General features: G+C 39.4%; 220 protein-coding genes (2 of these 220 only partly in view). 88 read left to right on the top strand and 132 right to left on the bottom strand.

The window, feature by feature from the left end; all coding sequences use genetic code 11:
* Nucleotides 1-263: the beginning of an iron-containing redox enzyme family protein gene (locus MKL33_RS13210; protein WP_039760712.1), read on the bottom strand. The gene continues 601 nt to the left of window position 1, outside the view; 263 of the gene's 864 nt are visible here — the first part of the coding sequence; it begins with the start codon at nt 261-263; its stop codon lies off the left edge, out of view.
* 278 nt (nt 264-541) lie between these two features.
* Here MKL33_RS13210 and MKL33_RS13205 point away from each other — a divergent pair, with 278 nt between their 5' ends.
* From MKL33_RS13205 to MKL33_RS13195, 3 genes are all read left to right on the top strand, one after another.
* Nucleotides 542-1,114 (top strand): TetR/AcrR family transcriptional regulator, encoded by a 573-nt coding sequence (locus MKL33_RS13205; protein ID WP_005802380.1) that lies wholly within the window; start codon nt 542-544, stop codon nt 1,112-1,114.
* A 186-nt stretch (nt 1,115-1,300) separates the two neighbouring features.
* On the top strand, nt 1,301-1,846 hold the full coding sequence (locus tag MKL33_RS13200) for a 1-acyl-sn-glycerol-3-phosphate acyltransferase (protein WP_002114566.1): 546 nt from the start codon (nt 1,301-1,303) through the stop codon (nt 1,844-1,846).
* Between the two features lie 161 nt (nt 1,847-2,007).
* Complete coding sequence (locus tag MKL33_RS13195; RefSeq protein ID WP_002114471.1) at nt 2,008-2,757, top strand: YebC/PmpR family DNA-binding transcriptional regulator; 750 nt, start codon at nt 2,008-2,010, stop codon at nt 2,755-2,757.
* Between the two features lie 45 nt (nt 2,758-2,802).
* Here the strand turns inward: MKL33_RS13195 and MKL33_RS13190 are convergent, their stop codons facing one another.
* Nucleotides 2,803-3,273 (bottom strand): Lrp/AsnC family transcriptional regulator, encoded by a 471-nt coding sequence (locus tag MKL33_RS13190; protein WP_002050132.1) that lies wholly within the window; start codon nt 3,271-3,273, stop codon nt 2,803-2,805.
* Between the two features lie 344 nt (nt 3,274-3,617).
* On the opposite strand from MKL33_RS13190, the gene MKL33_RS13185 reads away from it, so the two are divergent.
* The gene (locus MKL33_RS13185; RefSeq protein WP_197738922.1) at nt 3,618-4,931 is read left to right on the top strand and encodes a DcaP family trimeric outer membrane transporter; all 1,314 of its coding nucleotides are present in this window, start codon (nt 3,618-3,620) and stop codon (nt 4,929-4,931) included.
* Nucleotides 4,932-4,981: 50 nt separating this feature from the next.
* Here the strand turns inward: MKL33_RS13185 and MKL33_RS13180 are convergent, their stop codons facing one another.
* The 5 genes from MKL33_RS13180 to MKL33_RS13160 all read right to left on the bottom strand — a co-directional run bounded on the left by MKL33_RS13180 (nt 4,982) and on the right by MKL33_RS13160 (nt 9,546).
* Complete coding sequence (locus MKL33_RS13180) at nt 4,982-5,725, bottom strand: amino acid ABC transporter ATP-binding protein (protein WP_002114298.1); 744 nt, start codon at nt 5,723-5,725, stop codon at nt 4,982-4,984.
* A 13-nt stretch (nt 5,726-5,738) separates the two neighbouring features.
* Nucleotides 5,739-6,416 carry an amino acid ABC transporter permease gene (locus tag MKL33_RS13175; protein ID WP_002114551.1) on the bottom strand — a complete coding sequence of 226 codons (678 nt, stop codon included), beginning with the start codon at nt 6,414-6,416 and terminating at the stop codon, nt 5,739-5,741.
* A 2-nt stretch (nt 6,417-6,418) separates the two neighbouring features.
* Nucleotides 6,419-7,261, bottom strand: coding sequence for an amino acid ABC transporter permease (locus MKL33_RS13170; RefSeq protein WP_002114400.1), 843 nt, complete (start codon nt 7,259-7,261; stop codon nt 6,419-6,421).
* Nucleotides 7,262-7,355: 94 nt separating this feature from the next.
* Entirely contained in the window at nt 7,356-8,249 is an 894-nt protein-coding gene (locus tag MKL33_RS13165) for an amino acid ABC transporter substrate-binding protein (RefSeq protein WP_014206541.1), read from the bottom strand.
* A gap of 532 nt (nt 8,250-8,781) precedes the next feature.
* Nucleotides 8,782-9,546, bottom strand: a complete 765-nt coding sequence (locus MKL33_RS13160) for a glutathione S-transferase family protein (RefSeq protein WP_017386781.1) — start codon at nt 9,544-9,546, stop codon at nt 8,782-8,784.
* 345 nt (nt 9,547-9,891) lie between these two features.
* On the opposite strand from MKL33_RS13160, the gene MKL33_RS13155 reads away from it, so the two are divergent.
* The 8 genes from MKL33_RS13155 to ychF all read left to right on the top strand — a co-directional run bounded on the left by MKL33_RS13155 (nt 9,892) and on the right by ychF (nt 18,374).
* Nucleotides 9,892-11,127: an SfnB family sulfur acquisition oxidoreductase gene (locus MKL33_RS13155; protein ID WP_270907121.1), complete on the top strand. Its 1,236-nt coding sequence runs from the start codon at nt 9,892-9,894 to the stop codon at nt 11,125-11,127.
* A gap of 12 nt (nt 11,128-11,139) precedes the next feature.
* A complete protein-coding gene (locus tag MKL33_RS13150) occupies nt 11,140-12,363 on the top strand; it encodes an SfnB family sulfur acquisition oxidoreductase (RefSeq protein WP_262439628.1) in 1,224 nt (407 codons plus the stop codon).
* Complete coding sequence (locus tag MKL33_RS13145) at nt 12,363-13,775, top strand: LLM class flavin-dependent oxidoreductase (protein WP_014206537.1); 1,413 nt, start codon at nt 12,363-12,365, stop codon at nt 13,773-13,775. Before MKL33_RS13150 ends, MKL33_RS13145 begins: the two co-directional genes overlap by 1 nt.
* 14 nt (nt 13,776-13,789) lie before the next feature.
* Nucleotides 13,790-14,620 (top strand): MetQ/NlpA family ABC transporter substrate-binding protein, encoded by an 831-nt coding sequence (locus MKL33_RS13140; RefSeq protein WP_270907120.1) that lies wholly within the window; start codon nt 13,790-13,792, stop codon nt 14,618-14,620.
* 13 nt (nt 14,621-14,633) lie between these two features.
* On the top strand, nt 14,634-15,467 hold the full coding sequence (locus MKL33_RS13135) for a MetQ/NlpA family ABC transporter substrate-binding protein (protein WP_014206535.1): 834 nt from the start codon (nt 14,634-14,636) through the stop codon (nt 15,465-15,467).
* Nucleotides 15,468-15,472: 5 nt separating this feature from the next.
* The gene (locus tag MKL33_RS13130; RefSeq protein ID WP_014206534.1) at nt 15,473-16,549 is read left to right on the top strand and encodes a methionine ABC transporter ATP-binding protein; all 1,077 of its coding nucleotides are present in this window, start codon (nt 15,473-15,475) and stop codon (nt 16,547-16,549) included.
* Entirely contained in the window at nt 16,530-17,189 is a 660-nt protein-coding gene (locus tag MKL33_RS13125) for a methionine ABC transporter permease (protein ID WP_017386774.1), read from the top strand. Before MKL33_RS13130 ends, MKL33_RS13125 begins: the two co-directional genes overlap by 20 nt.
* Before the next feature lie 93 nt (nt 17,190-17,282).
* A complete protein-coding gene (ychF, locus tag MKL33_RS13120; protein ID WP_002050104.1) occupies nt 17,283-18,374 on the top strand; it encodes a redox-regulated ATPase YchF in 1,092 nt (363 codons plus the stop codon).
* Nucleotides 18,375-18,418: 44 nt separating this feature from the next.
* On the opposite strand, the gene MKL33_RS13115 is transcribed toward ychF, so the two are convergent.
* Complete coding sequence (locus tag MKL33_RS13115; protein WP_270907119.1) at nt 18,419-18,940, bottom strand: Mpo1 family 2-hydroxy fatty acid dioxygenase; 522 nt, start codon at nt 18,938-18,940, stop codon at nt 18,419-18,421.
* A gap of 91 nt (nt 18,941-19,031) precedes the next feature.
* Here MKL33_RS13115 and MKL33_RS13110 point away from each other — a divergent pair, with 91 nt between their 5' ends.
* Together MKL33_RS13110 and MKL33_RS13105 are read left to right on the top strand one after the other, a co-directional pair.
* Entirely contained in the window at nt 19,032-19,739 is a 708-nt protein-coding gene (locus MKL33_RS13110; RefSeq protein WP_270907118.1) for a Crp/Fnr family transcriptional regulator, read from the top strand.
* A 171-nt stretch (nt 19,740-19,910) separates the two neighbouring features.
* Nucleotides 19,911-20,246 (top strand): hypothetical protein, encoded by a 336-nt coding sequence (locus tag MKL33_RS13105; RefSeq protein WP_270907117.1) that lies wholly within the window; start codon nt 19,911-19,913, stop codon nt 20,244-20,246.
* A 76-nt stretch (nt 20,247-20,322) separates the two neighbouring features.
* Here MKL33_RS13105 and MKL33_RS13100 read toward each other — a convergent pair whose 3' ends face one another.
* Complete coding sequence (locus MKL33_RS13100; protein WP_025464664.1) at nt 20,323-20,793, bottom strand: hypothetical protein; 471 nt, start codon at nt 20,791-20,793, stop codon at nt 20,323-20,325.
* Between the two features lie 121 nt (nt 20,794-20,914).
* Between MKL33_RS13100 and MKL33_RS13095 the strand changes: the two genes are divergently transcribed.
* The 6 genes from MKL33_RS13095 to dapC all read left to right on the top strand — a co-directional run bounded on the left by MKL33_RS13095 (nt 20,915) and on the right by dapC (nt 27,708).
* Entirely contained in the window at nt 20,915-21,637 is a 723-nt protein-coding gene (locus MKL33_RS13095; RefSeq protein WP_270907283.1) for an AzlC family ABC transporter permease, read from the top strand.
* A 1-nt stretch (nt 21,638) separates the two neighbouring features.
* Nucleotides 21,639-21,980: an L-valine transporter subunit YgaH gene (gene ygaH, locus MKL33_RS13090; protein WP_002133404.1), complete on the top strand. Its 342-nt coding sequence runs from the start codon at nt 21,639-21,641 to the stop codon at nt 21,978-21,980.
* Nucleotides 21,981-22,112: 132 nt separating this feature from the next.
* Nucleotides 22,113-22,502 carry a tautomerase family protein gene (locus MKL33_RS13085; protein ID WP_014206529.1) on the top strand — a complete coding sequence of 130 codons (390 nt, stop codon included), beginning with the start codon at nt 22,113-22,115 and terminating at the stop codon, nt 22,500-22,502.
* Between the two features lie 102 nt (nt 22,503-22,604).
* The gene (gene purT, locus MKL33_RS13080) at nt 22,605-23,822 is read left to right on the top strand and encodes a formate-dependent phosphoribosylglycinamide formyltransferase (protein WP_270907116.1); all 1,218 of its coding nucleotides are present in this window, start codon (nt 22,605-22,607) and stop codon (nt 23,820-23,822) included.
* Nucleotides 23,823-23,849: 27 nt separating this feature from the next.
* On the top strand, nt 23,850-26,513 hold the full coding sequence (gene glnD, locus MKL33_RS13075) for a [protein-PII] uridylyltransferase (RefSeq protein ID WP_270907115.1): 2,664 nt from the start codon (nt 23,850-23,852) through the stop codon (nt 26,511-26,513).
* A gap of 25 nt (nt 26,514-26,538) precedes the next feature.
* A complete protein-coding gene (dapC, locus tag MKL33_RS13070; protein WP_270907282.1) occupies nt 26,539-27,708 on the top strand; it encodes a succinyldiaminopimelate transaminase in 1,170 nt (389 codons plus the stop codon).
* A gap of 53 nt (nt 27,709-27,761) precedes the next feature.
* Here dapC and MKL33_RS13065 read toward each other — a convergent pair whose 3' ends face one another.
* From MKL33_RS13065 to msrB, 4 genes are all read right to left on the bottom strand, one after another.
* Nucleotides 27,762-28,394, bottom strand: a complete 633-nt coding sequence (locus MKL33_RS13065) for a LysE family translocator (RefSeq protein ID WP_270907114.1) — start codon at nt 28,392-28,394, stop codon at nt 27,762-27,764.
* 64 nt (nt 28,395-28,458) lie between these two features.
* Nucleotides 28,459-29,295 (bottom strand): AraC family transcriptional regulator, encoded by an 837-nt coding sequence (locus tag MKL33_RS13060; protein ID WP_086376610.1) that lies wholly within the window; start codon nt 29,293-29,295, stop codon nt 28,459-28,461.
* Between the two features lie 8 nt (nt 29,296-29,303).
* Nucleotides 29,304-29,789, bottom strand: a complete 486-nt coding sequence (locus MKL33_RS13055) for a glutathione peroxidase (RefSeq protein ID WP_002114194.1) — start codon at nt 29,787-29,789, stop codon at nt 29,304-29,306.
* Nucleotides 29,786-30,205, bottom strand: coding sequence for a peptide-methionine (R)-S-oxide reductase MsrB (msrB, locus tag MKL33_RS13050; protein WP_002114184.1), 420 nt, complete (start codon nt 30,203-30,205; stop codon nt 29,786-29,788). Before msrB ends, MKL33_RS13055 begins: the two co-directional genes overlap by 4 nt.
* Before the next feature lie 239 nt (nt 30,206-30,444).
* On the opposite strand from msrB, the gene MKL33_RS13045 reads away from it, so the two are divergent.
* The 8 genes from MKL33_RS13045 (at nt 30,445) to MKL33_RS13010 (ending at nt 43,983) form a co-directional block, all read left to right on the top strand.
* Nucleotides 30,445-31,875, top strand: a complete 1,431-nt coding sequence (locus tag MKL33_RS13045) for a pyridoxal phosphate-dependent aminotransferase (protein ID WP_014206525.1) — start codon at nt 30,445-30,447, stop codon at nt 31,873-31,875.
* 474 nt (nt 31,876-32,349) lie between these two features.
* Entirely contained in the window at nt 32,350-33,657 is a 1,308-nt protein-coding gene (locus MKL33_RS13040; protein WP_002114420.1) for a dicarboxylate/amino acid:cation symporter, read from the top strand.
* A gap of 670 nt (nt 33,658-34,327) precedes the next feature.
* Nucleotides 34,328-35,395 (top strand): type II asparaginase, encoded by a 1,068-nt coding sequence (locus tag MKL33_RS13035; RefSeq protein WP_270907113.1) that lies wholly within the window; start codon nt 34,328-34,330, stop codon nt 35,393-35,395.
* A gap of 198 nt (nt 35,396-35,593) precedes the next feature.
* Entirely contained in the window at nt 35,594-39,157 is a 3,564-nt protein-coding gene (gene dnaE / locus MKL33_RS13030) for a DNA polymerase III subunit alpha (protein WP_270907112.1), read from the top strand.
* Nucleotides 39,158-39,171: 14 nt separating this feature from the next.
* Nucleotides 39,172-40,011, top strand: a complete 840-nt coding sequence (locus tag MKL33_RS13025; protein WP_017399896.1) for an RNA methyltransferase — start codon at nt 39,172-39,174, stop codon at nt 40,009-40,011.
* The gene (gene cysE, locus MKL33_RS13020) at nt 40,004-40,816 is read left to right on the top strand and encodes a serine O-acetyltransferase (protein WP_017403186.1); all 813 of its coding nucleotides are present in this window, start codon (nt 40,004-40,006) and stop codon (nt 40,814-40,816) included. The genes MKL33_RS13025 and cysE overlap by 8 nt, the downstream gene beginning before the upstream one ends.
* 105 nt (nt 40,817-40,921) lie before the next feature.
* Nucleotides 40,922-41,860, top strand: a complete 939-nt coding sequence (locus MKL33_RS13015; protein WP_017399898.1) for an ABUW_2363 family tetratricopeptide repeat lipoprotein — start codon at nt 40,922-40,924, stop codon at nt 41,858-41,860.
* Nucleotides 41,861-41,976: 116 nt separating this feature from the next.
* Entirely contained in the window at nt 41,977-43,983 is a 2,007-nt protein-coding gene (locus tag MKL33_RS13010) for an esterase/lipase family protein (RefSeq protein ID WP_270907111.1), read from the top strand.
* 52 nt (nt 43,984-44,035) lie between these two features.
* Here the strand turns inward: MKL33_RS13010 and ahpF are convergent, their stop codons facing one another.
* The 3 genes from ahpF to MKL33_RS12995 all read right to left on the bottom strand — a co-directional run bounded on the left by ahpF (nt 44,036) and on the right by MKL33_RS12995 (nt 46,864).
* The gene (ahpF, locus tag MKL33_RS13005; protein WP_270907110.1) at nt 44,036-45,601 is read right to left on the bottom strand and encodes an alkyl hydroperoxide reductase subunit F; all 1,566 of its coding nucleotides are present in this window, start codon (nt 45,599-45,601) and stop codon (nt 44,036-44,038) included.
* A gap of 181 nt (nt 45,602-45,782) precedes the next feature.
* Nucleotides 45,783-46,304, bottom strand: coding sequence for a chromate transporter (locus MKL33_RS13000; protein ID WP_270907109.1), 522 nt, complete (start codon nt 46,302-46,304; stop codon nt 45,783-45,785).
* The gene (locus MKL33_RS12995) at nt 46,304-46,864 is read right to left on the bottom strand and encodes a chromate transporter (protein ID WP_270907108.1); all 561 of its coding nucleotides are present in this window, start codon (nt 46,862-46,864) and stop codon (nt 46,304-46,306) included. Before MKL33_RS12995 ends, MKL33_RS13000 begins: the two co-directional genes overlap by 1 nt.
* Nucleotides 46,865-46,965: 101 nt before the next feature.
* On the opposite strand from MKL33_RS12995, the gene MKL33_RS12990 reads away from it, so the two are divergent.
* Complete coding sequence (locus tag MKL33_RS12990) at nt 46,966-47,868, top strand: LysR family transcriptional regulator (protein ID WP_032006701.1); 903 nt, start codon at nt 46,966-46,968, stop codon at nt 47,866-47,868.
* A 57-nt stretch (nt 47,869-47,925) separates the two neighbouring features.
* Here MKL33_RS12990 and arsH read toward each other — a convergent pair whose 3' ends face one another.
* Genes arsH through MKL33_RS12970 form a run of 4 tightly spaced genes read right to left on the bottom strand, consistent with a single transcriptional unit; the run spans nt 47,926 to nt 50,490 of the window.
* The gene (gene arsH / locus MKL33_RS12985) at nt 47,926-48,639 is read right to left on the bottom strand and encodes an arsenical resistance protein ArsH (protein WP_119684932.1); all 714 of its coding nucleotides are present in this window, start codon (nt 48,637-48,639) and stop codon (nt 47,926-47,928) included.
* A complete protein-coding gene (arsB, locus tag MKL33_RS12980; protein WP_270907107.1) occupies nt 48,626-49,672 on the bottom strand; it encodes an ACR3 family arsenite efflux transporter in 1,047 nt (348 codons plus the stop codon). Before arsB ends, arsH begins: the two co-directional genes overlap by 14 nt.
* 10 nt (nt 49,673-49,682) lie before the next feature.
* Complete coding sequence (locus MKL33_RS12975) at nt 49,683-50,156, bottom strand: arsenate reductase ArsC (protein ID WP_068531316.1); 474 nt, start codon at nt 50,154-50,156, stop codon at nt 49,683-49,685.
* A gap of 4 nt (nt 50,157-50,160) precedes the next feature.
* Nucleotides 50,161-50,490 (bottom strand): metalloregulator ArsR/SmtB family transcription factor, encoded by a 330-nt coding sequence (locus MKL33_RS12970; protein ID WP_005076425.1) that lies wholly within the window; start codon nt 50,488-50,490, stop codon nt 50,161-50,163.
* 84 nt (nt 50,491-50,574) lie between these two features.
* Here MKL33_RS12970 and arsC point away from each other — a divergent pair, with 84 nt between their 5' ends.
* Nucleotides 50,575-51,003, top strand: coding sequence for an arsenate reductase (glutaredoxin) (arsC, locus tag MKL33_RS12965; RefSeq protein ID WP_000138012.1), 429 nt, complete (start codon nt 50,575-50,577; stop codon nt 51,001-51,003).
* Nucleotides 51,004-51,071: 68 nt separating this feature from the next.
* Here arsC and MKL33_RS12960 read toward each other — a convergent pair whose 3' ends face one another.
* The 3 genes from MKL33_RS12960 to MKL33_RS12950 all read right to left on the bottom strand — a co-directional run bounded on the left by MKL33_RS12960 (nt 51,072) and on the right by MKL33_RS12950 (nt 53,960).
* Nucleotides 51,072-51,233, bottom strand: a complete 162-nt coding sequence (locus tag MKL33_RS12960; protein WP_000784879.1) for a DUF1427 family protein — start codon at nt 51,231-51,233, stop codon at nt 51,072-51,074.
* Between the two features lie 56 nt (nt 51,234-51,289).
* Entirely contained in the window at nt 51,290-53,164 is a 1,875-nt protein-coding gene (locus MKL33_RS12955) for an amidohydrolase (protein WP_270907106.1), read from the bottom strand.
* A 109-nt stretch (nt 53,165-53,273) separates the two neighbouring features.
* Entirely contained in the window at nt 53,274-53,960 is a 687-nt protein-coding gene (locus tag MKL33_RS12950; RefSeq protein ID WP_001043290.1) for a hydrolase, read from the bottom strand.
* 197 nt (nt 53,961-54,157) lie between these two features.
* Here MKL33_RS12950 and MKL33_RS12945 point away from each other — a divergent pair, with 197 nt between their 5' ends.
* Nucleotides 54,158-55,048, top strand: coding sequence for a LysR family transcriptional regulator (locus MKL33_RS12945; protein ID WP_005802433.1), 891 nt, complete (start codon nt 54,158-54,160; stop codon nt 55,046-55,048).
* Between the two features lie 49 nt (nt 55,049-55,097).
* Here the strand turns inward: MKL33_RS12945 and MKL33_RS12940 are convergent, their stop codons facing one another.
* A complete protein-coding gene (locus tag MKL33_RS12940) occupies nt 55,098-55,838 on the bottom strand; it encodes a GntR family transcriptional regulator (protein ID WP_069036383.1) in 741 nt (246 codons plus the stop codon).
* 400 nt (nt 55,839-56,238) lie between these two features.
* On the opposite strand from MKL33_RS12940, the gene MKL33_RS12935 reads away from it, so the two are divergent.
* Nucleotides 56,239-57,708, top strand: a complete 1,470-nt coding sequence (locus MKL33_RS12935) for an NCS1 family nucleobase:cation symporter-1 (protein WP_202724036.1) — start codon at nt 56,239-56,241, stop codon at nt 57,706-57,708.
* Complete coding sequence (locus tag MKL33_RS12930) at nt 57,705-58,439, top strand: aspartate/glutamate racemase family protein (protein ID WP_151302608.1); 735 nt, start codon at nt 57,705-57,707, stop codon at nt 58,437-58,439. Before MKL33_RS12935 ends, MKL33_RS12930 begins: the two co-directional genes overlap by 4 nt.
* 70 nt (nt 58,440-58,509) lie before the next feature.
* Here MKL33_RS12930 and tauD read toward each other — a convergent pair whose 3' ends face one another.
* Genes tauD through tauA form a run of 4 tightly spaced genes read right to left on the bottom strand, consistent with a single transcriptional unit; the run spans nt 58,510 to nt 62,110 of the window.
* Nucleotides 58,510-59,391: a taurine dioxygenase gene (tauD, locus tag MKL33_RS12925; RefSeq protein WP_270907105.1), complete on the bottom strand. Its 882-nt coding sequence runs from the start codon at nt 59,389-59,391 to the stop codon at nt 58,510-58,512.
* Nucleotides 59,392-59,399: 8 nt separating this feature from the next.
* On the bottom strand, nt 59,400-60,269 hold the full coding sequence (gene tauC / locus MKL33_RS12920) for a taurine ABC transporter permease TauC (protein WP_167563737.1): 870 nt from the start codon (nt 60,267-60,269) through the stop codon (nt 59,400-59,402).
* The gene (locus tag MKL33_RS12915; RefSeq protein ID WP_270907104.1) at nt 60,266-61,060 is read right to left on the bottom strand and encodes a taurine ABC transporter ATP-binding protein; all 795 of its coding nucleotides are present in this window, start codon (nt 61,058-61,060) and stop codon (nt 60,266-60,268) included. Before MKL33_RS12915 ends, tauC begins: the two co-directional genes overlap by 4 nt.
* 9 nt (nt 61,061-61,069) lie before the next feature.
* Nucleotides 61,070-62,110: a taurine ABC transporter substrate-binding protein gene (gene tauA / locus MKL33_RS12910; RefSeq protein WP_270907103.1), complete on the bottom strand. Its 1,041-nt coding sequence runs from the start codon at nt 62,108-62,110 to the stop codon at nt 61,070-61,072.
* A 441-nt stretch (nt 62,111-62,551) separates the two neighbouring features.
* Here tauA and MKL33_RS12905 point away from each other — a divergent pair, with 441 nt between their 5' ends.
* A complete protein-coding gene (locus MKL33_RS12905) occupies nt 62,552-63,736 on the top strand; it encodes a hypothetical protein (protein WP_270907102.1) in 1,185 nt (394 codons plus the stop codon).
* A gap of 61 nt (nt 63,737-63,797) precedes the next feature.
* On the opposite strand, the gene MKL33_RS12900 is transcribed toward MKL33_RS12905, so the two are convergent.
* The 4 genes from MKL33_RS12900 to MKL33_RS12885 form a co-directional block, all read right to left on the bottom strand.
* Nucleotides 63,798-65,264: an MFS transporter gene (locus tag MKL33_RS12900; protein WP_270907101.1), complete on the bottom strand. Its 1,467-nt coding sequence runs from the start codon at nt 65,262-65,264 to the stop codon at nt 63,798-63,800.
* 194 nt (nt 65,265-65,458) lie between these two features.
* On the bottom strand, nt 65,459-66,850 hold the full coding sequence (locus tag MKL33_RS12895; RefSeq protein WP_270907100.1) for an LLM class flavin-dependent oxidoreductase: 1,392 nt from the start codon (nt 66,848-66,850) through the stop codon (nt 65,459-65,461).
* Nucleotides 66,851-67,030: 180 nt separating this feature from the next.
* Complete coding sequence (locus MKL33_RS12890; RefSeq protein WP_270907099.1) at nt 67,031-68,323, bottom strand: acyl-CoA dehydrogenase family protein; 1,293 nt, start codon at nt 68,321-68,323, stop codon at nt 67,031-67,033.
* A 134-nt stretch (nt 68,324-68,457) separates the two neighbouring features.
* On the bottom strand, nt 68,458-69,276 hold the full coding sequence (locus MKL33_RS12885; protein WP_270907098.1) for a hypothetical protein: 819 nt from the start codon (nt 69,274-69,276) through the stop codon (nt 68,458-68,460).
* A 643-nt stretch (nt 69,277-69,919) separates the two neighbouring features.
* On the opposite strand from MKL33_RS12885, the gene MKL33_RS12880 reads away from it, so the two are divergent.
* The 5 genes from MKL33_RS12880 to MKL33_RS12860 all read left to right on the top strand — a co-directional run bounded on the left by MKL33_RS12880 (nt 69,920) and on the right by MKL33_RS12860 (nt 75,049).
* Nucleotides 69,920-71,365, top strand: a complete 1,446-nt coding sequence (locus tag MKL33_RS12880) for a cytochrome ubiquinol oxidase subunit I (RefSeq protein ID WP_270907097.1) — start codon at nt 69,920-69,922, stop codon at nt 71,363-71,365.
* Complete coding sequence (gene cydB / locus MKL33_RS12875) at nt 71,358-72,365, top strand: cytochrome d ubiquinol oxidase subunit II (RefSeq protein ID WP_270907096.1); 1,008 nt, start codon at nt 71,358-71,360, stop codon at nt 72,363-72,365. Before MKL33_RS12880 ends, cydB begins: the two co-directional genes overlap by 8 nt.
* Before the next feature lie 14 nt (nt 72,366-72,379).
* A complete protein-coding gene (locus MKL33_RS12870) occupies nt 72,380-72,514 on the top strand; it encodes a hypothetical protein (RefSeq protein ID WP_005076466.1) in 135 nt (44 codons plus the stop codon).
* Between the two features lie 98 nt (nt 72,515-72,612).
* Entirely contained in the window at nt 72,613-74,031 is a 1,419-nt protein-coding gene (locus MKL33_RS12865; RefSeq protein ID WP_270907095.1) for an aminotransferase-like domain-containing protein, read from the top strand.
* Between the two features lie 100 nt (nt 74,032-74,131).
* A complete protein-coding gene (locus tag MKL33_RS12860) occupies nt 74,132-75,049 on the top strand; it encodes a LysR family transcriptional regulator (protein WP_270907094.1) in 918 nt (305 codons plus the stop codon).
* A gap of 54 nt (nt 75,050-75,103) precedes the next feature.
* On the opposite strand, the gene madM is transcribed toward MKL33_RS12860, so the two are convergent.
* Genes madM through mdcA form a run of 9 tightly spaced genes read right to left on the bottom strand, consistent with a single transcriptional unit; the run spans nt 75,104 to nt 82,441 of the window.
* Entirely contained in the window at nt 75,104-75,865 is a 762-nt protein-coding gene (gene madM / locus MKL33_RS12855; protein WP_270907093.1) for a malonate transporter subunit MadM, read from the bottom strand.
* Between the two features lie 44 nt (nt 75,866-75,909).
* Nucleotides 75,910-76,311, bottom strand: coding sequence for a malonate transporter subunit MadL (gene madL, locus MKL33_RS12850; protein ID WP_002114391.1), 402 nt, complete (start codon nt 76,309-76,311; stop codon nt 75,910-75,912).
* A gap of 53 nt (nt 76,312-76,364) precedes the next feature.
* On the bottom strand, nt 76,365-77,297 hold the full coding sequence (mdcH, locus tag MKL33_RS12845; protein ID WP_270907092.1) for a malonate decarboxylase subunit epsilon: 933 nt from the start codon (nt 77,295-77,297) through the stop codon (nt 76,365-76,367).
* Nucleotides 77,298-77,309: 12 nt separating this feature from the next.
* Nucleotides 77,310-77,918 carry a malonate decarboxylase holo-ACP synthase gene (locus MKL33_RS12840; protein WP_270907091.1) on the bottom strand — a complete coding sequence of 203 codons (609 nt, stop codon included), beginning with the start codon at nt 77,916-77,918 and terminating at the stop codon, nt 77,310-77,312.
* Nucleotides 77,909-78,736: a biotin-independent malonate decarboxylase subunit gamma gene (mdcE, locus tag MKL33_RS12835; RefSeq protein WP_270907090.1), complete on the bottom strand. Its 828-nt coding sequence runs from the start codon at nt 78,734-78,736 to the stop codon at nt 77,909-77,911. Before mdcE ends, MKL33_RS12840 begins: the two co-directional genes overlap by 10 nt.
* Nucleotides 78,733-79,584 carry a biotin-independent malonate decarboxylase subunit beta gene (locus MKL33_RS12830; RefSeq protein WP_262447615.1) on the bottom strand — a complete coding sequence of 284 codons (852 nt, stop codon included), beginning with the start codon at nt 79,582-79,584 and terminating at the stop codon, nt 78,733-78,735. The genes mdcE and MKL33_RS12830 overlap by 4 nt, the downstream gene beginning before the upstream one ends.
* Entirely contained in the window at nt 79,577-79,876 is a 300-nt protein-coding gene (locus MKL33_RS12825; protein WP_032011867.1) for a malonate decarboxylase subunit delta, read from the bottom strand. The genes MKL33_RS12830 and MKL33_RS12825 overlap by 8 nt, the downstream gene beginning before the upstream one ends.
* Nucleotides 79,857-80,762 (bottom strand): triphosphoribosyl-dephospho-CoA synthase, encoded by a 906-nt coding sequence (locus tag MKL33_RS12820; protein ID WP_270907089.1) that lies wholly within the window; start codon nt 80,760-80,762, stop codon nt 79,857-79,859. Before MKL33_RS12820 ends, MKL33_RS12825 begins: the two co-directional genes overlap by 20 nt.
* Nucleotides 80,762-82,441 carry a malonate decarboxylase subunit alpha gene (mdcA, locus tag MKL33_RS12815; protein ID WP_270907088.1) on the bottom strand — a complete coding sequence of 560 codons (1,680 nt, stop codon included), beginning with the start codon at nt 82,439-82,441 and terminating at the stop codon, nt 80,762-80,764. Before mdcA ends, MKL33_RS12820 begins: the two co-directional genes overlap by 1 nt.
* Nucleotides 82,442-82,846: 405 nt before the next feature.
* On the opposite strand from mdcA, the gene MKL33_RS12810 reads away from it, so the two are divergent.
* Nucleotides 82,847-84,034 (top strand): MFS transporter, encoded by a 1,188-nt coding sequence (locus MKL33_RS12810; RefSeq protein ID WP_270907087.1) that lies wholly within the window; start codon nt 82,847-82,849, stop codon nt 84,032-84,034.
* An 8-nt stretch (nt 84,035-84,042) separates the two neighbouring features.
* Here the strand turns inward: MKL33_RS12810 and MKL33_RS12805 are convergent, their stop codons facing one another.
* Nucleotides 84,043-84,636 (bottom strand): GNAT family N-acetyltransferase, encoded by a 594-nt coding sequence (locus MKL33_RS12805; RefSeq protein WP_270907086.1) that lies wholly within the window; start codon nt 84,634-84,636, stop codon nt 84,043-84,045.
* Between the two features lie 42 nt (nt 84,637-84,678).
* Nucleotides 84,679-85,314 (bottom strand): FMN-binding negative transcriptional regulator, encoded by a 636-nt coding sequence (locus MKL33_RS12800; protein ID WP_262447620.1) that lies wholly within the window; start codon nt 85,312-85,314, stop codon nt 84,679-84,681.
* Between the two features lie 114 nt (nt 85,315-85,428).
* On the opposite strand from MKL33_RS12800, the gene pdxR (MKL33_RS12795) reads away from it, so the two are divergent.
* Nucleotides 85,429-86,919, top strand: a complete 1,491-nt coding sequence (gene pdxR / locus MKL33_RS12795) for a MocR-like pyridoxine biosynthesis transcription factor PdxR (RefSeq protein ID WP_270907085.1) — start codon at nt 85,429-85,431, stop codon at nt 86,917-86,919.
* Nucleotides 86,920-86,926: 7 nt separating this feature from the next.
* Here pdxR (MKL33_RS12795) and MKL33_RS12790 read toward each other — a convergent pair whose 3' ends face one another.
* The gene (locus MKL33_RS12790) at nt 86,927-87,616 is read right to left on the bottom strand and encodes an LrgB family protein (RefSeq protein ID WP_002157453.1); all 690 of its coding nucleotides are present in this window, start codon (nt 87,614-87,616) and stop codon (nt 86,927-86,929) included.
* Nucleotides 87,617-87,629: 13 nt separating this feature from the next.
* Nucleotides 87,630-88,061 (bottom strand): CidA/LrgA family protein, encoded by a 432-nt coding sequence (locus tag MKL33_RS12785; protein WP_270907084.1) that lies wholly within the window; start codon nt 88,059-88,061, stop codon nt 87,630-87,632.
* A gap of 110 nt (nt 88,062-88,171) precedes the next feature.
* On the opposite strand from MKL33_RS12785, the gene MKL33_RS12780 reads away from it, so the two are divergent.
* From MKL33_RS12780 to yghU, 3 genes are all read left to right on the top strand, one after another.
* Entirely contained in the window at nt 88,172-89,077 is a 906-nt protein-coding gene (locus MKL33_RS12780; protein WP_270907083.1) for a LysR family transcriptional regulator, read from the top strand.
* Between the two features lie 120 nt (nt 89,078-89,197).
* Nucleotides 89,198-89,824 carry a glutathione transferase gene (yfcF, locus tag MKL33_RS12775; protein ID WP_262447622.1) on the top strand — a complete coding sequence of 209 codons (627 nt, stop codon included), beginning with the start codon at nt 89,198-89,200 and terminating at the stop codon, nt 89,822-89,824.
* Nucleotides 89,825-89,857: 33 nt separating this feature from the next.
* Nucleotides 89,858-90,718 carry a glutathione-dependent disulfide-bond oxidoreductase gene (yghU, locus tag MKL33_RS12770; RefSeq protein WP_270907082.1) on the top strand — a complete coding sequence of 287 codons (861 nt, stop codon included), beginning with the start codon at nt 89,858-89,860 and terminating at the stop codon, nt 90,716-90,718.
* Nucleotides 90,719-90,755: 37 nt separating this feature from the next.
* Here yghU and MKL33_RS12765 read toward each other — a convergent pair whose 3' ends face one another.
* Nucleotides 90,756-91,676, bottom strand: a complete 921-nt coding sequence (locus MKL33_RS12765) for a LysR family transcriptional regulator (protein ID WP_270907081.1) — start codon at nt 91,674-91,676, stop codon at nt 90,756-90,758.
* A 125-nt stretch (nt 91,677-91,801) separates the two neighbouring features.
* Between MKL33_RS12765 and MKL33_RS12760 the strand changes: the two genes are divergently transcribed.
* From MKL33_RS12760 to MKL33_RS12740, 5 genes are all read left to right on the top strand, one after another.
* On the top strand, nt 91,802-92,539 hold the full coding sequence (locus MKL33_RS12760) for an SDR family oxidoreductase (protein ID WP_270907080.1): 738 nt from the start codon (nt 91,802-91,804) through the stop codon (nt 92,537-92,539).
* A gap of 237 nt (nt 92,540-92,776) precedes the next feature.
* On the top strand, nt 92,777-93,286 hold the full coding sequence (locus tag MKL33_RS12755; RefSeq protein WP_270907079.1) for a rhodanese-like domain-containing protein: 510 nt from the start codon (nt 92,777-92,779) through the stop codon (nt 93,284-93,286).
* A gap of 18 nt (nt 93,287-93,304) precedes the next feature.
* The gene (gene epsC / locus MKL33_RS12750) at nt 93,305-94,246 is read left to right on the top strand and encodes a serine O-acetyltransferase EpsC (protein WP_270907078.1); all 942 of its coding nucleotides are present in this window, start codon (nt 93,305-93,307) and stop codon (nt 94,244-94,246) included.
* A gap of 240 nt (nt 94,247-94,486) precedes the next feature.
* The gene (locus tag MKL33_RS12745; RefSeq protein WP_001107594.1) at nt 94,487-95,419 is read left to right on the top strand and encodes a family 2A encapsulin nanocompartment shell protein; all 933 of its coding nucleotides are present in this window, start codon (nt 94,487-94,489) and stop codon (nt 95,417-95,419) included.
* Nucleotides 95,394-97,355, top strand: coding sequence for a family 2A encapsulin nanocompartment cargo protein cysteine desulfurase (locus MKL33_RS12740; protein ID WP_060466455.1), 1,962 nt, complete (start codon nt 95,394-95,396; stop codon nt 97,353-97,355). Before MKL33_RS12745 ends, MKL33_RS12740 begins: the two co-directional genes overlap by 26 nt.
* A gap of 632 nt (nt 97,356-97,987) precedes the next feature.
* On the opposite strand, the gene MKL33_RS12730 is transcribed toward MKL33_RS12740, so the two are convergent.
* Entirely contained in the window at nt 97,988-98,626 is a 639-nt protein-coding gene (locus tag MKL33_RS12730; protein ID WP_060466456.1) for a LysE family translocator, read from the bottom strand.
* A 91-nt stretch (nt 98,627-98,717) separates the two neighbouring features.
* Here MKL33_RS12730 and MKL33_RS12725 point away from each other — a divergent pair, with 91 nt between their 5' ends.
* Nucleotides 98,718-99,647, top strand: a complete 930-nt coding sequence (locus tag MKL33_RS12725; protein ID WP_270907077.1) for a LysR family transcriptional regulator — start codon at nt 98,718-98,720, stop codon at nt 99,645-99,647.
* A gap of 47 nt (nt 99,648-99,694) precedes the next feature.
* Here MKL33_RS12725 and MKL33_RS12720 read toward each other — a convergent pair whose 3' ends face one another.
* From MKL33_RS12720 to MKL33_RS12700, 5 genes are all read right to left on the bottom strand, one after another.
* The gene (locus MKL33_RS12720; protein ID WP_270907076.1) at nt 99,695-100,561 is read right to left on the bottom strand and encodes a cysteine ABC transporter substrate-binding protein; all 867 of its coding nucleotides are present in this window, start codon (nt 100,559-100,561) and stop codon (nt 99,695-99,697) included.
* An 83-nt stretch (nt 100,562-100,644) separates the two neighbouring features.
* Nucleotides 100,645-101,505 (bottom strand): transporter substrate-binding domain-containing protein, encoded by an 861-nt coding sequence (locus MKL33_RS12715; RefSeq protein ID WP_270907075.1) that lies wholly within the window; start codon nt 101,503-101,505, stop codon nt 100,645-100,647.
* A gap of 30 nt (nt 101,506-101,535) precedes the next feature.
* A complete protein-coding gene (locus tag MKL33_RS12710) occupies nt 101,536-102,267 on the bottom strand; it encodes an amino acid ABC transporter ATP-binding protein (protein WP_270907074.1) in 732 nt (243 codons plus the stop codon).
* A gap of 2 nt (nt 102,268-102,269) precedes the next feature.
* Complete coding sequence (locus tag MKL33_RS12705; protein WP_005076530.1) at nt 102,270-102,935, bottom strand: amino acid ABC transporter permease; 666 nt, start codon at nt 102,933-102,935, stop codon at nt 102,270-102,272.
* Entirely contained in the window at nt 102,925-103,584 is a 660-nt protein-coding gene (locus tag MKL33_RS12700) for an amino acid ABC transporter permease (protein ID WP_001104469.1), read from the bottom strand. Before MKL33_RS12700 ends, MKL33_RS12705 begins: the two co-directional genes overlap by 11 nt.
* 64 nt (nt 103,585-103,648) lie before the next feature.
* On the opposite strand from MKL33_RS12700, the gene MKL33_RS12695 reads away from it, so the two are divergent.
* A complete protein-coding gene (locus MKL33_RS12695) occupies nt 103,649-103,762 on the top strand; it encodes a hypothetical protein (RefSeq protein WP_079381051.1) in 114 nt (37 codons plus the stop codon).
* Nucleotides 103,763-103,868: 106 nt separating this feature from the next.
* On the opposite strand, the gene MKL33_RS12690 is transcribed toward MKL33_RS12695, so the two are convergent.
* The 3 genes from MKL33_RS12690 to MKL33_RS12680 all read right to left on the bottom strand — a co-directional run bounded on the left by MKL33_RS12690 (nt 103,869) and on the right by MKL33_RS12680 (nt 108,716).
* On the bottom strand, nt 103,869-104,153 hold the full coding sequence (locus MKL33_RS12690) for a GNAT family N-acetyltransferase (protein ID WP_039760218.1): 285 nt from the start codon (nt 104,151-104,153) through the stop codon (nt 103,869-103,871).
* A gap of 142 nt (nt 104,154-104,295) precedes the next feature.
* On the bottom strand, nt 104,296-105,255 hold the full coding sequence (locus tag MKL33_RS12685) for a response regulator transcription factor (protein WP_270907073.1): 960 nt from the start codon (nt 105,253-105,255) through the stop codon (nt 104,296-104,298).
* Complete coding sequence (locus MKL33_RS12680; protein ID WP_270907072.1) at nt 105,252-108,716, bottom strand: hybrid sensor histidine kinase/response regulator; 3,465 nt, start codon at nt 108,714-108,716, stop codon at nt 105,252-105,254. Before MKL33_RS12680 ends, MKL33_RS12685 begins: the two co-directional genes overlap by 4 nt.
* Nucleotides 108,717-108,911: 195 nt before the next feature.
* On the opposite strand from MKL33_RS12680, the gene MKL33_RS12675 reads away from it, so the two are divergent.
* The gene (locus tag MKL33_RS12675) at nt 108,912-110,528 is read left to right on the top strand and encodes a purine-cytosine permease family protein (RefSeq protein WP_046812706.1); all 1,617 of its coding nucleotides are present in this window, start codon (nt 108,912-108,914) and stop codon (nt 110,526-110,528) included.
* Between the two features lie 58 nt (nt 110,529-110,586).
* Here the strand turns inward: MKL33_RS12675 and MKL33_RS12670 are convergent, their stop codons facing one another.
* Nucleotides 110,587-111,042: an Lrp/AsnC family transcriptional regulator gene (locus MKL33_RS12670; RefSeq protein WP_000376211.1), complete on the bottom strand. Its 456-nt coding sequence runs from the start codon at nt 111,040-111,042 to the stop codon at nt 110,587-110,589.
* Between the two features lie 156 nt (nt 111,043-111,198).
* On the opposite strand from MKL33_RS12670, the gene MKL33_RS12665 reads away from it, so the two are divergent.
* Nucleotides 111,199-111,810 (top strand): LysE family translocator, encoded by a 612-nt coding sequence (locus MKL33_RS12665; protein WP_009388290.1) that lies wholly within the window; start codon nt 111,199-111,201, stop codon nt 111,808-111,810.
* A 70-nt stretch (nt 111,811-111,880) separates the two neighbouring features.
* Here MKL33_RS12665 and MKL33_RS12660 read toward each other — a convergent pair whose 3' ends face one another.
* Nucleotides 111,881-112,492 (bottom strand): LexA family protein, encoded by a 612-nt coding sequence (locus tag MKL33_RS12660; protein WP_005069871.1) that lies wholly within the window; start codon nt 112,490-112,492, stop codon nt 111,881-111,883.
* Between the two features lie 286 nt (nt 112,493-112,778).
* Between MKL33_RS12660 and MKL33_RS12655 the strand changes: the two genes are divergently transcribed.
* Complete coding sequence (locus MKL33_RS12655; protein ID WP_002114518.1) at nt 112,779-113,012, top strand: hypothetical protein; 234 nt, start codon at nt 112,779-112,781, stop codon at nt 113,010-113,012.
* Nucleotides 113,013-113,074: 62 nt separating this feature from the next.
* Here the strand turns inward: MKL33_RS12655 and MKL33_RS12650 are convergent, their stop codons facing one another.
* Nucleotides 113,075-114,382, bottom strand: coding sequence for a KGG domain-containing protein (locus MKL33_RS12650; protein WP_270907071.1), 1,308 nt, complete (start codon nt 114,380-114,382; stop codon nt 113,075-113,077).
* Nucleotides 114,383-114,856: 474 nt separating this feature from the next.
* On the opposite strand from MKL33_RS12650, the gene MKL33_RS12645 reads away from it, so the two are divergent.
* Nucleotides 114,857-115,258 (top strand): DUF6367 family protein, encoded by a 402-nt coding sequence (locus MKL33_RS12645; RefSeq protein ID WP_270907070.1) that lies wholly within the window; start codon nt 114,857-114,859, stop codon nt 115,256-115,258.
* A 139-nt stretch (nt 115,259-115,397) separates the two neighbouring features.
* On the top strand, nt 115,398-116,276 hold the full coding sequence (locus MKL33_RS12640; protein ID WP_000432004.1) for an SDR family oxidoreductase: 879 nt from the start codon (nt 115,398-115,400) through the stop codon (nt 116,274-116,276).
* Between the two features lie 54 nt (nt 116,277-116,330).
* Here MKL33_RS12640 and katE read toward each other — a convergent pair whose 3' ends face one another.
* Together katE and MKL33_RS12630 are read right to left on the bottom strand one after the other, a co-directional pair.
* Entirely contained in the window at nt 116,331-118,475 is a 2,145-nt protein-coding gene (gene katE, locus MKL33_RS12635) for a catalase HPII (protein WP_270907069.1), read from the bottom strand.
* 41 nt (nt 118,476-118,516) lie between these two features.
* Complete coding sequence (locus MKL33_RS12630; protein WP_270907068.1) at nt 118,517-119,935, bottom strand: iron-containing redox enzyme family protein; 1,419 nt, start codon at nt 119,933-119,935, stop codon at nt 118,517-118,519.
* A gap of 316 nt (nt 119,936-120,251) precedes the next feature.
* Here MKL33_RS12630 and MKL33_RS12625 point away from each other — a divergent pair, with 316 nt between their 5' ends.
* From MKL33_RS12625 to surA1, 3 genes are all read left to right on the top strand, one after another.
* The gene (locus tag MKL33_RS12625) at nt 120,252-120,728 is read left to right on the top strand and encodes a CinA family protein (protein ID WP_019767846.1); all 477 of its coding nucleotides are present in this window, start codon (nt 120,252-120,254) and stop codon (nt 120,726-120,728) included.
* 279 nt (nt 120,729-121,007) lie between these two features.
* Complete coding sequence (locus MKL33_RS12620; protein ID WP_002114279.1) at nt 121,008-121,235, top strand: hypothetical protein; 228 nt, start codon at nt 121,008-121,010, stop codon at nt 121,233-121,235.
* Nucleotides 121,236-121,350: 115 nt separating this feature from the next.
* The gene (surA1, locus tag MKL33_RS12615; RefSeq protein WP_002114287.1) at nt 121,351-121,668 is read left to right on the top strand and encodes a surface antigen protein 1; all 318 of its coding nucleotides are present in this window, start codon (nt 121,351-121,353) and stop codon (nt 121,666-121,668) included.
* 82 nt (nt 121,669-121,750) lie between these two features.
* On the opposite strand, the gene MKL33_RS12610 is transcribed toward surA1, so the two are convergent.
* The 3 genes from MKL33_RS12610 to MKL33_RS12600 form a co-directional block, all read right to left on the bottom strand.
* A complete protein-coding gene (locus MKL33_RS12610) occupies nt 121,751-121,972 on the bottom strand; it encodes a hypothetical protein (protein ID WP_063098611.1) in 222 nt (73 codons plus the stop codon).
* Between the two features lie 95 nt (nt 121,973-122,067).
* A complete protein-coding gene (locus MKL33_RS12605; protein WP_032003399.1) occupies nt 122,068-122,496 on the bottom strand; it encodes a hypothetical protein in 429 nt (142 codons plus the stop codon).
* Between the two features lie 264 nt (nt 122,497-122,760).
* A complete protein-coding gene (locus tag MKL33_RS12600; protein WP_002114459.1) occupies nt 122,761-122,907 on the bottom strand; it encodes a hypothetical protein in 147 nt (48 codons plus the stop codon).
* Between the two features lie 905 nt (nt 122,908-123,812).
* Between MKL33_RS12600 and MKL33_RS12595 the strand changes: the two genes are divergently transcribed.
* Nucleotides 123,813-124,115 (top strand): hypothetical protein, encoded by a 303-nt coding sequence (locus MKL33_RS12595; protein WP_016806122.1) that lies wholly within the window; start codon nt 123,813-123,815, stop codon nt 124,113-124,115.
* Here the strand turns inward: MKL33_RS12595 and MKL33_RS12590 are convergent.
* The gene (locus MKL33_RS12590; RefSeq protein ID WP_270907067.1) at nt 124,108-125,013 is read right to left on the bottom strand and encodes a LysR family transcriptional regulator; all 906 of its coding nucleotides are present in this window, start codon (nt 125,011-125,013) and stop codon (nt 124,108-124,110) included. The two genes, MKL33_RS12595 and MKL33_RS12590, sit on opposite strands and share 8 nt — an antisense overlap.
* Nucleotides 125,014-125,124: 111 nt before the next feature.
* Between MKL33_RS12590 and MKL33_RS12585 the strand changes: the two genes are divergently transcribed.
* Entirely contained in the window at nt 125,125-126,363 is a 1,239-nt protein-coding gene (locus tag MKL33_RS12585; protein WP_130172816.1) for an SGNH/GDSL hydrolase family protein, read from the top strand.
* Nucleotides 126,364-126,412: 49 nt separating this feature from the next.
* Here the strand turns inward: MKL33_RS12585 and MKL33_RS12580 are convergent, their stop codons facing one another.
* The 5 genes from MKL33_RS12580 to MKL33_RS12560 all read right to left on the bottom strand — a co-directional run bounded on the left by MKL33_RS12580 (nt 126,413) and on the right by MKL33_RS12560 (nt 132,594).
* Complete coding sequence (locus tag MKL33_RS12580) at nt 126,413-127,768, bottom strand: MFS transporter (protein WP_270907066.1); 1,356 nt, start codon at nt 127,766-127,768, stop codon at nt 126,413-126,415.
* 100 nt (nt 127,769-127,868) lie between these two features.
* Nucleotides 127,869-129,152: a DcaP family trimeric outer membrane transporter gene (locus MKL33_RS12575; protein WP_270907281.1), complete on the bottom strand. Its 1,284-nt coding sequence runs from the start codon at nt 129,150-129,152 to the stop codon at nt 127,869-127,871.
* Nucleotides 129,153-129,428: 276 nt separating this feature from the next.
* The gene (locus MKL33_RS12570) at nt 129,429-130,100 is read right to left on the bottom strand and encodes a class I SAM-dependent methyltransferase (RefSeq protein WP_270907065.1); all 672 of its coding nucleotides are present in this window, start codon (nt 130,098-130,100) and stop codon (nt 129,429-129,431) included.
* A 71-nt stretch (nt 130,101-130,171) separates the two neighbouring features.
* Nucleotides 130,172-131,866, bottom strand: a complete 1,695-nt coding sequence (locus MKL33_RS12565) for an AMP-binding protein (RefSeq protein WP_270907064.1) — start codon at nt 131,864-131,866, stop codon at nt 130,172-130,174.
* 110 nt (nt 131,867-131,976) lie between these two features.
* Nucleotides 131,977-132,594 (bottom strand): TetR/AcrR family transcriptional regulator, encoded by a 618-nt coding sequence (locus MKL33_RS12560; RefSeq protein WP_002114305.1) that lies wholly within the window; start codon nt 132,592-132,594, stop codon nt 131,977-131,979.
* Nucleotides 132,595-132,738: 144 nt separating this feature from the next.
* Here MKL33_RS12560 and MKL33_RS12555 point away from each other — a divergent pair, with 144 nt between their 5' ends.
* From MKL33_RS12555 to MKL33_RS12535, 5 genes are read left to right on the top strand one after another with little or no spacing between them, the layout of a single operon-like run.
* The gene (locus MKL33_RS12555) at nt 132,739-133,911 is read left to right on the top strand and encodes an isovaleryl-CoA dehydrogenase (protein ID WP_029424157.1); all 1,173 of its coding nucleotides are present in this window, start codon (nt 132,739-132,741) and stop codon (nt 133,909-133,911) included.
* Nucleotides 133,912-133,935: 24 nt separating this feature from the next.
* On the top strand, nt 133,936-135,537 hold the full coding sequence (locus tag MKL33_RS12550) for a carboxyl transferase domain-containing protein (RefSeq protein WP_202724024.1): 1,602 nt from the start codon (nt 133,936-133,938) through the stop codon (nt 135,535-135,537).
* A gap of 9 nt (nt 135,538-135,546) precedes the next feature.
* Nucleotides 135,547-136,350 carry an enoyl-CoA hydratase/isomerase family protein gene (locus tag MKL33_RS12545; RefSeq protein ID WP_151302619.1) on the top strand — a complete coding sequence of 268 codons (804 nt, stop codon included), beginning with the start codon at nt 135,547-135,549 and terminating at the stop codon, nt 136,348-136,350.
* An 11-nt stretch (nt 136,351-136,361) separates the two neighbouring features.
* Nucleotides 136,362-138,353 (top strand): acetyl/propionyl/methylcrotonyl-CoA carboxylase subunit alpha, encoded by a 1,992-nt coding sequence (locus tag MKL33_RS12540; protein WP_270907063.1) that lies wholly within the window; start codon nt 136,362-136,364, stop codon nt 138,351-138,353.
* Nucleotides 138,350-139,252, top strand: a complete 903-nt coding sequence (locus tag MKL33_RS12535) for a hydroxymethylglutaryl-CoA lyase (RefSeq protein ID WP_270907062.1) — start codon at nt 138,350-138,352, stop codon at nt 139,250-139,252. The genes MKL33_RS12540 and MKL33_RS12535 overlap by 4 nt, the downstream gene beginning before the upstream one ends.
* Before the next feature lie 249 nt (nt 139,253-139,501).
* Here the strand turns inward: MKL33_RS12535 and MKL33_RS12530 are convergent, their stop codons facing one another.
* Entirely contained in the window at nt 139,502-140,443 is a 942-nt protein-coding gene (locus MKL33_RS12530) for a LysR family transcriptional regulator (protein ID WP_270907061.1), read from the bottom strand.
* A 204-nt stretch (nt 140,444-140,647) separates the two neighbouring features.
* Between MKL33_RS12530 and MKL33_RS12525 the strand changes: the two genes are divergently transcribed.
* A complete protein-coding gene (locus MKL33_RS12525; protein ID WP_270907060.1) occupies nt 140,648-144,130 on the top strand; it encodes an indolepyruvate ferredoxin oxidoreductase family protein in 3,483 nt (1,160 codons plus the stop codon).
* Nucleotides 144,131-144,202: 72 nt separating this feature from the next.
* On the opposite strand, the gene MKL33_RS12520 is transcribed toward MKL33_RS12525, so the two are convergent.
* Together MKL33_RS12520 and MKL33_RS12515 are read right to left on the bottom strand one after the other, a co-directional pair.
* Nucleotides 144,203-145,006 carry a thioesterase family protein gene (locus tag MKL33_RS12520; RefSeq protein ID WP_199996889.1) on the bottom strand — a complete coding sequence of 268 codons (804 nt, stop codon included), beginning with the start codon at nt 145,004-145,006 and terminating at the stop codon, nt 144,203-144,205.
* Between the two features lie 196 nt (nt 145,007-145,202).
* Entirely contained in the window at nt 145,203-147,005 is a 1,803-nt protein-coding gene (locus MKL33_RS12515; protein ID WP_270907059.1) for an acyl-CoA dehydrogenase C-terminal domain-containing protein, read from the bottom strand.
* A gap of 304 nt (nt 147,006-147,309) precedes the next feature.
* Here MKL33_RS12515 and MKL33_RS12510 point away from each other — a divergent pair, with 304 nt between their 5' ends.
* A complete protein-coding gene (locus MKL33_RS12510; protein WP_079284144.1) occupies nt 147,310-147,759 on the top strand; it encodes a PaaI family thioesterase in 450 nt (149 codons plus the stop codon).
* Nucleotides 147,760-147,779: 20 nt separating this feature from the next.
* On the opposite strand, the gene MKL33_RS12505 is transcribed toward MKL33_RS12510, so the two are convergent.
* From MKL33_RS12505 to MKL33_RS12480, 6 genes are read right to left on the bottom strand one after another with little or no spacing between them, the layout of a single operon-like run.
* The gene (locus tag MKL33_RS12505; RefSeq protein WP_270907058.1) at nt 147,780-148,997 is read right to left on the bottom strand and encodes an MFS transporter; all 1,218 of its coding nucleotides are present in this window, start codon (nt 148,995-148,997) and stop codon (nt 147,780-147,782) included.
* A gap of 18 nt (nt 148,998-149,015) precedes the next feature.
* Nucleotides 149,016-150,332: an outer membrane trimeric porin-like protein DcaP gene (dcaP, locus tag MKL33_RS12500; RefSeq protein ID WP_270907057.1), complete on the bottom strand. Its 1,317-nt coding sequence runs from the start codon at nt 150,330-150,332 to the stop codon at nt 149,016-149,018.
* 36 nt (nt 150,333-150,368) lie between these two features.
* Nucleotides 150,369-151,022, bottom strand: a complete 654-nt coding sequence (locus MKL33_RS12495) for a 3-oxoacid CoA-transferase subunit B (RefSeq protein WP_270907056.1) — start codon at nt 151,020-151,022, stop codon at nt 150,369-150,371.
* The gene (locus tag MKL33_RS12490) at nt 151,022-151,690 is read right to left on the bottom strand and encodes a 3-oxoacid CoA-transferase subunit A (protein ID WP_000608696.1); all 669 of its coding nucleotides are present in this window, start codon (nt 151,688-151,690) and stop codon (nt 151,022-151,024) included. Before MKL33_RS12490 ends, MKL33_RS12495 begins: the two co-directional genes overlap by 1 nt.
* A 47-nt stretch (nt 151,691-151,737) precedes the next feature.
* Nucleotides 151,738-153,021 carry an MFS transporter gene (locus MKL33_RS12485; RefSeq protein WP_017481548.1) on the bottom strand — a complete coding sequence of 428 codons (1,284 nt, stop codon included), beginning with the start codon at nt 153,019-153,021 and terminating at the stop codon, nt 151,738-151,740.
* A 58-nt stretch (nt 153,022-153,079) separates the two neighbouring features.
* Nucleotides 153,080-154,234, bottom strand: a complete 1,155-nt coding sequence (locus MKL33_RS12480) for an acyl-CoA dehydrogenase family protein (protein ID WP_000617391.1) — start codon at nt 154,232-154,234, stop codon at nt 153,080-153,082.
* A gap of 311 nt (nt 154,235-154,545) precedes the next feature.
* Here MKL33_RS12480 and MKL33_RS12475 point away from each other — a divergent pair, with 311 nt between their 5' ends.
* From MKL33_RS12475 to MKL33_RS12450, 6 genes are all read left to right on the top strand, one after another.
* Nucleotides 154,546-155,334, top strand: a complete 789-nt coding sequence (locus tag MKL33_RS12475) for an enoyl-CoA hydratase (RefSeq protein WP_032062713.1) — start codon at nt 154,546-154,548, stop codon at nt 155,332-155,334.
* Nucleotides 155,335-155,363: 29 nt separating this feature from the next.
* On the top strand, nt 155,364-156,125 hold the full coding sequence (locus MKL33_RS12470; protein WP_270907055.1) for an SDR family oxidoreductase: 762 nt from the start codon (nt 155,364-155,366) through the stop codon (nt 156,123-156,125).
* Nucleotides 156,126-156,186: 61 nt separating this feature from the next.
* On the top strand, nt 156,187-157,710 hold the full coding sequence (locus MKL33_RS12465) for a 3-hydroxyacyl-CoA dehydrogenase (RefSeq protein WP_270907054.1): 1,524 nt from the start codon (nt 156,187-156,189) through the stop codon (nt 157,708-157,710).
* 14 nt (nt 157,711-157,724) lie between these two features.
* Nucleotides 157,725-158,930, top strand: coding sequence for a 3-oxoadipyl-CoA thiolase (locus tag MKL33_RS12460; protein WP_069036721.1), 1,206 nt, complete (start codon nt 157,725-157,727; stop codon nt 158,928-158,930).
* A 108-nt stretch (nt 158,931-159,038) separates the two neighbouring features.
* Nucleotides 159,039-159,881, top strand: a complete 843-nt coding sequence (locus MKL33_RS12455) for an IclR family transcriptional regulator (RefSeq protein WP_000081480.1) — start codon at nt 159,039-159,041, stop codon at nt 159,879-159,881.
* A 64-nt stretch (nt 159,882-159,945) separates the two neighbouring features.
* A complete protein-coding gene (locus MKL33_RS12450; protein WP_270907053.1) occupies nt 159,946-161,118 on the top strand; it encodes an MFS transporter in 1,173 nt (390 codons plus the stop codon).
* A gap of 38 nt (nt 161,119-161,156) precedes the next feature.
* Here the strand turns inward: MKL33_RS12450 and MKL33_RS12445 are convergent, their stop codons facing one another.
* On the bottom strand, nt 161,157-162,128 hold the full coding sequence (locus MKL33_RS12445; protein WP_032070492.1) for an NAD(P)H-dependent flavin oxidoreductase: 972 nt from the start codon (nt 162,126-162,128) through the stop codon (nt 161,157-161,159).
* A gap of 230 nt (nt 162,129-162,358) precedes the next feature.
* On the opposite strand from MKL33_RS12445, the gene MKL33_RS12440 reads away from it, so the two are divergent.
* A complete protein-coding gene (locus MKL33_RS12440) occupies nt 162,359-163,168 on the top strand; it encodes an enoyl-CoA hydratase (RefSeq protein ID WP_270907052.1) in 810 nt (269 codons plus the stop codon).
* Between the two features lie 64 nt (nt 163,169-163,232).
* On the opposite strand, the gene MKL33_RS12435 is transcribed toward MKL33_RS12440, so the two are convergent.
* Both MKL33_RS12435 and MKL33_RS12430 read right to left on the bottom strand, forming a co-directional pair.
* Nucleotides 163,233-164,078: an IclR family transcriptional regulator gene (locus tag MKL33_RS12435; protein ID WP_270907280.1), complete on the bottom strand. Its 846-nt coding sequence runs from the start codon at nt 164,076-164,078 to the stop codon at nt 163,233-163,235.
* 186 nt (nt 164,079-164,264) lie between these two features.
* Nucleotides 164,265-165,482 (bottom strand): CaiB/BaiF CoA transferase family protein, encoded by a 1,218-nt coding sequence (locus tag MKL33_RS12430; RefSeq protein ID WP_270907051.1) that lies wholly within the window; start codon nt 165,480-165,482, stop codon nt 164,265-164,267.
* Between the two features lie 331 nt (nt 165,483-165,813).
* On the opposite strand from MKL33_RS12430, the gene MKL33_RS12425 reads away from it, so the two are divergent.
* Nucleotides 165,814-166,965 (top strand): acyl-CoA dehydrogenase family protein, encoded by a 1,152-nt coding sequence (locus MKL33_RS12425; RefSeq protein ID WP_270907050.1) that lies wholly within the window; start codon nt 165,814-165,816, stop codon nt 166,963-166,965.
* A gap of 61 nt (nt 166,966-167,026) precedes the next feature.
* Nucleotides 167,027-168,277: an MFS transporter gene (locus tag MKL33_RS12420; protein ID WP_032056460.1), complete on the top strand. Its 1,251-nt coding sequence runs from the start codon at nt 167,027-167,029 to the stop codon at nt 168,275-168,277.
* Nucleotides 168,278-168,491: 214 nt separating this feature from the next.
* Here MKL33_RS12420 and phnX read toward each other — a convergent pair whose 3' ends face one another.
* From phnX to MKL33_RS12385, 7 genes are all read right to left on the bottom strand, one after another.
* A complete protein-coding gene (gene phnX, locus MKL33_RS12415) occupies nt 168,492-169,307 on the bottom strand; it encodes a phosphonoacetaldehyde hydrolase (RefSeq protein ID WP_270907049.1) in 816 nt (271 codons plus the stop codon).
* A 27-nt stretch (nt 169,308-169,334) separates the two neighbouring features.
* Entirely contained in the window at nt 169,335-170,522 is a 1,188-nt protein-coding gene (gene phnW / locus MKL33_RS12410; protein WP_270907279.1) for a 2-aminoethylphosphonate--pyruvate transaminase, read from the bottom strand.
* A gap of 26 nt (nt 170,523-170,548) precedes the next feature.
* Entirely contained in the window at nt 170,549-171,703 is a 1,155-nt protein-coding gene (locus tag MKL33_RS12405) for a TIGR03364 family FAD-dependent oxidoreductase (protein ID WP_270907048.1), read from the bottom strand.
* Nucleotides 171,704-171,804: 101 nt separating this feature from the next.
* The gene (locus tag MKL33_RS12400; protein ID WP_270907047.1) at nt 171,805-173,514 is read right to left on the bottom strand and encodes a putative 2-aminoethylphosphonate ABC transporter permease subunit; all 1,710 of its coding nucleotides are present in this window, start codon (nt 173,512-173,514) and stop codon (nt 171,805-171,807) included.
* The gene (locus MKL33_RS12395) at nt 173,508-174,710 is read right to left on the bottom strand and encodes an ABC transporter ATP-binding protein (protein WP_270907046.1); all 1,203 of its coding nucleotides are present in this window, start codon (nt 174,708-174,710) and stop codon (nt 173,508-173,510) included. The genes MKL33_RS12400 and MKL33_RS12395 overlap by 7 nt, the downstream gene beginning before the upstream one ends.
* A gap of 22 nt (nt 174,711-174,732) precedes the next feature.
* Nucleotides 174,733-175,770: a putative 2-aminoethylphosphonate ABC transporter substrate-binding protein gene (locus MKL33_RS12390; protein ID WP_270907045.1), complete on the bottom strand. Its 1,038-nt coding sequence runs from the start codon at nt 175,768-175,770 to the stop codon at nt 174,733-174,735.
* A 91-nt stretch (nt 175,771-175,861) separates the two neighbouring features.
* Entirely contained in the window at nt 175,862-176,584 is a 723-nt protein-coding gene (locus tag MKL33_RS12385) for a UTRA domain-containing protein (RefSeq protein WP_270907044.1), read from the bottom strand.
* A 1,234-nt stretch (nt 176,585-177,818) separates the two neighbouring features.
* Here MKL33_RS12385 and alr point away from each other — a divergent pair.
* Complete coding sequence (alr, locus tag MKL33_RS12380) at nt 177,819-179,111, top strand: alanine racemase (RefSeq protein WP_270907043.1); 1,293 nt, start codon at nt 177,819-177,821, stop codon at nt 179,109-179,111.
* 149 nt (nt 179,112-179,260) lie between these two features.
* Here the strand turns inward: alr and pobA are convergent, their stop codons facing one another.
* Nucleotides 179,261-180,475, bottom strand: a complete 1,215-nt coding sequence (pobA, locus tag MKL33_RS12375; protein ID WP_270907042.1) for a 4-hydroxybenzoate 3-monooxygenase — start codon at nt 180,473-180,475, stop codon at nt 179,261-179,263.
* 141 nt (nt 180,476-180,616) lie between these two features.
* Here pobA and pobR point away from each other — a divergent pair, with 141 nt between their 5' ends.
* Entirely contained in the window at nt 180,617-181,432 is an 816-nt protein-coding gene (gene pobR, locus MKL33_RS12370) for an IclR family transcriptional regulator PobR (RefSeq protein ID WP_017385546.1), read from the top strand.
* Nucleotides 181,433-181,488: 56 nt separating this feature from the next.
* On the opposite strand, the gene MKL33_RS12365 is transcribed toward pobR, so the two are convergent.
* Nucleotides 181,489-182,085 carry an NAD(P)H-dependent oxidoreductase gene (locus tag MKL33_RS12365; protein ID WP_017385545.1) on the bottom strand — a complete coding sequence of 199 codons (597 nt, stop codon included), beginning with the start codon at nt 182,083-182,085 and terminating at the stop codon, nt 181,489-181,491.
* A 98-nt stretch (nt 182,086-182,183) separates the two neighbouring features.
* On the opposite strand from MKL33_RS12365, the gene MKL33_RS12360 reads away from it, so the two are divergent.
* On the top strand, nt 182,184-183,095 hold the full coding sequence (locus MKL33_RS12360) for a LysR family transcriptional regulator (protein ID WP_017385544.1): 912 nt from the start codon (nt 182,184-182,186) through the stop codon (nt 183,093-183,095).
* A gap of 53 nt (nt 183,096-183,148) precedes the next feature.
* Here the strand turns inward: MKL33_RS12360 and MKL33_RS12355 are convergent, their stop codons facing one another.
* The 10 genes from MKL33_RS12355 to MKL33_RS12310 form a co-directional block, all read right to left on the bottom strand.
* On the bottom strand, nt 183,149-183,532 hold the full coding sequence (locus MKL33_RS12355; RefSeq protein ID WP_000064100.1) for a carboxymuconolactone decarboxylase family protein: 384 nt from the start codon (nt 183,530-183,532) through the stop codon (nt 183,149-183,151).
* Nucleotides 183,529-184,986, bottom strand: coding sequence for an NAD-dependent succinate-semialdehyde dehydrogenase (locus MKL33_RS12350; protein WP_270907041.1), 1,458 nt, complete (start codon nt 184,984-184,986; stop codon nt 183,529-183,531). The genes MKL33_RS12355 and MKL33_RS12350 overlap by 4 nt, the downstream gene beginning before the upstream one ends.
* A 138-nt stretch (nt 184,987-185,124) precedes the next feature.
* Nucleotides 185,125-186,294: a hypothetical protein gene (locus MKL33_RS12345; protein WP_270907040.1), complete on the bottom strand. Its 1,170-nt coding sequence runs from the start codon at nt 186,292-186,294 to the stop codon at nt 185,125-185,127.
* Between the two features lie 25 nt (nt 186,295-186,319).
* Nucleotides 186,320-187,726, bottom strand: a complete 1,407-nt coding sequence (locus MKL33_RS12340; RefSeq protein WP_270907039.1) for a purine-cytosine permease family protein — start codon at nt 187,724-187,726, stop codon at nt 186,320-186,322.
* Nucleotides 187,727-187,764: 38 nt separating this feature from the next.
* Nucleotides 187,765-187,908 (bottom strand): hypothetical protein, encoded by a 144-nt coding sequence (locus MKL33_RS12335; protein ID WP_017385540.1) that lies wholly within the window; start codon nt 187,906-187,908, stop codon nt 187,765-187,767.
* A 122-nt stretch (nt 187,909-188,030) separates the two neighbouring features.
* Nucleotides 188,031-189,500 (bottom strand): (Z)-2-((N-methylformamido)methylene)-5-hydroxybutyrolactone dehydrogenase, encoded by a 1,470-nt coding sequence (gene tgnC / locus MKL33_RS12330; protein WP_262439698.1) that lies wholly within the window; start codon nt 189,498-189,500, stop codon nt 188,031-188,033.
* A gap of 11 nt (nt 189,501-189,511) precedes the next feature.
* A complete protein-coding gene (tgnB, locus tag MKL33_RS12325) occupies nt 189,512-190,549 on the bottom strand; it encodes a flavin-dependent trigonelline monooxygenase oxygenase component (RefSeq protein WP_001212559.1) in 1,038 nt (345 codons plus the stop codon).
* 2 nt (nt 190,550-190,551) lie between these two features.
* Nucleotides 190,552-191,484: a flavin-dependent trigonelline monooxygenase reductase component gene (gene tgnA, locus MKL33_RS12320; protein WP_014206412.1), complete on the bottom strand. Its 933-nt coding sequence runs from the start codon at nt 191,482-191,484 to the stop codon at nt 190,552-190,554.
* A 30-nt stretch (nt 191,485-191,514) separates the two neighbouring features.
* The gene (locus MKL33_RS12315) at nt 191,515-192,306 is read right to left on the bottom strand and encodes an alpha/beta fold hydrolase (RefSeq protein WP_017385537.1); all 792 of its coding nucleotides are present in this window, start codon (nt 192,304-192,306) and stop codon (nt 191,515-191,517) included.
* Nucleotides 192,275-192,877 carry an amino acid synthesis family protein gene (locus tag MKL33_RS12310; protein WP_000420415.1) on the bottom strand — a complete coding sequence of 201 codons (603 nt, stop codon included), beginning with the start codon at nt 192,875-192,877 and terminating at the stop codon, nt 192,275-192,277. The genes MKL33_RS12315 and MKL33_RS12310 overlap by 32 nt, the downstream gene beginning before the upstream one ends.
* Before the next feature lie 152 nt (nt 192,878-193,029).
* Between MKL33_RS12310 and MKL33_RS12305 the strand changes: the two genes are divergently transcribed.
* Both MKL33_RS12305 and MKL33_RS12300 read left to right on the top strand, forming a co-directional pair.
* On the top strand, nt 193,030-193,692 hold the full coding sequence (locus MKL33_RS12305) for a GntR family transcriptional regulator (RefSeq protein ID WP_005076670.1): 663 nt from the start codon (nt 193,030-193,032) through the stop codon (nt 193,690-193,692).
* A 62-nt stretch (nt 193,693-193,754) separates the two neighbouring features.
* The gene (locus MKL33_RS12300; RefSeq protein ID WP_001277471.1) at nt 193,755-194,039 is read left to right on the top strand and encodes a DUF1330 domain-containing protein; all 285 of its coding nucleotides are present in this window, start codon (nt 193,755-193,757) and stop codon (nt 194,037-194,039) included.
* Between the two features lie 67 nt (nt 194,040-194,106).
* Here the strand turns inward: MKL33_RS12300 and MKL33_RS12295 are convergent, their stop codons facing one another.
* From MKL33_RS12295 to MKL33_RS12270, 6 genes are all read right to left on the bottom strand, one after another.
* Nucleotides 194,107-194,751 (bottom strand): glutathione S-transferase family protein, encoded by a 645-nt coding sequence (locus MKL33_RS12295; protein WP_270907038.1) that lies wholly within the window; start codon nt 194,749-194,751, stop codon nt 194,107-194,109.
* Between the two features lie 107 nt (nt 194,752-194,858).
* Complete coding sequence (locus tag MKL33_RS12290; protein WP_270907037.1) at nt 194,859-195,413, bottom strand: TetR/AcrR family transcriptional regulator; 555 nt, start codon at nt 195,411-195,413, stop codon at nt 194,859-194,861.
* A 772-nt stretch (nt 195,414-196,185) separates the two neighbouring features.
* On the bottom strand, nt 196,186-196,965 hold the full coding sequence (locus MKL33_RS12285; protein ID WP_270907036.1) for an outer membrane protein OmpK: 780 nt from the start codon (nt 196,963-196,965) through the stop codon (nt 196,186-196,188).
* 70 nt (nt 196,966-197,035) lie between these two features.
* A complete protein-coding gene (locus MKL33_RS12280) occupies nt 197,036-198,394 on the bottom strand; it encodes a metal-dependent hydrolase family protein (protein WP_270907035.1) in 1,359 nt (452 codons plus the stop codon).
* 31 nt (nt 198,395-198,425) lie between these two features.
* Nucleotides 198,426-199,214 (bottom strand): alpha/beta fold hydrolase, encoded by a 789-nt coding sequence (locus MKL33_RS12275; RefSeq protein WP_270907034.1) that lies wholly within the window; start codon nt 199,212-199,214, stop codon nt 198,426-198,428.
* A complete protein-coding gene (locus MKL33_RS12270) occupies nt 199,211-200,089 on the bottom strand; it encodes a fumarylacetoacetate hydrolase family protein (protein ID WP_270907033.1) in 879 nt (292 codons plus the stop codon). Before MKL33_RS12270 ends, MKL33_RS12275 begins: the two co-directional genes overlap by 4 nt.
* Nucleotides 200,090-200,247: 158 nt before the next feature.
* On the opposite strand from MKL33_RS12270, the gene MKL33_RS12265 reads away from it, so the two are divergent.
* Complete coding sequence (locus tag MKL33_RS12265) at nt 200,248-200,964, top strand: FadR/GntR family transcriptional regulator (RefSeq protein WP_270907032.1); 717 nt, start codon at nt 200,248-200,250, stop codon at nt 200,962-200,964.
* A gap of 165 nt (nt 200,965-201,129) precedes the next feature.
* Here MKL33_RS12265 and MKL33_RS12260 read toward each other — a convergent pair whose 3' ends face one another.
* The 13 genes from MKL33_RS12260 to paaA form a co-directional block, all read right to left on the bottom strand.
* Nucleotides 201,130-201,513, bottom strand: coding sequence for a PaaI family thioesterase (locus MKL33_RS12260; RefSeq protein ID WP_270907031.1), 384 nt, complete (start codon nt 201,511-201,513; stop codon nt 201,130-201,132).
* 77 nt (nt 201,514-201,590) lie between these two features.
* Nucleotides 201,591-202,196, bottom strand: a complete 606-nt coding sequence (locus MKL33_RS12255) for a DapH/DapD/GlmU-related protein (protein WP_270907030.1) — start codon at nt 202,194-202,196, stop codon at nt 201,591-201,593.
* Nucleotides 202,183-203,148: a phenylacetic acid degradation operon negative regulatory protein PaaX gene (paaX, locus tag MKL33_RS12250; protein ID WP_000062822.1), complete on the bottom strand. Its 966-nt coding sequence runs from the start codon at nt 203,146-203,148 to the stop codon at nt 202,183-202,185. The genes MKL33_RS12255 and paaX overlap by 14 nt, the downstream gene beginning before the upstream one ends.
* A gap of 53 nt (nt 203,149-203,201) precedes the next feature.
* Nucleotides 203,202-204,491 (bottom strand): phenylacetate--CoA ligase PaaK, encoded by a 1,290-nt coding sequence (gene paaK, locus MKL33_RS12245; RefSeq protein WP_000377857.1) that lies wholly within the window; start codon nt 204,489-204,491, stop codon nt 203,202-203,204.
* Between the two features lie 40 nt (nt 204,492-204,531).
* Nucleotides 204,532-205,740 (bottom strand): 3-oxoadipyl-CoA thiolase, encoded by a 1,209-nt coding sequence (gene pcaF, locus MKL33_RS12240; RefSeq protein ID WP_270907029.1) that lies wholly within the window; start codon nt 205,738-205,740, stop codon nt 204,532-204,534.
* 12 nt (nt 205,741-205,752) lie between these two features.
* The gene (locus MKL33_RS12235) at nt 205,753-207,291 is read right to left on the bottom strand and encodes a 3-hydroxyacyl-CoA dehydrogenase (RefSeq protein ID WP_270907028.1); all 1,539 of its coding nucleotides are present in this window, start codon (nt 207,289-207,291) and stop codon (nt 205,753-205,755) included.
* A gap of 2 nt (nt 207,292-207,293) precedes the next feature.
* Nucleotides 207,294-208,085, bottom strand: coding sequence for a 2-(1,2-epoxy-1,2-dihydrophenyl)acetyl-CoA isomerase PaaG (gene paaG, locus MKL33_RS12230; protein WP_238517653.1), 792 nt, complete (start codon nt 208,083-208,085; stop codon nt 207,294-207,296).
* Complete coding sequence (locus tag MKL33_RS12225) at nt 208,085-208,858, bottom strand: enoyl-CoA hydratase-related protein (protein ID WP_270907027.1); 774 nt, start codon at nt 208,856-208,858, stop codon at nt 208,085-208,087. Before MKL33_RS12225 ends, paaG begins: the two co-directional genes overlap by 1 nt.
* Nucleotides 208,859-208,866: 8 nt before the next feature.
* A complete protein-coding gene (gene paaE, locus MKL33_RS12220) occupies nt 208,867-209,928 on the bottom strand; it encodes a 1,2-phenylacetyl-CoA epoxidase subunit PaaE (RefSeq protein ID WP_077164164.1) in 1,062 nt (353 codons plus the stop codon).
* Between the two features lie 23 nt (nt 209,929-209,951).
* On the bottom strand, nt 209,952-210,452 hold the full coding sequence (gene paaD, locus MKL33_RS12215; RefSeq protein ID WP_004709491.1) for a 1,2-phenylacetyl-CoA epoxidase subunit PaaD: 501 nt from the start codon (nt 210,450-210,452) through the stop codon (nt 209,952-209,954).
* A 16-nt stretch (nt 210,453-210,468) separates the two neighbouring features.
* Nucleotides 210,469-211,224, bottom strand: a complete 756-nt coding sequence (paaC, locus tag MKL33_RS12210; protein WP_270907026.1) for a 1,2-phenylacetyl-CoA epoxidase subunit PaaC — start codon at nt 211,222-211,224, stop codon at nt 210,469-210,471.
* 12 nt (nt 211,225-211,236) lie between these two features.
* Entirely contained in the window at nt 211,237-211,527 is a 291-nt protein-coding gene (gene paaB / locus MKL33_RS12205; RefSeq protein WP_000389648.1) for a 1,2-phenylacetyl-CoA epoxidase subunit PaaB, read from the bottom strand.
* A gap of 32 nt (nt 211,528-211,559) precedes the next feature.
* Nucleotides 211,560-212,498 (bottom strand): 1,2-phenylacetyl-CoA epoxidase subunit PaaA, encoded by a 939-nt coding sequence (gene paaA, locus MKL33_RS12200; RefSeq protein WP_014206395.1) that lies wholly within the window; start codon nt 212,496-212,498, stop codon nt 211,560-211,562.
* A gap of 265 nt (nt 212,499-212,763) precedes the next feature.
* Between paaA and paaZ the strand changes: the two genes are divergently transcribed.
* Nucleotides 212,764-214,866: a phenylacetic acid degradation bifunctional protein PaaZ gene (gene paaZ / locus MKL33_RS12195; protein WP_270907025.1), complete on the top strand. Its 2,103-nt coding sequence runs from the start codon at nt 212,764-212,766 to the stop codon at nt 214,864-214,866.
* Between the two features lie 42 nt (nt 214,867-214,908).
* Here paaZ and MKL33_RS12190 read toward each other — a convergent pair whose 3' ends face one another.
* The gene (locus MKL33_RS12190; RefSeq protein ID WP_270907024.1) at nt 214,909-216,288 is read right to left on the bottom strand and encodes an L-serine ammonia-lyase; all 1,380 of its coding nucleotides are present in this window, start codon (nt 216,286-216,288) and stop codon (nt 214,909-214,911) included.
* A gap of 470 nt (nt 216,289-216,758) precedes the next feature.
* Between MKL33_RS12190 and MKL33_RS12185 the strand changes: the two genes are divergently transcribed.
* Complete coding sequence (locus tag MKL33_RS12185) at nt 216,759-217,382, top strand: hypothetical protein (protein WP_069036063.1); 624 nt, start codon at nt 216,759-216,761, stop codon at nt 217,380-217,382.
* Between the two features lie 71 nt (nt 217,383-217,453).
* Here MKL33_RS12185 and MKL33_RS12180 read toward each other — a convergent pair whose 3' ends face one another.
* The 3 genes from MKL33_RS12180 to MKL33_RS12170 form a co-directional block, all read right to left on the bottom strand.
* Nucleotides 217,454-217,888 (bottom strand): I78 family peptidase inhibitor, encoded by a 435-nt coding sequence (locus MKL33_RS12180; RefSeq protein WP_031947948.1) that lies wholly within the window; start codon nt 217,886-217,888, stop codon nt 217,454-217,456.
* 163 nt (nt 217,889-218,051) lie between these two features.
* Entirely contained in the window at nt 218,052-218,516 is a 465-nt protein-coding gene (soxR, locus tag MKL33_RS12175; RefSeq protein ID WP_057069339.1) for a redox-sensitive transcriptional activator SoxR, read from the bottom strand.
* A 183-nt stretch (nt 218,517-218,699) separates the two neighbouring features.
* The gene (locus MKL33_RS12170) at nt 218,700-218,993 is read right to left on the bottom strand and encodes a hypothetical protein (protein ID WP_016141447.1); all 294 of its coding nucleotides are present in this window, start codon (nt 218,991-218,993) and stop codon (nt 218,700-218,702) included.
* Nucleotides 218,994-219,448: 455 nt separating this feature from the next.
* On the opposite strand from MKL33_RS12170, the gene MKL33_RS12165 reads away from it, so the two are divergent.
* Nucleotides 219,449-220,108 carry an epoxyqueuosine reductase QueH gene (locus MKL33_RS12165; protein WP_005070032.1) on the top strand — a complete coding sequence of 220 codons (660 nt, stop codon included), beginning with the start codon at nt 219,449-219,451 and terminating at the stop codon, nt 220,106-220,108.
* A 273-nt stretch (nt 220,109-220,381) separates the two neighbouring features.
* Here the strand turns inward: MKL33_RS12165 and pdxR (MKL33_RS12160) are convergent, their stop codons facing one another.
* Nucleotides 220,382-221,857, bottom strand: coding sequence for a MocR-like pyridoxine biosynthesis transcription factor PdxR (gene pdxR, locus MKL33_RS12160; protein ID WP_270907023.1), 1,476 nt, complete (start codon nt 221,855-221,857; stop codon nt 220,382-220,384).
* Between the two features lie 112 nt (nt 221,858-221,969).
* Here pdxR (MKL33_RS12160) and MKL33_RS12155 point away from each other — a divergent pair, with 112 nt between their 5' ends.
* On the top strand, nt 221,970-222,425 hold the full coding sequence (locus tag MKL33_RS12155; RefSeq protein ID WP_270907022.1) for a GNAT family N-acetyltransferase: 456 nt from the start codon (nt 221,970-221,972) through the stop codon (nt 222,423-222,425).
* A gap of 38 nt (nt 222,426-222,463) precedes the next feature.
* Here MKL33_RS12155 and MKL33_RS12150 read toward each other — a convergent pair whose 3' ends face one another.
* The 4 genes from MKL33_RS12150 to MKL33_RS12135 all read right to left on the bottom strand — a co-directional run bounded on the left by MKL33_RS12150 (nt 222,464) and on the right by MKL33_RS12135 (nt 226,099).
* Complete coding sequence (locus tag MKL33_RS12150) at nt 222,464-223,621, bottom strand: winged helix-turn-helix domain-containing protein (RefSeq protein WP_270907021.1); 1,158 nt, start codon at nt 223,619-223,621, stop codon at nt 222,464-222,466.
* A gap of 129 nt (nt 223,622-223,750) precedes the next feature.
* The gene (locus MKL33_RS12145; protein ID WP_270907020.1) at nt 223,751-224,932 is read right to left on the bottom strand and encodes a cyanate transporter; all 1,182 of its coding nucleotides are present in this window, start codon (nt 224,930-224,932) and stop codon (nt 223,751-223,753) included.
* The gene (locus MKL33_RS12140; protein ID WP_270907019.1) at nt 224,932-225,414 is read right to left on the bottom strand and encodes a nucleoside deaminase; all 483 of its coding nucleotides are present in this window, start codon (nt 225,412-225,414) and stop codon (nt 224,932-224,934) included. Before MKL33_RS12140 ends, MKL33_RS12145 begins: the two co-directional genes overlap by 1 nt.
* Nucleotides 225,415-225,430: 16 nt before the next feature.
* Nucleotides 225,431-226,099, bottom strand: a complete 669-nt coding sequence (locus tag MKL33_RS12135; RefSeq protein ID WP_205666246.1) for an ankyrin repeat domain-containing protein — start codon at nt 226,097-226,099, stop codon at nt 225,431-225,433.
* 147 nt (nt 226,100-226,246) lie between these two features.
* Between MKL33_RS12135 and MKL33_RS12130 the strand changes: the two genes are divergently transcribed.
* The gene (locus tag MKL33_RS12130) at nt 226,247-227,104 is read left to right on the top strand and encodes a LysR family transcriptional regulator (protein ID WP_270907018.1); all 858 of its coding nucleotides are present in this window, start codon (nt 226,247-226,249) and stop codon (nt 227,102-227,104) included.
* Here MKL33_RS12130 and MKL33_RS12125 read toward each other — a convergent pair.
* The 4 genes in view from MKL33_RS12125 to tssK are tightly spaced (at most 17 nt apart) and all read right to left on the bottom strand, a layout consistent with a single transcriptional unit that may run on beyond the window.
* Nucleotides 227,101-228,054, bottom strand: a complete 954-nt coding sequence (locus MKL33_RS12125) for a M15 family metallopeptidase (RefSeq protein ID WP_032003326.1) — start codon at nt 228,052-228,054, stop codon at nt 227,101-227,103. The genes MKL33_RS12130 and MKL33_RS12125 overlap by 4 nt on opposite strands.
* Nucleotides 228,055-228,061: 7 nt before the next feature.
* Nucleotides 228,062-228,685 (bottom strand): hypothetical protein, encoded by a 624-nt coding sequence (locus tag MKL33_RS12120; protein ID WP_119686053.1) that lies wholly within the window; start codon nt 228,683-228,685, stop codon nt 228,062-228,064.
* 12 nt (nt 228,686-228,697) lie between these two features.
* Nucleotides 228,698-229,504 (bottom strand): type IVB secretion system protein IcmH/DotU, encoded by an 807-nt coding sequence (icmH, locus tag MKL33_RS12115; RefSeq protein WP_002114531.1) that lies wholly within the window; start codon nt 229,502-229,504, stop codon nt 228,698-228,700.
* A 17-nt stretch (nt 229,505-229,521) separates the two neighbouring features.
* Nucleotides 229,522-230,686, bottom strand: partial view of a type VI secretion system baseplate subunit TssK gene (gene tssK / locus MKL33_RS12110; RefSeq protein WP_270907017.1) — the 3' portion only. 200 nt of this gene lie beyond the right edge of the window; 1,165 of the gene's 1,365 nt are visible here — the last part of the coding sequence; its start codon lies off the right edge, out of view; its stop codon occupies nt 229,522-229,524.

The following is a 230,686-nucleotide window of genomic DNA, read 5'->3' as shown; positions in this document are numbered from 1 at the left end:
GCCATGAGCAATGCATCAGTAAAAGTTTGCACAATTGCATGACGATACTCTAAATGAATTTTTATTAAATCTTCTTTATTAATTTCGCCATTATTTAAAGTATCGATTGCAGGATGATGAGATACAGGATGTTTTGCAATCTTTGCTCTTAATCGGGTCAAAAAGTTTGAATTTTTTTCCCATAGTTCAGCTGAAATGCTTTGTTTCATCCCTGTAAGCGCTTTCTTTCTAGGATTATTAAAATTCTCAAATTTCTTAGGCATATCCGCTCTCATTAAACTTATTGAAGCATGATCGATTTTTACATATTTTATTATAAAAACAATGACTTAAATTAATATTTAAATATGTTCCTTCATTGATTAATATTAGAATTAAAATCGTACGAAATCAAATAAAAAATTTAAAAAAACTCCAATTAATGATAATCATTATCACAATCTCAACTTGAATCAAAATCAGTTTTTTATTATCATAATTTGTATTAAAAATTTAATATTTTAGATTAAGTTATAATTAGTTTTAACTATATGGAATAGTAATGTCAAAAAAAGAAGATATTATAAATACTGCTTTAAATTTATTTAATCAGATTGGGTACAATGCTACTGGTGTTGACCGTATTATTGCTGAATCAAATGTTGCAAAAATGACTTTTTATAAATATTTCCCGTCAAAGGAAAATTTAATTATGGAATGCTTGCAACATCGAAATATAAATATCCAAAACTCAATCAATGAACAATTGAGTTTACATCAAGATGCTAGTCCTCTTGAGCAAATCCATATTATTTTTAATTGGTATATTGAATGGATCAATAGCGAAACATTTAATGGCTGTTTATTTAAAAAGGCATTTATTGAAGTATCTAAACAATATACTTCAATTCGCGAACCATTTTATGAATATACAAAATGGTTGACTAACCTATTACATGAAAAGCTTAATCAATTAGGTATAGAAAATCCAACTCCCCTTGTTCATATCATTATTTCTATTATTGATGGGATGATTATTGATGGAACGACCGATAAAAACCTTATTAACCCTGAAAAAATTTGGAAATATATTGAATATTTAATTAATGAAGAGATACCGCAGCCAGTATCTTAATTTTAAAATTATCTAGGTTTATTACTTTCAGACGAAGTTTGAGAAAAATAAAAAAAGAACTTTTAAAGTATTTTAGAACTTAGATAATCCTTAACTTTTGTGCTCTACTTTAGCTTTCATAATTTTTCTAGGCTTTTTTACAAACTCATATTAGAATCCTGAAAATTTATCAATTTGCACTGATGTATGAAAAAATTTCTAGGTAACTCTATCTTTAAAGCCGTTGGTTGGACCTACAATGTAGACCCACAAATTCTTGAGAAAAAACAAGTTATTATTGGCTTTGAACATACCTCAAATCTAGATGCAGTGCTCTCGATTGCCCTCTTCCAAATGTTAGACATCAAAATTCATACTCTAATAAAGAAAGAACTTTTCAAAGGCCCACTTAAGCCAATTTTAGAAAAATTGGGTGGCATTCCTGTTGATCGTAAAGCAAGTAAAGATATCGTTTCGCAAATGGTTGAACAATTTCAAACCCATGAAACTTTTAACTTAGTGATTGCTCCAGAAGCTACACGTGCTAAAGATGGCTCTGAACGTAAGCCTATCCGTACAGGTTTTTGGCATATTGCAAAAGCAGCCAATGTTCCTATTGTTTTAATGTATGCCAATGCTCGAAGTAAACAAGGTGGGATTTTAGGTAAAATTTACCCGACTGATTTACAAAAAGACTTGGAAACCATTAAAGAGCTGTACGCTCAATTTGGTATAGATGTAAAAATTAACTAAATCAAATTGGACTTGATTTGACCTAATCTCAATCATTAGGTCTTAAGCTTATTGTTCTTATTCAATTGGCTAACAAAACGCAGGGCAACAGTTTTCAACAAAACCAAGCCTATGCTAATATTCCAGCACTTTTGCATTTTCTTTTTTTGGAGTTCACGTCCATGGCGGGTCATTCTAAATGGGCCAATATTAAGCATCGTAAAGCTAAACAAGATGCAAGTCGCGGTAAGGTTTTTACTAAATATATTCGTGAAATTGTGACTGCTGCCAAACTTGGTGGTGGAGATCCTGCTAGCAACCCTCGTCTGCGTGCAGTAGTTGAAAAAGCTCTCTCAGTTAATATGACACGTGACACCATTAACCGTGCTATCCAACGTGGTGCTGGTGGTGAAGATAATGATGATCTAAAAGAAGTAACTTATGAAGGTTATGGTGTTGGCGGGGTTGCTGTTCTTGTTGAAACAATGACAGATAACTTAAACCGTACAGTACCAGACGTACGTCACTGTTTTAGTAAAACAAATGGTAACTTAGGAACTGCGGGTTCTGTATCTTATCTATTTACTAAACGTGGTGAGATTACTTTTGAAGATGTTTCTTTAGAAGATAAAATCATGGAAGTTGCTTTAGAAGCTGGCGCTGAAGATATTGAAGTTTCAGAAGATGAAATTTTGGTAATCACTTCACCAGAAACTTTCGGTGAAGTGCAAGACGCCCTTACTGCTGCTGGTTTAAAATCTGATAACGCAGAAGTTGTGATGAGCCCATCTACAAAAGCTGAAATTACAGATGTTGACCAAGCAAAACAAATTCTTAAAATGATTGATATGTTTGAAGATCTTGACGATGTACAAAACGTTTATACTAACGTTGAATTCTCGGATGAGGTTTTGGCTCAACTTGATGCTTAAATCAAACATTTGAATCAAAGAAAACGCACCAAATGGTGCGTTTTTTTATAGCTTGTTGAGCAAGTTATAGCAATTAAACACATTATATTCTTTAATGACAAAGCTAGAATGCAAAGCAACTACGTTGTCGATTTTTCCAATACGTCTTAATAAAATTTCACTGTAGTCATCCATGTTGCGTGCTACAAGCTCTAAAATAAAATCGGCACTCTGACCCGTTACCAAGAATGCATTGGTTACTTCTGGAATTGCTTCTATTTCAGACAGAAATTTATCAAATGTTTCACTATCATGTTTACTCAATGAAACTTGCAATAAAATATGTAAAGTAAAACCAAGCTTACTAAAATTAATTTCCCTTTTGAGTTGCCCCATGATGTTGGCTTCAATCAGGTGCTTAATACGGCGATGCACAGAACTGACTGACAGATTGATCCGTTCTGAAAGTTCATTCAAATTTAAGTCTTCATGAGACAAAATTTCTAGAATTTGTTTATCAAAACGATCTAACTCCACTCTTATCTCCAGCCAGAATTTCACAGTAAAGACAGTATAACCCTATACCACCACCTCTGCATTGAAAATACAAAGGTTTATAGACAGTAAAACTCTTTTTCCTTTATAGAGCCTAATTCTTTTATGCCTTTTAAACGTGCAAGTAGTGTCAGGGGCGATTCATTTTAGAGAGTCGGTTTATGCTTAAATCTGTTTTATCGATGCAAAATCCTTATTCTCACTACTATTTAACGCTAAAAAGGAAGTAATCATCAAAATTTGACTATTTTTCAAGTTTCTTAAAGTTGGCATCATTTTTGTTATGTATTTGCAGGAAAATTTTTATCCATGTCGGGGGAGTTCCTGTGAATAAGATCAAAACACTAGTGTTAGCAATGAGTTCTTTAGGTGCAATGAGCGTGACGATGCCTGTGCATGCAGCTACAGATGCTGAAGTTAACGCCTTACGTGATGAAGTAAAGGAGTTAAAACAACTTGTTCAGAAACTATCTGATCAACAAAAAACAGCTTTAACTGTCACTGCTCCAGCAACAATTCCCGCAGCACCAGTTACCCCTACACCTCCTGCATCAAAACCGGGTTGGATGCCTATGGCCGATGGGCAAACTCAAGTCAAGCTTTATGGTAGTGTTCGCGCAGATGCAACCTATGACTTTAAAGGTTCAAATGGCAGTATTTCAAATGGTGCCAATTATCCACTCAATAAAGATGATCCAAAACAAGACTCACTAAATGTATCTGCAGCAACTTCACGAATTGGCTTAGATATTACTCGTCCAACTCAATATGGAGATTTAACAGGTAAAATTGAAGCCGATTTCATGGGTGGCAATGGAGATAATGGCAATGGTACTTTCCGTGTTCGTCATGCCTATATGTCTTTAGGAAAATGGCTAGCTGGTCAAACAACCTCACCGTTTGTAAACACAGATACATCACCAGAAACAGTAGACTTTAATGGCGCTATTGGTACAGGTACTACACGTACAGTACAGGTTCGTTACACCCAGCCAATTAATGCACAACAAAAAATATTAGTTGCCTTAGAGGGTGGCGATGTTGAAAAAGCTGGTAATGCTGCCGGTGGAAGCCGTTTTCCTGCTTTAACAGCACGATATGATTTCAAAACTACGGATAACAAAGGCCTATTACAGCTACATGGTCTTGCCCATGAAAACCGTGTGGCTCCAAAAGATAGTACTTCTGAAGAAAAATTTGGCTGGGGTGTAGGCGTTGGTGGTAAATATGATTTAACGCCTCAAGATAGCGTGGTTGCTAACTACTATCATGTTAAAGGCGATGGCCGTTATTTACTTTATAGCAATTCGGCTTATAACTATGACACAACAACACAAGATATTAATTTAGGAGAATTCGATAGTGCAGTAATTGGATATCAACGTAAATGGAGCCCTATTCTGCGTTCTACTTTTGCTGTAGGTGGGATTCAATATAAAGATGATAATGTGTATGCAGATAGCAATTTAACCAATACCAGCTATAACAAAGAAATTTATAACGCTTTAGTCAATTTAATCTGGAACCCAACTAAAAATATTGATTTAGGAGCAGAATATACTTACGGCCAACGTGAAACTTTTGCAGGTGACAAGGGTGATTATTCACGTATCAACCTGCTAGCAAAATATAGTTTCTAAAAATTAGATATAAAAAAAGAGCCTTTAATGGCTCTTTTTTATTAGGGTTATTAGTGCATCGCCTGAATTTTTTCTAAGAAAAGTTTAGCACGCTCATGACGAGCTTCTAAATTATCAAAGAACTCATGGGTTGGGCAATCTTCTAAAATTTTACCTTCATCCATAAAAATTAAACGGTTAGATACTCTTTTAGCAAAACCCATTTCATGCGTAACACACATCATGGTCATGCCTTCATGTGCGAGCTGTACCATAACTTCAAGAACCTCACCGACCATTTCAGGATCAAGTGCAGAAGTCGGTTCATCAAACAACATACAGATTGGGTCCATAGATAAACCACGTGCAATCGCTACACGTTGCTGCTGACCACCCGATAACTGCCCTGGAAATTTATCTTTATGAGCAAGTAAGCCTACACGCTCTAAATATTTCAGACCTTTTGCACGAGCATCTGCAACTGAACGCTTTAACACTTTAACTTGAGCAATCGTCAAATTTTCCAAAACAGTCATGTGCGGAAAAAGCTCAAAGTGCTGAAAGACCATCCCTACTCGTGAACGGAATTTAGCAAGATCTGTTTTTGGATCTTTAAGCGAAATTCCATCAACAATAATGTCACCTTGTTGAAATGGTTCCAAAGCATTTACTGTTTTGATGAGTGTGGATTTTCCCGAACCAGATGGTCCGCAAACAACAACGACATCACCTTTTTCAATACTCGTCGTGCAATCTGTTAAAACCTGAAAATCACCATACCATTTAGAGATATGTTGGATGTCTATCATTGGCATTTAAAATCTCCAATTAGCGAATGATGGCAATTTTTTGCTGTAAGCGTTTGACTAAATGCGACAGCACAAACGAGCTACAGAAATACACTACAGCGACGATTAAATAGAATGTTGCTTTTGTTTCAGGTCCATAAGTATTAGCCAATGTATCTGCACGACCTAAAAAGTCAGGTGCACTAATCACATAAACTAAAGAGATGTCCTGAAATAGAATAATTGTTTGAGTTAACAATACTGGGAGCATGTTACGAAAGGCTTGAGGTAATACCACGTAGCGCATTGATTGACCGTAGGTAAAACCTAGCGCATAGCCTGCATGTACCTGACCTTTTGAAATAGACTGAATTCCAGAACGTACAATTTCCGAGAAAAAAGCTGCTTCAAAAATGGCAAAAGTTACAACACTCGAAAACAACGGTCCCCAATAAGTATCAGATTGAAACTCAAATACTTTCGGCAACAAAAAATAGAAGATAAAGATCACCTGAATCAGTGGAATACCACGAAACAGATCAACATAAAATTTTGCAAAATTACTTGCGATGGCATTGCTAGATAAACGCATCATTGCCAATGGGGTTCCAATTAGGATACCGCCCATCATTGCTAATACCGTTACGGTAAGCGTAAAAATGAAACCTTCTTTGAGTGCCGCGATCACATCAGGGTTTTGTAATAAAGAAAAATCCATGATTACTTCCCTCCTGAACCTAAGCCAGGTACAGCCATTCGTTTCTCAATCCATGCCATCACAAACTTAATGCTATAAGTGATAATCAAATAAACAGGTGTGGAGAGAATAAGAATGATAATGTCCTGAGAAGTTTCTTCACGCATGGTTTTCGTGTAAGCAAAGAAATTCAACACACTCAACGCATATAAAACAGCTGAGTTTTTAAAAACGTTCATTGCTTCAGATGTAATCGTTGGCCATACGGTACGATATGCAACCGGTAAAATGACATAACGATAGCTTTGTGCAGTAGTAAAACCCATAGCGGAAGCTGCGAACTTCTGTCCACGAGAAACGGTATTAATTCCGGCACGTATGTGCTCAGATACACGGGCAGCCGTGTAGAGACCTAATGCAAAAACACCAATAACCGCAGGTTGCTGATTTAAAATATTTTTCCACCAACCACCAGCAACTACATCCCCACTACCTGCACTTAAGCTGTCCGGTAAAAACTCGGGAAAAACAAAAGCCCAAAAGAATAGTTGCACAATAAGTGGAATATTACGGAAAATTTCAACGTAACAATTGCCGATAAATGCGAGAGGTTTGTTGGGTAATGTACGAATTACCCCTAGGAGAGAACCTAATAAAAATGCGATAAGAAAGGCTATAATAGCTGTCCAAACCATAGTGAACACGCCTGAACCTAACATTTGTAACCATGTGGGTGCCTCAGCATAAGCATTGTAGCTTGAGCTACCAATAGCTTTACAAACTGATTCTGCCCATGCGGCTTTATCGACACCATATTCATTAGACTCCGCACAGAATATAGTCCAGTTTAGCGAGCCGACTGACATGTTTGCCCCTTAAATTAATATCTTTAGAAAATAGACCACTTGTGCAAATGAATCTTTACACTTACACAAGTAAATTTAGGACAAAAAGATCCAGTTAGATTCCTGCATCTGTTGGGTTAGCTTTTAATTTCTTATAAGATGAACTTTGTTGCATGTTCAAATTCGTGTTTTTTGGTGGAATTGGAGATAAGAACCACTTCTTATATAAAGCGTCCATTTTACCAGTTTTCCACAAGTTATTTACAGTACGGTCTGCAATCGCTTTAAATTTTGGATCATCTTTAGCGAGCATAATTCCGTAAGGTTCAGATGAAAGTACCGGACCTACAATTGCGAAAGCTTTAGGTGTAGAAGACTTAGCAATCAAGCCTGCTAAAATATTATCATCCATTACAAATGCAGCAGCACGGCCAGATGCCATCATGGCAAAAGAGTCAGCATGATCTTTACCATAAATATTTTGAACATTAACTGCCTGACCTTTTTCATTCATCTTGATGTATTTGTCAGATGTAGTGCCTTGAGTAGTAACAACTGCTTTACCATTTAAGTCCGCCAAACTCTTAATGCCAGAGTTTGCTTTAACAGCCATGCGCACTTCTGTTGCATAGTAGTTAGTTGAGAAACCAACTTGTTGCTGACGTTGTTTAGAGTTTGTAGTGGTACCACATTCCATATCGATATTGCCTGCTAAAAGCTCAGGAATACGTGTTGATGAAGTTACTGCCTTGTACTCAACTTTTAAGCCAGGCATTTTCAATTCTTTTTTAATGTCATTTGCAAACTGGTTACAGATATCGACTGCATAACCTACTGGTTTACCTGCAACAACATATGAAATTGGATCTGAGGATTCTCGATGACCAATTACGATTTTTCCGGTACTTTTAATTTTAGCTAATGTATCTGCTGCTTGAATTTGAGAAGTAGCGCCAACCGTACAAAGCATAACTGTTGAAATAATGAGAGAGGTTGCAGAACGTTTCATAAGAACTCCTTGATGATCATTCTCTCTATTTATCTATAGAATCATTCATATAGAGCAATAGAGTGATTTTTTATTAAATTGCAATTATCGAGCCAACTTTTCCAAGTCGGACCCATCCATTTGCTTCACTTATTCTATTCAATCTGTTTTGCAGAATTAATACCTTTAAAACTGCTCACATGTTTCTACTTTAATCTATGTTTTAATCTTCTGTCTATTATTAAGCTCATCTATTTACACTTAAATGTGGCAATTATTGATTACATTGTAAACACATGCACAATAAAGTGGCTTAACTTTGGCTAAAAATAGTATTTAGAAAAATTGTATTTTCCAAAAAATCATAAAAATTAAAGTTATTAGTCATTTAGATAAAATGGAATTTATATTGTAAAAAGTAATTTTGGCATCAAAATAATATAAACAAATGGCTTAATAAAAATCATTTAGAAAATTGATAGTAATATCTACATTAATAAATAACTAGCAAAGATAAAAATAAGCCCCGATTTTCTCAGGGCATTTTATAATTTTAAATTCCGCGCCAATCTACTCGCGCATTACGCTCAGTTTGATATATTCTTAAAACATACTGACCTAGAGGTAAATCGAGTAAATTTTGTTGATAGTTATTCCATTCTTCCGAAACACCTTCAGCCTCTTCCCTCTCCCACGGCGTACCCTTTATTTCTAATAAAGGAGCAAGCATAGAACATACAGAAATATCAGCAAGACTTAAGCGATCGCCTACCATATAACGTGCCTGATTTTCGATTAAGCAGTTATTTAGTTCATTTATGAGTTCATCCATACGTTCTTTTGACTGGTTGACTAGCTCTTCTTCAAGTTTATAGTTCTTCTTTACCAGTGTTTTGAGGAATGGCTTCGATATTTTTTCAAATTGGCGTAAATAGCCTTGTTCACCCATCATAATTTCTAAAGCATGGTCTCCTTGCGCCAACGTATGAGCTAGAGCCCAACGACGGACATGAATACCCAGCTCATCAGCCAAGCTATCTATTTTTAATGTTTGCTGTCTTAATTGTTCATCACGACGTAACAGTGAATGCTCCGGATAAGTATCATCCAGATAAAGTGCAATTTTAGTCGATTCAGCGATCCATTGATGATCATCTTTCAAAATAGGCAGTAAATTTTGGCCTGTTTTGAGTTGTGCAAAAGCACGATGAAAGCCTGGAATTAAGTTATGAGCCACATAATCAAGTTCTTTATGGTCTAACAACCAGCGAGCTTTTTCACAATAATGGGACAAAGGAAACTGATACAAAACCCGCATAAAATCTCCACGTTTATTTTTATTTGACTATTTGTACAAAAATGGTCGTCGGTAAGTAGATACTTTAGAAGCTATTTTTAGTTAAAACAATGGACATTGTGCTCATTTTTCACTGACACTTAAGTCTATTTTTTTTATATCTTTTTTTACCGTACTTATTGCTCTTTTTCATATTAAAACCAATTCTATTATTATTTTTCCGCATAATAACCTTAAACTATTGTTTTTTATAATCTTTCAATATCTCTATTTTTTAATTAAAAAGCAAAAAAAGTGCTTTGCATTTTTATTCATAAGCTGAGCATAAGTCCTCGTTTAGTGGAAAAATATTTCTTTTGTAAGGTAATGACAGCAATACAAGGTGTCATTATGTCTAATTCTCTATCTAAAACGACGGCATACGTCCAAATCATTCAAAATGATCAACAAGCAATTAATGCTGCTTATCAAGTGGCGGATTATGCTTTAGAGGGTCGTAATACACGTGATCAACAACGCTTATTACCGCATGAGCAAATCGAAAACTTTAGCCAAAAAGGCCTAGGTGGTATTCGCATTGCAAAAAAATACGGCTGTGCTTTTGTTTCCAATAAAACTTTGGCTCAAGTTTTCCGTATTTTAAGCAAAGGTGATGCGAATGTTGGTCAGATTCCACAAAATCAGATTAGTCTGTTAAACCTGATCGAAATCATGGGCACAGAACAACAAAAACAATTTATCTTTTCAGAAATATTAGCAGGCAAACGTCTTGCCAACGGTGGGCCAGAACGTAATACCCATGATTCAAAAACCTTAAAAACCACTCTTACTGTTGAGAACGGCAAATATATTTTAAACGGCGAAAAGTTTTATTCTACAGGTACGAGCTTTGCGCATTGGCTCGCAATTAAAGCAATTCATCCCGAAGGCCATGTGGTTTTAGTCATTGTTAACCGAGACGCTCAAGGTATTGAAGTCATTAATGACTGGAATGGATTTGGGCAACGTACGACAGCGAGCGGTACAGTTAAATTAAATCAAGTTGAAGTTAATCCTGAACTTATTTTTGATGAACGATTATTGACGCAAACCCCAACCTATCGCGGTGCCTATTCACAGTTATTACAAGTTGCCATTGATGTAGGCATCGCTGAAGCCGCATTTGACGATACTTTATCAGCCATACACAAAGCACGTCCAATTATTGATGCAAATGTTGAAAAAGCTAGCTTTGAACATTACACCCTGCAAGAGGTAGGTAAATTAAATATTTTGCTCGATGCTGCAATTTTATTATTGGATGAAGCTGCTGAATATTTAGATGAACTTGACCACCTTCAAACGGTGACTGATGAACAAGTAGCTAAAGCTTCAATTTTGGTCGCAGAAGCGAAAGTCTATGCCAATGATGCTGCTCTACAAATCTCTGAAAAACTACTAGAGCTAGGCGGTAGTCGTTCAAGTTTAAGCCAACACAATTTAGATCAACATTGGCGAAATGCCCGTGTACATACCTTACACGACCCTGTTCGCTGGAAATTACATGCCATTGGCAATTATTACCTTAATGGTCATTTCCCTGCCCGCCATGCTTGGATTTAAGGAGAAATTGTCATGACTTCATATCAATCAGTTCAAACTAAACAAACATCGGCATCGGGCCAAGCGCACATTATTCAAAATGATGTTGAAGCATTAGAAGTTGCCAAACAATTTGCTGAGCAATTTAAAAAAACTGCAGTTGAGCGAGACGCTAAACGAATTTTACCGTATACCGAAATCGATGCTTTGAGCCAATCTGGTCTTTGGGCAATTACAGTGCCAAAGCAATATGGCGGTGCCGAAGTTTCAAGCCATACAGTTGCTAAAGTGATTGCACTTTTAAGCGGTGCCGATGGTTCAATCGGACAAATTCCACAAAACCATTTTTATGCTTTAGAAGTATTGCGCAATACAGGCACAGAAGCCCAAAAACAACGTTTATATGGCGAAGTTTTAAATGGCACTCGCTTTGGTAATGCACTTGCTGAGTTTAAAACCAAAACTTCAACTCATAAACAAACCAATATTCGTCCACACGAAAATGGATATCTCATTCAGGGTGAAAAGTTTTACTGCACAGGAAGTTTATTTGCTCACCGTATTCCAACCTTAGTTTTAGATGATGCAGGTCGAGAGTATCTAGCCTTTGTAAAAAGTGGTTCACAAGGATTAAAACTTGTTGATGACTGGTCTGGCTTTGGGCAGAAAACGACAGGCAGCGGCACGGTCAAGTTTGATCAGGTTTTTGTCGATGCAGATGATGTTATTCCTTTTGATACTGCATTTTTACAGCCAACCTTAGTGGGTCCTTTTGCACAAATTATGCATGCATCAATTGAGGTAGGCATTGCACGTTCGGCCTTTGAAGAAAGTTTGCAAAGAGTGCATCAAGCTCGCCCGTGGATTGACTCAAATGTAGAAACGGCCAACCAAGATCCTTTAACGATTTATGAGCTAGGACGCATTGCCGTAGATGTTCGGGCAAGTGAAGTGTTATTAAAACAAGCTGCTCAATCAATCGATGCCGCAAAAATTGAGACCACACCTGAAAGCATTGCTAAAGCATCCATCGATGTTGCCAAAGTACGTGCTCATAGTAGCGATATCGCACTCAAAGCATCGTCTAAGCTGATTGAACTTGCTGGTAGCCGTGGTAGTCAGTCTAAAGATGGCCTAGACCGTTTCTGGCGTAATGCTCGCGTACATACGTTGCATGATGCCGCACGATGGAAATATTACTTTATTGGGAACTACGTTCTTAACGGTGTTCTACCACCTCGTCGGGGGACATTGTAATGGCAGATTTCAAAGCGAAAGAAATTTTACTCAATGCCTTTGACATGAACTGTGTTGGTCATATCAATCATGGCTTATGGACACATCCACGTGATGAATCACATCGTTTTAACGAACTCAGTTATTGGACAGAACAAGCTAAAACCTTAGAAAGTGGTTTATTTGACGGCTTGTTTATAGCCGATATTACTGGTGTGTATGACGTCTATCAAAATGGTATTGATCTCACTTTAAAAGAGTCCATTCAGCTTCCGAGCCATGACCCGTCTACACTCATTTCAGCAATGGCGGCAGTCACTCAAAACTTAAGTTTTGGGGTCACTGTGAACTTAAGCTATGAGCATCCGTATCAATTTGCCCGCCGCTTTGCGAGTCTCGACCATTTAACTCAAGGTCGTATTGGCTGGAATATCGTGACAGGTTATCTAGATAGTGCGGAACGCTTAATTGGTCAAAAAGGTTTAAAAGACCACGATGCTCGCTATGAACAAGCTGAAGAATTTTTAGAGCTTTGCTATAAATATTGGGAAGGTTCATGGGAAAACGACGCCGTTAAAAAAGATAAAGCACGACGTGTTTTTACAGACCCGTCTAAAGTTCACACCATTCATCATCACGGCAAATATTACCAAAGCGAAGGCGTGTTTCAGGTATCTCCTTCTATACAACGCACTCCAACACTGTTCCAAGCAGGTGCTTCACCCAAAGGTATGCAGTTCGCTACTCGTCATGCTGAGTGTGTATTTATTGGCGGCGACAAACCCGAAAAAATACGAGAACAAGTGAAAAAGATTCGTGCTCTTGCAGAACAGCAAGGCCGTTCAGCGGATGACATTAAAGTCTTCGTTGGCATCACCGTTGTTGTTGCCGAAACACATGATCTCGCAGTACAAAAACTTAATGAATATCGTCAGTATGCGAGCCCTGAAGCAGGCTTAGCGCATTATGCGAGTTCAACAGGCATTGACTTAAGTAAGTTTGCTGACGATGAAGCAATTCCTTACCAAAAAAGTAACAGCATTGTTTCGATTACCGAAAAGTTTAAAGAGCAACAAATCACGAAAAATGACTTAAAAGCTCAGCATGTTTTAGGTGGTCGTTATCCACTCATTGTGGGTAGTGGCGAAGAAGTTGCTGAATACTTAATTCATCTTTTAGATGAGACAGATATTGATGGCTTTAATTTAACACGTACTGTTGCACCTGAGTCTCACCACGACTTTATCCGCTTGGTCATTCCTGAGCTACAACAACGTGGTCGCTATAAAACTGCATATAAAAAGGGTTCACTGCGGAACAAAATTTTTAATCGGGGTGATCAATTACCAAAACAACACCCTGTTCAAGCGTTCCGATGTAGTCCCTATAACAACAGCAAAAACTTAACAACAATTGAAGAAATAACCGCTTAAATTTGGAGATAGACATGGCTCAAACAGCCTCAAAAAAATGGCTAGGCGTAGGCTTAGTCGTTGTAGTCCTTGTTGTTGCTTTATTCTTATGGAATAAACATTGTCAAAGTGGCTCAAATGAACTTGTGATTGGCATTAGTCCCCCATTTGCAAAAACTTTACAAGCTGCTGCCGATGAAGCAAAGAAACAGGGGTTAAATGTAAAACTGGTCGAATTTTCTGACTGGAACACACCAAACATTACTTTAAATCATGGGGATATTGATGCGAACTTTTTCCAGCATCAACCTTTCTTAGATAATGCAATTAAAGAAACTGGCTTTAAATTAAAGGCATTTGCAGTGGGTGCAGCATCACATGTGGGACTTTATTCAAAGAAGTACAAAAGCTTAGATGAATTGCCACAAAACGCACGTGTAGTCATTCCAAACGATCCAGTGAATCAAGGTCGTGCCCTACTACTTTTACAACAAGCTAAATTAATTACGCTTAAAGATTCAAACAACCATTTATCTGCACTCAAAGATGTTGTTTCAAATCCTAAAAACTTGCAATTCATTGAGGTTGAAGGACCACAAACTGCTCGTGCAATTGATGATGTTGACTTGGCTTTTGGCTATCCGCATTACCTACGCTTAGCAAAAACAGCTGACCCTGAAAGTGCACTTTTACTTGATGACAATACCAATAAACGTTATGCAATTTTGTTTGTAGTGCGTGATGACTACCAAGATAAGGGAGACAAATTAAAGAAATTTGTTGAGATCTATCAAAATTCGCCAAAAGTTAAAGCTGTGTTAGATGCTGAGATTGGGCCAACACTTTGGTTCCCTGGCTGGAAGTAATAACGGAAAGATTATGGCGATTCAGTTCAAACAGTATAAGCCTTGGTTACTCGGAATTACGATTTTGATCATAATTCTGGGCCTCGTCGGTTACCGTTATATTAAAAATAAACAAGCCGATGATGTTTTAACGATTGGCATTAGCCCGCCTTATGCTGAGCTATTACAAAGCGTTGCCAATGAAGTAGAAAAGCAAGGCGTTCATGTCAAACTCGTTGAATTTTCTGATTGGCGAGCACCCAATGTTGCCGTACAAAACGGCGATATTGATGCAAACTTTTTCCAGCAAAGCGTATTTCTACGTAATGCTGTTAAAGAAACGGGTTATGACTTACACGCATTTGGTGTGGGTTCAGGAAGTCATGTGGGTTTATATTCAAAAAAATATAAATCACTTGAAGAATTACCTTCAAAAGCACGTGTAGCTATTCCAAACGATCCGGTCAATTTAGCCCGTGCTTTAATTTTATTGCACCGTGCAGGCTTAATTCAGCTTAAAGATATAAATAATGAGCTTTCAACCACTCAAGACATTATTGCTAATCCTAAACAGTTGAGCTTCGTTGAAGTTGAAGGCCCACAGACAGCACATGCCTATAACGATGTCGATTTAATTTTCGGCTTCCCCCACTACTTAAAAATGGCAAAGGTAACCGATCCACATAGCGCATTATTTTTAGATCCAATCGATAAAAAATATGCAATTTTGTTTGTAACCCGTCGCGATTACCAAGATAAAAACCAAAAACTTGCAACCTTTGTTAAAGCATTCCAGAACTCAAAACAAGCACAAGACATTCTGGATAAAGATTTTGGCCAAGGTATGTGGTTTCAAGGCTGGAAATAAGGAGAATGACGATGGTGAGTTTTGGATCGCAAGTTGATTTTTCTCTACCCCATATCAAAATTCGTGGTTTAAATAAGTTTTACCAATCGCAGGGTCAAAAACTGCATGCGTTAAAGGAAATTAACCTTGATGTTCCCCAAGGTAAAATCTTAGGCATTATTGGTAAAAGTGGTGCAGGCAAATCTTCCTTGCTCCGTACTTTAAATGGCTTAGAACAGGTAAATACTGGCAGTATTCATATTCATCAACAAAACATTGCTGAATTGAGTCATGCCGAGCTTATTCAAACTCGCCAGCGAATTGGAATGATTTTTCAACATTTCAATTTAATGTCTGCAAAAACAGTCTGGGAAAATGTGGCATTGCCTTTAAAAGTTTCCAATTACAACAAAGCAGATATCGACCAACGTGTAAATGAAGTTTTGGCACTCGTAGGTCTTGCAGATAAGTCTGGCTACTATCCATCGCAACTTTCGGGCGGACAAAAGCAACGTGTCGGTATTGCACGTGCACTTGTTCACCACCCAGAAATTTTACTTTGTGATGAAGCAACCTCGGCACTTGACCCTGAAAGTACCGCCACTATTTTGGCTTTACTTAAAAAGATTAATCAGGAACTGGGTCTAACGATTGTACTCATCACTCACGAAATGCAGGTCATTCGAGAAATTTGTGATCAAGTGGTAGTGATTGATCAAGGTGAGATAGTAGAAGCTGGACAAGTTTGGTCTGTATTTTCACGACCAGAACAACAAATTACTCAAGAATTGTTAAACCTTGAGCAAATTACCCTACCTTTTAAAATAAGTCCTCTACCCGATGAAAATTCGACGCATATTATTGTAAAACTGAAATATGAGGCTGAAGCACATCAGGTTCCCGATATTCAAGAACTACTTGCCAGATTTAAAGCACCTGTCAATTTATATCAAAGTCAGGTCGATACCATTCAAGGGCATATTATTGGTTCACTTTTAGTCGGTATTCCTAACGTAGAAATTGATATTTCATCTATACGACAAGACGCATTAACTGCAATTGCACAATTTGAGGTACTTGGCTATGCACGACCAGCTCATTGACTTATTAATTACTGGAACTGTAGACACCTTACTCATGGTAGGTGCATCTGCATTTATTGCTTTTTTAATTGGCTTACCGATTGCTGTTGTTTTAGTCAGTACTTCTGAGCACGGCATTCATCCGTCACAAAAGATTAATCAGGCTTTAGGTTGGGTCATCAACATTACTCGCTCTGTACCCTTTCTTATTTTAATGGTTGCGCTTATTCCGCTTACTCGCTGGATTGTCGGGACAAGTTATGGGGTCTGGGCAGCGGTTGTTCCCTTAACTATTGCAGCAATTCCCTTTTTTGCGCGTATTGCAGAAGTCAGTTTACGTGAAGTCGACCAAGGCTTAATTGAAGCTGCACAAGCCATGGGTTGTAACCGTAAACAAATTATTTGGCATGTACTTTTACCAGAGGCTTTGCCAGGTATTGTGGCGGGTTTTACCGTGACTATTGTGACTATGATTAACTCTTCTGCAATTGCCGGTGCTATTGGTGCAGGTGGTCTAGGAGACATTGCTTATCGTTATGGCTATCAACGTTTTGATATGCAAATTATGGTGGCTGTCATTTTAGTCTTAATTGTTTTAGTCATGTTGGTACAAGCGACTGGCGATGCATTAGCCCAGCAACTTGATAAACGTAAAGTTTAAACGCAATACAACCCTGCTCTAGCCATGACTTTGTCATGGCTTTCATGTAAAATCAGCGACAATTTTTAATTTACACATTTGTGAGTGGTTTTCATGGGTTTTAATTGCGGTATTGTTGGTCTGCCAAACGTAGGGAAATCTACCCTTTTCAATGCATTAACGAAAGCAGCGATTGCAGCGGAAAACTTCCCTTTCTGTACCATTGAACCAAACACAGGTATTGTTCCTGTACCAGATCCACGTTTAGACAAACTTGCTGCAATTGTTAAACCACAGCGTATTTTGCCAACTACAATGGAATTTGTGGACATTGCAGGTCTTGTTGCTGGTGCATCAAAAGGTGAAGGCTTAGGTAACCAATTCCTTGCTAACATTCGTGAAACTGATGCAATTGCACACGTTGTACGTTGTTTCGAAGACGAAAACGTAATTCACGTAAATGGTAAAATTGATCCGTTAGACGACATCGCAACTATTAATACTGAACTTGCGCTTGCCGATCTTGAAACTGTTGCTAAAGCAATTTTACGTTTAACTAAAGTTGCTAAAGGCGGTGACAAAGAAGCTGTAGCAACTAAAGCAGTTTTAGAAAAAATCCAACCGTTACTTGACGAAGGTAAACCAGCTCGTGCAGCTGATTTGTCTGATGACGAACGTAAATTAGTTCGTGGTTTTGGTTTAATGACTTTAAAACCAACGATGTATATTGCAAACGTTGCAGAAGATGGTTTTGAAAACAACCCGCACTTAGAAGCAGTTAAAAAACTTGCTGCTGAGGAAAACGCAATTGTTGTTCCTCTTTGCAACCAAATCGAAGCTGAAATTTCATTATTAGAAGATGAAGATCGTGCTGAGTTTTTAGAAGCAATGGGCATGGAAGAACCAGGTTTAAATGTGGTTATTCGTGCAGGTTATGCGCTTTTAGGTTTACAGACTTATTTCACTGCTGGTGTACAAGAAGTTCGTGCATGGACAGTAAAAGTTGGCGCAACCGCTCCTCAAGCTGCTGGTGTGATTCATACTGACTTCGAAAAAGGCTTCATCCGTGCTGAAGTTGTTGCATATGATGACTTCGTACAATACAACGGTGAAAACGGCGCTAAAGAAGCTGGTAAATGGCGTTTAGAAGGTAAAACTTACGTTGTTCAAGACGGCGATGTAATGCACTTCCGTTTTAACGTTTAAGTTAAAGCTAAAAAAGCCCCAATATGTTGGGGCTTTTTTTATATTTAATGACTTAAATCCATCGTCTCTCGTTTACTACGTGCCTCTTGTAAAATACGCTCATGCAGGGACTTTCTAAAACCTAGCATAAAAATAAATTCTGCCAATACAAATAATGGTCCTATCGCAAGTCCTATCACATCATCAACAAAAGCAGGTTTTTTCTTTTCAAAATAATGTCCCACAAACTGAAAGACCCAACCCACCACAAAGAAACCAATACTTGCTGCTAACCATTCTCCTAAAGACAATTGAGCAATTTGGCTGGCCAGTGGATACACAGCAACCAAGATAATGAGCATGAGTAAACCAAAAATTTTATCTAGCAATAAATAATAAATCGTACTAGCTATAATCAGCACTATGGCTAAAGTCAGTTTAAAACTACCAATATCGATGCCTGCTCTTGCGGTTAAACACAAAATTGAAAACACGATGAGCGGAATACCGATAAAGTGCGTCAAAATATTTTTATGATTTAAGTGGTAAGCCGCATATTTGCTAAGCTCTTGCTCCAGATTTGACATGAGTTATTCCCTATTCACTTACATATAGTCATACTGTACATATAAGGAAAACGTAAAGTTGTCAGCTATTTGACAAAGTAATGATTTTTTCATGGATGGGCTGATATTGGATCTTATTTATATTAATCGACTAAGAGAAAATACATGGTTTAGTGTGCTTCCAGAAGCATTCCAAAACTTTATTCTAGAGCATGGTAAGCAAAGAACCTTTGAAAAAAACAATTATGTGTTCCGTGCCCAAGATGTGTATGATGGCATTTATACTGTGCTTGAAGGCTCAATTAGCTTAGGTTATGTCGATGTAAATGGTAATGAAGCACTTTCTGCTATTGCTGAGCCGATTATGTGGTTTGGTGAAATATCACTAATTGATCATGAACCGCGCTCACACGATGCGATTGCCTTGAAAAAAAGCACAGTTCTACATATTCCTGCCAAACCATTAAATGAATTACTCAAAGACAATCCATATTACTGGTATTACTTTGCTCGTTTAACCAGCCAAAAACTGAGGTACGTTTTCTTAGAACAGATTGCTATCCAAACACGCAGTATTTCTCAAAGGCTGGCTCAGCGTCTTCTGTTCATTTTAGAAGGATATGGGAATCATATTCTTATTCAAGATCGCCAAATTCATATTTCTCAAGAACAATTGGCAAATATGCTGACTACATCTCGACAGACGATCAATCATGAACTGAGCCTGCTCGAAAAACAGAAAATCATTAAAATTGCCTTTAGAAAAATTGAGATTCTAGATATTGAGAAATTGAAAGTAGTTGCTCAAGCACAATACTAATTTTTTAAAAGCGGCTAAATAATAAAAACTTAAAATTAAATTAAAAAATTAGATAACACTGCAAATCAAAACATTGTTCAAACTCTATTTCCACAAAATAAATGTGTTAAAGCAGATATTTTCACCCTACACTCAAGCTGAGCAATAATACTCAACAAGGCGCTGATTAACATGAAAAAATTATCAACAATTCTTACAGCAAGCGTATTGGCTATGTTAAGTGTTTCGGCATTTGCATGTCCAAAAGGAACTCAACTACAAGGCGGTACAGGACCGAATCACAAAGGTGGAAAATGTGTAGCGATACATGGAAAAACTACCGCTCAAAAAGCCACGAAAGAGGTAACTAAAACTAAACAGGATGTTAAAAAAGACTTAAGCACTCAAAAACATGATGCAATGACCAGCGCGACTCATGCTCAACATGAATCACAGCAAATGACTCATCAAATGAAACAAGATGCTGTGAAAACTGCTAACACCGCTAAAGCTGCCACAAAACCGTAATTCACATTCACTCATTATCGTTTAAAAGCAAAAAAAAGCGAGATTGATCATCTCGCTTTTTTTAGATTCATTAGTTTTATTTTGGCGAAGTATTTCCAAGATTTGGCGTATCGATCGCATCCTTACATTGAGCCTTATCTCGCTCATAGTCCGCTTGTTTTTGGGCAACTGAACTATTGTTTTCTAGCGTTTCGCGTGCCCATATATCTAAACTTGTCAGAGCCTTACGACAGAGTGCATATTTCCCTTCTGTCACCGAATCCGTCATTTTTACATTAATACGCCAGTCTGTACTCAATTGACGTAAAGGTTTACGAACTTTGTCATCAATTTGGCTGAGTTGTTTTTCATAAACTAAATGCTCAACCGTGTTAATTAATGTCCATGCTTTTTGAGCATAAACAGTTGCATCATTGGTTAGTTTCGGTGCTGGCTTAATTTCTACTTTTTTTTCTGCACCTTGATTACCATTATCACAGCCCTGTAATGTAAAAATACCTGCACTCATCATGGCGATATAAACTAAACGAATCTTTGCCTTGAACATATCAAACTGCCGATTAAACATTTCGGCACTATGCTATTAAATTCGGCTACAATACTCAATCTTTCAAGTATTTTTATCATTTGGTTTATTGCCAAGGTGTATTGTGTCCGAACAACAATTGATGCCTGCCCAAACAGCAACTTTTTGGCAAGGCGCCAAAGATAGCCAAGCTATCGTACTCACTTATTTACCCGTTTCTTTTGCCTTTGGCGTTTCTGCATCTCAGTTTGGTTTTACACCATGGGAAGCCTTTTTTCTATCTTGTTCAATGTACGCAGGCGCTAGCCAATTCTTGGTTGTCGCGCTTTTGGCTAGCGGTTCATCCATTTGGCTAACAGCATTAACAGTCATTGCACTAGATATTCGCCATGTCCTTTATGGACCTGCTCTATACAACCTGATTCCAAACAAATTAAATCTTAAGAAAACGGCAGTATGGGCTTGGGGCTTAACCGATGAAGTTTTTGCCAGTGGAATGATCCAACTTTCACAGTGCAAACAACAATGGTCCGAGTCTTGGATGCTTGGCTTAAGCCTATTTAGTTGGATGGCTTGGGCAAGTGGCTCTTTATTAGGTGGATTATTTGCCGATCAAGTTGCTCATTTACCAAAGTTTTTACAAGCAGCTTTAGACTTCTTGTTACCTGCTTTATTTTTAAGTTTTTTATTAGCAGCGTTTGAACGAAAGCATAGCCTTGTTGTTGCTGTATCTTTAGTAGTTTCAGCTCTGGCGTGTTATTGGATTAACTTATCAGCCGCTATTTTTATAGGTATTTTTTCAGGAATTTTAGCTGGTCTATTTAAACATTATGTGCTGAAACAGCATGATGAGGTTGAGGCTTAATATGAACCTAGAAATTATTCTGGTCGGCATTATTGTGGGTATAGCCAATTTTGCTTCACGCTTTGGACCTTTTTTCGTAATACAAAAACTACAGGGCAGCCAACAAAGACGCGGCTCAATCTGGATCAAAATTGCTTTGGGAAGTATTGGAATATCTGCAATTAGTGCCATGCTTGTAGTTGCTACCCTTCCACCTCTCCTTGAAACTCCCAATAAGAGTTTCGCAATGCTTATCGGTTTTTTAGTTTTAGCAGGTCTTTATTTTAAATTTAAGAAAATCGTACCAGCAACTTTAACTGCCGCAATTGTTTATGGTCTGATCTATACTTATTTACCTTTATAAATAGATAAACTTATCTTCCTTATATAAAATAAAATCTGGCCAGAGGCGTTTAAGATTGAAACTTCTGGCTTGGAAAATTTAATTTTTGAATTGATTAAAAAGATAACCTTAGCTACTTATATAGAGATAAAAATGTCACAAGTTAAAATTTATGCAAATGAACAAACCATTATGCAGTATCGAGAATTACTTTCTCATGCAATCCATCAGGCGCTTATTGAAGAATTGAAATATCCTGTTGAGAAAAGATTTCAACGTTTTATTAGCCTTAAACCAGGAAATTTCATTTACCCTTCTGACAGAAGCCAGCATTACATTATTATTGAACTTTCAATGTTTGCAGGCCGCAGTGCAGCCACTAAAAAGCAGCTTATTCAAACCTTATTCCGTAATATTCAAGAACAATGCAAAATTTCTCCACAAGACATTGAAATTACTATTTTTGAAACACCTAAAGAAAATTGGGGCATCCGTGGTAAAAATGCTGATGAGTTGCTTTTAAACTATCAGGTTAATGTCTAAAAACCACTTTTTTAATTGTCCGACAAAATTACTTTTTTTATGCATGATAAGGCTTAACTCCACCATAAGTTCTGCTATGCTTAAAAAAATAATTTTGTCAGGATGATTCGCATGAGCGTGACACTCGGTACCCCACTTCAATCTTCTGCATTTAAAGTTTTATTGTTAGGTTCAGGAGAGCTTGGCAAAGAAGTTGTAATTTCCTTACAACGCCTTGGTGTAGAAGTACATGCAGCCGACCGTTATGATCACGCACCAGCAATGCAAGTTGCACATTTTTCTTATGTGTTAAACATGGCAGATCCTGCCCAATTAAAACAACTCATCGAGAAAATTAAGCCAAATTTAATTGTTCCAGAAATTGAAGCAATTGCAACAGAAGTTTTACTTGAAATTGAAGCGAGCAAAACAGCAACTGTCATCCCTTCTGCTAAAGCTGTAAACCTCACAATGAACCGTGAAGGCATCCGCCGCCTTGCGGCTGAAGAACTTGGCCTACCTACTTCTGCGTATCGCTTTGCTGATACGCTCGAAAGCTTCCGCGCCGCTTGCGATGACATTGGTTATCCAAACTTCGTAAAACCGGTCATGTCTTCTTCTGGTAAAGGACAGTCTCGTGTAAAAAGTTTCGATGAAGTCGATGCAGCTTGGGAATATGCAATGCAAGGTGGCCGTGTTAACCAAGGTACGGTCATTATTGAATCTCAAATTGATTTTGATTTTGAAATTACCTTACTTACCGTTCGCGCTAAAAACCCTGAAACTGGTGAAATTGAAACTCATTACTGTGACCCAATTGGTCACCGCCAAGATGCCGGTGATTATGTAGAAAGCTGGCAACCTCAACCAATGACGGCGGCGGCACTCGAAGAAGCAAAACGTATTGCGAATAAAGTGACAACTGCACTTGGTGGCTGTGGTATTTTTGGTGTAGAACTGTTTATTAAAGGCGACAAGGTTTGGTTCAGTGAAGTCTCACCTCGCCCACACGATACAGGACTCGTAACTTTAGCATCTCAGTTTCAAAGTGAATTTGAACTGCATGCACGTGCAATTTTAGGTTTACCTGTAAATACAGCACGCCACAGTGTTGCAGCAAGTGCTGTAATTTATGCTGGAGTTGATGCTAACAATTTAAGTTATAGCAACCTCAATGTAGCTTTAACACACCCAGACACCGATTTACGCCTGTTTGGCAAACCAGAAGGTTTCAAACGTCGTCGTATGGGTGTAGCAACCGCTCGTGCTGAAAATACTGATCTTGCTCGTACTTTAGCGAAAGAAACCGCTGATCAAGTAAGCGTTCAAACAAACTTTTAATTTTTACTTATTGGTAGACCCATTTTCATGATCAATATATCGCCATTGTTGAACTATGTCTCAAGTCATCATGATATTAAAGCCATTAATCAATGGCGAACGGATGTAGAAAAGCAGTTGCAAGATTCATATGAAAATGGGCAATCTATTCGTGAAATCATTAAAGCCCGTTCAGATTTAGTAGATGAAGCACTGATCTTTTTATGGAAACATGCTGAACTCGATCAGACAGCACTGGGCCTTTTTGCTGTAGGCGGTTATGGACGCCGTGAAATGTTGCCCTATTCTGACGTCGATATCATGATCCTATCGGAGCATGAAATTAACGAAGAAAACGAAAAACGTATCTCTACATTTATTTCGTCTTTATGGGACGTTGGCAATTTCAAACCCGGCATTAGTGTTCGCACGATTCAAAGCTGTGTTGAGCAGGCCGCTACCGATTTAACCGTTGCAACAACTTTAATTGAGGCACGGTTAATTACTGGTAATAATCAGCTTGCGAAATGGCCTCGCCGTATTGTTTCGCAGACATGGACAGATAAAACATTTTATGACGCAAAAATGGCCGAACAAGCCAAGCGTTACCATCAACACAACAATACTGAAAGTAATTTAGAACCCGATATTAAAAATGCACCAGGCGGTATCCGTGATATTAACCAAATTGGCTGGATTGCCAAACGCCACTTCCGCGTAAACCGCATTTATGACTTAGTGCATTTAGGTTTCATTTCAGAGTTTGAATTGGCAGTTTTAGAAGAAGCTGAAAGTTTTCTTTGGGAAATTCGACATCATTTACACCGTTTAGCTAAACGTGATGAAAACCGTTTACTCTTTGACCACCAAAGGGAAATTGCCGCCAAATTTGGATATGTGCGTCAAGAAGGCCAACCTGTAAATTATGGTGTTGAGCAGTTCATGAAACGTTACTACCGTACGGCGCAGCAAGTTTCAACGCTGAATGAAATGTTACTGGCGTATTTTAGCGAGTCAGTGATTACTCCTCGACTCCCCAACTATGAACGCAAAATTGAAGTTGTTAACGATCACTTTAAAATTGTCGATAATAAACTTGCCGTACAACATCACAAAATATTCGCAGAGCATCCAAGCGCGATTTTAGAGTTGTTCTATATTTTAGCCAATCGACCAGATATTGAAGGTATTCGCGCCCGGACTTTACGCTTACTTATTCTTGCCGCGAAACGAATCAACCAAAGTTATCGCGATAATCCAGAGCATCAAGCACTGTTTATGTCGATTATTCGCTCACCATATCGTTTATACGATACCTTGGTTGCAATGAAACGTTATGGTGTTTTAGGAAACTATATTCCTGCTTTTGGCCAAATTATGGGCCTTATGCAATATGACCTATTCCATATCTATACGGTCGATGCTCACACATTATTATTGCTGCGTAATTTAAATCGTTTTAGAGAACCGGAATTTGCCAAAGAATTCCCTGTAGTAAGTTCAGTTTTCCAACGTCTTGCTCGTCAAGATATTGTGTTCATTGCTGCTTTATTCCATGACATCGCAAAAGGACGCGGTGGTGATCATAGCGAACTTGGCGCAGAAGACGCAATTGAGTTTGGCCGTGCACATGGCTTTACAGAGCGTGAATGTAAATTAATTGCATGGCTTATTCAAAACCATTTGCTCATGTCCTTGACCGCTCAGAAAAAAGATATTTCTGATCCTGATGTCGTGAAAGATTTCGCTGAAAAACTGGGCGATATGGAGCATCTTGATTATCTATATACCTTAACGGTTGCCGATATTAACGCGACAAATCCAAAACTATGGAACACATGGCGCGCTTCTCTCATGCGTCAGCTTTATACGCATGCTCGTGATGTAATCCGTACAGGTTTAGGCCGTCCTGTTGACTACCAAATGCTGATTGAAGACACCAAGTTTGCAGCAAGTGAATTGCTGGTAAATAACTTCGCATTGGCAGATGTCGAAAAAGTTTGGCAAGAACTTGGTGATGAATACTTCATTAAAGAATCGGCAGATGAAATTGCATGGCACACACAAGCAATTTTAAAACACGGCGATAATCCAGAGCCATTAGTCCTCTTACGTGCTCACCGTAAAGCAGCTCAAGATGCGGTGCAAATCTTTATTTATACTCGCGATCAACCAAACCTATTTGCCACAACTGTTGCCGTTTTAGACCGAATGAACTTAGACGTTCAGGACGCAAAAATTATCACGGCCAGTACAGCATTTAGCTTAGACACTTATGTTGTACTCGATCGTTTCGGGACATTACTTACCGACCCAGAACGTGAAGAAACGGTTAAAAATGCATTAGTGAAAGCCCTTAGCCAACCAGACCAATATCCGGGACTCATGCAACGTCGTATTCCACGTCAATTACGTCACTTTGATATTGAAAATACAGTCGACGTAACATTAAATGAAGCCTTACAGCAAAATATGGTCGAAATTTCAACACTCGATCACCCTGGCCTACTTGCACGCGTGGGTGGTTTATTTATGATGCAAGGTTTAGATATCCATTCAGCTCGAATCGCAACTTTAGGTGAACGTGCCGAAGATATTTTCTTTGTCACCAAAAAAGATGGAAAACCGCTGAATAACGAAGAGGTCAAACTCTTCTCGGAAAAACTGAAAGCTGCATTAGATGAAGCATCTAATCAAATTTGTCAGCACTGAAACTCAACTACTTGGTAACTGTTTAATGAACTCTAGCTTGTCGTTATTACACCCGTATCCATTTGAAAAGTTAAACCAACTTTTTAAGGATATTACTCCTGCTAACCTTCCCTTGATTCCTCTATCAATTGGCGAACCTAAGCATCCAGCACCAGAGTTTGTTAAACAGGCTATTATTGATAACTTTAACCATTTATCAACTTATCCAAACAGTAAAGGCTTACCAGAGCTTCGCCAAAGCATTTCAGATTGGTTAACTAAGCGCTTTAAACTTAACAGCATTAGTGCTGAAAACCACATCTTGCCTGTCTCTGGTACACGTGAAGGCATTTTCTCTTTTGTACAGGCATTAATTAATCGTGAAGATGCACCTTATGTGGTGATGCCGAACCCGTTTTATCAAATTTATGAAGGTGCGGCTTTACTTGCAGGTGCAAAGCCATACTTCATTAATTGCACGGAAGAAAATGGCTATTTAGGTGATTTTGATGCAGTACCAGCAGAAGTTTGGGAAAAGACAGCCCTACTTTTTGTATGTACACCGGGTAACCCAACAGGTACTGTGCTTTCCAAAGAACAATTTAAAAAGCTAATTGCCTTATCTGATCAATATAATTTCGTTATTGCTTCTGATGAATGCTATTCAGAGCTTTGGTTTGACCAAGCACCTACTGGTCTATTAGAAGTTTGTGCTGAGCTTGGTCGTGATGACTACAAAAACTGTATCGTATTTCATTCACTTTCAAAGCGTTCAAACTTACCGGGTTTGCGCTCAGGTTTTGTAGCGGGTGATGCCGATCTGTTAAAGCCATATTTACAATACCGCACCTATCACGGCGCTGCAATGCCAGTACAACACCAGCTTGCTTCAATCGCAGCGTGGAACGATGAAAACCATGTTGAAGAAAACCGTAAGCAATATCGTGCAAAGTTTGATTTATTCCAATCTGAGCTAGGTCATCTCCTCCCATTACAAAAACCTGATGCCGGTTTTTATTACTGGTTAAAAGTCGATAATGATGAAACTTTTGCAAAAATGCTAATGGAAAAAGCACACATTAAAGTTTTACCGGGTCGTTATCTATCTCGTGATACCGAACAAGGTAACCCTGGTGCCAATCATGTGCGTATGGCTTTAGTAGCAGATTTGGCACAATGTGAAGAAGTTGTTAAACGTTTAAAAGCGATTCTTTAAACCCAGCAAAATTGCATAGCCTTCATTTTGTTTAGAAGGCTATGCAATCTGCTTTAACTATAGGCAACCAATAACACTGCGAAAAAAATGAAAGCCAGACTGGAGCAATAATATATTCCTCTAGCAGAGCGTTTAATCTGTGCTAATACACGCTCTTGACGCAATAAACGAACTAATAATAAATTCCACCCGAAAACCACTCCTGTCATCCATATACTCATTAGTAATTTTTGAAATAAGCTAAATTCCTGTTGCATAAGTAGCATTAAACTACTATAAAACATAATATTTTTAGGATTAAGAAGACTGGATTGCAAACCCAGAGCTAAGCTTTTAACTTTACTCTTATAACTAGACTCTTGTTCAACCAAACTATTTTCAGCAACAGTAATATTTAAGTTTGTTCCTTGAGTGGCTCTAAAACAAAGAAAACTCAAATAAACTAAATATCCAGCCCCCAGCCATTTAAGTACTAAAAGAATCGTTGTGCTTAAATTGCCAAGCACCATAAATCCAAATATACACACCATTAAGATAACAGCATTACCCAAAGTAATTCCCAGAATAACGCCATAGGTATAACGCGCTCCTTTTTGCAAAAGACTGGTCAAAATAAGAAAAAAATCTGGACCTGGAGATAGTAGTGCTAAAAAGTGAGTAAAGGCGATAACCAAAAAAACTTCCATAACGATTTCATCTTTAAAATTGTATGGAGTAGCTTAAAAATAGAGAAAAATAATTTCTTGTAAATTATTGCGCGGCTGCAAGTTGAAACTGTCGAGGAGTAATTCCCGTATGTGCTTTAAAAGCTTTATGAAAATGGCTTTGATCACTAAAGCCTAAATTGACAGCTAGCTCTGCGAGTGAAATCCCTTGCTTTAATTGAGCTCTGGCTTGATTAATCTTTAAATTAATTTGAAATGCATGTGGAGTTAAACCAACATTGGCCTTGAATAAACGAATGATTGCATATCGACTAAGACCAACCTGCTCTGCAAGCTTTTCAAGAGAAATAAATTGTTCTGACGATTTAATAATATGAATTAAGTCCAAAAAATCTTCATACAAATATTCAGTTTTTTGTATTTCTTCTAATACGAAATGTGGGAGTAACAACTGAGTAAGGCAATAGATCAACGACTGTTCTTTTTCAATAATTAATTTTTCAGGATCGAATAAAGTTTCATTCATATCAGAAAAAGCCTGATATAAAGTTTCTTCTTTTATTATGAGCGGCTTATGCTGAGGCAGATGTAAATCCAGACCATGTTCTCGAAATTCTGAATACAGCTGATTTAACCACCTTATGTCCAAATGTAGCATTTGGTAACTCCAAGCCTGATCCGGCAAAGGGTTACATGAATGCTCAATATGTGCTGGTACAATCACCAAAGTACCAGCATCAATCTTTTGGGGCGTACCAAATGAACTTTGAAAAACGCTATTCCCCTCGTCTATAGCCCCGATAGAAAACGTTGGATGACTATGAGACTTATAACACGTTCGGCTAAAACAGGATCTTCTGGTTTCAACATACGGCATTCGCCCATCTTGCCAAAACTCAAAAGCTTGAGGAATAGCGTTCATTTAAACGATTAACTCGCTAATGCTTTTTCAATATCAGCTTCTAAAGCTTCTGGCTTAGTCGTAGGTGCATAGCGATTTAAAACAGCACCATCTTTACCTACCAAGAATTTGGTAAAGTTCCATTTAATGCTACTACTACCTAAAATACCTTTAGCTTCACGTGTTAAATATCTAAAAATCACATGGGCTTCCGGGCCTTTTACATCAACTTTAGCAAACATGGGAAATTTCACCCCATAGTTACGCTGACAGAAGCTACCAATTTCTTTATTGCTTCCTGGATCTTGCCCACCAAACTGGTTGCAGGGAAAACCTAAAACTTCTAATCCTTGATCTTTATATTTTTCATAAAGTTTTTCGAGGCCAGCAAATTGTGGTGTAAAACCACATTTACTGGCAGTGTTTACAATTAGTAAAACTTTACCTTTATAATCAGCTAATTGCTTAACTTCACCCTCTAACAGCTCAGCTTCAAACTGATAAATATTACTCATGGATAGGTTTCCTCATCATTTTTTTCTTCTGTTTTCAGTTGTAATGATGCCGAGTTTACACAGTAGCGCAAACCTGTCGGCTGTGGTCCATCTTCAAATACATGCCCTAAATGAGCTTCGCAATCATGACAAACTATTTCAGTTCTGACCATACCATGCGTTAAATCTTCATGTTCATCAATGACAGCACCATTGATCGGACGGAAGAAACTTGGCCAACCGCAACCGCTATCATATTTGGTATCTGATGAGAACAACTCTGCGCCGCAGCAACGGCAAACATAGGTACCATGTTGCTTAGTATTCCAGTATTGCCCCGTAAATGCAGGTTCAGTGCCTTTTTGTCGTGTAATCCGATACTCTTCTGGTGATAACTCTCTTTGCCATTCCCGGTCTGTTTTATTGACTTTTCCCATGACATACACCTTTTATTCTGAAGTAAACATTTCTGATGATCGAGTTTTATATTTACGCCATTCATCACAAAAACACTAGTCTCTGAACGTAAAATTTGTTGGAATTTAAACATATAAAGAACAAAAAGCAAAAAGTAAGCAAAATACAAAAGCAAAAGTAAGCAAATTTATTACCAATCTACTTTAAAGCAAGCAAACATAGTGCTATTCTAAGTGCGCACGGTTGTATAGGACAGAACATGTCTCAGAAAAAAAGTGTGGTTTTCCAACAACTACTACCAATTATCAAACAATATCAACAATCGGGTTTTACCCATGAAAAAATTGTTGAACTATTGAAAGATCAACATGATCTAAATTTGGTAACAGTTAAAACATTTAAAAGTTATTTATACCGATATGCAAAAGTGAATCCCGTTATGTCTAAAAATACTGCTACCATCCATTCCATGCCATCTACTCGAGAAATCAAAAAATCATCGAAGCTTGAGCATGTTTGTTATGACATCCGTGGGCCAGTTTTACGAGCCGCCAATGAAATGGAAGAGCAAGGACATAAGATTATCAAGTTGAATATTGGTAACCCAGCTCCTTTTGGATTTGAAGCACCACAAGAAATTATTAATGATGTTGCTTTAAACTTACCAAATGCAATTGGTTATGTTGACTCAAAAGGTATCTTCCCTGCTCGTAAAGCAATTTGTCAGTATTACCAGCAAAAAGGAATTCTCAATATGCATGTCAATGACGTGTATATTGGTAATGGCGTATCTGAACTCATCGTAATGGCTATGCAAGGCCTATTAGATGATGGAGACGAAATGCTGATTCCAATGCCGGATTATCCGCTTTGGACAGCAGCAGTTAATCTTTCAGGCGGCACAGCAATTCATTATAAATGTGATGAAGAAAATAGCTGGTATCCAGATATTGCTGATATTGAAAGCAAGATTACTCCGAATACTCGCGGTATTGTCATCATTAACCCGAACAATCCTACGGGTTCTGTATATCCGCGCCATATCCTTGAACAGATAGTAGCGATTGCAAAAAAATATGATCTAATTTTATTTGCTGATGAAATTTACGACAAAATTATTTATGACGGTATTGAACATGTTTCAGTAGCGTCATTAGCGGGCGACCAGCTTTGTGTATCTTTTAATGGTTTATCAAAAGCTTATCGTATTGCAGGCTTCCGTTCAGGTTGGATGGCAATTACGGGTGATAAAAGCCGTGCTGCCGACTATATCGAAGGATTAGACATGTTAGCGTCAATGCGCTTATGTGCAAACGTTCAAGCTCAATATGCGATTCAAACTGCCCTAGGCGGTTATCAATCAATTAATGACTTGATCCGTCCTGGTGGCCGTTTATATGAACAGCGTAATATTGCTTGGGAAATGCTTAATGAAATTCCAGGCGTAAGTTGTGTAAAACCAGATGGAGCAATGTACTGTTTCCCGCGCCTTGACCCGAACATCTACCCAATTGAAGATGATGAAAAGTTAATGCTTGATTTGCTACGTGCAGAAAAAGTGTTATTGGTGCAAGGTACAGGCTTTAACTGGCCAACACCTGATCATTTCCGCGTGGTTTTCTTACCTGCTGAAAATGAATTACGTGAAGCAATTACCCGTCTAGGTCGTTTCTTAGCCAATCGTCGTTAAAAAAATGCATAACAAAAAAGGCATCTCTAAATAGGTGCCTTTTTTATAATTCTATTTTTTTCATTTTTATAAAAGAAGAATCTCCTAACCACATAACAACGTTACCAACAAAAAATAAATTATTGTATTTAAATTATTTTTATAAATTTTATGATTCTTTCGACTTCAAGAATTAGTTAATTTTTTGATTTATATATTTTTTACCATACGTTTTAAATTACTTGATTTCCTTCAATCTACTTAACCTTTATTATGCAAAAAATGCATGGATCAATATTTTTTTGCATTTCACACTGCTTCAAAATCGAGCAACAATCCATCTCCATAACAACATCGCCATATTCGATTCGGTTAAAACAGATACAGATCTAGGAAGATAACATCGTTAGAACGACCGGACTGAACTAACAAGGAAAGCTTTCAATCATTCAAATCCCATCAAAGGATGATTGAATCAAATGGATAGAGGTTCATATGAAGCAAAAGAAATTGCTCAAGTATATTGTTGTTGCTATTTTACTTGGCATACTGACAGGTTGGATTTGTCACCACTTCTTTAATGAGGGTGAACAATTGAAGCAAATCGCTTCTTATCTCAACATACCTACAGATATCTTTTTACGCCTTATCAAAATGATTATTGCTCCATTGGTATTTGCCACTATTGTTTCAGGCATTGTATCAATGGGGAAATCGACATCAATCGGCAGTATCACCCTTAAATCAATGACTTGGTTTATTACTGCTTCGTTCGTATCGCTTGCTATCGGTATGGGTCTGGCAAACTTTTTCCAACCAGGTGCAGCTTTAGATTTAGTATTACCAACTGCGCAACAATTGAGTAGCTCTTCTGCTCCAGCGACTACAGGCTTCACTCTACAATCATTTTTAAGCCATGTTTTCCCACGCAGTATTGCCGAAGCAATGGCAAATAACGATATTTTGCAAGTCCTTGTTTTCTCTATTTTCTTTGGCTCAGCCCTTGCTTTTGTAAATCAAGGCAAAGAAAAAGATTCAGTTATCATTCGTTTGACTGATGAACTCAGCAAAATCATGTTCCGTATTACTGATTACGTCATGATGTTTGCACCTGTTGCAGTATTTGCAGCAATCGCTTCAGCAATTACAGTACAAGGTTTAGGCTTGATTGTTGACTATGGCATTTTAATCGCGGAGTTCTACTTTGGTCTTTTATTACTGTGGATCATCTTATTCTCCGTAGGTGCAATCGTACTTAAAAAAGATATTTTCCGTTTAGGTAAATTAATTCGTGAACCTGTAACGCTTGCTTTTGCTACAGCTTCAAGTGAATCAGCCTATCCTAAAGTAATGGATGCACTAAATAAATTTGGTGTGCCTAAAAAAGTAACGAGCTTTGTATTACCTTTAGGTTATTCATTCAACCTTGATGGTTCAATGATGTACACCACGTTTGCAGTACTCTTTATTGCTCAGGCCTACAATATTGACCTTAGTTTCACTCAACAAATCTTAATTTTGTTAACTCTAATGGTAACAAGTAAAGGTATTGCAGGTGTTTCTCGAGCTTCTATTGTAGTTATTTCAGCGACGCTCACTATGTTCCACTTACCTGAAGCTGGCATCCTTTTATTGCTCGGTATCGATCAGTTCCTTGATATGGGCCGTACCGCAACAAACGTAGTAGGTAACAGTATTGCTACCGCAGTTGTTGCCAAGCTTGAAGGCGATAAAGTGGCTGATACTGAAGAACTACCAGAACCAGTATTAATTAAATCAACTCAAGAACAAACGACCGCTTAAGTTTCTCTTTTCTCCCACTCTCCCAACTTAAGAGCAATTTTATATGACCTTATAAAATTGCTCTTTTTTTATTTTAAAATTACTGGCAGAAATTCACCTATATTTTTATATTAAATAATGACTTTAAACTGCTATTAAATTTTCTTAAATCAAACCTTAAAAATAGAATAAAAATTGCTCAAACAAATTTTATATTTTTAAAAATAAATACCAAGTGATTAAATTTTAATTCAATTTACAACAATTAAATTATATTAAATTAATGGAATTATTTTTCAATTCATACTGAAAAATTTAAAACCATCTTAATATTAAATTATAACAATAAAAATCAACAATATAAAAATATCAAATGTCAAAAAATTACTTAAACATCTCTATTATTTTTTAATTTTATACAGATAAAAAAATCATTTGTTTTATTTATATTAAAAAGTAAACAAATCAAGATAAATTAGAAAAACTTAATAGATTTTTTATTTTATTCATGTTATTTATTAGCGCTAAATAAAAGCAATGACTAAGCAATTGTTGATGAAACAAAATGCTATTCAAGGATGCTTCTTATTCAAACAAGTTATGAATATGTTTTACATGGTATGTATTTTGCTTAGGAAAAGCAGTCATATTCAACAAACTTTTACTTCGTCACTTCATAAGGATATTTTCGATGTTGACTAAAACTGTTAAATCTTTAGGTTTAGCGATGGGCTTATTAGCCTGCTCTCTCCCACTTTATGCAAAAAATAATGTTGTTGTAGTTGCGACTGGCGGTACTATCGCTGGTGCTGGCGCAAGCTCGGCAAATAGTGCAACTTATACTGCTGCAAAAGTTCCTGTTGATACGCTAATTAACGCAGTTCCACAAATCAAAGATTTGGCAAATGTAACTGGTATTCAAGCATTACAAATCGCTTCTGAGAGTATTACTGACAAGGAATTATTAGAAATTGCTCGTCAAGTGAATGAGCTTGTTAAAAAGCCTTCTGTTAATGGTGTCGTAATTACACACGGTACAGATACTTTAGAAGAAACAGCATTTTTCTTAAATTTGGTTGTTCATACTGATAAACCGATTGTACTTGTTGGCTCAATGCGTCCTTCAACTGCTCTTTCAGCTGATGGTCCACTTAACCTTTATAGTGCAGTTGCTTTAGCAGCTTCTGATGATGCAAAAAATAAAGGCGTTATGGTTCTTATGAACGACTCTATTTTTGCTGCACGTGATGTAACTAAAGGCATTAACATTCATACCAATGCTTTTGTTAGCCAATGGGGCGCTTTAGGTACATTAGTTGAAGGCAAACCATACTGGTTCAGACAATCTGTAAAACGCCATACAAATGCTTCAGAATTTAATATTGAAAATATTAAAGGCGATGCACTTCCAACTGTACAGATCGTTTATGGTTCGGACTCTATGCTTCCAGATGCATATGAAGCGTATGCAAAAGCTGGTGCTAAAGCGATCATTAATGCAGGTACTGGTAACGGTTCTGTACCAAAATATATCGTACCAACCTTACAAAATCTTCACGACAAAAACGGTATTCAAATTATCCGTTCATCACGTGTGGCACAAGGTTTCGTATTACATGATGCAGAACAACCTGACTCTAAATATGGTTGGGTAGCAGCACATGATTTAAACCCTCAAAAAGCGCGTCTTCTTGCAGCTTTAGCTCTTACTAAGACGAATGACACGAAAGAAATTCAGCGCATGTTCTGGCAGTACTAAGTTTTTCAACCAGCCCAAACACAAAGTTTGGGTTGGTCCTATTTCATAAAAATAAGCTCTTTTATATTAAATCTGTACAATAGATATTCAAATCATTCTTCTTAAATAATAAAATCCTTAACAGTTTGCCAAAATATTAAGCATTTCGTTTTAACTTTGCGTGCTAAACTATGCTGCAGTCGTATTAAGGATTGGTTTATGCAGTTTGTTCATCTCGGTATTTATACAGAATTTTCGATTACAGAGTCGATAGTTCGCATACCTGACTTGGTCAACGCTGCGGTTAAAGACCAAATGCCTGCGCTGGCATTAACCGATCTATCAAACCTTCATGCTGCGGTAAAATTTTATAATTCTTGTTTAAAAAAAGGGATTAAACCGCTTTTAGGTAGCACAATTCGCCTTGACGATGCTCAACATCGTGCAACTTTACTTGCAATGAGTAATGTAGGCTGGAAAAGTCTTACCGAAATCGTTTCACGCGGTTTTATTGAAGGTCAACAACTCAGTATTCCATGTGTAAAAAAAGAATGGGTACTTGAACAGCATCAAGATATTATTGTTTTACTTGGTCAACATAGTGATGTGGGTCAGATGCTTTGCTCATCTAACCCTCAAAAAGCAGCTCCGCTTTTAGAGACATGGATTGAAAAATTTGGTAACCGTGTTTATCTGGCTTTAACACGTACCGATCGTCCCGGTGAAGAAGACTTTATTCAAGAAGCCGCTAAACTTGCTGCTCAATATAATGTGGGTGTAGTTGCGCATAATGATGTGCACTTTGTAGAAAAAGAAGATTTTGAAGCTCACGAAGCCCGTGTTTGTATTGCTGATGGCTATGTATTAGCAGATGACCGTCGTCCACGCTTATATAGTCCTGAGCAACATTTTAAAACCTCGGACGAAATGATTGAGTTGTTTTCAGATATCCCAAGTGCTATCGAAAACACCTATAACATTGCAAAACGCTGTAATGTTAGCCTACAACTTGGCACCTACTTTTTACCTGACTATCCAATTCCAGATGGCTTTACCATTGACACTTACTTTGAGCATTTGTCTAAAGTAGGTTTAGAAGAACGTTTAGATTATCTCTACCCTGTCGAAAAACGTGGCGAAGATTGGCCTGAAATTCGTAAACCTTACGATGAACGAATTGATTACGAAGTCGGCATTATCCTCAAAATGGGTTTTCCTGGTTACTTCCTTATCGTCATGGACTTCATCCAGTGGGCAAAAAATAATGGCGTTCCGGTAGGACCAGGCCGTGGTTCAGGTGCGGGTTCACTCGTTGCCTATAGCTTAAAAATTACTGACCTTGATCCTCTTCGTTACGATCTACTTTTCGAACGTTTCTTAAACCCAGAACGTGTTTCGATGCCCGACTTTGACGTCGACTTCTGTATTGCCGGACGTGACCGCGTCATTGATTATGTTTCCCGTACCTATGGACGTGAAGCCGTATCACAAATTGCAACTTTCGGTACGATGGCGGCAAAAGGTGCAATTCGTGACGTTGCCCGTGTATTGGGTAAGTCTTACGGTTTAGCTGACCGTATCTCAAAAATGGTACCGACTAAACCGCTCGGTGTGGACTTAGCCACTGCTATCGAGATGGAACCTCAGCTTAAAGATATCGTTACCAACCCATCAAACCCAGATAATGATGATGCGAGTGAAATCTGGGAAATGGCTCTAAAATTGGAAGGTATCACTCGAAATACTGGTAAACATGCCGGCGGTGTTGTTATTGCACCAGGTAAGATTACCGATTTCTCGGCTGTGCTTTGTGATGAAGACGGAACCAGCCGTGTTGCTCAATATGATAAAGACGATGTAGAAGCAGCAGGTCTCGTCAAATTCGACTTCTTGGGTTTACGTAACTTAACCGTTATTGAAGACGCAATTCAAAATATTAATAAAAATCGCGATAGTAATGATCCACTCATAATTTCGCATGTTCCACTTGATGATGCTAAAGCATATTCTGTCTTTGCTGATGCAAATACGACCGCGGTATTCCAGTTTGAATCCGTCGGCATGAAACGAATGCTTAAAGAAGCACGTCCAAGTAAATTTGAAGAGATTATTGCGTTCGTATCATTGTACCGTCCTGGTCCAATGGATCTTATTCCTGACTTTATTCACCGTATGCATGGTGGAGATTTTGAATATCTTCACCCACTTCTTGAAGGTGTATTAGAGCCAACTTACGGGATTATGGTTTATCAAGAACAGGTGATGCAGACTGCACAGATTTGTGCAGGTTATACACTCGGTGGCGCGGACTTACTACGCCGTGCAATGGGTAAAAAGAAACCTGAAGAAATGGTTAAGCAACGCCAGATCTTCTTGGCAGGTGCTGCCGAAAAAGGAATTGATGAAAGTACAGCCAACCATATCTTTGACTATATGGAAAAGTTCGCAGGCTATGGTTTCAACAAATCTCACGCTGCCGCTTATGCCCTCGTTGCTTACCACACTGCCTGGTTAAAAGCACATTATCCTGCTGAGTTTATGGCCGCGGTAATGTCATCGGAAATGCAGAACACCGACAGTGTTGTATTTTTAATTGATGACTGCCGAAATAATGGCCTAGAAGTTTTACCACCATCCGTCAATATGTCGACCTATCATTTCCATGCGAGCGATGATAAAACGATTGTTTATGGTTTAGGTGCGATTAAAGGGGTTGGCGAGCAAGCGATGCAGTCAGTGATTGACTCTCGTCGACAGTTTGGCCCTTATACAGATCTATTCGATTTTTGCCATCGTATTGATTTGAAGAAAATCAATAAGCGTACTCTTGAAGCTTTAATTCGTGCAGGTGCACTCGATTGCTTAGGAATTGAACGCGCAAGCTTAATGGCGCAATTGCCTGAAGCTGTTCAAGCTGCCGAACAAGCGCGCAGTAACCGTGAAAGCGGTATTATGGATTTATTTGGTGAGGTTGAAGAAGTTCAGCGTAAGCCAGCTAAACCTGTTAAACCGTGGAGTGACGAAGTTCGTCTAAAAGGTGAAAAAGACACACTTGGTCTATATCTGACTGGTCACCCAATTGATGTTTACCGCCAAGAGCTTAAGGCTTTTATTCCGGTAAAACTTAATGAAATTACGGCTACACGTCGTGGTGTTACAACGGTGTATGCAGGTTTAGTTATTGACGTCGCAAACTTCCCAAATCGCGTAGTTATTGTACTAGATGATGGTACAGCTCGTATTGAAGTAAGTTGCAACCATGAACGTTTCCAACGTTTTAAAGATATTATCCAAGTTGAGCGTGTTGTCGTCTTTGAAGGCGAAATTTATGAAAGAGAAGGCTTTGAACGTCCAATGGGCCGTTTAACCAAGGCTTTTACTTTAAATGAAATACGACAAAAACGTGCTAACAGTATTCAGATCAAATTAGCAGAAGAGTTTATGCAAGCCACTTTGGCAAAAGATTTACAAAACATAATCTTGCCATTTTGCAATGTAGATATGCATCAACATATCACTCTACAGCTACAGATTGATCAACCTTATGCTCAAGCTGAGCTTCAACTTGGTCCGCAATGGAAAGTTGCTCCTCTCGATGAATTACTTGCTAAACTCAGAGATTATTTTGGTAAAGATAATATTTATATTGAATATCAAGTAAAGTCGAAAGCAGCTAAAGCAGCAGAACCTGCTCGTCCGCAAACCGTTGCTTCCCCTCCCGCGGACATGACTATGGACGATGCATTGGATTTATACCAAAGCGAAGTTTCTCAATATTCGTAATTTCTGGAAATCTTATGAGTTCGTTTGATCACAACACTGTGTCAAAACAATTAGCACAAGTGCGTATTGTCATGGTAAACACTACCTTGCCTGCCAATATTGGCAGTGCTTTACGTGCCATGAAAACAATGGGGCTAATTAAATTAGTTCTTGTTGCACCTAAAACATATCCTCACCCAGACATACAAGCGCTTGCTGCTGGTGCCCAGGATTTATTTGAACATCTTGAGATTGTCGACACCTTAGAAGATGCTATTAAAGATTGCCATTTAGTATTTGGAACAAGTGCACGCAGCCGTACTATTCCTTGGCCTCTACTTGATGTACGACCTGCAGCTAAAGAAGCCATTAAAGCCACTACTCAAGGACAACAAATTGCGATTGTTTTTGGCCGTGAAGATCGTGGTTTAACCAACGAAGAATTAGCACTGGCAAATTATCATTTAACAATTCCTGTAAATCCGGACTATGGCGTATTAAATGTTGCGCAAGCAATTCAAGTCGTATGTTACGAACTTCGCATGTCTGCTCTAGAACAACAAAACGTGGATCAAGATACAGATGAAATGCCATTAGTCCAAGGTCAAAGCATGCAATGGGATGAACCATTGGTGACTCAACAACAAATGGAAGAGTTTTATCCTCATCTAGAGAAAATGCTGACTGAAATTGAATTTTTAGATCCAGATAATCCACGTTTATTACCTTTACGCTTGCGTCGTTTATTTGGTCGTATACAATTAGATCGTATGGAATATCATTTACTTCGCGGTATTTTTAGTCGAGTACAAGCCCTAACCAGTGGTAAATGGAAAAAAGCATTATCTGACAAGGAGGATCAACCCAATGCTTAAACAGCTGAAAGAAGATATAAAGGCTGTATTTGCGCGAGATCCTGCTGCCCGCAATACACTCGAAGTTCTCACGACCTACCCTGGCATTCATGCGATTATGATGCATCGTGTCGCACATGAGTTATGGCAAAAAGATTGTAAAGGTGCTGCTCGCCTTCTTTCTTCATTTAGTCGTTTTGCAACAGGAATTGAAATTCATCCTGGCGCTAAAATCGGTAAACGTTTTTTTATTGATCACGGTATGGGTGTTGTGATTGGTGAAACGGCTGAAATTGGCGATGATGTTACGCTTTATCATGGTGTTACCCTAGGTGGAACAACATGGAATAAAGGTAAACGCCACCCAACTTTAGAAGATGGTGTGGTTGTTGGTGCTGGTGCAAAAATTTTAGGTCCATTTACCATAGGCAAAGGTGCTAAAGTCGGTTCAAATGCTGTGGTAACTAAAGCTGTTCCTGCTGGCGTGACCGCTGTAGGGAACCCTGCTCGCTATATTTATAAAGATGCACCTGACAAGAATAAAGATGAAGAACGTCGTCGTGATTATGCACAAAGTATTGGCTTTGCCCCATATGCGACAACTGCTGATCAGTCAGACCCTATTTTAGAAGGTATGCGCGTTTTACTTGATCGTATTCAGCATAATGAAACGCGTATGAATAATTTATGCCAGCGTTTATCAGAGCTAGATCCGAGCTTCAAAAAAGAAAGTCAGGATGAACAGCCTTTTAGTGATGAAGAACTGAAAATTATTGAAGAAGTCCGTCGTGAATGCGGTGCGCAAGATAAGACATCAAAAACGTAATATTCTTGATTCATAATGTAACACGCTTACCCTTGCATGTGTGTTTAGCTTTTTCTAGACTTACCTGTACCAAATCTGACTTTACTAAAATGAACGGAAGATCCTATGAATTTTAAGCCTTTGGCATATATAATCCTTGCGACCTCAAGTTTAACCGCTTGTACAATGGCACCCGTAAAAGAACAAAAAATTGAGCCTTTTGTTTTCAAGGAACCAGAGCTTACTCCTCCTTTTTATGCGCTAAACCCTTTTAACTATGATCAGCCACCAGCATTTGAAGTTGCATTAAAAGACGCTGCTGCACAGCCTGTGACCAAAATGGTCGTTAATCGTCAAGATGATCCGACCAAACAGCTTACTCTCGACGTCAATAAACTGATCGTTCCGACTGTCAATAATTCACAACGTTCAATGAAATACGCAGTTTTAGCCGGTGAAAATGAAATTGACGTGACTACTATTGATGACTTCTTACAGTTAGTGGAAGGTAAAGCACGTCACTACCCACCTCGCTTTACTGACCGTCAAGAACGTAAAGGCTTTGAAAGTAAACTTAAAGAAGTAACACAACAACTTGATACACTTGCTGCAAATCCAAATGCATCATTTGATATTTTAATTCGTGCTTTTAAAGCAAGTGTTCTTGCACGTAACCTTGATTTAGGTACTGTTCATACCACTAAATCTTTAGAATATGCTCAAAGACTTTTAAAAATTAATCCAGATGATGCGGAGACAAATTTCTGGTTCGGTTTTGGTTTATCTGAAGGTGGGGGTCAACGTGAAGCGATTCCATATTTAGACAAAGCCATTAAAGGTAATGTTCAAGAAGCATATTTAGCTGCTGCAAATAACTATATTGCAATGGAGCAAAAGAAAAACGCGATCCAGACGCTAAAGAACTATAAAGTTAAATATCCAGATGAAGCGGAAATTGCTGACCGTTTAATTCAAGAAATTGAAAAACAAGGTCGTTGGAACGTATGGCAAGTTTTAACTAACCCAGCAATGTCAGCAACTACTCCTGCTGCACCTAAAAAATAAGCTTAATTCTATAAAAAAGGGCTGTTTTGACAGCCCTTTTTTATATTTGATCATTTGAAAAATATTTTAAAATTTGTATGATCTACCTACCATTGAGCCACTATATTTTGACCATAATGTTTTCAATAAAAAAAAGCAAAACACTGTTGACGGTCATACTACTCGGTTCAATTCTGAGTGGTTGTCAGGTCGTAAATGTTAAACAGCAAGCTTTGAATGTAACGATTGCAAATGAACGTAATAGTATTCTTACCCAAGATAAACTTAGCGAAGCGAGTCTGAATGTTTTATCAATGTCTGGTCAGGAAGCTAAAGTTTGTACAGATACACCTGAAACCTGTGTAAATCAACTCAAAAACCTTCCTCAAATTTTAGATGAACAGTTCTTATCAGCAGCAAGCGAGATGTATCTCGCAAAAGCAATGGCTTTATCAGATACGTCTGACTGTAAAGTAAGTAGATTTACTAAACATAAATCTGAAGAAGAACAAAAGAATATTCTGAATAGATATGATGATTGCTTAGACCAGCAATTGAGTCTATTAGATAAAAGTATTCGCTATAGCTATGCCTATCTATTTTCCACAAAGCGTAAGCCTAACGACCGTATTTTTGATAACAGACAAGTTCAAATACGCGACTTTTATAATCAAGCCATTGCCAAAATGGTCAGTGTTTATGATTTAAGATACCCGAAAAAAAATGTGGTAGAGCCACAAATCCATATTGGTAAGAGTGTTTATTCAATAGACTTTGAATTTCATAAACAACTATCAGGCCAAAAGTTAGAGAAATTAATTTCAAGTTATAACCTGAATTTTTCTGGCTTAAGAACCATTAACCGCCGCGATGGTTTTGGCTCCGAATTTGTGGCTGTTTTTCCGAGTTCAGGAAATGAAGATATTAATGAATATATTCTAGATCCACTTAAATATAATTATAAAAATGGTGTTAATCCAAATATTCATAATGCACGCTACTTAGCTGCGACTATTGTAGCTGAACCCAAACACGCGACCACTGTCGAAGAAATTATTAATAATCCAGAATTCGTGATTCGAGTTTATGATCCATATCGGACAGATAATATTAATGTAGCAGGCAAGCAATATCCGCTAGCAGCTAACTTTTCAGCACCTTATGGTCTATGGTTGGCCGAAAACAATTTAGGAGTTGCAGCCTATTTGAGTCTGATTGATCGCGATCAGCATTTAACTATGCCGCATCTCTATATGCTTGAACCTTATAATCCAAACAAAAAAATTATTGTGTTGGTGCATGGCTTGGCAAGTAGCCCCGAGGCATGGATTGCACTCACCAATGATGTTATGGGCGATACGGTTTTAAGAGACAATTACCAAGTTTGGCAAGTTTTCTATTCGACCAACATGCCAATTTTGGAAAGTCGTTTTCAGATTTATGCATTGCTTAAACAAGCTTTTAGTTCACTAAACCCAAGTGATCCTGCCGCGCATGATGCAGTTCTTGTTGGACATAGCATGGGAGGTATTATCAGCCGTTTACTGGTCAGTGATGGAGATATTACTAAGTCTGCTTTAGAGTTAATGACGATCCGTCAGCAAAACCGCTTTAAAAAACATCCAATGGTTACCGAACGATTGCAAATGCATTCAATCAATAATTTTGATCGCGCAATTTTCTTGGCTTCTCCTCATCGCGGTACAGATTATGCGGATCGTTGGTTTACCTTGGCAGCACGTAAAATTATTCGTTTACCGGGTGCATTTTTGTCGGCTGTAGCGACTTCACTGACAACCGAGAATTTAGATGTTAAGGATTTCTTGAGTAATATTGATAATGGTTTGATTCAAAATGGACCAAGTGATCTAAGTCATCAATCTAAATTTATGGAGCTGACTAAAAATATTAATCCACACCAAGGATTAGTTTTCCATTCAATAATGGGAAATATTACCAAGAGTGATGATCCAAATGTGATTACCGATGGCATCGTTCCGTACAAAAGTGCTCACTTGGAACGTGCAAAATCTGAGAAAGTTTTACCGGGTGGACACTCTATTCAGTTAACACCACAAGCCGTATTAGAACTACGTCGTATTTTACGAGAGCATTTAGTTGAACACGGTTTATATAAACCATAAAAAGAAAAAGAGCCAAAGGATATCCTTTGGCTCTTTCGTTTTAGGCTAGATTTTACTGCCCAGAACGGATGATGTAATCAAACGCAGACAGTGATGCTTTAGCGCCTTCACCTGTAGCAATAATGATTTGCTTGTAAGGTACAGTCGTACAGTCACCCGCTGCAAATACACCTTGCACATTGGTTTCGTTGCGGTCATTCACAATGATCTCGCCACGGTTGGTTAATTCAACTTCACTGTCTTTCAAGAAGTTAGTGTTTGGCAGTAAACCAATCTGTACAAAGATCCCTGCAAGCTCGACTATATGCTCTTCATCAGTCGCACGGTCTTTATATTTAAGGCCAGTCACTTGTGAACCATCACCTAACACTTCTGTACTTAAGGCATTCATAATCACCGTTGTGTTTGGCAAGCTATGCAATTTGTTTTGCAACACTTGGTCAGCACGAAGCTTGGTATCGAACTCAACCAGAGTGACATGCTCAACAATCCCTGCAAGGTCAATCGCAGCTTCAACACCTGAGTTACCGCCACCAATCACGGCAACACGTTTGCCTTTGAATAATGGGCCATCACAGTGTGGGCAGTACGCAACACCACGGGTACGGTATTCTTGCTCACCCGGTACATTCATTTCTCTCCAACGTGCACCTGTAGAAAGGATCACAGTTTTCGATTCAAGTTTTGCACCGTTTTCAAGTTCAACTTCAACCAAGCCATTTGCAGTCTGGTTGGCACCCGTGATTTTGCTGACACGTTGCAGGTTCATAATATCGACATCATATTCACGAACATGGGCTTCCATCTCGGCAGCAAACTTAGGACCTTGTGTCTTTTGCACAGAAGTGAAGTTTTCAATGTCCATGGTGTCCATCACCTGACCACCAAAACGTTCAGCCACGATACCGGTATTAATACCTTTACGTGCCGCATAGATCGCAGCCGTTGCACCTGCAGGTCCACCACCAATCACCAACACATCAAAAGCATCTTTGGCATTGAGTGCCGCTGCATCTTTTTCAGCTGAGTTAGTGTCGAGTTTCGCCACTATCTCTTCAAGCGTCATACGACCTTGTCCAATGTGCTCATTGTCTTGGAATACCATTGGCACAGCCATGATTTTGCGTTGTTCCACTTCGTCTTGGAAGAATGAACCATCAATCATGGTTGCTGTAGTGTTCGGGTTATAAATGGCAATCAGGTTAAGCGCCTGTACCACATCCGGACAGTTATGACAGCTTAATGATACAAACACATCAAAGTTAGCTTTGAGGTTTAAGCCTTTAATCTGGTTAAGTACTTCATTCGACACTTTAGGTGCATAGCCAGAGACCTGTAACAGTGCCAAGATCAAAGATGTAAACTCATGGCCCATTGGCAAGCCTGCAAAGAACACACGAGGCTGTTCACCTGCTTTACCCACACCAAAGCTTGGACGACGTGTATTGTTACCGTCAAAACGGGCAGTCACTTTGTCAGAAAGCTCAGCGATTTCACTCACCAACTCTTTAATTTGAGCTGATTTATCTGATTCATCTAAAGCAGCAACTAATTCGATTGGACTTTCTAGACGTTCTAAGTAAGCTTTTAATTGAGTTTTAATGTTTTGATCTAACATCTGTTTTTACTCCAATGCATCCAAATTCTTTCAATAGATGCATAGTACGTGAAAACACAGAATAGGTAAAACAGTATGTTTTTATAGATTTAATCGGTTTTTTAGATTTAATTATTATTTACTTCAAATCAAAAAAAAGCCAACCTGAACTCATCCAGCGCAGGTCGGCAAACTGGTTAAACTAGAGTAAGACCACACCAAATACAGCCCCAGCAATCAAGACATGTAAAGGATGAACCTTTTTAATTAAAGATAATAAAGTTGCAATGACTACCATAATAATGAGTAAAGTATTTATGGCAGCTGCCTCAGAAATAATCCACGCACTGGCAAGTACAGTTCCCACAGTGACAGGTTGTAAAGCAAGCTGTAAAACACGGCGCCATTTCTTATCTTTAAATTTTGACCAGCCTCTCATCACAAATACAGTAATAAGAGACGAAGGTAAAAATTTAGCGGTAGAAGTCACAAGTAGACCTGACAACCCTGCGACATGCCATCCCACTAACGGTACAATCATCATGTTCGGACCAGGGGCAGCTTGAGCCATGGCGAACAATGCACTGAATTCTTGTGCCGTCATCCAGTGATGAATATCAACTACTTGGCGTTGCATCTCAGGCAAAATTGTATTCCCGCCACCAAATGCAAGAAGAGACAATTGAGTAAAAATGATCGCTAAAGTAAGTAGAACTGCACCCATTACACACGTCTCCAAATTATAGCTGAATAAAATGCCGACAAAATCAGCATCGTCACTAGTAAAGAGATTTTTAGAAAAGCAATACTGATAATTGCAGCAACAACTACGCAAATCGCTAATGGATTACGTAATAATGGCTTAAGCATTTTCAAACCTGTTGCAACCAGAAGTCCAGCCGCCGCCGCTGCTAAACCTTCGAAAAGATGCTTAACCATTAAATTATCTTGGAACTGCTCATAGACATAATGTAAAAGTACAACAATTATCGTAGGTGCAAGGATCAGACCAATGAGTGAGCTCACTGCCCCACGAACACCGCGAAACTCCATGCCAATCGCAACCGATAAATTAATAATATTGCCGCCTGGTAAAAATTGACAAAGACCAAGTAACTCAGTGAATTTTTCAGGGCTTAGCCACTGTCTCTGCTCTACAATAACTTTACGGGCTAAAGGCAGCACGCCACCGAATCCAATTAAACCTAATGTTAAAAAACCTAAAAATAACTCTGTGCAGGTCGGGACACTCTCCTTCTGCACGGCAATCTCAACATGGTTCATTTTCGTTACTTTTCACTTTATCTGACCAAGATAGAATGATACTTTTGTGATATATCTACAAATGCTTTTATTTTCATTAACCATACCATAAAGGTATTCCTATGCTCGATTTACATAAGCTCCATGCCTTTGTTGTGGTAATTGAAGAAAGGAATATTACGCATGCCGCAAACCGATTGTTTATTCAACAGCCGCCTCTAACGCGTTTACTTAAAAAACTCGAAGAAGAACTTGGTACACAATTACTTATTCGCCAGCCTCGAGGAATTGAACCAACTGAGGCTGGTTTAGCCTTATTTAAAGAAGCACAACTTTTATTAGAACATGCGCGCCATATTCCAAAATTAGTCCAAGATGTTAGCCAAGGTAAAACTGGACAACTCAATATTGGTTTTACAAGTTCCGCAGGTTTGCATCCGCTTATTTCACTAGTATTGCGCTCATATCGAGAAATATATCCAAAGGTACAAACCAAACTTGAAGAAGCAGGCAGCCAAAAACAATTAGATCGATTAATCTCCGAGAAACTTGATATTGCTTTTTTAAGAGCACCGATCAGCCGTGATATTGGGTTAAAACATCACCATATATTAGATGAGCCAATGATGGTGGCATTGCCTATAGGCCATCCACTTACACAAAAAGAAAAAATTAGTTCAAATGACTTATCAAATGAAAATTTTGTTTTATACCGTCGTTCTTCAGGACAAGGTTTATATGACAATATTTTATATAGTTGCTACCAAGCAGGTTTTAGTCCACGCATTATTCAAGAAGCGCCTCGACCTACCGCTACATTAAATTTAGTCGCTGCTGGAATTGGTATAACGATTGTGCCGGCCTCAATGCATAATTTTTGGGAACATGAAATTGTATATCGCGAGTTTGATGATTCAATGAAACTAAATGCGCCTCTTTACCTGATTACTCGGGAAAATGAGAGTTCTGCCAAAGTTTCAAACTTTATTGAACTATTACAAAAACTTTTGCCCACAATGGCCTGAATGTAAAAGTTAAACAATAAAAAGTGCCCCGAGTGGAGCACTTTTTTATAAAACTGTTTATTTTTGATTTACTCGTTTTGCCAGCTCTTCTGCCGACTCTTTACGCTCAGAGTAGCGATCTGTCAGGTATTGTTTTTGCCCACGTGTTAATAAAGTGAACTTATACAACTCCTCCATTACATCAACGATTCGGTCATAGTAAGAGGATGGTTTCATACTGCCATCTTCTTCAAACTCTAAAAAGGCTTTAGCAACTGAAGACTGATTTGGGATGGTAATCATGCGCATCCAACGGCCTAAAATACGCATTTGATTGACCGCATTAAACGACTGCGAACCACCACTAACTTGCATGACTGCTAAGGTTTTACCTTGAGTTGCACGAATTGCTCCGGCTGCCAAAGGAATCCAGTCAATCTGGGCTTTTAAAATTGAACTCATCGCGCCATGACGTTCGGGTGAACACCACACCATACCTTCTGCCCAAGCCAAAAGCGCGTGTAATTCTTGGACTTTTGGATGATCTGTTTCTGCATCCTCAGGTAAAGGTAAACCTTTAGGATGAAAAATTTTGACTTCAGCACCTAAGTATTCAAGAATTCGACCAGCAGTCAGCACAGTAAAACGACTATAAGAACGTTCACGATTAGAACCATATAGCAATAAAATGCGCGGTGGATGCTCAAGCTGCTGCGCTTGCACTTGCTCAAATGTAGGTTTATCTAAAAGATCTAATGCTACATTTGATAAATCATTATTAAGACTGTTCATCTGAGAAATACTTTTTCTTTAACCAAAGAGAAACGGTAACGAGTGAAATTAAAATGGGTACTTCAACCAATGGTCCTATCACTGTGGTAAATGCCACAGGTGATGCCAAACCAAATGTTGCAATGGCAACCGCTAAAGCTAATTCAAAATTGTTACCAGCCGCGGTAAATGAAATTGCCGCTGTACGCGGGTAATTATTCCCCATACGTTTACTCATAAAGAAGCTAATAAAGAACATCACCACAAAGTAAATCGTCAGTGGAATCGCAATACGCAATACATCTAAAGGTAAGCTCACTACATCACCACCTTTTAGGCTAAACATCGCCACGATGGTAAAAAGTAAAGCAATTAAACTAATCGGGCTGATTTTTGGTAAAAATTTAGTTTGATACCATTCCAACCCTTTCGACTTGACTAAAATCAAACGCGTCAAGAACCCCATTAAGAATGGAATACCTAAGTACACCAAAACCGCATGTGTGATAGTCCAAAAATTCACATCAATGACTTGCCCTGCCACACCAAAATACGGAGGTAAGAAGGTTAAGAAAAGCCAGGCGTAGGTACTAAAGAACAAAATTTGGAAAATACTGTTAAAGGCAACCAAAGCTGCAACGTATTGGTTATCACCACAAGCCAGACCATTCCACACCAAGACCATTGCAATACAACGTGCCAAACCAATCAAAATCAGGCCTGTCATGTATTCCGGATAACTATGCAAGAAAACTATCGCAAGTACGAACATTAAAACTGGAGCAATAATCCAGTTCTGTACCAACGATAAAGTTAAGGTTTTCTTATCTTTAAATACTTCTGGTAACGTAGCATAATCAACCTTTGCTAAAGGTGGATACATCATCAAAATTAAGCCGATTGCGATCGGAATATTAACGTTATCTACACTTAATTCATTTAAAGACACAGATGCCTGAGGAAAGAAAACTCCAATCGCTAAGCCTAAAGCCATGGCAATAAAAATCCATAGCGTCAGGTTACGGTCTAAAAAAGAAAGCTTTTGCTTAGTCATCTCGGCTCTCTTACTCAATATGAGAGATTTTATTAATCTCAGCAATCAAATGTGAACGGTTTAAGTTCGCAACATCAAGTGCAAACAAAGCATCTAAACGACGATTAATATGAGCTACAGTCTCTTGGAATGCTTTAAGCTTTTCTTCTTTCGGCAAATCTAAGTGAGATGGGTCACTTAAACCCCAATGTGCTTTGATTGCACCACCTAAATATAGTGGGCATGCTTCTTGCGCAGCGGAGTCACAGACTGTAATAACAACATCTGGTTGATATTGTTCACAGTCATCAATCGTTTTACTCCATAGTCCATCTGTGGAAAGACCTAAGTTTTCAAGAGTTTCAATCGTTAATGGATGTACCTGTCCTGATGGTTTACTCCCAGCGCTATACGCTTTCCAGCCTTCTGGTGCACAACTGTTAAATAAAACTTCTGACAAAATGCTACGGCAACTGTTTCCAGTACATAAAAATAAGAATTTCATGGTCTTACTCACAATAGGTAGAAATAGAAGAAAACTGTGAAGATGATTGATTCACTAAATTTTCATCTTGGTTTGCTATAGTTTTCAAAACTTCAACAGCCCAATTGGGTAAATCTGGATTGACGCTGTAATACACCCATTGTCCCTGTCGTGCATCAAGTAAAATGCCATGAGTTCTTAATAAGGCTAAGTGTCTAGAGATTTTCGGTTGGCTCAACTCAAGCTGTTCTGTTAGCTCACAAACACAAATATTTTGTTTATTTAGAACTAATTTAAGAATATTTAACCGAGTTTGGTCAGATAGACATTTAAAGAAATCGACTTGGTTGATCATATCTTCAACAGAATATATTCGTTATTGCAAATATACGGATATCCATATATAAATGCAATATCTTAATTTGACAATAAATTTACCATGACTGAGCTAGTGAAGATTTACCATAACCCTGCTTGCGGAACCTCACGCAATACATTGGCGCTTATTCGTCATGCAGGAATTGAACCTATCGTTATTGAATATTTGCAAACACCACCAAGTAAAGATGAATTGATTCAACTCATTAAGGATTCAAACCTAACTGTACGTGAAGCAATTCGTAAAAATGTTGATCCCTATAAAGATTTAGATTTGGAACAAGACCATTGGACCGATGAACAGTTAATTGATTTTATGGTTCAGTACCCAATTTTAATTAATCGCCCATTTGTGGTTACACCAAAAGGCACGCGACTTTGCCGCCCTTCTGAGATTGTATTGGATATTTTATATACACAAAACTTAAGCTATTTTGCAAAAGAAGATGGCGAAGTAATCATTGATGAACAAGGCCGCCGTATAAAGTAATTGAAGATATTTATTAATATAAAAAGCTAAATGGCATGGCACCATTTAGCTTTTTTGAATGAAATGGATTAAAAATAGGATTTGATAAAAGGAAGCAGTTGCTCTCCTATTACCATGCCTAATAAACCGACTAATGCAACAAGAGGTGGAGCTGGTGACTTAACATTTAAAACATAATATAAGACACCAACAAGCAACCCTACAGCCAAAGATAACAAGTACATTTTCATCGTACATACCTTAGAGAATCAAGCCATTTAATCAGCAGGTTCCCATACTGTTTTATTTAAAATACAAAACACGAGCACCCAAGTGCGCCCCAGAAAGATTTTTTGTCCTTATCATTTACAGGAACATCAAGCATCCAAGCGTGGCTGTGTCCATGCATTCCACAGCTGCTAGCACATGCACACAATGTACTTTGTGACTGTAATGATTGATTGGAAGGAGCATTACGGTTTTCAGATAAACGCCACTGACCACCGAAGCGTTTTACCGGCGACCATGTTGGAGATGCTGGCGGTAACGGCGGATCGTCGTGCTTAAACTCTGCCCCTGCGTACACCACTTTGCCACCTAAAACAGTGAGTACAGATTCAATCCACTGGATATCTTCTGCTTCAACTTTAAAGTAGTCAACTGACAGCACAACTAAGTCGGCAAGTTCCCCTGCTGTGAGTGAACCTTTGACATCTTTTTCACCTGAGAACCAAGCTGAACCTTTAGTCCAAAGTTTGAGTGCTGTTTGACGGTCTAATAGATTTTTTTCATCATAGAGAGGTAAACCGCCGACTGTTTTACCAGTACTTAGCCAATACAAACACACCCAAGGGTTATAAGAAGCAACACGAGTCGCATCTGTCCCCGCACCCACAGGAACACCAAGTTCTAACATTTTCTTAACGGGTGGCGTTGCCTGAGCGGCTTCGGCACCATAGCGTTTTACGAAAATCTCACCTTGATATGCCATACGGTGTTGAATGGCAATACCACCACCCAACGCGCCAATACGTTCAATATTACGCTCAGATACAGTTTCGGCATGGTCAATAATAAATCGTGTCGCAAATGGCTGTTTTGAATTGACGCGCTCAAATACATTCAGTAAGCGATTAATACTTTCATCATAAGTTGCATGAATACGGAATGGCCATTTCTTTTCAGCCAAGTGTTCTACAATGGCTTCGAGTTCACCTTCCATTTTTTCTGGTAAATCTGGACGTGGCTCATAGAAGTCTTCAAAGTCCCCCGCTGACCAAGTCAGGTTCTCACCGGCTCCATTCATTCTAAATAGCTCATCGCCATCACCCGGAAATGTCATTTCTGTCCAGCGACGATAATCATCAAGCTCTTGGCCTGCCTTCTGAGCAAATAGGTTATAAGCAATACGTATGGTCATTTGATTTTGATCGTGCAATTGCTTAATCACATCATAATCTTCAGGATAGTTTTGCCCACCGCCACCTGCATCAATTGCTGAAGTAATGCCTAATCGGTTCAACTCACGCATGAAATGTCGAGTTGAATTGACTTGGTCTTCAACTGGCAATTTTGGTGCTTTCCCTAAAGTCGAATATAAAATCATAGCGGATGGAGTTGCGAGCAAGAGACCTGTTGGCTCACCTTTTTCATTTCGTACAATCTTGCCACCAGGTGGGTCAGGTGTATCTTTGTTAAAGCCTAATACATCAAGTGCAGCTCGGTTCAACAAAGCACTGGCATATAGATGTAAAACGAATACAGGAGTATCTGGTGCAGCTTTATTAATTTCCTCTAAAGTCGGTAAACGCTTTTCGGCAAACTGGAATTCAGTCCAACCGCCTACTACACGAACCCATTGTGGAGCTGGCGTATTATCTGCTTGTTCTTTGAGTAAGCGTAATGCATCTGCAACAGATGGCACACCTTCCCAGCGCAGCTCCATATTGTAATTTAGGCCACCACGAATAATATGCAAATGACTGTCATTTAGACCTGGTATAACGCGACGGCCATTTAAATCTACAACTTTACTTGTTGGAGTTGCGAGTTTCATTACCTCATCATTTGTACCCGTGCGTAATACTTTACCGTCTGCAATCGCAATTGCTTGTACTTCGGGGTTCTGAGGATCTAGTGTTGTGATTTTACCGTTTATGAGTATGAGGTTTATTTCGGTCATTCTGAACTCCATTCTTGTGAATTATCGTTCTAAAAAATAAAGGCATATCTGTATTAATATCACTTAAATATTGAATACTAGACATGCCTTTACCTAAATCAGTACTGTTTTATTTTGCAGGAACTGGTGCAAGTACTTCGTGTTTTGATGTTGTACGTTCAGGAGCCTTATGTACCATCGTATAGGCATAGTCCACACCCATACCATAAGCACCAGAATGCTCACGTACAATTGCCATAACTGCATCATACGTATCACGATGTGCCCAATCACGTTGCCATTCGAGTAAGACTTGTTGCCAAGTTACTGGAACAACACCAGCTTGAATCATACGTTGCATGGCATAATCATGTGCCTCTTTCGATGTACCACCTGAAGCATCCGCGACCATATAAATCTCATAATCCCCTTCAAGCATCGCACCAAAAGCGAAGGTGTTATTACACACTTCAGTCCACAAACCTGAAACAATCACTTTTTTACGATTATTTTTTGCAAGCGAATCACGTACTTTTTGATCATCCCACGAATTCATTGAAGTACGTTCTAGTAATGGAGCATCTGGAAATACATCTAAAAGTTCTGGGTAGGTATGACCAGAGAAGCTTTCAGTTTCAACCGTTGTAATGGTGACAGGAATATTGAATGTTTTAGCTGCTTTTGCTAATCCTACAGTATTATTCTTTAATACTTGGCGATCTATTGACTGTACCCCAAAAGCCATTTGTGGCTGATGATCAATAAAAATAACCTGACAATTGGTTGGTGATAGTTGTTCTAAAAGTGATTTATTCATGGGTAAACTCCATTATTCCTTATGAGTAATGCATCAAAATTGCTTACTGGTTATTATGAAAACAGATAAAAATGTAAAAGCATAGACAGCAAATCAGCACGAATCTGTATTCTGTACGAATACAATCAAAACAATGATTGCTTTTTAATTTTTATAGTTTAATCATTGATATATATTTTTTTACCTTTCGCTTATCCATGGATCGATTAGACTGTATTTCTACTTTTGTAAGTGTTGTAGAACATGGGAATTTTAGTAGCGCAGCCAGAGCACTCGATATTTCTCGCGACTTAGTTGCCAAACGTGTTTGCTACCTCGAAAATGACCTCAGAACCACACTTTTAACTCGAACAACAAGACAGATGAACCTCACCTCTTGTGGGGAAAAGTTTTATCAACATAGCAAAGTCATTTTAAGTGAGTTCGAATGGGCTGCCTATGAAATTAGCTATAATCAGCAGTACCCAGAAGGCGAACTCAAGCTCAATACGCCAATGTCTTTTAGCAACATTTTTCTTCAACATATCATTTCGGACTTTATAGAGAAATATCCCAGCATAAAAATTGATTTATTCATGACTGATCAGCTATTAGACATGAATAATAATAAATTTGATTTAACCATTCGTGTAGATGGCTCTCCTCCTAATTTGGCAAATAGTAAAATATTAAATACCTATCAACGATATTTGTATGCAACACCTGAGTATTTTAATCAGCATGGATTACCAGATTCATTAGAAGAACTTAAAGAACATAAGTTTCTAATTTATTATCAGGATAGCCGACATAAGAAATTGATTTTCCAAAAAGATCAAAAAGAAGTGTCTTTTAATTGCTTCCCTGTGATGACCTGTAATAATGGTGAATTATTATTAGATATGTGCTTGAAAGATCATGGTATCGTCTTTCTTCCAGAGTTTATTGCAGAGCCTTACTACAAAGAAGGTAAATTACAGAAATGTTTGGAAGACTACACCAGTCAGCCGCTTCACTTATATGTTACATGGCCAAACCGTAAGATTTTATCGAAGAAAGTAAAATTATTTATTGATTTTCTAACACGTCAAATCGTTCCCATAAAATAACCAATTTGGGCCTTTTCCAGAAGAAATGGCCCATTATTTTTTAGTTAGTTTAAATGGTTTCAATCTTCTTATTTTTAAATAAATTTAATAAATTTTGCTCTGCTGTTGCTGTACTGTCTTGTTCAACAAATGTTGTCGCGTAGTGTTCTAAATGCTCTTCCATCAATTGAGTTGCTCGTTTTTCATCACCCTGCTCAATTGCATCTAAAATTGCACGGTGTTCATCAGCCGAACAATTATTATGTTTTGGAATTTCATATAAGCCAATTAATAACGAAGTCCTTGCAATAAGCGTCTGCAAATAACTGGTCATAATCGTATTTTGATTTGCTTCAATTAGCTTTAAATGAAATTGCCCTGATAGCTTAATCCACTCGGCCCAATTGCCAGCTAAACGCTCGTGAGACTCTTGATCTACTAAGCCTCGAAGCTCACTAAAATCTAGGTTATGTGACTTTTGAGCGAGCTTTTTTACAGTGGCGATTTCAAGCATGCTGCGTGCTTCAAAGACCTCTTTTGTCTCATGAACGCTATGCTTTGCGATGAGTGCCCCACGATTGGGCTGAATTTCGATGACCTTATCATGTGCGAGTTTGACGAAAACACGTCTTAACACTCCCCTCGTTACACCAAATGCCTCACACAAAGGTGCTTCAACTAAACGTGCGCCAGGAACGAGTTGTCGATTTAAAATAGCATCTACAATAGCGTTATATATATGGTCATCAATTTCATCATTGCTCATTTCTACGGCTTTTTTTGGTGCATTCGATGGCATTGATTTCTCCATTTTTATTGATGCCCTCTCTTTTTAAAACTTTATCTCATGACAATAGTGTAAGTTTAACTTAAGCGTTTTGGAATATTGCTCTCATTCCCAAAACACTAATGTTGAGCTAAACAATTCAATATTAGACCTCTAAATATCAACTCATACACCGAACTTTACTTACTTTTTATAAAAAATTAAGCACTTCTCATTTTATAAATCTCTCTCTTCATATTCCAAAATCGTATCAAGCCAAAACACTCATCAATACCACATCTCAAGTTTGGCATAACTTTTGCTCAATATGATTGTGCACAATCAAAATATCATATTGTGCACAATTTTAACTTCATTCTTTTAGCCAGAGTTTCAAGCTGCTGAAGAACGTGCCCGCCCAACATACGGGAAGTGAGTGTTCAAGATGAATAATACCGAAGCAATAATTAAACCTTCTTATGATGCAAAGCTAACAAATCAAGACCTAGCTCCTTTAAAAAAGCAAACTTGGGGCGCTTATAATATTTTTGCCTTTTGGATGTCTGATGTTCATAGTGTCGGTGGCTATGTCATGGCTGGGAGCCTTTTTGCACTCGGACTCAATAGCTGGCAGGTACTTTTATCTTTACTCATCGGCATTGCCATAGTTCAGTTTTTTACAAATCTGATTGCCAAGTCTAGCCAACAAACAGGTACGCCCTATCCTGTTATTTGTCGTGCAACTTTCGGTGTGCTTGGTGCAAATATTCCTGCTGTTATTCGGGGTCTTATCGCTGTTGCATGGTATGGCATTCAAACCTATTTGGCCTCAAGTGCCTTTTTATTGGTCATTTTAAAGTTCTTTCCAGAATGGTCAGCCTATGCTGATGTTTCAACTTACGGCTTTCTTGGGCTTTCCTATTTAGGATGGGTTGGCTTCATGCTGCTTTGGCTACTGCAAGCGATTGTTTTTTGGTCTGGCATGGATAGTATTCGTAAGTTTATTGACTGGGCAGGCCCAGCTGTCTACGTAGTTATGTTTGCGATGGCAGTATGGCTGATCTGGAAAGCTGGCTGGCAAAATATTGATTTAAACTTGAGTGGTGTTCAATACGACGGCTTTGCGGTTGTACCTGTCATGATTGGTGCTATTGCGCTTGTAGTTTCATATTTTTCAGGGCCGATGCTGAACTTTGGTGACTTCTCTCGTTATGGTAAAAGCTTTAACGCGATTAAAATGGGCAACTTTCTTGGCCTACCGATCAATTTCTTAGGCTTTTCTTTACTTACTGTGGTGTGTATTGCTGCAACGCTTCCAGTCTACGGCAAGCTCATTACAGACCCTGTCGAGATGGTTGGAAAACTTGATAACACCTTTGTGGTGATTTTAGGCGGTTTAACGTTAATGATTGCCACCATCGGAATTAATATTGTCGCTAACTTTGTTTCACCTGCCTTTGATTTTTCCAACGTTTCACCGAGCAAAATTAGCTGGCGCATGGGTGGAATGATTGCAGCAGTTGGTTCGATTTTCATTACCCCATGGAATTTGTTTAATAATCCTCAAGTGATCCATTACACCATTGATATTTTAGGCGCATTTATCGGTCCACTTTTTGGTGTATTGCTCGCCGATTTTTACCTCGTTAAAAAACAAAAAATCGTGGTAGATGATTTATACACCTTAGATACCAAAGGTTCGTATTGGTACAAAAATGGATATAACTACTCTGCCTTTTATGCCTTAATTCCAGCTTCATTAATTCCTATTCTCTGCGTACTTTTACCACAACTTTCTGGGTTGGCTAATTTCACATGGTTTATTGGGATGGGATTCGGTTTTGTCATTTACCGATTTCTTAACCAACCGCTTGCCCATGTTAAATCGGCAATGACTAAGGTAAAAGTACAATGAAAATTAAAATTATTAATCCCAATACCACCCAAAGTATGACAGACAAAATTGCTGCATCAGCAAAGATAGTCGCCAGTTCTGGTACTCACATTATTGCAGTGAGTCCTCAAATGGGCCCTGCAACAATTGAAAGTTATTATGATGAGGCTCTAAGTGCCGTAGGTGTGTTGGAGGAAATACGCCAAGGTGAACAGCTAAATGTAGATGCCTATATTATTGCCTGTTTTGGTGATCCTGCACTTTATGCTGCACGTGAAATGACTTCAGCTCCTGTGATTGGAATTGCCGAAGCAGCTATGCGAACTGCAAGTTATATCAGTACTGGGTTTAGTATAGTCACCACCTTACAACGTACAGTGAATATGAGTTGGCATCTGGCTCATCGCTATGGGGCTACGCCATTTTGTAAAAATGTTCGAGCTTGTGATATTGCAGTTGAAGAGTTGGAGCTTCCTGATTCAAATGCCTATCGGACCGTACGAAATGAATGCAAAAAAGCGCTCGCTGAAGATAAAAGCGATGCGATTGTTTTGGGCTGTGCAGGTATGAGTGATATATGTCTAAAGCTACAAAATGAGTTAGGCGTAATCGTTATTGACGGCGTTGCTGCAGCCGTTAAACAAGCTGAAATGCTAGTTCAATTAAATTTAAAAACCAGCAAAGTCGGTGATTGGGCCTCACCTCCTGTAAAGAACTACACAGGTATATTGTCGGGTTTTGGAGCACAATAGAGATAACTTACTGTTTCAATTCCAACTCAAAACGCTACGTTGGAATTGAAACAAAGAATAATTAAAGGAATTAAGCCTCTGCTAACTCTGGCTGTTGTTCTTCTTTATAAAATGGCACATCACCGTTAATAGTTGCACGGTGCATGATGCGATGAGCATCGCCATAATCAAATAATGCTTTATGTTGTGTGCAACGGTTATCCCAAATCGCGATATCACCATCTTGCCACTTCCAACGCAAATGAAATTGCTCTTGGGTCGCATGTTCAAACAAGAAATTAAGTAACTGTTCGCTTTCTTGTTCAGGTAACTCATTAATGCGAGTGGTAAAGCCCTCACTTACAAACAACAAAGGCTCACCTGTAACAGGATGGGTACGCACCACTGGGTGAACCACTGGTGGGTTACGCTTAAATGTTTGCAAAAGCTTTTCACGTTCTTCTTCGTTATGAGCAAAACGTTCAAGCGGAAAAGACTTACGAATATCGTGTGTTGCGGTTAAGGCACGTAGTTTTTGCTGTAGTTCGAGCGGAAGCCCTTTAAAAGCTGCTGTGTTGCTCGACCATAATGTATCTCCGCCTACAGGTGGAATTTTAATGGCTTGCAACACACAACCTAAAGGCGGGGTTTTACTAAAAGTCACATCTGTGTGCCAAAGTTCATTGTCACGCAAATCTTGTTTCCAGCTATCGAGTACCATCACTTCAGGTACATCTTCAATTGAAGGATAAATCGGGTGCACATGTAAGCTACCAAAACTGCGTGCCAAGTCTGCTTGTGCTTGCGGTGCTAATTGTTGCTTTCGAAAAAAAATGACCTGATGATCAAGCAAAGCCTGCTGGATTTGTTGCGTTGTCTGTTCATTTAACGCATTCAAATCAATATCGTGAATAATTGCGCCAATGGTAGGCTTGATCACTTCAATATTTAAGTTTGCTACTACTGTATTCATCTTCTTTACTACAACTGCTGACCATACCAAGGAGAAAACTGTTTTTGTAACCAACGTAAAAACAGCTCAAAACTAACTGCGACAATCGCAATCACAATAATGCCTAGAATCACCGTATCGGTAATTAAGAACTGCGCTGCCGATTGCACCATAAAACCAATACCACGGTCCGCTGCAACCAATTCTGCTGCAACTAATGTTGACCAGCCCACCCCGAGACCAATACGAATACCGGTAATAATATGAGGCAAAGCGGTTGGTAAAATGACATGCCAAAATACTTGTGTCTGACTTGCCCCTAGCGACAATGCTGCACGCTCACGATTAAGTTGATGGCTTAACACACCATGCGCACTACTAATGATGACAGGCGCCAAAATCGAGAAGAAGATCAAAAGTACTTTTGTGGTTTCGCCAATACCGAACCAAATCACGAGTAAGGGTAAATAAGCTAACGGTGGGATTGGACGTAATAATTCAACCAAAGGATCTAAAACAGCGCGAACCCATTTGTTCAGACCCATCCATAAGCCTAGCGGAACTCCAATCACTACGGCAGCAATCAAAGCTAAAAATACACGTGAGATACTGGCTGCCAAGTGTTGCCACAAAGTCGCCTTCATAAAGCCTTCTTGGCTGACCGATATAAATTTTTGCCAGACTGCCTGTGGGCTTGGTAAAAACAATTCAGGTACAACATGCAAAGCAGTAATAAGAAACCAGAGTGCAACCACACTTCCCACACTAATTATGCTGACCGCCAAAGTGCGATGCTTTTCAAAAAATGACGATAGAAATGAAGCTTTTTCTGTTTGCGCATCTGGCTTAAGTTTTAGCTCTGCTTTGTCATATTCATAGACGTTATCTTTAGTGTTCATGTAGGTAACGCCTCCTTACCGCTTTGTTTTTGTGCCCTTAAACTTTCAAACAGCTGCTCTCTGAGCTGAATAAATTGTGGGTCCGATTTAATTGAGCGAATAGACTCGCCCTGACGATATCGATTAGCAAAATCGAGATGTAGAGTTTCTACAATTTTGCCTGGATGCGCTTTCATCAGAACTAACTGATTGCTGAGCAATAATGCTTCTTCAATGTCATGAGTAATTAAAAAGAAGCTTTTATTTTGTTGAATCCATAAATCGAGCACTAACTGCTGCATGTTTTCACGTGTAAAAGCATCTAATGCGGCAAAAGGTTCATCTAATAAAATAAACGGCGCATGACTGATCAAAGCTCTGGCAATACCAACACGTTGTTTCATACCGCCAGAAAGTTCCCAGATATTGGCTTTTTCAACGTGACTTAAACCTACAATTTTTAAAATTGCGTTTACTTGTGTTTCGATCTCTGCGCGCTTTAAACCTTTTAACTGCAAAGCGAAGCCAACATTATCTGCAACATTCAACCAAGGAAGGAGTGCATGATCCTGAAACACGACAGCGCGGGTTACATCTGGACCAGTTACCACTTCATGATTTACAAGTACATCACCAGAACTTGGCTTTTGAAACCCTGCCAAGATATTAAGCAAAGTTGTTTTGCCACAACCTGACTCACCCAAAATCACGGTTAAAGAACCTTCTTCAATGGTTAGGTTAATGTCTTGTAAAACTGGCTTTTGCTGTTTAGGAAAAGTCAGATGAATATGTTTGGCTTCTAATACACTCATGACAACTCCTTAAGGCTGCAAAAATGAAGAATTCACATTGCCTTTATAATCGGCTTTCAGTTGATCGACCTTGCCCTGACCTTTTAAGAACTTCGCTGTATCAAAAATATTCTGCGCAAATTCACCATCTAAAGTTTGTTTTTGCTGAGCGTGGTCAAGGTAAATATTTCCACTTAATAAAAGCGGGATATCTTTTGGATCAGAACCTGTGAGCTGCGCAATTTTTTGCACGTTATCGGCATCTTTAACGTAAGCGGTTGGGTCTTGGTTATATTTTTCAAGCTGCTCAAGCGTGGTTTGGACAAAAGCTTTTAAGAAATCAGGATTTTTCTCTGCAAAGTCTTTACGTACAACCCATAAGTCATAAGTTGGAGCGCCCCATTCACCCACTTGTTTCGAGTCGGTTAAAACCGTACCAGATGCTTCGGCTTTACTTAAAGCAGGTTCCCAAACATAGGCAGCATCAATATCACCACGTTCCCAAGCAGCTGAAATTTCAGGTGGACGCAAGTTGATAATTTTTACTTTGTCTTCTGGAATGTTCCAATGTTTAAGTGCAGACAAAAGGCTGTAATGGGTTGTTGAAACAAAAGGTACAGCAATGGTTTTGCCAATTAAATCTTGAGGGGTTTTAATGCCTGATTTATTACTCACCACTAATGCTTCAGACCCACCAAGTTTTGAAGTAATTAAGAATACTTCAATCGGTAAATCACGGCTTGCCGCAGCAGCAAGTGGGCTTGAACCAATATTGCCAAGTACCACATCACCTGAAGCAAGTGCATTAACTACATCTGAACCCGCATCAAATTTTTTCCATTGAATGGTCCGTTGACTATGTTTTTCATAATCTCCGTTGGCCTGTGCAACTTTGCTTGGGTCAACCCCAGTTTGATAAGCAATCACGACAGGTTTGTTGTCACGAACTGAAGCACCCGTATTATTATCTTTCTTATTTTGCCATACGATAAATGCAACAATTGCTACAACCACAATTGCCGTGATAATCAACGGTTTGGTCTTTGTGCTCATAATTTCATGATCTTTCAATAATATAAGCCCATGGTATGCAGCCGGCTTTATAATGAAAAATAAAAAAATATGAGTTGCTTATCTAATTTTTATAAATAAATTTTCCTTATAAGTTTTTATCTTTTGGTAAAAAGCAAATTCTAATTAAACTTACAGATTAAAATAAAAATTAAAATACTTATATATCAATAACTAAAAACGATATTTACAAATCATATGATTAGGAAAACCTGACAGATGCCCTCTAAGTATTTTATCCTCTCATATTTGATCATTTTTATTTTTGCATATTGCATCCAGAGTTTTGCATCTAATTAATTTTCATTCTTTTATATAAAGTTCAGATTTTATTATCTTTTTATCTTAAATCTTCTGCAAATATTGAGATTTGGGCAAATCTTTTTCTGGTTTATACATGACGCGAATTTAATTTTTATTTTTAAGAGGAGAAAAATTCTTTTGTTTAAACATTCTCAAATTTTGAAAAAAACATTAATTACAACGTCTTTAATTACATTCAGCCTCTCAAGTCATGCAGCGCTTACCTTTGGCAATGCTGAAGAAGGTCAGCTTAAAGTAAGTGGTACTGTTCGGGCTAAATATGTTTATGATTTTGACTCTGAACCCTCTACCAGTAAATTTTCTTTTAATGACGCCGTATTATGGCTAGATTACAACTCCCCGAAATGGATTGGCCGCTTAGATTATCGGGTTTATGAATATTACGGGCATTTAGGCGATGCCAATTGGCTCACCGATGCATGGATGGGTTATAAAATTAATGACAACAGTAAAATTATTGCTGGCTTAAACCCCGTTCCTTTTGGCTTGGGTCGCTTTTGGGGAAATACTTATTATTTAGGCATTGCCAATAGTGCCGGTTGGGAAGATGTACACAACCTTGGGGTGAAATATGATTTCAATGATGGAATCAATGAAGCACAACTCGCCTTTTATCCTACCGATGGTGGCACCTATAGAGGTAAAAGCAAAGACTCGAGTCGATTTAGTATCAACCCTGTCAATGCGGATGACTCAGTACCACAAGGCACCAATACCCAAGAAAAGAACTCAATTGTTGTTCGCGGTGCTCATACCTTTAAAAATGTCTTAGGCCAAGAAAATTTCTCTACGCAATTGGGCGCCTCTGCATGGTACTCCACCATTGAAAATAAACGCTCAGGCGAAGATGGCGATCGCCAAGTTTATTCGGTTTTTAGCAATACCAATTACAACCAATGGAATTTACAGCTTTTGGCTGGTTATCAAGACATTGATAATGCCGACACCCAATATAAAGATCATCTGACTTTGGGCGGTTTCGATTATTCATTTAATTCGGCAACCAAAGGTCAGATTTATTCAGCCGAACTCAGCTATTTATTTCCTCAGCAATTTGGCCCCATTACCTCTGTTCGCCCGTATTTAAACTATAGTTCTTATCGAAAAGAACAAGATGGGTTTAAAGACTCTACCCGTTTTATTCCCGGCATTGCCTTTAACTATCAAAAATTGACAGTACAAGCCGAGTTGCTGATGGGTAAACACGATCCATATCTAGGAGATAGCGAAGGTCTAGCGGCTGGTGGAACCAACGATAAATGGAACAAAAAAGCGTTTGTAATTTTTGCTTATTACTTCTAACTCCAAAAACAAAGGCCAACAATTGTTGGCCTTTATTTTCATTTAGATATCTATTTTTACTCTAGTCGATTACTGGTGAATTATTGAGAGGAAGTTCTGTTTTATCTTCATCGATAACATCAACATCTTGGGCGGTAGGCTCAAACTTAATCAGTAGTCCAATCACAATTAAAGGAATAAATGCAAAGATAGAAATAATCAGGTAAACATCAGTTTTATATCCCGCCATCCAGATCGGTAAAACAAACAAAGCTATCGCTTGAGCAACACCTGTTACCGCACGGTTAAAGCCAACCCCAACACCACGAATCGAAGCAGGATAAGCCATAGTTGGATACACCATCATTTGTGCCCCAGGCCCAAAGCCTTCGGCAAAAAGCCACAAACCTAGCATGCCAATTGCGGTGTAGAGTAAAAAGCTATTACCGGGCTCACCAATTAATGCCAAAGCAATCAGGGCAATAAACTGAAGTAAAAAACCGGTAAGCAACACATGACGAGATTTAAATCTGCTGGCAACAAATACGCCTAACAGGCCGCCCGTAAATGCAAATAATAAATTAAGTCCAAGTGTGGTGGTAATGGTCGTCAAGACATCGGTATGAAAGAAACGCGTTAAAATAGAAGGTAAAAAGAAAGCAATGGTCGTGTACTGAAATGCCACCGAAATGTGAATCACAATTGCCACAATAGTTCTTGGCAAATAGGTTTTATTAAATAAAACTGCAAAACCCTCACGCTTTTTCTTTTCAGCAGTTCTTTCTACTTTTTCAACTGTAGCGACTGCATTAATTGCATAGGAATCTTGTAGAACTTTAGCTGCACCTTTTAAATCGCCTTGATTTGCAAGCCAAATGGGTGATTCAGTTAAATATTTACCACGAATAAAAATAATGAGTAACGCTGGCACTGCTCCAAAAATTAAAGATGCTCGCCATAGCCAGTCGCTATGCTCAGGGGGTAAAAGAAAATAAAGCGCCAGAACTAGACCAAAACAGACCGAAGAAGCGGCATACCACATTGGGCACCATGCAGCTAAACGCGCTGCCTTGTTGCTACTCCCGTTAAATTTGGAAAACTCAGATAAGTATGACATTGCCACCGGCAAATCAATACCAACACTAATTCCCATAATAAATCTGGCTAAAATCAAAACCCAGACATTCGGTGCAAAACCAGCAACAATTGCAGCAATGACAAAGAGCACCATGTCCGCCATAAAGACCCGATAACGGCCGATTTTATCTGTCAGCCAACCACCAATCAGGTTACCAACAATGGTTCCGCAGACAATTGCTGAAGCCACCACACCAGTCATCACAGGACTTAAAGAAAACTCTGAGATAACTTGCTCAATACCAAAGGACAGCGTTGTTAAATCATAGGCATCAATAAATACCCCAATCAGTGCCAACCAAATAACTTTATTCGATTTACCCTTCCCTGCAAATTTTGAAATTAATTGTGAAACATCATCGGGAGATTTAATTTCATAACGATGGTTATGATCGAGTTCTTGTGTGCTCACTTAATAATTCCTGAACTTTAATAACAGGAACAAAATAATGATTATTCACATAATACAAAAACAAATTAATCTGATGTTTTAATCTCAATTATAGAATTATCTTTTCATTATTAACTCAGCAGTAAAATCGATATAAAAAGACAAAATAAAAGCTGGTATTTAACCAGCTATTTATTTAAAGGCTTCCTAAAATATTAACTCGCCTCAGCAAGTTTTAATTCTTTTAGATTACGATATTTTGCACCGCGGTGATTTTCAGGCAAATATGGCCCAGCACCAAATAATTTTTCTCTTAATGTTCCTTGTGCATATGAGGTTTGATATACCCCTCGTTTTTGTAACTCTGGCACAATAAACTCAACTACATCAGCAAAGGTTTGATGCGCCAAAATATAGGCAAGGTTAAAGCCATCGACATCTGTATCTTCAACCCATTGCTGTAGAGTATCTGAAACTGTTTCTGCCGAACCCACTAACACAGGTCCATTACCGCCTAAGCTGTTCCAGTTTGCAATTTCTTCAATGGTCCAAACACGCTCTGGATCTGCATTTACATAAGAATCTAATAAAGATTGAATCGCGTTGGTTTGAATATATTCAACTTTGTCGGTCGGTTGATATTGTGAAAAATCGACACCAGACCAGCCAGACAGCAATGTTAATGCCCCATCGTAGCTTCCATAGCTTTGATATTCTCTAAACTTAGCCTGTGCTTTTGCATCGGTTTCATCAGTGACAATCGACAAAAGCACATAAATTTTAACTGAGTACGGGTCGCGGCCTTCTTGAGCCAATTTTTGACGAATGCCCTGTACCACTTTTTTAGTGGCAATTTTAGACGGCGCTGCTATGAATACGCACTCGGCATTTTGACTCGCAAACTTCTGGCCGCGTGATGATGCACCTGCTTGGTAGAGTACTGGTGTTCGCTGCGGTGATGGCTCACAAATATGGATGCCCGGTACAGTAAAGTATTTGCCTTCGTGCTGAATTGGATGCACTTTTTTATGGTCAGCAAAGATACCGCTTTCACGATCACGAAGTACCGAACCTTCTTCCCAAGACCCTTCCCAAAGTTTGTAAAGGACTTCTAAATATTCATCAGCAATATCATAACGATTGTCATGATTAACCTGAGTTTTTAGGCCCAAGTTTTTCGAACCACTTTCCAAATAAGACGTCACGATATTCCATCCAACTCGCCCTTTGGTTAAATGGTCTAGCGTGCTAATACGTCTAGCAAAAGGATAAGGATGTTCAAAAGAAATCGAAGTCGTGACACCAAAACCCAAGTGCTTTGTGACTGCTGCCATCGCTGGCACAATCTGTAGCGGATCATTGACTGGAACTTGTACTGCACCTGTTAAGGCATGTTCAGCACTTTGATGATAAACGTCATAAATACCAAGCACATCCGCAATAAAAATACCGTCAAAAAAACCACGCTCAAGAATTTGTGCTAAATCTGTCCAATATTCTAAATCTTTATATTCAATAGATCGGTCTTGAGGATGTCGCCATAATCCAGGAGATTGGTGGGCAATACAATTCATTTCAAAAGCATTAAAACTAATTTTCTTAGTCATAAAATATTCGCCAGCATTTTATTTATTTTTATACTAAAGCAATTTTTATGTTTTCTTTATAATATAAACCCCAAACAAAATATGATTTTATTCTAATAGATTTTTATAAATTATTTATAAAAAACATAAATAATATTAAGCCACTAAAAATAGCAGCTTAATATCTAAAACTATAATTTATTATTTAGCAACATTCCCTATTCGCCATTGATACGGTGGTAATGTGCCGTTTACACTAAAATCACCGATAATTCGATTTTTAAATACTCTCGGGTTGTGTGAAGATAAAGTCCGTACATTACGCCAGTATCGATCTAGGCCTAAATCTTTGTCTGTTGCAGAAGCACCTAAAGCGTCAAATAAAATTGTAGAAGCATTTAAAATTAAGTCGGTAATGACCGTTTGAGACTGTGCACTTTCAAGCTCGGCAAGCGCATTTTGCTCTTCTTCAAGCTGCTCATTATTTTGAAATGCAGCCAAGTAAGCACGTTGTAAGCTTTGTGCAACTTTTTCAACAATCGCTCCTGCACTGTAAGCCGCACCACGGATTTGGCCTACGACTTGTAAAATTTGCGGATCTTGCTTTACAAATTGAGCATTTGCATGCGTGTAGTTTCGGGTACGTTTAGCAACAGCTTGAGAAACATCATAGGTTGCAGCACGCCCTAGACCTGTAATAATTGCCAGTTGGACCAGTTGATAATAAGCCGCTGAATATTTAAAACGGTCATCGTCAGGTAAAATTTCAGTTTCATCGACCAATACGTCATGGAAATATGCTGTACCGCTTGCGGTGAGTTGCTGACCAAAGCCATTCCAGTCATCAATAATTTCCACCCCTTTATCTTCACGGCGGACAACGACAGAACCAGATTCACCCTTTAAATCTGTTACACCTACGTCAACCCAGTCTGCATATAGACTGCCTGTGGTGTAATATTTTTTACCCTTAACGCGAATTTTTCCTTCACTGTCTCGATATAAATGTGTTTCGAACTGTTCAATTGACTCTTTCCCGCCTTCAGACCATGCACTACCGACTGTTTCCCCATTTGCAATTCGGCTAAGCCAACGCTGTTGAAAAGCTTTGTCTTTACTTACCAAAACATCTTCAGTGAAACCAAAATGCACACGCAAAGCTTGCGGTAAGTTTGAATCGGCTTCTGCAAGTTCAATGAGCAATGCAAATAATTCAGGAATGGTTGCATCAAAGCCACCATGAGCTTTGGGAAGTCTTAGCCGTGTAAAACCAACATCTTTGAGCCACTGAAGTTGTTCATAGGGCAAAATATGCTGTTGCTCACGGATTAAAGCCCCTTCTTTAATACGGGCAAAAGTCGGTCTAAAGTTTTTTGCCAACTCATCATAACGTTCTGAAGGCCCTTCACCCCACACCCGAGAAATGATTGAAGCCTGACTAAGTGCTGCATGCGTTAGTGAACCGAGATGATGCTCAAAATTTAAATTTGTCATGTAAGTAAAACCAATATTGCTTTGCTTTTACCATAAAATATTTATTTCAGATGAAAACGATTATTTTTTTATAACTGTATTCATTCTTTATATAAGAACCCAAACACAAACATAAAAAGCTCATCTCCCAAGCCCTAAGATAGTTCTTTTTGTCTAATGCTCTGCTGGCTTTGCAGAAGTGTTTGTATATATTCTGAATAGACAGATAATTTTTCGAAAATATGCTCTGAATAGAACATATCATCAATTAAATGTGTCATTTGACCAGCAGTAAAGGTATCGCATAAACCCACCAACGCTGCGTTCATTTGAGCGAATTTCGCGCATAATTTGACATAAGTTTCATCTTTATTTTTGAATAATAATTTCCGCATTTCTAAGCCATTGAGGTTTTTTAAGTCATCATCTTTTGTGGTTTTAATCCAATAAATTTTGATCTTTAAAAATTGCTCTAGTGTTTTTAAATGCTCGACATCTACGTCTAAACTCGTAATTAAAAAAACTGTTGAGAGATCACTTCGACACAGTGCCTTGATTAAGCTTAAATAAATAAACTCAACTTCATTAAGCTCTGCAAGTTCCAAATCTATATAAATTTTTAGACTTTCTAAAACGTCATCTACTTTAAAGAGTACTTTCTTTTCAGCTTGGTAATATTTATTAAGAATAGAAAGCACAGGCGCAGTTGCAGGCGTTGTATAAATAGCGGCCTTGTTTAAGTTAGCAAAAATAAATGGTGAAAATAGATAGGCCACACTACTTTGCTGTGCCTCAATATGAGATTGGATTAAATATACAGTTTCAGATTTAGAAAAGTCTCTGAGTACTTTCGCTCTTAATAAAGTAGCTTCAAAATTAACGTAGGTTTGCTCTAACTGAGCCAATATAGATACAGGAATAGGCTGATTTTTAATAATTTTATGCAGGACATTGAGTTGAGAAGTAATAAACATTTTTTAACATCCAAGCTATTTTAGAAGAGCTACACTTAAATCAGGTCTTTAATAACCTACGTAACAACCAGACCTCACGCAAAACAACAAAGGAATAAAAGAGAAGAAACTATTCTGCACTTATTACCCAAAGTCGCATTCACTTTGTTTTGGAAAGTGATTTTGGCCATTCGTAAATCTTGTTCATTTATTTTGGACTTTTGAAGAATGGATACATAGCTACAGATATTTGAAAAAAAACTATAGCACACCTCATGAGTGCTTCAGACTGTTATAGTTTTATAAAAAATTTCTGTATCTACATATACAAAAATAGTAAATGCATGATTAAGGAAACTTCTTAAGGTAGGTAGTTTTCATGAGACGATCTATTGCATATCGCCAGATATTTCATCAATGTTTCAATGCAACATGCATTTTTACAAATGCAACATCAAGCATAAACTTTGTTAACAGACTGAGAACAATCAATCAGTCTATTCTCTTGAAATATCAAGCAATTATATTGCTTAACCCTGTTGGCATTTTACTTGCTAAGAACATTTATCACAGAAGCAAGTTTAATCGTCAGAATACTTTGTTGCCTGAAAATAAGTATTTAACTCATTTAACCATCATCAGCTAGTTCACAGGGGGAAAGTTTATGAGCCTCGGTCTAACCGCTCTAGAATTAGCGCGAATACAATTTGCTTTTACAGTATCCTTCCATATTATTTTTCCGGCCACTTCCATCGGTCTTGCCTGCTTTTTAGCAGTGTTAGAGTGGAAATGGTTAAGAACCCAAAACCCGATTTATAAAGATCTATTTAAGTATTGGATTAAGATCTTTGCCGTTGCCTTTGGTATGGGTGTGGTCTCGGGCGTGGTCATGAGTTACCAGTTCGGTACTAACTGGAGTGAATTTTCACGTGTCGCCGGAAGTATTACTGGTCCCTTACTTACCTATGAAGTCTTGAGTGCCTTCTTCTTAGAAGCAGGTTTCTTAGGCATTATGTTATTTGGTTGGGGACGCGTTGGTCCTCGAGCCCATTTCTTTGCAACACTTATGGTTGCCATCGGAACATGTATTTCCATGTTCTGGATTCTATCTTCTAATAGCTGGATGCAGACACCTCAAGGCTTTGCCATCGAAAATGGCATTATTGTGCCAAAAGACTGGTTTGCAATTGTCTTTAATCCATCCTTCCCTTACCGCTTTGCCCACATGGGTGCTGCCGCCTTCTTAGTTTCATCATTATTGGTGGTTGGAACATCTGCATGGCATTTAGTAAAAGGCCGTCGTGATGAATTGGTGAAAAAATCGTTCTCGATGGGTCTCTGGATGGTGCTTGTGACTTCATTTTTACAAGTGGTAATTGGCGATAACCACGGTTTAAACACCCGTGAACATCAACCTGCCAAACTTGCAGCAATGGAAGGACACTGGGAAACCAATCACAATGAGCCGATGCCATTATTGCTATTTGCAATTCCCGATATGAAAGAAGAACGTAACCACTTCGAAGTGGGTGTTCCTTATTTGGGTAGCTTAATTTTAACGCATAGCTTAGATGGCCAAGTGACAGGTTTAAAAGATTTCGCACCTGAAGACCGTCCAAATTCAACCATCGTTTTCTGGAGCTTCCGTGTGATGGTGGGTCTTGGTGTGCTCATGGTCACTTTGTCACTCATTGCACTTTGGTTACGTAAGCGTGGAAAACTCTATGAAACGTCTTGGTTCCATAAATTTGCTGTAGTGATGGGGCCTGCGGGTTATGTGGCAATGCTGGCTGGCTGGATTACTACCGAAGTAGGCCGTCAACCGTGGGTTGTATACGGGATTATGCGCACTAAAGACGGGCTTTCACATACCGTTTCCGCAGATCAGGTGGGCTTGAGTCTCTTTATTTTTGTGGTGGTCTATACCATCGTTTTTGGTAGCGGTATTTACTACACCTTAAAACTCATTAATAAAGGCCCTGTATTTATCGATACTCCAACTATTGAATCTGGTGGTGTTGGACACTTTAAAACACCAATGCGTCCACTCAGTGCTGTCGATGAAAACATTGACGATAATCAAAAATCTGGGGAGAAACATCATGATTGATCTTTCTTTAATATGGGTCGGTATTATTGGTTTAGGTGTTTTAATTTATGTGGTCATGGATGGTTTTGACTTAGGAATCGGAATTATGTTCCCTTTCATTAAGAACAGCCAAGAACGTGACGTCATGATGAATACTGTGGCTCCTGTCTGGGATGGTAACGAAACGTGGATGGTTCTCGGTGGTGCTGGTCTATACGCAGCATTCCCACTGGTCTATTCAACAGTTTTATCAGCACTATATTTACCGATCATTTTCATGGTCATTGCCCTGATTTTCCGTGGAGTTGCTTTTGAATTCCGTTTTAAAGCTCATCGAACCAAACACCTTTGGGACTTGGCTTTCATTTGGGGTTCAGTTTTAACGAGCTTCCTTCAAGGGATTATTTTGGGTGCCTATATCCAAGGGATTAAAACCGAAAATGGTATTTTTGCTGGTGGGTCTTTTGATTGGCTTTCCCCGTTTACCATCTTCACAGGTATTGGCGTAGTTGCCATGTATGCCACTTTAGGCTGTGGATGGCTGATTTTAAAAACTGAAAAAGACTTACAGCAACGTATGTATGAGCTTATGCCAAAGCTGATTATTGCACTGCTCATTATTTTTGGTGGGGTGAGTTTATATACGCCGTTGACGCATCCTGAAATTGCAGATCGCTGGTTCTCGTTACCAAACCTGTTCTATTTTAGTCCTGTACCAATTTTGGTCTTGTTATTTGTTGGCCTGATTTTATCGGCATGTAAAAAGCAGGATCATGACCTTAAACCATTTGCATATACATTGGCTCTTGTTTTCCTTGCATTTACTGGTTTTGTGATTAGTTTATGGCCATATATTATTCCGCCATCAGTCACAATCTGGCAAGCCGCAGCACCGCATTCAAGCCAGATGTTTGCTTTGGTCGGCGCACTTATTTTAATCCCGATCATTATTGCTTACACCATTGTGTCTTATTGGGTATTTAGAGACAAAGTTAGTGTAGGTGACGAAGGCTATCATTAAGTATGGAGGGTTTTATGAAAAAGTCATCCGTTAAACTCAATCAAACCCAATGGTTTATTCTGCTATGGATCGGTGGTTTTTTAGCCTTAGCTGTGATTGCGGGATTGTTTAAAGTTATCTTGATTTATGCAGCCCCTTACTTAAAGTAATTCCAACTTTCTAAACAAATGCCGTTTGTAGATTCTGCAAACGGCATTTATTATTGATTAAGTGCTTCTTTCATTTTGTTATTTCGTGCAGCTCATACATGTATAAATCAGAACAACTCGCTCATAGCATTCGCCAACTCATTGAGAGCGGCAGTTTAAATGCACATGAAAAATTACCGTCATTGAGAGATCAGGTACAACGTTCTGGTTTTAGTTTAATGACCGTCATGAATGCTTATCAGGAGCTTGAATCACAAGGTCTGATCTATTCAAAAGAAAAATCTGGCTACTTCGTTGCAGAGCAAATTGCACTAAAGCCACTCGAGCAATATTCAGTTGTTTCGCTCAATTCTAAAATTGAAATTAATTCCTTAGTTTTTAAATATCTTAAGTCAATTCAATATGAGTCTGTCGTACCTTTTGGTTCAGCTTTTCCGGACAGTCAGCTTTTAACAGCACCCAAACTCATTCAAATTATGGGACAGCTTGCACGCCAAAGACAAAGTTATGACCAGACCACAAGCCTACCTCCAGGTAATTTAGCCCTAAGAAAACTGATTGCTCAGCGCTACTGTATGCAAGGCATACAGACTGACCCAGATGACATTGTCATTACATCAGGAGGTTTGGACGCGCTTAACCTTTCTCTACAAGCCGTTGCTCAACCTGGCGATTATATTTTATTACAGCAAACTGTATTTTATGGGGCTTGGCAAGCCGCTGAGCGTTTAGGACTTAAAGTGATTACCATTCCTGAGCATCCGCAACATGGTTTTGACCTAGAGGCTTTTGAACAAGTCATTCAAACCTATCCTATCAAGGTCTGTTGGCTCATGCTGAATGCCCATAACCCGATTGGTTTTACCGTCAGTGATGACATTAAATATAAAATTGCCAAGTTGCTTCATGAGCATCAAATTTATTTGATTGAAGATGATGTCTATGAAGAGCTTTTTTATGGCGGCCAAAAACCACTTTCAATGAAGTATTTTGATCAACAAAATCTGGTGCTTCACTGCTCTTCTTTTTCTAAAACATTAGGTGCAGGTTTTCGGGTTGGTTGGGTCTATGCGGGTAAATTTTCAGACCATATTCAACACTTGCAGCTCATGAGTACCATTTCAGTCAATGCACTCATTCAAAATGCATTGGTTGAGTTTTTATCTCATCATCATTATGAAAAACACTTGCGTACACTTAGACTTTCACTTGAACGTTATAAAAAGCAGTTTTATCACTATTTAAAGCAGCATTTACCAAGCTCTTGCGAAGTGTATTACTACCCAAGTGGCTATTTTCTATGGGTCAAACTTCCTAGTACGCTAGACAGTATGCAAGTTTATGAAGAGTTGATTCAGCAAGACATTGGCGTTGCGCCAAGCCCTTTGTTTAGTGTTTTACCCGCACAGCAGCATTATTTGAGAATTAACTGTTCTTTTGAATGGAACACTAAAATTCAAAGTGCATTAGATCAGGTTATCAAAACCATTCAACAAAGAGTTGAAGCAAGTATCTAAAGAAATGCTTCGACCTAAGCACAATTTTATAGACTTTATTTTGTGGTAACTTTATAGCTCAAATCTACAGTTTTAAGGGAAACAGGTTCAAAGGCTTAATATGGAAATTGATGAAGAACTCACCCTTAAAAAAATACAGATTTTTTTGGCTTTTATGCGCTGTGGAAATTTGTCTAAAACAGCCACAGAAATGCAGCTGAGTAATGTCAGTGTTCATAAAGCCTTACACTCTTTAGAAAGCGCTTTACGTTGTCCTCTTTTTAAAAATGAAGGCCGTAACCTAATTCCTTTAAAAAGTGCTTATGTATTTGAAGAACGGGCACAAAAAATCGTACAAGACATTTTTATTACCGTAAATAAAACCAGAGAGGCTGCGGGTTTTGCAGCTAAGGTTTTACATTTAGGTTCTCTTTATTCTTTGACGGTAAATACGATTCCAAATGTGATTAGCGGTCTTAAGCTCAGACGTAGTGAGCTTGATATTCAACTATTACTCAGTTCAAATCAGGATTTGGTCAAAAAGCTTAAAGCGACAGAGCTTGATGCGATTATCGTGGCTTTAAATGAAACCACTCAAGATGATGACTTTGAAATTTTGCCGATGTTTTCAGATGACATTTTTTTGGCCGTCAATAAAGATTCAAAATATGCAGATTTTAAAGACATTGATTTAAGCCTTTTAAAAGAAGAAACTTTTTTAACTTTAACTAAAGGTTTTGCCACTCATAACGACAGCGACATCATATTTAAAAGAGCTGGTTTTTCACCAAAAGTTGCTTTACAGGTCAATGATATTTTTACCTTAATTAGTATGGTCAGCTCAGGTGTCGGTTTTGCTCTACTACCCGGCCGTATTTCTGCAGTTTATGAAAGTTCGGTAAAACTTATTCCACTAAAACAGCAATATCATATGCAACAAGAAATTGGACTGGTCTTTTTAAAAAGTAAGGAAAGAGACCCTAACTTACTTGCTCTGATTGCTGAATGTCGAATGTTCGCCACTAATTTTAAAAGATAAATATCGGCAACTTATTAAAGAATAATGAGTTGCCGTTATAGGATTTTCAAAAATTTATCCAAAAATCGCATTAACCGTTAAGAAAAAGACAGAAGGTCCAAGTAAGCACCCTAGTCCTGTATAGAAGGTCGCAACTAAAGCGCCATAAGGGACAAGTCGTACATCTGTGCCTGCCAATCCCGCAGCTGTACCACTGGTTGTTCCTGCCAAACCGCCAAATACCATGGCTGAGCGTGGACTTTTTAGATACATAAATTTCGCAAGAAGTGGCGTACCGACCATAAAGAAAACTGACTTGATTAAACCAATTGCAATAGAAAGTGCGATGACATCAGAACTCGCGCCAATTGCAGTGCCAGTAATTGGACCTACAATATAAGTCATTGCGCCTGCACCGATCGTTGTCATCGAAATTGGATCTCGATACCCCATGACCCATGCAACCATAACCCCAATTGCAAAAGGCACAACACAACCAAGCATTAATGCAATTAGACCAATTTTGCCTGCTTTCTTCACTTCTTTCACATCAACTTCAAATGCAGTTGAAGCAATAGCTAAATCACGAATCATGGCTCCGCCCAACAGCGCAAAACCAGAAAAAATAGCGATGTCAGAAACGCCTTTGCTTCCTTGCGTATAAACCCCTGCGAAGTAAGCAACAACCAAACCTAAAGTAATCGCGATTGCAGAGCTTTGTAATTTTCCCTTCGTCAAATATTTTGAGAGTAGATGGGAAACGAACATCATTAAACCCGTTACGGCAAGAGCAGTAACTAATGCATTTTTTGATAACACAGCAATTATAGCGTCCATCATTTAAATCCTTTTTGATTGAACTTTTTGTAGTTTATGTTTGCTTAGGCTATTTTTTCCTTGGATTCTATCGTCCATTCATAGGTTTCATAGTCGCCACTAATTCTATTTAAATAACGGATGACTAAAACCGTGCCGATTAACGATGCAATAGAGACAATCAGTCCTAACATGCCCCCTGATAAAGCGGCAACCACATTTTGACCTGCTGACATCGCAACTACGATCGGAATATACATACCTGACCAATACAAGACGCCAAATTGTGTGACTTGAGGTAAGTAACCTTTTTTTGCCAATAACTCTTTAGATAAGATTAACAGAATCATCGAAATAGCCACTCCACCGACATTGGCTTTAACGCCTAATACCATGCCTAAGGTGTTGCCAAGATAGTCACCTAATAAATGGCAGATCGCTAATATTGCTGTTCCATAAATAATCATTGTAAATCCCTCATATCCTTGGGTTATTACTCAATTTTTAATTTGTATTGTAATTACAGAGAAGCATTATTTTCGTTTTGCATTGCCAATTGAATGCTGTCTAAACGTGTTCCCTGAAATGACAATACAGTTCCTTCTTTAAACGTTCGACGTGCAAGTGTAGTAAGTACCGTTCCCGGCAAAGCTTCGATCTGTAACCTCACACCTCGCTCCCATGCAGCTTGGATGGTACTTTCCCAATCTACAGTTCGACTCATATTAAAAGCCAAGTCATCACCAATCTGTTCTGGCCTGCTAAGCGTACGAGCCGTTGTACCACTTAAATATCGTATTTTAGGCTGCTTTAAAGTCACTCCCTCCATAGACGCTGCAAGTTGCTTTGCTTGCTGACTTAATAATTCACAGTGCGATGGCACCGATACATCTAATTTTTTTGCCACCACGCCTTGTTGCTTTGCCAAAACAGCAACTTGGTTCATGGCTTCAAAGCCTCCTGAAATAACGATCTGGTTATGTGCATTAATATTTGCGACAAAAACCTCTGGCGTTATTTCATAAATTTGTTTGACCCATGTTTCAACAGCTGCACGGTCTGTACCAATTAGGGCCGTCATGCCATAGCCTGTTGGATAGGCGTTTTGCATGAGTTCACCTCGATAGGCAACCAAACGAACGGCATCCTCAAAGGCTAAAACTCCTGCTACAACCGCAGCCGACCATGCGCCAATTGATAGACCCGCTACATAATCAGGTGTTAAGTTTTCCGCTGTTAATAAAGCTGAACTCACCACACCTGAAATCAGTAAACAAAGCTGTACTGCACGTGTCGACTGCAATGCAGCCGGGCTATCTAGCATCAAGACATCTTCTTTGAGTGCATCCGATGCACGCTCAAGGTATTCTTTGACCAGAGCGGTTTGTGGTAGGTCATGCAACATATTGCTTCGTTGCACACCTTGACCCGGATATACCCAAATTGAAGCCATGATATCTATTCCCTAATTCCATGGGTTTTCTACTAAAACAGCGCCATCAGGACGTTTTAATAGAACTTTTCCGCTATTCCTGGCCCATTCTTTTAAAGCCAAACCACCTTGTGGAAGTTGTAGCTGTATATCCACATTGAGCCCTGCTTGCTGAAAATTTTCGAGTAGCTCAACTGCCTGTTTTTTGGCAAAAGGCTGTTCAGCTCGAATCAACAAATCTATATCACTTTGCTGAGTTACTGTTTTAATGCTCGTTGCCAGCTCAAACCCGAAACTTCCTGTATATCCCCAACATCCTGAAAAGTTTTTCATAATGCTGGAAATGCTTTGTAAACGTTCTGCCAAGTGCTCAAACTGTTGCGTATCTATGCGAGTCAGCGCTTCTGGCTTAAGCTGTCTGCTAATTGCAGATCGTGGCATTTGAGCTGCATAACGTTGATGACGAAATTGCCCTCTTACACCCACAGCTACCTGATCTACAGGAGTAATTGCCCGTCGAACCACAACAGGATCACCTCGTTGCAATACCTCTCTCACCCAATGCGGAGCATCATCGGCTATGCAATCGACCGTCATGCCCCACAACAAATCATGGGCTTCAAGCTTAAGTTTCATGACCATTGCTCACGCAATAATTCACGGACTTTTTTAGACATTTGACGGTTTTGGCCATGAAGTCTTTGTTCAAGTCCTCTCGATTGATCAGCATTAATTTCTTTAAACGCTTGAGCAATTGCCTGTTTCGCTAACAAAAGATCATCGGTTGTTGGTTGTTCAGGGTTTTCAACAAATAACAGTTCAGATAACAAACCAAGCGTTGCATAACTTTCAATGTCATAAGCCATTGGCGGAATGCTTGAGGCCAATTGCTCTAACTCATCAACCGATCGCAAGGTAACGCGTGCAGCAGATTCCTTACCCATCGCATGCACCATAACACCTGAATCTTTTAAGGCAATAATACGATTGGCTTGGTATCCATGCGCCAAGAAAGCACCAGACATCGACTTACCAACCAATAAACTCACAATAGGATGACCTGCCAATCTGGCTCTAGCATAGCTATCTACTGCACCCGCTAAAGCTTGATGAATACCTAATAATTCTTCGCGGCGCCCATAGGCCTGACTTGGAACATCAACCAAACATAAAATAGCGCGTTTAGTTTCCGAATGAATATCATCTTGAATCACGTCATCAACTGCTTTTGCCAAACTCCAGCCTTCCAGTAGCCCAACCTCACCTTGTCTCGCGCGTGGGAACAGATTATTGCTGTCTTGGACAACTGCAATCACACGTACCGCTTGTTGATCAATCTGACCATCAGCCACCCAAACCGAAGCTGGAAAACCTTCAACTGTCTTAAAGCCTTGTGTCAGTGCTTTAAACCAATGTGCACCACGTGTAGATGTTTTTAATGTATCAACGGCGATATTCATGCTTGCTCTCCTTGATACAAAGCTTGAACCTGTGCTGGGGTAATCTGCTCAGCAGTATCGACTTGTTGTAGCTTCGCTAAATAGAATGAGTAATTTGAACTACGATGCTGCTGAGGCACGCCTTGAGTTAAATAATCGATGACTTGCTGACGAATTTTCTGGCGATCATCGTCTACATAAGCATCTACCAAACCACTAGCGAAGCGCTGATTACCACCAGTAATACTCCATATAAATGGACGATCTTTGGCGTTATATTCTTGTACACCAGCTTCTTGTTCAATCACTTGCGGGCCATTTAAGCCTAAACGTCCTTCTTGTGTCATTACAATATAGCTACATAGGCCAGCCGCAATTGACATACCGCCGAAGCACCCTACACTGCCTGCGACTACTGCGATCACGGGTTGATACTGACGTAAGTTCACAATTGCAGCCTGAATTTCAGCGATTGCAGCCAAACCCAGATTTGCTTCTTGTAAGCGAACGCCTCCCGTCTCTAATAGTAAAATTGCCGCTGTTGGAATGCCTTTCAGATTGTCTTCAACCGCAAGTTCTAAGGCTCCTGCAATTTTGGCACCACCTACCTCACCTAAACTTCCACCTTGAAATAAGCCTTCAATAGAAATTAAAACTACTGGCTGTTCTTGAATAGTTCCCTTTGCAATCACTACACCATCATCGGCTTGCGGCACAATATTTTGCTGAACCAACCAAGGTGACATAACACGGGCAAATGGGTCCAATAACTCTCGAAAAGTCCCTTCATCTAATAATGCTTTAGCACGCTCTCTCGCACTCAGCTCAATAAAATCTTGTTTATTTAACAAGCTCTCGATATCAGTCATGAGCAATCTCCTCCAATGCTTGTTCCAGACGTAAGCGAACGACACCGGGAGTTGCACCAAAATCATGAATATCAATATTGACCGCTGGCGGTATTTGCGCAGTAAAAATCCGTTCAAAAAGATTGTGCCAACGCGCCGCACTGCCGTCTACCGAAGTCACCACTTGAATAGAAGCTTTGCCTGTTTCACCAGGTTCCATCAAAATTTCTAAATCGCCCGAGCCAACGCATCCTACTAATGCTTTTTTTACAGGTGGCTTTGTCGCCACAAATTCAAAATGAAGTGTTTCCATAATCAAAATCCCTCTTTATTTTTAAAGATGACTGCTGAGCACGATCTATAAATAGTGTTGCTGCTAATAAGTCTGCAGCACCACCTGCAGAAGCTTTCATCCGAAGTAGATCAATCTCTAAAAGATGCAAAGCTCGGCGACCTTCTAAGCTTGAGCTGCCGCCCAAATCAAGTACTTGCTGAGCACCTTGTTGCATACGCTTTAAACCCGATGTTCCCGAGCGATAAAGCACACATGTATCGTTCAGATCGGTCATCATGGCAAGTAAGGCATCTAAGCGTGCGAACTCTTCTTTCATAGGTTTCCTACGACTTTGATAAAGTTGCTTTAACCCAAAATTTACGATGGTTGGAAAACCTTGTTGAGCCTGTTCTTTGGCACCTAAGATGCCTAATTTCTTTTGAACTTGCTGACCATGACTCAAGGCCTGCTCTGGAATAAAACGATCTTCAAGCTGAGCAATCTGGCCTGCTAACTGGCATAGCTCAACAGCCGATAAATATTGCTGATTACTGCGCGCCAATGCTGCTGCCGTAACCATTAAACCCAAGGCCCAAATTGCGCCGCGGTGTGTGTTGACACCATTTGTCGCCAACATCATGGTCTTTTCACCTTGGCGACCAATTTCGCCAATGTCTTCACGCAAGGCTAAACAGACTTTTCCGTGATGCTTTGCAGCTTGCGCCATCGCTTCAAACATGGGTCTTAAACTTTTCGCAGAGCGCTCCATTAACTCCAAAGTCAGGTCATCATGTGCACCACTGCCACGGCGATCAACCAAGGCTGGTTTAGGTGTCAGATTAACCTCATCAATCAAAGCCTCGACCGCTAAACTTGCCAAAATCTGACTATCGCTGAGCGTTTGATATTTAATTTGTGCCATCATTACCAACTCCTAAATTTCGCAGGTGGTTGATATAAGCCATCTGACCATGTCACCAAGTCGGCAATATTTTTAGCCGCTAAAAGTTCACGTGTGGCATCGGTACGGCGAATACCTAGATCTTCAGGAAATACCACCAAACCTTCACGTCTTAAACGTGCTGTTGTTTTCGGGTCTTGGCTTAAACCAATGCTAGTCACACCTGCCACCGCAGCAATCATGGCTTGACGCTCTTCTTGACTGCTTGCTTTATATAGATAAGCAATGCCTTCTTCGGTGAGTAAATGGGTAACATCATCGCCATAAATCATGATCGGTGCTAAAGGCAAACCAGCCGTTTTAGCCACATCAATCGCATCAAGGCGATCTACAAAAGTTGGCTTACCACCCTCTTGGAAGGTTTCCACCATTTGAACAACTAACTTTTTACCACGTGCCAAATAAGTTTCGGTTTCACTGGCACCCTGCAAACGCATATCTAACCATGCTGGCGTATCATGACGACGGCCACGCGGGTCATGCCCCATGTTTGGTGCACCACCGAAACCAGCTAAACGACCTTTAGTAACAGTCGAAGAATGGCCCATGCCATCAACTTGCAAAGTTGCGCCAATAAACAAGTCAACGGCGTACTGACCTGCGAGCTGACACATCATGCGGTTGGAACGTAAAGCGCCATCACGACCTGTAAAGAAAACGTCGGGACGAGCAGCAACATATTTTTCCATACCGAGTTCGGTACCAAAGCAATGCACGCTTTCAACCCAACCTGTTTCAATCGCTGGAATTAAGGTTGGATGCGGATTTAGTGTCCAATTTCGGCAAATTTTTCCTTTTAAACCTAAGGATTCACCATAGGTCGGTAAAATCAGTTCAATTGCCGCAGTGTTAAAACCAATACCATGGTTTAACGATTGCACATTATGCTTTTCATAAATTCCGCGAATTGCCATCATCGCCATGAGTACATGCACAGGTTTGATGTGTTTCGGGTCTCGAGTAAATAATGGTTCGATATAAAATGGCTGATCTGCGACCACCACATAATCAACCCAAGAAGCAGGAATATCGACACGCGGTAACTCTGAGACGTCATCGACCAATTCATTGACCTGAACAATCACAATACCGTCACTAAAAGCCGCAGGTTCAATAAGTGCTGGAGAATCTTCGGTACTTGGACCTGTATAGATATTGCCTTGGCGGTCTGCCATAAAACCCGCCGAGAGCACCACATTTGGAATGAGGTCAACCACCAAACGTGAATATAGTTCGATATAGGTATGAATGGCACCAATCTCTAGCAGTCCATCTTCAATTAACTGGCTAATACGTAAACTTTGTGGGCCAGCAAAAGAAAAATCGAGTTTACGTGCAATGCCTTTTTCAAACAGATCAAGATGTTCTGAACGCCCAACGCTTGGCATAATCATATGTAAATCATGCAAAACATCTGGATTGGTTTGTGCTAAAGAACGCGAAAGGAAATCTGCCTGCTTTTGGTTATTCCCTTCGAGTACAACTCTGTCACCCGGTGTAATTAAGGTTTCTAAAACTTTAATAATGTCTTGAGTTGGAATCACCACACCATCGGTATATTGGTTTGCCATCTCTAGTTTTAGTTGTTTGGCATGACGCCGCTTTGTCCATAATCGTTCTTTATTCTGAACTGAGCCTTCCATGTGTTTACCTATAGATCGCAGTTTTGTTCTGAATCTATAAAAACTCTTTATGGACTTTCGATCAATCAACCTAGATGAGCTGTTATTAACCTCAGGTTAATGATTAATTTTAAGGTGGATGAAAAAGAATTTGAGAGAATAGACACATTAAATGTCTTAAATAAATAGACTTATTTAGAAAACTGGTACTGCAACTGTTTTGTATCAAATTATCAGATGATAGAATATTAAGCCTGATCATTCAGCTACAAATATTTGATAAGAAATAGTTTATGCCAAAGAAATATTGTTATATCTATCGCCAAGAACATCTCAACATTTTCCAGCTGAGCTGTTGATACTTTCTTCCTATATAAAAACTCAGCACCCAAACTCATCAATTAACACATATAATTAAAGGCTCTCATGCTTCAAAATACGATGCATCACCAAGTTCTTATTTTGGCGAGTTCTCAGTCACTTTACCAAACCGTATCGATCATGGTCATGACTATTGGTGGTTTGGCTGGCGCTAATATTGCAAACACCCCAACACTTGCAACGCTGCCTATCGCCTCTATGTTTTTAGGTACGGCCTTGATGATGTTCCCTGCTTCAATATTAATGGCACATATTGGACGGCGTAACGGTTTTCTATTCGGCGCTTTTTTAGGTGTACTTGGTGGCATTATTGCCGCAATTGGTATCTTTTATAGTTCACTTATACTTTTAGCCTTAGGCACGTTATGTGTTGGCGCATATCAATCCTTTGCCCAGTTTTATCGTTTTGCTGCCTGTGAAGTAGCAGATGATGCATTCCGTTCACGTGCCATTTCTTGGGTTATGGCAGGTGGAATTGTTGCAGCACTGATTGGCCCGACTTTAGCCCGTTTTGGTGGACCCTTATTCCAGCATTTAGAATATATCGGTTCATTTTTAATTATTAGTATAATCTCACTTGTGGCAATGGGCATTTTATCTAGCCTACATATTGCCAATACAGTTGAGCAAAAATCTGACTTTACTGCTGGTCGTCCATGGCAACAAATTGTCTTTCAACCGACCTATTTAGTTGCTTTGTTTGGTGCAGTAACAGGTTACGGCATCATGATTTTAGGTATGACTGCCACACCAATTGCTATGCGACATTCACACCATGAACTTGGGTCAATTACGACAGTCATTCAACTACATGTACTGGGTATGTTTTTACCCTCATTTTTTACTGGAAATTTAATTACTCGCTTTGGTGTGCTTAAAATCATGTTTGCAGGTCTTTTATTATTTGCCTGCTATATCGGATTTGCTCTCTCAGGTATTCAGTTCACATCTTTTGCAATTTCTTTAATTTTATTGGGTGTGGGATGGAACTTTTTATTTATTGGCAGTACTTCTTTACTCACAGGAACTTATTCTGTGGCTGAAAAAGCCAAAGCCCAAGCCATTAACGATATGATGGTTTTTGTTGTCGGCTTAATTTGTTCTTTTAGCGCAGGTGCTTTACTGGATTTATTTGGCTGGAAAGCAATGAATATGGCTTTAATACCATGGCTGGTGATTGCCGCAGCTTCTCTCTTCTGGCTAAGCCAAAAAAGAGAAAAACAGCTTGCTTAAAATTCTTTTTAGCGCGGTTTATTCAACATCCATTCCAGATTTTGGCGAACCGCAGGCCACTCATGTTTTAAAATACTGTAAACATGAGTGTCCCGCAAAATATCATCTTTCACAATTTGATGGCTTCTTAGCACACCGTCTAGCTTTGCACCCAAGCGTACAATCGCGGCTTGACTTTGAACATTTAAAGAAGATGTGCGTAACTCGACTGCAATGCAATTTAAAGTCTCAAATGCATGAGCCAACAATAGCTTTTTACATTCAGTATTTACAGGCGTACGCTGTGCAGATTTGCGGTACCACGTCGAACCAATTTCTACACGGCGATGGGCTTCTTCAATATGCATTAAGGTTGTCATGCCCAACGCCCGCCCCGTTTTTCGGTCTTCAATATAAAATGGCAGCATAGAACCAGATTTTTGCAAACCGAGACGTCTTTCAATTTCCGCAGTCATCTGTTCAGGTCTTGGCACACGGGTATACCAAAGATTATAAAGTTCCCCATCGCAAACGGCCTCTTTGAGTGCTTCAGCTTGAGTTACATCTAGCGGCTTTAAAATAACGTGTTCACCCAATAACTCAACAGGTATAGTCAAAGACATCTTTATCTCCTCAATTGATATTAAGCTTTTATATTTTCAAAATTATTTATTTAACTCAGTCACACTGTACATGGCATTCGCTATAGTTTGATGACCAGATTTTGATAGACCATCTGCCGCGCCTAAAATGTCTCGGCGTTCTTTGTTTTGCCCAAGTTTTGATTTTCCTTGCAGCTTGGTAATTTCAATCTCAATACCTACAATGGCTTTTAACATCGGTTCAAGGTAATCCTTTGGTGCATCGGACATTTTCCATGGTTCAGGTTGAGATGCTTCATGATTACGGGTTAAACGAGCCACAACACCACGGACGTAACGTTCATCATCTCGAATCGTCACTTTGCCATAAGCATGCACAACCCTATAGTTCCATGTCGGTACTTGTCTGTGCTGTTCATGTTTGGATGGGTACCAGTTTGGTGAAATATAAGCATCGCCCGCTTGAAACACGACCAACACCTCATCTCCATTTTTAATGTCTTGCCAGACTGGATTAACTCTAGACACATGCGCACGTAGTACACCCAATTCCCCTTCGCTTGCCTGTAATTCGAATGGCAGATGATTTGCATCTAAGCCATTACTTCCATGCGTAAAAAGCACACCAAACGGATATTCGGTAATAAGAGAATGCAATACATCCAAACGGTTTTCTGCAAAATCATCAGGGATATACATGGCTAAAACCTCACTGTAAATATCAGGGTTATTTATATTTTGTGTTGTAAATTTTCTGGTTTGTGTGGTTTATTAAAAAGAACCACTTTGTATTTTTTTAAGTAGACCAGAATTATGGCAAGAATGGCAAAATTTGTTGAACTTCCGTCTATTGCAAAGATTGATAAAAGCCAAGGAAAGATAAGTGCTCAACTAACCCAAGCTTTGCGTGAAGCTGTACAAAGTGGTGATTTACAGCCTGGCGATCCGTTGCCTTCTTCACGAGAACTGGCTCAAACACTTGGAGTCGCTCGCGGAACGATTATCGAAGCTTACGATCAGCTTTTAGCTGAAGGTGTGTTTGACTCTCAAGCACGAACGGGCACCTATGTGTCTCATGCTTTAGCTAAAAAAACTACACCGCAACATTCTCAAAAAGAGACCACACCTAACTCAATCCCTTTGACGAAGACGGCACTCTCCTATGCTCAAGTGCTTAAAGAGTTTAAACCGCTTCCTCATGCCCCTTTTGCAGTGTCTGTTCCCATTGCCCGCACCCAACCGAGCGACATCTGGCGTAAGTTTGGTAATAAATTTAGATCACGAGGTGCAGGTGCTCCTTCGGGTTATGGAGAGCCTCAAGGCGTACTATCACTCAGAGTTGCTATAGCAGACTATGTACGAAGGTCACGTTCTGTCCACTGCGAACCTGAACAAATCGTGATTACACCCGGCATTCAGCAATCACTTTACATTTGCAGTCAGATTTTATTTGAAGCAAAAAATGAAGTTTGGATTGAGGATCCGGCTTATCGAGGTACAACAGCCATTTTTGAACATGCTGTACAAAACATTCGGATGGTGCGTGTTCCTGTCGATGAAGAAGGAATTCAGGTTGAAACCGGAATTAAGCTTTCTAAACATGCGCGCGCTGCTTTTGTGACACCATCTCACCAATATCCACTTGGCATGCCGATGAGTCTAGCAAGACGTACGGCTTTATTGGCTTGGGCAAAACAGCAAAATGCATGGATCATTGAAGATGACTATGACAGTGAGCTCCGTTATAACGGTCAGCCCTTCCCATCGTTACAAGGCATGGCACCCGACCAAGTGATTTATCTGGGTACTTTCAGCAAAGTACTATTTCCGTCCCTTAGACTTGGCTATGCAGTATTGCCTAAAGAATTGGTGGCACCTTTTTGTGGGTTAAGAGTATTAATTGATCGACACCCACCTGCTGCCGACCAGCACGTTTTGGCTGCTTTTATTCAAGAGGGTTATTTAGAACGACATATTCGACGTACTCGAAATGTCTATGCAGAAGTTCGAGAATACATTATTGGCTTGATTGAAAAATACATATCTCAAGAACTAGCTTGGTTACAGCCGGGCGATCAAGGCATGCATATGGTGTTATGGCTGGCTCACCATATTAATGATATTGACGTTGCAAGCTCGGCAGTCGATGCAGGCATTGCCATTAAAGCAATTTCACCGACATTTTCAAAAGAACAACAACGTCCGGGGTTAATTGTTGGCTTAGGCGATTTTGAACCTGAACTGATGAGACAAGCCATCAAAAAACTATCAAAGATTATTCAACAACATGACAAGCCAACTTAAACCAAGTTTACAGTAGCAACCATAGATGAATGGCAAATGGCCCAATCAGCACCATTAAAATACCTGCAATGACCATGGTCAAACTGGCAATTACACCTTCTTCACTATTGCGCTGCTGTGCTCTAACTGTACCAAAACCGTGGGCTGCATTTCCGAAAGCTGCCCCATTTGCTACATTAGAACGGATTTTAGTGATCGCTAAAATTGCATCGCCACAAATCATACCAACCAAACCAGTAATAACGGTAAATAGTGAAACCAATGCTGCCGAACCGTGAATATCTTCAGCTAAAATCATGGCAAATGGAGTTGAAATAGAACGTGCCATTAAACTGTTGGTCACTTCCGGGCTAAAGTGGAACCACTGCGCCATTTCATAGGCAGACATCACACCTACACTCATGCCCACAATAATCGCAATCGAAAGGACCCCAAGGTTTTTACGAATTGTTTCCCGATAGCGATAAATCGGTACAGCAAACGCAACCGTTGCTGGTCCTAATAAATTAACAATCCACTGCGTATCTTCAGCATAAGTTTGATATGAAATTCCAAAAATCGTCATCAAAATGATGGTGAGTACAGGCACACTAATCGCAGGCGACAACCAAAGTTTTGGATTTTTCTGATAGATTCGCTTTGCCACAACATAGGCTGCCAAAGTCCAGATCAGACAAAGAATTGACCAAATATTCATGTCGTTTTGCTCTTTAGATATGCTTATGTTGAAGACGTTTTCGAGCCTGTAAATAAGCTTTCAAACGATTGTAATAGTGAATCGTCAGACATGTACTGAGCATGACCGAAATGGTCCCAACCGCAATGCTCAAGACGATTTGCCAGCCTTCGGTCATAAACAAAGTTTTATACTGAACTACGGCAACTACAACGGGCACAAAAAACAGTAACAGCTCACCTAAAACAACGGTTGCTCCTATTGCCACCTGATCTATTTTGATAATTTTAAAGAACAGGCATAGAAGCAATAAAAACATACCTAAAATGCCTGCCGAGACAGGTACGCCAAGTTTTTGATGTAAGAGATATCCGACCCACCAAAAACCAGCCAAAATCAAAATTTGTTTAACTAACACGAATAGTGAAGGTTGTGTGGGTGTTCTAGAAGCAGATTCAGTACTCATTTTGCGAAATTAGATGGTTAACTACACTATTATGCTAGCTTGGTTAAACCTGCTAAATATGAATTATTCATGTTAATATTATTCCAAAATGGAATAATCTATTCTTTATTATGCTTTCTCTAAAATCATTACAGTGCTTTGTTACTCTGGTTAAAACTAAAAGTTTTACCCGTACTGCTGAAGAGTTGTATCTGACTCAACCGACTATTAGTAAAATATTACAACAACTCGAAGAGCAGCTTCAGGTACAGCTTTTGGTTAAACCCGATCATGGACGAAAAAGACAAATTGAATTAACCGAAATTGGAGAGCGCATATATCAACATGCGGTCGAGCTTCTTCAGGCAGAACAGAACATTTTTCTTGAAATTGAAAACTACCAACAATTAAAAACTGGGACTTTAAAACTTGGCGTTCCACCTTTAGGTTCGCAGCTTCTGACGACTGCCCTGTTTGATTATCATCAGCAATTGCCAGATATTGAATTGGCTTTCATGGAAGTGGGTTCACGTGGTATTGAACAAGCATTGCTGAATAACGAGCTAGATGTGGGCGTTTTATTGCAGCCTTTTGATGAGCAAACTTTTAATAGCATCGAGTTATGTAACTACCCTTTAATGGTCCTTTTACGTCGGGATGCAACTTGGGCAAGCCGTAAAAAAATAAATCTAGAAGAATTACAACACCAATCGTTTTTGATGTTTCCTGAAAATTTCTCTTTAAACAGTATTATTCTCGATGCCTGTAAGCAGCATGGTTTTTACCCAACTATTGCTTGCCGGACCAGCCAATGGCACCTCTTGGCAGATATGGTATTACAACGAATGGGGATTGCACTTCTCCCACAGTATTATACTGACATGCTTGACCCGACTTTATTTGCAGCAGTGCCACTTGAGAAACCAAATATTCAGTGGCACTTAGTGATGGCTTGGAAAAAGAATCTTCCTGTCTCACCAGCTGTACAGGCGTGGCTTAGTATTGTTCGTCAACATTTTCAGCACATTAAGCTCTAACGTTGAACACTGAAATGGCTTAATTCAAAAACCGATAAAGCTTTTCCACAAAAAAGCTACCCAATCTTGGATCAGCTCACTTAGACTAGAGCCGATTGTTTTATGACATGGACAATAACAATGAATAATGAATATTTTAAGCTGTACACAGATTCACAATTTCTAAGTCCCTACGCGTTTACTGTTTTTGTAGGACTACATGAAAAACAAATTCCATTTGAAATAGCGACCATCAACTTAGGCCAGCAAGGCCAGTTTGAAAAATCTTATGTAGAAAAGTCATTAACTGCCAAAGTGCCTGTACTCGAGCATAACGATTTTGCCTTATCAGAATCCTCCGCCATTTTGGAATATCTTGAAGAGCTTTATCCAGACACAGCTATTTATCCAAAAGATATTCAAGCACGCGCAAGAGCAAGACAAATTCAGGCATGGCTCCGATCAGACTTAGTTGCATTAAGAACTGAACGTCCAACCGATGTCATTTTTATTCAGCCCACCTCTACTCCACTTTCAGAAGAAGGCAAAAAAGCAGCGGAAAAACTTTTCTTTGTTGCAGAAAAACTTCTTGCGTCTGATGCCGAATTTCTTTTTGGTTCATGGAGCATTGTGGATGCTGAACTTGCCCTAATGTTGCAACGCCTTATTCAAAATGGTGATGCTGTACCAGAGCGCCTAAAAAACTATGCATTACAGCAATGGCAAAGACCGACTGTACAAAAATGGCTTGCCTTACGACATAAATAAATCCTTATATTTACACCCAACACGAGATAAAAAATGAGTGATTCAAACTATATTCCTCCACAAGTTTGGCAATGGACTGGAGAAAAAACCGATTTAAACCAACCTACCTCAGGTGCTCGTTATGAACATACACTTCCAGTTGGGAAACATCCGCTCCAGCTCTACTCTTTAGCAACGCCTAATGGTCAAAAAGTCACTATTTTGTTAGAAGAGCTTTTAGCATTAGGACATCAAGATGCTGAATATGATGCATGGCTGATTAAAATCGGAGAAGGACAGCAATTTGGTAGTGGCTTTGTAGAAATTAATCCAAACTCTAAAATTCCAGCGTTAGTTGACCATAGCCAAAACCCACCCTTAAGAGTGTTTGAATCTGGCTCAATTTTGCTTTATTTGGCTGAAAAGTTTAAAGCTTTCATTCCAACTGATATTGCTGCACGTACTGAATGTCTCAATTGGTTATTCTGGCAAATGGGCAGCGCGCCTTACCTAGGTGGTGGTTTTGGGCATTTTTATGCTTATGCACCTGTTAAAGTTGAATATGCAATTAACCGCTTTGCCTTGGAAACGAAACGTTTACTTGATGTGTTAGATCAGCATCTAGCAAAGCATGAATATTTAGCTGGTTCTGAATATAGCATCGCTGATATTGCAGCATTCCCTTGGTATGGCGGTCTTGTTAAAAACTGGGTGTATAACGGCGCGGAGTTTTTAGGTGTCGATCAATATAAAAATGTTCAGCGCTGGGCAGATGCGATTTTAGCGCGCCCTGCGGTACAACGTGGCCGTATGGTCAACCGTACCTTTGGTGATTTAGCCACACAGTTGCATGAACGTCATAATGCGAGCGATTTTGAGACCCAAACTCAAGATAAATTACAGAATCAGTCTTAAAAATATCATTCAGTTTTTGACTTACCCGCAAGATATTTCATTTTTGCGGGTATTCAAAGTTGGCAAAATAACTCGTATATAACTCACTCAGCCAAGCGACAAAAACGCGTACGCGTGGCGAGAGCTGCCGATGCTGCGGATATAAAGCAGAAACTGACATCTTCGGGATTTGCCATTCAGATAAAACCTCAACCAACTGCCCGTCTTTTAACTCATTCGCTACATGATAGCGCGGTACTTGAATTAAGCCTGCCCCACGTAAAGCAGATAATACATAGTTTTCAGCGTCATTTACCGCGATCCAGCTTTTTAAAAAATAATCTTGTTTTTTGCCATTCACCATCAATTCAAATGGATAATTTCGCCCGCCTGATGTCGAAAAGAAATTAACACAATAATGTACTAACAAATCTTCTGGTTGCTGAGGTGTTCCATGTTTATTTAAATAGTCAGGATTTGCACAAATGACTTGTGGCATATCGACCAAATGTCTAGCAATTAAAGTGGAATCATCCAAACGTCCCGCTCTCACCACACAGTCTATCCCTTCCCTAATCAGATCAACCAAGCGATCACCCGTACTGATTACAAGTTCAATGTCGGGATACAGTTGATGAAATTGATCGATATTGGGTAAAACAATTTTAGTCGCATGTGCGCCTGATAAATCGACACGTAATAAACCACGGGGCTGAGCAATTACATTGCGTAAAGACGATTCGGCATCATCGAGTTCCGATAATATTTGTGTACAACGCTCATAAAATGCCTGCCCATCTAGTGATGGTCTTACATGCCGAGTCGTCCGCTCTAGCAAACGGCACTGTAAATTATTTTCTAACTCCTTAATGGCATTACTTGCTGTAGCGCGTGGGATATTCAGCTGATCGGCTGCCTGACTAAAACTACCCAGCTCTACGATGCGGGTAAAAAGTTGCAAGGTATCAAATTTATCCATGGCGCTCGCTTTTAACCCTGTCTATTATTAATAAATATGGAATTATCTTATCCAATTCTGATGATTTATCCCATATTTCTATATTATTAAAATAAGCCATACTTAATCAAATAGGCAATCTAAAAATGAATATTTCAAGAAAAACAGCTCTGGTTACTGGTGCATCACGTGGTATTGGCCGTGCTATTGCAGAACGTTTAGCTCAAGATGGTTTTTATGTGATTGTTAATTATGCTGGCAATAAAGTGCATGCCCAAGCCACTGTAGAACATATTATTGAGCAAGGTGGTCAAGCCTCAGCTATTCAAGCGGACGTTGCAAATGAACATGAGGTGAGCCGTTTATTTCAAGAGGCAAAGACCATTAACGGTCAAGTAGATGTGGTAGTTCATAGTGCCGGTATTATGCCTATGGCAAAAATTACACCTGAAAGCCTGCCAGATTTCGATAAAGTGATTCATACCAATTTACGTGGCTCGTTTTTAATATTGGCGCATGCGGCCGAAACAGTGCCAGATGGTGGTCGGATTATTGCGCTTTCAACCAGTGTAATTGCCAAATCTTTCCCAGCATATGGTCCTTATATTGCTTCAAAAGCAGGTGTCGAAGGTTTGGTACATGTGTTAGTAAATGAGTTACGTGGACGCAATATCACTGTAAATGCTGTTGCACCTGGTCCAACAGGTACTGACCTTTTTTATAATGGAAAAACTGAAGAGCAAGTGGCGGCTATTGCAAAACTTGCTCCATTGGAACGAATCGGAACACCTAACGAAATTGCTGACGTAGTGGCCCTGTTGGCTGGTCCAGATGGGCGCTGGGTAAACTCCCAAGTCATTCGAGTAAATGGTGGATTTGCTTAATATTTAAAACCGTGTGGATTATTTTAATTCTCACGGTTTTTACTAAATAATAAAATTTCTTAAATCTATTTTATTTTAATAACTTTATAAGATTAACTAATACTATTTTATATAAAATATTCACCGCTCTTATTTATTAAAATAATATATATAAATAGATATTCCTTATTTTTGCTTATATTTAAAAACGCGTAAATTGAACCTTAACGATCTGAATCAAAGATAAGGATATATTCAATGAACGCTAAATTAAATACTGAAAATCCACAAGGTTTTATCTCAAATGTTTCAAATACATCCTTTTCAGCCGAAGATATTCTTGCTAAAGCACAGCAATATGCACAAGAACACGAACTAAATTTTAGTGGCAGTTTATCACCTGTTGACGCATGGCAGCTCGTACAACAAGGAGAAGCAGTTTTAGTTGATGTGCGTACCAATGAAGAACGCAAATTTGTGGGTTATGTCCCTGAAAGTATTCATGTCGCATGGGCAACAGGCACGTCATTTAACCGTAATCCACGCTTTTTAAAAGAACTTGAATCAAAAGTTGGCAAAGATAAAACCATTCTTTTGTTATGTCGTAGTGGCAACCGTTCAACACAAGCTGCCGAGGCCGCATTTAATGCTGGTTTTGAGCACATTTATAACGTTCTTGAAGGCTTCGAAGGTGATCTAAATGATCAGCAACAGCGTAATCAGAAAAATGGCTGGCGCATCCATCAACTTCCTTGGCAACAAGACTAATATTTTAATCAATTTTCAGTGAATCAAGGAAAGCTTGTGACTCAATGGAACATTAATGCGGTTGTACAAGGTTTACAACAAGCAAGGCATGACTGGCGTCAGCAACAGCACAGAACAAAAGAATTTGGGGGCCGTGAACTTCCATCTAAAGAAGCTTTAAAAGCCATTTTAGATGACCTGTGCGGGATTTTATTTCCAATGCGTTTAGGCCCTGCTGACTTACGTCAAGAAACTGAAGATTCTTATATTGCCTATACTTTAAATCGGGTACTCACAGCCTTACATGCTCAAGTACAACTGACTTTAAATTATGAAGCAAAACGTCATTTGAGTCATTCGAACACAGTCCAACACCCAGACGAACTTGCTCAAACTATTGTGCAGGATTTTGCCAACACATTGCCTTCTATACGACGTCTTTTAGACGGCGATGTACGTGCGGCCTATGAAGGCGATCCAGCGGCGCATAGTGTGGATGAAGTACTGCTCTGCTATCCGGGCATATTTGCGATTATTTATCACCGAATTGCGCATCAGCTCTATGCTCAAGTGCCTTTATTGTCACGCATTATTTCGGAATTAGCCCACTCTGCTACGGGTATTGATATTCATCCGGGTGCGCAAATCGGCAAAGGATTCTTCATCGATCATGGTACGGGTGTGGTGATTGGTGAAACTAGTGTCATTGGGGAACGTGTACGTATTTATCAGGCGGTAACACTGGGGGCAAAACGCTTTGAAACCAATGATGATGGTGCTTTGAAAAAAGACTATATACGCCATCCGATTGTTGAAGATGATGTCGTGATTTATGCAGGCGCCACTATTTTAGGCCGTATTACCATTGGCCGAGGGTCAATTATTGGGGGGAATGTTTGGCTAACACATAGTGTGGCCGCAGGTAGCCAGATTTTACAGTCACCGAATGAGTCTTATCAAAAAAATCATATTGCCAGTTAAAAACTATAGATGTGAAATAAATAGATAAGGAGATGAATAAACAAAAAACTTATGTATTAACTAAATGCTTATTTCTAGTTTAAATATATTTTTATTTAGAAAATAGATAAATCATTAATAAGCTCAGTATTTAAAAAATTTATAACGCGATTTTAATTTTAAAACCAGAACTAATTCTAGTTTATATGCATCCTAGAATTTTTATTTTCAAAAAGCCAATGTAATAAGGAAAAATGATTCATGGCGAAAAATACAGATAAAGCCCAACTTGCACTTGGGGACCATGCGGCCCGTCAACTGGCCAATGCAACCAAAACAGCTCCCCAGCTTTCTACAATTACTCCCCGCTGGCTGACTCACTTACTTCAGTGGATTCCTGTTGAAGCAGGTATTTATCGCCTAAACCGTGTCAATAATACCGATGATATTCAGGTGGCTTGTACACAACGTGATGAAGCAACTTTACCGCAAACTTTTGTCGATTATGACCCTGAGCCACGCGAATACTTTTTAAATGGTGTATCTACTGTTTTAGATGTGCATACACGTGTTGCTGACCTTTACAGCAGCCCACACGACCAAATTAAAGAACAGCTCCGTTTAACGATTGAAACCATTAAAGAACGTCAAGAAAGTGAGCTTATCAATAACCCTGAATACGGTTTACTGGCAAGTGTGACAGATGACCAACGTATTTCGACTTTAAATGGCCCACCTACTCCAGATGATCTTGATGATTTGCTACGTAAAGTCTGGAAAGAACCGGGATTTTTCCTAGCACACCCTGATGCGATTGCAGCATTTGGACGTGAATGTACACGCCGTGGTGTACCCCCTCCAACGGTTAGTCTGTTCGGTTCGCAATTCATTACATGGCGCGGTATTCCACTCATTCCATCAAATAAAATTCCTGTAGAAGATGGCAAAACTAAAATCTTGCTGCTTCGTGTAGGTGAAAAGCGTCAAGGGATTGTTGGTTTGTTCCAACCAGGTCTTGCTGGTGAACAGTCACCAGGGCTTTCAGTACGCTTTATGGGAATCAACCGTAACGCGATTGCGTCGTATCTAATCTCGTTATATTGCTCACTTGCAGTACTCACTGATGATGCGTTGGCAGTATTAGATGATGTGGAGGTGGACAAATATCATGACTACCCAGTTAACTACAAGTAATCTGCAAGGTAGTCCAACGGGGCCTGAAGTGACTGGTGTTAACCCACCAGCCAACTTCCCTGATGAGTCCACAATTGCTCGACTTGCTAATGAGTTTTTTTCAGCATTACCAAGCTCAAGCAGTTCGACTTCTTCATCGGGCCTTAACTTGGACTTACCTGTCGGAGCGCCACCGCACCCTCCACAACCGGGTGAACCATTCTCTGCTCTCAGTGGTCGTGCGCCCAATATCGCCTTTCAGAAAAGTCTCAATCCGGAATATCCTGAGCATATTCCAAATTTGCCAGACTACCCTGAACGTCGAATTGTAGCGTCTGCGCCTGTGGTTGGTGGAGCTAATTTGCCACGCCCACCATTTGAACCACATTTGCCACAAGCTGCTCATAGTGAACCCAACGTGCCACGCATTGAACCCAGCTTACCCACTGGTGCAGGTGAATCACCTTATTATTTTTTAAATGATTTTTCTGCTCCCAATACAGCAGAACCGTCTGTTAAAGGTGTTGAAGATAATTATTCAGTTGCACAGTCTTTTCAATTGCCACATGGTGACCAACTGAAATCATTGCTGACGGAAGATCGTTTTGCAACGAACAAGCCTCCCCAAAGCTCGGCAAGCTCTGCATTTTATTTTTTAGACTTGCCTCAAACTGGACAAAATTATAGTCACTATCAACCATCGCAACCCACTTTTGTAGCAAGCGGTGCTCAACCACTCGATGTGCATGCCATACGTCGTGATTTCCCAATTTTACAGGAACGCGTCAATGGTCGCCCTCTAGTTTGGTTGGATAATGCTGCGACCACACAAAAACCGCAGCGCGTGATTGACCGGATTGCTTATTTTTATCAGCATGAAAACTCAAATATTCACCGCGCTGCACATGAGTTAGCGGCTCGTGCAACTGATGCCTATGAGCATGCAAGAAATGTAGTTGCCCGATTTATTGGTGCACCCTCTTCTAAAGAAATTATCTTTGTTCGAGGAACAACCGAAGGCATTAACCTGATTGCAAAAACATGGGGTGAGCAAAATATTGGCGCAGGTGATGAAATTATTGTTTCTCATTTAGAACACCATGCCAATATTGTGCCTTGGTATCAACTCACTAAAAAAACTGGAGCTAAATTAAGAGTCATTCCTGTGGATGACACAGGTCAGATTATTTTAGAAGAGTTACCAAAACTGATTAATGAACGCACTAAACTGCTGTCGATTACTCAAGTTTCGAATGCTTTAGGAACAGTCACACCTGTTGCTGAAGTCATTAAAATTGCGCATGCCAAAGGTGTTCGTGTGTTAGTTGACGGCGCGCAATCTGTTTCGCACATCCCTACCGATGTACAAGCCCTTGATGCAGACTTTTTTGTGTTTTCTGGACATAAAGTGTTTGGGCCGACAGGCATTGGCGCGGTCTATGCAAAACCAGAGTTGTTAGAAAGCATGCCTGTTTGGGAAGGCGGCGGTAACATGATTCAGGATGTGACCTTCGAACAAGTAGTTTACCAACCTGCACCAAACAAGTTTGAAGCTGGAACTGGAAACATTGCCGATGCTGTTGGTTTAGGTGCTGCACTTGAATATGTCGAAAGTCTAGGCATTCATAACATTGCTCGCTATGAACATGATCTACTCGAATATGGTCAAAATGCGCTGAGTAGTGTGTCAGGTTTACGCCTGATCGGAACCGCACATCACAAAGCCAGTGTTATGTCCTTTACTTTACAAGGCTATTCAACTGAACAAGTCGGTAAAGCTTTAAATCAACATGGTATTGCCGTACGTTCAGGTCATCACTGTGCTCAGCCGATTTTACGTCGCTTTGGCGTTGAACAGACTGTTCGTCCATCTTTGGCTTTTTATAATACGACTGAAGAAATTGATTTATTGGTGTCGGTTTTACATCAACTTACGCGTAACAAGCGTACCAGTTAAATCTATTTTTGCAAAAAGGACTGCTTTCGAGCGGTCTTTTTTTATAATTAATTTGCCATCATTAAAATTCAATTTTTCAATAAGGAAACTATTAAAACTCAAATAGTTCTAGCACTACATGTACTCGAGCAAAAGTCGTCTGCAACCTGCGTAGCATCAAAAAGATTCTGTTTCTGTGAAATAGTAGTTAAATGAAATAAGTCGACAGGTTTTGCAGATGACAATGCTTTTGCTTACTTTGAGCGAAACCAAAGTAAGTCCAGCCGAAGGCGACTGAAGAAATTAAAACTTTAAGCGATAATACTCTGTCGTGCTATCTAAGAGCTTGTGAATAGCTTTAGGTTAAACTAAAAGTCATTAGTGGTTATAACGGCGGAGTCTTATTATTTAAAATTCGATTTCTAGGTTAGCCTTCGGCTCGAGCTAAGAGTCATCTACAGCCTGCGCATAATTTATAAAAATAATGTTTTTGCAATATTTTCTGATAGATGGAAACAGTGAACAGGTTCTGTAGATGACAAAGTTTTTTGGTTACTTTTTCCAAAAAAAGTAACAGAATTAACTACGTTCTTCTGATGTATAAACGGTAAGACTCCGTCGCGACAGTCCATCCACTTATAAATAAAACCAACTTAATTAAACAAACCCCAAATCAATCTCAACGCAATCCCAATTAATAAAACTCCCATCACTCGCTCAAAATAAACCCCAAACTCCAAAAATCTTTTACGTACGATAGGCTGAGCAAACAGCACACTCACCACCATAAACCAGATGGCATTGACCATACACATCCACACACCATAAAAAACCTGAACTTTCATTGGTGTGGTCGTACTTACAATCGTCGTAAAAATTGCCAGAAAAAAGATGGTGGCTTTGGGGTTTAACGCATTGGTAAGAAAACCCATTGTAAACGCTTTAAATAAACTCGGTGTATCACTGTCTGCTTGGCCATTAATCTCAATAGTGGTATTCGGCTGGCTACGTAAACACTGCCATCCTAAATATAGCAAGTAAGCTGCTCCTGCTGTTCTGATAAGTGACATGAGCCATTCACTTTGTTGAATTAAAAAACCAATACCAACCAGTGTATAAAACACATGCACTGAAATCCCAACGCCAATACCAATTGCGGTCAGACATCCAATTAAGTAGCCATAACGTATACTTTGTCTTACTGTAACTACAAAATCTGGTCCCGGTAAAATCACTGCCATAAAGTGAATAAGAGCTAGCGTTAAAAACTCATGTCCATACAACTGCCACATAACAATTTAGTTTCCTGAAAATCACCTAAAAGATTGTATTGCGATTTTTTAGACGCGATAATCCAATTAAAATCCAAATAACTTTTGCCTCATGAGCACAAATCAAAGTCTGGTTCTGTTAAATGAAATGGCGACTTTCGTTAAGGTTGTCGAGTCGGAAAGCTTTTCTGAAACCGCAAGGCAACTCGGGACTACGCCTTCTGCTGTGAGCCGCGCGATTGCCCGTTTAGAACGTGCTTTAGGCACCCGCTTACTCTATCGGACCACACGGAAACTTCGTTTAAGTGAAAGCGGACAACAGGTTTATCAACGTTGTTTAGATATGGTAAATGCGGCACAAGCAGTCATGGAAAGTTCAGGTCAATTTCATGTCGAGCCAGAAGGTATTATTCGCATGAGTGTCCCCAAAGCTGTGGGACATTTTATGATTCATCCGCATTTACCCGAATTTTTAGAACGCTACCCGAAAATTGATATACAAATGCTTTTAGAAGATCGTTATGTAGATCTCATTGATGATGGAGTCGATTTAGCACTTCGAATTACAGAGCAACCACCCGGTGGCCTTATGGGTCGAAAACTCATTGATATTGATCACTTGGTTTGTGCTACGCCTGAATATTTGGCAAAGCATGGCACACCGAACCACCCTCATGATTTAAAGCAGCATGAATGTATTTACTTGGGTGAACAAGCCAGTGACTCAAAATGGAAATTTCAACAAGGAAATAAATCGATAAGTGTTGCCGTGCGTGGTCGTTATGCTGCAAATCATACGGGTGTGCGTTTGAGTGCCGCATTACAGCATTTAGGTATTGCGAGCTTGCCATACTTCGTTGCACGCCATGCTCTACAACAAGGTACCTTAGTTCAGGTTTTACCAGATTGGTATTTTAAGACCTATTATAGCGGTGGGCTGTGGTTACTCTACCCACCGACACGGCATCTCCCGCCTAAATTGAGTGTGTTGATTCAATATTTGGCAGATAAATTAGCAGCAGAGCCGACTTTAAAAATCTAGTCGGCCCTAACTCGAGCAAATCCTGTCTAGAGTCCTCTTTATTAGAATTATTCAACCAATAGATCTTTTGGATTAATCGTATCGCCATAGACTGGTTTTAACGTCTTTTCATAAGCCTGATGAATCACGCCTTCTTTTGCCAATTTCTCTAAATCTTGATTCAACCAATCCAATAACTCTTTATCACCCTTTTTCACTGCTGGTGCAATTAAGTCTTGCTCACCTAAATTGGTAATGCCAACAGTGTAATTTGGATTTTCTTTAGCCCACGCTAAAACCAGCAAGTTATCATGGGCAAGCGCAGCACCACGACCATCTTTTAAAGCATCAAAAGTTTCAGTGTTTTGCTCATATTTTTGTAGCTTAATTTCTGGATGAGTCTTGGTGAAGAATGAATCAGCCGTTGTACCTTTGTTGACCAGTAAAGTTTTATCTTTAAGTTGAGCCACATCAATAATCGGATGGCTTTTAGGAGAAACGACGCCCAAAGCAACTTTCAAATAAGGTTTAGCAAAATCGACCACTTCTTTACGTTCAGGTGTAATGGTAAAGTTTGCAAAAATAATATCTACTTTATTGGCTTTTAAATATTCGACACGGTTAGCCGCTTCAGTTAAAACAAACTCAACTTTGTTTTCATCACCGAGCAAATCTTTAGCGACATGCTTGGCAATCTCTACATCAAAGCCTTGGTTTTTACCTTGAGCATCTAAATATCCAAACGGCGGTTTATCACTAAATACGCCAATTCGTACAACACCATTCTTTTTGATCTGTTCAATACTTGACGTAGTTTGTGTGGTATCAGCCGTTTTTTCAGTAGACTGAGTTCCTTTGTCACATGCAACTAAACCTAAACTCAGTAAAGACGCAGCTAAAATATGCTTTACGTTTTGAAATGTTAATGTTGTCATTATTTCACCCTATCGTTCTTGTAAAAGTCTTATTTAAAAATAGCAGCGCCTACTTCTAGACACTGCTCTAGCGATATCAAAAATTATTGGCCTACATCTAAAAACACATTCGGATTGACCGAGTCACCGTAAATTGGTTTCAAGGTTTCATCATAAATTTTCTTAATTTCACCACTTGTTCTTAGCTGCTTGATTTCAGTATTGAGCCAATTCAATAATTGGGTATTACCCTTTTTAACTGCTGGTGCAATAAATTCTTGATCACCAATAGACTGTATACCTGCCACATAACTTGGGTTCTTCGCAGCCCATGCCAAAGCATAGGTACTATCTTGTGAAATTGCGTCACCACGACCATCAGTTAAGGCTTTAAAAGCATCCGAGTTTCTTTCAAACTTAAGTAAATTCACTTTTGGATAATGCTTGGTAAAGTAGGTATCTGAACTTGTGCCTTTATTTACAATTAAGGTCTTACCTTCTAATTGAGCAATATCTGTAATCGGCTTGGCTTTAGGAGATACAATGCCAAAAGCACCTTTTAAATAAGGCTCGGCAAAATCGACAACCTCTTTGCGTTCAGGAGTCACCGTAAATGTCGCGAATACAACATCAGCTCGATTTGATTTTAAAAACTCCACCCGATTTGAAGCTTCAGTCACAATAAACTCAACTTTCTTTTCATCACCGAGCAAGTCTTTGGTCACACGTTTTGCTAAGGCCACATCAAAGCCCTGATTACTCCCCGCACTATCTACGTAACCAAACGGCGGATCATCGGCAAAAACAGCAACTCGTAGTACCCCATTTTTTTTGACTTGCTCTAAAGAATGGTCTTCTTGAGTATTACTTGCCTGTTCAGTTGATGGCGTTTTACTACATGCAGTTAATAACACCCCAGCAACGGCAATACTGCTTAATATTTTTATTGAATTACGTTTAAACATCCACTTCCTCATGATTCAAATAATAAAAATTTAGTACGACAAAATATTTAAGAAGGCTTTCGCTCGTTCTGTTTTTGGCTGTTCAAAAAATTCTTGTGGTGAAGCCTGTTCAATAATCTTGCCCTTATCCATAAAAATAATGCGGTCGGCAACTTTACGGGCAAAGGACATCTCATGTGTCACAATCAACATGGTCATTCCTTCATTTGCCAATTTCAGTACTACATCGAGCACTTCCCTAACCATTTCCGGATCAAGTGCAGCGGTAATTTCATCAAGTAAAATCACTTGAGGTTGCATGACCAATGAACGAACAATGGCTATACGCTGTTTTTGTCCACCAGAAAGTTGTCGTGGATAATCAAGTTTCCGCTCAAACAATCCCACTCGCTTTAGCAACTCATCTGCTACTTGTTCTGCTTCATCGCGATGGCGTTTTTGTACTTTGAGTGGTCCAAGCAAAATGTTGTCAATGACATTCATATGCCCAAACAGCTCATAGTTTTGAAAAACCATGCCAATTTTTTGACGAGCATTCGTCCAGTCCACATCTTTACCGAGTACACCTGAGCCAGTTAAACGAATTTCGCCACCCTGAATCGGTTCTAAGCCGTTAATACAGCGCAATAAGGTACTTTTACCGCAGCCCGATGGACCTAAAATAACAACCACCTCTCCTTGTTCTACATCCAGATCAATACCCTGTAAAATATGACTTTGTGCAAATGATTTCTGTAATTGTTGTATCGATAACAAAGGCATAATTACTCCCAGACCTTTTCTAAATGTGCCGCCAAACGCGATAAGGGATAGCAAATCAGAAAATACAAAATAAAAATAAAGCCATAAATCCAAAGAGAAGCGCTTGGCACGGTCAACAGCGAATTTTCAATAATTTGCTGGCCCACTTTAATGACCTCAACCACACCAATCAGGACTGCCAAAGAGCTAGTTTTCACCATTCGGGTAAATAAGTTAATCGCGCCTGGTGTTACTCGTTTTAGACTTTGCGGAAAAATGACATAGATCAAAGCTTGAACATGAGTGAGTCCAAGCGCATAGGCCGAATCACGTTGATGCTGATCAATTGAAGTAATGGCTGCACGGACCAAATCGCCCATTTCAGCCGTACCCCATAAAACAAACACAACAATGCACACCCACATTGCAGAAAACTGCCAGTTAAACCATGTCGCAAAGCCGAAATAAAACACAAACAGCAAAACTAAAATTGGAATGATTCGGATGGCTTCTAAATACAGACGGCACAGCGATTTAACGACTATGTTTTTAGAAGTCATAATGACGCCGAAAACTGTGCCGAAAATTGCAGAGAAAAAGACCGAAATAAAAGCAATTTTTGCAGTTGCCCAAAGTCCCCACATTAAGCGTTCGAGGTGACTCGCTTGAAATAGATAATCAAGTTCCATGGCTCACCTTCCGACTTCTGTGCTCCAGATAGCTGGTTAAAATAGACACGGGCAATAAAATAATGAGATAGGCCATGATGAGTAAAAACAAAGCTTCTGTGGTTTTATAGTCCATGCCAATTAAGTCTTTGGTGACAAAAAGCAGTTCAACGACAGCAATTGCACTGACCACAGAACTTTCTTTAATTAGAAATAGGCAATTTGCCCCTATTGCCGGAATTGAAATAGCCAGTGCTTGAGGAAAAATGACATATCTAAAAATTTGAATCGGTTGTAGACCAATACTTTTTGCTGAGTCAATCTGCCCTTTGGCCACCGACTGCAAACCTGCTCGGAAAGCTTCGGCCATATAGCTTCCACCTAAAAAGGTCAATCCGATCACACCGCAAGTGAAACCATCAATTTTGATACCGAGTTTTGGCAAACCGTAATACAAAAAGAACAGTTGAATTAATAAAGGGGTATTTCGAGATAACTCAATATAGAACTGGGCAATTCTATTTAGCACCCGCACGCGATATGTGATTAAAATGCTGCAAATCAGCCCTACAATAATCGCCAAAATAATGCTGATAATTGAAATTTTCAGCGTGGTCAAAGTTGCAGAGAAAAATTGCGGCAACACACTATGGATATACTGCCAGTTCAAGGAAAATTCCAAAAAATAATATTAAAACGTTATAAATATTTAGCTTTCGTCAGCCATTAAATATTTGTGCAAAGAGTTTATTTTTTTCCCAATTGGTCTAAAACTATTTTTATTAGATAAGCTTTTCTATAAGTTTGATAAATTCGATTTGGCAATCGAAAACCTTCAAATCAGTTGAATACAACTGCTTAAAACATATTCACTAAAACAAAGATGAATAATAAAGCCAATAAAAAATCGGACACCAACGCCCGATTTTTATAAAATGATTTTTAATCTATTGTTTATTTTCTAAGTACATCACCAATGCTTGGGTCTTTATCAAAAACCGATTTTGCATATGGGCAAAGCGGAATTACTTTTACGTCTTTTTCACGAACAAAAGCCACCAAAGCATCAAGTAATTTGCGACCTACGCCTTGTCCCCGATAATTTTCATTTACATCTGTAGCGTCAATAATCAGCATGCCTTCGCCTGCCCATGTATAAGTCATTTCACCCGCAACGGTTTCACCATCAAGTAAGCTAAAGCTGCCGTGTTTTGCATCATCTTTTTGTTGAATATTCACAATGAATTCCTCGTATTACAAATCGTATTTATTTAAAAATGACTTTATATATCTTTATCTATAAGAACAAATTTAAGTGTAAAAAAATAGACTATTTTTAGCAGTGAGTCTGTATGCTTTTTAAATACAATCGTCAATTAAATTAGTGAAACTCTTGCACCAGACTATTAATGTGCGCCACGGCAGCAGTTCGATTTTCAACGCAAAGTTTTTCAAAAATATGCTCTAAATGCTTGTTCACTGTCCGTGGGCTAAGCTCCAAAATTTCTGCAATATCTTTATTGGTTTTTCCTAGCAATAACCAGTGCATGACTTCTGCCTCACGTTGAGTCAACTGCGGGCAATATTTTAAAATATCAGCCATTTCCAAAGCTGGCGTAGAAGTCTTAATCTGTATCAGATAATTTTTTGCCACACTTGGTTCAGTTTGCCACGGCGTAAGCAATAAAAGCTGTAATTGCTGAGATAGTGTCGAATAAGAACAGCTGGTTAATTTTTTGGGGTCTTTTTCATGCTCTAAGTCTGAAAACCAAGCTTTTAAACCTGCCTCAAAACCGTCTAATTCGGGTAAATACTGATTCAGTAAATCACTGGCTTTTTGGGTTTTCCACACAATTTTACCGTGCACATCTAGCGCAAGAATGGCTGTTTCCGTTGCATCAATGACCTGTTTCTGTTGTTGCAATAGTTTGGCATGTGCCAAATGTGTTTTTACCCTTGCTAATACTTCTTCAATATTCAAAGGTTTGGTTACATAGTCCACCCCACCGACCTGAAAACCACGCACAATATGCTCTGTCTCAGACAAACCTGTCATAAAAATGACGGGAATAAACTGTGTAATTGGGCTCGCTTTAAGCTGTATACAACTTTCAAAACCGTCCATATGTGGCATATTGCCATCGAGTAAAATCATATCTGGTAAGCATCGGTGGGCAATTTCAATTGCACTTAACCCATCGGTTGTGACAAGCACGCGATAACCTGCCTGATCCAGACTTTCATGTAACAAGCCTAAATTTTCCGGCACATCATCTACAATCAGAATAACAGCCTGCTCGTTTGGCGAAGCTTGCTGAAAAGAAACATGTTGCGTACTCATTGCTTATCCTGAATTAATCGTTGGGCGTGTTTTAAATCAAACTTTTGAATAGCCTGTTCCAGCTGTTCCCATAACTCTTTATGCTCCGGAAAATTTTGACGACATTGCGTTAAAGTCTGTTGAATTCCACGAATGTAGCCCTGTCCAATTAAATCATTTAATTGCTGCAAGCTTTGCTGTAAATCAAGCAGATCATTATTTTCTGGTTGCTGGACTGGTGTATGAACAGTAGCTTGCTCTTGCTTAAACACCTTTACATCCAATGCTTGAACATCATTATTTTCAATGGATTTCTCTGATTTGGAATCAATCCATATCAAACCTAATTTGTCCCCAATTTTACTCAGCAACAAATTCAGGTCGATTGGTTTTAACATAAAATCTTCACTTAAGACCGCATCTTGTGGATTGACTTCGCGCTCGCCTGCATTAGCGGAAATAATTAAGATCGGCACATTGGTAATATTATTCTGCCGCAATAATCGTGCTGTTTCCCAGCCGCCCATCAAAGGCATATTTAAATCCATCAAAATCAGGTTAGGCTGGAAAATAGGTACACGTCTTAAACAGTCAATGCCCGACTCGGCTTCTTCAATCAAAAATCCCAAAGGTTTGAGAAAATTAGCGACTAAGCCTCGGTCCACCGCTTCATTATCGACAACCAAAATTCGTTTTCGTTCGCCTTGATAGCCTGTGATTTGGTTGGAGTAAACATTAGAAATCGGATGAACCACTTCTTTTGAAGGTAAATAAAACTTAATCTTAAATTGTGAACCCTGATTGAGCTGACTAGTCACAGATAGTTGGCCGCCGAGTAAATCGACTAATAATTTTACAATGGGTAATCCGAGTCCTGTTCCGGTAAACCCACCTTGAACCACATTACTGCCGCGTTCAAACGGGTTAAAGATTCGCTCTAAATCGGCCTCGGCAATACCACAGCCTGTATCTCTAATTTCAAAATAAGCCGTTTGAAAACGGTACTCAACTTTTAAAGTAATTGTACCGCTCGTCGTAAATTTTAAAGCATTACCCAATAAATTGATGAGCACTTGCTCTAAGCGCTTTTTGTCGGTACGGACATAGTGCGGCAGGTTATCTCCAATTTCATAAATAAACTGTAAATTCTTCTGTTCAAACTGTGGCTGAAACATTTGAATAATCTGTTCTATAAAATTTGGGAAGTGAACATCCACCACATTTAAAGAAATTTTGCCTGTCTCAATTCGTGCTAAATCCAGTAAACCGTCAATCAGTGAAGTTAAATGCTGCCCACTACGGCTAATCACCCCAAGCGCCATTTTCCCCTGTTCCGAAAGCTGCTCTTGTTTTTGAAGCAATTGGCTATAGCCCAAAATACTATTTAGAGGTGTTCGTAGTTCGTGACTAATTCCAATGACATAACGACTTTTTGCATCATTTGCCCGCTCCGCTGAAATTCGGGCATCTTGCAGGTCTTTTGAAGTGACTTCATGCGCAGCAATTTCATCAATCAATAACGCTGTTTGTTGATGTGTCTCAATTTCAGCATTACGGCGGCTTTCATCGTTTAACACTAACCACCATGCCGCAACGCTCATTAATAAAAATAAAATAGTGTAAATTTTCACAAAGAGCGTAAATAACTGAGGAACTCCTTCAGCATTAATCGTTTCCAGATATGCTTTTTCTTGGATATAAACCAGACTTAAACTCACCGCCAAAACAATAGAAAGTCCTAAAGTCATTAATAAATATAAACTGACCCGACTATTTAAACGGCTGGCCCAACGTTCTGGTAAATAATGCCAGATAGCTTTTTTAAGTTGCACCGACCAACGTCCATCGGGTTTACACAAATCGTGACAGCGTGCTTCCAGTGAACAGCATAGAGAACAAATCGTACCGCTATAGGCTGGACAGCCCGCCATATCGGCAAGTTCATAGTCCCTTTCACATACAACACAGTTTGCAACCAAAGTTGCCTGAATTTTTTCAGGCTGGCGTGCAATGTAATATTTGCCTTTGGTTAAGTAAGCAATAACAGGAACGCATAACACAGCACTCCCCAGCGCAATAAAACTCGCCAAGCCTTTCGCCATTAATCCGAAAAAGCCCAAATAGCTAAGCATCGATAGCACTGAAGCAATCAGTAAGGCTCCCACACCGACGGGGTTAATGTCATATAAATAAGCACGGCGAAATTCAATTCCCTTCGGACTTAAACCTAAAGGTTTACAGATAATTAAATCGGCAACAACAGCACCAATCCATGCCAAAGCGACATTGCTATATAGCCCCAAAATGCGCTCTACCGCATGGCTAATTCCCATTTCCATCAAAACAATGGCAATAAACACGTTAAAAAGAAGCCAGACAATTCGCCCCGGATGGCTATGAGTTAAGCGTGCAAAAAAGTTGGACCATGCCAATGAGCCAGCGTAGGCATTGGTCATATTAATTTTAATTTGCGCCAAGCAAACCAGTGCTAGAGTCAATATTAACGCTAGCTGAGGATTTGGAATAAATTGTTGATAAGCAACCCAATATAAATAAGTCGGATTGTCTAGTTCAGAGACAGGAATAAACAGCTGAAAAGCCAACACCATCAGCAGCATACCCATCAAAACTTTTAAAAATCCAAAAATAATCCAAGATGGCCCACCTAGAAAAACGGCAAAACGCCATGCAGTTCTATTCTTTTCTTTTTGCGGTAAGAAACGTAAATAGTCGGCTTGCTCACCAATTTGGATCACAAATGAAAAAATAAGAGTGCACGCCGCACCAAAGTAATACAGATTAAAATCGGTTGAGTTTGAAACCGCCCCAACAAAATGCAAGCTACTACTTAAAATTTGTGGTTGTTTCCAAAGTACAAAAAACCACGGTAATAACAGCAATAAGAGCCAGATTGGCTGAGTGATTGCCTGAACTTTATTAATAAAACCAATGCCTTTGACCACTAAAGGCAAAATCACTAAGGCAGAAATTAAGTAACCAATAACTTGCGGAATACCTAAAGCAAGCTCAAGTGCCATTGCCATAATTGCGGCTTCAAAGGCAAGCAGAATAAAGGTAAAGCTGGCATAAATTAGAGACGTAATGGTCGAGCCAATGTAGCCAAACCCTGCACCACGAGTAAGCAAATCAACATCTACATTATATTTTGCGGCGTAGTAACTAATCGGCCAACTGGTCAAAAATATGATGGTACATACGACAATTGCTGCCCATAACGCATTGCTAAAGCCATACTGCCAAAGCATGGTTGCCCCAATGGCTTCCATAGCCAAAAAGCTAACTGTAGAAATTGCAGTATTGGTAACGGTCCAAGGTGACCATTTACGTACTGAGGTGGGTGCATAGCGGAGCGCATAATCTTCGATACTTTCATCTGCCACCCAAATATTATATTCACGGCGTGTTTTGATCACACGTTGTGGCGCTTGTTGGGGACGTGAAGAATCTGGCATAACACTCATGTTTTGGATGGGGCTGCATTAAACCCAGCAATCCTTATGCCAAAAGTCATTTATCATGGCGATTTTCTCGAATACGCACATATACGCAAAATAACGTATTTTCAATTTTTCCCAAAAATCACACACTCAAAACCATCAAAAAACAATGATCAATATTTGTGTTGATTGACCGAAAATGATTGGGAGATTGATGTTATGAGTGTATCTGAACATCCAAATCTGGACACTGTGCAAGGTACAGATTCACAAAAAGCAGTGAATGAAACCTTAGAAGATTATACTTTACGTTATGCTCCACACAGCTTTCGGCGCTGGAGTCCCAAAGTTGTCGCTATTACTGCTCTTGGTGGTATTGCCTATCTTGCTGACTTTTCTATTGGCGCCAGTATTGGTATGTCTTACGGAACAACCAATGCTGTTTTCTCCATTCTATTTGCAGCGATTATTATCTTCTTAACCGGCATTCCTTTAGCCTACTACGCAGCGCGCTATAACATCGATCTTGACTTGATTACCCGCGGTGCAGGTTTTGGTTATATCGGTTCGGTCCTGACCAGTATCATTTTCGCCAGTTTCACGTTTATTTTCTTTGCCCTTGAAGGTTCAATCATGGCGCAAGGATTATTGCTCGGTTTAGGTATTCCGCTTTGGGCAGGTTACCTCATCTCAACAGTTATGGTCATACCGCTGGTGATTTACGGCATGAAAGCCTTAAGTAAATTACAAGTCTGGACTACCCCGCTTTGGCTCGTTCTGATGATTGGTCCTGTGGCCTATCTGATTTATCAAGAACCAACCTTAGTTAGCCAGTTTGCAACTTTTACAGGTAACGAAGGTTTTGCAACCATAGATATGGCAGCAATCATGTTAGGTGCTGGTATTTGTTTATCGTTAATCATGCAAATTGGTGAGCAAATTGATTACTTACGCTTCATGCCTGCAAAAACAAAAGAAAATAGCAAAGCATGGTGGGCAGCCGTTATTTCAGCGGGTCCAGGTTGGGTGATTTTAGGCGCAATTAAACAAATTATTGGGGCATTTTTAGGGTTCTATTTACTTACTAAAATACCGGGCGTAAACAGTACTGAACCTGTTCAACAGTTTAATGCGGCGTTTCATGACATGCTTCCGGGTTGGGCTGCTTTAACACTTGCAGTGATTTTGGTGGTTATTTCTCAAATTAAAATTAATGTGACCAATGCTTACTCTGGTTCCCTTGCATGGACAAGTGCCTACACACGTATTAGCAAACATTATCCTGGTCGTATTGTGTTTGTGATGGTGAACTTGGCAATTGCGCTTGCTTTAATGGAAGGCAACATGTTTGCGGTACTGGGTAAAATCTTAGGGTTCTATTCAAACTTTGCGATTGCTTGGGTTGTGGTTGTTGCAACAGATATTTCAATTAATAAATATGTGTTAAAACTTTCACCGAAAGAACCAGAATATCGTCGTGACATGCTATACAACGTAAACCCTGTCGGTATGGTTGCGTTCCTTGTATCAGCAGGCTTATCAATTGCAGCATTCTTCGGCTTACTTGGTAGCTTCTTGGCACCTTACTCACCGCTTATCGCACTTGTGCTTGCCTTTGTATTAACACCAATCATGGGCTTATTAACCAAAGGAAAATACTACATCAAGTCACACGATGACGGTATTAAAGAACCACGTTACGATGCTGAAGGAACACCAGTTGCAACGGTTTACCACTGCCGCGTATGTGAGCAAGGCTATGAGCGTCCAGATATTATGTTCTCTCACAAACATAACGGTACAATCTGTTCTTTGTGTAAAACACTCGATGCTTAAAATTCTATAGCAACTAAAAAAGAAGCTTTAAAGCTTCTTTTTTTATATCTGATGATTCTTAGCCAATCGGGAATAAACGTTCAGGCACTACATCTTTCATTACAATGGTTGAGATGAGTCGTTGCACACTTGGAATAGCAGATAATTTTTCATCGTACAAACGCTGAAAAGCAGGCAAATCTTTAGCCACCACATGCAGCAAATAGTCTGGCTCACCAAATAAGCGCTGCGCCTGAATAATTTGTGGAATATCAATCACAGCATTTTCAAACTTCTCAACCGCCTGTTTATCACCTTCTTTAAGCGTAATAAAAACAATCGCTGAAAATTCAAATCCCACTAAATTCGGGTCGAGCTCTGCCCGATAACCTTTGATGGCTCCTGACTCTTCTAAAGCCTTCACTCGTCTATGACAAGGTGAAATGCTCAAACCCACTTTTTCAGCCAATTCAGTAATAGATAATCGGCCATTTAATTGCAATTCAGCAAGAATCTTTTTATCTGTGCGATCCATTTAGAAAAATTTACCCCAAATGAGTGTGATATGAGCAAATATTTAAAAGCACATTCTAAATACATGAGCATATTATTTTCAACAAGCTCGAATAAATAGGGATTTTTTCTAAACCACGAGTGAAACCTTTGGAAAATAGTTTGCCGAGATAAGCATATGGCTTTTAATATTTTTATTGCATTTTGGAGTGTCTCCATTCTTTTTATTATTACGCCAGGGGCAGACTGGGCCTATGCCATTTCAGCAGGGATTAAAGGCAAAGTCGTCGTACCCGCTGTCGCAGGCATGCTATTTGGGCACTTTATTACGATTTTATTGGTAGCAGCTGGTGTTGGTCTGCTTGTAGCAAATAATCCAACTGCTCTGATGATCCTAACAATTGCGGGTTCTGCTTATTTGTTATGGATGGGAATAAACTTATTACTTACCCCTCCTACTCCGAACGAATCTGGTTCTGAAAAGGCTCAGTCATGGTTGAGCTGGGCAACCAAAGGCGTTTACGTAAGTGGCTTAAACCCGAAAGTTTTTTTACTCTTTTTAGCGCTGCTTCCTCAGTTTATTGACACTACTGCTTCATGGTCAGTGACAACACAAATTCTTGCATTTGGTGTTGTTCACATGATTAGCTGCGCAATTATTTACTTAATGGTGGGTTATGGTTCAGAGGCCATTTTAAAAACCAGACCACAAGCAGCACAATTAGTCGGCCGTTTTTCAGGTGGTTTGATGGTTGTTATCGCGACGTGCTTATTGATTGGACAAATTTAAAAGTCATTTAACAAAAAGTTACTGACTCACTTTTCGGGTCAGTAACTTGAATAATAAAATATAAGAAAAATTATCTCATTCGTTTGAGGTTATACGTCACGACTCCCCAAATAACCAGTTCTTGCCCCTCTTCAATATAAATATTCTGATAATCAGGATTTTCTGCTTTTAGCCAAACTTTAGGTGGATGAAATTGACTATCAATCATTAAGCGCTTCACAGTGAAATCATTATCGATGAGTGCAATCACAATATCACCCGATTTAGCGGGAATGCTACGATCCACAATAAGCGGATCATTAATATCAATTCCAGCATCTAACATGGATAAAGAGTTGGCTTTGACAATAAACGTGGCATTTTCATTTCTAATTAAATATTCATTTAAATCGAGTGCTTGCTCAATATCATCTTGTGCAGGTGAAGGAAAACCTGCCGCAACACGTTCAGTTGCCAAAGGAATGTGGTAAATTTTATCGTTATTCGGGTGGACCTGTTGGACATTAAGTTTTGAGTTAAAGTCGGTCAAGTTATTGGTTTTGACATTATTCAGTAACCAATTTTTGATAAAGTTAACTTGAGACTCAGGAACACGAATGACTTTGGTGGGTTCATTGAACTGTGCTTTACGTCCGGCATTTTCTCGTGCACCGCCATGCTCGAACTCTTTTTTCTTTGGCATATTGCCTCCATTCCACTGTTCAAATCCTACACAAACAATGTAACTTGAAAAAGTTACATTTTCAAGTTGACGAAATATTTTTTTTGCATAACAATAAATCTCATGATCAGATTTTAATCCATTTTGCTTTTAACAGGGATGTTTTAACCAAAATGGCAATTTGAAGAAAATCAAAACCTATTTCGAAATAGTCGTTATCGCTGACTGTTTTTTGATTTTTATCAAATGAGATTCTGAACACTTAACATTCTGGTTAAATTCAGTTTTTGGTATGGAGACATGCGAAATGAAAAATCAACGTGATGCGGTTTTAGGTTATGCAAATGAGCAACATGCTTACTATATCCGCCTAATTGAAAATGATGCGGTTTTAGGTGAAAGCTACGGATTATTTTGTGAAAATCCAGATAGCGAAGCAGCCGAAAGTATTATGACAACACTTTTTTTGAAAAAATCTTTTTGGTTAAACGGTTCTGAATATCTTGATATTGTAAAAGGCCTACAACCTCTCCCTCAGTAAATACAGTAAGTAAGCTAAAAACAAAGGAGGCAAAAGCCTCCTTTGTTTTTAAAACATTCTGCTTAAGACGTAAAACGTCCGTAGGCATCACGTTTTTGATTACGAGAGTTTTGACCACGACCATCATAATCATCGTCGTCATCACGGCTGCGGCCACGGCCTCGTCCACCTGAGCGGCCACGATCGTCATCATCATCGTCATCACGGCTGCGACTACGACCTCGACCACCTGAACGGCCTCCGCGATCGTCATCATCATCGTCATCACGGCTGCGACCACGACCTCGACCACCTGAACGGCCTCCGCGATCGTCATCATCATCGTCATCACGACTGCGGCCACGGCCTCGTCCACCTGAACGGCCACGATCGTCATCATCATCGTCATCACGGCTGCGACCTCGGCCTCGGCCACCTGAACGGCCTCCGCGGTCGTCATCATCATCGTCATCACGGCTGCGGCCACGGCCTCGTCCGCCTGAACGGCCTCCGCGATCGTCATCATCATCGTCATCACGGCTGCGGCCACGGCCTCGTCCGCCTGAACGGCCTCCGCGATCGTCATCATCGTCATCATCACGGCTGCGACCACGACCTCGTCCACCTGAACGGCCGCGATCATCATCATCATCGTCATCACGGCTGCGGCCACGGCCTCGACCACCTGAGCGACCACCGCGATCGTCATCATCATCGTCATCGCGACTGCGGCCACGACCTCGTCCACCTGAACGGCCGCGATCGTCATCATCATCATCGTCATCACGGCTGCGACCACGACCTCGTCCGCCTGAACGGCCTCCGCGATCATCATCATCATCGTCATCACGGCTGCGACCACGACCTCGACCACCTGAACGGCCTCCGCGATCGTCATCATCATCATCGTCATCACGGCTGCGGCCACGGCCTCGTCCGCCTGAACGGCCACCGCGATCGTCGTCATCATCGTCGTCATCACGGCTGCGACCTCGGCCTCGTCCGCTTGAACGGCCACCGCGATCATCGTCATCATCGTCGTCGTAACGGCTTCGGCCTCGACCACCTGAGCGGCTACCGCGATCGTTATCATCGTCGTCATCATCACGACCGCGGCCACGACCATTACGGCCATCATTTTTATGGCTTAATGCACCCGCTTCACGCGCTTCTTCAGAGGTAAATTCATGAGCGTTACCATTTGCATGGGCTGCTCGGCCAGCTTCACGAGCTTCTTCAGAGGTAAACTCATGTGCATTACCACTCGCGTGAGCAGCTCGCCCACCTTTGCTGGCTATTTCTCGTACTCTTTCAGGATCCATACTTGCAAATCCACGATTTGAAGTACCTGTTCTATTGTTATCATCATCTTCATATCTAGTATTAGCCATAGTTATATCTTCCTATATTTAATTATAGTCACTACCGCTTTTAGTTAACGGATTTAATAACAATAGAATATCTATAATATTTTCCCACCCAAGTGATGTATCAATCCTTTTAAATGTATATCAATCAAAAAATGAAATTTCTTATAAACATATTATTTTTAAAATATTTTAAAAATTTTAATTATTAATAATTTTACTCTTTAAATATTGGATATACTCATTATTACCTAAGGGCACACTACAATATATTTTTACAAACACAGTTAAAATATTTTAACTGATAACAAAAAATTTCAAAATGTACAAAACAGTAAACTAACACAACACCAGATCTATTGAGAAAATAACAAGCAAACAATTATTTTAATTAAAAAACAATAACATATATCATTACATTTTCAGAATTAATTTACTTGAGAGATTAATATGAATATTTAAAACTAATTTTAATAAGATGGTTTGAGTAACTTAACTATGCAATTAAAAAATCAACAGTCAGCTCTACAATATATCCATATTTCTATCCCTGAAATTTTACTAGGACATATTAAGTCCAAAAACTCATGGCAGGACTATGACAAAGAATGGAGCTATAGACTAGACCCACCTCATGCAAGTCATCCCTTCCAAAGAGACTTATATATTATTAAATCAAAAAATATAGAACATGAAGATATAAAACTGTTGCTAGATAATACAGCTATTAAAAATAATAAAAATTCAGAAAATATAGATGGAGCAAAAGAAATTATTAAAAAAATATTAGATTTATCTAATAATATACCGATAGAAAACTGGTTAGAGGATACAGGAAATAGATCTATTATTGAAAGCATGATTGATAAAAACAAAATCAAGTTAATCGATATTATTTAGTCCTTAAATATAAAATATTTTTTTACATCATTACAAATAAAATAACAAAGACAACTTATTAAAAAATTCATTTTACTCACATTTACGCGGTAACAGCTCACTATATGAAAATTAGATATTACAACCGAGGTATTTAAAAATGGAAAACTCAACAAACCAGTATCCAACATCTGCCCCCGCACAAGTTCAATCTCATCAACCAGGTGATCAGGAAAAAATGCACCCTGAACCTGAGATAATAAAAAGTACCCATAAAGGTAGCGATAAGCTAAAAGATAAAGTTGCCGTTATTAGTGGTGGCGATAGCGGTATAGGTCGTTCTGTCGCAGTATTGTTTGCTCGTGAGGGCGCTGATATTGCGATACTTTATCTCGAAGAAGATCAAGATGCCGAAATCACTAAACAACTCGTTGAAAGAGAAGGACAACATTGCCTTTTATTAAAAGGTGATATTTCTGACCCAGATGTTGCAAAACTCGATATTGATAAAGTTCTACAACATTACGGCAAAATTAATATTTTAGTGAATAACGCTGGTGTGCAATATCAACAAAAAGAAATTGAAAGTATTAGTAATGAGCAATTAGAAAAGACATTTAAAACTAATATTTTCCCAATGTTTTATCTTACTAAAGAAGCCATTCCTTATATGGAAGAAGGCGACAGTATTATTAATACAACCAGTATTACCAGCTATCAAGGCCATGATGAGCTCATTGATTATGCAAGTACCAAAGGTGCGATTACAACTTTTACGCGTAGCTTATCGAACAATTTAATGAAACAGAAAAAAGGAATTCGGGTAAATGGTGTTGCGCCAGGCCCCATCTGGACACCCTTAATTCCAAGCAGTTTCGATGCAGAAACCGTTAAAGAGTTTGGTAAAGACACCCCAATGGGAAGAATGGGACAACCAAGTGAAGTTGCTCCCGCCTATCTTTTTCTTGCCTCTGATGATGCAAGTTATATTACAGGTCAGGTCATTCATGTAAATGGTGGTCAAATCGTAAATGGCTAATCCCTAAGCTATAAAAAAGCCCTGAAAGTTAAAGCTTTCAGGGCTTTTTGTTTGTTAAGCAGGTATGTGGGCAGCTATTTGTTCTCGTGACCAAACACGATGAGCCATAATCAGGTTTTTGAACTTTTCAGCAATGGGCTGGAATTCATCTCCAACTAGAGTGCCTTCATCGGGAACTAAACCTAGCGGTTCAAGTAAATCAGATTTATTACCTAAAAATGCAATTGGTTTTAAATGCTTGTAGGCTTCTAATAGATAATGGCGAGTCACTCCGTCTTGCATGACAGCGTTTAAGTTATCGCCATCAGGAATAATCACTGCATCATACGCAATTGACGGTTCAGCCATTTGCATGCCATCAGCCGTAATAATACTGTCTTGATGATCTTTTACAGGAGCTAAGCTTGGCGCTAATAAATGAAGAGTCACCCCTTCTTTAATTGCCCAGTTTTTCATAGCTTCTAATGCATCAGATTTGACTAAATTATGGATGAGTACTGCAACTTTTCGACCTTGAATATCTTGGGGCGGGAAAGCCAAGAAAGATAATTTCGCCGATTTTTCAACTGCGGTTTTTTTATAATCTAGCGTCAAATCAGGCACTTCAATTCCTAAATTAGCACCTACTTGTCGTGCTAAGTCGAGATCAATATTTGCCAAAATTTGTTGAACTTGACGCTCACGGATGTGTTTTCGTTGCACTTTACTTAATTCAAAAGTATAGGCATCGACCACATGCTTTTGCTCATGAGGCGCAAGGCTCTTGTAGTAAAGGCGCGGTTGTGAAAAATGATCGGAAAAGGTTTCACTTCTTTGACGAAGTTTGTGACCACTAATTTGTTCAGGATAGCTTTCGAAACCACCATTTGAAGCAGCAGATGGGGTTTCGGCTGGCCAATCATTATCAATTGAGTTTGGTTGATATGAAGCCTGCCCTTTATGAATCGTATGTTGGTGAATACCATCACGTTGATTATTGTGGAATGGGCACACAGGTTTATTGATCGGAATTTGATGGAAGTTTGGTCCACCCAAACGACTTAACTGTGTATCGGTGTACGAAAATAGGCGTGCTTGTAAAAGTGGGTCATTTGTAAAATCAATTCCTGGCACGATGTGTCCCGGACAGAAAGCCACCTGCTCTGTTTCTGCAAAAAAATTATCTACATTTCTATTTAAAACAAATCGGCCAATTGGTGTCACTGGAACCAACTCTTCAGGAATAATTTTTGTCGGGTCCAATAAGTCGAAGTCAAAGTTCATCTCGTCCTCTTCTTCAACAATTTGTACACCGAGTTCCCATTCAGGATAAACCCCATTTTCAATGGCTTCATAAAGATCGCGACGGTGGAAATCTGGATCTTTACCAGCAAGCTTTTGAGCTTCATCCCAAACTAACGCACTTAAACCTTGTTTAGGGGTCCAGTGGAATTTCACAAAATGTGATTTTCCTTCGGCATTAATAAGACGGAATGTATGAACCCCAAACCCTTGGATTGAGCGTAAATTACGTGGAATTGCACGGTCTGACATAGCCCAAATCACCGCGTGTGCTGACTCAGGTACTAAAGACACAAAATCCCAAAAAGTATCGTGTGCAGTTGCTCCTGTTGGTATTTCTGTATCTGGTTCAGGTTTTACTGCATGAACAAAGTCTGGAAACTTAATCCCATCTTGCACAAAAAACACAGGCGCATTGTTGCCGACTAAATCAAAATTACCCTCTTGGGTATAGAACTTAATAGCAAAACCACGAATATCACGGACCGTATCAGCAGAACCACGTGGGCCCTGCACTGTTGAGAAGCGTACAAAAATTGGAGTTTGAATGGTTGGGTCAGTCAAAAAACCAGCTTTTGTTAAGCGCTCATTTCCTTCATAAGCCTGAAAGTAACCATGAGCACCCACGCCACGCGCATGTACAATGCGCTCAGGAATACGTTCATGGTCAAAATGAGTAATCTTTTCTCGTAAAATAAAATCTTCTAATAGTGTCGAACCGCGAATACCTGCTCTTAAACTATTCTGATTATCAGCAATTTTAACCCCTTGATTTGTGGTTAATGCTTCATTGGTTGCATCATCTCTGACTGAGTCTAATTGTTCAGTTTTTTGGGTAGTATTGGCTTTATTTGCAGCGTCAGCACCAGCCATTTCACTTGTTTTATTTGTTGATTTAACATTATCAGTCATGTTCATTACCTATGTTTTAAAGTTAAACGTGGGGTGAATTAAAAACTTCAAGAGTTAGTTTTGTTAAAGGAACTTAAATATGGAAAAAGGAGCTCGACATATTTACGTGTGCTCCAAAGCCCAATGCTTTTATGGTGTGAATCTGGAGCCAAAAACGGAGTCAGCTTGCATATTTTTATGGCAAGATCAGGTGTATGACGTATACGCTCTTGGAGCGCATCAAGTTCGCCATCAGAAATATAGCTAAATAGATAATCTTGGATGCGCTGGCTATTCTTTAATTCCCTGCTATAAGCCAAGAAGTTAGAAGAATGATCACTACCTGCAATCCAGTCATGAATAATTTGTCGTTCTACAGGGTTAAATACCCCAAACATTTTTCCATTTTCTTCATTAATCATTCGCCAGAATACGCTCTGTTCAGGATCGGTATTCAATTTAATCCACTTGTGATCAATGAGATGTGTAACTAAGCCTTTAACGTCTTCTGGATTTGATAACCATTGGTTAATGGTTTTGCATCCAAACTGTCTGGTTTCGTTATGTATTAGCTGACCCACGAGCGCTTTTCTTTTTAAAATTTTAAGGACTAAATCTTCAAGATTTAAATTTTTAATAATTTTTGAAGAAGAAACACCATGGTTATTAAGAGCAAAACCACGTTTTAATTTATTAAAGAAAGCTTCTTTATCTCTGTATTTATCGTAAATATTTTCTATAACTTTAATGGCTTTATCTGCATGTCCGTTATCAATATTATCGATAGTGATGTGCAAATTAAAATATTTAGAATCAATACCCAGTTCTGCAAGCTCATAATTACTGATGAGTAGATGCAGTGGTAATTGCTCATAACCTAAATTGAAGCCGACAATTTCGGGAATAAACTCAGGTGGAGCATAGCCAAGCGCCAGCTGAATCACGGCATTATGATAGTATTCATCCTCTAAAAGCAGATCAAAACTATCAAGTCCAAGACTACGTAATAAGTCATCATAGATACAGACATGGTTTGCTTTCGGCTCACCAAGTCCCAGTTCTTCTAGATAAGTAATAATAAGGTCATGAAAAACCGGATCGTTCCAGTAGTGAACTGAGCTATAGAGCCATGCACCGTCGACCTTTTTAGTTGGAGAGACCTTAATCAAAAATTCAAATGCCTGTCCGACATTCTGGAAATACTCTCTCTCACCCCCACTTTGTCTACGGTTTAGATAAGCCTGAAATAACTCACAATTTTGTTTATTATCATTTTCACACCATTCTTTAACCGTTTTTATAGTTGCTGGAAAATCAATTTCCTTTTGATCTATTTTATTTATTTCTTCATTAAGAAAATCTCTTGCTTTCTTCTCTTTTTCAAAATTAGAAATATCAGGATCAAGGAAAAAAACAAATAATTCGTAATAGTTCTGTTGATTATCTTGTAATAAGTCTAATAATCTTTTTTTCACTACAACAGGCATTTCTATTCTCCTTTAGTGAGATATAAATTACCATACTTTAACTGAACAATAATCCCAGCCTATCTTTGTTATATTACGTTAGTAAGAAACAACCCACAATTTTAAAAACTTTATATTTCAATAACATAAAAAATAACATAAACTTACATTCTCATCTTTCGAATAATTTAACTATATGTTTTTATAAAAAATATATAAACAATAAACTATATTTACAATTAACTTACCTTTAAAATTATAAAGACTAAAAACTTAACAAAAAGAAATTAAAAATAATCTTATAACTAAATTAAAAACAATTGTAAGGAGAATACAAATGTTTAACTCATGTTGCAAATTACTAGCACAGGAAAAAATTAAAATCGCTTTTTTTGAAAGTGCTTCGGCGGGTTATCTCGCTTACCGTTTTTCTTTAAGCCCCTATTCTGGTGACATTCTTATTGGAAGCTTAGTTAGCTACGACTTACGTGTAAAAGAAAATACACTTCACATTTCACCTGAACTCATTGAAAAATATACACCTGAGTCGATGCAAGTCACTGTAGAAATGATCAAAAAAGGTAAAGAACTTTTACATGCCGACCTTTATATCGCTTGTACTGGGTTATTAAAAAAAGGAGGCTCTGAAACTCAAGAAAAACCTGTAGGCACCTTTTTTTATTCTATTTATTATAAAGATAATTTTTATAATTTTAGACGTATATTTAAAGGACCTCCTAGTCTTAAACTTATACAATTACTCTATTACATTACACAAGATATTAAATGCATAATATCAGATAATAAAAAATAGAATTCTTTTATAAAAGATAACAAATACACATTTAGAAATAATCATAGTTTTTATTTAACCTCTATGTACCCAAATGTAATTTTAACTATATTCATATTAATTATGTTTAATCATTAAAATTACATTTTATATAAATCAAGGTTTTATTTAATTTTTAAATTTACATTTAAATATAGGGTAACACCCCAACGCTACACATTAAAAATTTTCATGTTTTAATGAACCTATCTGAAGCTCTCAGATAAAACACACATCATAAATGATATGAGGTAATTAAAGATGAGCACTACTAATAATCAAAGCAATCAACGCAATAATCAGCAGCAACAACAACAGCAAAACGACAACCGTAACAACCAGCAGCAACAAGGCAACCAACAGCAAAACGATCAACAGCAACAAAACAATCAGCAACAACAGCAAAATGACAACCGCCGCCAACAACAAGGCTCTAATCAAAAAGATTCAGGCCAACAAAACTCAAATAACAATAATCAGCAACGCTAATCCGTTGTTGAATTAAATGTCATTTGATGCGGTCATTCATTTTATTTAGGAAGGTGCCCTCACCTTCCTAAATTTAACATAAGCATAAAATTAAATAAGAGAAGAGGAAAAACTGATGACAGATCAAAATACAGACCATGCTCAACTTGTAGCTGGCGACCATAATTATTCTGACTCTCGCTGGCGGGAAAGTTATCTTACTCGACCTTATTATCAAGAAGCTCAATTAACTACGCCAGATCTGGATTATGATCGTGATTTTTCTGCAGCTTATGAACTAGGTCACCGTGCCCGTTCAGAATCTAAAGAAGGAACTCAGTTTGAAGAGATGGAAGGTAGCTTGCAACAAAAATGGGAAGAGCTCAAAGCTGAATCCCGATTAAAATGGGAACATGCAAAACAAGCCATTAAAGATGCATGGGATGACATGTAACATCCTTAATTGGTCCAAAGCATATAGCTTATTTCCTATTGGCCCTGGGAAATAAGCTTTTTTATTATTTGAAGTATTTATATTAGAAAAACGGCGGCATATTAAAATTATTACTAAGATATTGATTGGCTTGATTCGGATCATCAAAAATTTCTTTTTTAAATTGTACATCCGGCGTTGTAGAAAGAGTATGTGTTGGCTTGATCGTAACTTCTACTACATATCTGTTTTGTTCTTGCTTGGCTTTCACACCATAAATTTCAGAATCATTAATGCAAGTTCCATCAGTAAAATATACAAACATACCGCCACCTTATCTCTTAACTAAAGTTACTGGTTTTTCCCATTTATTTAACGTAAAAGCCTAGCAATAGACTTGAGCCGTACGTAAACAAAATTTCAGTTTTGGTTTTTCTTAAAATATTCAATAATTTCTTCCCCGTTATTCACGGGAGTTTCTTTAGCAGGATATGTTTCTTCATAAGCATATGCAGGTAATGCAACTTTATCGCGAATTGGCGGTAACTTTTCTTGGCCACCTGTGGTAATACGCTCAATAAAACCTGCAAGCCACAATACAAATTCTTGTGTGTTTTTACTCTTCGGAATAATACTTAAATCTAATTTAATTTTAGATTCCTGAAGAGGCTTAATCAGCAATTCAGCAAAATCAATATAATTGTATAAAAGTTTAAGTTTTGTCCCCTTAATCTCATGTCTAAGCTCAATCATTAAATTGTTAAGATCTTCCATAGGATCATCTACAAACCCTTTTTTTTCCTTAACATTTTGATAGATTTTCTCAGCTAATTTTAAGTACTGGGGCATATCCTTACCTTTAAAAATTGTTTTCACTAAAATGAATTTTGGATGAATATAAGTATTTATTGTGTTTATTTTATTAATTTTTTGAAACTATAATTTACGGAGGAAACAATTCAATAACAACAAATTAATATAAAGGCTATAACACACTAATTTATTGATTAATTTTATATTTTTATATAATTGCTTTTTTTATTATGTTACATATTTTATAGAAAATAACGATAAGAAAACCCACATAAATGTGAGTTTTCTTAAGTGAAATAATTATGAGTTTTTATCCATTTGTTGAGTAGTTGCTGGGTCATTCGAGCCATGTGTTCCATCATCATCTGTTGAATTTCGATCTTGGCATGCACTCATACCCATTGCGATTGCAACTACCATACTCACTGCACAAAAAATTCTTAACATTGAGGTCACCCTTATAAATCTTAAGATGTAGGCTTATGAATAACATTATCTTATGTTGGCCTACCGCTGTGGTTCTCTTAAGTTTTGTAGGTTGTGCAAGCTTTTGTAAAAATCTAAATAATATAAATGTTAAAAAATTACTTTTCTTGCAATTGATATTTTAATTAAAATTTGGCAACGGCTATTTATTTAATTACATGATATTCATAAAATCAAAATTTCCCGCTCTTTTTTGACTTATGTTGAAATAAGTCATTACTTGCAAACACTATATAAATAAACAATTAATAAATATTTGATATATAAACATTAAAAATTATTTTTTAACCTCTATTGAACCATTATTCAATATTTTCAATTCTAAATAACTCATTATTTTATTAATGAAAATTTAAAAATATTAATATTTGTTTATATAAACCAATCTTTTATTTTTGCAATTGACCCGCTTTGAGGCTCAGCTTATGATGCTCCGGCTGACCTATTTTGTCAGTCGGTTTTAGCAGACCGTCTACCTAAGCGCACTAAAAACAAGTTTTTTGGTGTGTAGCCCCTCGTGCCTTTGACGGAGGAACGGGAGTGGGACACCTTCGGGTGTGCTGGTTTCTTAGGTATCAGTCTGCTAACCCTCTTTCGTTTCACCACCATAATTAATAGCAGTGATTGGGCGCAACTTCTTTCATCAAGGAGTCTCTAATGACTATTATTTTATATCGTGTTTTTTCTTCTACTCTTCATCACGTTATCGACTTAACTGAAACTATTTTCAAGAAAATATCCTACAGTTTTATGTTTCTGCTTTCCTATCTTTTCAGAGTAAATATTTCCATATTTAACGCTCGATAAAGACTAGAAAATTTCTATAAACATGACTTAACGATAACAACAACCAATGAAGAGCAATAATGATGTTTTTTTTATATCGTATTGTTTTAATCTGCACCCTATTAATAAGTTCTATAAGTTTATTAGGTTGCAGGTCTATCAGTAAAAATGAATTTAATACACATTGTGTTTGGGCAGGTCGTGCACTTTCACAATGCAACTGTATTTATAACTCTTTAGAAAAACATTATTCGCCGCAGTTTGTAGAGAACTTACCCAAAGTAAGCTTACAAAATATTAATGCGAATATGCACTTTGTGGAAACTATGAATGAAACTATGCACCAATGTCAGTTAAGCGCAAGAAAAGACTCCATTAACTAACTTTTGTATGCTCTACCAAGAAATCTAAAAAAGCCCTTACGCGCTTAGGGACATATTTATCATGTCCTATCCAAACAGCATGAAATTCTTCTGAAGCCTTGATATTCCAGTCTTCAAGGATTTTGACCAACTGTTTTTGTTCTAAAGCTTTTTTGACTTGGAACTGGTTAAGCTGTGCAATACCAGCACCTGCAAGCGCTAACTGTAAGATGGCTTCTCCATGATTTACTCTTAAAACCTTAGTGGGAGCAAGTGTGATTTCTTGATCGTCTTTTTTAAAAAGCCACGTTTTATTTTGACGTTGGTAACTTACGTCTAAAAGCTGATGTTCGTATAACTCTTCTGGATGCTGCGGATAACCATTCTTTTCAATATAGGTAGGTGAACATACATAATGTTTCTGAGTGCGTCCGAGTGAGCGAGCAACCAAATTTGAGCTTTTCAAAGGTCCTGTACGAATTGCGATATCAATTCTTTGCTCAACTAAATTAATGACTTCATCACTCAAATGAGCCTCTAATTCGATTTGTGGATAGCACTCGTTAAATAGAGAAATACAAGGTAATAAAAAATGCGTCCAATATGAAAGACTGGTATGAATTCTAATTCGCCCTTGCGGCATGTGATTTGCAGTAACAGATTGTTCTAGTTCATCTAAGTTATTGAGTATGTGACTACCTTGCTCATAAAACTGACATCCTTCACTGGTAAGCTGAAACTGGCGTGTTGAACGGTTAAGTAGTCTAACTCCAAGCCTTTTTTCTAAGCGTGAAATTAACTTACTCACCGCAGACGGCGTCATGTCACAAGCTCTTGCGACTGCTGAAAAGCTTCCTAACTCGACTACCCGAATAAAAATTGCCAACTCACCAGACCGATTAATATCAAAATATGACATAACAAAATCTATTTATGAATTTCATTCACAAATCTTATTCCGCTTATGTTGCTATAACAAGCCAGTAATTTGTTTCAAGATAACTTTAATTTATTTTAAAGAGTTCACGAGATGAAACTTTATCAACCCGCCCTATTCTCTCTTGTTTTATTTACGAGCTTTGCACAAGCAGAAGTACAAAAGAGCCAGTGGGTTACCACTTGGGCAGCTAGTCCACAAAAAGTCTGGAATAAAGATTTCGTTTTCCCGACCAATATTCCAGATCAAATATCGAATCAGACCATTAAACAAATTAGTCAAATTAGTTTAGGTGGTGAAACTATTAGACTCGTTTTTACCAATCAATATGGGGATCAACCGCTCTATATTGATAAAACTACCGTGGGGCTAGTCAAAGGACAAAGTCTTAAATCAAAGAGTGCTTATCCAGTTTATTTCTCTGGAAAGCTTAAAGCACAAATTTTACCTGGCCAACAGCTGATGAGTGATCCAATCCAGCTCCCTGTTCCAGATCATGCGCAGTTAATGGTAAATACCTTTATTCAAAAGCCCACTACATTTAAAACTTTTCATTGGGATGCGAAACAAACCAGTTGGCTCATTACGGGTAACCAGACCGCGAACTTAAATACGCCTAGCAGTGCCAAAACCACAACTGCGCGATTATTATTGTCGGCTATCGAAGTAAAACCGAAGCGTAAAGCCCATGTTGTTGCAGTCATTGGAGATTCAATTACCGACGGTGCAACTGCAACTTTAGATGCAAATACGAGATGGACCGACTTTTTAGCTAAACGGTTATCGCCACATCAAATAGCAGTCATTAACAGTGGAATTTCAGGGAATCGATTACTTACAGACGGTATGGGTGACAGTGCTTTAGAACGCTTACAAAAAGAAGTATTTCAATATTCAGGTGTGAAAACATTAATTGTTCTGGTGGGTATTAATGATATTTCATGGCCCGGTACTGCTTTTGCACCTAAACAACAAATACCGACTTTTGAAGCACTCACTCAAGGTTATAAACGTGTTGTAGATGAAGCACATCGCCAAGGTATTCAAGTGATTGGAGCAACCTTATTACCATTTTCGGGAGCTTTACCCAATACTCCTCTTGATAACTACTATCAACCGAATAAAGATGAATTACGCCAGCGCATTAATCACTGGATGAGAACCAGTAAAACATTTGATGGGGTTCTTGATCTTGAGCAAGGCTTAAAAGATTCAAAACATTCCGATCGATTAAATCCAATTTATGATTCTGGAGATCATTTACATCCAAATGATAAAGGTAATCAGCAAATGGCAAATCTAGTTGATTTAAACCAGCTACTTAACAAATAAAATTTCCAGATACAGGTAGGAATGATTTCCCTACCTGTATAAATATGTATTAACCACCCTCTAGTTCAGCAGAGAGTTTTGGAGCAATAGTTTTTTCTTCAACAGCATGTCGTCGCAGAACCATAACAGCGAAAAGCGCCAAAATTGCAGGGATTGCGATCATCACGAAATTCATCTTATGTGGCAATTCTAATACTAATAACATGCCCGTTAAGATTGGACCAACAATTGCCCCAATACGACCAACACCAGAAGCACAGCCAATTCCGGTAGAACGCACACTTAGTGGATAATATTGTGCAACGTAGCTATAAAGCAGAATTGAGGTCCCAATCGTTGCAGCACCTGCAACAGTCACCAAACCATATAAAACATAGGCTGGAGACTTAAAGCCTAAACCGATTAATGCTAAAACACCCGCCAGTAGCATTCCCATAATTACCGGTTTTAAATGGAATTTATCAGACAAAATACCACCGCCAATTGAACCGATCATTGCGCCAACATTTAGGGCAAGCAAGAATAAAATACTTTTGCCCAATGAATACCCTGCTGCCAGCATGAGTTTTGGTAACCAGCTACTTAAGGCATACACCATGAGTAAGCACATAAAGAATACAAGCCAAAACATGAGTGTATTGAAAGCACGGCCTTGCTGAAATAATCCCTTTACAGAACTACCTGTGGGTACATTATCCTCATTAAGCACTAAGTGCGTAGTGATCGTTAGGTTTTGTTCAGGTGAAATCTTTTGAATAATGCGCTGTGCTTGCTCAGTCTTACCCGTCTTAACTAAAAAGGTTAAAGACTCAGGTAAAAACTTCCAAATGACAGGTAATAAAAATAGTGGAATACCGGCAATTAAAAACATAATTTGCCATCCTTGACTTTCAACCAAATAACTACCAATTAATGCTGAAAGAATCCCACCAATTGCATACCCACTAAACATACTCCCCACCAGCGTACTTCTTATACGTTTAGGCGCATATTCGGAGGTAAGTGCAACTAAATTTGGCATAACCCCACCAATGCCTAATCCCGCCAAGAACCGAAGTACCCCAAACTCAAGTGGGCTTGATGCAAAAGCACCTAAAAAGGTAAAACCACTAAAAAAAGTCACACAGATTAAAATTACCTTTTTACGGCCTATTTTATCTGCCAATGTTCCAAAGAACATCGCCCCAAACATCATTCCACATAGTGCCGTACTTGCTAACATCCCCGCCTGTACAGCTGTTAACGACCACTCTTGCATTAGCAAAGGCAATACAACGCCATAAATTACCAGATCGTAACCATCAAAAATAATAATTAATAAACACCAAACTAAAATACTCCAGTGAAAAGGGGTAAATCTGGCCTGATCAATAACTTCATTTACATTTAATTTAGATGTTGTCATTTACTCACCTCCTTTGTGAGATAAATTCATATTCAATTTTTTAAAACGACATATTGCACCCTAAAGAAAAAACAAATTATTCAAGGTTTTATTGAATAAATTAAAAGTCATAACTCGCCATCATATTGAAGCGGTTATCAATCCCGTTACGATTATCAAAAGTTTCTCGTTCGCCATACACATATTCGACGCCCAAGGTAATTGGTTTGTATGGGTTATAAAGTGCATTCACCCAGCCCTGCCAAAGCTCTTTATTTTGGGTGGTGCTATTACGTTGTAATTCAGCAAAACGGTTATCATCTTTGGCTTTCATATAGCCATAAGCTAAGGTTGAACGAATTTGCGGTGTAAATTGATGAGTAATACCTAAAGAAACGGTGTCAAATTCATTGCTATGCATATTGTTTTGATCATCTATTGCATAGCCGCTGTTACTCCATAGCAGGAAACGCCCATCTCCTTTGACATGGTAATAATCGGCTTTGAGTAATGTATCGGGCGTAATTTGGTATTTACCACCCAAGCCTACGCCCCAAGCGACTTCCTCATCATGATTAGTTCTCTTTTCGGCAACAAAACTACGTCCCGACAACATCGAGCCATTGGCAAATTTATGATTTAAGCGCCCTACCAATGCTGGTAAACGCATTTGATTATCTGGATCTGAGGTTGCAGTATATTTCGGATCTTCAACCGATATTGCAAAGCTTGTATTTGCCGTTAAGTTATCGCTATAGCGAACTAGCGGTGATCTTAATAATGCACTCCCTACAAACGTTCCCGCATCAATCGTTTCCGGATAATACTCAGGTGCAATAAATGTTGACCACGTTTGACCGATAAGCCATTTATCAAACGTTAAATAAGCATGGCGTATTCTAAACTGATCACGAGTGGCTGCCCCAAAGAAGTCCATTTCTAACTTTCCGCCCACCTCACCCGCGGCCGTCGGGGTTTTAAAATTCAACCCGAAACGTGTCACATTAACCGTACTATGCAACTGGTCTTTTTGTGCAGATTCTTCTGGCGTGTTCTCAAGTGGAACACCGCTAATATTGTTATACATCGTAGATGCCCCTTTCATTTGATAAGAGGCATCTGCCCGTATATAACCATATAAGTTAAATTCTGCACCAGACTTGGTTAAACCTTGCGGTGGTACGGGTACGGCTTGAGGAGTCGCTGAGTTTGCTAGTTCCACTCGTCCTTGCGATAAAGATTTTTGCGCCTGTATATTGGCTTGTAACATCGCCCGAAGTTCTTTTACTTCTTGGCGAAGTTGTGCTATTTCAGGATCTGTTTGACCTGCAAAAGCAGAAGACACAAACAGGGTCACAGAAACAGCCAACAGGCTTTTTGGAACCGTTTTATTTAAAACTTTCATCATGAAATTTTCCTTTTGATCTTTAATTCGACTTAAAGATCTCGACATCCTTTTTGTTATGTACCTATCTAAAATAGGTGCTTAAAATTTGTCTTTCTTTCACAAGAAAAACCTTCGATCATATTTTTTAGACAAAACCTCCCTAAAGCGGCCTAAAAACCACTTTTAATTTGTTTTAAGTAAAGCTAAATCTTCTAATTCTTTTCAGTTTTTATATTCTCTTCCTCATTGAGAATATGCAGGTTTTATATCCGTATTAGCGCTTTCCGAAATCTATTATTTTTTTGCAATAAACCCTTGATACGTCAAAATTTGCGTATAAGGATGCACACTTTCAAAACCAGTTTTTTCTAAAAGTTTTATATATCCTTCAGTGGTTAAGCTAAAAAAGTCTTGTGCCATACGCTCTAACATTTTTTGACATTGTTCTTCTGTTAAGCCTTGTGCCAAACATAAATAACGTAAAGCTTGAAGATGCTGTGGATTTACACACGTCATTAAATCGTAGGTCAGTAAAATCGCTTTTTCTTTTAAGCGATCATAAATACCCTTAAAAAAAACAGGTTTTATGTCATCTGCAATAAAATGAGCCACGAGAATAGAAAGTGCAGCATCAAAGCAATTCTCAAGAGCTAAAGCTGACGTTTCACCGTGAACAAAGGTGACTTGAGAAGATTTATCTAAAAGTTCAACCTGTTCCTGAGCTTTTTGCAGCATGGTCAAAGATGGATCAACTGCTGTAAATTTCCAGTTTGGATGACGTTTAAGTAAATATTCGAGTTCATACCCCGTGCCACAACCCACAATTAAAATATGAGCATTTGGTGGTAACACTGATTGCAAAATGGCATCCACCTGTTGATGGATCACCTCATAACCCGGAATTAATTTACGAATATGTTCGTCATATCCTTCGACTACTTTTGGGCTATTAAAGTCTTTTGCCATTTTGTTTATCCTCTATTTAAGCTGCCTTTCAACTTATAGTTTGCTGCACTTTGACCTGACTTTCGACTTCTTTAATCAAAGACATTTCCAGTTAAGTTAAGTTCAGCTCGCATAATTTCCTGCAATTTAAACTTTTGTGCTTTGCCTGAAGCTGTCATTGGAAACTCATTAAAGAATCGGACATAGCGCGGCACTTTATTATGAGAAATGTGCTCTTTGCAGAATTGGCGAATGCTGTCTTCATCAATTTGATGATGCTCATGCAAAATAATACAAGCACAAAGTTCTTCACCATATCTGGCATCTGGCAAGCCTATGACTTGGACATCACTCACATCTGGATGGGTATATAAAAAGTCTTCAATTTCTTTTGGAAAGAGATTTTCTCCACCACGAATCACCACATCTTTAATACGGCCTTTAATTTTAATAAAACCGTCTTGATCCATTTCGGCAATATCACCTGTATGCATCCAACCAGCAGCATCAATCACTTCACGGGTCTTTTCTTCTTCGCCCCAATAACCCGCCATCACTGAATAACCACGAACGCATAGCTCGCCCAAAGTTCCTTGCGGAACAATCTGCCCTTCTAAATCGACAATTTTAATTTCAACATGCGGATGAACATGTCCAACTGTACTTACCCGTTTATCAATCGAATCATTTACCGAACTTTGTACACTCACAGGCGAGGTTTCAGTCATGCCATAACAAATCGTGATTTCAGACATATGCATGCGGTCGATAACACGCTGCATAATTTCACGTGGACATGGGCTACCAGCCATAATGCCTGTTCTTAAACTCGACAGATCAAACTCATTAAACTGCTCATGCTCTAAGGTGGCAATAAACATGGTTGGCACACCATACGCTGCCGTGCAACGCTCTTGATGAATCGCTTTTAAAGTTTCTAAAGGATTAAATACAGCCGATGGATATACCATGGTTGCCCCATGTGTAACGCATGCCAGATTCCCCATGACCATGCCAAAACAATGAAACAAAGGCACAGAAATACAGACTTTATCTTGAGGGGTTAAACGAATGCCTTCCCCCACGAAATAACCGTTATTTAAAATATTATGATGGGTCAACATGGTTCCTTTAGGGTTACCTGTTGTGCCTGAGGTAAATTGGATATTAATGGTTTCATCAAATTGAAGTTGCTTGGTTAATAGTTTTAATTGTTCTAGCTGTTCAGAAGTTGGTGTAGTGACTAAATCACTAAAGCGATGAATACCTGTATGTTGCTGATCATCAATTTTAATAACAAATTTTAAATGTGGTAGTCGTGCTGAACTCAGCACTTTATCTGGACTGTTGGTTAACTCAGGAGCAATTTTTGTGAGTAATTCTTGGTAATCAGTCGTTTTGAATTGAGAAGCAATAATCAATCCTTTGCATGAGACCTTATTCAACACATATTCAAGTTCATGGCTTTTATAAGCTGTATTGAGATTGACTAAAATAATCCCTGCTTTAAAAGCTGCAAATTGGGTAACTGTCCATTCCACACAGTTAGGCGACCAGATCGCTAATCGATCACCTTTTTTTAATCCCAATTTTAAAAGGCTACAAGCAAAAGCATTTACTTCATCCTGTAAAGCTTTATAGGTTAATCGTCTGTTTTGATGAAAACTAACGATTGCTTCCTTTTCAGCATATTGCCGACAAGCCTGATCAAATTGTTCACCAATGGTCATACCCAATAAGGGCTGTGTGCTTGGTCCCGAGGCGTAGCTTAACCGTTCTTGTTGCATTGAATCATTCTCCTTGATTCTTCTAATTCTCTTCTTACCTGATCTAATTGTTGTTACTGCAACTATTTTTCTAAACCGCCTTCTTTGTGTTGTTTTATCCTTTATATGCCCTATTTCCTCTGCACAGCATCTACACAAAAATCAGCAATCTGTTTTGAAAAATAGTCTTTGTGCGCATGATCAAACTTTGTATTTTGAGCTGGGTCTAGGGGTTCAACCACTACATAGGTCATGGCACCGACAACACAGAGTGCTGCTGTATTTAAATCATCCAAGACAAACTCACCACTTGCATTTCCATCCGCAAGTATTTTTTTAATACTTTGTTTAATCAATTGCTTCACACGAAAACGCTCATGTTCAACCGTTGAATCGACTGGTTCAAACATGAGTGAATATGCAAGCTGAGGACTATTCAGTGCCCTTTTTACAAAGGTTGCCACAGCCTTGTGTAATTTCTGCTTTGCCGATAAGTCACTTTCGGTAATCGAATCAATCACCAATAGTTCCGTATTAATAGCCTCGGACAAAACTTCAATCAGCACTTGGCTTTTATTATCAAAGTAGCGATAAACCAGACCACTTGATACGCCCGCTTGCTCTGCAATTGTTTGTATTTGCGCGTCTTTAAACCCTCCCTCTGAAATTAACTTTCTGGCTGAACTCAAAATCGACTTACGATTTTGCTCCATCCGCTCTTGCATTAAAGATGATCGTTTATAGCTCATAATTTATTCTCTAACAAATAAAATGAATTGTAAATCATTTTATGAATCAGTATTCACTTTTTTAAAAAATCATTGTATGGTAATTATCAAATACCCACAAAATATTTTATGGACAACAAATATAACCAATAGGATGAAGATATCATGAACCTACGCAGCTTGAATTTCGGTCTAGATGAAACTTTAATTGCGCTTCAAGATTCAGTGGCAGCATTTTGTGCAAAGGAAATTGCACCAATTGCCCAACAAGTTGATCAAGACAACAAATTCCCTGCACATCTCTGGAAAAAATTCGGAGATATGGGCCTTTTAGGCATGACGGTTTCTGAAGAATATGGCGGTGCCAATATGGGTTATTTAGCTCATATTATTGCCATGCAAGAAATTTCTCGTGCCTCGGCAGCAATTGGTTTGTCATATGGCGCTCATTCTAATTTATGTGTAAACCAGATTAACCGTAACGGTAACGAGCAACAAAAGCAGAAATATTTACCTAAACTCATTTCTGGTGAATATGTGGGTGCCCTTGCGATGTCTGAACCGAATGCGGGTTCTGATGTCGTCAGCATGAAATTACGTGCTGAACAAAAAGGTGATCACTTCGTTTTAAATGGTTCAAAAATGTGGATCACTAACGGCGGTGATGCAGATGTACTCGTGGTTTACGCTAAAACTGATCCGCAAGCTGGCGCGAAAGGTATGACCGCTTTCTTAATTGAAAAAGGCATGAAAGGCTTTAGTCATGGCAACCACTTAGACAAACTCGGTATGCGTGGCTCTAACACTTACCCACTGTTTTTTGACAATGTAGAAGTACCTGCTGAAAACGTACTCGGCGGTGTTGGTAACGGCACAAAAGTACTGATGAGCGGCCTAGACTATGAACGTGCAGTTTTAAGTGCTGGACCTTTAGGCATTATGGATGCCTGCCTAGATGTGGTAATTCCTTATTTACATCAACGTGAACAGTTTGGTCAGGCATTAGGTGAGTTCCAGCTTATGCAAGGCAAACTTGCCGATATGTATTCAACTTGGTTGGCATGTAAAGCCCTCGTCTACGCTGTTGGTGCTGCCTGTGACAAAGCTGACCATGACCGCAGTCTACGTAAAGATGCTGCAAGTGCCATTTTATATTCTGCCGAAAAAGCAACATGGATGGCTGGAGAAGCAATTCAAAGTTTAGGCGGCAACGGTTATATCAATGAATTCCCTGCTGGCCGCTTATGGCGCGATGCAAAACTTTATGAAATTGGTGCTGGAACTTCTGAAATTCGCCGCATGCTGATTGGCCGCGAACTCTTCAATGAAACCAAATAATAATTACAAATAAGGACGCATCTTATGAACCAATTACAAAGCAAGATTAATGTTCGAAGTGAAGACTTCAAAACAAACCAGCAAGCCATGCAAACATTGGTCACAGATCTAAAACAAGTTGCCCAGCGTATTGCTTTAGGCGGCGGTGAAAATGCCCGTCAAAAACATTTGGCTCGAGGCAAACTTTTACCCCGTGAACGTATTGACCAACTGATTGATGTCGGCACGGCATTTTTAGAAATTGGTCAATTGGCAGCGTACAACGTTTATGAAGATGATGTTCCTGCTGCTGGGGTGATTGCTGGTATTGGTCAGGTCAACGGCATCACTTGCATGATCGTTGCTAACGATGCAACGGTTAAAGGTGGAACATATTACCCACTTACGGTTAAAAAGCATTTACGCGCACAAGAAATTGCCGAACAAAATCACTTGCCTTGTATTTATTTGGTGGACTCAGGTGGTGCCTATTTACCAATGCAAGATGAAGTCTTCCCAGACCGTGATCACTTCGGACGCATTTTCTATAATCAGGCACGCATGTCGAGCTTAGGTATTGCCCAAATTGCTGTGGTGATGGGTAGCTGCACCGCAGGTGGTGCTTATGTACCAGCCATGTCTGATGAAACCATTATTGTCCGTAATCAAGGTACGATTTTCTTAGGTGGCCCTCCTCTTGTAAAAGCTGCAACGGGCGAAGTGGTGAGCAGTGAAGATTTAGGTGGTGGTGATGTTCACACACGTCTTTCAGGTGTGGCAGACCATTTAGCCGAAAATGATGAACATGCGATTGCCATTGCACGAAACATTGTCGCGAACTTAAATAAAAAGCCAAATGAGTTAAACAAGCAAATTGAGGAGCCACTGTTTGATGCATCAGAACTCTATGGCGTAGTTCCAAGTGATGCACGTAAACCTTTTGATGTACGTGAAGTGATTGCCCGTATTGTAGACGGCTCTCGTTTTGATGAGTTTAAAGCACGTTTTGGTTCAACACTCATTACCGGTTTTGCTTCACTCTATGGTATGCCAGTCGGCATTATTGCCAATAACGGAATTTTATTTTCAGAGTCTGCACAGAAAGGCGCGCACTTTATTGAGCTATGCACACAGCGCAATATTCCATTGTTATTCCTACAAAACATTACTGGGTTTATGGTTGGTCGCCAGTATGAAAATGAAGGGATTGCAAAAAACGGCGCTAAATTGGTTATGGCAGTTGCCACCGCAAATGTACCAAAACTCACTTTGATTATTGGTGGTTCGTTTGGTGCGGGTAACTATGGGATGTGTGGACGTGCTTATTCACCACGCTTTTTATGGACTTGGCCGAACTCTCGTATTTCAGTGATGGGCGGCGAACAAGCCGCGAGTGTACTGTCAACTTTAAAACGTGATCAGATTGAGCAAAAAGGTGCCCAGTGGTCAGCACAAGAAGAAGATGAATTCAAACAACCGATTCGTGAACAATACGAACGTCAAGGCCATCCGTACTATGCTTCTGCCCGACTTTGGGATGACGGTGTAATCGACCCAGCTCAAACTCGTCAGGTACTTGGTTTAAGCCTTGCTGCCGCTATGAATGCTCCAATCCAGCCAACCAAATTTGGCGTGTTCCGCATGTAAGAGGTGTATATGAGCTATCAATTTTTACAACTCGAACAACAAGGTCAGGTTGCCTATGTTTGGCTGAACCGCCCTGAATTGCACAATGCCTTTAATACCAAAGTCATTGAAGAACTACATGCCTGCTTTAAGCAAATCAATACACGTGATGATATTCGTGTTGTGGTTCTAGCTGGTCGCGGCAAAAGCTTTTCGGCAGGTGCCGACCTCAACTGGATGAAACAGGCAGGTCAAGCATCTTCAGCTGAAAATGAAGCAGATGCATTAAAACTTGCCCAAATGTTAGATGCACTTGCAACACTTAAACAACCGACCATTGCTCGAGTGCATGGCATTGCTTTTGGCGGCGGTATGGGCTTAGCGTCGGCATGTGATATTTGCATTGCCAGCACTGATGCCAAGTTTGCAACCTCTGAAGTTCGTTTAGGTCTTGCTCCATCTACCATTAGTCCTTATGTAATTCGTGCGGTTGGTGCAAGACAAGCTTCTCGTTACTTCTTAACTGCCGAGCGAATTTCAGCACGTGATGCTAAACATATTGGTTTGGCACACGAGGTTGCAGATGCCGAAGACTTAGATAAAAAAGTTCAAGAAATTGTTGATGCTCTATTACTCGGTGGCCCGCACGCTCAAGCGGCTTCAAAACAACTCATTCAAATGGTGAGCAACCAGACCATGAGCAATGACTTGCTGCAACAGACAGCACATCATATTGCTCAAGTTCGTCAAGGCAGTGAGGCAAAAGAAGGTCTAAGTGCCTTTTTAAATAAACAACAGCCTGCTTGGGTTTCTAACTCGAATAACAACAATTAAGGACGATCATCATGTTTGAAAAGATTTTAATTGCGAACCGTGGCGAGATTGCCTGCCGCGTAATTCGTACAGCTAAAAAATTAGGTATTAGAACGGTTGCCGTTTACTCAGATGCAGATGCAAATGCACAACACGTCAAACTTGCAGATGAAGCGGTTTATATTGGTCAGTCCCCTGCAACACAAAGTTATTTACAGGTTGATCGTATTATTCAAGCTGCTATTGATACAGGCAGCCAAGCGGTTCATCCGGGTTACGGCTTCCTTTCTGAAAATGACCAGTTTGCGCTCGCTTGCCAACAACACAACATTTGCTTTATTGGGCCGCCAGTAGATGCCATTTTAGCCATGGGCTTAAAAGCAACCTCGAAAGCTTTAATGGAAAAAGCAGGCGTTCCTTTAACACCGGGTTATCACGGAACCAACCAAGATGCCGACTTTTTAAAACAACAGGCAGACCGAATTGGCTATCCTGTTTTAATTAAAGCCAGTGCTGGCGGTGGTGGTAAAGGCATGAGTCTGGTTGAACGCAGTGAAGATTTTCTGCATGCCTTAGCCTCTTGTAAACGTGAAGCCAAATCGAGCTTTGGTAATGATGATGTCTTGATTGAGCGTTATGTGATTCAACCACGCCATATTGAAGTCCAAGTTTTTGGCGATACACATGGCAACTACGTGCATTTATTTGAACGTGACTGCTCTGTACAACGCCGTCACCAAAAAGTGCTAGAAGAAGCCCCTGCTCCACAAATGCCAAGCGAGAAGCTTGATGCAATGCGCCAAGCTGCAATTGATGCTGCACGTGCCGTAAATTATGTCGGTGCAGGTACGGTTGAGTTTATTGTAGAACAAGATGGTACGGCGTATTTCATGGAAATGAATACCCGTCTACAAGTCGAACACCCTGTCACTGAAATGATTACAGGTGAAGACTTGGTCGAGTGGCAACTTCGTGTGGCTTATGGCGAACCTTTGCCTAAACTACAAAATCAACTCCAAATTCACGGACATGCACTCGAAGCACGGATCTACGCCGAAGAACCAGAAAAAGGCTTTTTACCTGCGATTGGTAAAATTAACTATTTGCATTACCCAACGCAAAACCAATATGTGCGTGTAGATAGCGGTATTGTTGAAGGCGATGAAATCACGACCTATTACGACCCAATGATTGCCAAACTGATTGTATGGGGTAAAAACCGTGAAGCAGCGCTCATTCAAATGCAACATGCTTTAAGCCAATTCCATGTGGATGGCTTAGGCAACAACATTGCCTTTCTTGAAAAAATTGTTCGTAGCGAATCGTTTAAACAAGCCAAGCTTGATACCAACCTGATTCAACGTGAACAAAACTTCTTGTTTAGCCCTGAAGAGATCAAACCCGAACTTGTGGTGGCAGCAGCATTTATTGAGTTTTTAAGCAAACTTAATAACAAAAGCTCAAGCCAAAAACAGCTTTGGCAAGCTCAACCTCTATGGCGTTTAAATATTGCTTACCAGCACAGTATTAAACTGAATTATTTAAACCAAAATATCCAAATCAAGTTTGCCTCAAATGAACAAGGCTTCACCGCAGAATATAATGGGCAAAGCTACCCGATTTCTGGTCAATTGCTTGATGCGCATACTGCCTCTGTTCAAATTGGCGGGACTCAGCAAAAGCTATCTTTTAACCAAAGTCAGCAAGGCATTACCTTGTTCCAAAATGGACAAAGCTATAAGTTTGCTTATATTCGCCAAGACTTTAATCAAGCAGATAGCCAAGCCGATGAAGGTCATTTAAAAGCCCCTATGCCGGGTGTGGTCACACAAGTACTGGTGAGCGCAAATCATAGCGTGAAGAAAGACGATATTTTAATGACGCTTGAAGCAATGAAAATGGAATATACCATTCGTGCGCCTAAAGATGGCGTGATTGTAGATTCTTACTTCCAAGTCGGTGATCAGGTCAAAGCTGGCGATGAGCTTGTGGAATTTCAGCCTGCTCAGGAGGAAGTTGCATGAGTGAGTTTGTCAAAATCGTGGAGGTTGGTCCCAGAGACGGCCTCCAAAACGAAAAGCAGGCTTTGACTGTCGAACAACGCTTAAACTTTATTAATGACCTAATTAATGCAGGCCTAAAATCGATTGAAGTCGGTTCATGCGTTTCGGCAAAATGGGTGCCGCAAATGGCTCAAAGTGACGAGCTATTTAAGCAATTACCGCAAACAAGCGATGTGCAATTTAGCTTGCTTACCCCCAATATCAAAGGTTTCGAGACAGCTCAAGCAGTAGGATGCAAAGAGGTTGCGGTATTTACTGCAGCTTCTGAGAGCTTTACCCGTAAAAATATTAACTGCTCAATCGAAGAAAGCTTTGAAAAATTTAGCGATGTCATGACCGCAGCAAAAGCACATAACATCCGTGTGCGTGGTTATGTCTCTTGTATTGTCGATTGTCCTTATGAAGGCGCAATTGCCCCTGAGCAAGTCGTAAAAGTTGTGAAACGGCTCTATGACATGGGCTGCTATGAAGTGTCTTTAGGTGAAACCATTGGCACCGCAACACCTGATCGCGTTCAAAAGGTTTGGCAAGCATGCCTCGCTGAACTCGACAGCAAGGTTTTGGCTGGGCATTTCCACAACACCTATGGCATGGCAATTGCCAATATTTATCAGTCTTTACAGCAAGGTATTCGTGTTTTTGACTCGTCCCTTGCTGGACTTGGTGGTTGCCCTTATGCCAAAGGTGCCTCGGGTAATGTATCGACCGAAGATCTGTTTTATTTGCTGTCACACATGGGCTTTGAAACTGGCATTGACTTAGAGAAACTGATGCAAGCCAGCCAAAATATTAGCCATGTATTAAACCGAAAAAGCTTGTCGAATTATGCAAATGCTTATTGGCAAACCAAGTGTGCCTAATCATAAATTAAAATAGCTCAGCATCTGGTATAAAGCTGAATATTAGGCAAAGTACCAGATCATGCTATCTCATCTTTATCTCATTTCATTCAGGAATTGGGACTGAATCCCTCATGCAATTTTTTAAAATCTATTATTTATTTCTGTATTAAATGCCTCTTTAAAAAGAAGCATTTTCTACCCTATTTTTATTCTAATCTGTATTATTCTTCATCCTTTTCTATCTTAGTCCTTAAGAAATTTATCTCATTATTTATAAAAATAAGATGCATCCATTTCAATTCTTGGAGAAATATGTTCTTCCACCCAATCTAACCATGCACGTGTTTTGGCATCGATAAAATGGCGTGAAGGCAACAAGGTATAAACTCCGATGTCGGGTGAACGCCACTCAGGCAAGATATGACATAATCTTCCATTTTGAACCGCATCTAAAGCTGAAAACATCGGCAATAATGCGATGCCCATATCCTGTTGCACCACATCTAATAATAACTCAGGATTATCTGCAATGAGTTGTCCGCCAATGTCGATTTGGTAAGACTCACCACTTGTATTTAATAAGTGCCAATCTGGTGTAATAGACGGGTTTACCAAGCGTAAACAGGCATGATCTTTTAAGTCTTCTGGGGACTTCGGCACACCATGTTTTTCGAGATAAGCAGGTGAAGCACATAAAACAGAAAAGATAGTGCCAATTCTGCGTGCAACAAACCGAGAATCTGTTAATGATTCAGTTAGATAAAGACTGACATCGACACCTTTTGCCAACAAGTCTGGAACGTATTGTGAAGTCGTATATTCCACGGTTAATTCGGGATAATGCTTACAAAACTCAGCCATCACTGGAAAAACATAATGATGCCCAAAGCTTCCCATGCTTAATACACGTAAACGGCCTTTGGGTTTAGATGCTGTTCCTGTTACTTCCGACTCTGCTTCATCCACCATTAAAATGACTTGACGACACCGCTCTGCGTAAGTCGCACCAATATCGGTCAGTGCCTGCTGGCGCGTTGAGCGTTGTATTAATTTTGTACCTAAGCGTGTTTCTAGCTCGCTGATAAGACGTGAAACCTGTGCTGTGGTCAGATCCATCTGCTCAGCTGCTGCTGTGAAACTCCCGCTATCAATCACTTTCAGGAATGCATGCATTGCATGCAATAGTCCACCATCGAGATTTTTGCGCATAACGTAAATATGTTTTCCTAAATTACGGATTGTTGCACCAGTTTAGATCAACCACAATGACTAAATGTACATACATTGGCACTAATTCTTTTTAAGAAGAGGAACCGATCTTTTTTTATTTCGTATGTCACTTGCTCCAAATATTCAACTGGATGTTGAAAAAAGAAAGTAGTCCGAGCTACTAAAAATTCTAAGGAGATATAAATGAATATAGCTACAAAAGTCACTCCAAATATTATTGCAACAAAGGATGTGTCACTTGAAGATAAATATGTAAGTGATAACGGTACAGCATATATGACCGGCATTCAGGCGCTTGTTCGTTTGCCTCTTGCCCAAACTCGCCGTGACGCGATGAATGGTTATCATACTGCTGGTTTTATTTCTGGTTATCGCGGTTCTCCTGTTGGTAACTATGATAGTTTCCTTTGGCAAGTTCAAGGATTACTTAAATCCCATAATGTTGTATTTCAACCTGGTGTAAACGAAGACTTGGCTGCTACCGCAATTTGGGGTACCCAACAAGTTAATCTTTCAGGCCAAGGCAAATATGATGGAGTGTCTTCATGGTGGTATGGTAAAGGCCCGGGTGTTGACCGTTCAGGCGATGTACTCCGCCATGCTAACTTAGCTGGTACCTCTGAACGTGGTGGTGTGGTTGCTTTATTTGGTGATGACCACTCATGTAAATCTTCTACAATTCCTCACCAGTCTGAACATGTCATGATTGGTTGTGGTATTCCAATTTTCTACCCAACATCCGTTCAACAAATTTTAGACTTTGGTGTTCACGCCATTGCAGTTTCACGTTTTTCTGGCCTTTGGTCTTCAATGAAGCTAGTCAGTGAAATCGTAGAGACTTCTGCTTCTGTTCATGTCGACCTAGACCGTGTTACTCCGGTTATACCAGAAGATGTCAATTTCCCAGAAGGCGGCGTCAATATTCGCTGGCCAGATCATGGCATTCAGCAAGAAGAACGTCTTTATAAATATCGCTTACCTGCTGTTTTGGCTTATGCCCGAGCCAACAAAATCAACACCGTTACATGGCCTTGTGAAAATGCCCGTATTGGTATTGCTGCAAGTGGTAAAGGTTATTTAGATACCATTGAAGCCCTACGTATTTTAGGGATTGAAGATGAAACTGCCCAACAGCTTGGGCTACGTGTTTATCAAGTTGGTCTGATTTGGCCTTTAGAACCACAAGGTGTTCGTGAGTTTGCCGAAGGTTTACAAGAACTGATCGTTATTGAAGAAAAACGTCCAATTATTGAAACACAAATTAAAGATGAGCTGTACTCACTACCTGATGGCAAACGCCCACATGTGATTGGTAAAGCAACCGATGGCAAAGGTGAATGGAGTACCTCTATTGAAGAAGCACCACTCATTGGTCACTATGAGTATCAGCCTGAACCTATTGCAAAAATGCTGGCTGCTCGCTTCTTAAAACTCGATATTCCAGAAAGCTTAAAAACACAAATCCAAAGCAGAATCGACTTACTGCTAAAAGCAGAGCAAGAATCAAAACGTGTTATTGATCTTGCTGAACGTAAACCTTATTTCTGTAGTGGTTGCCCTCATAACTCTTCAACAGTCGTTCCTGAAGGTAGCCGTGCATTAGGCGGTATCGGTTGTCACTATATTGCAGTTTCACTTGACCGTGGTACCGAAACATTCTCGCAAATGGGCGGTGAAGGTGTAAGTTGGGTGGGTGCATCACCATTTACCAATGAAAAACATATTTTTGCCAACCTTGGTGACGGAACTTACTTCCACTCTGGTTACTTAGCAATCCGTCAGTCCATCGCTGCAAAAACTAATATTACCTATAAAATCCTCTATAACGATGCAGTCGCTATGACAGGTGGTCAGCATGTAGATGGTCATTTGAGCGTTGCGCAGTTAACTCGTCAGCTTGCTGCCGAAGGTATTAAAAAACAAGTCATTGTTACTGATGAAGTTAAACTATTAAACGAAGAAGATGGCATTGCACCGGGTGTAGAGATTCGTCACCGTAATGAACTCGATACGGTTCAACGCGAGCTTCGTGAAGTTACAGGTGTAACCGCTTTAATTTATGTACAAACCTGTGCCAGTGAAAAACGCCGTCGTCGTAAACGTGATGCCTACCCTGATCCGGCTGAGCGTTTATACATTAATAGTGATATTTGCGAAGGCTGTGGCGACTGTTCGAAAAAATCAAACTGTTTATCTATTGAGCCAGTAGAGACTGCTTTAGGTACTAAACGTCAGATTAACCAAAGTAGCTGTAATAAAGACTTCACTTGTGCCGAAGGGTTCTGCCCAAGTTTTGTGACTGTTCATACACGTGATATGAAACGTCCTGCTAAATTTGAAGGAATTGGTGCAGGCTGGCCAACATCCCCAGTTATTCCTCAGTTATATGATGTTCCAAGTCGTATCATGGTTGGTGGTATTGGCGGTACAGGTGTTGTAACTATTGGGGCACTCCTTGGTATGGCAGCTCACCTCGAAGGTAAAGCAACCCGTGTTATGGACATGGCAGGTCTTGCTCAAAAAGGTGGTACGGTTTATTCATACGTTCAACTTGCGGCAAGTGATGAGCAAATTTCTTCTACCAAAATTCCGGCGGGCCAATGTGAATTATTGATTGGTGCAGATGCGGTAGTCGCTGGTGGTAGCGCTGCTCTATCTCGCTTAAAAGATGATGCTTTAGTTATTGTGAATGAAGACAGTACGCCTACTTCTGAGTTTATTAAATCTCGTGACTGGTATGCGCCTATTAGTGATTTAATTGATCGTCTTCGTGGTCGTGTTCGTCAAGGTCAACTGGTTTCTCTGCCAGCGGCTCGCATTGCAACACAACTGTTAGGTGATTCAATTTATACCAACCAGTTATTACTCGGTATGGCATGGCAATCTGGTCGTATTCCGTTATTACGTGAAAGCATTGAAAAAGCAATTCGCCTAAATGGTACTGCTGTTGAAAAGAACCTCGAAGCTTTCCGTGTGGGTTGTCATCTTGCAAGTGACCCAACTTTAGCTGCACGCTTAGTTGCGGCAATGCCAAAAACCAAAACTCCGCAAACTTTGGCTGAACTTATTGAAGACCGTTCTGCTCGTTTAACAGACTACTGGAATGAAGCTTATGCAGCTAAATACCGCACGCTTGTAGAACTTGCAGCTAAAAAGTTACCAGAAGAATTAACGGGTACCATTGCAACTCAGCTTTATAGAGTCATGGCTTATAAAGATGAATATGAAGTTGCTCGTCTTTTAACAGGTAAGAGCTTCAAAGAATCGATTGAAACCCAGTTTGGTAAAGGCTTACGTTTAACGTATCATCTTGCTCCACCAGCGTTGCTTGGTGGTCTGAAAAATGTCCGTAAACGTGCGTTTGGTTACTGGATGCGCTTCCCAATGATGATGCTTGCTCGCTTACAATGGCTTCGTGAAACTTTCCTCGACCCATTTGCACGTCAAGAAGAACGTCAACACGAACAAGCATGGCGTGACCGTTATATCGCATTTGTTGAAACACTTGTTGAAGCACCAGACAATCATAACTTGGCAGTTGCTGAACAAATTGCAAAATTACCAGCAGAAGTTCGTGGTTATGGGCACATCAAAATGAAAGCAATGGACGCTGCAAAACAGCGTTGGGATGAACTTACACCAACACTGATTAAAGTTCGTAGCTAAGAAATTGCTTAAAAATTAAATCTCAAAATAAAAAAGTCATCCACATGGATGACTTTTTTATTGGCTTAAAATTTATTTAGCCATTTTACGTAAAGTTAAAATCTGCTCGCTTCGTCCAAATGGACCATACACATCATGTAAAATTGCACTGGTTAAACCAATACCATCTGAGCCATATTGCTGAACGGTTTCCAAACCTAGCCATTTCCCTTGCGGATAACGGTGCATGTGAACTTGCAAATCAAGATTTGGGAAGCCCCACGTAAATTCGCCTTCTTGTCTAGGCACAATTCCATTTGCGGTATCTATCATGCCAATCAAATGGGCAAAATCTGTCGTCGGCTGCCCTTCAACCATTTCTTTATCATTATTGAGCCAAACAATGCCTTTACCTGCGCGATACTGATCATCCGTTTTAGTGACTAGCGTTTGAATAAAGCCACCTGGCCATCTTTTCATACCTGTCCATTCTGTAAAGGTATCCGGGTGATGAACTGGCTGATCTTCAAGCCCAGCAATATCGGAACTGTCTTGAGTACACATGCGCCATGCTCTAGCCACAATACAGGTTTTACCTTGTGCTTGCATTTCGGCTTCAATCAATTCAATGGTTTTACCGGCACGAATGACATGTGTCTTAATCGTAAATTCACCAAATGCAATCAATCCAAAAATATCAAAACTAATTCGACCAATTCGCATATCTTGTCGTGGTGAAAATTGCTCTAACTCAGCTGCGATGACACCACTTGCAGGTGCCATATGCTGTTCATGAGGGTTCCATGCCCCTTGTGCATGAACAGTTGAGCAATAATGAGCAATAACTTCGCCTTGAGGACCAATTGTTCTATTCAGTAATTGATAATAAGCATTCATGATTTTCTTTCCGTAGTCCTTATCCAACATCTATATTTGATGAAAATTCACGTTTTAATGCTTATGTTAACCCTCTATTTCTTTGGCTCAACTGGTTTTTCCTACCAAAAACTGATGAGTCTAAAATTACAAATTTAATCACTAGGTAAAATTCCGCACATAAATTTCACCCAGTGATTCTAGATATTACGATTCATTAAAATGCAAAAGCATCTTGATCGAGCTCCATCACAGCGTCAGCGCCAGACTCAATAGAAGCAGCATGACTCTGTGTACGATGCAAAAGCTTTTGATAGAAAAACTTAGCAGTAGTTAATTTTGCTTTATAAAAAGCTTCCTCTTGTGTACCCGATTGTAATTTTTCATGGGCAACTTGTGCCATTCGAGCCCATAAATAAGCGAACACGACGTAACTGGAAAAATAAAGATAATCCACCGAAGCGGCCCCTATTTCTTCAGGGTTGTGCTTGGCTTTCTCTGCAATCGATTTGGTCAGTGACAGCCATTGCTGCTTAAGCTCAGCTAATTTTTCTAGATAAGGTTTCAGCACTTCATTGGATTGGTGCTGGCTAATGAACTGATCAATTAAATCAGTCATGTTCTTTAAAAGTTTGCCTTCCGACTTGAGAACTTTACGTGCAAGCAGATCTAGAGACTGAATCTCGGTTGTTCCTTCATACAATGTTGCGATACGCGCATCACGTACAATTTGCTCCATGCCATGCTCAACAATAAAGCCATGACCACCAAATACTTGAACGCCATGCTTTGCAGACTCATTGCCTGATTCTGTTAAAAAAGCTTTGGCAATTGGCGTTAAAAAAGCTAGTAATTCATCGGAGTGTTTTTGCTGTTGCTGATCATTTGAACTTTCCACAATATCCACATGCTGAGCTAAAAAGTAAGCCAGTGCACGGCCACCTTCAGAAAAAGCTTTTTGTGTCATTAACATCGAACGTACAGCAGGATGCACAATAATTGGGTCGGCATTTTTCTCAGGATATTGAGGACCAGATAGCGAACGCATGGCAAGGCGCTCTTTGGCATAACTTAATGCGCCTTGAAATGAAATTTCAGAAGCAGCGAGTCCTTGTACTGCAGTTCCAATTCGTGCGGTATTCATAAAGGTAAACATACAATTGAGCCCGCGATTTTCAGGACCAATCAAATAGCCTTTGGCACCATCAAAATTCAGTACACAGGTGGCATTTCCATGAATCCCCATTTTATGTTCAATCGCACTACAAACAACTTTATTACGGTCCAACACCTGACCGTCATCACTCACATTAAATTTAGGCACAATAAATAAAGAAATGCCTTTAGTCCCTGCAGGTGCCTGAGGCAAACGGGCTAAAACAATATGAATAATATTTTCAGAAAGATCATGCTCACCCGCCGAGATAAAAATCTTTTCACCCATAATTGAGTAGCTACCGTCCGGATTTGGTTCTGCTTTCGTTCTAATTAACCCAAGGTCTGAGCCTGCATGTGATTCGGTTAAACACATGGTTCCGGTCCAAGCCCCACTAATGAGTTTAGTCAAATACTGCTGTTTTTGTTGCTCAGTACCATGGTGCTCAATGGTTCTCATTGCCCCATGAGACAAACCCGGATACATTGCCCACGCCCAATTAGAACCACATAACATTTCAGAAATAGCGATCCGCAACAATGTCGGTAAGCCTTGCCCACCATATTCCGGATCGGCCGTTAACGAGGTAAAACCTAGCTCAGCATATTTTTGGTAGGCTTCTTTAAAACCTTTCGGCGTTGTAACTACACCTTGATTTAAATGGCACCCTTCCTGATCACCATTTTGGTTAATCGGTGCCAACTCATTTTCACAAAAATCTGCGGCCGCCTCTAAATATTGATCAATTAATTCTCGATTTACGCTTTCCTGATAGTTGCTTAAACCTTGATAGTTCTGTTCTGTTTGAAGCATTTCATGCAGTACAAATTGCATATCGCGTAATGGAGCTTTGTATAAAGGCATAGTTTTTTTCCTTTCACCTCTCTGCCTATGTCATGGGCAGATATCGTTTTTCCCTTGAATGGACTTTTATTGTTTCAATCTCACCAAAATATCAAAAAATTTCTTATAGCAAAATATATTTTCACTAATTTAATAAAATTATCGTAACTCATGAGTGGAGATAAAATATAAACACATGTTTTAAATACAAATATAGAATAAAAAGTAATTAGCACTGCTTAATCAGAATAAATTTATATTTTGTATTGCAAAATTTTATTCCGTAAAAAATCAATTTATAGTATGGTGATTAGACTGCTTAATCATGCAAGGACGATTTATGGAAAGCCCGAAATACACAGGTCTTGAATTTTTAACCGCTTTAAAAAATGGTGAAGTTTCTCCATCACCTATGGCTCACACCATACCAATGGAACTCGTTGAAGTTTCCGAAGGTAAAGCAACTTATAAAGTTACTCCTCGCAAAGAACATAGAAATATACAAGGCGGTGTACACGGCGGCTTTTGCGCCACAGCTTTAGATACTGCGACAGGCAGCGCAGCTCATACCCTACTTGAACATGGCGTTGGTTATGGAACTATTGATTTAAATGTAAAAATGATTCGTCCTATGCAAGTTGATACTTCGTACTATGCGACAGCCGAGTTGATTAACGCAGGCCGTAACATTATTAGTACCGAAGGAAAAATCGTAGATGAAAACGGCAAAGTGTATGCTTTTGCCTCGGCAACCTTAATGATTATTCGCAAATAATAAAATATTGAAGCTCCTGTTTATGGAGCTTTTTCTTGCTTTGTGATCTTACCCATTTCATAAAAATCTAAGCGATCAATCATAAAACTCACCATTGCCATCGCCAAACCTAAAGCAGCACATGCTTCCCATCCCCAGTGTTTCCATGCATACACCGCAATAAAAGAACCTAAGGCGGCTCCACCAAAATATAAAGTCATATAAATTGAATTAATACGGGAACGCGCCTCGGCCGAGATTCGGTAGACCAGATTTTGGTTCAAAACATGAAATGCCGACAAACCAAAGTACGCCATGATCACACCAACAGCATAGGCCACCAAAGACTGCTGCGCAAAAAATAGTGGTATCCATGCACTTATTAATAACCCCATGCAAATCACTGCAATTTTATTTTCAAGACCCGCTGCAATTTTCTTACCTGCCCAAGGAGTCGCAAATACACCTGCCAATCCAACAATCCCAAATAAACCAATCTGGAAATCGTTAAAGTGATAAGGCTCATTCGCCAAAATAAAAGTCATAGTGGTGAAAATCAGAGCCAAAATTCCAAAGCCAATTCCACCAGCAAAACCACGGCGTAATAAATGCGGCTGGTGAACAGCTAATGAAAATAGTGAACCATAAATCTGTAGAATATTGAGTTGGTGAGACTTACGTGCAACTGGCAACTTCACCCACATCACCCAAGCAAACACCAAAATGACGATTCCGCTAATTAAATAAACCGCATGCCAAGACCAAACTGTAGAAAGTAAGCCTGCAATGGAACGTGCTAATAATATTCCTAAGAACAAACCACTCATGAGAGTGCCTACAACTTGAGGGCTTTTTTTCGGGCTGGCTAAACCTGCGGCGAAAGGAACCAAAACTTGAGTCGCAATCGAAAAGAATGTAGCTAAAAAGGTAAAGCCATATAAAGCTGGCAAGGTTTGACTTAAAGATAACCCTACTTGTGCAAGCCCCGTACAACACATGAGCAAGCAAATATAACTGCGCTTTTCAAAAAAGTCGCCTAAGGGAACCAATATAAAAAGGCCAACTGCATATGACAGTTGGCTAATCACAATAGTTAAGGCGACTTGATCGGCATTGACTTTTAATGCTTCTGCAATGGAATAGATTAAGGGCTGGTTATAATAGTTTGAACCCGCACAAATGCCACATGTGATTGCCATGATAAAAATAAAGCTTTTTGACAGTATATTTTCTGCATTGGGCTCAACTATTTTTTCCATTTTTAACTACGTCCCATTTTAGAATTTATACATCGATACAAAGTTTACACGTGATACATCAGCGGTTCTGCCATCAAATACTTCTCGTTTGCCTTGATGATATTCCATACCAATATCCATTTGCTCAATTGGTGAATAGAAAACGTTAGCTGCATAGTCAGTTAGGCGTTTGTTGGCATCTGGGTTAAGTTTGGCATAAGCCGTGTCATCATCATAATCAAACATTGAAGCCGATAAGTTTGCACGCCATTGCTCATTAAATTTATATGAATAACCAATATTGATGCTATTCAACTTATTCATAACCAAATCTGTTTTGTCTTCGTTTAAAGAAAAATCACCCGCGGCATTTAAACTTGCTGAATTTGCCAACCCACTTTGGGTGGTGTACGGCATAAATTTTTGATCACCGACAATATATTGATAATTTGCTTGTACCGATTGTTGTGGCGTGAGTTGATATTTTAAGCTGCCTCCTGCCCCCCAGCTTACTTTCTTCACCGTGGCAGTTGCCACATCTGTAGACTTTTCATTAATAAAGCCTTGAGCAAGTGCCGTTAAAGGACCTTGTTTATAAGTATAGCGACCCGTTAAAGTCGGAAATGCCGAGACTCTCGAACCTGTATATTCCAAGGCTACTTTTAAATCATTATTGGCATCGATTTTCCAGTCATACCGGATTTGAGGAGTACGCGTATAGGAAGTTCCTACAAATTGCGTGTAATCCACAGATTCTGTACGTGTCTCCATGTTGGACATGAGTGACCATGTTTGACCAAAGGTCCAATCCTTATAAGTGAAAAATGCATGACGAATACGGAATTTACCATCTCCTGTGCCCATGTTAGAGCTATCAAAGAAATCAGCTTCAATATTTCCCGTCACAGCTTTATTTGGGCTATTAAAATAAACGCCCAATCGGCTTGCATTAATCATGACATCGGAACGTGCATGGTTTGAACGTTTTTCACTTTCAAAAGGTGTTCGGTACAGACTACTGGTCGTTCTACCGCCCGAGTCTGGTGATGATTTAAAATCAACCGCTGCATCAATACGAGCGATACCGTAAACCTTCACATTATCTGTCCAAGTGACCCACGAAGGAGCAACAGGCTTCTCTGTTACAGTGGCCTTAGTTCTTTCAATATTTTCTTCAATTTTTACCTGTTTGACCTGTAAATTATTTTGGGTTTGTTTCTGAGCAGCAAGTTCTGCTTTTAATTTTTGCAGCTCAGTTTCTAGCAAATTAATTCTTTGTTCTGTCGTATCTGAAGAATTTGCAAAAATAGTCCCTGAAGCCGCAGCGCAAGCTGCAGCTAATATTAATTTTTTCATCTTTTAATCCTTAAAGAAGCGTTTTTCCGTGTGTATTTAGGCTACACGTGCATCGATTAGTTCACAGTCTGTGACTGCCTGTAGCTCATCAAAAGTTAAGCCTTCCACCATTTCTGTGACATAAGCTTTTTGGTCTTTGAGTTCAATAATGCATAAACCGGTATAAATACGATCTACACACTGCTCACCCGTCATTGGATAGCTCAGCTCTTTTACAATTTTGGACTCACCTTTTTTAGTGACATGTTCCATATAGACATAAATCGTTTTTGCGCCGACCGCCAAGTCCATAGCACCGCCGACTGCTGGTACATCATCCGCTTTACCGGTATGCCAGTTTGCCAAGTCTCCATTTACCGCAACTTGGAATGCACCAATCACACAAATGTCCAGATGGCCACCACGCATAATGTCAAACGAGTCGCCATGATGCATAAAGCATCCACCATCTAACAAAGTGACAAGTTCTTTTCCGGCATTAACCAAATCTTGGTCTTCTTCACCAGGTTGTGGTGGTGGACCAAAAGCTAAAACCCCATTTTCCGAATGTAGAAAGATTTCTTTGTCTTTAGGCAAAAATTTAGCAACGTTGGTTGGTAAGCCAATCCCTAAATTGACATAAGAACCTTCAGGAATGTCATTGGCAATGAGCTTGGCAATATCTTCACGAGAACGTTTTTGAACTGACATTAGATATCTCCTACTTTTACAACGTGCTGAACAAAAATTCCCGGTGTAATAATGCACTCTGGGTCAAGCGTTCCTAGCTCAACTGTGTCATTCACTTGAACAATCGTGGTCTTAGCGGCTTTTGCCATGATTGGCCCAAAATTACGAGCTGCTTTACGGTAAGTTAAATTGCCCCAGCGGTCGGCTTTATCGGCATAAATCAGTGCAAAATCAGCTTCAAGTGGATACTCAAGCACATAGTTTTTACCGTTAATGGTTCGGGTCTCTTTACCCTCGGCAACTTTGGTGCCATAACCAGTCGGCGTAAAAATAGCACCGAGACCAGCACCTGCGGCCTGAATACGACAAGCCAAATTACCTTGTGGAACCAGTTCTAACTCAATTTTTCCCGCTCTATATAAGTCTTGAAAAACGGTTGATCCAGCAGATTTCGGAAATGAACAAATCATTTTTTTAACACAGCCAGCAATAATGAGCTTGGTTAGGCCACGATCACCAGAAGCCGCATTGTTATTTACAATGGTGAGTTCTTTTTTTCCTAAATCGATTAAGGCTTCAATTAATTCAGCAGGTTGCCCAGTCACACCAAACCCGCCTGTCATGATGGTTGCCCCATCAGGAATAGCTTTTAAAATTGGTTCAATGTCACTGGTGATTTTATTTATCATCTCACTTGTCCCTTTTCATCGTTAATTTAAGGTGACAGATTGATCTGTCACTCTGCCTTTTGCGGGTTAAACAGTCGGTCTTTAATAAATAACAATGGGATTACACCGCAGATAAAATAAGCCGCAGCCATCACCAAGAGCCCTAAGCCAATAGAACCGTTTTGCGATAGAAAACCAATTGTTAATGGAGAGAAAATAGAAAGTACTTTGCCAATATTATAAGCACCACCCACTGCCGAGCCTCGAATAGAAGTCGGGAAACTTTCTGTCATATAGGTGGCATTAATTGCGTATGGAATACCGTAAAGGAAACCGAAGAACAGCATCATCCACAAAATATTCGTAGGCGTATTTAAATAGACAATGACCGGAATAAATAAAGCTGTGCCAATGGTTCCGAAAGCGAATACAGCGCGGCGCCCTAATTTGTCGGCAACGATCCCTGCAATCACTTTGGCAAACATCATAATCAGGAAAGTACCGACCATATACATGGCCATTTCTTTAAACTTGATGCCCAGATCAGACTCTAAATAAGCTGGTAACCAATTACTTACGCCGTAATAACCAAACTGCAATGCACCCGTACTGATAATCCAAAGAACAAACATGGTGCCATGTTTCTTATCTCTTAAAATCTCAAGATATGGATTTTGGCGTTTTTTAGGTTGGTTACTTTGAGCGACTTCTAGCGCTTTTAGTTGACGGGCTTTTTTCCATGACTCAGGTTCAGGTACACAAAAGTGCATCAAAACTGACAACACCACAGGCGCAATTGCAATCCAGTAAAGGAAACGCCAGCCATGTTCAGGAATAATATGTCCAGCTAATAAGGTCGCGAGCAAAGAACCCAGTGTATAACCAGTCATGAGAGTAGCCAAAACAGTCGAGCGATGTTTGGTTGGTACCATCTCAGACATTAAGATATTACAGGCAATATAAAGTGCGCCTAAGCCCATCGCTCCAAATGTTCTTAAAACTGCAAATTGCATATAAGAATCAGTAAAACCCAGCGCACTGGTTAAAACTGAAGAATAAGCAATAAAGAACACAATAATGCGAACTCGCCCAAAACGGTCACACGCCCAGCCACCAATCAGACCACCCACAGCCGATCCAAAAAGCGTTAAACTGCCTAACGTTCCGGCTTGTACACCGGTTAAATGAAATTCTGTTTTAAGACTGGTCAGGCTCAATGCCAAAAAACCTAAGTCTGCCCCATCACACAACAATGTTAAAAAAGCGAATATAAATGCGGTAATCCAAATCTTTTTTGGTGTCTGGATAGCTTCACTGCTAGCCGTATTTTGGGTAACTGTTTCTGTTGTCATGTCCATATCCTCAGAAGGAACATGAGGCATCCAATGCCTCATGGCATTTGATTTTTTATTAGGCTGTAGCTTCCCTAATCATGTTTTTGGCAATAATAATTTGTTGAACTTGCGTGGTTCCTTCATATAAACGGAACAAGCGCACATCGCGATAAAAACGCTCGATGGCATATTCACTGATATAGCCTGCACCACCGTGAATCTGTACGCAGCGGTCAGCAACGCGTCCGCACATTTCAGTTGCAAACATTTTTGCGCATGATGCTTCTGTACTAATATTTTCGCCATTGTCACGGCGGCGAGCCGCATCTAGGACCATACATTTAGCTGCATAAATCTCGGCTTTTGAGTCAGCAAGCATGGCTTGAATCAACTGGAAGTTTGCAATAGGTTGACCAAACTGCTTACGCTCAATCGCATAGTGCAATGCGTCGTTTAACATACGTTCGGCAACACCCACGCTATAGGCACCAATATGCAAACGCCCTTTATCAAGCACTTTCATGGCCGTTTTAAAACCAACACCTTCTACGCCCCCAATCAATGCAGAAGCAGGCACACGGCAATTTTCAAAAATCACATCACAAGTATGCGAGCCCTTTTGCCCCATTTTTTGGTCAATTTTGCCCAACGTAATGCCTGGTGTATTCGCTTCGACTAAAAAAGCTGAAATGCCACCCGACCCTTTAATTTCAGGATTCGTTCGAGCCATTACAGTGAAAGTTGCAGCATGGGGTGCATTGGTAATAAAACGTTTGGTACCGTTTAACACATAAAAATCACCATCTTTTACTGCACTGGTTTTTAAAGAGGCAGCATCAGAACCAGATTCAGGCTCGGTTAAACAAAATGAACCAATAATTTCGCCACTTGCATAACGCGGTAAATATTTCTGCTTTTGCTCTTCTGTACCATCAATCAAAATTGCACTTGAGCCAATCCCGTTATTGGTACCAATTAAAGAACGAAAAGCCGGTGAAGTTTGTCCAAGTTCAAATGCAACTCTAACCTCTTCTTCCATGGTGATGCCTAGACCACCATATTCTTCGGGAATTGTGAGCCCGAACAAACCTAGCTCACGCATTTGCTGCACAATGTCATCTGGAATTTTGTCTTTCTCTACCACTTCGTTTTCACGAGGGATCAATTCATTTTTTACAAAATCTCGAATTGTTGAAAGTAACTGCTCCAACATCCCTTCATCACGGATCATCTGTGATCTCCCTTTTTATGTATTTCCATCGCACCCATCAGCCATCTCCAGCTTGTCTGGATACCATGTTTTAAATCTTGTTTACTGCGGATGTGTTTCATAGTTCGAGAACGAAAATACAAATTTCAAGCTTTTTTGAAAATTAATTTCGTTAAACGAAATTTAAAAATACACCATTACAAAATATCAAACACTTAGCTTATTTAATAAATCATAATTGCTCTAATGGACTAAATAAGACTTGAAATAAATTCCAAAATAAGCATCATAAAAGGAATATAGTTTTGATGTGCGAAACAAGGAATTCAAAAATGAGTGTATCAATAGGGAATAATTTCGTAGAAGTCGACTTTTCTATTCAAAAAATAGCGATTGTAAAAATAAACCGACCTGAAGCAAAAAATGCATTGAATACAGAGGTTCGCAAACAACTAGCACAAGCTTTTACCGAATTAAGTTTTAACGATGAGATCAATGCGGTTGTGCTCACAGGTGGTGAAGAGGTCTTTGCCGCAGGTGCAGATCTAAAAGAAATGGCAACCGCAACTTCAACAGAAATGTTATTGCGCCATACCGAACGTTATTGGAATGCGATTGCTCAGTGTCCTAAACCCGTGATTGCTGCTGTAAATGGGTATGCATTAGGTGGTGGCTGTGAACTTGCAATGCATGCTGACATTATTATTGCAGGTAAAGGCGCAACCTTTGGCCAACCAGAAATTAAAGTCGGTTTAATGCCGGGTGCTGGTGGTACACAACGTTTATTTCGTGCTGTGGGTAAATTCCATGCCATGCGCATGATTATGACGGGTGCCATGGTAAAAGCCGAAGAAGCTTATATCATCGGTCTTGTTTCACAAGTCACAGAAGATGACCAAACCATTCCAACTGCGATTCAAATGGCGCAAAGCCTCGCAAAAATGCCTCCTATTGCCCTGCAACAAATTAAAGAAGTTGCACTAATGAGCGAAGACGTTCCATTAAATGCAGGCTTAACGCTAGAACGAAAAGCATTCCAGTTACTGTTTTCTACCGAAGATAAAAATGAAGGCGTTCAAGCTTTTATCGAAAAGCGTAAGCCGTCTTATCAAGGTAAATAATTTAAAACCATAATAACAAAGGAATGAAAATGACCAGAAAAGTATTGATTAGTGCAGGCGGTTCAGGGATTGGACGATGCATTGCTGAAATCTTTTTAAACAATCAGGATGAAGTTTTTGTTTGCGATATTAATGCTAAAAGCCTAGAACAATTTCAACAAGATTATCCAAAGCTACATATATATACGTGTGATTTGGCTGATCATGAGCAAATTAAACTCATGTTTAGTCATGCAGTTCAGAAACTTGGCGGTATTGATATTTTAGTCAATAACACAGGCATTTCAGGCCCAACCATTGCCGCAGATGAACTAAGTTTTGAAGATTGGAATACAGTTATAAATTTAAACCTGAATAGCACTTTTTTAATTACTCAGTTAGCCATTCCCTATTTAAAGCAAGCAGAAGCAGGCGTGATCATTAATATGTCATCTATTGCCGGACGCTTAGGCTATCCATACCGATTAGCTTACTCTACTTCAAAATGGGGTCTGATCGGTTTTACCAAAACGCTTTCTATGGAACTCGGTGCAGATAATATTCGAGTTAACGCTATTCTTCCGGGTGCAGTCGATGGTGATCGAGTTCAACGTGTATTACAGGCCCGTGCCGATGTAGCGCATACCTCACTTGAAGAAGTGACTCAAAATGCACTGAAAAATCAGTCGCTCAAGTATTTTGTCAATCCAAAGCATATTGCAGATTTATGCCTATTTTTAGCATCAGACAGTGGTAGCTCAATTTCAGGACAAATCTTACCCATTGATGGTGATAAACAATGCTTAAGCTAAATCACCCAACCCTATTTTTCCGTTTAATTTCAAATATAGATTAATCATCAGGATGATCGACATGACTTATGATATTAAAAGCATGGCTGTGATTGGTGTAGGTGTCATGGGCAGTGGTATTGCTCAAATTGCTGCGCAGTCAGGTCATACCACTTATTTATATGATGCCAAAGAAGGCGCCGCAGAACAGGCTAAAGAAAAACTGGCTGCTACATTTCAAAAATTAGTCGATAAAAATAAGATTACATCTGAGCAAGCAGTAGTGGCAAACAACCATTTAATTGTTGCTCATCAAATTGAAGATTTAAAAAATTGCGACCTGATTGTAGAAGCAATTGTTGAACGTCTTGATATCAAACAAAGCTTGATGCAACAACTTGAAGATATTGTTTCGGATAATACTATTTTAGCCTCAAACACCTCTTCTCTTTCTATTACAGCCATTGCGGCAAACTGTAAAAAGCCTGAGCGTGTTGTGGGTTATCATTTTTTTAACCCAGTTCCACTCATGAAAGTGGTCGAAGTCATTCGTGGTTTAAAAACAGATCCACTTATTATTGATGCTTTAAACGATCTGTCTCGTGCATTTGGTCATCGTCCTGTTGTTGCGAAGGACACCCCTGGATTTATTATTAATCACGCGGGCAGAGCTTATGGAACAGAAGCGCTTAAAATTTTAAATGAGAACGTCTGTGATATCAGTGAAATTGATCGAATTTTACGTGACGGCGTTGGTTTTAGAATGGGTCCTTTTGAATTACTCGATTTAACAGGTCTTGATGTTTCTCATCCAGTCATGGAGTCGATTTATCACCAATACTATGAAGAAGCCCGCTACAAACCAAACCCGCTCACCAAACAAATGCTAGATGCCAAACAACTTGGACGTAAAGTTAATCAAGGTTTTTATAACTATGAAACTGGTTCAAAAACAGGTGAACAACCTGCGAAGTTTGTAGAGCGTTTAGCACAATATCCAAAAGTTTGGATTGCGGCAGATTTTTTAGACGATAAAAAACAGCTCGAAGATTATTTAACTCAGCAAAATATTACCTTAGACACCAATTCGGAACCACAAACAGATAGCTTATGTTTGCTCGCTTGTTACGGCGAAGACACAACCCAAGCGGCGACCCGTCTAGGGATTAACCCTGAACATGCTGTTGCTATAGACATGCTTTATGGCATTGCAAAGCACCGTACCTTGATGCCTTCACTTATTACCAAACCTGAATACCGACAAGCCGCTCACTCTATTTTCAATCTAGATGGAAACCTGGTCAGCATGATTAATGAAAGTATTGGCTTTGTTGCACAGCGCGTTTTAGCCATGGTCATTAATTTAGGCTGTGATATTGCCCAGCAAAATGTTGCCACTGTAGATGACATTAATGCCGCGGTACGTCTTGGCTTAGGCTATCCATTTGGCCCAATCGAATGGGGCGATCAAGTCGGTAGCGAAAAAATCTTACTCATTCTAAACCGTATAACCGCACTTACACATGATCCGCGTTACCGCCCTAGCCCGTGGTTACAGCGTCGTGTCGCACTTCGTTTACCTCTTACTTTTACTCACGAGTCTTGAAAAGGAATTTCTCAATGTTAAATGCATATATCTATGATGGTTTACGTAGTCCATTTGGCCGTCATGCAGGTGAACTTGCCTCAATTCGCCCTGATGATTTAGCCGCAACTGTCATTCAAAAACTACTAGAAAAAACTGGTGTTCCGGGTGCTGATATTGAAGATGTGATTTTAGGCGACACCAACCAAGCGGGTGAAGATAGCCGTAATGTGGCACGAAATGCGCTATTACTTGCAGGTTTACCTGTTACTGTACCGGGCCAGACGGTAAACCGCCTATGTGCTAGTGGTTTAGGTGCTGTGATTGACTCAGCACGTGCCATTACTTGTGGTGAAGGCGAACTCTATATCGCAGGTGGTGTAGAAAGTATGTCTCGCGCACCTTTTGTGATGGGTAAAGCCGAAAGTGCTTATAGCCGTGATGCAAAAATTTATGACACCACCATTGGATCTCGTTTTCCAAATAAAAAAATTATTGCTCAGTACGGCGGTCATTCAATGCCTGAAACGGGCGATAACGTCGCAGCCGAGTTTGGCATTAGCCGTGAACAAGCTGACTTATTTGCAGCCCAATCACAAGCCAAATATCAAAAAGCCAAAGAAGAAGGTTTCTTTGCCGATGAAATTACCCCAATTGAGGTTTTCCAAGGCAAAAAATTGCCCCCTAAACTCGTTTCAGAAGATGAACACCCTCGCCCAAGCTCAACTGTTGAAGCACTTACAAAGTTAAAGCCTCTATTTGAAAGTGGTGTGGTCACTGCTGGTAATGCGTCAGGTATTAATGATGGTGCAGCAGCACTTTTGATTGGTTCAGAAGCAGCAGGTCAAAAATATGGCTTAAAACCAATGGCAAAAATCTTGTCAGCAGCAGCTGCGGGTATTGAGCCACGCATTATGGGTGCAGGTCCGATCGAAGCCATTAAAAAAGCTGTTGCGCGTGCTGGCCTTACTTTAGATGACATGGACATTATCGAAATTAATGAAGCCTTTGCTTCACAAGTTTTATCTTGTTTAAAAGGTTTGAATGTTGATTTTAATGACCCGCGTGTGAACCCGAACGGTGGTGCGATTGCAGTTGGTCATCCACTTGGTGCATCTGGCGCTCGTCTTAGCTTAACAGTAGCTCGCGAGTTAATCCGCCGTAAAAAGAAATATGCCGTGGTGAGCCTATGTATTGGTGTAGGTCAAGGTCTTGCAATGGTGATTGAAAACGTTTCATAACCATGAACCAGATATCCATTCATCACAACAGCGCAGTGATGAATGGATTTATTTTGCAGAGCGAAATATAATGGCAAAACTATTGCTTTAATTATATTTGAGGATCGAATGTCTCAAAACACGGAAACTGAAAAACCAATAAATTTTGATGAGATACGTTTAGATCCTATTTCGCATATACATCGGGAAAACAACCCGCAATTTATTGCTTCTTTAGCACGCGGTTTAGAACTTTTAAGATGCTTTTCTGCAAATAATCAGGTGCTTGGCAACCAAGAATTAGCAAAAATGACAGGTTTACCTAAACCGACCATTGCACGTATTACCAATACCCTTGTGTCATTAGGTTATTTAAAACAATTGCCTAACTCGACCAAATACACACTAGATATTGGTGTCTTATCTTTAGGATATGCAGCTTTATCTAACATCTCGATTCGTAATATTGCTCATCAATATATGGAAGAGATGAGTCAGTATGTTCAAGCGCCTGTGGCGATGGCAACGCGTGACCGCTTAAATATGGTGTATATCGATGTTGTGCAAATTGAAACTGCATTAAATATGCGCCGTCCAATTGGTTCGACTTTGCCAATCCATAGTAGTTCAATGGGACGAGCATGCTTGGCTGCGACCCCTGAACGTGAGCGCAATTTTCTACTTGATGCGTTGAAACAAAAAAATCCAGAAAACTGGCCAGCCATAAAACGTTCTTTAGAACGAGCTTTCCGTGATTACCAAGATTATGGATATTGTTTGTCTTTAGGTGAGTGGCATAAAGAAGTGAACTCGGTGGCTGTACCTTTGGTCAGCTCGAAACACGGTCTTTATGTTTTTAACTGTGGTGCGCCAAGTTTTCATTTAAATCCGGAAAAACTTGAAGGTGAAATTGGACCACGTTTAATCCACATGGTGCACAATATTCAAGATGCCTTGAATGAAACGCACTAATAACCGTGCTTAAAACAGTCATGGTTGTGTTGATTAAAGGTCCACTTTCATTATGACTATAGGCATGATGAAAAACGCACTCTATACTCCAACCATTATTTTAATGGCAATTGCCGCAGGCATTTGTACAGGTGGAAATTATTTTAGTCAGCCACTTATTCATTCAATTAGTGTAAGCCTAGATTTAACCGAAACGACTACAGCGTGGGTGCCAACTCTAGCCCAAATCACCTACGCATGTGGCTTACTCTTTTTAATGCCGTTGGGAGACATAATAGAAAAGCGCAAGCTGCTATTTATCTTTATGTTATTGGCTTCAAGTGGATTAATTATTAGCGGGTTTTCGCACAATATTTATCTTTTACTGCTTGGCACCGTCATTACTGGTCTATTTTCCAGTTCAGCCCAACTGTTGTTACCGCTTGCTGCAAGTCTGGTTCCGATTCAACAAAGCGGCCGTGTGGTTGGCTTTTTACTGAGCGGACTGATGATGGGGGTTTTACTCGCCCGTTCCCTTTCAGGGCTGATGTCTACGCTTTTCGCTTGGAATATTATTTATCTCGTCAGTGGTTTTCTATTACTTGTTATTGCCTTTATTTTGCATCGTAATATCGGGTTATTTCTACCGACTAAATCTGAAAACTATGTAAAAACAATTCGCTCTCTTCCACAGATTTTTATTCAAAATCGACGGTTAAGAACCAGAACTTATATTGGTGGTTTTACATTTGCTTGTGTAAGTTTAACTTTTACCACCATGTCATTGCTTCTGGCTCCAGCACCTTATTTTTTTAGCGACTTTACCATTGGTCTTTTCGGTTTTGTTGGCGTGTTAGGAACATTTGTTGCCAATTTTTCAGGCAAATTTATTGACCAAGGCTATATTCATAAAATTTCAATTTATTGCGGCGTTGGCCTTATTTTAAGTTGGGTTCTGTTTTTACTTTTACCCTACCATTTCGCCTTTTATATTATTGCCTTACTCATTCTCTACGCTTCTCTTTCTGCTGTACATGTCACCAATCAAAGTATTGTATTTAAACTTAATCAAGAATTACGTTCGCGGTTTAACGCGATTTATATGACAGGTTACTTTGCTGGAGGCGCTTTAGGCACAACGGCAGGAAGTTATGCTTGGAAACACTTCGGATGGACGGGCGTCTGTATTTTAGGCTTAATTTTTGCCGTTTTATGTCTTTATTATTGTGTGAGTGATGCAAAAAATCAGCACAATTAAAACTTGTGCTGATCTTATATAAAGTAGGCAATAGTTCGTTATAGAACCCCTAATAACCGACCACGAATAATATCTTCTGCCTCTTTGACAATCCGGCTAACCAGTTCATCGCATGTCGGAATATCATGGATTAAGCTTGCCACTAACCCACATGACCATGCACCTGCATTTACATCGCCATCAATCATGACTTTTGGATAAACCCCTGCAACTTCTTCAATAATATCTTCAAACTTAATGTTATCGCCGAGTGCTTTTTCTTTTGCCACGATTTTTTCTACAGCAGCATTATTCATGACACGTTCAGTATTTCGTAAAGCACGCATAATTAAACGTGTATCTCTTTCGGTTGCATTCAGAATCGCCTGCTTCACATTTGCATGTACGGGAGCTTCCTGAGTCGCAATAAAACGCGTTCCCATGTTAATTCCATCGGCTCCCATCGCTAATGCAGCAGCCAGTGAGCGTCCATCTGCCATCCCACCTGAGGCAACAAACGGAATTTCTAATGCATCAGCAGCTAAAGGCAATAAAATCATATTGGGCACATCATCCTCACCGGGGTGACCACCACACTCAAATCCATCTACAGAAACCGCATCGCACCCAATTTGCTGAGCTTTTAAGCTATGTCGAACCGAAGTACATTTATGAATTACTTTAATACCAGCAGCCTTTAAATATGGCATGACTTGTTCAGGATTACGCCCCGCTGTTTCTACAACCTTTACTCCGCCTTTAATGATTGCTTCTACAAAACCCGGATAATCAGGAGTATTTACCGTAGGCAAAAAGGTTAAATTTACCCCAAAAGGCTTGTCGGTCATTTCTCGGCAACGTGCAATTTCTTTTGCCAGATTTTCAGGCGTACGCTGAGTCAGGCCAGTGATAATACCTAACCCACCCGCGTTTGAAACCGCAGCCGCAAGCTCTGCAAAACCAACATAATGCATACCGCCTTGAATAATTGGATGCTCAATTTCAAATAATTCTGTAATTTTGGTCTTCATATTCTTTCCACTCACTGTTCTATAGCTAGCCTCTTATTTCCTTAGCAGAGCTAGATGCTTATTTACGCATAAATCCTATCAGCATTTAAAGTAATTCAAGTTAAAAATTTCACAATACAAAATTATATACCACAATATAAAACAAAATAATTGATAACGGAATTATTTTTCGATAGCATTATTTTAATAAGTTTAATTTTTAGACAGAAAGTTATTTAAAGGAATGAATCATGCAGCAGGACAACAAAACTCAAAACCAGCTTAAAACAGGCACAATTCATGAATCTTTTGATAGAAATATACTAACGCTCACCATGAGTAATCACACTAAAAAGAATGCGATTAATTATGAAATGTATGCAGCCCTAAGTCAGGCATTAGATCAAGCTGCAACTAATCAAGATATTCATGTCGTTGTGCTGACTGGTGAAAACTCCGCATTTACCAGCGGCAATGATGTCAATGCATTTGAAAAACGCGATACCACCAGTTCAGAACCACCCGCTTCGATTGTTTTCTTAAAAAGCTTAGCAACGTTTCCAAAACCGATTATTGCTAAAGTAAATGGTGTAGCAATTGGTATTGGTAGCACCATGCTTCTACATTGCGACCTTGTGTATGCAAGCCAAAACTCTATTTTCCAATTCCCCTTTGTGAATTTGGGACTTGTACCTGAAGCGGGTTCAAGTTACATCTTGCCAAGACTATTGGGCTTTGCTCGAGCTTCGGAAATTATTTTACTCGGTGAAAAGTTTTCGGCAGACCAAGCAAAAAATTATGGTCTGGTAAATGAAATATTTGAAGCCGCTGAGTTGGATCAGGTAGTTGAAGATGTGGCAATCAAATTAGCCCAGAAACCAAGCCAAGCCTTACAACTGAGTAAAAAGTTACTAAGAGATATGCCAATCGATGATCTACTCAATCGTATTGATCATGAGTCGACTATTTTCTCACACTGTTTACAGGGTTCCGAGTTTAAAGAAGCATTAAATGCTTTCAAAGAAAAAAGAAAACCGAACTTTCACAAGCAAACAGCCTAAATGCACCCACTAAAAAGCCAGCATTGAACATCAAAGCTGGCTTTTATAAATAAATCAAATACGTTTAGCTAATCTCGGTACGAATATTATTCACCATGTGTAAAAGACGCGGTGCAATATCTTCTTCAAGTTTTTCACGGTTCATAATAAAACTTGGACCACCACAGTTGAACACCAGCAAACCATGTTGTTCATGAATCAGTGGAACTGCAACCGAATTGACATCTTTATGCCATTCACCGATTGAAAAACAGTATCCAAAATCTTGGTAATCTTTGAAAGCTTTGTCTAGATCACGATTAATTTTGATCCAGTCTTCTTTGTGTTTGCTACGGATGGCATCAAGTAAAAATTCTCTTTCGTCTTCAGGCATTGCAGCTAAACATGCACGCCCCATAGAACTTAAATGAATCGGTAAATAAGTTCCAACTTGACGGCGCATGGTCATATTGCCTTTGCCTTGTACCACATCAAGATAAATCATGTTCAATCGATCGCGTGTTGCCATGGCTACAGCAGCGCCAGCATAGTCTGCCAAATTTTTCATATATGGATGAGCAATAGAGCGAATCGATACGTTAGACAACATGGAATAACCAAATGCAAGAACACCAACTGAAAGCTGGAATTTACTTGAGTTAGGTACTTGTTTGATATAACCCAAACGCGACAAGGTATGTGTGAGGCGAGTAATGGTTGGTTTTGGCAAACCTGTCATTTGAGCAAGCTCTTGGTTGCCCAAATGCTGATGCTTCGGTGTAAAACAACGTAATAGCTCTAAACCACGTGCTAATGCAGTAATAAATTGGCGATCATTTTCATCCTGCATGTCTTCAATCGGATGTAATAATTCATACCTTAAAGGCGCTAATAATTTTTCTGTCTGTTCTGCATCGACTGCATCGTTCATTGTCATACCAATCCATATTTTGTTTCGCACTGCGAAAATTATAATCTATTTTTTCTATAAATAGCAAAAGAGCAAACATCCAAGTCTGCATCTAAAAGATAACTTCATTTAACTCATTAAAGCGAAAGATTAAATATTTTATTTTCTGATTTTAAATATAATTTTAATCTTCCGCTTTTAAGCCACCTACCCAATTACACCTTTTTCTTTGAGCTCAGCCAGTTTTTCTGAAGAAACCACTCTTCCCAAAACTGCCTGCGTATGTTCACCCAACAATGGAGGAGCTGTTTTGTATTCAACAGGCGTTCTAGAAAGTTTGATTGGCGAGCCAATTACCTTCAATTTCTCACGTTGAGGATGGTTCATCTCGACTAACATTTCTCGGGCAATTACTTGCGGCTCTTGAAAAGCTTGTTCCAAGTTATTGATTACACCTACGGGAACTTTAGCCGCATAGATTGCATCTACCCATTCATCTGCTGTTTTTGTTAAAAAGTGAGTTTGTAGAATCCCGATAATTTCATCACGATGCTTAATGCGGTCTGCATTTCTGGCAAAACGTGCATCATTTGGTAAATCGGGTAACCCAATACTTCGACAGAGCTGAATAAACTGAGTGTCATTTCCACATGCAATAATAAAATCACGGTCAGAAGCTTTGAACACTTGATAAGGCACAATATTGGCGTGTGCATTGCCATAACGTTTAGGGATATTACCCGATGAAAGATAGTTCATTCCCTGATTTGCCATTGTGGCAATTTGAACATCAAGCAAAGCCATATCAATGTATTGGCCTAAACCTGTCACATGGCGGTTGAGTAAAGCAGCCTGTATGGCAATCGTAGAATAAAGTCCCGTGGCTAAATCAGAAAATGCGACCCCTACTTTTTGTGGACCGCCACCCGGCAAATCATCTCGCTCACCCGTGACTGACATAAGACCGCCCATGCCCTGAATAATAAAGTCATAACCGGGCTCTTCTGCTCTTGGACCATTTTGACCAAAACCTGTTATCGAGCAATACACCAGTTTAGGGTTAATCGCAGATAAAGACTCATAGTCCAAACCGTACTTTTTTAGAGACCCCGCTTTGTAGTTTTCAATCACGACATCGGTGTCTTGAATGAGGGCTTTAATCAATTCTTGACCATCAGGACTCGCAATGTCGATGGCAACCGATAGTTTATTGCGGTTGGTCGACTGATAATAAGCGGCTTCTTGAGTGTCTTGGCCTGAGTCATCTTTCATCCAAGGCGGCCCCCAAGAACGGGTATCGTCACCGACTTTCGGTCGTTCAATCTTGATGACTTCTGCGCCTAAATCGACAAGAATCTGCCCACACCAAGGTCCAGCCAATACCCGACTTAAGTCAAGCACCCGAATTCCATTTAAAGCACCCATCTTCATCCCACTATATTTTGTGATTCATTTCCTATTGGAAAATTTATCCATTTAAAATTTCGCATAGCGATATATATTTTTAATATACACAGCTCTTTTTAAAAATCAAACTTTAATTTTCCACTAAAAATAATGATTTTTTATAAGAAAATATAGCTTAAATAAATCAATAAATTAGCCAAACATAAATCAATAACAAAGTATCGCATTGCGAAATTAATTTTCAAAATATATTGTTTTGCATTCATCCTTTGATTACTATCGCTTCAAATATTGGTGATTTTACGAACATCACATTGATGTTTTCTGCATGTAGTAAAAGGACGAGACTATGATTCGAGATCAGGAAACCTTAAATCAACTTGTTGATATGATTCAACAATTTGTTGAGGGTGTATTAATTCCTCATGAGAATGAAGTCGCTGAAACGGATGAAATTCCTCAAGATATCGTTGAGCAAATGAAAGCGCTGGGCTTATTTGGTTTAACCATTCCTGAAGAGTACGAAGGTCTTGGCCTGACAATGGAAGAAGAAGTCTATGTGGCTTTTGAATTAGGCCGTACCTCTCCTGCTTTTCGCTCTCTCATTGGGACCAATAATGGCATTGGCTCAAGTGGCCTGATTATTGATGGGACCGAAGCACAAAAATCATTTTTCTTGCCACGTTTAGCACGTGGTGAAGTGATCAGTTCGTTTTGCTTAACCGAACCAGATGCAGGCTCTGATGCAGCCTCTTTAAAAACCAGCGCTGTAAAAGAGGGTGACTTTTATATTTTAAATGGCACCAAACGCTTTATTACCAATGCTCCGCACGCTGGTGTATTTACAGTCATGGCACGTACAAACACTGATATTAAAGGCGCTGGTGGTATTTCTGCTTTTATTGTTGATAGCCAAACTCCGGGCATTTCTCTTGGCAAACGCGATAAAAAGATGGGACAAAAAGGTGCCCATACTTGTGACGTTATTTTTGAAAATTGTCGCATTCCAGCCTCAGCGCTCATTGGTGGTGTAGAAGGTGTTGGTTTTAAAACGGCCATGAAAGTACTCGATAAAGGCCGTTTGCATATTGCGGCTTTGAGTGTCGGCGCAGCAACACGAATGCTAGACGACTCTTTAAATTACGCCATCGAACGCAAGCAATTTGGACAACCGATTGCCGAATTTCAACTCATTCAAGCCATGCTTGCCGACTCAAAAGCTGAAATTTATGCCGCTAAATGTATGGTCTTAGACGCTGCACGCCTACGCGATGCAGAACAAAACGTTAGCACTGAAGCCTCATGCGCAAAAATGTTTGCAACCGAAATGTGTGGCCGCGTTGCTGATCGCTGCGTACAAATTCACGGTGGTGCGGGTTACATCAGTGAATATGCCATTGAACGTTTTTATCGAGATGTTCGTCTGTTCCGTCTCTATGAAGGGACTACTCAAATTCAACAAGTGATTATTGCCCGAAACATGATTCGCGCTGCGTCTTAATCAAATTTTAAGCGCTTCAAAACGACTTGAAGTGCTTTTTATCAAATGTAGGTAATGGATTATGGCTACAAATTACAAAGAAGGTCTTTCTCGTATACAGCCTCATACGTGGAAAATAGCTTTTACTTTTGCTTTTCTAGCACTGTTGGTAGATGGTGCAGATTTGATGATGCTGTCTTATAGCTTAAATAGTATTAAGGCAGATTTTGGATTAAGTTCAGTACAAGCAGGTATGCTTGGCAGTTTCACACTGGCAGGCATGGCTGTTGGTGGAATTTTTGGGGGATGGGCGTGCGATAAATTTGGTCGTGTTCGCATTGTTGTTATTTCTATTTTAACTTTCTCGCTCCTCACCTGTGGCTTAGGTTTTACTCAAAGCTTTCTTCAGTTTGGTATTTTAAGATTTTTTGCATCACTGGGTTTAGGTTCACTTTATATCGCCTGTAATACCCTCATGGCCGAATATGTCCCAACCCGTTATCGCACCACAGTACTGGGCACTTTACAAGCTGGTTGGACGGTTGGCTATATTGTTGCGACTTTGCTTGCAGGTTGGATTATTCCTGATTATGGCTGGCGCATGCTGTTTTATGTTGCGATTATTCCGGTCATTATTGCTGTTCTCATGCATGTGCTTGTACCCGAACCAGAAGCATGGCAACAGTCACGACTACAACAACCAGTCGTGGCTCAGAATGCTCAAAAAACTTCAGCATTTAAGCTTATTTTCCAAGATAAACGAAACCGCAATATGTTTATCTTGTGGGCTTTAACGGCAGGTTTTTTACAGTTTGGCTATTATGGTGTAAATAACTGGATGCCGTCATACCTTGAAAGTGAACTCGGTATGAAATTTAAGGAAATGACCGCCTATATGGTAGGTACATATACCGCCATGATTTTGGGTAAAGTTCTTGCGGGCATGATGGCCGATAAATTAGGACGTCGTTTTACCTATGCTTTTGGTGCAATCGGCACTGCTATTTTCCTACCTTTAATTGTTTTTTATAACTCTCCAAGCAACATTCTATATTTACTGGTGACCTTTGGTTTCCTCTACGGCATCCCTTATGGCGTAAATGCAACCTACATGACCGAAAGTTTTGCAACAGCAATCCGCGGTACAGCCATTGGTGGTGCTTATAACGTCGGACGTTTAGGTGCTGCTTTAGCCCCTGCAACGATTGGTTTCTTAGCCTCTGGCGGCTCAATTGGGTTAGGTTTTGTCGTGATGGGTGCTGCCTACCTGATTTGTGGCGTGATACCAGCCCTATTTATTAAAGAAAAATTATATGACCCTCAAAAGTCATAAAAAGATCTATCACATAGGTCATATGCCTATCTGATTGATGGTGCTAACGATCGAAACATGTGTTTTAAATCGTTAGCCGGAAATAAGGAATTTACTCCTCAAAGTTATTCCTTATTTCCACATATGTAGAGTTTATTACTCTTCATTTTAATTTTTTAGGTAAGCTTAGCTCTCAAGGGAGCTAAGCTTAAAAATATATTGACCTAAACTTTATTTAAGGTCGTTCACCCTGTCCCAAACGGCGTTCAATATCATCGAGTACATTTGGTAAGTCAGCCACACTATCAATCACATAGTGAGCGCCCGACGCATTCATTTTTTGGTATGCCTTATCTTTTAGAATAATCTGTTCATCGGCCGATAGCGAACTCCACTCTTCATAGCTTAAACCGACTTCATTACCACTAATCGCAAGTCCTACTGTCCAGCATCCCGCATTTAAACCTTCGTCAATTCCCACCACAGTATCATCTACTTTTACAACGGTTTTGATATCGGATACGTCGAGTTGAATTAAGTTCTTCCATAGCATTTCAGGATATGGACGACCATATTTCACATCACTGGCAGTAACAATACAGTCCGGTCGATAACCCTGATCGGCAGCATCTTTGACCAAACGACCAATCATCATGGATGCATAACCCGTGTTACTGCCGATTTTTGCACCACGCTTTTTAATATTTTCAAACGTTTCCAATGCTCCCGGAATTAAAGCAGAACATGTTGGAATAGAATTTAACTGATACGGAATAAAGTCTTTATATAAACGGTCAATATCTGCTTCAGTTGCAGCTTGCCCATATACTTCCTGCCATGCAGCTGCGACACGCGGCATTTTTAAAACGGCAGCAATATGGTCACGTTTTTCTAAACCCATTGGCGCACGCGCTTCTTCAACCGTAATTTCAATTTTATTGTCTTTAAATAAAGCCATAAAAGCCAAAATTGGTGCACGTGAGCCAAAATCTACAGTTGTGCCAGCCCAGTCAAAAACTACAGCCTGAATTTGTGTATTGTTGGTTGTCATGATGTATTCCCTTTAATTTAATAAAAATTATGCTGTTACAGCTTGATTGAGATGGCTTTCGCAGTAGCTCGCAATCGCAGCAAGAAGTCCTTCAATGTCATGAATATAAACTTCGCCAATATTGCCAATACGGAAACAGTTAAGGTCAGTGACTTTGCCCGGATAAATTACATAACCTGATTTTTTCAACGTTTCATAAAATGACTGGAAGCTAAATGCTTCGGCTGTTGGGTAAAGGAATGTGGTAATGATGGGCGATTGTGGGCACTCTTTACCGAGCACCAATTCAAAGCCAAGTTGTTGCATACCTTTAGATAAGGTTTGTTGATTTTGTAAATAACGTTGATAACGTGCAGCAACACCGCCTTCTGCCTCAAGCTCAAGCAATGCTTGATAAAATGCACGTACCACATGGGTTGGCGAAGTAAAACGCCATTTACCGTTATGCTGCTCCATCGTGTTCCACTGGTCATACAAATCGAGGCTAACTGAACGAGCTAAACCTTTACATGCCTCTAGGCAATCACGCTTCGCCAAAATAAAACCAAAACCCGGAACACCTTGAATACATTTATTTGCACTTGAAATCAGGAAATCAATTTCCAGCTCAGCCATATCCATGGGCACACCACCAAATGAACTCATGGCATCTACAATCCAGATTTTTCCTGCTGCTTTAACTAAACGACCAATGTCTTGAATCGGGTTTAAAATACCTGTGGTGGTTTCACAGTGCACACATGCAACGTGGCTAATGGTTTTATCTTTTAAAACACGCTCAATCTCTTGTAAATCTGGTGACTGGGTTTCTAAATAGTTCAATTCTACAACTTCAATATTTAGACAACGCGCCATTTGCACCATACGTGCACCGTATGCGCCGTTATTAATGATCAAGATTTTGCCATCACGTGGAATAGCTGACCCAAGCACAGACTCCACAGCAAAACTTCCACTGCCTTGCATTAACACAGCCGTATATTTTTCAGGTTGACTGGTTGCCAAGTTGACTAGACGAGAGCGGATATCTTGTACCAGCGAGTTGTATTCTTGGTCCCAAGTACACCAATCTTTTTGCATGGCACGGCGTACTGTTGCCGATGTTGATAATGGTCCTGGAGTAAGAAGCAAATACTTGTTCTCTAAATCCATATCGAGTTGGGGTTGCATGTTCATAATGTTACTCATTTCTTTCGCGTTCATTTCAATATACACCAATCTGGTTTAAACCAGATTACAAACTAGTAAATATTTTGTTCTAATATTTCTTTCATAAAGCCAGCCCCTGTAGTCATGCCCTTACCCGCAATCGCACTCACCAGAAAGATATTTTTTTCGGCTTCAGTGACACAGGCCAACTCATGTTCATGAGTCAGGTAATAACCATTCCAACGTTTTTGAATTGGAGGTAAAGTCAGCCCTAGTTTTTCGTGGCAGTACGTTTGAATAAACTCATTAATCCCTTCACGCTGCTCGAACTGAGGCGCTTCATTAATCGGATGGTATTCGTGACTATCGCCCACGATCAGTTCACCAAATTCATTTTGTTTAATCAGAATATGAATACCGAATTCTTTAATGAAACCCTGTTGTGATGCTTTAACTAGCTCGGCATGACTTGGGCAAATTTCAAAAGCCGGATAACGTGAAATAGATAAGCCTGAATAAAGAGAAGCATTTAAGTTTTGGTGAAACCGTTGTGTCAGAGCCATTTGTAGGCCACAACGTTTCAGATTTAAACTTTGTAAGAGATCTGGATATAAAATATCGATCACTTCACCGTGACAGATCAAAACTTTATTTGCCCGATATGCCTCGCCACTTGCCAAACGAACCTGACAAATTTCATGTTGATATTGGGTTTGAACGACACAAGCATTGGTATAAATCTTTACGCCTTTTCTTTCGGCATATGCCAATAGTCGCTGCCCAACCACATGCGGTTCGACCGAATAATCTTCCTCAAAAACCAAGCCGCCTTGAAACTGCTGCTCGGGGTTCAAATAGGAAAATTGGGTGACCAGCTCATCATGACTTCGTAAATGCACAGGTATTTGGTAATTATTTGCACGCTCGGCAAACTCATTTAAAACCTGCCATTCAAGTGCAGTGTTTGCGAGATAAACACCTTGGCGTTGAGCAAATGAAATATCGGCTTCAGCCTGAATGCGTTGATAAAAAGAACGCGTTTCAAGAGCGTACTTTCGCCACTGTTGCTCTGGATGGGTTAAGGTCGAAGTTCCGACCATGCCAAAATTACGGCGAGTTGCGCCCACAGGCTTGGCATTTTTCTCGAAGATACAAACTTTTAAGCCTTGTTCTTGTGCCTGTATGGCAGCGGATAGACCTAAAATACCGGCTCCGACAACAATTAAATCAAACTGTGCGTTATTCATAAGACTTCCAATTTGCGAAATTTAGGATGAATAAACCCTTGCCTTGTTGAACAAAGCGTTTCGTTTCAGTCGGTTAAATAAAAATTGTGTTTAGCTAAAACTTAGTGAGCGCTTTCACGCCATTGCTGACTTCTTGCCATAATTTTTCGGGTAAATAACCAGTGAATGAGTTTTACAACACATGAGGTGGTTAAAATTAGAATGCTCATGGCAACAGCAGCAACCGTGTCTCCCGCATCATCCATATTTAAAACAGCTACCGCAGCTAAACTGGTGTCTGGTGAATAGAGGAAAATCGCAGCCGACACAGTGGTCATGGCATTCACAAAAACATAGACCGATACATCGCATAGCGCAGGAAAACACATTGGCAAATAGACTTTCCAAAAGGTTTTCCACTTCGATGTTCCCAGAGTTTCCGCCGCCTGATCGAGCTGTAAAGGAATTTGTTTAATGGCATTGCTTAAAGTCAGATGTGGCACGGTGTAATAATGCACAATGGTTGAAATCACCAAAATGGTCATGGTTCCATACAGCACATTTAACGGATTACTTTGCTGGTTAAAAAATAAAATATAAGCAATACCTAGCACCAACCCTGGCACGGCAAGAGGTAATAAAACCAAAGCTTGCACATAGTTTTTAATGAATGGATGTGTCTTAAAACGTTCGGTTAATAGTGCCACCATAAAAATCAGTGCTGTTCCAAAAACCGTACTAAAGAGTGCCATGCGAACCGAGTTAAAGTACGCGGCCCAACCGCCGCCATCGACATATTCAAAACTGTAATGTGCTAAGGTCAAAGACAAATCATAAGGCCAAGACTGAATGAATGAAGCCAGCACTGCCGTAAAGATAATCAGTAAAATCGCACCTGAAACTAAACCACAAAATAAGCCCAGAACGACTTCGAGTTTTTTATTCGATGCTGAAACATAAGGTTTAGCCTGAAAAGCTTGAAATCGTGCATGGCGTTTGGTTTGAATACGATCGAAAATGAATACAAAAACTGCTGGTAACAACAATAAGATGGAAATCACTGCACCCATGCTCATATTTTGCTGACCAATAATCTGTTTATAGACATCAAGTGCCATCATGTTAAATGAACCGCCAATGACTTTTGGAATCCCAAAATCGGTCAGTACATAAATAAAAGCCACCAGACTTGCGCTGATGAGTCCATAACGAATTGCAGGTAATGTGACGTGATAATGCGTCTTCCAGATATTTTTGCCGAGCGACAAAGATGCCTCAATTAAACGCTGATCGACACTGCGAAAAGACACCATCATCAACATCAAAATTGCTGGAAATAGCCAAAAGCAATAACTGATTAAAATACCGATTGGACCATAAATTTGTATATCGCCCAGTAAAGGTTTAAACACACCTTGCTTACCAAACAAATAAACCAATGCCAAAGACGGTAAAAGTGATGGCGCTAAAATGGGTAAAAAAGCGACCAGTTTAAAGAAGCCTTTACCTTTTATATTTACATTGGTGAGTGCAAAAGCATAAATACTGGCAAAAAATACTGTAATGACAGTAGCAGCACAAGAAACCCACAGCGAGTTAAATACAGAGCTGAGTAAAGCTGGGCTTGCAAAATAGTTATAAAAATTTTCAAGGCCAACAAAATTTTGATTTTCATCAAAAAATGCGGTTTCAAACAGCATCATTAAAGGAGCAATAATTGCTAAAGTCAAAGCGATTGCGACGGCAGCTAAAGCAATATTTGATCTTAATGAATATTCAGTTTTTCGACGCGGCTGTGTTTTTAAAACCGCTGAAGCAGCTTCATTTAACATAGTGCATACCCTTGTTCGTCAAAGACATGAATGAGCTGATTAGGTACTTTTATAAACATGAGTTCTTGCAAGGACTTGAACTTGGTATTTTCAATTTCAATTTGCAAGAGGTGTTTTGCCTGCTCAATTCCATCGATATGAATAGTGCAAAACAAACGGCGTTTGGCGCCTAAAAATTCAGTGCTTAATACTTTAACTGGCAAATACAAAGACTCTTTATCACTGCCAAAATCATTAACCAACTCGACAGCTTCGGGTCTAAAACCAATACTGTAATTTTCCCCTGCTTTAAGTTTTTGTTGCTCCAAATTTAGAGGAATAAAACCTAGAACCTCGAGCTGATTAACTATCGAACACGTGGCTTTTAAAAAGTTCATGGTGCCAATAAACTTGGCAACGAATTGGGTTTGTGGCTTGTAATAAATATTGTGCGGCGTATCAATTTGCTCAATGACGCCATGATTCATCACCACAACACGGTCAGAAATGCTTAATGCTTCTTCTTGGTCATGTGTGACCATAATGGTTGGCAAATTAAGATGTGATTGAATTGAACGAATCTTTTGCCTTAGGTTTAGGCGTACCTGAGCATCGAGAGCAGACAAGGGTTCATCTAACAGTAAAATATCTGGATTCGGCGCAATTGCTCGAGCAAGCGCAACACGTTGCTGCTGCCCGCCTGACAATTGATTTGGATATTTTTTAGCAATATCGGGTAATTCAATTAGTTCCAATAACTGTTGAACCCTTTGACTACACTGTGTCTTATCCCACTTTCTTTTATCTAAGCCGAAAGCAATATTTTCTTCAACGTTTAAGTTTGGAAATAACGCATAGTTCTGAAACACAATTCCACAGTGACGCTTTTCAGCACTCAACAACGTAATGTCTGCGCCCTTTTTTATAACCTTTCCATAATCAGGTTTTTCTAGACCCGCAATTATGCGTAGCAATGTGGTTTTACCGCATCCAGAAGGTCCCAAAAAGCTCACGAACTCGCCTGCTTTAAGGTCTAAATTAATATGCGTTAGGGCCTGAAAGTGTTGGAACTTTTTTTGGATATCCACCACTTCTAAAACCGACGGACCATGTTCAGGATATTTATAAGTCGTTAATGTCGACAATAAATGCCCTGCTAACTCGCCCTTTGGGTTTTGATCTAGCAGCGATGATTGCAATGACGAAGGAATTTGCATAATGAGGCCCTTATCCAAAAGATCACTTTTCAAAACGCTTTGACCATTCAGCCAAAATACGTTCACGCTGCTCAGCCGCCCAATAAAAATCATTTTTTACGAGCATTTGAGAAAGATTTTTCGGGAAGTCCATAGTGGTATTTTCAATGCCTTTGTAGGCTACCATTGAAAAGTTATGGGCATAGGCTTCATTTGCCGCTTTGCTTACCGACCAATTTATAAATTTTTGTGCGCTACTTAATTTCTTGGTTCCTTTCACAATTGCTGAGGCTTCCATCTCCCAGCCTAAACCTTCAGTTGGATAAACCACTTCTAAAGGTGCACCCTCTGCTTTTAATTTAAAGGCTGGATAACCAAAAGAAACACCAATTGGGATTTCGCCCTGTGCCGCCATCTTGCAAGGTTTTGAGCCTGAATGAGGATATTGGGAAATATTTTTATCCAAAGCCTGCATATAATCCCATGCCTGCTTTTCGCCCCAAATTTGCATCCAAGCCGTGACATCTAAATAGCCTGTGCCACTCGAAGCTGGATTTGGCATCACAATCAGGTTTTTATAAATTGGGTTGGTTAAATCTTTCCAAGTTTTTGGAATAGGTAGCTTACGTTTTTCTAATTCGACTTTATTTACACAGATTGCAGATTCCCATGCATCCATACCCGTCCAAGTCGGTACAGGTTTTTGACTTACAAATTCTGGTTTTAAATTTTGGACGCCTTCAGGTTTGAAAGGCTCAAGCATGTCTTTCTTTTCCATAACTAGTAAGCTGGTTAAAGCCACACCAAAAACCACATCCGCTTGTGGGTTTTTCTGCTCTGCCAAAAGTTTAGCAGTGATCACACCTGTTGAATCACGTACCCATTTTACTTTTAGCTCTGGATAGGCTTTATGTAATTCTTCTTGGTACTGTTTAAGCTGGTCGGCTTCCACTGCCGTATAGACTGTAATTTCTTCTGATTGTTTTGATGTTGCTGATGAACATCCCATTTGAATAGCGACCACTACACCCAAAACTGATGCAGTACCAAGTTTAATTGTCTGTTGAACATACTGTTTCATCTGCAAACCATCGAATGCAATTATTTGATGATCGTATTTCAACAGCTTTATATGACAGTTTAATTAATCTGGTTTAAACCAGATTTTATTTTTATGCTCGCGCTTCGAAATGTAAATCTAAAACATCGTGTAGCCAATATTCTTGGTCAACATCGGTAATCAGGCCCTCTTCATTTCTGTTGCTACGACAAATATATAAACCCAGTGCGCCCACATTGACATGCAGTGCTTTGGCCTGCTGTTCCGATAAAGCTGTTGGATACAGATTAATATCGGCTCTGGTGATATGGCAGTTATATTGATTTGCCATCAGTAAAGTAATCGATTGCTTGAGATCATAAGTTAAAAACTCAGGAAAAAGCTCGGCGTTCACCCGTAAATGCTCAACCAAAACAGGTCGACCATTAATACAACGACGTCGCCAAACCGAATAAATCGGATGCCCTTTTTCAACTTTTAAATGCTTAGCATCCCAAGAAGTAGCCTGAGTCAATTCACTCGAAATCACTTCTGTCGAAGGTTCATAGCCTTGTTCAATCACAAACTGATTAAAGTTTTTGGTCGATTGCGGGTGATAAATAATACGAGGAGAACGAACATACCAACCACGGCGGTCTAAGCGATAAATCAGACCATCAGTTTCCAAAGCCAGCAAAGCTTCACGTGCAGCAACACGAGTGGTTTGGAATTGTTCAGAAAGCACTCTTTCTGATGGGAGTTTTGCGTGGGCTTCTAATACGCCAGATTCAATATCGTGGGCAATTGCATCGCGGATAGGAATATATTTAGGTATGCGAGCTTGGTCCTGTTCCATACAAACTTAAAATTTATAAATAAAGAAATTAATAGCAATATACTGAAAAAATGTGACAAAAGCTTTTATTAATGCTGATCTTTTAAGCAAAATGCGTCCTATTCCCTGCTTTTTTCCAATTCATTTTTTCATAAAAAATGGTGGGTGTACCAATGGCTTCGAAAAACCTTCCTTAGCTCATTTGTTCATCAAGAAAATCGGCATGGCATAGCCATTACATCATATTTAATTAGACACTTTTTAAGATAAAAATTCATATTCTGTACGGACTCTTACACAGGAATTGATGGTTTGCACTAAAAATCAATATCAGCCCTCCTATATTACATTCTTGTAGAATTAGAATAATATGATCAAGAAAAACCCAAACCATCCTAAGCAATAAAAAAACACACTCATCATCTTATATTTATAAAGTCTTAATACAAAATTATTCATTTAATAAAAACTAAAATATTAAGAAAATCACTTAACTTAAAAACAAACATAAAATTTTAATTTAACTAAAATCTTAAACAATAAATCAAATTAAAAAAAGAATATAAGATATACCAGTTCATTTATTGCACAAAACCAAGACCAAACACCTATGATTAAATAACATCCAATTATTCAATCAATCTAATTAATATTTTATTTATAAAATTTAAATTAACTTATTAAAAACTATTAAATATGACGTTAGATGCTTAAAAATTGACTAAAAATAATCCACAACTTCTAAACAGCTTTGACAAAAACAAATAAACCAATGAAAAATATAGTTATTTCATTTTTTTCATTCTGTTGAATAAAATTACGGATATTTATTTCCCCAATTTTTTATATTTTACCAACTGATAAAAATATAATCTAATATATTTAAAAAATAAAAAAATCTTTTGCAATAATAAAGTTAATTATTTACCAAATGTTATATTTTAAAAAAATTTATTAAAAACAGCACCAATAAATAGATTAAAAAAATAACATTCAAAAAATTATAATAATTTTTCTTCTTGTTTTTTATGAATGTATATTTAGATTTAATTAAGATTAATTGAAATTAGATTTGTATTTTTTCAATTTAGTTTAAGCAAATTAAATTTTACTTAATAGCGACTATAATATTTTAAGGAGAAAGTATTATTACGACCAAATCGTGTGACATTTTAAATCAATTATATTTCTGTACTTAACCATAAAAATCCACCCAGCGTTAAATCATATTCAGCCAGGAAAGATTAAAAAGCTCATGAAACTTAAAACAAAATTTTCTCATCTCGCTTATAGCTGTGCATTAATATTATTCGGTTCGGTGCAATTTGCTCATGCAGCTCCCTTACTTACTCCCCATGTTACAAATGAAGTAAGCCCTGCTCCTACAGCAAATGCATGGATTGAAATTGATACTCAAGCTTTTGAAGATAATATTAAAAGGACAAATCAGTTACTTAATGGCAAAACACAACTTTGTATAGTCATGAAAGCTAACGCATACGGCCATAGTATTGATCTACTTATGCCAAGTGTTATGAAGTTAAACGTATCTTGTATTGGCATTACCAGTAATGCTGAAGCGGCGATGGTGCGTAAGCATGGCTATAAAGGCAAAATTACACGTTTACGTACCGCCACAGATAGTGAAATTATCAATGCACAGGCGTTAAATATTGAAGAGCTTTTAGGTAATTATGACCAAGCTGCTCGTATGTCTAAATGGGCAGAAGCGAACAATACAACTGTTCATTACAGCTTGGCTTTAAATTCAGGCGGTATGGACCGTAATGGTCTTGAAATGGCTACGGCTCTAGGCAAAGAACAAGCTGTGGCGATCACCAAACTTCCACATCTTAAAATTGACGGCATTATGACCCACTATGCTGTAGAAGATGAAAAATTTGTTCGTGAGCGTCTGGCGCAATTTAATGAACAAACCGCATGGTTGATTAAAAAAGCCAAACTTAATCGTAAAGAATTAACATTACATACGGCTAATTCATTTGCTACTGTAAACGTTCCTGAATCACATTTAGATATGGTTCGTGCAGGCGCAATTATATATGGTGATTTTCCTAATCACCCTGAATTTAAAGGTATGATGGCATTTAAAACACAAATTGCCGCAGTGAATAATTACCTGAAAGATTCAACTGTAGGTTATGACCAAACTTATACTTTAAAACGTGACTCTAGACTCGCAAACCTCCCTGTAGGTTATTCGGATGGCTACCGTCGTAGTTTTAGTAATAAAGCTTTTGTATTAATAAATGGACAAAAAGCGCCAGTGGTTGGTCGAGTATCAATGAATACTGTTATGGTTGATGTAACCGATATTCCAGAGGCCAAAGCAGGTGATGAAGTTGTATTATTTGGTCGTCAAGGCAATGCAGAAGTTAAAACGAGTGATTTAACCAGTCTTACAGGCCATATTTTGACAGAAGCCTATATCCCGTGGAGTAACTCTAACCCACAAGTGATTAAACCCCTTCAATCTCAGCAACAAGTGATATTAACCAATAATAAAGTTACGGCAAAGGCCAACTAAACTTTAGGTGAATTGATAGGTAGCCCTATATTCCAAAAAGTATTGGGGCTACTTTTAGCCGAATCACATCTTTTAAGCGATCTTATTCCATCCAGTTTTTATATAAAAAAAAGGACATTTGCATGCCCTTTTTATTTTTTACTTAGTCTTTAGCTTGCGTGCTTGAAACTATGAATTTGCTTAATCTCATAAGGCAAACCGACATAGTTTTCGGCCAATGTGGTTTTACCTGCAATCGAGCCAAGCACATAACTTAACTCGGCTTGTTTAATCTTGTGATCAAACTCGCTCTCAGTTTCAAAACGATGCAATAAATGAGTCATCCACCAAGAAAAACGCTCAGCTTTCCATACACGTTGTAGGCATTTTTCTGAGTATTCATTTATACCTTGCTCGGAACCTTCGACATAATATTCAACTAGCGCACTTGATAAATAAGCAATATCAGAAGCCGCGAGATTGAGGCCTTTTGCTCCTGTCGGTGGAACAATATGCGCAGCATCGCCAGCTAAAAATAGTTTTCCGAAACGCATTGGTTCTGTCACAAAGCTGCGTAACGGCGCGATACTTTTTTCAATAGAAGGTCCTGTGACTAGCTTTTCACGGCTTTCAGGATCTAGGCGGTTTTTTAACTCATCCCAGAACTTTTCATCCGACCAATCTTCTACGTGGTCTGTTAAAGGCACTTGTAAATAATAACGGCTACGCGTTTCTGAACGCATACTACATAAAGCAAACCCACGCTCTGACTGTACGTAAATCAGTTCATCGGCTACAGGTGGCACATCGGCCAATACCCCTAACCAGCCAAACGGATAAACTTTTTCAAAGGTCTTAATTTTATCTTCTGGCACGCTAGCACGGCAGACACCATGGTAGCCATCACACCCTGCTATAAAGTCACATTGAATTTGAAAAGCTTTACCTTGATACTCAAACTCAACTTTTGGTGCAGTGTAAAAATCTTTTACTTGTACATTTTGAGCTTCATAAAATGAAGTGAGCTGCTCTGTTTCACGCGCAGTCATTAAATCTTTGGTGACTTCGGTCTGACCGTATACGGTTACTTGTTTGCCACCCGTGAGTGCTGCCAAATCAACGCGATGCAATTCACCATTGGTTAAGATTTCAATGCCCGAATGCGGTAATCCTTTGTCTTTTAAGTTTTGGTCAACGCCTGCTTGTTTCAGTAAGTCGACTGAAACTTGCTCTAAAATTCCTGCACGAATCCGTGAAGCCACATATTCAGCACTACGTTGCTCAACAATAATATGGTCGATGCCAGCTTTATATAGAAGTTGCCCAAGCAATAAACCAGCTGGTCCAGATCCAATAATTGCAACCTGTGTCTTTAAAATATCCATAACTTCATCCTTGTTTCATCCTGACTTTTAAATTACTGGCTTTAAGTTTTGTGCACTATGTATCCAAGACGAAAATAACCGTTTATCATTGAGTTTGTCCGAATAGCGGACAGAAACAACCAAAATAACAGGAATAAAAGGATGCCTTCTCTCGATGCTTTTTTAGAGCACCCAAACTCGCATGAGAAAATTCGTCAAGAAGACTACATTGCAGGCTTAGCAAAAGGCTTGGCTTTACTGGAAGCTTTTGGAACAGATCGCCAGCGACTTAATGTCACTCAAGTGGCTGAGCGAACCGGTATTAGCCGTACAGCGGCAAGGCGTTATCTAAAAACTTTAAAATACTTAGGCTATTTAGAAACCGATGAACATTACTTTTGGCTCACTCATCGCGTGCTGCGCTTTTCAAGTTCTTATTTAAGCTCTGCCCACCTGCCTAAAGTTGCTCAATCATTTCTAAATCTTTTGTGCGCGCAGACGTCTCTGACTTTCTCAATTGTGGTGCTAGACGATAACGAAGTGGTGCCAATTGCGCGTAGCTATTTACCACAGCAAGATAATTTACGTGTAAGCCCGTATGGTATGCATTTAGGGAATCGACTCCCTGCCCATGCCACGTCTACAGGTAAAGTATTGCTGGCAGCACTGCCCGAAGAAGCCCAGCATACGTGGGTAAAAAATTATGGTTTAAAGCGCTTAACCCCGTTTACCATTGTAGATGAGTCAAAGTTTTTTGAAGTGCTTAAGGGTATTTCATTATCGGATTATTGTCTTTCTAAAGAAGAACATGAGCTTGGCGTGATTGCGATTGCAGTGCCCGTTTTTAACGCACAAGGTCAAGCCATAGCAGCGCTTAACTGCATGTCTCAAACCAACCGTGTACAAGAAGATTATTTGGTTCAGCAAATTTTGCCATTGCTGCGCAATACAGCTAATGAACTTAGAAATGTAATTTAAATAGATTCAGAAACTCTTGTGATCAATTAGAGGTACAAGAGTTTCAAATCATGATTTTAAATGGCGAATTCTTTAACTTGCTGGCTTGCCAGAACTAATGAATTGTTACGATAAGCTTGCATGTCTAAGCCCTCTGCATAGACGAAATCGACGTCATGAATGCCCATTAGCCCTAACACAGCTTTGAGATAAGGCGTGACTGCCTCAGTTTCTTGGCCAACATGGATACCGCCCCGACTACTTACCACCACCGCTTTTACCCCTTCAACCAAGCCTTGAGGGTAAGTTTCGGTGTAGCGGAATGTTTGTCTTGCGCGTGCCACCAAGTCAAACCAGTTTTTGAGTTGAGTCGGAACATTTAAGTTGTACATGGGTGCGCCAATAATTAGTAAATCAGCACTTTTTAATTCAGCAATTAATTCGTCCGACAAAACAACAATTTGCTGAATGTCTTGATTTACATTTTCAGCCCCACGCAGCGCCTGAAAAATTTCTAAATCTAATACAGGTAGGTTCATTTCAGCCAAATTGCGTATGGTGATGTCATCTTGCAAACCTTGGTCTTTACGGTGTTCAAGCATGATATCGATTAGGCGATTGGTTTGTGAACCCTCACCCATAATGCTGGATTTTAATACCAATATTTTAGCCATGACCATCTCCACATTTTTGATGAAACCATATTAACTCCACAATAAATTCAACAGTGGTGATATTATTTCTTAATATTGGTTCCATTTAGGCAACAATAATGCAACATGAACTAAGTGCAATATCTATATTTGTGACTGTGGTTGAAGCTGGAAGTTTTGTAAAAGCTGCCGAGCAATTGCATTTAACTCGCTCAGCCATTAGTAAAAATATTGCTCGGCTTGAAGAACAGCTTGGCGTTGCTTTATTTAAAAGAACAACACGTTCACTCAGCATGACTGACGAAGGTGCTTTATTTTATGAGCATAGCCGCCGAGCGTTAAGTGAAATACAAAATGCGGCAGCTTTATTAGACCAAAGGAAAATTAATGCAACAGGCCGGTTAAGAATGTCTGTGCCAGTGCTGTTCGGGCAACTCTTTGCTGCCCCGCTCATGGTTAAATTTGCTCAGCAGCATGCGGACTTACAGCTAGAAATTTCATTTAATGATCGAACTGTAGATTTGGTCGAAGAAGGTTTTGATTTATGCATCCGAATTGGTTCACTACCTGACACCACTCAGCTCGTTGCCAAACCGATTGGTGAACATCGAATGCTACTTTGTGCCTCACCTGACTATTTAAATGAAGCAGGTCCTCTAGAAAATATTGAAGATTTAGACCAGCACGCCACGATTGCCGATCCGCATTTTGGTCAAATGCAAAAATGGCGACTTCAAAAGGAAAATGCAGAACCTTTATTTATAAAACCTAAAGCAAAACTTCTTTTAAATGACTTACAAGCCATTAAAAATGCAGCGCTTGCTGGAGCTGGTATCGCTTGGCTACCCGACTGGCTCATTCAAAATGAATTACAGGAAGGTAAGCTCGTACAAGTGTTAGAAACCATGTCGAGCATTGCTTTTCCGATTCATTTGGTATGGCCTACGCTGCCTTTTATGCCACTCAAAACCCGTCTTGCAATTGATTATTTGGCGCAGCATTTACCCCCTGAGCTGAACAAACAAGCTTAAAAAAAAGCCTCGTCCACTTGAACAAGGCCTTTTTTAATATTCAAAGCTAATGTTTATTGCTCAGATTCAAATTCTTTAATTGCCTCTTTAGCAATACGAAAGCTATCTACAGCAGCAGGTACGCCACAGTAAATTGCAACCTGCAAAAGCACTTCACGAATTTTCTCTTTAGGTACGCCATTTCGAAGTGCACCTTTAACATGTAGTTTTAGTTCATGTGGACGATTTAAAGCTGAAATCATTGCCAAGTTAATTAAGCTACGCTCAGGTTTACTTAATTCTTCACGCCCCCAAACAGCTCCCCAGCAATATTCAGTGACTAATTCTTGAAGAGGAAGATTAAACTCATCGGCATTGTTGATTGAATTATTTACATATTCTTCACCAAGAACTTGTTTACGGATTGCTAAACCCTTTTCAAATTTTTCATTACTCATATATTCAATCCTCCAAACAAGGTGTATTTAATTTCCAGATAATCTTCAATACCGTATTTAGAACCTTCACGCCCTAAACCAGACTGTTTAATTCCACCAAACGGTGCAACTTCATTTGAAATAAGGCCTTTATTAATTCCGACCATGCCATATTCAAGCTGTTCACTCATTCGCCAAGCACGGCCTAAATCTTTGGTATAACAATATGCAGCTAAACCAAATTCAGTTGCGTTTGCCATTTCTACCGCTTGTTGCTCGGTTTCAAATTTAAATACGGCTGCCAGTGGACCAAACGTTTCTTGAGTTGCCACATCCATATCAGCGGTAACATCTGCAATCAGTGTCGGTTCAAAAAACAATTCACCCGCTTTATGCTTTTTACCACCAACCACAAGACGACCATTTTTATCTAATGCATCTTGAATATGAGCTTCAACTTTTTTCACCGCATTGGCATTAATTAATGGCCCAATGTCATGCCCTGCTTCTAATCCATTACCAATATTAAAGTTTTGAATTTTTTGGCTTAAGGCAGCAATAAATTTTTCATAAATGCCTGCCTGCACTAAAAATCGATTGACGCAGACACAGGTTTGCCCTGCATTTCTAAATTTAGCAATGAGTGCTCCCTCAATTGCTGCATCTAAATCGGCATCATCAAATACAATAAACGGCGCATTGCCACCCAACTCTAAGGAAACTTTTTTTAAGGTTTTTGCTGAACGCTCAAGCAGCATTTTGCCGACTGGTGTTGACCCAGTAAAAGTAAACTTGCGTACGACATCACTTTCAAAAATCGCATCGCCAATATGAGCTGCATCGCCTGTAATCACACTAAAGATTTCAGCAGGCACACCCGATTGCACAGCTAAGTCCACTAAAGCCAAAGCAGTAAAAGGTGTTTCAGGTGCCGGTTTTACAATACAAGGACAACCCGCCGCCAAGGCTGGAGCAACCTTACGCGTAATCATGGCAGCCGGAAAATTCCACGGTGTAATGGCTGCAACGACGCCAATAGGCTGTTTATTTACGACAATACGAGCATCGGGATATGGGCTTGGAATAATATCGCCATATATTCGTTTTGCTTCTTCGGCAAACCATTCAATAAAACTGGCAGCATATAAAATTTCACCCTTGGCTTCAGCTAAAGGCTTTCCTTGCTCACTCGTTAAAATAAAAGCCAAGTCATCTGCATTTGAAATGATTAAATCGAACCATTTTTTTAAAATAATTGATCGATCTTTTGCTGTTTTATTTTTCCATAGCGGCCAAGCTTCTTTTGCAGCTTCAATGGCACGTTCAGCTTCAGCTTTGCCCATATTCGGGACAGTACCAATAATCTCTAATGTCGCCGGATTTAAAATTTCGGATGTTTGTTGATGGTCTGCATCGCACCACTTTCCAGCAACAAAAGCTTGCTGACGAAATAAAGCGAGTTCATTAAGCTGCATGATCATTATCCTATTGAGATCTTCTGCATTGATAGTGGAGCGATACATAAATTAAATAGCTCACCATCAACTTTGTATTATGGCATACCAAAAATTAATTTAAAAAAATTTTCGGTATGCCCGAATGTTTAAATGTCTTTAGAAATAATAAAACAGCGTTAAGTTAAGCAACTTATTCCACTGGTTATCATCCCCTTTTGCCAATGAATCTTGAGTTCCCCCAATGAATGGGTCATTTTTACTCATGATGTATTCAGCCACCAACGATAGCTGTTTATGGTCAATAGACACACCAATAATATTACGGACCGAATCTTTCATATTGTCCTGATCTTTGTCGTACTGACTGTACATAAAGTACGGCGTAATGTTTCCGATCTGCTTAACATTTTTGAAAGAGTAGCCCACATCTGCCGTATAGAACGTTCCTTTGTTAGCTACATAATATTCACTGTCGTAGGACCCCATGAGTGACTGATTAGGATTGAGCTGATCCTGATTAGTTACGTCATTTTTACCACCAGTAAGGGTTACATTAAAATTGCCATAATTGGCTTTACCAAAAAGTGCCCATGCATGACGGCGCCCATCACTCGAAGTGGCTTTATTTTCAATATCCGATGTCCAATATGAGCCACCGAGCTGTGTGGTTAATCCATTAATTCCAAGATTTATATCTTGAGTCACTCGGCCTACCCACATGTTCTTTTCTTGCAAATCGGTTTTATTCGGATCGTCTGAACTCACATAGTTTGCAGTGTAGCGTCCTGAATCTTGGGTAGAGCCTGTGTAGCTTCCACCATCTACCGCAAAATAACCCACATCAAACTTGGTTGCTGTCGGCAATTCAAAATGATAATTCAAACCAAGATTATGAACATCTTCTAAACCTGCGGTTGTGCTCATACTTCCATATAGGCTATTACCCCAAAAACGTCCCGGTCCAAATGGAATCGGCTGAACACCTGCCACCACCTGATCTGTTTTATTTAATTTGTACCCTACATAACCATCAACCAACGTAGAAAAATCACATAGACGGTCATATTGATAACAACGATATTCCGCGTGACCAAATAACGATCCACGCTCGTAGTCCAGTTTTAACTGCGCAGCATCAAAACGAATTTTTTGATCAGAAACTGATTCTCCATAGTGTTTATCTTGATAATTAGCGCGAACATAGCCTGATACGGTGAGCTTGCCGTATTCACCATCGCTATTTCCAAAACTTACATCTGCGTAACTCGGATAGATTACAGCCATCAATGCTGTGCTTAGAGCCGCTTGTAAATAGCTTTTTTTCATTGTGGGATTCCTTTCACTACAATGCTTATTGAGGTAATTTTGCGTTTAATGCAGGTGCAGAACATTTAATCTTTCCTAGATTAAAGGCGTAATACACCACCAGACTCACCACCAATCCAATCACCCATGAAATATCCGCATCCGGAATTACATCGGCCAGTGCACCTGTGAAAAACGCATTTTTTAAGAATGGAATTTGTACCGCAATCCCAATGAAATAAGCCGTAAGCGCTTTTGCATTAAATTTGCCGTAAATACCACCATCACGTGCAAAGATGGATTGAATGTCATAAGATTTTTTATTCACGACATAGAAATCTAGTAAATTAATAGATACCCATGGCACCAAAATAAATAAGAGCGCAAAAATCACATTCAAGAAGAAACTAATAAAATTACTTGATGCCCAAAGCGCTGTTAAAGTCGCTAGAACTAATACAATGATTGATAACACGACTCGGATATTTCGGCTTGGCATCCACTGCCCTGCAAAAGTCTGAATAGAGGTAATACAGGAAAGAACCGCACCGTAGAGGTTCATGGCATTATGTCCAATGATATTGCATAAGAACAAAATCATAAGAACATAACCAAAAAGACCTGTACCTGACTTTACCGCTTCCATGGCATCCGCCGTTGAGCCAATACTGACCGCAATCGTCCCAAATGCCATCGCAAAAATAGTTCCTAACGATGCGCCTAAATAGGTAAAGATAAATGGCTTATAAATAGCAATCGACTTCGGTAAATATCGTGAATAATCTGAGGTATAAGGTGAGAAACTAATTTGCCATACCGCACACAAACCAAACATGGCAAACCAGCCTTTCATATTGAAAGAGCCTTTGGCAAGTACATCTGCATTAATATGCGGCACCATAATCATGAGCCCGATGAGCAACGAACCACCCATAAACCAAGTTCCAATTTTATTGAACTTATGAATAAAGTGATAACCGATCACGCCAATTGTAGTTGCTGCAATCGCACCAATCACGGTTGCGGTCGGCACAGGAATGGCAGGAACAACGGTATGAAGGGTTTTGCCTGACAAAATAATGTTAGAGATGAAAAAACCTAAATAAATGAGGGTGGTAAACAGTACAACCAGCAATGCCCCATAACGCCCGAACTGTGCGCGGCTCTGAATCATTTGAGGAATGCCGACCTGCGGACCTTGTGCAGAGGTTAAGGCCAGAATCGCTGCACCAAAAAAATGCCCGCAGCAGATCGCAAGTAATGCACTTACAATATTGAGGTTAAAGGTTAAAATTGACATTGCACCCGTAATGACGGCAAGCGGTGCAATATTGGTACAAAACCATAATGTGAATAGATCGCGAACTTTTCCATTACGTTCAGAGGGAGCAACATAATCAATGGAATGACTTTCGATAGCGAAAGCATTATTGCTATTTTCGTTTTGGCTCATATCCTTAATCTCTCTTTGAGGAATTCATTTCCTCAACATCAAAAAATCTGCCCAGCCAAAGTCATGTCGGTATGACTCGGCTTCATCTTTTTATTTCCTGTTACAAACAGCTCATAACTCTGTTTGTGTTGTTTTAGCCAAGAAAAAGGTAAAGCCAGTCCGATCAATACTTGATTAAGCATCGATACATCTAGTTTTACGTTTTCAACTATTTAAAGCTTTAGGCGATTACTGAGTTTGACTGATTCATTTTTTCATCCTTGAAATTAAAATCCCGTTATATTTTCATACCTCAAGTCATGATTTATCTCATGACAAATGGGTCATCAATTGGCTCATCTGAGGTACGTAACCAAACTGTTTTGGTGGCGGTATAATCTAGAACCGCATTTGCGCCACCTTCCCGACCATGCCCCGAAAGCCCATGTCCACCGAAAGGTGCAAGTGGAGAAACAGCACGGTAAGTATTGAGCCAAACAATTCCCGACCCAATGACTTTCGTCATGCGGTGAGCACGGCTTAAATTGGTGGTAAAAACGCCTGCTGCCAACCCGTAAGGCGTACTATTGGCTTTTTGCACAGCTTCCGCTTCATCTTTGAAACTATCTACCGATAACACCGGACCAAATAGTTCAGTGGTAATGCAATCTGCTTGAGGTGCATCGGTACAATCTAAAATGGTCGGTGGATAGTAATACCCTGCTCGCTCAAGGCTTTTACCACCAGTAAGAAGTTTTGCACCTTGCTGGATTGAACTTGCAACGACTTGCTCAATTTTTTGGCGCTGCCGTAGGGTACAAAGTGGTCCAAACTCGGTTGTGATCTCATGAGGTAAACCAATTTTTATAGTTTGTACACGCTCAACCAAACGCTGAACAAATTCATCTTTAATGCTTTCTTCAACCAGTAAGCGTGAACCCGCAACACAACTTTGCCCAGTGGCCGCAAAAATAGCAGCGACCTGAGCATTTACCGCACTTTGAATATCTGCATCAGCAAATACAATAAATGGTGATTTGCCACCTAATTCGAGTGAAACTTTTGCAAGATTTTCAGCCGAGTTACGCACAATGTGCCGTGCCGTTTCTGGACCACCTGTAAACGCAACATGGGCAACATCAGGATGACTACTCAGCACGGCGCCACATTCAGGCCCGAAACCAGTAATTACATTGACCACTCCAGCCGGAAAACCCGCTTCGTGGACCAATTTAGCAAAAGCCAATAATGGTCCAGGGCCGTCTTCAGATGCTTTTAGCACAACGGTACAACCTGCCGCTAAAGCTGGCCCTACCTTTACTGCCGATAGAAATAACTGACTGTTCCAAGGAACAATTGCAGCAATCACGCCTACTGGTTCACGAACAATCCATGCTTGCATGTCTGCCTTATCAATCGGTAGAAAACTGCCCTCTAATTTGTCGGCAATACCTGCATAGTAGCGATAATATTCAGCGACATAGGCAATCTGACTCGATGTTTCACGAATAATCTTGCCCGTATCACTGGTTTCAATTTGAGCCAGTTGCGGTGCAGCTTTTTCAATTAAATCAGCCAGTTTATAGAGCAATTTACCACGCTGTGAGGCAGTTAAACCTGCCCAAGCTGGTGCTTTTAAGGCCTGAGATGCCGCTTGAACTGCTCGGTTGACTTCATCGGTTCGAGCTTCCGGCATCTGTGCCCAGACTTCACCTGTTGCAGGATTAATACTTTCAAATGTTGCTGCACCAGATTCAAACTGACCATTAATATAAAGCTGAAAATCTGCTGTCATGATATTCGCCTCTATGCAAATGCCGGCATAACTTCATTGATCATACGTTCTAATGAGGCTTTTTTGCGTTCAAAGCTCATGCCCGTATCAATCCAGAAAGAATATTCGTTATAGCCCATTGCTTCATAAGCTTTTAAGCGGTCAATGACTTCTTGGGCTTGTCCAATCACATTATTTTTACGCATCGCTTCTGGTGTATAAAAAGGATGTGCAGCAATTTCTTCAACACTTAAAGGTGCAATTAAACCTTGATTAATTTCACGCTCATTTTTAAACCAAGCGCCGAAGTAGTTATAGAAGGTATTAATTTCATCTGCTGCCAGTTGAGCATCTTCTTCACTATCTGCTACATAAGTATGGCGGAGCAACATAATTTCAGGGCGTTGAATTTCATTAAACTTTTCGCAAGCTGCATTAAAATGTCCCATAAGCTTTTCAACTTCTTCATCACCTAAATGCAAAGGCGTTACCTGTACATTACAGCCATTTTGCACAGCAAATTCATGGCTATTTGGATCACGAGCAGCAACCCAAATTGGTGGGTGCGGTTGTTGAAGCGGTTGAGGTGCCGAGGTGGTTTTTGGAAACTGCCAAAATTCACCGTTATGCTCATAATCGCCTTTCCAAAGATTTTTAATTGCAGGAATCATTTCACGTAAACGCTGACCAGCACTCCATGCATCCATGCCCGGAACCATACGTTCATATTCAAATGAATAAGCACCACGAGCAATACCAATATCTAAACGGCCGTTGGTAATAATGTCGGTCATTGCAGCTTCACCTGCAAGTTTAATCGGGTGCCAGAATGGTGCTACCACCGTGCCTGTACCTAAACGAACATTTTTGGTTTTATTGGCTAAATCGACCAGATTTAAAAATGGGTTGGGTGCAATGGTAAAGTTCATGGCATGGTGTTCGCCTGTCCAAACTGCATGCATACCACCACGGTCTGCAATCTGACAAAGCTCAATCATTTCATCATAAAGCTGCTTCTGGGTTTGCTGATCAGAAACACGTTCCATATGCACAAATAATGAAAAACGCATGATTAAACTTCCTCTTTAACGATTTGACGAACTGTACCTGTTGTCTGATTTCCGTAATAAACACCATAAGTTTTCAAATGGTTTTCTTTGCGATAGCGCATCAACATACTTTCTAAAGCGCTGTCTACAAACTCTAGCTTTTCAAGATCATTTAAATCGACAAACTGACCTTTAGTGGCTTGAGCTACGGGTGTGTTGCATAAAAATGAAATATATTGCTGCTGGTTTTCAACGTTTTCATATACAGAGTAAATGAAGTTGGCAGAAGCATCTGGCTGATATTGTGCAAAGATTTTCTCAAGCGCTTTATCTGCACCGTCTTTATCTACCATGACATGTGGAATAGTCCATTTATGATCGGCAGTTTCTTCAAGCAAAATGGTATTTTCATGTCCAATAATGGCACTCATTACCACTTTAGGACCAGAGATAACCTCGGCAGAAAGTTTGGCTGGTGTGAAGTATCCACCACGATAATAACCAAGACCTGCAAAACCGGTTGAAGCAAAATCTTCAACTTTACCAATTAAAATGGCATGGTCGCCTGCATCGACAACTTGGTAGGTTGTACAGTCAAACCATGCACTGACATGATCGATCAGCGGATTTTGGCAAGTGCTTTTTGACCATGAAATATTTGCAAAACGGTCTTCGCTTGGACGAGCAAAAGTATTTGAAACATCCTTTTGCTCTTCTGCCAAAATATTGATTGCAAAATGTGTGGCATTTGCAAAGTTATGATAATTGCTTGATGTCTTGGCAATACTCACTAGAAGTAAAGCTGGGTCCAAAGACACCGAAGCAAAAGAGTTCGCTGTAAAGCCAAGTGGCGTTCCATCTTCTTTACAGGTTGTGACCACGGTAACGCCTGTCATAAATGACCCGAAAGCATCACGTAGTTCACGCATTTTATTGATAGTATCCATTTCACTCATTGTTATATTCCTTCAGCAATGTGTGGCAAATTAAACGCTGGTTTCCAACCACGCTTGCATTGCATTATTCACTTTGTCAGGTGCAGTTAAGTTCACCATGTGACGTTCATTTTCAATGACTATTGCAGTGCCATGCTTTGCCTGATTCGCCATTTGCAAAGCCATTTCTGCAGTTGAGTTCGGATCATCTGTTCCGGTCAACACCAAAGCAGGACAAGTGATCTTTGACCAGTCATCTGCATAGGTTTCATCGCCTTGCGCAAAAGCAGAATATGCAGTGGTATAGCCAGACAAGTCGACATTTTCGAGCCAAGTTTTTACTTTGGCTGCTGCTATACGCTCGACTTCACTTTCGCCAAACCAGCGCTGTAGTGGAGTCTCGACATCAATACGGCCTGTTTTTAACTCTTCAGCTCTTTGGATGACTGCATTACGTGCCTGTGTTGTACGTTTATATACTCCATTGAGCACCGCCATTCGTTTAACCAAATCAGGTCGGGTAACGCTAACCCCTGTCGTAATCAGTGATCCCATTGAATGTCCCGCTAAATTTACAGGTCCTAGATTTAAGGCTGTAATAAATTCGATGGTCCATTCAACAAAATCTTGTAATTTTGCGTCTGCCGGTAATTTGGTACTTTGACCATGTCCCGGCATATCCACTGAAATTACATGATAATGTTTAGAAAAATATTCAATTTGTGGATACCATGCCGCAGCTTGCATTCCCACTCCATGGATCAGAACCAGAGGCTCTCCTTCGCCTTGCTCAAAATAGTGAGCTATACGGTTATTTGACAGCTGCAGGGTTTTTGACATCATGACCTAACTCTTCCAAATCTTTATAACGATCACCAATACGATGATGTGGTCGACCACCTGTTGCTGCACCAATCACAACAACCAGCTCATCAGCAGCAGGTGCATCTGGAATTGCAAATTGCAATGTTAAGTAATGAGAACGACGGCCTTCGTCATTTTTATCCATCATTGGAATTAAAATCGGCGCGTTTGCTGGGCCACGGGTATTGTTAAATGCCAAATAAGATTTCGCACCGACAGCACTACGGTAAGTATTACCAAAATGTAAGGTGTGAATTAAAGCTGATGCATGCTCAAGTTCACCATTTAAGCCCACCACTGCACTTTTGCCAAAAGCTTCAACGGCTTCACCTGAACCCACTTCATCAAGAATAAGTTTGGTTAAATGCTCGCTTAAGATTGGCGCAATACGGCGAATTTCCGGTGTTAGGTTTTCTACATAACCTTGCCCTGCCCACGGGTTTTTAATGACCGCTGCAGCTGCCACCATTTTTAAAGGCTTTGCTGCTTCTTTACCGCCATCTACATAAGTGGTTTCTACATGAAGCACTGTTTTACGTATAAGTTCCATTGCTCTTCCTTGCAAGTAAATTATCTTGTCATTCGTATTATGGTATACCATAATACATACTGAAAAAAAAGCAAGAGTTTGCTATGCTAATTTTCATTGAAAAACATGTGATGAAACTCAACATGTTAAAAAACAGGAAAATTTAATTATTTATGAATCTTAAAATTGAAAACCCGCCCGTAACTTTACGAGAGCTGTGTTTAGATAAAGTGCGTAATGCCATTATTACAGGCTATTTCCCTTCGGGAAAAAGACTGGTTGAAAGAACGTTATGTGAAGAACTCGGCGTGAGCCGTTCTGTGGTTCGCGAAGTGATTCGTTATTTGGAAGCAGAAGGTTTAGTCGAGATTTTGCCAAATAAAGGCCCTATTGTTTCGCTACTTAACTGGGACATCGCTTCACAGATTTATGAAATTCGTCTCTTGTTAGAGCAAAGCGCTGTGGCTGACTGCACTAAAAACCTGGATGAGAAAACTGCTGAAAAATTAAAGCTTCTATTAGAAGATCTTAAAGCTGCTTTTGCTGCCGATGACATCAATCTGATTATTGAGACCTCAACCCAGCTTTATCAAACCATCTTTACTACAGCAAACCATCATATTGCTTGGGAAGTGGTGCAACGCTTAAATGGCCGAATTAGCCGTCTTCGTGCCATGACCATGAAATCAACAAAGCGTGAAATTTCAGGTTATCAACGTATTAAAAATATGTGTGAAGCTATCTACCTTCACAAAGACCCTGAAAAGGCAAAACAAGCGGTTGCTGAACATATTGCCGAAGCTGCTGCTGTCGCAAAAAATATTTTAGATGCCTGAAATCACAAGTTTTAGGAAAAGGTAAATAAACCTTTATTGAATGAATTATAGGGAAATACGATATGTCTGCTTACTGGATTGCTCATGTCACCATTCATGATATGGAACAATATAAACAATATATGGCCACTGCTCCGCAAGCTTTTCAAAAGTACGGCGCCAAGTTTCTTGCGCGTGGTGGTGCCTCAGAAGTTTTAGAGGGACAAGAGTTTGAACGTCACGTGGTCATTGAATTTCCAGACATGGAAACTGCACGTGAATGTTATTTTTCACCTGAATATCAGCTTGCCAAAAGTAAACGCCAAGGCTGCTGTGATGTCATGGTGAGTTTTGTTGAAGGGATCTAAATTGCTGAATTGATTTCTCAACTTGGGAAATCAATTCTATTTTTAATTGCTTAAGGGTATTTCGTTTTTAGGCATTGGTTTGGTGATGAAGATTTTGTTCTATAGACATGGCTTTTTGCCAGCTTGCTAGGTTTTCGAGACTTTTTACATATTGCTCAATATTGAGATATTTTGATCGAATATTTAAAGAATTAATTAGACCATAGACTACGAAACCAATCATAAAATCTGCACCCGTTAAGCAATCGCCTACTAAGAATTTTTTGCCTACTAATTGTTGATCTAAATACGAAAATACTTTATCCAACTCAGTTTGCGCATATTGATCCAAGAACTTTAATTGAGTGCCATTTTTTAACTCAATCGAATTAAAAATATTTAATAAATATGGAACCATAGCCGAACTTTCTGAAAAATGAACCCATTGTAAATAATCAAGATAACTATCTGAATCTTTTACGGGCATAAGTTGAGGAGCAAACTTTTCAATCAAAATTTCTACAATTGCACCTGATTCTACAATTACTTTTCCATTAAGCTCAATCACTGGTGATTTTCCTAAAGGATGAATATTTTTTAATTCTTGAGGTGCAAGATTTGTAGCTTTATCTCGAAAATAACTTTTTAATTCATAAGGTTGATTAATTTCTTCAAGTAACCACAGAATGCGAAATGAGCGTGAAGCATTTAAATGATGAAGAATAATAGACATTAATTTTCTCTTTTAAACTAGAAGGTCAACAAAGTAAGACCTCACTATATAGATTAGTAGACGACCGGTCTAATATTTTTTGTTATCAGCCCAGCATTTTACATCACCTACCTAAACTGCATAAAAAAACAATCCAACATATTTTCCCGATCAATTGCCCCATCTGAGCTTAAAAGCTGAATAATTGTGCCCTCCACCATATATAAAAATAGTTTGGCGTCTTGAAAAGTCGCATCGGTTTTTAGTTTTATCAGCTGGCTATAGATTTCATTCAGCAGCCATGTGCGATATCTCACTGCGGTGATATAGGCTTTTGGATAGGTCAGTTTCGTTTCGAACATGGCTTTAAATAATAGGTAGTACATCCCCTCTACATCGGTATGTAAGAAATAAAGCTGTTTGAGTTTATCGGCCGCGCTTGTGTCTTGGGCATACTCAACAATTGAGACCACTTTTTCTTTTAATCGTTCTTTCTGGACGATCAAGCAGATTTCAATAAACCGTTCTTTTGAATGAAAGAAGTTATAAAAAGTCGCTTTGGTAATTTTGCATTCTTTCACGATTCGATCTACCCCAACGGTATGAAAGCCACGATGGTGAAATAAATCAATCGACTTGTTGATGACTTGTATGGCACGCGAAGAAAGCACTAACTTTGGCATAGTTTTACCGTTATAAATTCTTGTTGTTTCTAAATGAGATAAAAAAAGCCTGTGCCCTTTTTGGGAGAAAAAAGGCATAGCAAAGCCGTAAAGACTGTGCATAGCACATCTCGAGTTTGTTATTGCTAAGTTTTAAATAAAAAAGACTTTAAACCTGAAAGCCTTATGGCAATCAAGCTGCTTTAATTTTTAAGCTGTGTCGTTATAGCTTTTGGCATTGAGAGCCAAGAAATAATGGATGTGCAAAGCCAACTCCTTTTTATTGGGAGTTCTGCCGACATTAAAATTATGGTGGCAGAACGAGAAAGGGTTCGCGGACTGGTGAAAGATATAACCAGCACACCCGAAGGTGTCCCTCTCCCGTCCTACCGCAACGGGAGGAGACGAGGAGTTCACGCATAAGACTATCCCTCAGAAGGAATAACTCTGATGCGATCTTTCATCACGGTCCGCGACGACCGTCTGGCAATGTGGCCAGCAGGCAAAGAATAGTGCCCAACCCTTTTGCAGTCAAGCACGCAAAATGCCATTTGTTTTAAATTAAATCATTAGAAAAGTAAGGCTAAATAATGGGTGGGTTATTGTTAAGTGAGGGTTGTAGAGGGGAATATTTATTAAACTTTCATTCACATAAACAAATAAAGCCATCTCATACCAAAGATGAGATTCTCTATTAGTTTCTGAAAAGGCTCGTTGAAAGATAGCTATAAGTAAGCAGGTATATATATCCCTGCTTACACGTCTTACTATAATTTAAAATTGTTTAGAAAAATTAAGGTGTGTATTTAATCATTAAAAAAGGAGTAAATCGGCTATAGTCTCCACTAGTTTTTAAAGGATCATTAGCATAATTCACATATTCGAGTCGAACTCCAATTTGAGTTTTAGATTTTTTTCCTATTTCCCATAATAAATCTCCCCTCTCAAATATTTCTGTTCCATTGTGGCTACTACCATTTACTAAAGATAATAAATTAATATGAAAATTTTGTTCTTTTATTTTTATTGGATTAGACATTAACACAGTACGCCATAACCACGTATCGGGATCAAAATTGGTGTCACGATAAAGCAAACCCGATTCAAACCAAGAAAAATAAGGCACATTAAAATTTAGAGAGATTCCATAATTCTGTGAATGGAAATTATTACTAGATGGATAACTACTAACTTCCCATCTTCCTATAAGACTTACATCACTGATAGGCCCCCAACTCATTGGATTATTAGTTAATTTACTAATACTTAATCTTGGGTTTAATACAAATAGTGATTGAAAATCATTTCCGCTCACTACAGGCGAACCTACATCATTTCCATGGAATAGTTCCGCATCAAAATAAATATCGCCCCAATCATGAGTACTGAAATGTTCATATTGAAACATCTGCAAATCTTCATCACTAGTACCGTAACCATAGATAGCATCAGATTTTGCTTTATTAGTTGCTAATAATGAAAATGAATTAATCGTAAAATTTTGGGCAGATACGCTTGTTGTAAAAAAAACAATAAGCGAAGCTATTGCCCCCATTAAATAGAATCGGGACATGATAATTCTCCGAAAAAAGATGGAAAGTGGTTTTACCCCGCGATTTACAAAGGTAAAACCATCAAATGATTTAGGTAGTATGAGAACTCATTGGATCATTGGGAGATACTTTGCGTACTCCTGCTTCTACTAGTGGATTTCCACCATAAACAGAACGAATCACTCCCCGTGGTGGAAGGACAGTTCGCATATTTTTATAGATCTCACCATCTTTCATCACCATTAAAATCTTTTCAGGATTCTGTAATAAGGCAAGATTTTCGATTGGATTTCCATCAACCAATATAATATCTGCAAGAAATCCTTCTTTAATCTGACCTAAATCATTTGGTCTCATCATTAATTCAGCTCCATATTTAGTAGCTGAAATTAAAGCTTCTTTAGGAGTCATACCTACATATTTGACAAGATATTCGAGATCTTTAGCATTTGTCCCATGAGGCATCCAAGCAAAACCATAATCACCTCCTGGTAAGACACGTATACCTCTTTTATGCATTTTGGAAAGTGCTTCGGAAGCAACTTCTAACTCACGCTTGTATCCCATTTTGGTTGCAATTTCTTCAGTAATACCATAATCACTGGCGTTATAAAGTGTATTTATCAACCAACCTAAACCAGGAACGACAAAATGCTTATCTTTATTAGCTTCTAGCATATCTAAAGCTTCTTCATCAGCGAAACTAGCATGGAAAATTAATTCAAATCCATGTTTTATACATGCTTTTACTGACTCATTTGAACGAGCATGTGCAGCAACTCTTTTGCCTGCTATTTTGGCTTCTGATGCCAGCATAGCAATTTCTTCTTCAGAAAAAGGGTTAGCTTCTGCTGGAATTCCTGCGATATATTCTCCTGAAAGATTAATTTTTAGGTGATCTACACCATATTTAACAAATGTACGCACAATACGACGCATATCTTCTGGGCCATTACAAATAGCACCAAAATTCATTGCAGTATCTGGAAGATGAGGCAAAGTATTATCACCCAGCCCTCCAGGTGTCGTAATTTCTTGGCTCCCTGCTAGATATCGCGGTCCTGGGAAAGCTCCTGCCTCAATAACATTACGAGTTACTACATCTAAACGAGGTTTAGCAGTTGCTGCTCCTAATGCACTTGTCCAGCCCATTTCTAAATATCTTTTAGCTACACGAATACACCAAAGGATATGCTCTTCAGGGGGCATGAATTGAATTGCGGATAAACTAGGTTGATCATTCCAAGAAAAATGTGTATGTCCTTCAGTCATACCAGGCATGAGGAAAGCCCCATGACCATCAATAATTTTTGCATCTCCTGTTTCTAAATATTCACCATTTTTTGCAATAGCTTTTATTTTATTGCCTTCCACAAGAACTTCACCTAAATAAGGATCTGCTCCACTTCCATCAAAAATTGAAATATTTGTAATAGCTATAGTATCCATACTATTTATTCCTTCAATTGAATCAATTATTTCATAAACCCAATTTTTTATAAAAATCTGTTATTAATCGGATGCACTCAAAAGGCTTTTCATAAACCGTCCAGTGACCACATCCTTGTAAAACAAATTGCTGAACATTCTTTAACCGATGAGCTAAAGCTTGGGTTCCTTCAGGAGTCCCTACTCCATCTTCATCACCAGTAACAAGTAAAACAGGTAAATCTAATCTCTCAATTTCAGCTTTTTCAGCTTCAGCAAGTGCTTCACAGTTAAGAGCATATCCATCCGGAGATTGGCGCATAATTGATTCACGAATTAATGCTAGTGTAACTAGTCTTTCAGTCTTTGTTTCTGAACTAGTTGCAGCTTTACATATTGCATCAGCAATTTCTTGCATAGCTGCATTGCCTGTTCTTGCCTGTTTTGCACGATTACGTGTTGCTTCCCGAGCCCCATCTGCTGGAGCAGATAAAGGTCCAAACAAAGACATAGAAAGAACACGATGAGGATAGTTTACAGCCAAATGTTGCGCAATAATTGTCCCCATAGAGTGTGCGACAAGATGTACTTTCGTGATATTAAGAATATCTAAAATTTTGATTAACGATTCAACATGACCTTGTATAGTTAGGCTTCCAGATACTGAAGAATTACGACCAGCGCCTGCTAAATCTGGTCGAATTACTCGATAATTACCAAAAGCTCCTAAAATTGGGGACCAAAAATTTGAAGTCCCGCCTAACCCATGGATACACAAAAATACCTCTTCACCAAGGCCAGTGTCTTCAACCCAAAGACCATTAATTACTGAAGAAGTCACGCACCCACCTCATTCTCAAGTTGGCCAATACCACTAATTTCAATTTTTACAACGTCCCCTCTTTTAAGGAAGCGTGGTGGATTAAAACCAATACCCACACCTTCTGGAGTGCCAGTAGCAATAATGTCCCCAGGTAATAAAGTAATACCAGAAGAAATCGCTTCAATTAGAGTTGGAATATCAAAAATAAGATCTTTAGTATTGGTATTTTGACGTAACTCATCATTTACCCAACATTTCAAGTCAAGATTATGTCCGTCAATTTCATCAGCCGTAACAACTACAGGACCCATAGGACCAAAGGTATCGAAGGACTTACCTAAATGCCATTGTTTGTGACGCTTTTGCCAATCACGTGCAGTCATATCATTGATAATGGTATAGCCCCAAACATGGTTCATAGCATCAGCTTTATTAATACCACGTCCACCCTGGCCAATCACAACTGCTAATTCAGCTTCATAATCTAAAGCATCACTTACACCAGCTGCATCCCAGATACGATCCTTGTGTGCAATTACAGTTTCAGGAGTTTTTGAAAAAACAATTGGATCAGTTGGAATTGCATCTGCTGCAGTTTGCCCTGCATCAAAACCACTCTTAGTAAATTCTTGGGCATGATTAATATAATTTTTCCCAACACAAAAGATATTTCGTATTGGTTTAGGAATTGGTGCTAATAACTTTATTGATTCTAAAGTTTGAGCCGGTCCGAAATCTATTAGGGTTTCTAAAGATATATCCTCTTTAATTAGAGTTAATAAATCATTTACAACTCGTCCATCTGGGTAAGCAAGTGGCTGAACTGTTCCATCAGTATTTAACTTGGCTACAGTATTATCGCCTGCAACATTACGAAATGTTAATAGCTTCATATCTTGATCCAATTGTAAACCATATCAGTTATTACATGAACCATTATTGTTAATTGGTCTTTTATTGTCAATCATATTTGAACCATTTTTTAAAAAAATGGACTATTTTTTTAAATTGGATTAGAATTGGATCACAATTGTAAGAGGTGAAAGATGTTATGGAAATTGCGGTACAAGGCTTACGAAAAAAAGCAAGACATAGTAGTACAGCGCTAATACAGCATATTCGTAAACGTATAACCGATGGAACTTGGCCAGCAGGATATAGACTGCCACCTGAACGTGATCTAGTTGAACAATTTGGTATTGCTCGAAATACAATCCGAAAAGTAATGGATCAATTAGAACAAGAAGGAATAATCACCCGCCACGTGGGTCGTGGCACTTTTGTCTCAGATACCCCTTCAAGTACTAATATTGAGAAAGCTGATTCATTAATACAACGCATTCATGGCGCTAGTCCCGTTGAAGTAATGGAATTACGTATAATGCTAGAACCACAATTTGTGGAATTAGCAGCAACTCGAGCATCTAGCCGAGATTTACAACAAATTATTCATTGTTTAGAAGAAAGTGAGAAAGCTAATACAATTTTAGATTTTGAACATTGGGATGGTATGTTGCATCAAGCAATTCTGGGTGCAGCTCACAATAATCTATTAACTGATCTTTATGAAGTTATTAATGGTGTTCGTAGACAGCCAGAGTGGGAATCTTTAAAACAACGAAGCTTAACTCCGGAAAGATTAGCGCATTATCGAGATCAACATCGAAAACTTGTAGATGCTCTTAGACAAAGAGACTCAAAAGCAGCAAGTGAGGCTATTTATCAGCACTTGATAGAAGTTAGAAATAGTATGATTGGTGAAATCTAGTACTTTTAAAGTTAAACAATAACCCCATTAATTCAATATAAATCAATTTTTTATATGGATTTTTATTTACTTAAAGTAAATTGTTAAATTTGCAGTATTCGCGTGGATTGGCAAACAATATTAGTTCAGAGTAAAAGGCCCATCCACCCCCTAACTAGCCGCCTATCACGGCGCAAGCCTATAACAGGTCGATGTAAACAAAGCGACTCTATTATTCAAACCGTCCGTTATTAACACTTCATAATGCGCAAATTTTTTACTACTACCAACCTTGGTTGCCGTTGCAATTAACACTTTATCTTTCGCACCGCTCATATAGCGAATATCCGCCTGTATGCCAGTATATGGCGCATCCCCTGCATTACAAGCCATCGCAAAAGCGATATCGGCTAAAGAAAATATGACTCCACCATGCACGCCGCCCAAGGCATTCATGTGCTCGTCTTTCACATTAAGCTTGCAACGCGCTTCGTCAAAACTGCGATGCACTACTTGTACACCCAATAGCTCTGCGAATTGATCAACCGCAGTAGTTTCCATTTTTTGCACAAACGTCTCCCTACTCGTGCGAGTATTCCTTAAGTGTTATGAACCTATGTGTATTGAAATCGACTGATTAAAAGCCCTTAAACACTATCTTGTTTAATCTGATAGTTTGAAGAATTAAAGTCTTTATAGGTCAGGCGGTCATCCAACTCTGAGGTTAAAGGCTGAACTTCTTGCATTGAATTTAAGCAGCGCTGCGCAAGCTCAATGTACTCTTGCGTGCCTCTGGTTTTCCACTTTTTTTCTTGTTCTGATAAATCGCGTGCAACCTTGGCAGGACTGCCCATTGCCAATACATTTGCCGGAATAACATCTTTGGTTTTGACCAAACTATTTGCACCAATAATGGTGTTTTCACCAATTTCGGCGTAGTCCAAAATTACGCTGTTCATGCCGACCAAAACATTTTTCCCAATGCGGCAGCCATGCAAAGTTGTGCCATGCCCAATGTGCCCCATTTCCTCAACTAAAGTCACACTTTGTGGAAAGCCGTGTACGGTGCAGTTATCTTGAACATTGGCATTTTGCTTAATATGAATACGGCCAAAATCGGCACGTAATGAGGCAAATGGCCCCACATATACGCCCGCTTCAATAATCACATCACCAATTAAAACAGCAGTTGGGTGTACAAAAGCCTCTGGGCTAACCACCGGAATAACACCGTCAATACTATAACAAGGCATGATTTAACCTCTCATTTGTCGCCACCAAACCTCCAAAACGGCGCCAATAATGTGCTGTGGCATTTGGCATTGGTCCTTCTGCTGTTGCTGCAACAGACAAGAAGTATTCATCCGCAGGTTCAAATACTTTTTTATAAATGTTCATTGATAAAGTTCGTGCACTAATTGCAGGCCAGTCAGTTGGCAACAATTCAAGCGGTAATGCTGGGTCTTTCAATAAAATTCGTCGATAATAATGAATCAGCAAAGTTCGAATTTGAAAGGCCTGAACAGGTTCAAGTTGTTCGTTTTCTTGCATCAGCAACACGCCAATTTCTCTAAAAATATCGAGAAACTGTAAATATCTTTGGCGTAATTCATCGATTGGCCAGTTGGTTCTGAGCATACGACCAATGGTATCGACCGAATTATTAAAGAGCTGCAAGGTTTCGGCTTTAAACACCACCACTTGCTCACTCATATTTAAGTCAACCAACAAGCGTTGCAGTTCAATACGGTTACAACCCGGATAAGCCATTAAGTTTGTCGAAATATTGGCAAATCCTAACCATTCGAGTTCTTTCTTTAACAACGCTTTATTTTCAGTGTCGAGGCTAGACATCAGAATAAGATCCCAATAATGGTCCCATTCTTTCATCTGGTCGTTGTAAATACGTTGCTCGGCTTGTAAATAGGTCGAACGGCTCGAATCGGTAATTCGATAAAAACTGGTTCTGCCGATTTTGTCTGAACATAACCAATCATTTTTAACTAAACGAAAAACTGAGGTTCTTACAGCGCGGTCATTAAAACCAAATAGCTCTAATAACTGAATCAGGCTTGCAAGACTAATGTTTCCACCCCGATGAAGTACTGAATCTCCAAAAATTGTCGAAATAAGCGAAGTTCCACTTAAGGTTTCATTCTTTACAACAGAATCAATTATTTGCTGTATTTTTGCACTCATACTCATGTCTTGGCGTTTAGTTTCAGGGTATAGATTCTATACCCTGAATGATCTTGATGTTAAGCAATCTGACGCATATCGATTACCCGCTTTGCCTTACCTTCCGAACGAGGTAAGGTCGCTTCTGTCACAACTTCTACAGTAACGCTAATCCCAATCATGGTTTTAATGCGTTTCATCAACTCCTGAGCAAGTTGATTGGCCTGTATAGTACAGTTATGACACATCTCTGTACGAATATGCAAAGTATCCATATGGCCTTTTTTAGTCACCAAAATTTCATAATTTGGAACTAAATTCGGAACTTGCAAAATTTGCTCTTCAATTTGAGTTGGGAAAACGTTCACGCCGCGAATAATCAGCATGTCGTCACTACGGCCCACAATTTTATCCATTTTGCGCATTGCCAGATTTTCACCCGGTAGTAAGCGGGTCAAATCACGAGTACGGTAACGAATAATTGGTAAGCCTTCTTTGGTAATAGTCGTAAAGACTAGCTCTCCAAGTTCGCCATCTTTGCAGACTTCACCTGTTTCAGGGTTAATAATTTCCGGGTAGAAATGATCTTCCCAAATGGTTAGCCCTTCGCCCTCACCTAAACACTGCATCGCAACGCCCGGCCCCATCACCTCAGACAAACCATAAATATCGAGTGCTTTAATATTGAGGCGTTCTTCAATTTCACGGCGCAGTTCATTGGTCCAAGGCTCGGCACCAAAAATACCGACTTTTAAAGATGTATTACGTGCAGTACCAAATTGTTGTTCGAGCTTTTCAATAATACTCACGCAATAAGATGGCGTAACCATAATTGCAGTCGGTTTAAAGTCTTGAATAAGCTGAACTTGCTTTTCAGTTTGCCCGCCAGACATTGGAATAACTGTTGCACCTAAGCGCTCGGCACCATAATGTGCACCTAAACCACCTGTAAACAGTCCATAGCCATAAGCCACCTGAACCATATCTTTCGCGGTTAAACCTGCCATGCGTAAGCAACGCGCAACAATGTCCGACCAAGTATTAATATCTTTTTGGGTATAACCCACCACGGTCGGTTTACCCGTTGTACCCGATGATGCATGTAAACGCACAATTTGCTCTTGCGGTACGGCAAACATTCCAAAAGGATAGTTGTCTCTTAAATCCTGTTTGGTGGTAAATGGAAACTTCGCCAGATCGTCTAAAGTCACGAAGTCATCAGGATGTACACCCGCTTCATCGAACTTTTTCTTATAGACCGGACTATTTTCATATACAAAAGTCAGGGTTTGTTTTAACCGTTTAGTTTGCAGCTCTCTAAGCTCTGCAAGTGTTAATTGCTCAACATTATCCATTGTAAGGCTGTCCATCGCCTCTCTCCTCATTATGTAATTTTAAAAACCGTCTGAATTAATTTAAGTTTTCCAAAATCAGTGCGACGCCTTGTCCAACACCTACACACATCGTGCAAAGTGCATAGCGTCCACCGCGTTTTTTTAGCTCACGTGTTGCCGTAATGACTAAGCGAGTACCACTCATACCGAGCGGATGTCCGAGTGCAATCGCACCACCATTCGGGTTCACGCGTTCATCGTCATCTTTTAAACCAAGTTCACGCATACAAGCTAAAGATTGGGCTGCGAATGCTTCATTCAGCTCAATCACATCCATCTGATCTAGCGTTAAACCTGTTTGCTTTAAAATTTTCTGCACAGCCGGAACAGGACCTATACCCATATATTTGGGTTCAACCCCTGCACTTGCAATGCCTATCACGCGTGCTAAAGGTTTTAAACCATGTGTATCTGCAAATTCACGGTTTGTAATTAATACACATGCGGCGCCATCATTTACACCAGAAGCATTTCCGGCAGTCACCGAGCCACCTTCTTTTCTAAAAGGCGCTTTTAGCTTAGCGAGTGCTTCAAGTGTTGTTTCACGCGGATGTTCATCACGGTTCACCACAACTACGTTTTTCTTACGGTCTACAATCTCGACAGGCAAAATCTCTTCGTTAAAAAAACCGTTTTGTTGGGCAGCAGCGGTTTTTTGTTGGCTACGCAATGCAAACGCATCTTGGTCTTCGCGACTAATTTGATATTTTTCAGCTACATTTTCGGCAGTTTCAGGCATGCTGTCGGTGCCGTATTGTGCTTTGAGCTGCTTATTTACAAAGCGCCAGCCAATAGTGGTGTCATAAATTTCAGGTGTACGGCTAAACGCTTCGGTTGGTTTAGCTTGTACAAATGGTGCACGGCTCATTGACTCAACACCACCTGCCAACACGAACTGCGCTTCACCTGCTTTAATTGAGCGTGCCGCAAGGCCTACTGCATCTAAACCCGAAGCACACAGGCGATTGACGGTCATGGCTGGAACTGTATCAGGTAAGCCTGCCAAGAGTGTTGCCATACGTGCAACGTTACGGTTGTCTTCACCTGCTTGGTTAGCACATCCTAAAAACACTTCGTCTACCGTATTCCACGGCAAGTTCGGGTGTTTATCTTTTAAATATTTGATCGGCAATGCAGCTAAATCATCTGCACGTACTGCACTTAAGGCACCTGCGTATCGTCCAATTGGGGTACGAATAAAATCGCAAATTAAAACGTCTTCCATGTTGACTCCTGATTATGCAAATTCGGTCATATCGCGTGAATATTGGGTAGCAATGTTTTGAGTTTTCGCTACATATTGTTTGAGGTAGATACTCGCGCGATATTTTTCCTCTCCATACAGTGCATATAAATTATTTAAGGTTTGGAGCACATAAGCGCCGCCCATTTGTGTCAACCACTGGTAAGGGCCTTTAGGATAATTCACTCCATATTTCATGGCATTATCAATATCTTCCAGACTCGCAACACCATGTAAACTTGCTTCGCAGGCTTCATTAATGAGTAAAGCGATGGTTCGTAAGGTTAACAGTGCCGGATGGTCTTTAATCCACATCACGCTGATACCAAACTGTGCAAAGTAAGCCTCAACTTTAGCCAAATCACTTGCTTCACAAAGCTCGTTATGACTGAGTACTAAAGCCTCTGCGTGTTCAAAATCATGATGCCAATCCATTAAAACCACTTTACGGCTTAAGTAATGAATATTGGCAGACTCACCTTGGCTTAAACGCAAGTCGATATCATCAATTTGAAGGATATTGTCGTCGCTCGCAGATCCGCCTTTTAAACCTAAACGGGTTAAAAACGCAGGTAGCTGAGACCAAGTCCCTTTTAGCTGAATATGGGCATCAACTGGTTTGGCAACCACAGCTTGAGGCTGAAATGTCTCGTACTGATTTTTTTCGTTATAGTGATAAAAGCCTTGTTTTGACTTACGGCCCCAAGTACCTGCATCGACCAATTCTTTTTGAATGAGGCTTGGACGGTAGCGTGGCTCATAAAAAAACTCTTGATAAACGCTCTGGGTCACTGAAAAATTAACATCTTGCCCAATGAGGTCAGTGAGTTCACACGGCCCCATCGCAAAACCGCCACATTGCTTTAAAGCATAGTCTAGCTGGTCGTAGCTGGTGACTTGTTCTTGCAGTGCTCTAAAGCCTTCTGCATAAAATGGACGTGCAATTCGGTTAACAATAAAACCGGGAGTCGACTTGGTGAGTACTGGAATTTTTTTCCAATTCAACATCAAATTTTTTAGAGCCAAACATAAGCTGTTTGGTGTTTTTAAGCCTTGTACAATTTCGACCAATTTCATGACTGGCGCAGGGTTAAAAAAGTGTAAACCTACTACGCGCTCAGGATGAGCAATACCCGCCGAAATTGCAGTCACTGAAATTGAAGATGTGTTACTTGCAAAAATGGTTTTCTCACTACAAATTTCAGCGAGCTGTTTAAATAAAGACTGTTTAACTTCTTTCTTCTCAACAACAGCTTCAATCACCAAGTCGACATCACGCAGCGCTTCAATTTGATTGACCACTGTTAAATGCGCTAAGGCTTCATCAGCTTGCTGTTGTGTAAGCTTGCTCTTTTCAACCAGCTTTTTAAATGTCTGCCCTAAGCCATGAGCGGCTTGTTGCGCTTTTTGAGCGTCCAGATCATATAAAACGGTCGAGTGCCCATTAACGATCGCTAACTGAGCAATGCCGATGCCCATGGTGCCAGAACCAATAACGGCAATTCGGGCACGAGATAAGTCTAAATCTGTCATGCTTAGCGCCCTTTAAAATTTGGTTCACGTTTATTCATAAAGGCTTGTACCCCTTCACGATAATCTTCGGAACGACCCGCAATACGTTGTAAATCTCGCTCTAAAAGCATTTGCTCATCAAAAGTGTTATTGCTTGATTGATGAATCGCTTTTTTAATAAGAGATAAGCCAAATGTAGGCTGTTTTGCTAAACGTTCAGCGAGTTCAGTCACTTTTGTTTTAAGCTCGGCATCTTCTACAACATCCCAAATCATGCCCCATTCTTTTGCGGTTTCTGCTGGGAGCTTGTCACCTAACAAAGCCAATCCCATAGCACGCGCATGACCTACAGCACGTGGTAAAAACCATGTACCCGCCGAGTCTGGAACCAAACCTAAGCGGCAAAATGCTTGTACGAAGTTTGCCGATTTAGCTGCAATCACCAAATCACATGCCAGTGCAATATTTGCCCCTGCACCTGCCGCCACACCATTTACGGCGCAAATCACAGGCTTTGGCATATTTACAATCATTTTAATGAGCGGGTTATAGTAAGTTTCAATGGAATATCCTAAATCTGGAGCTTCAGCGTTTGGGTCTACTACACGGTCCCCTAAATCTTGCCCTGCACAAAAGCCGCGGCCTTCGCCACTAATCACAACACAGCGAACATCCGGATTTTTAGTCCACAGGTTTAAAACCTCAGCAACTTCACAGTGCATATCAACGTTAAAGCTATTCAGTGCTTTTGGGCGGTTAAATGTCAGGTAGCCAACACCATTTTTTTCTTCAGCAATAATATTTTGATAGTCCATCACACACCTCTAAACACTGGCTTTCTTTTCTCAAAGAAAGCGTTAATCCCTTCGTTTCGATCTTTTGTAGCCGCCAGCCAGACAAAGTTTTGACGTTCAAACTTGAGTCCCTGACTTAATGTTGTTTCATGAATACTTTTAATTGATTGTTTAATCACGCGAATCGCTAAAGGCGCTTGTTTGGCAATTTTGGCTGCAAGTTGAACTGCATATTCGACGGTTAATTCGGTCGGCACCACTTGACTGCAAATGCCATGTTGCTCTGCCTGTTTTGCCGAAATCATTTCACCTGTCATGGCCCAGCGCATGGTGAGCTGTTGCCCAACCAAGCGAGCCAAACGCTGTGTTCCGCCTGCACCCGGCAGCATCCCAAGGCCAATTTCAGGTAGTGCAAAACGGGCATTTTCACCGCAAATCACCATATCTGAATGCAAAACCAACTCAAACCCAGCGCCTAAGGCATAGCCATTGACTGCGCTAATGAGTGGCTTACTAAACGCATCAATTTTTTGCCAAAGCTTCGGGCGAATATCGAGTTGCAAAGACACGGCGTCCATTGCAGCCAACTCACTTAGATCTGCTCCAGCCGCAAAACATTGAGCATTACCCGTTAAAACCACCGCTTTGACTTGAGCATTATGTTCAGCTTCTTCGAGCAACTCGCATAAACACTGCAATGTTGCATTGTTTAAAGCATTTCTTTTTTCTGGACGGTTTAAGGTTAATAACAAAACACCGTCAGTTGCTGTGCTGGCTTTGATCAACTCTTGCATGACAGCCTCTACTCATCAAAACTCAAACGAACATTTGAGCCTTTTGGTAAGGTCTGACAGCTCAGCACATAGCCCTTTTCAACTTCATCTTCTTCAAGACTATAGTTAAGGAACATGTCAACTTCCCCAGAAAGCACCTTACAACGACAGGTCGCACACACCCCACCTTTACATGCATACGGTAAGTCAGCACCTGCACGTAAAGCCGCATCAAGAATACTTTCATCATCTTGAGCCACAGAAACAATCAGTTCACGACCATCTAAAATGATGTTGACCTTTTCTTCTTTACGGTTTGCATCCGCTTCAACACTACGTTTACGGGCTTGTCCTGTATGGAAACGTTCGGTGTGAATGCGCTCTTTGGCAATACCAAAGTTCGGCAACGTATTTTCTACGGCATTCATCATTTCGTCTGGGCCGCAGGCAAATACATGGTCAAAACTCGTTTCAAGCACTTCAAAATCAAAAAGTTGCTTAAGCTTTTCTGCATCAATACGACCGTTCATCAGTTCGCTATCATTGAACTCACGAGAAAAGATATTGATGAGTTGAAAGCGTTCTTTAAACTGATCTTTCAAATCCATAATTTGCTCGGCAAACATGGTTTGTTTCCATGAACGATTGCCATAGAGCAACGTGAATTTAGCTTCAGGTTGTTCAAACAAAACTTGTTTAACAATGGATAAAATTGGGGTAATACCACTGCCCGCAGCAACGCCTAAATAGTTTTGACCGCCCATCTTGGCTGCTTTTTGAAAAAACACACCTTGTGGTGGCATGACTTCAAGCACATCGCCCACTTTTAAATGGTCATTGGCCCAGTTTGAAAATTGACCTTGATCAATTTTTTTAACCGCAATGCTGATGTCTTCTTTACCCGCATAGCTACAAATTGAATAACAACGGCGGATTTCACCAGCTTCGGTTAAATGGCGAATGGTTAAGTGTTGACCCGGTTGAAATTGAAATTGTTCTTGTTGTTCAGGTACAACGTCAAATGCAATACAAATTGCCTGATCGGTTTGAGGCGTAATACTTTTTACTTTTAATGGTACAAATTGGCTCATGGCTGATTTCCTTATCTAAAGACTTAAATACATTTGAAGTAATCAAAAGGCTCAAGACAGTCCTGACATTTATAAAGTGCTTTACAGGCGGTAGAACTAAACTCTGTTAACAGTCGGGTATGTCGGCTTTTGCAACGTGGGCACTCAACGCCATCATTTAAGTGAACATGGGTGCCACACTGATGCGCTAACCCTTCTGGTGGTGCAATGCCATAAACTTGCAGTTTCTTTTTACCCGCTTCCGACATCCAGTCTGTGGTCCATGCTTCTGATAAATCGACCATCACTTTGACCGGTGTCAAAGCTTCTGCGGTAAATGCCTCAACAATTTGTGCTTTGAGCATATCTGTTGCTGGACAACCGCTATATGTTGGCGTTAGACGAACAATAATTTCTTGTTGATTGTTAATCTCTACACCGCGAATCATGCCCAAATCGACAACTGATAAAACCGGAATTTCAGGGTCACTTACCGTTTGTAGAACATCCCAACATTGGTCGATGCAATGACGAATCATTTGCATGGCTCACCTCCTTGTCTTACCAGGTCATTCCCGGATAAGTTCTTTGAATACATTGCATTTCAGCCAACAAATAACCTAAATGCTCGGTATGCAATCCTTGTTTCGCACCACGGCGATAAGCACCGTTCACGGCAACATTTAATTCAAAGCGCTTAAGCTCATCTGCAATGGTTTGGTTCCATTGTTCTTTTTCATTTGAAAAATCTGGAATCACACCTTGTTCGACTAATGCTTGTTCATCTGCATTAAGTTCAAATAACTCAGCGGTAAAGCGCCATAAATTATTTAATCCGTCTTGCACACGTTGATGTGCTTCATCTGTGCTTAAACTTAAACGTTCCATCCAGCTTGTCGAAAAGCGGATGTGATACTTCACTTCTTTTAAAGATTTGACAGCAAGCGCACTTAATTCAGGAAGTGAGCTTTGCGTTAAAGCCGTAAATAAATGAAGATGGTAATGGTCCATCAACCATTGGCGTACAATCGTTTGTGCAAAGTCACCATTGGGTTGTTCGCACAACAATAGGTTTAAAAACTCGCGTTCTGTACGGAAATACGCAAGTTGGTCTTCATCACGTTGAGCTTCATCATATTGACCAGCCAACGTTAAAAAGTTTCTTGCTTGACCTAACAAGTCCAAGCCGATATTGGCTAAGGCAATATCAATTTCTAGCTCAGGTGCATGCCCGCACCATTCAGCCAAACGCTGAGATAAAACCAGTTGGCTGTCACCAATATGTAATAAGAATTTAGATAAAACTGAATGATTCATTTGCCACTCCCCTTACATGTGCTCAATGCCATCTGGGATATGGTAAAAAGTCGGATGACGATAAACCTTGTCTAGAGAAGGATCGAAAAATTCAGCTTTTTCATCTGGCTGTGATGACTTAATGAGTTCTGAACGAACCACCCAAATGCTAATTCCTTCATTACGGCGCGTATAAACATCACGAGCATGTTGTAGTGCAATTTCATCATCCGGTGCTCTTAAGCTGCCTACATGACGGTGGCTTAAGCCTTGTTTACTACGTACAAATACTTCGTAGAGCGACCAGTTGTTTTTATCTTCCATTTTGATTTCCTCAAATTTTTCCATAAATCTTGTTAAGCCACTTTGTTCGCTTCAAGCTGCTGTTTTTTCGCGTAGACTACTGCTGCATCACGAACCCATTTACCGTTTTCCCATGCTTTACGACGAGCTTCGATACGCTCGTGATTACATGGCCCACGTCCGGCAATCACTTCATTAAATTCGTGCCAGTCAATCTCACCAAACTCATAGTGGCCTGTTTCTTCATTGAACTTTAAATCTGGGTCCGGTACTTCCAAGCCAAGTTGCAACACTTGCGGTACGGTGTTATCGACAAACTTTTGACGTAATTCATCGTTACTAAAACGTTTGATTTTCCACGCCATGCTTTGTGCGCTGTTTGGAGAATGCTCATCACTTGGACCAAACATCATCAGTGCTGGCCACCAATAGCGATTTACCGCATCTTGTGCCATCTGTTTTTGTTCTGGCGTACCGTTTGCCAAAGCCATCATCGCTTCAAAACCTTGACGTTGATGGAAACTTTCTTCTTTACAAATACGTACCATCGCACGTGCATATGGCCCATATGAAGTACGGCAAAGCGCAACTTGGTTCACAATGGCTGCCCCATCGACAAGCCAACCAATTGCAGCCACATCTGCCCAAGTCAAAGTTGGATAGTTAAAGATTGATGAGTATTTCATTTTTCCATCAATCAACTTTTCCATCATGTCATCACGGTCAGCACCTAAGGTTTCTGCTGCACTGTATAGATATAAACCATGACCCGCTTCATCTTGTACTTTCGCCAGTAAAACCGCTTTACGTTTTAAAGTTGGTGCGCGAGTAATCCAGTTTCCTTCAGGCAACATACCTACAATTTCAGAATGGCCATGTTGCCCAATTTGACGAATCAATGTTTTGCGGTAGGCATCGGGCATTTGATCCTTAGCCTCGATCGTAATTTCATTGGCAATATTTTGTTCAAATTTCTGGTAATTGTTTTCCATTCTTTCATTCCCTGTAGGTATCACCCTTGAATCTATTTTTCGATACACTAAAAACAAAGTCAATCACTTTTTTAGTATCAAATTAAATCCAACCGATAAACAATGAATAAATATTTGAAATTAATAAACATTAATTAAAAACAAAAAATCTTTTTACGTTTACAAATCAAAATAAAGTTGACTTTTAGACAAATTAATCTGAAATTATGAATCATATTTTTGCAATTTTTATAATTGATGTATCAAATAAAAAAGGAGTTTGGTCATGCTTGAACAAGCACACCTAGAAGGAACCTCAACTGACACAGATTTTCAGCAGTCTGAGCATCAACTGCCTCATCTTGCTTCTTCTGTCTATGGAACATGGCATTCGACGAGTGAAGAACTGCGCCCTGTTTATCATGCTATTACAGGTGAACCGATTTATGCCGTAAGTAGTCATGGCATTGATATGAAACGTGTTGTTCAATATGCCAAAAAAAATGGTTCAGAACTGGCTAACTGGACGTTTCACCAACGTGCCAATGCATTAAAACAAATTGCCCAACATTTACTTGAGCGTAAAGAAGAGTTCTACAAACTTGCTTATGCGACAGGCGCAACTCGTAAAGATGCATGGATTGATATTGAAGGTGGCATCCAGACATTATTTGCTTATTCGAGTCTGGTTCGTCGTGAACTCAATGACGAAAAAATTATTACCGAAGACAACTGGATTCAACTCTCTAAAAATGGAACTTTCGGCGCTAAACACATTTTAAGCCCAAAAGCAGGTGTTGCCGTTCACATCAACGCATTTAACTTCCCAATTTGGGGAATGCTTGAAAAAATTGCACCGACGCTACTTGCAGGTGTGCCATGTATTGTAAAACCTGCAACCGATGGCTCTCAATTAACTCAAGCTGTTGTAAAAGCCATTGAAGAAGCACATGTATTACCAAAAGGCTCGCTACAACTCATTTGTGGTCAGACTTATGACTTGTTCGACCACTTAAGCCCTCAAGACTGTGTTACGTTTACAGGTTCTGCTTACACAGGCCAAAAACTGCGTAACCACCCTCACCTCAATAAATATTCAATTCCATTTAGCATGGAAGCCGACTCGGTAAACAGTGCAATTTTAAGCCCTGAGGCAAATGAAGAAACTGTCGATTTATTTGTGCGTGAAGTCTTCCGTGAAATGACCACAAAAGCAGGCCAAAAATGTACTGCGATTCGTCGTGCATTTGTTCCTGAAAACTTGTTAGCAACTGTGCAAGAAAAGCTAACTGCCAAACTTGCTAAAGTTGTAGTGGGTGACCCGCAAAAAGAAGAAACCACCATGGGGGCTTTAGCGAGCATAAAACAAAAATATGACGTTGCAGAAAAAGTTGCTGAACTCAGCAAAGACGCAAAAATTGTTTTTGGTGGCAATGATAGCTTTACATTTAATGCAGACCATCCTGAAAAAGGCGCTTTTTTCGCTCCAACTTTATTGCTCTGTGAACAACCTTTACAAGCGACGAATGTTCATACCACAGAAGCTTTCGGTCCGGTGTGTACCCTCATGCCATACAACAACATTGAAGAACTAGCTGACCTTGTTTCACGTGGTGAAGGTAGCTTAGTGGCTTCAGTCGTTAAAAATAACGATGAGAATATTGAGCAGATTATTCAAAAAATTGCACCTTGGCATGGGCGTGTGCATGTACTCGATACAGAATCGGCAAAAGAAAGTACAGGACATGGTTCACCACTGCCTCATCTTGTGCATGGCGGCCCTGGCCGTGCAGGTGGCGGTGAAGAGTTAGGTGGTATTCGCGCGGTTAAACACTATATGCAGCGCACTGCAATTCAAGGTTCTCCAAATAGTTTGACGCAAATTACCCACTCATGGACTGCTGGCTCGAAAGTTAACGAAGACCGCGTACATCCATTTAAAAAGTCTTTTGATGAGTTAGTGATTGGTGAACGTTTATTAACGGCGCGTCGCACCGTAAGCGAAGCAGATATTGTTAACTTTGCTGGTTTAAGCGGTGACTATTTCTATGCGCATACCGACAAAATTGCAGCTGCCGAGTCTTTCTTTGGTGAGCGTGTTGCACATGGATATTTCATTGTGTCTGCCGCAGCAGGTCTATTTGTAGATGCAGCACAAGGCCCTGTGATTGCCAATTATGGTATGGACAACTTACGTTTTGTTGAACCAGTTAAAATTGGTGATTCGATTCAGGTTGAATTGACCTGTAAGCAAAAAACACCTAAGCCACAAAAAGACCCATCTCAGCCTGCGCATGGCGTTGTGGTATGGGATATTAAAGTCAAAAACCAACGTGGTGAACTTGTCGCAACTTATGACATTTTAACTTTAGTTGCTCGCGAGGCTTAATGTTTAAATTGAGATGGGGTACCTCGTCCCCATCTCTTTTTTTTAGCACTCAATTGCGTTAACAGCGAGACCACCTTTTGAAGTCTCTTTATATTTCTCAGACATATCTCTGCCTGTTTCTTTCATGGTCTGAATCACTTTATCTAGCGTGACAAAGTGTTCATCGTCATCATGAAGTGCCATTTGGGCTGCATTAATGGCTTTTACGGCTGCAATTGCATTTCGTTCAATACAAGGCACCTGAACCAAACCACCAATCGGGTCACACGTTAAACCCAAATTATGTTCAAGCCCAATTTCAGCCGCATGTTCCACTTGCTCAGGTGATGCTCCTAAAATTTCGGCTAAACCCGCCGAAGCCATCGCACATGCCGAACCGACTTCGCCCTGACACCCTACTTCTGCACCAGAAATAGAAGCATTGAGTTTACATAAAATGCCAACGGCTGCTGCACTTAAAAAGAAACGAACCACTTTATCTTCGGAAAAGTCTTTAGAGAAAGTCACGTAGTAATATAAAACTGCCGGAATAATTCCTGCTGCCCCATTTGTGGGTGCCGTCACTACTCGACCGCCAGCAGCATTTTCCTCATTTACCGCTAAGGCAAATAAATTGACCCATTCCATCGCATGGAAAGTCGTCACAATCAGGTTTGAGTTTTTCTTATTTAATAACTTATCGTGAATTTTTTTAGCCCGACGTTTTAAGTTTAATCCGCCCGGTAATATGCCTTCATTAATTAATCCGTTGTGAATACACTGCTGCATCACTTTCCAGATTTCCATAATCTTGCTACGAATCTCAGCCTCACTACGCCAGCTTTTTTCATTTTCAAGCATTAACTCGCTCACTGATAAATGATGAGTTCTACATAAGCTTAAAAGTTCAGCCGCACTGTGAAATGGATATGGAACCTTAACGTCGTTTGTTTCAGTTTGGGTGTGTGCTAATTGTCTTTGGCTAACAATAAAGCCACCACCAACCGAATAGTAAGTTTCTGCATATAAAATTTCTTGAGCCTCGTTATACGCAATCAACTCCATTGCATTGGGGTGATAAGGCAAAGAGTCATCTAAAAAAAGCACATCATGCTTATAGTCAAAAGCAATACTCTTTTGCCGATGAAGCTGGATGGCGTTATTTTCTAGAACATCTTCAATCAAGCTTGTACTTACTTGGGTATCAATATGTTCAGGGTCAAAACCCATTAAACCTAACAGAACAGCCTTGTCTGTCGCATGACCGACACCCGTTGCCGACAGCGAACCGTATAACTTCACCTGAACTCTAGCTGTTGCTTGTAAATCGTTTTGCTTCAATAAATCATCCACAAAACTGTATGCCGCTCGCATGGGTCCAACTGTATGGGAGCTAGATGGGCCGATGCCAATTTTAAAAAGATCAAATACACTAATAAACACGTGGTCCTACCTTCGATTCATTATTATTCGTATGTTCGTCATTATTGTGTCCTTTCGGATAGCTCTAAAATTATCATTAAGCCAAGTACAAATCACGAATAACTCTTCGGCAGTAGCACAAAAAGACAACGGTTGAACAATCACGATAAATAACTTTGTTCACAGCCATAACTTTTGTAGTTTTTATTAACAAATATAAATGTATTAGCGCCTCCTTCCTTAAAACAAGTACAGGAAGTTGTACAAATAAAAAACTACAAATATTAGCCATTAGTCGCACCTCCCTATTTTTATTCATTTTTGCTGGTAAAGTGCTTTACATGGTTTGATACAACCTACTTAACTCAGATGCATAATTCACCTGTTCTTGCATCTGATGTTTTTCTGCCTCTAGTCCGCTAGGGGCTTTTTTTATTATTGATTTAAATACTGATATATTAAATTTCTAGACATAATTAAAGACAAGAAAAATGGATCGAGTATTCAAATTAAGTGTTTTAAGTTGCCCGGTTTTATTATTAAGTGGTTGTATTGGTTGTTATAACCCGACAGGCTGTAGCCGTGATGATTCGCCTTATTTCTATACAACACAAATAACTCAAATCAAAGGTGTAACAGTTCCTGTTGGAACAAAACTGGTTTATAAATCTCAAAAGTCCAAACAGAAAGATGAGCAAACTGCACCACTTAAAGAAGAACATATAACAGGAATAAAGCTACCGAAAGATACGGCTATACTTTGGGGAGGAATGCCTACCAATCATCTCCTTCAGTTTGCTAATCCCGAAATGCAAGGATTTACAGCCTACCGAGCACAAGAAGCTCCAGCTGTATATTCCAATCAATTTTTAAAACTCTGGAAAGAATGTGATAGTGATTTAGATATCTCGATCAAGAATGCAAATGACTGGAGCTTTAATCCTGCAAATATGAAAATTATTGGATGCGGAATTAACTATCAAGAAAGAGCTTCATACAACACCAACAATCCAAGCCAAGACAAAGTGGATATTTTTCTCATCAAAATTAATCAGGCTTTACAGAAGCTGCCACAACAAAAAGAGTATCCCGTTATCCATTATTCCGAAAATTAAAGTAAAAAAGCCTGCATTTTCAGCAGGCTCTTTTCTTTAAAATTTGATTTAGCAAACTTTAATTAAACATATTAACCACAGGTTGCCTGAGTAATTTTCTTAGAAGCAGGATCAATAGTAACTGTAACTCGGTTTGTACGATAATCCATAGTCATTGGTTGACCTGGAGCCACTTTGCGCACAATTTCTGATTTAGTTTTTTGTTTAATTTGATCATCAGTAAGGCCAGATTGACCCACTAATTTTTGAGCTTCTTCTGCTACACAGTTTGCTTGATTATCACGGAATAATTTCCATTCTTCCACGACTTGGCCGTTTGGTAAATGACAATACCCAACCTGACCATTTGCTTCATTTCTAATTTCTAATTTCCCACCTTGTTCAACACAATATTGACTAGCTGGGTTTGGTGAACCAATTTTTGGTGGAGTTGAATCTTTATGTTGTACAGATGAACAAGCCGTTAACGAAACAAGCGCTAAGCCAAGAAAGATAATTTTTTTCATAAATTTTTGCTTCTTAATAAAAAAACTAAAGATATCAAAAAAATTCATGTTTCATGTGTCTTGTTTACAATAAAAAACTCACTTGGGAGTTCTACTCACCATTTCTTTAATTAATTGGAATTTAAGATTTTCCTTTCTAAAAATAATTATCAAAATATTGCGATCATGGCCTTTCCAAAATTCGTGCTCCAGATCCGTCTTGCCCTAAAACATCTTCAGGATTTCTTAATGGACATTGCTCTAATGATAAGCAACCGCAACCAATACACCAGTCCATTTCATCCCGTAACCTCGTTAATTTTTGAATACGATCATCGAGATCTTTTCGCCAATGGCTTGATAACTCTTTCCACTGTTTAGCTGTTAATTTGCTCCCCATAGGATATGCGCTAAGAGCCTCTTTAATTTCATTTAAAGGAATTCCTACTCTTTGAGCAACTTTAATAATCGCAATATATCTTAAAACGATTAAGGGAAAACGGCGCTGATTACCATTGGTTCTTATACTTTTTATCAGCCCTTTCGTCTCATAAAAATGTAGGGTCGAGACAGGAACTCCACTCCTTTTTGCAACTTCACCCACAGTCAAAACTCGACTAGAGTCAGCTTTTTTATTTTCACTTATCATGATTAACCTCAACTTTACTCGAGGTTTATAAAAGAGCATCTTTACTTTGTCAAATAAAAATCCAAACACCTTAACTGCTAAAAACCACTTTTATGAGCTTATCTGTCTTGGCTTTTCTATAAGCTCTATAAGCGCTGTGAAAATAAATTTGATACGATTATTAATTCAATTAAATTTTAGAAATTAATTTTGTAGGGTACATGGACACCCGCAAATCCAAAACATGTTATAAACAAAAGGCATTGGTGCTCCTAATGGATAGACCTTAGCTTGTTCGATCTTATAAGTTTTTTTACGTGACTCAATGTGAAGTATATTATCATAGCGAGCAACTACAATTCCCTTTTTATATAATTTTTTCCGTTCATTCTTTGCATCAAATTTATATACCAAAAAGTAAACTTTTTCTCCTACACTGATCTTTGAATGATTAACCATAATGTAACCATTACAATACTTACATTGCCAATCTTTCATATCTCAAATAATCACACACTTAAATTTAAAAACACATCGAATTTTATAGTATAGATTTATTAAAGCTACAAATCTAAAGAAATAATTTAATTGAAAAAATAAGGTTTATTTGTGACAGACATCACAATAAAAACATAAAAAATTTAAAATTATATCTAGAAACATCAATCACTTACCTAGCTGTTTTTTAGTATTATTATTTTAAAAAATATTAAATTTATCTATATTTTATATTACTATATAGTATTTCGGTTAATAAATTTAAAAGCACCTATATAAATAATTTTAATATTTAATAATCTAATTATTTCATTACATTCAACTAAACCAAAAAATAAAGTAATAAATAAATTTTAAGATATTAAATTAATTTCATGTTTAATTGAAAATAATTCAGTTCACATTATACAAAATAAAAATATATAATTATTAGAATTGCAATTTAATTTTTTATTATGTCAACTCAACGTTTAAAATTAGAACTCCCATCTGGACATGATCAATTATTACTTCATTCTTGCTGTGCTCCTTGTTCAGGAGAAGTTATGGAAGCATTAATTGATTCTGGAATTAAATTTTCAATATTTTTTTATAATCCTAATATTCATCCGGTAAAAGAATATCTCATCCGTAAGGAAGAAAATATTCGTTTCGCAGAAAAGCATAATATTCCATTTATCGATGCCGATTATGATACGGATAATTGGTTTGCTCGAGCTAAAGGTATGGAAGATGAACCAGAACGCGGTATTCGTTGTACCATGTGTTTCGATATGCGTTTTGAACGAACTGCCCTTTATGCACATGAACACGGCTTTAGTCTCATCAGTAGTTCGTTAGGAATTTCTCGTTGGAAAAATATGGCTCAAATTAATGATTGCGGAATTCGAGCAGCATCCAATTATCCAGATATTCAATATTGGGATTATAACTGGCGAAAAAATGGTGGCTCTAGTCGAATGATTGAAATCAGTAAGCGAGAGGAATTTTACCAACAGGAATATTGCGGTTGTGTATATTCTTTACGTGACACCAACCGTTGGCGTATGAGTAATGGTCGAGACCGAATTAAACTAGGTGTTAAGTTTTATAGTAATGCCATGGAAGAAGATTAAATCCTATTCTCCTTAAAAAATTAATTCATTCTAAGCTATATTTATTCCTAATAAAAAGAGGCCACATCTGGAGAATGTGGCCAAAAGGTGTACTGTACTGAGCTTTGATATTATTAGAATAATGAAGTTAGCTTAAAATAAGATTAATAAATCTTTTAAATTTAAATTTTTTAAAATTTCATCAAATATTTAAATCGAATAAATACTTTGCCCTTCTCATTAAAAATAAAATCACTCTAAAATCCAGATATAATTTTGAAAAGTTTAGCTATTTTACTTTTTGATACTGATGGCTAGTCTCTTAATATTTTCCACCATTTCCTCAGGTTGATGTGCAGCATAGCCTAACATAACTGCTGCTTTTTTCGACTCAAGTTGACAATATCTTGATAGAGGTTGAATCTCCAAATCTAATGCCGAGCAATGAGAAATAAACTCCTGCTCTGTCCATGGTGCTTTTAACCAACATATAAGATGAATGCCTGAATCTGTTGGCTGAACATCGAGTACTTCTGAAAGGTATTCATTAATAGCGTTAATCAATACTTGTTGACGCTCATAGCATGCTTTTCGAACTTTACGTACATGTCGAGCATAGTGGCCTTGTTGAATGAATAAAGCTAAAGCGACCTGCTCTAAATATGAACTTCGTACATCAGTATAGTATTTAGCTGCACTAAAGGTTTCAATTAATGCTTCAGGTACAACCATGAACCCTAAACGAAACTCCGGGAACATCATTTTGGTAAAAGTGCCAGAATAAATGACTCTTTGCTGCTGATCTAAACCTTGTAGTGCTTGAATTGGGTGAGTGCCATAGCGAAACTCACTATTATAATCGTCTTCAAAAATCCATTTTTCTTGTTTGTTTGCCCAATCTAATAAAGCAAAACGGCGAGCTAAACTTAAAGTTCCCCCTAAAGGAAACTGATGTGAAGGTGCTGTATAGACCAGTTTGCTTTTGAAGTAATGATCAGTAATTTCAGAAATTTGCATTCCCTCCTCATCACTCTCGATCAAATTTATCTGAGCGCCAAAACTTCGAAAAATCTTAAAAGCTGCATCATATCCCGGCTCATCCAAACACACTTCATCATTTGCTTGAACTAATGCATAGGCTGTTAAATGAATAGCTTGCTGCGTTCCGTTTACGATAATAATTTGCTCTTCGTTGCAGTTTAGCCCTCGGGTGGAGCGAACATATTCAGAAATTGCCTGACGCAAAGGTAGATAGCCACGTGGGTCGTAAAATTGACCAAGCTGATAATACGACTGCCGCCAAGCTTGCGTTAATAACTTGCCCCACAGTTGATGAGGAAATAAATCAATACAGCCTACCCCTACATGAAACATCTTTTTCTTTTTACTTAACCATGACTGCTTTCGCCATGAATCCAATAAAGCTTCAATATTCGGATTAATATTTAAGGAACGATGAGTATTTTTAGACGTTTCTTTTGAATTTTTTTGAACGTGTATTAACTGATCTGGCACAACCTCAGCAACATAGGTACCCGAACTTGGTTTAGTAAATAAATATCCCTCATCCAGTAATCGTTCAAGAGCCGCCAATACAGAATTCCTTGAAATTGACATCATCTCTGCCAAAGCACGACTTGAGGGTAATTTTGTTCCGGCAGTCAGCCTTCCATCTAAAATTGCATCACGCAAAGCCGTATATAATCCATCTTTAATCTGGCCTTTTGGCAAAATTAAATGTGGAAAAGATGCAGAAATTGGAGCGGCCATATCAAAACTGGTACTGTGAAAAATATCAAAAGTGTACCTTATAAAAATACCACTATCAAAACTACACTCTAGTTGTCGATTTTTTATTACTTTAAAACAGAGTGTAATTATTATGCAAAATCAAGGTCTTCAAATCGTTCCTGTTCAGCAGCAAGATTATTCACAATGGGAAAAATATTGGCTTGCTTACCAAAATTTTTATCAAGTGAATTTACCCCTTCATGTCACAAAAGTAACATGGGAACGTTTCTTCGATGAGAATGAACCTATGTACTGTGCCGTTGCTAAACAAGGTGAGCAGGTTTTAGGAATTGTGCATTATGTTATTCATCGTTCAACATGGGCAAAAAATAATTACTGTTATCTAGAAGACCTCTATGTTTCACCTGAAGTTCGTGGACAACACATTGGTAAGCAACTCATTGAATATGTGCAGAAGCAAGCTATCGAACACAACTGTGACCGTTTATATTGGCATACTCAAGAAACCAATCTAACAGCGCAAAAGCTTTATGACTGGATTGCACAAAAACCAGGAGTTATTCAATATCGTATGCCTTTGAACTAAAAAAGTGAAAACACCAAAAGCTGGAGTGCTTTTGGTGTTTAAGTTTTACTGCGAATACACTTAATCACTTTGTCATTAATAGTTGAGCATTGATTAAACGCAGCAAAATGCTTGAGCTCTTGTTCTAGTTCGAAGAAGAAGAGCTCCTTATTTTTTACTGTTTTTTCTATATGCAGGCTAATCACTTCTAACTCTTTGATAGAACGATGCGCTTTACAATCTACTCGGCCTACTAACTCGTCTTGATATAGGATCGGCAAGCAAAAATAACCATATACTCGTTTAGCCGCTGGTACATAGCATTCAATGCGGTAATCAAATTCAAATAAGGAAGCTAGACGGTCACGATGAATAAGAGAATTATCAAAAGGCGATAGTATTTTTAAACCAAAATCAGTACTAACCTTTTGTTCCATTGCAGCAACATCAACATATAAAGTTTGACCATTCTCAAGTTTAATTGCTGATACAACACCTGCGTCAATATGTTCTTTCAGAACGACACGCATAGTTTCTTTTAAATCATTTTTCTTTAGATGAACTAATTGTTTCCATGTAAATGCACCATGTGCTCGAAGCGTATTATTAAATAAATACTGCGCATATTCATAAAGCGTAGGCATACTTAAATCAATATTTTCAGGCAAGCAGCGCTCGGTCAAATCAAAGACCTTTTCCATTCCGTTACGCTCACAGATCATCAGGTCACCCTGCATATATAACTGCTCAAAAGCACGGCGGCCTGGTCCGGTATTCCACCAGTTTCCCAAACTCTTTTTATTATTTTTATCAATATCACGTAGACGAATTTTTCCTTCAGCACGAACACGTGCCAAAATTTCATTCATAAGGTGTTGATCACCTCTATTGAAATAACGGCTTTCACCTTTCCTAACAGACATCATGGCAGGCAATGCATAACGATAATCTTTCATAGGAAGATAAGACGCTGCATGATACCAATATTCAAAAATCTGCCGCTCACCAACCAAACTATTGAGATGCCTTAACTCATAATCAGGTACTCGGCTCCACAATATATGGTGATGAGCTCGCTCTACAACCGATATGGTATCAATCTGCACATATCCTAAATGCTCAATAGCCTGTAAGGTTCCATCCACGCCTTTTGCAAATCGACTGGTTTTTCCTAAGCCTTGATTAAATAAAGTGAGCTGTTTCAAAGAAGAAGTCATAGAAATCAAATATTGTTGTATTCATTTAGAAGCTGAAATTTTCAGTACTATCGTATCACTATTTCCTCATTTGCTTGTGATTTAGAATCGGTAATTCTTTATAAAAAGAATCTCGACTAACTCAACATTTTACAGACTCATCTTAAAATAACTTTTAGGAGCTAATCTAATCACTAAAACAACGACTAATATCACACTGGCTAAATGAAAAAGCCATCCTGCTTTATAAGCCCCCGTAAGATCATGCAAAATCGCAATAATCCACGGCGGGATTGCTGCCAGTAAAAAACCACCACCCTGCATCAATGCAGATAAAGCCCCTGCATGAATCGGATCATCAAAATGGTCTAATGCAACGATAAGCGTTAACGCAAAACATCCTCCCAAACCTACGCCCAAACAAATTGCCCAAAGTATAGAGGCAAAATCAGGCATAAAAGCCATTCCAGAGAAACCGACTAGCTGCATTGCTAACGTAAACCATAACCATGGACGTCGATCTTTATATTTCCTAGCTAAAACAGGCAAAATTAGCGCTGAAGCTGCTTGGCTAAAGGCCAGCAAAGCGAGTAATTTTCCACTTTGTGCTGCACTCCAACCCTGATCTTGAAAAGAAGGTGCCAACCACGCTACTACGGACGAGTAGCCACCATTTACAAGTCCAAAGCACATCATTAATAACCATGTTCGAGGTTGATTTAACAACTTGCGTACAGGCGCATGATGAATGGATGAACTAACTTTTATAGGTAAAAAGACAAGCGCCAATATAAATGCAAATAAAGCTGGAATAGCAAAAAAAGCCAGTCCAATCGACCAAAGGCCCGTTATATTTGAAACTACAGGCGCTAACCATGCACCTAAGGCACCACCGCCCATGAGCATAGCCGAATAAAGCCCCATCATCGGACCAGTATATTGGCTAAATTCTCGTTTAATCATGCCTGGAAAAGCCGCTTGTATCATCGCAACGCCAAATCCAATTACTATTGCACTAAGAATTAATCCTTCACATGTAGGCAATAAAAATCGGGCAGCACATCCCGCACAAATGGCAAGTAATGCACCAAGAATCGCTTTTCGTTCGCCCACATAGTTCTGCAATATTGAGCCAACAAATGCAACAAGCCCCATAAGCATCATCGGTAGCAAAGTAAGTAGTGCCATTCCTTGTAGGCTTAAGCCAGTGGCTGTTCGAATATTTGCAATTAACGGTCCAATACTTGTTATAAATGGTCTTAAATTAAGGCCAACTAAAGCCACAGTTACAATGAGCATCGGCTGGGTCAAAAAAGCTCCAGGCTGCTTCATTATTTTGAACCTGAATGATTGGCTTGATAATTCTTCCAATGCGCATAAAGATCAGTGCGGTTTTCAACTCTGATCGGTATATATTGAATTTTCATTGATTGCTCAGCAAAGGGCTTGGCAAGCTCAATATATATTTCAGCTGTAGACAAACCAAATGGTGTTCCGTCTTCATTAGAATAAGCATAGCTCACGGACTTTATACCGACCAAACGCATTGCAGCCATACACATTGGGCATGGATGTCCACTTGCATACACAGAACAGCCTTCTAGGTTGGCAGATCCTAAAACTTGACTGGCTGCACGAATCGCCAGTAATTCAGCATGTGCGGTTGGGTCATTCGTTACCAGAATCTGATTTACGCCTGAAGCAATAATTTCTCCATTCTTTACAACCACAGCACCAAATGGCCTGCCACCTTTTTCAATATTTTTATAGGCAAGCTCAATCGCCTTACGTAAAAACTGTTCACCTTTTTCCATCACATACTCTCACTTTCTATTTTGCACCAGCTGCAAGAAGTCTTTTTTCAATTTCGCGATATCCTCGTGACCGCGCATGGTGTAAGGGAGTTATGCCGTCTTTATCAGCCAAGTTCGGATCAGCACCTGCCTTTAATAAAAGCTCTACAATATGTTGATATTTGGGTTCTCCATTTCCCAAAATGATGGCCTCAAGTAATGCTGTCCAACCCAAATTATTCACATGATTAACATCTACACCGGCCGCAATTAATGTACGGACTGTTTCAACATGGCCTCGTTCCGCTGCTGGAATTAGCGCAGTTCCACCGTAACGGTTAATACTTTTTAAATCGGCACCATGCATGAGTGTCATTCTTAGAATTTTTAAATATCCCTGTGCACCAGCATATAAATATGGACTGTCTTGAATATTGTCTTTTGCATTTACATCGGCACCAGCCTCTATCAGCATATGAGCAGCATGTATATTATTTGCTCTTGTAGCGACCATCAAAGCAGTCGAACCAGTTTCATCTCGCTCATCAATTAAAGCTTTTTGAGATAAAATTTGTTTGATAGATTGTGTGTCATTATTTATCACTGCTTGATGTAAAGGATACTCACCTATTGCATTCGTCATATTTGTAAAACCCAAAGCCCCTAATGCGACGATCAGATTCATCCATATTAGTGACTTACGCATGTTGGTCTCCTAATAAAAACTTATGGCAAAACATTTTGCAATTAGAATAAGCTTCACCAAAAGTATTTGGAAATTAAATTATTTAATCAATAGTATTAAGATTATAAATACTTATCTTATCGGCTTTTAATTGTGGCGGTACCTAATATGTTTGATCCTCGCCTTTTACGTGCTTTCGTCACTATTTTTGAAACTGGTGGTTTTACCGCAGCTGCCGATCGATTACACCTGACTCAATCAACAGTTAGTCAGCAGTTAGCACGACTTGAAGAATCTGTCGGTCATGCCCTTATAGATCGGACAGCGAGACCTTTCAAATTGACGGCATCTGGAGAGTATCTAATTGGTTATGCGCAAAGGATTTTAATTCTCCAACAGGAAGCTGAGGCCCTACTTAAAGATCCAACAGGAAGTATTCCCATTCGTATTGGTTTACCAGAAGATATGATGAGTCAAGCAATGGCCGAAGTTTTTGGTATATTTGCCAAAGAGCATCGTTCCATTCGTTTAGACGTAACCTCTGGCTTGAGTCGCAACTTAACAGAACGTTATCGGAATGGTGAGTTCGATATTATTATTGTCAAAGAACCTGCTGCTAGTGCTGATCACCACGCTACATTCCCAGAAGAAATGGCATGGTTTGAAAGTTCGAATTCAACAACTGAATGGTCTGATCCCATAAGTTTAGTGACCTTTCCTCAAGGCGGACTTTATCGGGACGAAATGTTCGCAACGTTAGAGCGCGAACGGCGACGTTGGTATATTGCCTTTACGGGTAGTAGCCTAGAAAGCGTGTTAGTCAGTGTTGAAACAGGATTAGGATTATCTTTATTGCCTGTAGCTACGACCAATGGCCGGAGAGTACGTCGATATGATGCATTAGGAGCTGTGCCGCCTATGACCGTTTCAATTTACACATGGGAAAAAGCTGGGATAATTTCCCAGCTTATAGATAAAATGACGACTGTTTTACAAGAACGTTTTCAATCCTCAATCAATATTTAACTTATATCATTCGAACTTTCAGCAATCAGTTTTTCTGCCATTTCTTGAGTTTTTCTTAAGCCTGGCATACGGAACTCGGTATGCCCATAATCTTGGATAGATTTCCAACGTCCACCCCAAGTCAAACCAACCGATTCGGCGACTTGACCATATAATCGATAGCCTTGCATTGCCCACGGATCTCGCTCAGAAATAACCACTTTCCCATTTCGCTTAAATGCTACATCAGCAGCTAAACCAAATTGGTGATAGCTTTGATAACCCCTCGCTCTAGTCGTATTTGGATTGCCCGCCAACATATTCTGACGTGCTGGGCTACGATAGCCTTCTAATAGAACCAACTCATAACCATACTGTTCTTTCATGATTTTAAAGACCATGAGTAAACGCTGTTTATAACGTGGGTTCATTTTGTCCCATTTACGATCAACTAAATTTGTATCCAAAATAGCTCGACCATCGAAACTGGCGTTATCAATCGGTGAAGAATTAATAGCTCCACTATTTTGAGACGAATATTGCTGCTCTAACTGCGTCGCCTCAACAATTGCGGCTTCAATTAGGCTTTCATCTACTTCTGGCGGTGGCGATAATATTTCACCATTTAAAAGTGCATAGATTTGAGGATCTGTTTTTTTCAGATATTCAGCTTCAATTCGGGTTGAACTAATCGGACGAGTAAAAGCAAAAACTAATATACTGGCAAACAAGAAAAAGCCTGCAATTACAATCCACCATTGCTGTAAATGCCAATGAGATTGTAATTTTTCAGGAGCAGCTGCCTGATTCATGGTTTGAGCAAATTGTTTAACCTGATTAAGCTGTTTACGCCCTTGGGGCAGTAATGACAAAACAAAATCTTTGCTTCTACTCCTGAGTTCATAAGACATTAAAAACGCTAAACCAATTGCCAAACATGTAAAGCAAAAGAATATGAGAAAGATCATCATCAGTTCATTAATTCACGGCAAAAGGACTTCGTGTAATTTTAATATCTACCGATGCCTTAGGCGGCTCAACCTCAGGTTCTGGTTCGGCTGGAGCTTTACTCTCAACTACGGGTTTAGCCTGCGCCACTTGTTGCTGCTGCGGCTTACTCACAGGTTTTTGCTGAGCTGGCTGTATTTTGGGTTGAGCCGCTTTAGCTGCACTCGTCTGTAGTTGAGGCACAACCTGAACTTTCTTTTCACCTGTTAGCTGTTCATCAAATGGTGAAACTCGTTGTTCATTCGTAGCAACAGGTTTATGTGGAACAGGTTTAAAAATATTGCTTAACTCATTATCTTTTGGCTGTTCAAAGCCATCACGACTCATTGAATCCGTCTCGTTGTCTTGACTTACAGCAATCTGATTTTGTTCATCTGAAGAATGTACAACATCTTGATTTAAAACTTGCTCTTCCGTTGATTTACTCTCAATTGCTGTTGATTCTGGCGAATTCGGTTGAGACAAGAACAGGAATAGCGAGATGCTGACAAACACCCCTGCAATCACACCAATCACAATATAAAGTACTGGTGATTTCGGCTTTTTTTTATTCGATTGTAAAACTCGAATAGAAGTTGGTTTTTCCTGAGCCATTTCGTTCCATCATCAAGGTAAATAAATTGTAATATGTGCTTGCTCTTGAGGAGCAGAAATCACATTTTGATAGTTAGATAATGCTTTATCATTTTGATTGTTGAGCATAAATCTTAAGCCTGCAAAGGTAAGTAATGCAAAAATCAATAAAAAGATCAAAATCCAAAAGAAAGGTACTTCGCGATGAATAATATTTCGTATTTGATCGGGAATTGCCGAGAACGGCGAAAACGCAACTTTTTTCCCTTTTAAATAGTCAATTTCATCACCCACTCTTGATACGAGGTGGTTGAGACTTTCAATAGATTCAATTCGGTACTTACCCTGAAAACCGAGCAAAAGGCAGTAATGAAATACTTCTAAAGCAGCTAGACGTTCTTTTCCACGACTTCGCAATTGCTCTAAAATTTCAAAGAAACGATACCCTGCTAACTGAGAACCAAACAAGCTCAATTGTAATGGGCTAATTAACCAAGCATTTTGCAAATTAAAATAGCTTGGGTCTTGTTGAGTTACGATAGTTTCATCAATCAAAGCACAAAATGCATATTTCGCATCATGAATATCATCAGCTGAAAATTGTAATTTTTTAGCTTGTTGTTCAAATTGATTGAGTAAATTTAAGATTTTTTCACGAAACTGCTGAGCGTCTGCCGGCACATACTGATTTCGAATCAAAAAAACCAAATAAAAGCCATCATGCAATAAATCAATAAGATTGATTGCCTGTAGTTTTGCTTGAGACTGGCTATTATTATTCCCACCCGTTCCAATTTGCCCATCGTCAAATAAAGAAGGAGCACCTGTGGATTGTGACATTTTTCTCTCCTTTACCCTTAAGCGTTCATAACCGCAATCAGTTCAATACTGATATCTTGGAATCCAGCTGGAACATAAATACAAATCGTCTCTGAATCTAACATGCGCTGGTATAATTCATGATGTGGTTCAACTTCAAAATAGCTCACACCAGAACGTACAGGGATCGCGGTTGGAACCTGAATCAAGTGATGCAATGGAATTGCAGGTAATGCAGCAACTACACGTTGCTCTACATCTAAAGTACTACCAATCTTGAATCGTAAAGGTACAATCTGGATCAACTCATGTGTCTGCATTGCACTACTTGATACTGCAATATAAAGTCGAGTGTCTCGAGTAATCTTATCGGTCTCAAGACTTCCCACCCAATATGAAGGGCGGATTTCTTTAAGTGCAATACTGATGTAACGGCTCGAAATAATCGTATCGAGTAAATCACGTAGAATTGTGTCTAACTGCGAAAAACTTTCTTGTAAATTATGGTGTTTATAGGCAGGCAACTGATCAACATCATACGCCGTCGAGAAGGTTAATAAAGAACCTGCTAAACGTAACAATTCGAAGAACAACCGTTCTGGATGGATCTGTGGATATTGCACAAAATGATTCAGGCCAGCATGAGCTGTGTTTAAGGCATTTACTAACCAGAATGAAACGATATCACCTGAACGGAATTCAATTAACTTCTGTTCATTTTCTCGGTTATTGTTTTGAATCGTCTTAATTTTTGCCTTAATCACATTCAGTGTTCTTTTTAAGTTTGAAATGAGTGATTCTGAGGCATCCACGTGCAAAATTGGCGGAATAAACTTTCGATCAATTTCAAAAGCGCCGGAGCTTTGACGCTTAATCTTTCCAATCGGCAGATATACGAAACCATCTAGATTGTGGTCTGGATTACTATGTACATCTAATAATTTAAAAACAGCACGGCGGCGTAGCAAACTAATATCTGCTTCAGTAGCATTAGTAAACAAATCATGCGTTTCAACAAGGTGTGATTGATATCTACCCTTTTGCGCTTGGTTTTGATCAATTAGATTTTGCTTATTTGCTTGTAAAAGCGGCAATGCTAAATAGATTAGCATCTCACCACGTAAATTAAGATCGTCTAATAAAATTGGTTCAGGCAATAGATCATATGCAGGTGCCTGATAAATTTCACCGTCTTGCCAGATC

Origin of the sequence: Acinetobacter sp. AOR43_HL (assembly GCF_027854635.1) — a bacterium.
Taxonomy (GTDB): Bacteria; Pseudomonadota; Gammaproteobacteria; order Pseudomonadales; family Moraxellaceae; genus Acinetobacter; species Acinetobacter pittii.
The sequence above is the reverse complement of the archived record's forward strand: the minus strand, read 5'-3'. Positions and strand labels throughout refer to the sequence as shown.

Bases quoted from the DNA above. Each gene is read 5' to 3' on its own strand.
- MKL33_RS12130 (WP_270907018.1), top strand. From the start codon at position 226,247: ATGTTTGATCCTCGCCTTTTACGTGCTTTCGTCACTATTTTTGAAACT.
- paaC (WP_270907026.1), bottom strand. From the start codon at position 211,224: ATGAATCATTCAGTTTTATCTAAATTCTTATTACATATTGGTGACAGC.
- MKL33_RS12760 (WP_270907080.1), top strand. From the start codon at position 91,802: ATGAATATTTCAAGAAAAACAGCTCTGGTTACTGGTGCATCACGTGGT.
- MKL33_RS13085 (WP_014206529.1), top strand. From the start codon at position 22,113: ATGTCACAAGTTAAAATTTATGCAAATGAACAAACCATTATGCAGTAT.
- MKL33_RS12335 (WP_017385540.1), bottom strand. From the start codon at position 187,908: ATGCTTAATCAAGTATTGATCGGACTGGCTTTACCTTTTTCTTGGCTA.
- MKL33_RS13010 (WP_270907111.1), top strand. From the start codon at position 41,977: ATGTTTTCAATAAAAAAAAGCAAAACACTGTTGACGGTCATACTACTC.
- MKL33_RS12890 (WP_270907099.1), bottom strand. From the start codon at position 68,323: ATGACAAATTTAAATTTTGAGCATCATCTCGGTTCACTAACGCATGCA.
- MKL33_RS12790 (WP_002157453.1), bottom strand. From the start codon at position 87,616: ATGAATATTTGGTCAATTCTTTGTCTGATCTGGACTTTGGCAGCCTAT.
- paaZ (WP_270907025.1), top strand. From the start codon at position 212,764: ATGCTTGAACAAGCACACCTAGAAGGAACCTCAACTGACACAGATTTT.
- arsB (WP_270907107.1), bottom strand. From the start codon at position 49,672: ATGACTAAGCAAAAGCTTTCTTTTTTAGACCGTAACCTGACGCTATGG.
- MKL33_RS13145 (WP_014206537.1), top strand. From the start codon at position 12,363: ATGGCAGATTTCAAAGCGAAAGAAATTTTACTCAATGCCTTTGACATG.
- pcaF (WP_270907029.1), bottom strand. From the start codon at position 205,740: ATGGAAGACGTTTTAATTTGCGATTTTATTCGTACCCCAATTGGACGA.
- MKL33_RS13055 (WP_002114194.1), bottom strand. From the start codon at position 29,789: ATGAGTAATATTTATCAGTTTGAAGCTGAGCTGTTAGAGGGTGAAGTT.
- MKL33_RS12730 (WP_060466456.1), bottom strand. From the start codon at position 98,626: ATGTGGCAGTTGTATGGACATGAGTTTTTAACGCTAGCTCTTATTCAC.
- MKL33_RS12585 (WP_130172816.1), top strand. From the start codon at position 125,125: ATGAAACTTTATCAACCCGCCCTATTCTCTCTTGTTTTATTTACGAGC.
- MKL33_RS12650 (WP_270907071.1), bottom strand. From the start codon at position 114,382: ATGGCTAATACTAGATATGAAGATGATGATAACAATAGAACAGGTACT.
- MKL33_RS13160 (WP_017386781.1), bottom strand. From the start codon at position 9,546: ATGCGGGTTTTGTATCAGTTTCCTTTGTCCCATTATTGTGAAAAAGCT.
- MKL33_RS13000 (WP_270907109.1), bottom strand. From the start codon at position 46,304: ATGGGTGCAGTTCTACTTACTTTAGCGATCATTTTTACTCAATTGTCT.
- MKL33_RS12280 (WP_270907035.1), bottom strand. From the start codon at position 198,394: ATGGATACTATAGCTATTACAAATATTTCAATTTTTGATGGAAGTGGA.
- MKL33_RS12120 (WP_119686053.1), bottom strand. From the start codon at position 228,685: ATGGCTCAGGAAAAACCAACTTCTATTCGAGTTTTACAATCGAATAAA.
- MKL33_RS13195 (WP_002114471.1), top strand. From the start codon at position 2,008: ATGGCGGGTCATTCTAAATGGGCCAATATTAAGCATCGTAAAGCTAAA.
- MKL33_RS13155 (WP_270907121.1), top strand. From the start codon at position 9,892: ATGACAGCAATACAAGGTGTCATTATGTCTAATTCTCTATCTAAAACG.
- MKL33_RS12290 (WP_270907037.1), bottom strand. From the start codon at position 195,413: ATGCCAAAGTTAGTGCTTTCTTCGCGTGCCATACAAGTCATCAACAAG.
- MKL33_RS12510 (WP_079284144.1), top strand. From the start codon at position 147,310: ATGCAAGGACGATTTATGGAAAGCCCGAAATACACAGGTCTTGAATTT.
- pobR (WP_017385546.1), top strand. From the start codon at position 180,617: ATGCCTTCTCTCGATGCTTTTTTAGAGCACCCAAACTCGCATGAGAAA.
- MKL33_RS12670 (WP_000376211.1), bottom strand. From the start codon at position 111,042: ATGGATCGCACAGATAAAAAGATTCTTGCTGAATTGCAATTAAATGGC.
- MKL33_RS12150 (WP_270907021.1), bottom strand. From the start codon at position 223,621: ATGACTTCTTCTTTGAAACAGCTCACTTTATTTAATCAAGGCTTAGGA.
- MKL33_RS12680 (WP_270907072.1), bottom strand. From the start codon at position 108,716: ATGAGTGTTATGCCAGATTCTTCACGTCCCCAACAAGCGCCACAACGT.
- MKL33_RS12490 (WP_000608696.1), bottom strand. From the start codon at position 151,690: ATGATAAATAAAATCACCAGTGACATTGAACCAATTTTAAAAGCTATT.
- paaK (WP_000377857.1), bottom strand. From the start codon at position 204,491: ATGGACAGCCTTACAATGGATAATGTTGAGCAATTAACACTTGCAGAG.
- MKL33_RS12135 (WP_205666246.1), bottom strand. From the start codon at position 226,099: ATGCGTAAGTCACTAATATGGATGAATCTGATCGTCGCATTAGGGGCT.
- MKL33_RS12170 (WP_016141447.1), bottom strand. From the start codon at position 218,993: ATGAAAGATTGGCAATGTAAGTATTGTAATGGTTACATTATGGTTAAT.
- MKL33_RS12895 (WP_270907100.1), bottom strand. From the start codon at position 66,850: ATGACTAAGAAAATTAGTTTTAATGCTTTTGAAATGAATTGTATTGCC.
- MKL33_RS12125 (WP_032003326.1), bottom strand. From the start codon at position 228,054: ATGATGATCTTTCTCATATTCTTTTGCTTTACATGTTTGGCAATTGGT.
- MKL33_RS13095 (WP_270907283.1), top strand. From the start codon at position 20,915: ATGCCTGCCCAAACAGCAACTTTTTGGCAAGGCGCCAAAGATAGCCAA.
- MKL33_RS13040 (WP_002114420.1), top strand. From the start codon at position 32,350: ATGAAGCAAAAGAAATTGCTCAAGTATATTGTTGTTGCTATTTTACTT.
- MKL33_RS12165 (WP_005070032.1), top strand. From the start codon at position 219,449: ATGTCAACTCAACGTTTAAAATTAGAACTCCCATCTGGACATGATCAA.
- purT (WP_270907116.1), top strand. From the start codon at position 22,605: ATGATTCGCATGAGCGTGACACTCGGTACCCCACTTCAATCTTCTGCA.
- MKL33_RS12355 (WP_000064100.1), bottom strand. From the start codon at position 183,532: ATGAGTAATGAAAAATTTGAAAAGGGTTTAGCAATCCGTAAACAAGTT.
- MKL33_RS12505 (WP_270907058.1), bottom strand. From the start codon at position 148,997: ATGGAAAAAATAGTTGAGCCCAATGCAGAAAATATACTGTCAAAAAGC.
- MKL33_RS12445 (WP_032070492.1), bottom strand. From the start codon at position 162,128: ATGAAGACCAAAATTACAGAATTATTTGAAATTGAGCATCCAATTATT.
- MKL33_RS12725 (WP_270907077.1), top strand. From the start codon at position 98,718: ATGAGCACAAATCAAAGTCTGGTTCTGTTAAATGAAATGGCGACTTTC.
- MKL33_RS12825 (WP_032011867.1), bottom strand. From the start codon at position 79,876: ATGGAAACACTTCATTTTGAATTTGTGGCGACAAAGCCACCTGTAAAA.
- MKL33_RS13170 (WP_002114400.1), bottom strand. From the start codon at position 7,261: ATGTCAGTCGGCTCGCTAAACTGGACTATATTCTGTGCGGAGTCTAAT.
- MKL33_RS12975 (WP_068531316.1), bottom strand. From the start codon at position 50,156: ATGAAATTCTTATTTTTATGTACTGGAAACAGTTGCCGTAGCATTTTG.
- MKL33_RS12715 (WP_270907075.1), bottom strand. From the start codon at position 101,505: ATGTTTAAACGTAATTCAATAAAAATATTAAGCAGTATTGCCGTTGCT.
- MKL33_RS12395 (WP_270907046.1), bottom strand. From the start codon at position 174,710: ATGCAAATTCCTTCGTCATTGCAATCATCGCTGCTAGATCAAAACCCA.
- pdxR (WP_270907023.1), bottom strand. From the start codon at position 221,857: ATGGCCGCTCCAATTTCTGCATCTTTTCCACATTTAATTTTGCCAAAA.
- MKL33_RS12305 (WP_005076670.1), top strand. From the start codon at position 193,030: ATGAATCTTAAAATTGAAAACCCGCCCGTAACTTTACGAGAGCTGTGT.
- MKL33_RS13125 (WP_017386774.1), top strand. From the start codon at position 16,530: ATGCACGACCAGCTCATTGACTTATTAATTACTGGAACTGTAGACACC.
- MKL33_RS12180 (WP_031947948.1), bottom strand. From the start codon at position 217,888: ATGAAAAAAATTATCTTTCTTGGCTTAGCGCTTGTTTCGTTAACGGCT.
- MKL33_RS12685 (WP_270907073.1), bottom strand. From the start codon at position 105,255: ATGAGTACGCAACATGTTTCTTTTCAGCAAGCTTCGCCAAACGAGCAG.
- MKL33_RS12870 (WP_005076466.1), top strand. From the start codon at position 72,380: ATGAAAAAGTCATCCGTTAAACTCAATCAAACCCAATGGTTTATTCTG.
- MKL33_RS12810 (WP_270907087.1), top strand. From the start codon at position 82,847: ATGCTTCAAAATACGATGCATCACCAAGTTCTTATTTTGGCGAGTTCT.
- mdcH (WP_270907092.1), bottom strand. From the start codon at position 77,297: ATGGCTTCAATTTGGGTATATCCGGGTCAAGGTGTGCAACGAAGCAAT.
- MKL33_RS12530 (WP_270907061.1), bottom strand. From the start codon at position 140,443: ATGCGCAAAAATCTCGATGGTGGACTATTGCATGCAATGCATGCATTC.
- MKL33_RS12405 (WP_270907048.1), bottom strand. From the start codon at position 171,703: ATGAATAACGCACAGTTTGATTTAATTGTTGTCGGAGCCGGTATTTTA.
- MKL33_RS13045 (WP_014206525.1), top strand. From the start codon at position 30,445: ATGTCTCAGAAAAAAAGTGTGGTTTTCCAACAACTACTACCAATTATC.
- MKL33_RS12485 (WP_017481548.1), bottom strand. From the start codon at position 153,021: ATGACAACAGAAACAGTTACCCAAAATACGGCTAGCAGTGAAGCTATC.
- MKL33_RS13025 (WP_017399896.1), top strand. From the start codon at position 39,172: ATGAGTTCGTTTGATCACAACACTGTGTCAAAACAATTAGCACAAGTG.
- icmH (WP_002114531.1), bottom strand. From the start codon at position 229,504: ATGTCACAATCCACAGGTGCTCCTTCTTTATTTGACGATGGGCAAATT.
- msrB (WP_002114184.1), bottom strand. From the start codon at position 30,205: ATGGGAAAAGTCAATAAAACAGACCGGGAATGGCAAAGAGAGTTATCA.
- MKL33_RS13175 (WP_002114551.1), bottom strand. From the start codon at position 6,416: ATGGATTTTTCTTTATTACAAAACCCTGATGTGATCGCGGCACTCAAA.
- MKL33_RS12765 (WP_270907081.1), bottom strand. From the start codon at position 91,676: ATGGATAAATTTGATACCTTGCAACTTTTTACCCGCATCGTAGAGCTG.
- MKL33_RS12360 (WP_017385544.1), top strand. From the start codon at position 182,184: ATGCAACATGAACTAAGTGCAATATCTATATTTGTGACTGTGGTTGAA.
- MKL33_RS12560 (WP_002114305.1), bottom strand. From the start codon at position 132,594: ATGAGCTATAAACGATCATCTTTAATGCAAGAGCGGATGGAGCAAAAT.
- yghU (WP_270907082.1), top strand. From the start codon at position 89,858: ATGAGTGATTCAAACTATATTCCTCCACAAGTTTGGCAATGGACTGGA.
- MKL33_RS12255 (WP_270907030.1), bottom strand. From the start codon at position 202,196: ATGCCTTGTTATAGTATTGACGGTGTTATTCCGGTGGTTAGCCCAGAG.
- MKL33_RS12915 (WP_270907104.1), bottom strand. From the start codon at position 61,060: ATGAGTGTATTAGAAGCCAAACATATTCATCTGACTTTTCCTAAACAG.
- MKL33_RS12605 (WP_032003399.1), bottom strand. From the start codon at position 122,496: ATGCCCCAGTACTTAAAATTAGCTGAGAAAATCTATCAAAATGTTAAG.
- paaG (WP_238517653.1), bottom strand. From the start codon at position 208,085: ATGGACTATCAAAATATTATTGCTGAAGAAAAAAATGGTGTTGGCTAC.
- paaX (WP_000062822.1), bottom strand. From the start codon at position 203,148: ATGAGTATGAGTGCAAAAATACAGCAAATAATTGATTCTGTTGTAAAG.
- MKL33_RS12655 (WP_002114518.1), top strand. From the start codon at position 112,779: ATGAAAAATCAACGTGATGCGGTTTTAGGTTATGCAAATGAGCAACAT.
- MKL33_RS12550 (WP_202724024.1), top strand. From the start codon at position 133,936: ATGAACCAATTACAAAGCAAGATTAATGTTCGAAGTGAAGACTTCAAA.
- MKL33_RS13135 (WP_014206535.1), top strand. From the start codon at position 14,634: ATGGCGATTCAGTTCAAACAGTATAAGCCTTGGTTACTCGGAATTACG.
- MKL33_RS12235 (WP_270907028.1), bottom strand. From the start codon at position 207,291: ATGACAGATTTAGACTTATCTCGTGCCCGAATTGCCGTTATTGGTTCT.
- mdcA (WP_270907088.1), bottom strand. From the start codon at position 82,441: ATGGAAGGCTCAGTTCAGAATAAAGAACGATTATGGACAAAGCGGCGT.
- MKL33_RS12665 (WP_009388290.1), top strand. From the start codon at position 111,199: ATGGCTTTTAATATTTTTATTGCATTTTGGAGTGTCTCCATTCTTTTT.
- MKL33_RS12620 (WP_002114279.1), top strand. From the start codon at position 121,008: ATGAGCACTACTAATAATCAAAGCAATCAACGCAATAATCAGCAGCAA.
- tauC (WP_167563737.1), bottom strand. From the start codon at position 60,269: ATGAACACTAAAGATAACGTCTATGAATATGACAAAGCAGAGCTAAAA.
- MKL33_RS12840 (WP_270907091.1), bottom strand. From the start codon at position 77,918: ATGGTCATGAAACTTAAGCTTGAAGCCCATGATTTGTTGTGGGGCATG.
- MKL33_RS12755 (WP_270907079.1), top strand. From the start codon at position 92,777: ATGAACGCTAAATTAAATACTGAAAATCCACAAGGTTTTATCTCAAAT.
- MKL33_RS12385 (WP_270907044.1), bottom strand. From the start codon at position 176,584: ATGGAACAGGACCAAGCTCGCATACCTAAATATATTCCTATCCGCGAT.
- MKL33_RS12935 (WP_202724036.1), top strand. From the start codon at position 56,239: ATGAATAATACCGAAGCAATAATTAAACCTTCTTATGATGCAAAGCTA.
- madL (WP_002114391.1), bottom strand. From the start codon at position 76,311: ATGATTATTTATGGAACAGCAATATTAGCGATCTGCCATTTATTAGGT.
- MKL33_RS12955 (WP_270907106.1), bottom strand. From the start codon at position 53,164: ATGACCGAAATAAACCTCATACTCATAAACGGTAAAATCACAACACTA.
- cydB (WP_270907096.1), top strand. From the start codon at position 71,358: ATGATTGATCTTTCTTTAATATGGGTCGGTATTATTGGTTTAGGTGTT.
- yfcF (WP_262447622.1), top strand. From the start codon at position 89,198: ATGAATAATGAATATTTTAAGCTGTACACAGATTCACAATTTCTAAGT.
- MKL33_RS12645 (WP_270907070.1), top strand. From the start codon at position 114,857: ATGCAATTAAAAAATCAACAGTCAGCTCTACAATATATCCATATTTCT.
- ahpF (WP_270907110.1), bottom strand. From the start codon at position 45,601: ATGTTAGATCAAAACATTAAAACTCAATTAAAAGCTTACTTAGAACGT.
- MKL33_RS12805 (WP_270907086.1), bottom strand. From the start codon at position 84,636: ATGTCTTTGACTATACCTGTTGAGTTATTGGGTGAACACGTTATTTTA.
- MKL33_RS12430 (WP_270907051.1), bottom strand. From the start codon at position 165,482: ATGGGTGCTTTAAATGGAATTCGGGTGCTTGACTTAAGTCGGGTATTG.
- MKL33_RS12865 (WP_270907095.1), top strand. From the start codon at position 72,613: ATGTATAAATCAGAACAACTCGCTCATAGCATTCGCCAACTCATTGAG.
- MKL33_RS12465 (WP_270907054.1), top strand. From the start codon at position 156,187: ATGACTTATGATATTAAAAGCATGGCTGTGATTGGTGTAGGTGTCATG.
- MKL33_RS12295 (WP_270907038.1), bottom strand. From the start codon at position 194,751: ATGTCTATTATTCTTCATCATTTAAATGCTTCACGCTCATTTCGCATT.
- MKL33_RS12310 (WP_000420415.1), bottom strand. From the start codon at position 192,877: ATGGAACTTATACGTAAAACAGTGCTTCATGTAGAAACCACTTATGTA.
- MKL33_RS12940 (WP_069036383.1), bottom strand. From the start codon at position 55,838: ATGGAGAAATCAATGCCATCGAATGCACCAAAAAAAGCCGTAGAAATG.
- pdxR (WP_270907085.1), top strand. From the start codon at position 85,429: ATGGCAAGAATGGCAAAATTTGTTGAACTTCCGTCTATTGCAAAGATT.
- MKL33_RS12640 (WP_000432004.1), top strand. From the start codon at position 115,398: ATGGAAAACTCAACAAACCAGTATCCAACATCTGCCCCCGCACAAGTT.
- cysE (WP_017403186.1), top strand. From the start codon at position 40,004: ATGCTTAAACAGCTGAAAGAAGATATAAAGGCTGTATTTGCGCGAGAT.
- MKL33_RS12265 (WP_270907032.1), top strand. From the start codon at position 200,248: ATGGAAATTGCGGTACAAGGCTTACGAAAAAAAGCAAGACATAGTAGT.
- MKL33_RS12155 (WP_270907022.1), top strand. From the start codon at position 221,970: ATGCAAAATCAAGGTCTTCAAATCGTTCCTGTTCAGCAGCAAGATTAT.
- MKL33_RS12660 (WP_005069871.1), bottom strand. From the start codon at position 112,492: ATGCCAAAGAAAAAAGAGTTCGAGCATGGCGGTGCACGAGAAAATGCC.
- MKL33_RS12455 (WP_000081480.1), top strand. From the start codon at position 159,039: ATGTCTCAAAACACGGAAACTGAAAAACCAATAAATTTTGATGAGATA.
- madM (WP_270907093.1), bottom strand. From the start codon at position 75,865: ATGGACGCTATAATTGCTGTGTTATCAAAAAATGCATTAGTTACTGCT.
- MKL33_RS13150 (WP_262439628.1), top strand. From the start codon at position 11,140: ATGACTTCATATCAATCAGTTCAAACTAAACAAACATCGGCATCGGGC.
- MKL33_RS12600 (WP_002114459.1), bottom strand. From the start codon at position 122,907: ATGTTAAGAATTTTTTGTGCAGTGAGTATGGTAGTTGCAATCGCAATG.
- MKL33_RS13060 (WP_086376610.1), bottom strand. From the start codon at position 29,295: ATGAACGCTATTCCTCAAGCTTTTGAGTTTTGGCAAGATGGGCGAATG.
- MKL33_RS12595 (WP_016806122.1), top strand. From the start codon at position 123,813: ATGATGTTTTTTTTATATCGTATTGTTTTAATCTGCACCCTATTAATA.
- mdcE (WP_270907090.1), bottom strand. From the start codon at position 78,736: ATGAATATCGCCGTTGATACATTAAAAACATCTACACGTGGTGCACAT.
- MKL33_RS12515 (WP_270907059.1), bottom strand. From the start codon at position 147,005: ATGCCTTTATACAAAGCTCCATTACGCGATATGCAATTTGTACTGCAT.
- MKL33_RS12535 (WP_270907062.1), top strand. From the start codon at position 138,350: ATGAGTGAGTTTGTCAAAATCGTGGAGGTTGGTCCCAGAGACGGCCTC.
- MKL33_RS12575 (WP_270907281.1), bottom strand. From the start codon at position 129,152: ATGAAAGTTTTAAATAAAACGGTTCCAAAAAGCCTGTTGGCTGTTTCT.
- MKL33_RS12710 (WP_270907074.1), bottom strand. From the start codon at position 102,267: ATGCCTTTGTTATCGATACAACAATTACAGAAATCATTTGCACAAAGT.
- phnX (WP_270907049.1), bottom strand. From the start codon at position 169,307: ATGACAACCAACAATACACAAATTCAGGCTGTAGTTTTTGACTGGGCT.
- MKL33_RS12315 (WP_017385537.1), bottom strand. From the start codon at position 192,306: ATGATGTCAAAAACCCTGCAGCTGTCAAATAACCGTATAGCTCACTAT.
- MKL33_RS12400 (WP_270907047.1), bottom strand. From the start codon at position 173,514: ATGTTAAATGAAGCTGCTTCAGCGGTTTTAAAAACACAGCCGCGTCGA.
- MKL33_RS12440 (WP_270907052.1), top strand. From the start codon at position 162,359: ATGCAGCAGGACAACAAAACTCAAAACCAGCTTAAAACAGGCACAATT.
- tgnC (WP_262439698.1), bottom strand. From the start codon at position 189,500: ATGACAGCAGATTTTCAGCTTTATATTAATGGTCAGTTTGAATCTGGT.
- MKL33_RS12475 (WP_032062713.1), top strand. From the start codon at position 154,546: ATGAGTGTATCAATAGGGAATAATTTCGTAGAAGTCGACTTTTCTATT.
- ychF (WP_002050104.1), top strand. From the start codon at position 17,283: ATGGGTTTTAATTGCGGTATTGTTGGTCTGCCAAACGTAGGGAAATCT.
- soxR (WP_057069339.1), bottom strand. From the start codon at position 218,516: ATGATAAGTGAAAATAAAAAAGCTGACTCTAGTCGAGTTTTGACTGTG.
- katE (WP_270907069.1), bottom strand. From the start codon at position 118,475: ATGAACATGACTGATAATGTTAAATCAACAAATAAAACAAGTGAAATG.
- MKL33_RS12625 (WP_019767846.1), top strand. From the start codon at position 120,252: ATGTTTAACTCATGTTGCAAATTACTAGCACAGGAAAAAATTAAAATC.
- MKL33_RS12630 (WP_270907068.1), bottom strand. From the start codon at position 119,935: ATGCCTGTTGTAGTGAAAAAAAGATTATTAGACTTATTACAAGATAAT.
- MKL33_RS13200 (WP_002114566.1), top strand. From the start codon at position 1,301: ATGAAAAAATTTCTAGGTAACTCTATCTTTAAAGCCGTTGGTTGGACC.
- MKL33_RS12145 (WP_270907020.1), bottom strand. From the start codon at position 224,932: ATGAAGCAGCCTGGAGCTTTTTTGACCCAGCCGATGCTCATTGTAACT.
- MKL33_RS13065 (WP_270907114.1), bottom strand. From the start codon at position 28,394: ATGGAAGTTTTTTTGGTTATCGCCTTTACTCACTTTTTAGCACTACTA.
- arsC (WP_000138012.1), top strand. From the start codon at position 50,575: ATGACTGAGCTAGTGAAGATTTACCATAACCCTGCTTGCGGAACCTCA.
- surA1 (WP_002114287.1), top strand. From the start codon at position 121,351: ATGACAGATCAAAATACAGACCATGCTCAACTTGTAGCTGGCGACCAT.
- MKL33_RS12610 (WP_063098611.1), bottom strand. From the start codon at position 121,972: ATGTTTGTATATTTTACTGATGGAACTTGCATTAATGATTCTGAAATT.
- MKL33_RS12720 (WP_270907076.1), bottom strand. From the start codon at position 100,561: ATGACAACATTAACATTTCAAAACGTAAAGCATATTTTAGCTGCGTCT.
- MKL33_RS12540 (WP_270907063.1), top strand. From the start codon at position 136,362: ATGTTTGAAAAGATTTTAATTGCGAACCGTGGCGAGATTGCCTGCCGC.
- MKL33_RS12830 (WP_262447615.1), bottom strand. From the start codon at position 79,584: ATGACTGATATCGAGAGCTTGTTAAATAAACAAGATTTTATTGAGCTG.
- arsH (WP_119684932.1), bottom strand. From the start codon at position 48,639: ATGAACAGTCTTAATAATGATTTATCAAATGTAGCATTAGATCTTTTA.
- MKL33_RS12450 (WP_270907053.1), top strand. From the start codon at position 159,946: ATGATGAAAAACGCACTCTATACTCCAACCATTATTTTAATGGCAATT.
- MKL33_RS12995 (WP_270907108.1), bottom strand. From the start codon at position 46,864: ATGAACCATGTTGAGATTGCCGTGCAGAAGGAGAGTGTCCCGACCTGC.
- MKL33_RS12470 (WP_270907055.1), top strand. From the start codon at position 155,364: ATGACCAGAAAAGTATTGATTAGTGCAGGCGGTTCAGGGATTGGACGA.
- MKL33_RS12435 (WP_270907280.1), bottom strand. From the start codon at position 164,078: ATGAACGATGCAGTCGATGCAGAACAGACAGAAAAATTATTAGCGCCT.
- MKL33_RS12545 (WP_151302619.1), top strand. From the start codon at position 135,547: ATGAGCTATCAATTTTTACAACTCGAACAACAAGGTCAGGTTGCCTAT.
- MKL33_RS13165 (WP_014206541.1), bottom strand. From the start codon at position 8,249: ATGAAACGTTCTGCAACCTCTCTCATTATTTCAACAGTTATGCTTTGT.
- MKL33_RS13100 (WP_025464664.1), bottom strand. From the start codon at position 20,793: ATGTTCAAGGCAAAGATTCGTTTAGTTTATATCGCCATGATGAGTGCA.
- ygaH (WP_002133404.1), top strand. From the start codon at position 21,639: ATGAACCTAGAAATTATTCTGGTCGGCATTATTGTGGGTATAGCCAAT.
- MKL33_RS12270 (WP_270907033.1), bottom strand. From the start codon at position 200,089: ATGAAGCTATTAACATTTCGTAATGTTGCAGGCGATAATACTGTAGCC.
- MKL33_RS12580 (WP_270907066.1), bottom strand. From the start codon at position 127,768: ATGACAACATCTAAATTAAATGTAAATGAAGTTATTGATCAGGCCAGA.
- MKL33_RS12520 (WP_199996889.1), bottom strand. From the start codon at position 145,006: ATGAATGCTTATTATCAATTACTGAATAGAACAATTGGTCCTCAAGGC.
- MKL33_RS13115 (WP_270907119.1), bottom strand. From the start codon at position 18,940: ATGTCAAATCTGGAGCAAGAGCTTAGCAAATATGCGGCTTACCACTTA.
- MKL33_RS12930 (WP_151302608.1), top strand. From the start codon at position 57,705: ATGAAAATTAAAATTATTAATCCCAATACCACCCAAAGTATGACAGAC.
- MKL33_RS12565 (WP_270907064.1), bottom strand. From the start codon at position 131,866: ATGCAACAAGAACGGTTAAGCTACGCCTCGGGACCAAGCACACAGCCC.
- tgnA (WP_014206412.1), bottom strand. From the start codon at position 191,484: ATGAGTGAAATGGATACTATCAATAAAATGCGTGAACTACGTGATGCT.
- MKL33_RS12820 (WP_270907089.1), bottom strand. From the start codon at position 80,762: ATGATGGCACAAATTAAATATCAAACGCTCAGCGATAGTCAGATTTTG.
- MKL33_RS12495 (WP_270907056.1), bottom strand. From the start codon at position 151,022: ATGTCAGTTCAAAAACGTTCTCGTGAAGATATTGCCAAGCTCATTGCC.
- MKL33_RS12785 (WP_270907084.1), bottom strand. From the start codon at position 88,061: ATGAGTACTGAATCTGCTTCTAGAACACCCACACAACCTTCACTATTC.
- MKL33_RS13180 (WP_002114298.1), bottom strand. From the start codon at position 5,725: ATGCCAATGATAGACATCCAACATATCTCTAAATGGTATGGTGATTTT.
- MKL33_RS12590 (WP_270907067.1), bottom strand. From the start codon at position 125,013: ATGTCATATTTTGATATTAATCGGTCTGGTGAGTTGGCAATTTTTATT.
- pobA (WP_270907042.1), bottom strand. From the start codon at position 180,475: ATGGATATTTTAAAGACACAGGTTGCAATTATTGGATCTGGACCAGCT.
- MKL33_RS12990 (WP_032006701.1), top strand. From the start codon at position 46,966: ATGCTCGATTTACATAAGCTCCATGCCTTTGTTGTGGTAATTGAAGAA.
- dnaE (WP_270907112.1), top strand. From the start codon at position 35,594: ATGCAGTTTGTTCATCTCGGTATTTATACAGAATTTTCGATTACAGAG.
- MKL33_RS12525 (WP_270907060.1), top strand. From the start codon at position 140,648: ATGAATATAGCTACAAAAGTCACTCCAAATATTATTGCAACAAAGGAT.
- MKL33_RS12880 (WP_270907097.1), top strand. From the start codon at position 69,920: ATGAGCCTCGGTCTAACCGCTCTAGAATTAGCGCGAATACAATTTGCT.
- MKL33_RS12185 (WP_069036063.1), top strand. From the start codon at position 216,759: ATGGATCGAGTATTCAAATTAAGTGTTTTAAGTTGCCCGGTTTTATTA.
- MKL33_RS12345 (WP_270907040.1), bottom strand. From the start codon at position 186,294: ATGAAAAAAAGCTATTTACAAGCGGCTCTAAGCACAGCATTGATGGCT.
- MKL33_RS12300 (WP_001277471.1), top strand. From the start codon at position 193,755: ATGTCTGCTTACTGGATTGCTCATGTCACCATTCATGATATGGAACAA.
- MKL33_RS12570 (WP_270907065.1), bottom strand. From the start codon at position 130,100: ATGGCAAAAGACTTTAATAGCCCAAAAGTAGTCGAAGGATATGACGAA.
- MKL33_RS13110 (WP_270907118.1), top strand. From the start codon at position 19,032: ATGGATGGGCTGATATTGGATCTTATTTATATTAATCGACTAAGAGAA.
- paaB (WP_000389648.1), bottom strand. From the start codon at position 211,527: ATGGAAGATAAAAACAACTGGTCGCTCTACGAAGTATTTGTACGTAGT.
- MKL33_RS12800 (WP_262447620.1), bottom strand. From the start codon at position 85,314: ATGTATATCCCTGATGATTTTGCAGAAAACCGTTTGGATGTATTGCAT.
- MKL33_RS12340 (WP_270907039.1), bottom strand. From the start codon at position 187,726: ATGAGCCAAAACGAAAATAGCAATAATGCTTTCGCTATCGAAAGTCAT.
- MKL33_RS12960 (WP_000784879.1), bottom strand. From the start codon at position 51,233: ATGAAAATGTACTTGTTATCTTTGGCTGTAGGGTTGCTTGTTGGTGTC.
- MKL33_RS12675 (WP_046812706.1), top strand. From the start codon at position 108,912: ATGAGTGTATCTGAACATCCAAATCTGGACACTGTGCAAGGTACAGAT.
- MKL33_RS13140 (WP_270907120.1), top strand. From the start codon at position 13,790: ATGGCTCAAACAGCCTCAAAAAAATGGCTAGGCGTAGGCTTAGTCGTT.
- paaD (WP_004709491.1), bottom strand. From the start codon at position 210,452: ATGCAAATGATTCGTCATTGCATCGACCAATGTTGGGATGTTCTACAA.
- MKL33_RS12480 (WP_000617391.1), bottom strand. From the start codon at position 154,234: ATGATCCGTGATGAAGGGATGTTGGAGCAGTTACTTTCAACAATTCGA.
- dcaP (WP_270907057.1), bottom strand. From the start codon at position 150,332: ATGAAAAAATTAATATTAGCTGCAGCTTGCGCTGCGGCTTCAGGGACT.
- MKL33_RS12390 (WP_270907045.1), bottom strand. From the start codon at position 175,770: ATGAAACAGTATGTTCAACAGACAATTAAACTTGGTACTGCATCAGTT.
- MKL33_RS12860 (WP_270907094.1), top strand. From the start codon at position 74,132: ATGGAAATTGATGAAGAACTCACCCTTAAAAAAATACAGATTTTTTTG.
- MKL33_RS12140 (WP_270907019.1), bottom strand. From the start codon at position 225,414: ATGGAAAAAGGTGAACAGTTTTTACGTAAGGCGATTGAGCTTGCCTAT.
- MKL33_RS13015 (WP_017399898.1), top strand. From the start codon at position 40,922: ATGAATTTTAAGCCTTTGGCATATATAATCCTTGCGACCTCAAGTTTA.
- MKL33_RS12365 (WP_017385545.1), bottom strand. From the start codon at position 182,085: ATGGCTAAAATATTGGTATTAAAATCCAGCATTATGGGTGAGGGTTCA.
- tgnB (WP_001212559.1), bottom strand. From the start codon at position 190,549: ATGCGTTTTTCATTATTTGTGCATATGGAACGTGTTTCTGATCAGCAA.
- MKL33_RS12950 (WP_001043290.1), bottom strand. From the start codon at position 53,960: ATGAATAAATCACTTTTAGAACAACTATCACCAACCAATTGTCAGGTT.
- MKL33_RS12420 (WP_032056460.1), top strand. From the start codon at position 167,027: ATGGCTACAAATTACAAAGAAGGTCTTTCTCGTATACAGCCTCATACG.
- MKL33_RS12350 (WP_270907041.1), bottom strand. From the start codon at position 184,986: ATGCAGCTTAATGAACTCGCTTTATTTCGTCAGCAAGCTTTTGTTGCT.
- MKL33_RS12780 (WP_270907083.1), top strand. From the start codon at position 88,172: ATGCTTTCTCTAAAATCATTACAGTGCTTTGTTACTCTGGTTAAAACT.
- MKL33_RS12285 (WP_270907036.1), bottom strand. From the start codon at position 196,965: ATGTCCCGATTCTATTTAATGGGGGCAATAGCTTCGCTTATTGTTTTT.
- dapC (WP_270907282.1), top strand. From the start codon at position 26,539: ATGAACTCTAGCTTGTCGTTATTACACCCGTATCCATTTGAAAAGTTA.
- MKL33_RS12745 (WP_001107594.1), top strand. From the start codon at position 94,487: ATGGCGAAAAATACAGATAAAGCCCAACTTGCACTTGGGGACCATGCG.
- MKL33_RS12225 (WP_270907027.1), bottom strand. From the start codon at position 208,858: ATGCAAGAGTTGATCAAAGCCAGCACAGCAACTGACGGTGTTTTGTTA.
- MKL33_RS12970 (WP_005076425.1), bottom strand. From the start codon at position 50,490: ATGATCAACCAAGTCGATTTCTTTAAATGTCTATCTGACCAAACTCGG.
- tauD (WP_270907105.1), bottom strand. From the start codon at position 59,391: ATGAATACAGTAGTAGCAAACTTAAATATTGAAGTGATCAAGCCTACC.
- MKL33_RS12885 (WP_270907098.1), bottom strand. From the start codon at position 69,276: ATGTTTATTACTTCTCAACTCAATGTCCTGCATAAAATTATTAAAAAT.
- MKL33_RS12945 (WP_005802433.1), top strand. From the start codon at position 54,158: ATGGATCGATTAGACTGTATTTCTACTTTTGTAAGTGTTGTAGAACAT.
- alr (WP_270907043.1), top strand. From the start codon at position 177,819: ATGAAACTTAAAACAAAATTTTCTCATCTCGCTTATAGCTGTGCATTA.
- MKL33_RS12705 (WP_005076530.1), bottom strand. From the start codon at position 102,935: ATGGAACTTGATTATCTATTTCAAGCGAGTCACCTCGAACGCTTAATG.
- MKL33_RS12740 (WP_060466455.1), top strand. From the start codon at position 95,394: ATGACTACCCAGTTAACTACAAGTAATCTGCAAGGTAGTCCAACGGGG.
- MKL33_RS13035 (WP_270907113.1), top strand. From the start codon at position 34,328: ATGTTGACTAAAACTGTTAAATCTTTAGGTTTAGCGATGGGCTTATTA.
- MKL33_RS12460 (WP_069036721.1), top strand. From the start codon at position 157,725: ATGTTAAATGCATATATCTATGATGGTTTACGTAGTCCATTTGGCCGT.
- MKL33_RS13105 (WP_270907117.1), top strand. From the start codon at position 19,911: ATGAAAAAATTATCAACAATTCTTACAGCAAGCGTATTGGCTATGTTA.
- MKL33_RS13130 (WP_014206534.1), top strand. From the start codon at position 15,473: ATGACGATGGTGAGTTTTGGATCGCAAGTTGATTTTTCTCTACCCCAT.
- MKL33_RS12425 (WP_270907050.1), top strand. From the start codon at position 165,814: ATGATTCGAGATCAGGAAACCTTAAATCAACTTGTTGATATGATTCAA.
- glnD (WP_270907115.1), top strand. From the start codon at position 23,850: ATGATCAATATATCGCCATTGTTGAACTATGTCTCAAGTCATCATGAT.
- paaE (WP_077164164.1), bottom strand. From the start codon at position 209,928: ATGAGCCAATTTGTACCATTAAAAGTAAAAAGTATTACGCCTCAAACC.
- paaA (WP_014206395.1), bottom strand. From the start codon at position 212,498: ATGGAAAACAATTACCAGAAATTTGAACAAAATATTGCCAATGAAATT.
- MKL33_RS12555 (WP_029424157.1), top strand. From the start codon at position 132,739: ATGAACCTACGCAGCTTGAATTTCGGTCTAGATGAAACTTTAATTGCG.
- MKL33_RS13205 (WP_005802380.1), top strand. From the start codon at position 542: ATGTCAAAAAAAGAAGATATTATAAATACTGCTTTAAATTTATTTAAT.